Here is a 184,702-nt window from a genome sequence, read left to right as displayed (position 1 = left end):
GTGTGAGGCAGGTTATCCACGCGTTACTCACCCGTCCGCCACTCAGTCATCCCATATTCCATCCGAAAACTTCCTATGGGATGCTTCGTTCGACTTGCATGTGTTAGGCACGCCGCCAGCGTTCATCCTGAGCCAGGATCAAACTCTCAAATTAAAAGCTGATTCCAGGTTTCAGACTACTTAGCTTGGCTAGTTATCTTTAACCTTCATTACTTGGTTTTGTTCTGAATTTTCTCAAATCCAAAGGCCCAAACCAGGCCTTCTGTTTTTAGAATTTTCAGGGTTTTACATACTGTTCAATCTTCAATTATCAAGGTTCTTTGTGTTGTCGGCTTGTTCAGCAGCAACTTTTATATCTTATCACAGTCGCTTGTGTTTGTCAACAACTTTTTTAACTTTTTTTGATTTTTGTTTTTGACTTGATTTTGTCTTTTCAAAAATCATCCGCTGCATTTTCTCCAGCGGGTATTAATCATATCACAGTTGTCATTTTTTGTCAACAACTTTTTTGATTAATTTTGTGCCCCCGGGGCAAAACAGTAAAAAAATAATCATTTGGAAAATGGAGCGGAGAAAGAGGGATTTGAACCCTCGCGCCGGTTTCCCAGCCTACACCCTTAGCAGGGGCGCCTCTTCGGCCTCTTGAGTATTTCTCCGAATTGATATTTTCCATATGATTGCTTCTTATGACATGTTTGTCCTCAGACGCATTGACCATTATACTAGATAGGATTTACATTGTCAAGGGCTTTTCAGCGACATTTTTATTTATTTCTTCCTGAATCCTGTCGTGTACAAGATGTGCTATTTCTGAGGTCTTCATTCCCATATATTGATCCGGCATAATGGGTTCCATATAGTGGACTTCCACATATTCCTGCTTCAGTGAGCTCATATCAAAGGGCCTGAAGGAATTAATCAGGGCAACCGGTACAATAGGGCAGCCGGCTTTTACCGCACTTTTGAATGTGCCGCTTTTGAAATCCAATATCTCATTTCCTTTTCGGCTTCGGTGCCCTTCTGCAAATATCACAAAGTTCCGGCCTTCCTTTACCAGCCTTGTCACTTCTCCTATAATACGCACTTGGTCCTTCATGTCCTTCCTGTCCATGGCCAGGCTTCCCGTGGCCCCCAGTACCTGTTTCACCAATATCCAGCCAGATGCTTCTTTCTTTATGACAACCGAAAGGGCCTTGGGACATGTTGAAAAAAGCGCCAGCACGTCAAACAGTCCCTGATGGTTCGGAAATAGCATGAATCCATCCTTCTCAGGAATATGTTCCACCCCGGTTACTTTTATGGTAACCCTTCCCCTTTTTATGATTCTTCTGGTCATCTCTGCAATATAGTCATACCGCTGCTGCATGGTATGATTATCCCCGGGTCTGGCCATACAGGCGATTTTAAGCAGCCATACCGGCGCATGGAACAGATTCATGAATACCATATATATAATCCGTTTCATATGCTCCCCTCTTCTTCCCCCTGTTTTTAATGATCGTTTCCTGCATTATGGTCTGCAGTACTCTTTTACCGCTGTCTCATATAGGTTGTTTCCCTGGGAATCCACTACCACGATTACAGGGAAATCCTTAATCTTAAGTTTCCGGATTGCCTCCGGACCCAGATCCTCGTATGCAACGATTTCCGAAGATAGGATGCATTTTGATAAAATGGCCCCTGCCCCTCCCACAGCCGCAAAATACACGGACTGGTTGCGTATGATGCCATCCATGACTGCCTGGGACCTTTTACCTTTTCCTATCATGGCCCCCATGCCCAGGTCTAAAAGCCTGGGAGTGTACTTATCCATACGGCTGGCAGTGGTGGGACCTGCCGATCCAATGGGACGCCCTTCCCTTGCAGGTGACGGACCCATATAGTATATTATATTGTTTTTTATATCAAACGGCAGCATTTCCCCTTTATCCAGGGCTTCATCCATACGCTTGTGGGCTGCATCCCTGGCAGTATAGATGGTTCCGGTTAGATATACGTAATCTCCTGCCTTTAATGAAACCGCATCTTCCTTTGTCATCGGTACATTCATATGTCTGTCCATAACCATTACTCCCTCTCACGGTAATCCCTTATTCTGTTTATGAATCCTGTTTATAATATCCTGTTTGCATGGCGGTTTACATGACAGCATATATTGACGGCCACAGGAAGTCCTGCTATATGGGTTGCGAACGTCTCAATATTGACTGCAAGGGCTGTTATCCTTCCCCCCAGCCCTCCCGGCCCAATGCCAAGCTGGTTGACTCTTGTGAGCATTTCCTGCTCCAGTTCCTTTACCCACGGTACCGTTGGCTTTTCCTCTATATTCCTTGTGAGGGCATGTTTTGCCATCTGGGCACATTTTTCAAAGGTTCCGCCGATGCCCACACCGATTACCATGGGAGGACAGGCATTTGGGCCGGCATCCCTGACAGCTGAGATGATGGCGTTCTTCACGCCTTCCAGTCCGTCGGCTGGTTTTAACATGAATACGCGGCTCATGTTCTCACTGCCAAATCCCTTGGGTGCTACCGTGATATGGAGGGTATCACCTTCCACGATTTCATAATGGATTACGGCAGGCGTGTTATCCTTTGTGTTGACCCGCTCAATTGGGTCTCCAACCACGGACTTACGGAGATATCCTTCTTCATACCCCTTTCTCACACCTTCATTGACAGCATGGGCCAGGCTGCCTCCTGTTATATGCACATCCTGCCCCACCTTAAGGAATACTACTGCCATCCCTGTATCCTGACAGATGGGTATCATATCCTCAGCAGCGATTTTCAGGTTTTCTTTCAGCTGTCCAAGGACCTGGCGTCCCAAAGGAGACTCCTCCTCCTTAACTGCCAGGTTGAATACCTGCTTCATATCCGGCGCAAGCATATGGTTTGCCTCAATGCACATTTCCTTAACTGCTTCTGTAATCAGCCCTGTGTGTATCTCCCTCATGGCCTATACTCCTCCTTTAATTGGTAATATGTATTCCAGGAATTCCTCCTCGGGCATCGGCTTCCCATAGTAATAACCCTGTATGCTGCTAACCCCGAATTCCTTAAGCATTTCCACCTGTTCCTTTTCTTCCACCCCTTCAGCTACAATCTTAAGTCCCATGGAGCGGAAGGTCTTAACCATGCTCTTTACTAAAAGTTCTGCCTTTCTATCCCCCGGAATGCCTTTTAACAGGCTTTTATCCAGCTTAATATACTCAAAAGGCAGCGAGAGTACACATGAAATATTAGAATAACCTGTCCCGAAATCATCCAGATAAAAACAGATCCCGCTTTTAGTCAGTTCTTCCATCATCATTTTCATATAGTCCATGTCCTGGAGAAGTACCCTTTCCGTAATCTCAATCTTCAGCCGCTCCGGCGTCAGGTGGTACTTATCCAGGCACTGCTTCATCCGTTCCAGAAGTGTCCTGTCTTCAAACTGCTGCATGGAAAGATTGATGGATATGGATTTGATCTGGCCAGGTGTCCTTTGTAATAACAGGCACACCTCCTCCAGCACAATCCAGAACAGATCGTCAATCATTCCCTTTTCTTCTGCTATGGGAATGAATTCCCCGGGTGAAACAGGATTACCGTCATAATCCTTCAGGCGCAGCAGGGCCTCGGCTGACGAAAAACAGTTATCCTCCAGACTGTATACAGGCTGGTACCATACCTTAAAACGCTTGTGCTCAATGGAATACTGCATGATTTCAATCAGTTGTTTCCGCCTCATCAGATGATGGAGCATGGACGAATCAAATCTTTTAAGGCCTTCCGGTGACTCCCCGGCTGACTCTATACCATATTCCAGGAATTCAATGACCTGGGCCGGGTTCCACTCCTGTCCCGTGTATACAAAATCAGTAAAAAGCGCATTGATGTTGCATGAAACCTTTCCCTGATTCCACGGATGATTGAACCGGTCCCTGATTTTCCCTATATTATCATATGCATTTTCCTCTGAATCATAGGGAAGGAGGATGGCAAATTCAACATTGGCAAACCGGAATGCCCTTGACTGGGGAAGGATATGGTCCAGTCTGTCCGCAATGACATAGAGGAATTCATCCCCCTGCTTATAGCTGAACTTCTGGTTGATGGAGGAAAAATTCTTCAGGGCCACAAGTATTACCTGGAACTGCTGGTGCCCTGCTATGCGCAGCGCGATTTCCTGGAAAAAGCTGTTCCTGTTGCCGATTCCGGTAAGGCTGTCCCTTTCATTCCAGCTGCTCTGGAAGCTTATATATATGATCATGTCGGTTATGGCTGCGAACATGCCGTTTATCAGAAGATACGGATATTCATGCTGAAAGTAAATCAGGGCCGCGGCAAGGATTGGCATGGTGCGTATCAGCCTTACCACGGATTTCCCCACACTGGGACGGTTGCGCAGATAACACGTGGACAGCATCAGTACTTCTATGCCCATCACCACATAGCCCGCGCTGTTAAGAGGACCTCTCTGGTATGACATGTGCCCGTCAAAGTAAAAGAGGACACCGCTTTTTAAATTCCACAGCACAAGGAGAAGGTACAGCACATTAAGGGCTGCTGCCATCATGAGGAAACGCCTGATACATATCCGGCTGTATACATGTTCCAGTATCAGGGTTGCCAGATACACGGACACCACCGTGCATAGGAATACGGCCAGCATGAAGTAGGCGCTGTTGAGGGCCATATTAATCCACAGGGGTATCCTGGACGCAATCGAAATGGTATGTACACATAAAATATTAAGGAGGATGGTCAGTACGGACATCCATAGACAGAGCCTGTACATCTTTCTCCTGTAATTAGCTGCCAATTTCCTTTCATAGTAGTGCAGCATTAAAAATATGATGATAATTAATGCCAACAACTCAGCTGCCAATGACCATCTGATCATCTATTTCTCCTTTGTAAGTGAAATTATACATGAAAAGGCTGTCTTTCAGGACAGCCTTTTCAGTATATTCAACCTTATTTGCCTACACATCAGCTGTGCTGCTCTTTATTCTTTCTCTTCCGCTTCCACGTCTTCTGAATCGGCATTCCCTGCTTCCACATCTTCTGCCTCAGCAGTTTCCTCATCATAGAATTCTTCATCAAAAACATTGCTTTCCTTCGTAACGCTCTCGCGCACCTTGGCAATGCTTGCAACCTTTATGTCAGATTCCTGGTCAATGTTCATCAGCTTGACTCCGGATGTGTTGCGCCCGATGATGGATATATCGTCCACGCTCATACGGATAACGATGCCTTCTGTTGTGATCAGCATGATTTCGCGGCCGTCATTTACCAGCTTTGCCCCTACGATATTGCCGGTCTTTTCCGTGCACTTGTAACAGATGACACCCTTTCCGCCTCTGTTCTGGGCGCTGAATTCTGATATGACGGTACGTTTGCCCATACCATTTTCAGAAACAATGAGAAGGCTTTCTCCCTGGCTTTCCATCTGCATGCCAATGACTTCGTCATCTTCCTCAAACCGCATACCGATGACACCCATGGATACACGTCCGGTCACCCTTACATCTGTCTCATTGAACCGGATACACATTCCCTTGCGCGTTACAAGGAAAATATCCTGATTATTATCCGTTGCCTTTACCTCTATGAGTTCATCATCCTCACGCAGCACAATGGCCTGAAGCCCGTTCTTGCGCACATGTTCATATTCCACCATAGGCGTCTTCTTGACCATACCGTTCCTGGTTGCCATGAACAGATATTTGTCCTCGTTATATTCGCGCATTGGGATGATGGCTGTAATCTTCTCATCTGGCTGCAGCTGAAGGAGGTTGATGATGGCCGTGCCTCTTGCAGTACGTCCTGCCTCGGGAATCTCATATGCCTTAAGCCGGTATACGCGTCCCTTGTTGGTAAAGAACATCATGAAGTGATGGTTGGTGGTCATGAGCAGATCCTCGATATAGTCTTCCTCAATGGTCTGCATTCCCTTGATGCCCTTGCCGCCGCGGTTCTGGCTTCTGAAATTGTCCACATCCATCCTCTTGATGTATCCAAGATGGGTCATGGCAATCACCGTATCCTCATCCGGAATCAGGTCTTCCATGGATACATCGTCATCGTATCCAATGGCAGTACGCCTGTCATCCCCGTATTTGTCCGCGATGATCTGGATTTCCTCCTTGATTACGGTCAGGAGCTTTTTCACATCTGCCAGGATTGCCTGTAATTCCTCAATCTTGGCCAGAAGTTCCTTGTATTCGTTCTCAAGCTTCTCGCGCTCCAAACCGGTCAGCGCGCGCAGTCTCATGTCCACAATGGCCTGGGACTGTGCATCGGATAAACCGAAGCGCTCCATCAACTGGTTCTTGGCATCCGCCACATTGGATGAACCGCGGATGATACGGATGACCTCGTCAATATGATCCAGGGCAATGAGCAGGCCTTTTAAGATGTGGGCGCGCTCCTCAGCCTTATTCAGGTCATACTGTGTCCTTCTTCTTACGACTTCTTCCTGATGCTTCAGATATTCATCCAACATCTGGTGAAGGTTTAAGACCTTTGGCTGGTTGTCAATCAGGGCCAGCATGATGACGCCGAAGGTGTCCTGGAGCTGTGTGTGCTTTAACAGCTGGTTCAGGATGACGTTGGCGTTCACATCCCTGCGCAGCTCTATGTTGATGCGCATGCCCTCACGGTTGGACTCATCCCCGATGTATGTGATTCCGTCAATCTTCTTTTCCTTAACCAGGTCCGCGATTTTCTCAATCAGACGGGCCTTGTTGACCATGTACGGAAGTTCGGTCACTATGATTCTTGATTTTCCGTTGGCCATGGTCTCTATGTTGGTGACCGCGCGCACCTTTATCTTGGCGCGTCCGGTGCGGTATGCCTCTTCTATGCTTCTTCTTCCCAGTATGGTCGCCCCGGTGGGGAAATCAGGACCTTTGACAATCTCCATGATTTCTTCCAGGGAGGTCTCCCTGTCCTCTTCCACCTGGTTGTCAATCATCTTTACCACGGCGCTGATGATTTCCCGCAGGTTGTGGGGAGGTATGTTGGTGGCCATGCCGACGGCGATACCGGATGTGCCGTTGACCAGAAGGTTGGGATACCTGGAGGGGAGCACCACCGGCTCCTTCTCTGTTTCATCAAAGTTGGGTACGAAGTCAACCGTATCCTTGCCGATATCAGCCAGCATTTCCATGGAAATCTTACTTAAACGGGCTTCCGTATAACGCATGGCCGCAGCGCCGTCACCGTCCACGGAACCGAAGTTGCCATGGCCGTCTACCAGCGGATATCTGGTGGACCACTCCTGGGCCATGTTAACCAGGGCGCCGTAAATGGAGCTGTCTCCGTGGGGATGGTATTTACCCATGGTATCACCTACGATACGGGCGCACTTACGATGTGGTTTATCAGGACCATTGTTCAGCTCTATCATAGAGTAAAGCACACGTCTTTGGACCGGCTTTAAACCATCCCTTACATCGGGGAGCGCCCTGGCGCTGATTACACTCATGGCATAGTCAATATAGGACTGTTCCATGGTCTTTTTCAGGTCTACATCATGAACCTTGTCAAATACATTTGGTTCCATATTCAATCTCCTTTATGTTTGAAATCCTCTTAGTTCAGCCATAAGCGCAATCAGATATCAAGGTTCTGTACACGCTTTGCATTGGCCTCAATGAATTCCCTTCTTGGTTCTACCTGGTCGCCCATCAGTGTGGTAAAGGTCAGGTCAATCTCGGAGGTGGTCTCCTCGTCCAGGGTTACACGCAGCAGCACCCTGCGCTCAGGATCCATGGTTGTCTCCCACAGCTGTTCCGCATCCATCTCACCTAGTCCTTTATAACGCTGGATTTTATTGTTGGTGTCACGGCCAATGTCCGTGAGGATGGAATTAAGCTCGTCGTCGCTGTATGCATACCATACCTTTTTGCTCTTTTCCACCTTGTATAAAGGCGGCTGGGCCAGATATACGTAGCCCTGTTTAATCAGCTCCGGCATGAACCTGTAAAGGAAGGTCAGAAGCAGGGTGCTGATATGGGCGCCGTCCACATCGGCATCCGTCATGATGATGATTTTGTGGTAACGCAGCTTGGATATGTCAAAGTCTTCGTGGATTCCTGTTCCAAATGCCGTAATCATGGCCTTGATTTCCGCATTGCCGTAAATCCGGTCCATCCTGGCTTTTTCCACGTTCAGTATCTTGCCTCTGAGAGGCAGGATGGCCTGGGTTGCACGGGAACGGGCTGTCTTGGCCGAACCGCCTGCGGAATCTCCCTCAACAATATAGATTTCACAGTTTTCAGGATTCTTATCTGAACAGTCAGCCAGCTTGCCGGGAAGCGCCATTCCGTCCAGTGCGGACTTACGGCGTGTCAGGTCCCTGGCCTTCCTGGCCGCGGCCCTGGCCCTCTGTGCCATGATGGACTTCTCACACATGGCCTTGGCGATTGCAGGGTTCTGCTCAAGGAAATAGGTCAGCTGTTCGCTGACAATATTATCCACTGCGCTGCGGGCCTCACTGTTGCCCAGCTTCTGCTTGGTCTGGCCCTCGAACTGTGGTTCTTCCACCTTGATGCTGATGATGGCGGTCAGGCCCTCCCGGATATCCTCGCCGGATAAGCTGTCCTCGTTATCCTTAAGCAGTTTATTCTTCCTGGCATAGTCGTTAAATGTCTTGGTGAGCGCGTTCTTAAAGCCGGTCAGGTGGGTTCCGCCTTCCGGGGTATTGATATTGTTGACAAATGTATATATATTCTCGGTATAGGAATCATTGTGCTGCATGGATACTTCCACGTACACGCCTTCCTTGGATCCTTCACAGTAAATGACCTGGTCATATAAAGGCGTCTTGCCCTTGTTCAGATAGGTGACAAATTCCTTGATACCGCCCTCATAGTGGAAGGTCTTTTCCTTCTTCTCATCCCTGTCATCCTTCAGGGTGATCCTAAGGTTCTTTGTAAGGAACGCAGTCTCGCGAAGCCTTATCTTCAAGGTATCATAATCGTAGATTGTTTCTTCAAATATCTCTTTGTCGGGCAGGAAGGTAACCTTGGTCCCATGCTGGTCAGGACTGCATTTGCCTACGATTTTCAAAGGATATGTTACTTTTCCGCGTTCATAGCGCTGCTGGTAAATGTCGCCATCCTTATATACCTGTACCTCCAGCCACTCGGAAAGTGCGTTAACAACCGATGCGCCAACGCCGTGAAGGCCGCCGGATACCTTGTATCCCCCGTTGCCGAATTTACCGCCCGCATGGAGGATGGTGAATACGACTTCCACGGCCGGAAGGCCTGCCTTTTTCTGGATGCCAACCGGAATGCCGCGGCCATCATCCACAACGGTTATGGAATTGTCCTCATTGATCGTAACCTCAATGGAATCACAATATCCTGCCAATGCCTCATCAACCGCATTATCTACAATCTCATAAACCAGATGGTGGAGACCTCTGGCCGATGTGCTGCCAATATACATGCCAGGCCTTTTCCTGACTGCCTCAAGTCCTTCCAAAATCTGAATCTGATCTGCTCCGTATTGCTCTCCCATGTTCTATATCTTCCTTTCTTTTCGGGTAACCAGCGCCTGGCGGTACTAGTTCTCATTTTCAACGGTTCCGTCGATAACTTTGAATATCTTGTCTATATGGAACCTATTATTGACAAAATCATCCAGCCCGGTACAGGTAATCATGGTCTGGATGTCCTGTATGGCTGATAAAAGATGGTTCTGCCTGCTGCTGTCCAGCTCTGATAAGACATCATCCAGCAGAAGGATGGGATTATCCCTGCTGACTGCCTTGACCAGTTCCAGTTCTGACAGCTTCAGGGACAGGGCGGCGGTTCGCTGCTGGCCCTGTGAGCCAAACCTGCGGATATCAATGCCGTTCACAATAAAGCTGATATCATCCCGGTGGGGACCTGACAGCGTGGTCTTCTGTTTCATATCCTGAGGCCGGTTCTTCTTCAGTGTCTGTTCAAACTGGTCCTCAAGGGTATATGGTTCATAGGAAATCCTTATTGCCTCCTTGTTGCCTGAAAGGCTCAGATGAATGTCCTGTATGATTTCATTTAACCGGTCAATGAACTCCCTGCGGAACCGTATTACTTCTTTTCCATAATTTACCAGCTGCATATCCCATACATCCAGGGTTTCCTCATATTCAGGCTTGAAAAACAGCTCCTTTAGCAGTTTGTTACGCTGAAGCAGCACTTTGTTGTACTGTACGAGTGAATGGACATACAGCTTATTTAACTGGCACAGTTCCATATCTATGAATCTTCTTCTCTCGGAAGGCCCATTCTTGATGATGTTCAGGTCCTCGGGGGAAAAGAAAACCACGTTGGCGATTCCAAACAGCTCGCTGGCCTTTCTTATGGGCACACCGTTTATGGCAATTCCCTTGGGTTTGTTTTTTTTCAGGTGCATGTCAATGCGGTAAGGCACATTGTTCTTCCTGATCTGTAATTTAATATGGGATTCATCCTGGTCAAAACGGATGATATCCCTGTCCTTAGCGCTTTTATGTGATTTAGATGTGCAGCAGACGTAGACGGCTTCCAGAATATTCGTCTTTCCCTGGGCATTATCACCGTAGAGTATATTGGTTCCCTGATTAAATTCCATATGTAATTCTTGGTAGTTCCGGTAATTTTTCAGTTCTATGGATTCTATAATCATGGATATTCTCTTTCTGCGGCCCCTTTATTTGGTGATTTTGATGGTCTGTCCGTCATAGGATACCACATCTCCATCCACCAGTTTCTTTCCGCGCTGGAACGCAGTTTCCCCGTTCACAGTCACCAGGCCGTCCTCTATGGCATATTTAGCGTCTACACCGGACTGGACCAGGCCGGCGGCTTTTAACGCCTGGCCCAGTTTGATGTAATCTTCCCTTAATTTGATTATTTCCATTGTTTTCCTTTCTTAGTACAGTAATTTACGAAAGATGTACTAAACAGTGGCTGCATTGAAATTAACCGGAAGGATCAGGTATATATAATTCTCCTCATCGTCCTTGATGAAGCATGGGGACTTGGGATTCATCATATAGATATTGATTTCCTCATCGTCAATCACCCTCAGCGCGTCAATCAGGAACTTGGGATTAAAGCCAATCATGATATCCTTACCTGTCTTGTGGATCATCAGGTCCGCGTTCATGGAGCCAAAACTGGAATTCAGCTTCATTTCCATGGAATTATCGCCAATATTGATGATCAGGGGCTTTTTGTCATTTTCCCTGATAAGGATGGTTGCACGTTCAATACAGTTTAAGAACTCTTTTTTATTCACGGATACCTTTGTCTCGTAATCACTGGAAAGCATCTGGTTGATCCTGAAGTATTCGCCTTCAATCAGCCGTGAGACAACAACCGTACTGTCAAATTCGAACAGGATATGGTTTGCGCTGAAGTATATAAGGACTTCCTTCTCATTGTCACCTCCCAGGATCTTGCTGATCTCACTGAGTGTCTTGCCTGGAACGATTACCTTGGTGTCATCATAATGGTCTTTCAGACGTACCTTGCGGATGGAGATACGGTGTCCGTCAAGGGACACTACCTTTAACTGGTTCTCATTTACCTCGAACAGTTCACCGGCCATCATCTTGTTGCTGTCATTAGGTGAGATGGAAAATATGGTCTGCTGGATTACTTCCTTCAGGGTGAACTGGGAAAGACAGATATATTTATCCTTCTCAATATAGGGAAGGTATGCAAATTCCTCCCCGTCACGTCCCTGGATATTGAATACAGAATTCTCACAGCTGATGGTGGTGTTGAATTTATCATCAGATTCAATGGTAACAGAGGCATTTTCACTGGAAAGACGGCGGGTGATTTCGGAGAATAACTTGGCATCCAGGGCTATCTTTCCATGTTCCAGTATCTCCCCTTCTACTTTTGTCTCAATTCCCAGTTCCATGTCATTGCCGGTCAGTTTAATCTCACCTGTACTGGCGTCAATCAGGATACATTCAAGGATGGACATGGTGGTTTTGGAGGGGACTGCTTTCATTACAATATTAATGCCGTTTACAATGGCGTCTTTTTGAAATATCAGCTTCATAATGTTGATAACTTCCTTTCAGTTTATTTAGGTCGGAAAAACCCATCTGTAGTTGAAGATATAAATACTTTTCGTAGAAACCGTAGTAGGGGCTGTGGGTTTGTGTAAAACCCTTAAAAGTCCTTGAGAATAAAGGCCAGGTCCATGTGGAATGATCTGTGGAAATCATCCACCGATCCATGGTAAAACTTAATGTTTATCCACAGGTACTTAAAAACCGTTCACAAGTCCTTCAGGATGGATCGGTTATCAACAGCCTGTCCACAAGGATCCCACTGCCTATTGTGGATTGATCTTCTTCTTCAGTATCTCAATGGTATTCTTAAGCGTATCGTCCTTCTTAATATCTCCTGCAATCTTCTCGGAACCATGTATGATGGTAGTATGGTCCCTTCCTCCCAGGTAGCGTCCGATGGTCTGGAGAGGGGTATCCGTCATATTCCTGCAAAGGTACATGACAATCTGTCTCGGATATACAATCTCCTTGTTCCTCTTCTGGGAAGAGATATCAAGGGGGGTCAGGCCATAATGGTCTGATACGATCTGGATGATCAGGTCCGGGGTGACCTCCCGCTGGGCATTGGGCGATATGATGTCCTTAAGGGCTTCCTCCGCCAGTTCCAGGGTTATGTCACACTTGTTAAGGCGGGAGAGGGCAACGATTTTGGTCAGCGCGCCTTCCAGTTCACGGATATTGGATTTGATGTTGGTGGCAATGTACTTGATTACCTCGTTATCAATATTATATCCTTCCATCTCTTCTTTTTTGCGCAGGATTGCCATTCTTGTCTCATAATCAGGAGACTGGATGTCCACGGTAAGTCCCCACTCAAAACGGGAGCGCAGGCGTTCCTCCAGTGTTTCAATTTCTTTTGGAGGTTTATCGGAGGAGATTATAATCTGCTTCTTGGATTCATATAATGTGTTGAAGGTGTGGAAAAATTCTTCCTGGGTGCTTTCCTTGCCGATGATGAACTGGATATCATCAATGAGGAGTACGTCGTTGTTGCGGTACTTTTCACGGAATTCCGTTGTTGTTATGTTGTTTTTGTTACGGATGGCGTCAATCAGCTCGTTGGTAAAGGTTTCTGATGTGACGTAAAGTATCTTGGAGCTTGGATTGTTCTTTAATATGAAGTGAGCAATCGCATGCATCAGGTGGGTTTTGCCAAGTCCCACGCCTCCGTAGATGAAAAGAGGGTTGTAAATCTCACCTGGCGATTCCGCCACGGCCAGGGCGGCTGCATGGGCCAGGTTATTGTTGGAGCCTACCACAAAGGTATCAAAGGTGTACTTTGAGTTTAAGTTGGCGCTCTGAATAACGTCCGGGCTTATGGTTACAGTGTTCTTCTGAATCAGCTGCGGCCCCGACGGTTCCTCTTTTTCTATGATTTGTTCCTTGACTTTGAAATCCACCTCGCATTCCTTTTCAAGGAATTCCGAGATGGTCACCTTTAATAAAAATCCGTATTTTTTATTTACATATTGTAAAAAGGTCTGTTCGGGAACAATGATTATTACTGTGTTATCCTTAAAAGAATATGGCTTAAGCGGTTCCAGCCAGGTACTGTAGGAGATATTGGATATTTCATGTTCTTCTTTTAGGGTAAGCAGGATCTGCTCCCAATTTTCTTTGATTTTATCGATCATTTCTTGTCTCCTGAAACTGTATTGCAGAATTGCCCAATCTAAATACATTGTATACTAAAGTAAATTTTTTTTCAATGACAAGTGTGAATAAATGTGGATAACTTTGTTTACAGGCTGTGGAAGCAGTGTGAAAGCAGTGTGGACAGACGGTTTTTCCACAAAACCGCCGGAAAAGCCATCTTGAGTTGTGCACAACCCGAGAATAATTGGAAATTATGGAATTCTCGGATCGCATTGGGGAAAAAATTGACAATTACACATACTTATCCACAACTTATCAACACTTTGTGGATAAGTTTATGTAAATCCACAAAGGAGAGTGATTCATACTCAATTGAATATGTTATAATAACGTTAGAAATGCATGAGTTTGATTGCTCAATATCAGATAATTGTTTATAATAGGTTAAGATACATAACAAATTTTTAATATTTTAATGCAACTAATAAAAGTTATCAACAAAAAGGGGGATTTATATGGAATTTGTAATTGGTATTCTGCTGATCCTGACGTTTTTTGCACTGGCCTATTATTGTGTCAAGGGCTATAACCTGATGATCGGCTTTTTGGTCATCTCCGTTTTATGGACCATCCTTTCCCTTTTTGGGGCGGGGATTTCATCCCCGCAGTTCATTGCGGATAATCCTGTGCTTCAGTTTGGCGGGGATGGAGGCAAGGGACTGGTGGCCATCCTGAATAAGATTTATCAGGCTGCCCCGGAAGGATGGGGAACCACCCTGGTGAATGTCTGCTGGGGCGCATGGTTCGGAAGGGTCCTTATGGAAACAGGCATTGCCTCCACGCTGATCCGCAAGACAGTGGAGCTGGGCGGTGACCGCCCGATCATTACCATTGTCCTTCTTAATGTTGTGACTGCTTTTATTTTTACGGCCATGATGGGAGCGGGCCCTGTCATTGCCATCGGCGTCATCGTGCTGCCGATCCTGATGAGCCTTGGTATTCCTAAAGCAATCGCCATGTTCACGTTCATGGGATCTGTTTCCGCGGGCATGTATCTGAATCCCGTGCTTCAGTTCTCCCAGATCCGCGCATTCATCCTGCCGGCAGACCAGATGCCGGAGTTCTCATTTTCATGGTATGCAGGCCATTGGGGATATTATGCGCTTGCTATTTCAGTGGTTACGGTTTCGCTCCTGACAGCGGTATACCTTAAATTTGGGAAGAAAAGACATGCCTGGGCGTCCCGTACGCCCGGATTCCAGCCCGTAAAGGATGCCCCCATGATAGCGCTTTTACTTCCGGTTGTCCCGGTGGTGCTTAAAATCGCCCTGGACTTTTCGGTCATTGGCGGGTTCATCATTGCGGGATTCGCGGCCCTGTTCCTGTGCGGCAGGATGAAGGGGTCCTTTAAGGAGAACTGCCAGCTGGTTAATAAGCTTTATTATGACGGTGTAGTGGACACGGCTCCCCTGATTGGTTTCCTGCTCACACTTCCCATGTTCAACACGTGTGCTACATATGCTTCCCCGTTTTTCAAGGAAGTAATCGGCGGCATCATGCCGACCAGTGAGTATGTTGTGTGTATCCTGTTCGCGGCGCTGGCAATCCTGGGCTTTTTCAGGGGACCGTTCACGCTGTTTGGCTGCGGCGCGGCTACCCTGGGGGTTTTATCCAATGTGGGACATTTCTCTGTTCCCTTCCTGTACTGTGTGTTCACCATACCGGCAACAACGGTTAACGTGGGTTCCTGTATCACACAGTCCTGGATTGCATGGGGCCTTGCCTATACAAAGGTGGAATCAAGGGAGTATTTAAAACTTTCCATCCCATTTGCATACCTGACGTCCATCTGCCTGTATATCCTTACGGCCCTTACCATTACAGGACTGGGCGCCCAGTGGTTCTTAAATTAATACAATTATTTTCGTTGACTCCTCCTGCCTGTGCGGATTATAATGAGACAGTAGCATTGCATTGTATCTTTTAATAAGAACAGTAGCAGGAGGATGAAAAATTGAATAACAAGAAGAGAGACACCCGTTGGCTTGCAAGTGTTGCACTTATGATGGCGGTGGTCATCCTGTTGGCGAATACGCCGTTTGGGATGATACAGCTTCCGGTCATCAAGGCGACAACTGTGCATATTCCCGTCATATTGGGAGCAATTTTACTGGGGCCCCTGGCAGGGGCGGTTCTGGGAGCCACCTTTGGTATCTGTTCCATGATAAGCAATACCATGGTGCCCACACTGCTGTCCTTTGCATTTTCGCCGTTCATGAGCATGACCGGGATTCCCGGTATGTTTAAGGCTTTATGGGTTTCCGTCGGCTGCAGGATACTGATCGGCGTGGCTGCAGGATGGCTCTGGATCCTGTTTAAGAAGGTGAAGCTTAATGTCCTGGCAGCGCTTCCCATGGTTGGTTTTATCGGATCCATGGTGAATACGGTCTTTGTCATGGGGAGTATTTACCTGCTGTTTGCATCCCAGTACGCAGAGGCTAAGAACGTTGCAATTGATGCGGTTTGGGGACTGATCATGGTGACAGTTACCGCTTCCGGCATACCTGAGGCAATCGTCGCGGCGGTTTTAGTGGCAGTTATTGGAAAAGTAATGCTCCGTTTCACAAGCCACAGCTGATTACGGCACTAAATATAGTAATATAAAATGGCAATGCATACATTTTATTGGGACGGCTTTCAAGCTGTCCTTTTTTGTGGTTTTTTTGCGAAAATCCGCTTGACGAAGGCCGATTTCTTCTATATAATTGAGAAGATGTTTAATTATACTAGTCTAAATGTGTGTTTTCACATTACCAGATAATTTTGATAGGAGGTGCCCGATTATGAAGATGACATTTCAGCCGAAGAAGAAGCATAGAGCGAGAGTTCATGGCTTCAGAGCCAGAATGAAAACTGTAGGCGGTAGAAAAGTTATTGCTGCCAGAAGAGCAAAAGGTAGAGCTAGATTATCTGCTTAATTGTTTGAAGCAAAAGAACTGCGGGCCACAGGAACATGTGGCCTTTTCTTAATTATTCAGACAATGATTGTCAGTATGAAGATTGAAATGGAGAATCGTATGAAACGATTTCCTTCCGTAAGGAAAAACAGGGAGTTCCAGGATATATATAAGCATGGGACTTCGTATGCAAACAGACTGCTTGTGATGTATGTGATGGAAAGCGGGGAAGATGGGAACCGGATTGGTATTTCTGTCAGCAGGAAAGTGGGCAACAGTATTGTCCGCCATCATATCACAAGACTTTTGAGAGAAATATTCCGTTTAAATAATAGTAGGATCAGGACTGGATTAAACATCATTGTTGTGGCCAGGGTGGCTGCAAAAAAATCAGACTACAAAGATTTGGAAGGTGCGTATCTGCACCTATGCGGACTGCATCACATTTTAAAAGAATCGAAGTGAAGTGATTATGACAAGGTTTTTGATTTTGTTGGTAAGAGGATACCAGAGGTTCCTGTCTCCTCTTAAATTAAGAACTCACTGTATTTACACACCTACGTGTTCTCAATACGCCATTGAAGCACTTAAAAAGTATGGTGCGTTAAAGGGTACATGGTTGGCCTGCAAAAGGATACTCAGGTGTCACCCCTTTGCAGAAGGCGGTTATGATCCAGTTCCGTAGAGATTAGGAGGTATAATGTATTGAATGGTTTAGCTGGCGCAGTACTATTGACAAAAACAGGCGGTATTCTGGGGCCGATTGCTGATATCCTTGGTTGGATCATGGATTGGCTGTTTAAGTTTACAAGTTTCTTCGGTATTGAGAATATCGGTCTGTGTATTATCCTGTTTACCCTGGTAACAAAGGTTCTCATGATACCTCTTACCATTAAGCAGCAGCAGTCCTCCAAGCTGATGGCAGTGATGCAGCCGGAGATTTCTGCTATCCAGAAAAAGTATAAGGGCAAGGAAAATGACCAGAAGTATGCAATGATGATGCAGACAGAGATTAAGGCTGTTTATGAGAAGTATGGGACTTCCATGACAGGCGGCTGCCTCCCGTTGTTGATACAGATGCCTATCATCTTTGCTTTGTACCGTGTCATCTATAATATTCCTGCTTATGTACAGTCGGTAAGGGGATATTATGAGACAATCATAAGCAAGCTTCCAAGCGGCTACCAGACAGCACAGGCTTTTACAGACCTGGCGGCGGCGCAGAAGATGCCTATTGATAAGTTTGATTATACCAATGTTAATACTGTAATTGATTTATTATATAAGTTCACCGGACAGCAGTGGGATACCCTGGTGACTTCCTTTGCTTCCGTGGGACAGGCCGTGACGGATACAGGTGTCAGGGTGGTGGATGCCATTGAGAACATGCAGACCTTTTTCGGCCTGAACATTGCATATACACCATTCCAGGTCATCATGAACTATTTTAACAAGGTGGAAGGGACAACCCTGCTGACTGCAATTGCAGCTCTTTGTATCCCTCTGTTCGCTGGTCTGAGCCAGTGGTACAGCACCAAGCTGATGACTGCAAACCAGCCCCAGACCAACAGCGATGAGAATCCGGCAGCCGGAATGATGAAGAGCATGAACGTGACCATGCCCCTCATGTCTGTCTTCTTCTGTTTCTCATTTGCATCCGGTATCGGACTTTACTGGGTTGCGCAGAGTGTGTTTACAATCATCCAGCAGGTTGGTATTAACTCTTATCTGAATAAGGTTAATATTGACGACCTGGTTCAGAAGAATATTGACAAGACCAATAAGAAACGTGCTAAAAAGGGACTTCCTCCAACGAAGGTTGGCAATGTGGACGAGATGCTTAAGAAGATTGAGGAAAAGGAAGTAAAGGCTGAGACTGCGCAGATGGCCAAGATTGCAAAGACCAAGGCAATCGTGGAGGAGTCTAACAAGTATTATAATGACAATGCCAAACCGGGCAGCCTGGCATCCAAAGCAAACATGGTTGCTAAGTACAATGAAAAGCACGATAAGGGAAGTAAAAAATAGGAGGGGTTTTGTATGGATATGATTACAGTTACTGCCAAGACAGTGGACGAAGCAGTTACAAAAGCGTTAATCGAACTTCAGACAACCAGCGATAAGCTGGAATATGAAGTGGTTGACAAGGGAAGCACCGGATTCCTGGGAATCGGTTCAAAACCTGCTATTATTCGTGCAAAGAAAAAGGAATCCATTGAGGATAAGGCCATGGATTTCTTATCCCAGATTTTTGGGGCCATGAATATGGAGGTATCCATCATAGCTGCATACAATGAGGAAGAGCAGGAGCTTTCCCTGAACCTGGAAGGCGATGACATGGGTATCCTGATTGGGAAGAGGGGGCAGACCCTGGATTCCCTCCAGTACCTTGTAAGCCTGATCGTGAATAAGGGTACCGAAGGGTATCTGAGGGTTAAGCTGGATACTGAGAATTACCGTGAGAGAAGGAAGGAAACCCTTGAGACCCTGGCAAAGAACATTGCCTATAAGGTTAAGCGGACCAAGAGGCCTGTCTCATTGGAACCCATGAATCCTTATGAGAGAAGGATTATCCACGCGGCCCTTCAGAATGACAAGTATGTTACCACCAGAAGTGAGGGCGAGGAGCCTTTCCGCCATGTGGTGATTGCACTTAAGAAGGAAGCGTCCGGCGGTGAACGCAAAGGACGTTACGACAGGAGTAAGGGCGGGCGCTATGACAGGTCTTCCGGCGGATATAAGGGTAATAACCGCCGCAGCCATTATTCTTCAACAGCTTCATCAGGCGCGTCCGAAGAGACAGCTGCTGGAGATGAGGAATAACTGACAGATTTTAAGCTTAAGAGGCTGTTGCAGAGTGCGACGGCCTTTTGCGCTATTTGGCTGGCATGGGATGGTCCGTGTCAGGCGGGAATTGAAAGGATATAAGATGAGGACAGATACAATTGCAGCCATTGCCACGGGAATGGGAAATTCAGGAATCGGGATTGTAAGGATCAGTGGTGATGAGGCATTTACTGTGATTGATAAGTTATACAGGAATAAGGACGGCAGGCAGGTTCCTATAAGCCAGGCCAGATCCCACACGGTCCACTATGGGTTTATCTATGATGGGGATGAGAAGGTGGATGAGGCCCTTGTGCTGATCATGAAGGGGCCGCACAGTTATACGGCTGAGGATACGGTGGAGATTGACTGTCATGGCGGGATCCTTATGGTGAAGAAGATACTGGAGGCAGTCATCCACGCAGGGGCTAGGACAGCGGAGCCGGGGGAGTTTACTAAGAGGGCATTCCTCAATGGCAGGATTGACCTGTCACAGGCCGAGGCCGTGGCGGATGTGATTAATGCCACCAATGAGTATGCGCTTAAAAGCTCGGTGAGCCAGTTAAGCGGTTCTGTGTCAAAGCGCATAAAGGAACTGAGAAGCCAGATCCTTTATCAGATTGCATTTATAGAATCCGCACTGGACGACCCGGAACATATTTCCCTGGATGGGTATGATGAAGAACTTTTGGCGCGCCTTGATCCCATGGTGGAGGAGGTGAAGAGGCTGCTGGCTTCAGCGGATGACGGGAGGGTCATGACGGAAGGGGTCAAGACAGTCATACTTGGTAAGCCCAATGCAGGTAAATCTTCCTTAATGAATGTGCTTCTGGGGGAGGAGAGGGCCATTGTAACCGAAATAGCCGGAACCACCAGGGACACGCTGGAGGAACATATCTATCTTCAGGGAATCAGCCTTAACGTGGTGGACACGGCCGGTATCAGGGACACTGAGGATGTGGTGGAGAAGATTGGAGTGGACAGGGCCAGGCGCGCCGCCGGGGACGCGGACCTTATCATATTCGTGGTGGACGGTTCGCGGCCACTGGATGAAAGCGATAGGGAAATCATGGATTTCATCCGGGGCAGGAAGTCCATCATCCTTCTCAATAAGTCGGATCTTGAGCTTGTGGTCGGCAAGGAGGAACTGGAAGGGATGTCAGGACAGAAGGTGATTCCAGTGTCCGCCAAGGAGGAACAGGGGATTGAAGAGCTGGAGCAGGAGATTAAACGGCTCTTTTATCACGGGGAGCTAAAGTTTAACGACCAGGTTTATATAACAAATGTAAGGCATAAAGAGGCATTGGAACAGGCCCTCAGGAGTCTTTTGATGGTAAAGGGCAGTATTGAGGACCGCATGCCGGAGGATTTTTATTCCATTGACCTTATGAACGCATATGAGCAGCTGGGGCTGATTACAGGGGAAGCAGTGGACGATGATTTGGTGAATGAGATATTTGCCAGGTTCTGTATGGGAAAATGATTGAAATGAAAGAGGAATGAAAACGTATGCCGTATTTGGAAGAAACATATGATATGATTGTTGTTGGCGCCGGACATGCAGGATGCGAGGCAGCCCTTGCCGGCGCAAGGCTGGGTCTTGAAACCATCATGTTTACGGTCAGTGTGGACAGCATTGCCCTGATGCCCTGTAATCCCAATGTGGGCGGCAGCTCAAAAGGCCACCTTGTAAGGGAGCTGGATGCCCTTGGCGGGGAAATGGGGAAGAATATTGATAAGACATTTATCCAGTCCAAGATGCTCAATGAATCCAAGGGACCTGCCGTGCACTCCCTGAGGGCCCAGGCAGATAAGCAGGATTACAGCAGGCAGATGAGAAGGACGCTGGAGAACACGGATCATCTTACCATACGACAGGCCGAGGTGTCGGAGCTTGTTGTCCAGGAAGGGGAAATCAGGGGCGTTAAGACATTTTCAGGGGCCGTTTATAGGGGGAAATGTGTCATACTCTGCACAGGTACTTATCTGAAGGCAAGGTGTATCTACGGGGATGTCAGCAATCCCACAGGGCCGAACGGACTGCAGGCAGCCAACCATCTGACGGATTCCCTTAAGGCGAACGGGATTGAGATGTTCCGGTTTAAGACAGGCACCCCGGCCAGGGTGGATAAGAGAAGCATTGATTTTACTAAGATGGAAGAGCAGCTGGGGGATGAGCGCGTGGTTCCCTTTTCTTTTTCAACGGACCCGGAAAGCGTTCAGAAGGACCAGGTGTCCTGCTGGCTGACGTATACCAATGAGGGTACCCATGACATCATACGACGTAACCTGGACCGTTCCCCGCTGTTCTCAGGGGCCATCGAGGGTACGGGTCCAAGGTACTGCCCATCCATTGAGGATAAGGTGGTGAAGTTCCCGGACAAGGAGCGCCACCAGGTATTCGTGGAACCCGAGGGACTTTATACCAATGAAATGTATCTGGGCGGTATGAGCAGTTCCCTTCCTGAAGATGTACAGTATGCAATGTACCGTACCGTGCCGGGACTTGAGAAGGTTAAGATTGTGAGGAATGCATATGCAATTGAATATGATTGCATCAATTCACTGCAGTTAAAGCCGACCCTGGAATTTAAGAAGATATCAGGTCTGTTTGCAGGAGGACAGTTTAACGGCAGTTCCGGATATGAGGAAGCGGCGGTGCAGGGCTTTATGGCTGGTGTGAATGCTGCAATGAAAATCATGGGAAGGGACCAGGTGGTCCTGGACCGGTCCCAGGCGTACATCGGCGTGCTGATTGACGATCTGGTGACCAAAGAGAATCATGAGCCGTACAGGATGATGACTTCCAGGGCAGAGTACAGGCTGCTTTTAAGGCAGGATAATGCGGATATCCGCCTGAGGAAGATTGGGCATGAGATTGGACTTGTCAGCGATGGGGAGTATGAGAAGCTTCTTATTAAAATGGATGAGATTGAACATGAGATTAAACGGCTTCAGGGAACGGTAATTGGGGTAAATTCCATGGTGCAGGAATTTTTGGAAAAATATGGAAGTACTCCGCTGAAATCAGGTGTAACCCTGGCGGAACTGGTTAAACGGCCGGAGCTGGATTATGAGAAGTTATGGGAGTTGGATGAGAGGCGGCCGGAACTGTCACCTGAGGTTAGGGAACAGGTTAATATTGAAATTAAGTATGAAGGGTACATCAAGCGCCAATACCAGCAGGTTGAGCAGTATAAGAAGCTGGAAGGGAAGCTGCTTCCTGAGGATTTTGATTATACCCAGGTAAAAAGCCTGCGCAGGGAGGCTGTACAGAAGCTGAATAAGGTTCAGCCCGCAACCATTGGACAGGCGTCCCGCATATCGGGTGTTTCCCCGGCAGATATATCCGTGCTGCTGGTACACTTTGCGAGAAAACAGCAGTGAGAGGATTATATGATATGACAGAGACATTTCGCATCCAGATGAATCAGGAATCAGCGCAATTGGGTATCACACTCAGCGATGTCCAGATGGAACAGTTTTATTCTTATTATGAAATGCTGGTGGAAAAAAATAAGGTGATGAATCTTACAGCCATCACGGAAGAAAATGAGGTTGTGACAAAACACTTTAGTGACAGCTTGTCACTATTTGGGCTATTGAAGGAAATGCAGGTTGGCGGTGACGCATGGTATAAGACATGTAATGTGATTGATGTCGGCACAGGAGCTGGATTTCCCGGGATTCCTTTGAAAATTGTGTTTCCTGAGCTGAAGGTAACATTGTTGGATTCTTTAAATAAAAAGGTTAAGTGGCTGGAGGAAGTGTGTACGGAACTGCACCTGGAAGGTGTGTGTTGTGTCCATGGACGGGCGGAGGATATAGGACGCCAGGCAGGACACAGGGAAGTGTATGATCTGTGTGTATCCAGGGCAGTGGCTAACCTGGCCAGTCTGTCAGAATATTGTATGCCTTTTGTTAAGGTGGGAGGATATTTTATTCCTTATAAATCAGGGGAGATTGATGAGGAATTGAATCAGGCAAAGAAGGCGATTGGGCTTTTGGGCGGTAAGTTAAAGTCAGTGGAGAAGTTTGTGCTGCCTGGCACGGATGCAGCCAGATCCCTTGTGATGATTGAGAAGGTTAAGCCTGTATCGAAGAAGTTTCCTAGAAAGGCGGGACTGCCTACTAAGGAGCCGTTGAAGTAGTGGGGGAGGGTTGGTAGGGTTTGTTGAGGGATTTTGTTAGAAGATTTTAGTAGAAGATGGGCCGGAATGTTTCACGTGAAACATTCCGGCCCATCTTCTTACTTTTTTAAGGTTATACATATTTTGATAAGTATATGCGTTATCTTTTTTTACTATATTTTTGTAATAGCTATAAATATATTTGTTATAGATAGATATCTGTTATAAATATCTCTTCTCAAATGTATCTATCTTTTCTTAACATATATTTGTATTCTTTAATACATTTAAGTTGAAAAATAATCATTTCTATTATCAGATAATATCAGCCAGCAGCCTCCCTCATCATGTGGATTTCTCTCGCATATCCGTCTAAATCATTAGGGGTTTCCATATAGAAGGGAAGTTTGCCTAATATTGGGTGTGTGACGATTCTTTTAAATGTATCAAGGCCTATATATCCTTCTCCGAGTTTTGCATGTCTATCTTTATGAGCACACAGAGGATTCTGACTGTCATTAAGATGAATTGCTTTTAAACGGTTTAATCCGATAATCTGGTCAAATTCATTCAGCACCTCGTCTAAATGATTGACAATATCATACCCTCCATCCCACACATGACATGTATCAAGGCACACACCCATATGGTCGGATAAATCAACCAAATCCAATATCTGTTTTAACTCCTCGAAACGTCCTCCGATTTCGCTGCCTTTTCCTGCCATGGTTTCCAAAAGGACAGTAGTGGTCTGGTCTGGAGAAAGTATTTCGTTAAGCATTTGGGCGATGTATGTAATACCTGTTTCAACGCCCTGTTTTACATGGCATCCAGGGTGAAAGTTATACATATTACCTGGGGTATATTCCATTCGGACCAAATCATCAGCCATGGTTCTTTTTGCAAAATCCCGGAGTTTTGGGTCTGCGGAACATGCATTTAATGTGTAAGGGGCATGGGCCAGGAGAGGAGTGATATCCTTATCTTTTGCTGTTGCTAAGAAGCGTTCTACATCTTTCTCGTTAATTGCTTTTGCATTGCCGCCTCTTGGATTGCGTGTGAAAAATTGAAATGTATTAGCGTCAATTGAAATGGCGTCCTTTGCCATGGATTCATATCCTTTTGATGAGGATAAATGGCATCCTATTCGTATCATAAGTTATTCCTTTCATATTAAATAATGGTTAGTAAATAGATTGTTATATATAATAAAAAAGGTTCGGACAGTAATTATCCGAACCGGAATGTTTCACGTGAAACATTAACTGCTTTTAAGATAAGAAAGTTTGAATCAGTTCGTAAATCTCAGCAGGCTTTTCCATATGAGGAAGATGCTTTGTATTTGGAACAGTTGCTGTCTCCACTGCTGGATTATATTCTTTATATTCATTCATACGTTCATCAATATCTTCCAGAGCACCTCCGCCAATCAGATAAATGCTGTTATCTATTTTCTTTAATGCGTTAACAATATTACACTTTATATAGTTACACTCAATGCTTGCATAGACAGACTTAGGCGATTCACCCAGATGGGCCGCTTCGTGATATGCATCAATCAATCCTGATTTAACTGAATATGGATTATAGTAGTAGTTAGTCATAAAATCCTTAGTAATGGCCTGTTTACTGCATGATATATGGTAAATCAGGGTTCCTACAATTGGAAGGTCTAACATGAACTTATATAACTTGGCATTCTTGCCCGGAACCTGACAACAGGAAAGAATACTCTCAGGATTAACAAACATAAGTTGATTAAATAGTTCAGGTGAGTTGCAGCAGGCCATAATCCCTAAAGCAGAAGATGAACCGGTTGCAACCATATCTGTCCTATGACCGATTTCTGATTTGATAAAATCACACAATAACTGTACATATAGGTAATTTGTATAGGTGAGGTTTGGTTTCTCCGAACGTCCAAATCCTAATAAATCAATTGTGTATACAGTATATGACTCAGACAGCTTTCCTGCCAGGTTCTTCCATTCATAGCCGCTGGAAGCAGGAGTTAAATCATGTATTAGTAAAATTGGTTTGCCGGAACCTGATTTTGTGTAATGGATATTGCCAAGGCGCCACTTATAGCACAAGGCTTCTGGTTCTCCTAAAACATTCTTTGAGGTTGCGGACAATTTAATTGCTTTATTAATAAGAGCAGTAGTAGTAGCTGCTCCTGCTGATAGTATAAGTAAGGTGAGTAATTTATTCCTTGTTTTCATTCAATTATAATCTCCTGAACTTGGTCATCTCATACCATTTGAATAAAAGTAGTTTTGCTTTATCTATTATAATACAAGCTGGGGGCTATTACAACGTTTAGAGAATTAAATTATTCTTAAGAGTTTTCAGACAGAAAAATGTTTCACGTGAAACATTTTTTGTATAAAATGAGAAAAATACGGGTTTATTCTATTTTGTCATAGGAAAAGAATTGGAGTTGTGATATAATCGTAAAAGTAATCGAAGAAAGATTTGTTTTTTCGAGAAAGGAATCAATACAAATGGGACGAATTATAACAATAACCAACCAGAAAGGCGGGGTTGGTAAAACTACAACAGCCATCAATCTTTCTGCCTGTTTGGCTGAAGCAGGTCAAAAGGTTTTGTTGGTGGACTTTGATCCCCAAGGTAATGCCAGCAGCGGATTGGGACTGGAACGGGAAGATTTTGATAAGACAGTGTATGATATGCTGATTGAGGAAGCGCCTGCTGATGAATGTATTGTAAAGGAAATACAGCCTAACCTGGATGTCCTTCCTTCTGATATGAACCTGGCTGGAGCTGAAATCGAGTTTCAGGAAGTGGAAGAAAAGGAAAAACTGCTCAGCATCTATCTAAATCAAGTTCGTGATACATACGATTTTATTCTGATTGACTGTCCCCCATCTTTGAATATATTGACAATCAATGCATTAACAGTAGCAGATACAGTGTTGGTCCCGATACAGTGTGAATATTATGCCCTGGAAGGATTAAGCCAGGTTTTAAAGACAGTAGATCTTGTAAAGAGAAAGTTAAATCCGGATTTAGAGTTGGAAGGTGTTGTATTTACCATGTATGATGCCAGGACAAACCTTTCCCTGGAAGTGGTGGAAAGTGTTAAAAGCAGCCTGAACCGTACCATATACAAAACCATTATTCCAAGAAATGTCCGTCTGGCAGAGGCACCAAGCCATGGAATGTCCATTAACCTTTATGATTCCAGATCAACAGGTGCTGAAAGCTATCGGTTGCTTGCAGCAGAAGTAATGAGCAGAGGAGAAGAGTTGTAATGGCTAAAAAGGGATTGGGAAAAGGCCTGGGTGCTATATTTGGCGAAGATGTGATTAAGGAAAGCGAAGAGGATATTGCGAAGGCAAAAGCAGCGGCAGCTGATAAAGGGGAAGAAAATACCAGTGAACGAATGGTTAAGCTGGCATTGATTGAGCCTAACAAGGAACAGCCAAGAAAGGACTTTAATGAGGAACAGCTTGGGGAATTGGCTGAGTCCATTAAACGGTATGGTGTTCTTCAGCCGCTTCTGGTTCAGAAAAAGGGGACTTTCTATGAGATTATAGCCGGTGAGCGCAGATGGCGTGCGGCAAAGATGGCTGGTTTAAAGGAAATTCCTGTTGTACTGAGGGAATATACGAAACAGGAAAGCATGGAAATTGCCCTGATTGAGAATGTACAGAGAGAGGATTTAAACCCTATTGAGGAAGCTTTGGCATACCAGCAGCTTGTAAAAGAGTTTCATCTGACCCAGGAAGAGATAGCGGAACGGGTTGCTAAGAACAGGGCAACCATAACAAACTCCATGCGGCTTTTAAAGCTGGATGAACAGATTCAGGAAATGCTGATTCAGAATATGATTTCCAGCGGACATGCAAGGGCATTACTTTCCCTGGATGATAAAGGGATTCAGCTGAAAGCAGCTAAAATGATACTGGACGGAGGTATGAGTGTAAGGGAGACAGAACGTCTGGTAAAGAAGCTGGCCAGGGAAGCCAATGATGATGGCAGTGAGAAGAAAGATAAGAAGAAAGACGAAGCGTTAGCTATCATATACCAAAATTTGGAAGATAGAATGAAGAGCATTATGGGTACCAAGGTCAGTATCCATAACAAGGATAAAAACAAAGGCCGGATAGAAATTGAATATTATTCAGAAGCAGAACTAGAGCGGATTGTGGAGATGATTGAATCTATTCGTTAGACACAAAGGAGTGAAGATATACAATGGAGAACAGCATTTTAAATCTATGTCCATTTGACCCCGCATACATTATTATGGGACTTGTGATATTAGTGGTTTTGCTGCTGATATTGGTAATTGTAACAATGACTAAGCTTAGAAGGCTGGACCGCAAATATGATTATTTCATGCGGGGAAAAGATGCGGAAACCCTGGAAGATATAATCATGGATGAGATTGATGAGCTTCGGGACCTGAGGGCTGAAGACAGGAGCAATAAAGACTCAATCCGTACCCTGAACCGTAATTTCAGGGCGTCCTTTCAGAAATATGGTGTTGTGAAATATAATGCGTTCAAAGGCATGGGAGGAAACCTGAGTTTTGCCTTGGCGGTCCTGGATTATACCAACAGCGGATTTGTCATGAACTGCGTACACAGCAGGGAGGGATGCTATCTGTATATCAAAGAAGTGGATATGGGACAGACGGATATTGTCCTTGGCAATGAGGAACAGGAGGCGTTGGAACAGGCCTTGGGATATGTGAAGAAAAGTTAGTACTGATGAATGAATATAAAGGACACATGGAATGCGATGGATCTGTTCTGCATTCCGTGATGTCCTTTTTTTGTGGGATAGAAGCAGGGATGGACTTGGCGGTGGTACATGTTGTCCAATGGGCGCATAAAATACTATATCAATAAAAAAGCAGGTGAAAACATATGGTACAGGTATCAAGTCAGGCACAGCTGGCAGCAGCATTGCGTAATCAGGAACCTTTCATACAGATAACTGACGATTTCCCGCTTACTTCCCAGATTAATATTCTGTATGATGTTACAATAGAAAGCCTTATGGATGAAACCCATACGATTTACAAGGCCCCGGAATACAACAGCTATTTATTCAGGATTCAGAACGGAGGCATTCTGAGGCTGGCTCATACTATCATTGATGGGCAGTCCCAATACCATGATCAAGCCAGCGCTGCGGCACGTTCCCTTATCTATGTGACGGGCGGCGCCCTTTATCTGGATGAGGGAGTGATTCTTAAAAATAACATTTCATATGGTGCAGGGGGAGGGGTCTCGCTATATAATGGCGGGAGCTACACGAACCAGTTCCATATGACGGGCAATGCACGGATTACAGGCTGTTCTTCCCGGACCAATGGCGGAGGCGCGTCCATTTCCTTAAGCAGCCAGGATGATATCGTTTCCATTTCTGATAAGGCCATGATTGACCATAATTCGGCCAATCATGGGGGCGGTGTCTACTTTTATCCTGCAATCGTGGGACTTGGAGGTACGCTTTCTGTTTCGGGAAATGTACAGGTTACGGATAATACCGCATCATCCACTGGCGGCGGTATCTACTTTTCCGGCTACCAGGACGGCAGCAGCGCCCCTTCCTTGCTCTCATTGGATGGGACACTTATCATTTCAGGCAATACGGCGGTCCATGGGGCGGCAGTTTATTTCTATGGGGTAAATGATGGGGACCGCATGAGTGTGAAGGGGGGAGTCTCCATTACTGAAAATACCGCGGTTAATAATGGTGGCGGAATCTGTTACAGGGCGCCCTCTGGCAGTGCGGATCTTGTGATTGATAATTCATCCATAACACACAATACAGGTGGAACGGGCGGAGGTATCTATCTGCTCAGTGATTCCGGGGGAACCATGGCTTTACTTGAGACCGTCATATCAGATAATACGGCGCAGAATGGGGCCTCCGGGTCTGGCGGCGGTATATGGTTCCAGAACGATAGTATGGACCGTCCTGTCATCATTTCCCTAAATGAGACCAGGATCATACGGAATACTGCCACGGAAGAGGGAGGAGGAATCCGTTTGTTCGGCGGTCCCGGCTCTTTTTCTTTCCGCATGAGTAAATGTTCGGTCTCAGACAACAGCGCAGTGAAAAACGGGGGCGGTCTGCTGATGAGCAGCGCTGGCGGTATTACCGATATACTGGAAACTACGATTACGGGAAATACTGCAGGGGGATCCGGCGGAGGTTTTTATTATGCTAACAGCCTTAAGGGGACTTCTTCGCAGATCTTTATAACAAATGATACAATTACTGGAAATATGGCCGGCAGGGAAGGCGGAGGACTCCGGTTTTCTTCGTCTTTGGGAGCGGTCATTACGGATATTACGGACAGCGTGGTGTCCGGCAATATCGCAGACAGCAACAGCGGAGGAGGCATCTGGCATGGCGGAACCAGTGATAAGCTGACACTTCATGGTACTACGTCTGTTAGTGGAAATTCATCCTATGAAGGCAATGGAGGAGGGATTTATTTTAACAGTGATGTGGGAACGCTTATTCTTATGGACCAGGTAAAGATTACCGGTAATCATGCAGATGGGCGCGCCAGCAGCTTTGGTAACCATGGCGGCGGCATCTGTGTGGTCCCGGGCAATGTGACTATCTCTGGTCAGGCAGAGATTGCTGATAACAGCGCTCTTTTATATGGAGGGGGAATCAGTGCGGCTGAACAGTCGCGGATTGACTTTATAAGCGGTTCCATTCATGATAACCGCTCTTTACGTTATGGTGGTGCGGTCTATAATCATGGCGGCAGCATTTTTACCATGGGCGGCGGCAGTATCCTTGACAATCAGGCTGTTTACGGCGGCGGTTTTTATAACAATGCGGACGGGCAATTGCTGATTAACGGGGGTACGGTCAGCCGGAACAGCGCCGATGTGGGAGGAGGTATCTATAATGCGGTCCAATCTTCGGCAACGCTTTCCGCTTCGGCGTCTTTTGGCGGTGAAGGAGCAAATACCGCTGCTTTGTATGCACCTGGGATCTACAACCAGGGAGATTTTTACACGGAAGGATTGCGGGATGTCGCAAACGGGGTTTATATATCTTCGCGAAGCGCTGTAGTCCGGATTGAGGGACCTCTTATATCCGGATCTAAAATTCAAATTGATAATTCAGGATACGTGAGTCCAAATGAAGCAGGAACTGCTATTGTAATCGGGGAGGCGTCACCGCCTTATGCAGAACTGACTGATGATGACCGGGACGCCTTTTTAAAGCCGCCTTCTGACTTTGAGGGCTGGGAAATACGTCTCAGTGATGATTCTTCCCAGATACTGCTTGCTCCAATACAGTATACAATCCGGTATGGGAATCTTATGGGCGCTTCTAACTCAAACCCGGATACCTACCAGGTGACGGATCCGGATATCATATTGTCGACTCCTGGCCCTGTTAGCGGATACCGTTTCACTGGCTGGTTTGATGCTATGGAAGGTGGGAACCAGGTTACACGCATTGTACAGGGAACCATGGGGGATATAACCCTGTATGCCAGATGGGAAAAGGTTTATCTGATCATCACGTATGATGCCAATGATGATAACGGTCCTGCTGCCTGTGGGATTCCCCTTCCTGAATCATTCCAGGAAGGACAGGAAATCATCATCAATGATTCCCTGCCTGTACGTCCATGCTATGTATTTGCCGGTTGGAATACCCGTCCGGATGGGAGCGGAATTGGCTATAGTCCAGGAGAAATCATTGATTCATTATCTGGCGATATCATACTTTATGCGGTTTGGGGAATTTCATGTTGTCCGGGATTGCCACCCTGTTGTCCGCTATTGCCGCCGTGTTATCCGGGATTACCGCCCTGTTGTCCGCCATTGCCGCCCTGTTGTCCGCCATTGCCTCCGTGTTGTCCGGGATTGACATCGTGCTGTACGCCTGCCATGCCATGCCGTTAGTCTTTATACGGTTATGGAGTGATTGTAATCTGTAAGAAGGTTATGATTTGACAACTGCCATACAGTATGGAAGACAGAAGAGAAGATTTTTACTATTTTTTCCATTTTTGTCAGGCTAGAGCGTGTTTGAAAATTCATTCCCGCCGTCTGCACGCCCCACTTCGCGGTATATTTGGCCCCGATTCAGTCAGCGTAGCCCGCTACGCCTCCATCATCGGGACCAAATCTCCCACAAAGTGGGACGCACAGCCAACGGAAAGCAATTTTCAAACACGCTCTAGTATTCTGGGGAGCCAGATATCATCTTTCTTTCCGGTATTGGCTGAATGATTGAGGTTTTTGTTTTTTTGAAAAAGAAAGGGGCAGTCTGGGAAATTCCTGCATATGATATTGGTAAGAGTAAATTGGAAAAGGGAGATCAGATGCAGGATATTGAATATCTGAAGAGTATGTATCCGTCTGGGATAAAGATACTTCAGGGATATGTATCAGAGGCGTGCGACAGGCTGGACTATAAGAACAGCCCCATGTATGACGAATATCCGGACCAACTGATGGTTAACAGACTGTGTGATACTATCTGTGATACAGTCATGTCATCAGAAGGCGCGGAGCGGGTCAGCGGTATGTGGAACATAACAGAGGCTGACAGAAGTTCTCTGGAGATGGAGGAACTGCATAATGATATGAAACGTCTGGATATAGATTCCTCGGATGATGATCCGGATGTGGTTCAAGATGAAACGCTGCCTGAAGAATGTTATAGGATAGAGACAGAGTCAGTCAGGGAGAATCAGGGATTGCAGAATGTGAATCAAGAGGAACCTGATGCAGATGCTTCGAATCATGTACATGGATGTGGCAAATCCGATATCCGTTCTATGGAAGAGCGGATGGAGACTCAGGAAATGAGAGGAAGAAATCCGATGGGACCGGGACCAGGCAGGCCACCGATGGGACCGGGGCCGGAGAGACCGCCGATGGGGCCAGGACCAGGCAGGTCGCCGATGGGGCCGGGGCCGGAGAGACCGCCGATGGGACCAGGGCCGGAGAGACCGCCGATGGGGCCAGGACCGGAGAGACCACCGATCGGACCAGGACCAGGCAGGCCACCGATGGGACCGGGGGCAGGCAGGCCGCCGATGGGGCCAGGACCAGAGAGACCGCCGATGGGACCAGGACCAGGCAGACCGCCGATGGGGCCGGGACCGGAGAGACCGCCGATGGGACCAGGGCCGGTAAGGCCGCCCAGACCAGTACCACCGCCACCCAGGCCACCCCAGGGACCAGGGCCGGTAAGGCCGCCCAGACCAGTACCGCCGCCACCCAGGCCACCCCAGGGGCCAGGGCCGGTAAGGCCGCCCAGACCAGTGCCGCCGCCACCCAGGCCACCCCAGGGGCCGGGACCGGTAAGACCGCCCAGACCGGTGCCGCCGCCACCCAGGCCAGTGCCACCGCCACCCAGACCGCCCAGGCCAGTGCCGCCACCACCGAGACCACCGAGACCGATGCCGCCGCCACCCAGGCCAGTGCCGCCGCCCAGACCACCGAGACCAGTGCCGCCGCCAAAACCGGTTTACAGGCCTTCATGGCTTAGGGATCTGATTAAAGTCCTGTTGCTGAATGAGATGCATAACAGACGGTGTGCCAGGGGGATTTGTTTTATATAGGAACCGATAAACCATTGTTTTGATGTTCCGTTTTCAATCTGGCAAAGGGTTTACACAAAATTTCGAAAAGATTAAGTTGTAGTTTTACTGGTTATTATATAAAATAAGAGATAACCAAAATAACCTGTCTATGAGGAACAGATACACATATGAAAAGAACATTACAGAAAGCAGGAATCTTATTCCTGATATTTATAGCGGCCCTTGTAATATATTTTGTCAGTGCCAGGAACACAATGGAAAAGGAAAACACGGTCTACACTTCCATGGAGGAACCTTCCCTCCCTGTTGTATATACCAAGTTAAATGGAAAAGAAATCAACTGCCTGCACGGTTATATGCAGGACATGGGCAATCAGGCGGCCAGGGACAGTATCTCTGTGCTGCCTGAAAACCGTGAACTGGGGATTAAGATAACGGAATACGGCAATACCATAACAGGAATCAGCTATGAGGTGAGAAACCTGTCATTGGATAGGCTGATTGAGCGCACGGATATAACGGAGTGGGATAGTTCCGAAGGGATTACTACGGCGGTCCTCCCCATCCAGAACCTTTTGATGAGGAATGAGCCGTATTATCTTACTCTTAATGTAAGCACCAGCGAAAGCCAGATCCGCTATTATACCAGGATTGTGTGGCCGGATAACAACTATGCTTACGACATGGTCAGCCTGGCAGAGGAATTTTCCAGAAAGAGCCTGGATTATGAGCAGGCAAGGGAGCTGGTGTCTTATCTGGAGACAAATGATACAGAAGACAACAGCAGCCTTGGACATGTGACAATCAGGGCCAGCTTCAGCCATCTGACCTGGGACGGACTTGACGTGGAAATGGCGGGGGAGCCGCAGGTGACACTGCAGGAATTTGACGGTATCATGGGCCAGGTAAAGGTCAGGTATACGGTGGCAATCACTGAGAGTGATAATACCAGGACACTGGTTGATACGGAAGATAATTTCACCATGAAGTGGAATGAGAAGCGGATTTACCTGATGAATTATGAGCGTAATGCCAATGAGATGTTTACAGGGGAAAGGGAGGCATTTTCCGGTAAACGGATTCTTCTGGGCATTACCAATGACAATATGATTAAGTCTGTTAAAAGCCCCAAATCCCGCTATCTTGCATTTAAGACGGGAGGGGACCTGTGGTGCTATGACCAGACTGATAATGAGCTGGTGCGCATCTTTACATTTGACAGCAGCAAGGATGACGGGATCCGGAGCAGGTATGACAGACATGATGTGAAAATACTGTCCGTCCAGGAGGATGGCACCGTGGATTTCCTTGTATACGGCTATATGAACCGTGGGAAATACGAGGGCCGCATGGGCGTCATATATTACAGCTACGACGCGGAGAAGGACACGGTTAATGAAAAGTTCTATCTGGCTTCATCGGAATCTTTTGAGAAGGTCAGGGAGGATGTCAACAACCTGTCCTATCTCAGCCAGAACAGCATGATGTACCTGATGCTGGAGGGCAGCGTATACGGTATTGATTTAAAGAGTAATGAATCCCTTGTGGTTGCGCAGGGGCTTACCAAAGGCAGTTTTGCGGTAAGCGGGGACGGAAGCAGGATTGCATGGCAGGACGGAGCCAGCCTCTACGAGTCGGAGAAGGTCCATGTCATGGATTTTAATACGGCCCAGAAACAGGAGATAGCGGGAGCTGAGGGGGATTTTGTCAGGGTATTGGGATTTGTGGGCAATGACCTGATTTATGGTTTCAGCAGTTCCGGTGATAAATGGATTGTTAATGGACGGACGAAGGGCATGCCCATGTACGCCATGTATATTGTGGACAATGAGATGCAGGTGGAAAGTGAGTACAGGAAGGACGGCATCTATATCTCGGACGTGGTGGCGGAGGATGGGCGTATCCATCTGAAACGCCTGGTGCGTCTCAGTGAAAACCAGTATATGTATCAGGACCAGGACACCATTGTCTGTAACCAGAAGGTGGATGACGGGGAATTAAAGGGCATTGGGTACTTTGCCTCCCAGGACCGGGGCCGGGTCTATTATGTACAGGCTGACTCGGATTTAAACGGGGACAAGGTAGATATATCAGCGCCAAAGGCATTTTCCTATGAATTCTCAAGTACCCTTGATATCAGTTATGCATCAACGGCCCAGGCAGATACAGGCATGGTGTTCCATGCTTACGGCGGGGGTCATTATCTGGGGTCCTCCAGAAGCTTCAGTACGGCCGTGGACATGGCTTATGGGCAGATGGGATTCGTGACGGACGGGAACCAGCATATTGTATGGGACAGGATTAACAGAGGCCCCATCCGCAATATCAAGTCGCCGGTGGAAGAGGCGAGGAAGATGACCAAGTACCTGGAATCCTTTGATGGAAGCAGGATGTACGAGGAGGGGCTGATCCTCATTGATGCGGGCGGATGCAGCCTGAACCAGATCCTGTATTATATTGATAAGGGAATCCCGGTCATTGCCTATGTGGATGCAGGGAGATATGTGCTGTTGTCCGGATATGACCAGTATAATGTAACCCTTTATGATCCACAGACCCAGGAAACCACCAAGATGGGACTGAATGATGCCACGGAATATTTTAAGGTACTTCAGAATGATTTTCTGTGTGCGCTTACTGTAAATTAATAATAAGTCAATTCCTTTCGGATTTTGTGTGATGGTCTGGAAGGAGTTGACTTTTTTATTAAATTTTGATATGCTGTCTGCAATGGTTAGAATAACCTAACTTGCAAACAAGGAGAAAGAGGATTGAAATATATTTGGATAAATCCAGTGACGGAAAGCATGTATGGGAAGCCGGTCCTGGATGGGTTCTTACAGAAACATGGGTTTACCCGTGTCTGGTGCAGGACGGACTGGGGACGGGAAGTGAAGGAGAAGTACAGGAAAATGCTGGACGGATGCAGGGATACGGTGGCGGATGCACGGTGCCCCATGGCCTGTGAATTAGTGAAATCCATGGCAGAGGACGGCGTGAGGGCGGCTGGGATTGAACCAATCCTGATTCACTGTGCAAGGGAAATCAGCAGCAGGGAAGATTTAAGGAATGGGGAGAAGATCATAACCACGCCATGTGTTTCCCTGGCAGATATGGGAAATTCCCTAAGGCTTCCCAATACACGGTTCATCACGTGGAACGCCCTGTTAAAGGAGCTGGGGCAGAGACCGGAGGGAAAGCAGCTTCATGCAAGCCCCATCCCGCCCGGGTTCTTTGCAGGGATGGAGGAGCGGGTACAGAGCCTGACCGGGAAAGAGGAGATTGAAGCGTATATGAAAAGCGGCAGATGGAAGGAAGTGCGGCTTATGGAAATGCTGTACTGCCATAAGGGCTGCCATAACGGGGACGGGGTGGTAATGGATGAAACATAGATGGAAGGATGCGGCGGCGCCGGTCATCGGCATAGGCGCTGTCCTTCTCGTGTGGTACATGGTGTGCAGATGGGGGATATTCAGCGCCTATGTGCTTCCTCCTCCGTCCAAGGTACTGCAGGGCTTTTTAAGGATGCTGGTATCCGGCGAGCTCTGGAAGGATATCTATATCAGCTTCATCCGGGTCATGAAGGGATTTGCCATTGCATTCGTGCTGGCGTTCTGTCTGGGGATGCTGCGGGCGCTGCTGCCTGCTTCGGGCAGGTACTATGAATATGTGGTCCAGTTCTTCCGCAACGTGCCGCCATTGAGCATGATTCCTTTATTGATCCTGTGGTGCGGGATTGGGGAGACGACGAAGACAGTCATTATCGTGCTGGCGTCCTTTTTCCCGATGTATCTGAATATTGTGAAGGGATTTACCGGGTGTGACAAAAAGCTTCTGGAGGTGGGGGACATGTTCGGATACTCCAGAGGAAGGAAATTCCTGCGGATTGTGCTGCCGTATGCATCGGCGGACATCCTGGTGGGCATGCGCATCGGCCTGGGATACAGCTGGAGGGCAATCATCGGTGCGGAAATGGTTGCGGCGTCCACCGGACTGGGGCATATGATATTATTTGCCCAGCAGATGTCCAGGACGGATAAGGTTATCGTGGGTATCCTGGTCATCGGGGCAGTGGGATATGCAACGGACCGCATCTTTGGACTGGTAATCAGCAAATTATTGAAAGGATCCTGTGACAATGGCTGGAATTGAGCTTATTAACGTACACAAACAATATGTGGTGGATGAACGGCCTGTCAAGGTCCTGAAGGGAATCAGCCTTCAGATACCGGAGAAGCATATCACGGTAATCCTGGGACGCAGCGGATGCGGCAAGACCACGCTCCTGCGCCTGACAGGCGGTCTGGAACAGGTGGATGAAGGGGAAATACGGTATGGACTGTCCCATAAGACCGCATTCGTGTTCCAGGAGCCGCGGCTTATGCCATGGCTGAATGTGTGGAACAATGTCACCTTCGGTCTGGAAAAAAAGGACCAGGATCAGGAGAAGATTGAATCTATCATCGCTGCCGTGGGGCTTTGCGGTTTTGAGAAGGCATATCCGTCCCAGCTTTCCGGCGGAATGCAGCAAAGGGCCGCCATTGCCAGGGCGCTGGCCTATGAGCCGTCCTTCATCATGATGGACGAGCCATTTGCGGCCCTGGATTATTTTACAAGGGAACAGATGCAGAAGGAGCTTTTGCGGGTTCAGGGGGGACAGGGCAGCAGTATCCTGTTCGTGACCCACAGCATTGACGAGGCCCTGCTTCTGGGACACCGTATCGTGGTGATTGAGAACGGGCTGGTCAAGGCCCAGTATCAGGTCCCTGAGACAGCGGGGGAACGGAACCTGCTGGATGATCTGTTTATTTCCCTGAAAAGGGATATTATAAATAACTTAAATACAACTGAATGAGGAGGATATGTATTATGAAACGATTCATGGCATTTGGACTGGCACTGTGCATGGGGGTTACGGCCCTTACGGGATGCGCGGACGGCACCGCGGCAACCACCGCGGCAGTAACTGAGGCACAGACAGGACAGGCAGGGAATAAGGCAGAGGATAAGGCGCAGGAAGAGGGCACCGGGGCAGATATGCCTGAAACTGCCGGGGAAGACGGGAAAGAGGGACAGAAGGCCGCAAGCGGCATTGACAAGCTGGTGCTGACCTATGTGGTATCGCCGTTAAATGTCCCCAGTATCATTGAGAAGAACCAGAAGATTTTTGAGAAGGACTTTGAGGATATGGGCATTTCCGTGGAATATGCGGAAATCAATTCCGGCGCGGACCAGACCCAGGCCCTGGCATCCGGGGATGTGCAGATCCTCTATGCGGTTGGGGCAACCTCGGTCATCCTGTCGGCCGCCAATGGGGCGGACATCAAGGTTCTGAACATGTACAGCAGGTCGCCTAAGGCATTCTGTATGTATTCAAAGGATGACAGCCTGAACACGCCTGAGAGCCTGAAGGGCAAGACCATTGCCGGGCCTGCGGGAACCAATCTCCATGAGCTTCTGGTGGCCTATCTGGCCACGGGAGGGCTGACCATTGAGGATGTGAATTATGTGAATATGGGGATTCCTGATGCAAAGGCGGGCCTGGACGGCGGCAGCGTGGATGTGGCCCTGATTGCAGGAGCAACTGCTTACCAGGCCAGGCAGCAGGGGTATCATATGGTCGCCGACGGTGAGGGACTTATCAAGGCCATCATTGCGGTAGCTGTAAGGCAGGACTTCTATGAGAAGAACCAGGATGTGATAGGGCGGTTCATGGAAGCCCAGGATGAGATTGCTGCCTTCATGAAGGATAACCAGGAGGAAACCCTGAAAATCGTGGCAGAGGAACTGGACCTGGATGAGGAAGCGGTACAGGAAATGTATGGATATTATGACTTCTCCATGGATATCAGTGAGGAGGATAAGGAAGGGTTCCAGAAGACAGCTGATTTCATGCTGGAGTCAGATATGATTGAGGCGCCATTGGACGTAAATACGTTGTTTATCCAGTAATATACGGCAAAGGAACCAGTGCCCGGGATTCCCATCCGAGGATTTTAAAATCGGATGGGAATCCCGGGTTTTCTTTTGGAACGGCAGATGGAAAAAGGGATTTACAGACCATGGTCTGTACGCCGGATTTGCGTTTTACTTTACAAATCTGATTCTTATGGTATAATCTAAGAAAGATGTAAATAAAATATGAACAAATTTTTACGTAATTGTTTAGGAATGTTGTCCTTGGATATGGGATTTGTTTAAATAAATATCAGAGGTGTGGAATGGAACAATATATAATCAAAGGCGGCAACCCGCTGGTGGGCGATGTGACCATAAGCGGTGCCAAGAATGCCGCACTGGGTATTCTGGCCGCTTCTATCATGACAGATGATGACGTTTTGATTGATAATCTGCCGGATGTACGTGATATTAATGTACTGTTAGAGGCCATAGAGGAAATCGGTGCAAGGGTTGAACGCATTGACCGACACACTGTAAAGATTAACGGAAGCAACATAAAGGAAGTATCTGTGGATGATGAATACATCCGCAAAATCCGTGCATCCTATTATTTCATCGGTGCACTGTTAGGTAAGTATAAGAGCGCCCAGGTGCCCCTTCCGGGCGGCTGTAATATCGGCAGCAGGCCCATTGACCAGCATATCAAGGGATTCAGGGCTTTGGGAGCCGAGGTTATCATCGAGAGGGGCGCTGTGATTGCCCATGCCATTGATTTGGTGGCAAGCCACATTTATCTGGATGTGGTTTCTGTTGGCGCAACCATTAATATCATGATGGCGGCAGCACTTGCAGAGGGACAGACCATATTGGAGAACGCTGCCAAGGAACCGCATATTGTTGACGTTGCCAACTTCCTCAACAGTATGGGCGCCAATATCAAGGGAGCCGGAACCGATACCATCCGCATCAAGGGTGTGGACAGGCTTCACGGGACAGAGTATTCCATCATTCCTGACCAGATTGAGGCAGGTACGTTCATGTGTGCGGCTGCGGCAACCAGAGGGGATATCATGATTAAGAATGTGATACCAAAGCATCTGGAAGCCATTTCCGCAAAGCTTATGGAGATTGGCTGCGAGGTGGCTGAGTTTGACGACGCGGTGCGCGTTGTGGGCAAGCCTTCCCAGAGACATACGGACATCAAGACCCTTCCGTATCCCGGTTTTCCAACAGACATGCAGCCCCAGATGGCAGTTGCCCTTGTGCTTGCCAACGGAACAAGCATGGTGACGGAGAGCATTTTCGAGAACCGCTTTAAGTATGTGGATGAACTGGCCCGTATGGGCAGCAACATCAAGGTTGAGGGCAATGTGGCTGTCATAGACGGCGTGAAACGCCTGACAGGAGCACAGGTCAATGCGCCTGATTTGAGGGCGGGAGCAGCGCTGGTGATTGCAGGACTGGCAGCGGACGGATATACGGTTGTGGATGAGATCGGTTATATCCAGAGGGGCTATGAATGTTTTGAGGAAAAGCTCCAGGGACTGGGCGCCATGATTGAAAAGGTAGATTCGGACAGGGACCTTCAGAAGTTTAAACTGAGGGTTGGCTGAGACGGTTGGATAGAAGGATAGTGAAGGGACGCAGGCTTTGCACATAGGGATTTCTATGTGTGGAGCCTGCGTTTTTGTGTTGGATGGGATGCGTTGGATTGGGATTACCGGAGCGGCTGGCGGGAGTGGATGTTCCAACATTAATCTTCTGGTTCGGCCTCCCATTCGGTCAGGGCGCCGCTGTATGCGTCCAGTTTGAATTTATATTCCATGCCGTCATATTTAATCCTGCCCTTATATTCCAGCCTGCCGTCGTCTTCCTCCAGCTTGATTGAGATATCGCTGTTACTGGCGCCGGGCACCCTGGCAAGGACAGCAGCCATTGCATGGGACTGGTCTATCCTGGCAGCCCCTTCCGGCGGGGCCGGGAGGTTGTGGTCATCCAGGTCGTGGTCAAAGCTGATGATCCGGCCGCTGGAACGGTCGATTTTGTACTCATATTCGTTGTTGCTGTTGGTTTTAAATTTTATCTTGTACAGTGTAACCCCGTCATCGTCATCTTGCTTTACCTCAATTTTTGAGATGTCCTGGCTGGAAATGCCGGAGTGGGTTATGGCAATATCGCGGGCCTGCTGTTCGTCTATTGTGCCGGTGCCGGTATTGGCTGGGGGCTGCGCAAAACCGGGATTGGGGGCGGGGGATTGGGGCTGGCCGGAACCGGAATTGCTGCCGGGAGTTTGCGTCTGGGAGGAGCCGGACGGACTGCCAGGTACTTGTGCGTGATTGGATTCGGACGGATTCCCAGTTGTCTGTGACTGGTTGGAGCCGGACAGACTGCCAGGAACCTGTGACTGGTTGGCCCCAGGCGTATTGCCAGTATCCTGTGACTGGTTGGAGCCGGATGCCTGGGAGGTGCCATATGCCTCATCGGGATTGGAGCCGGGACTGGAACCTGAACCTGATTCAAGATTCAGGTTATCCAAATTGGCCCCTGAAATCATGGATGAATCAGATGGATTCCCTCCCCCATCAGCCAAAACAGGAATCCCGGAATCCAAAGGCCCCTGTATCACAACTCCGGTAAGGGCGTCAATGGCGTATTCGTACTCGTTGCCATCGGAGGAAAAGCAAATCTGGTAATAAAAGATATCATCCTTTTTATCCAATCCGGCAGTGGTGAATTCAGCCTGGTCCGATGACAGGCCCGCGGACCTGAGGGCAATCCCTTTTGCGGATTCAATTCCTATATAATCAGCCGACTCCCGGTCATCTGAGCCGCAGGCGGATATGGCCAAAGTAATGGAGAGAATCAGGCAGGCCAGTAAATGTTCATGCTTCATATGATCTCCTTTCGGTTATACAACAGGTTTTTCGCCTTTTGGAAGGACTACGGTAAAACAGCTTCCCACCCCGGGCCTGCTGTTTACGCTGATATCCCCGTCATGGAGCCGTACAATCTGCCTGACCATGGACAGGCCCAGGCCAAGACCGGAACCAGCCTGTCTGGAGCTGTTTACCTGGTAAAAACGCTGCCAGATTTTCTCCTGGTGTTTCGGGGCAATCCCGATGCCGTCGTCCTCCACTTCCAGTATGAGATTATCCCCGCTGTCATGGAGTTTTACTCGGATGCGGCCATTATCCTTACCGTATTTGCGGGCATTCTCCAGCAGGTTCATGATGGCCCTGGAGAGGAGATGGGCATCTGCCTGGGCGTGAAGATGTTCCTTTATGTCCCGTTCCAGGGAAATGCCTCTGGCGCCGGTATCCAGCTCCTCACACAGGGTTTCCACCATCAGGCTGACGTCCGTATCTTCCTTTGCCAGCTTTCTGGTGCCGAATTCCAGCCGCGTCATGTCCAGGAGCCGGTTTATGAGCAGGGACATTTTCTGCGCCTGCCGTTCAATGACAGCAACACCTTCCAGGTACTCTTCCTCGCTTCCTGCGTATTTCCTGATATAACTGCACTGGGCCAGGATGACGGCGGTTGGGGTCCTCAGCTCATGGGATGCATCGGAGGCAAATTGTTTTTCTGTTTCAAAGGAGTGTTCTAGGCGTTCAAACATATGGTCAAAGCTGTTGGCCAGGCGCAGGGCCTCGTCTGAGCCTCTGGTAAGCCCGATACGGCGCGTCAGGTCCCGCCCCTCGGTAATACTGCCTGCTGCCTTTGTAATCTGTTCTATTGGCTCTAAGGCCCTTCTGACGATAAGATATCCCCCAAGGGAGGCTGAGAGGATGATAAAGGGAAGTATGAGGAAAAACATGGACAGTATGCTTCCGGCTTCCTGGCTGCTGTTATGGCGCTGGATCGTGCCGCGGATCCACACCCCGTCCTCCCAACCGGAGGGAACCCACAGGTCAAACACATAGAAGCCGTCCTCTGAGCCGGAAACCGCCTTAGTGACGCCATTTTCCAGTTCTGCGTCCACGGGGAAATAGGGCGGGGTCTGGCCGGACAGAAGGGCCTTGTTCTTATTGTACAGTAAAATGTAGACGCCATTTTTATAAAAACTGAAATCTTCATCCAGGTCAAGCTGGCGGTTGCCGGTCAGACGCACCTTGCCAACATTTTCCCTGACCGTGTCAGAGAGGAGGCTGTATGCCTGGTTCCTGGCAACCTGGCTGTCAATGGTCAGTATAAGGATCAGGCAGATACCGGAGATGATGGTCATGAAGGCGGTAAACCATAGGGTTATCTTAAGCTTGACCGACATGCCTGGCCTGACCTTCCTCCGCCTTCCGGATATCCTGTTCATGCGTCCTCCTTCAGCATCCAGCCTGTGCCCCATACCGTGCGGATCAGCTTCTTTCCTTCCCCGCTGTCAATCTTTTTGCGCAGGTAGCTGATATAGACATCCACCACGTTGGTGCCGCCGCTGTAGTCAAAGTTCCACACATGGTTCTCAATCTGTTCCCTAGACAGCACCTTGCCCTGGTTCAGGGCCAGATATTCAAGGATTGCATATTCCCTGGAGGACAGTTCGATGGGGCGTGTGCCCCTGACAACGGAGTGGCTGCCCGTGTCGATTCTCAGGTCACCGATTGCAATGACACTGGTCCTGTGTGTGCTGCGCTTTCTTGTCAGCACCCGGATCCGCGCAAGCAGTTCGTCAAAATCAAAGGGTTTGATAAGATAATCATCCGCCCCCAGATCCAGCCCGGCGACCCGGTCCGCAATGCTGTCGCGGGCAGTGAGGAACAGGACCGGGGTTTCTTTGCCCAGGCTGCGCAGGCATTTTAATACCTCGTATCCGTTCCGGCGGGGCATCATGATATCAAGGATTGCGGCGTCGTAATCCGCGCTTTCAAGATAAGTAAGGGCCTCGTCCCCGTCATGGCAGGAATCCACCCCGTAACCTTCTTTTTCCAGGGTCCTGGTTATCAGACGGTTCATATCGCGTTCGTCCTCAGCAACTAATATCCTCATACGTCCCTCCTTTAGTCCATTGCCTTTAGCCGTATCATGTCTGTTGCTGACATTATACATAAAAAAATGTGTGATTCATATCTTCTAATGATATTTTAATATTTAAATTTTAAAATATCATTAACAGAACAAAAACCATATCAAAACATGAACAGGAGGATATGATATGAAGAAGATAGCAGCAGTAATGGGAACCGCGTTTGCAATCGGGGTATTATTCATCCCGGCCACCATGGATGTACTGGCAGCGGATATCACGGAGGCCAGGGCCAGGGAGATTGCCATGGAACATGCAGGGGTATCTGAAAAGAAAATCCCATTTATCAAGGCAGAGCTGGATGATGAGGATGGGAAAACGATTTATGAGGTGAAATTCCACACCAGGGACAGGGAAGAGTATGAATATGAGATTGATGTGTCATCCGGAAGGATCATAAAGGCGGAGTATGATGCAAACGTCAGTTCCAATGGCAGGGATGGACAGAAGGATTCTTACATTAAGCCGGAGCGGGCGAAGAAAATTGCAGCGGAACACGCCGGATTCTCTGTATCAGAGGTAACATTTGTCAAAACCAAACTGGATTATGAGGATGGGCGTCAGGTTTACGAGGTGGAGTTTGTCACGGATGATAACAGGGAATTCGATTATGAAATTAATCCTGTTTCAGGAAAAATATTAAGTTATGAACAAGATGCCAGGCACTATGACAAGGATGCCGGGTCAGGCGGGGATACTAAGAAAATAACGTTGGGGAAGGCAAAGGAAATAGCATTGAAGCGGGCCGGGGTCAAGGCTTCCCAGGCAACCTTCACCAAAGCAAAACAGGACTGGGATGACGGCAGGCTGATATATAAGGGCGAGTTCGTATCAGGCGGCCTGGAGTATGAGTTTAAGATTGATGCCGGGACAGGGGAGATTGTGGACTGGGATGTGGAGGATGATTAACAGGACGGTTAAAAGACAGGCAAGTAAGGTACTGGATGGGGAATCGGTTTTGGGAAGGATTATAAAAGGAAGGATTATAAAAGGATGGATTGTAAACGGACGGATTGTAAAAGGATTGCAGCAGGATTGTAATAGAATTGCGGGTAATGACAGATATGTTGACTGATACACATGAAATATGACGGAATGCACAATGGATTTTGGGCGGCTTGATAATCATGATGGTAAAAATGCTTAATAAAACCACGGATTAATGCTGAAAAAGATAACTAGTTGACAAAACAAAACTAGTAAGATATAATACAAGTCAACAGAGTAAAAATACAGTGTTTCAGGAATGGATGAGGATATGAGTGCAGAATTTGATTTGCATGCATTAGATAAAAAGGAAATAAGGCAGCAGGTATTTGAACAGCTCCTTTCCCAGATAACAACCGGCAAGTGGAAGCCGGGAGAGAAGATTCCGTCAGAGAATGAGCTTACCTCCATCATGGGGGTAAGCCGCATCTCTGTCAGGGAAGCCATACAGAAGCTGGCGGCCATGGACTTAGTGGAGACATACAGGGGAAAGGGCACCTTTGTCAAGGAATTTACCACCAATAATTATTTAAAGTCCCTGACGCCCATGCTGCTGATGACGCCTGACGATATTCTTTTCGTGGTTGAGTACAGAAGGATCCTGGAAGTGGGGATCATTGATTTATATACCAGGAATCCTACCAGCCGTGATATTGCATTTTTAACCAAGACCCTGGATAAGATGAAGCAGTACTATAGGACCAATCTTAAAAAGTATACCAAGTATGACCTGGAGTTCCATATGAAGCTATATGAGATGACAGGCAATCCCTTCATAATCAAGATCAGCAACCTGGTTTATGATATACTCAGCGCGGCCATGAAGGAGGCTGTGACCGAGCGCGGGGCTGAGGAGGGGATTGAGTTCCATTCCGCCATGCTGGAATATATCAGGAATGGTGATATTGATAACCTTAAGAAGCTGACCAATGAACTTTTTGACCAGATAGAGCTTGAGGTCAGGGAGTCAATGGAGGAGGAGAAGGCCGCAAAGGATTGAGGAGAAAATAAAAAATACATTCGGAACGCATCCCAATGTATTTTTTATATAATATAACTTGTATTACATCTTATATGTTACATGCTATAAGTTTGGGAACAAGGGGACGTAAGATAAAGATGTAATACCCGTAAACAATATTAAATTTTAGGAGGGTGTAACATGAGCAACAAGAAGCAGAAATTAACGTTTGTACAAGGATTAAAGGCACAGTTTTCAACAAAATCCCTGGTTCTTATACCGATTGCGGTAGGAATCAACCTGATTGGCGGCACGCTGGCATCCACGCTTAAGCTTCCATTGTTCCTGGATATGATAGGAACCATACTTTCCGCGGCCCTGGCCGGACCATGGGTGGCTGCCCTGGTAGGCTTTCTGACCAACATATTCCTGGCGCTGGTATCCAATCCTATTTACGTGCCATATTCCCTTGTAAGTATTGCGGCCGGCCTTATCACCGGTTATATGATTAAAGCCGGATTGTTCAAGAAGACCTGGGGCGTCATCCTTACATGGCTGGTTGTGACATTTTCATCCGTTGTGATTTCTTCCTGCATTACCATTTTTGTTTTTGGCGGGGCAACCGGGGCAACGGGTACATCGGTACTGACCGCGGGCCTGATTGCAGCAACAAAGGATATTGTTAAGTCCGTTTTCGCATCTTCCATGATTGAGAACCTGGCTGACCGCGCCATTGCATTTGCCATTGCATATGTGCTGCTGAAGAGGATTCCCAAGAGATTCCTGAGCCAGTATGCGGTGGATTCCGTGGATGAGGACGAGGATGACGATTGATGGAGGGATAAGGAAAGATGGCAAAGACATCCAACTATATACCGATGGATTCACCCATTGACAGGATGAATCCCATGGTTAAGATATATGCGATATTCTGCCTGGGACTCAGCGCGCTTATCTATCCCGGATTCATCCTGGGATATGCAATTGTAGCCGTGCTGTTTGTGGCAGCGGCCATAGCCGGACTGTTAAAGAAGTTCTCTAAATTCATTTTCATGTTTTTTGTACCTATTTTTGTCATGCTGATGTTCATCCAGGGTCTGTACAGTCCTAAGAATGTTACGGTCCTTGCTGATTTTGGGTTTGCCCAGCTGGGGCTGGAGGGCACCGTATATGCGCTTAAGATTGTGGGAACCCTCCTTACCTTCCTTGGAAGCTTTTACCTGATGTCCACAACCACATACACGGGTAAGCTGGTTGCCGCCCTTACAGCATCAGGCATGAATCCCAAGGTGGGATATCTGATCCTGGCAAGCCTGAACGTGGTTCCGCAGATGCAGCGCAGGATGAGCGTGATACAGGAAGCCCAGAATGCCAGGGGCGTGGAGACAAAGGGGACCATGATGTCCAGGCTGAAGGCGTATATACCCCTGTTAGGTCCGGTGGTCATGTCCTCCCTGACAGATGCCCAGGAGCGTGGGATGACGTTGGAAACCAGGGGGTTCGGGATTAAAGGGGTGAAGTCCACCACCTACGTGGAGGTGACGGTTTCTACATCTGATAAGGTGTGTAAAGCATGTTTAATCCTGTTTTTTGTGGCAGTCCTCGTGGTCAGTATTCTGATGAGGCTCCATGTGATTTGAGGCGAATATTAGGAGGACGCTATGGAACAAGTTGTTTTAGAGGTAAAGGACCTGAAGTTCAAGTACAGGGATGCTAAGAAGCGGGTCCTGAACGGACTGAATTTTCAAGTGAAGAAGGGGGAGTTCCTGTGCATCATCGGGCAGAATGGTTCGGGCAAATCCACCTTATGCAATGCCCTGGTGGGATTGATACCCTATTATTTTTCAGGAAAGCTTAAGGGACAGGTCCTGGTGGACGGGATTGATACCCAGGAAAGCTCCATTGCAGAACTTTCCTCAAAGATTGGCCTGGTTTTCCAGAATCCATTTAACCAGCTGTCCTATACGGCCGGAAGCGTGGCAGAGGAACTGGCATACGGTCTTGGCAATAAAGGCGTACCCAGGGAGGAAATGGTCAAGAAGGTGGAGTATGTGGCAAAACTCATGCGGATTGACCACATCATACATAAGAATCCTTTGGAACTGTCCGGCGGACAGGTGCAGAGGGTTGCCTTTGGATCCACCTTTATCATGGAACCAAGCATCCTGGTGCTGGATGAATGCACCACCCAGCTGGATCCTCTGGGAAGTGAGGAGATATTTGATATTGTGAAAGAACTGAATAAGAATGGTGTTACAGTCATCATGGTGGATCATGACATGGAGCGGGTGGCAAGGTGCGCGGACCGTATCCTGGTGCTGGATGCAGGGGAACAGGTTGCCCTTGATACGCCTCAGAATATATTCGGAAGCCCGGAAATCATGTCCCATCATATAGGCGCCCCGGATTATGTGGCCATTACCAGGGAACTTAAGGAGCGGGGGCTTTATGACGGCCCGGTCAAGGTGATTGAGGAAGATACCATTGAACTTGTAAGGGAGGTGCTGGCCGGATGAAACTGGAATTAAAGGGTATGAAGCATGTCTATCCCACAGGAGACGAGGCGTTAAAGGGAATTGACCTTGTCATTGAGGGAAATGAGCCAGTGGCCATCATCGGACAGAACGGAGCGGGAAAGACAACGTTAGTCAAACATTTTAACGGCATCCTGCGCCCAACATCCGGCCAGGTACTGGTAAACGGCGAGGATATAAACAGCAAATCCACGGCCCAGTGGTCAAAGACAGTGGGCTATGTGTTCCAGAACCCGGATGACCAGCTGTTCCTGGACAGTGTGAGGAAAGAGCTGGAGTTTGGACCAAGGCAGATTGGGATGGATGAGAAGAAAATCCAGGAGCTGCTGGAATGGACAGCCAGGCTGTGCGGGCTGGAGGATAAGCTGGATGAGCACCCCTTTGACCTGACAAGCACGGAAAAGAAGTTCTGTACAGTGGCATCCATCATCATGATGGACCCCGAAGCGCTGGTATTTGACGAACCCACCTGCGGACAGGATGTGGAGGGCAATAAACGGCTCCGGGACATTGTTACCGCACTTAAGGAACGGGGTAAGCTGTGTATCACCATTTCCCATGATATGAAATTCGTGGTTGAGAACTTTGAACGGGTGGTTGTCATGTGCAAGGGCCGGGTCCTGGTGGACGGGCCTGCGGCAGAGGTATTTGCACAGACAGAGCTGCTAAAGCAGAGTTTTGTCTCGCCGCCCCCCATTGCCCGTGTGGCCCAGGGAGCTGGGCTTGATACCGTGTTTACTGTGGACGCATTCATGAAGTGCTTTGACCGGGCGGTGAAGAGGGCGTAGAGGTATAGAGGTGTAAAGGCATAGAGGTGTAGAAGCATAAAGGCGTAGAAGTATAAAGGCGTAGAAGCATAAAGGCGTAGAAGTATTAAGGTGTAGAAGTATAAAGGCATGGAAGTATTAAGGCATAAGACTGAGATTATGGAGGATAATGAAAATGGCAGATGTAAAGATTCAGATTTATGGAATCCGCACGGTTGAGGATGCAAGGATGGTAATCGATATGGGAGGCCATCATATCGGCGTTTCCTATGGCAGGATTAAACGGACCCCGGGCCAGCTGACACTGGAAAAGGCAAAGGAAATCTTCCAGGGGGTACAGCCGGAGGCGGTTAAGATCGGATTGACCATTGCCGAGGATATAGATGAGATAACAGAGAACCTGAAGGAAGTCCTTCCGGATGTCCTTCATCTGTCGGGCAACATTGAAGGCATCAGCCCGGATGAGGTGATGGAGCTGAAGAGACGTTTCCCTGGCCTTAAGATCATGCAGGCCATACCGGTCCTTCAGAATGTACCCATTGAGGAGCAGAAAGCCCTGGAATACATAAAGCAGTACGAGGCGGTTTCCGATTTCTTCCTGATTGATACCAAGGCAGATACTGCCAACGATATAGGGGCAACCGGGCTGACCCATGACAGAAGCATTGACAGGGCCATCATTGAGAGCACATCCGTGCCCTGTATCATTGCAGGCGGACTGGACGCGTCCAATGTGGCGGAGGCCATCCATGAAACCCATCCTTACGGGGTGGACTCCTTCAGCCTTACTAATTTCGACCAGGTGGAGGAAGGAAAGGGGTGCAAGGACCCTGAAAAAGTAAAAGCATTTATCGAGGCATCCCTGAATGCCTAAGGTTCTGGTGGCAGGGGACGCCAATGTGGACCTGATTGTCCCCTTTCCGCGTTTTTTAAATGACCAGAGGACATTGGTGGAATATCCAAATCCCTGTCTGGTGGGAGGGGGAACCTGTGCCAATACGGCTGTGGCTTTGAGCCGTCTGGGGGTCGAGACAGGCTTTGCAGGAACCATTGGACGCGACCAGTACGGCGCGTATATAAAGAAGGACTTTGAAAAGGAGGGCGTTGACACAACCTGCCTGATTGAAGATGCTGCGAAGAATACAGTGTGTGTGTTCGCATTTATAGATGAACAGGGGGAGCGTTACCTGTGGGGATGGCCCAGGGTGGACCAGGCATTTAAGGAGATAGACCTTAAGCGCATGGGTGCGGACTGGATAAAGGACACGGTCTGGCTCCATTCTTCAGGAATGGCTATTGTGGATGATACTTCGGCAAGGTCGTCCATCATCCGCATGTTCCGCGCTGCTTATGAAAATGGGATTCCCACATCCTTTGACCTGAACCTGCGGGTGGACAACGGGGTACTGGATGCTTCTTACAGGGAAGCTGTCATGGAAATCATACAGTATTCCAACTATGTCCTTGGATCCGGCGCAGAGGAATTTTATTACCTGAATCCCCGGGAGGACTGGGAGGACAGCGTCCGGGGACTGGTGCGGGACGGCCATGTGATGATTGCGCGCATGGGGAAAAACGGCTCAAAGGCATTTTCCATGGACGAAGAAGTGGAGCGCCCGGCCTTCCATGTTACGGTGGAGGACACCGTGGGGGCCGGAGACGTGTATAATGCCGGTTTCATAGCAAAAAGGCTGGAGGGAGGGACCCTGTCCCAATGCCTGGAATATGGCAATGCGGTATCTGGTTATACCGTGGAGCGAAAGGGAGCCAGGTCCTGTCCGTACAGGGATGATGTGGAACTATTTTTGAAAAATACAGGGAGGAATCATGAGCGATAAAAGAAAAGTAATACTGGACTGCGACCCGGGACATGACGATGCGTTTGCCATCATGCTGGCTGCGGCCCACCTGGATTTACTGGGAATCACCACAATCGGCGGCAACTGCAGCCTTATAAATGTCACAAAGAACGCGCTGAAGGTCCTGGAGGTAATCGGACGGCAGGACATAAAAGTATATCCGGGGCACAGCTGCCCCCTGGTAGCGCCCCTGGTGACAGCGCCCCAGTTCCATGGGCCGTCAGGAATGGACGGTCCGGTGCTTCCTGAGCCATCCATAAAAGCCCAGGATAAACATGGGGTGGACTTTATAATCGATACGGTGATGAATACGGACGATGTGACCCTGATTGCAACCGGGCCACTGACCAATATCGCGGCGGCCATTAACAGGGAACCCAGGATAGTGGAACGCGTAAAGGAACTGAGTATCATGGGCGGGTCTGTTACATACGGAAACTGGACCCCGGCAGCGGAGTTCAATATATTCGTGGACCCGGAAGCAGCATACCGTGTGTTCAATTCGGGCATGCATGTGAAGATGTGCGGGGTGAACCTGACCCGCCAATGCTTCCTGGTACAAAAGCATGTGGATGAGTTCTACCGGATTGGGACGCGCAGCGCGGTGTTCGCGGCCCAGCTGGTGGAGTATTTTATGGATGCAACGGAGAAGAACGCAAGCCTTGCAGGCGCCAACATCCATGATGCGTGCGCTGTGGCATGGCTGATTGATGAGAAGCTGATTCAGGCGGTTCCCATGCATATTACCGTGGAGCTGAAGGGAGAGTTTACAAGAGGAATGACTGTATGCGATTACAGGCATCTGCGGGGACCGGAACCGGATATTGACCTGCACAGGAAACCTACCATGGATTTCAGGGGGGAAAAACCCAACGCGGAGGCTGCCCTGGAACTGGATTTTGAAGGTTTTACAGAATTGCTGGACAAAACCCTGGCCTGTTATCCGTAAAAAGGCATGATTGATTTTATAAAAGGATGACGAGGTGTGGGGATGGAGTCTAATAAATATACATTGCTTGGGATCATTACCATTATCATATGGGGAACAAGCGCAGCATTTACAAAAAACCTCAGCACGGGGCTTGGGCCGTATACGGCGGCAGCGGTGGTGAACCTGATAGGGGGCGTGGTCGTGATTGCCCACCAGTTGGCGGCGAACCACGGCGTAAGCCAGTATAGGGGCGCTCCTGCCAGGTACTGGATTATCTGCGGCAGCCTGTTCATCCTCTATACCGCCACGTCTTATATCTCAATGGAAATGGTGAGCACAGAGGCAGAAATCATGACCATGGTCCTGATCCGTTTCCTATGGCCGCTGTTCACACTCATCCTTACCATCCCCATCTTAAAAAAGAAAGCCAGCCCATGGCTGGCAGCCAGTGTGGCTGTCAGCCTGTGCGGCATCATCATTGCCAAAATGGGAGGAAGCATCCATAACGTACAGGCATTTTTCAGGGATATACTGAGCGGGAACTGGATGGCATATATGATGGGGTTCATCGTCTCCCTGTCCTGGGCCTTTTATACCAACCTGACAAAGAAGTATCTTGGGCAGAAATCCGTGGACGGAGTAGGTATCTACATGATAGTATCATCCATTATCCTGGGCGGCATTTCCATGTTCCTTCCTGAACCCAGGAGCTTTACGCCAAGACTGGTAGGGGAAATGCTGTATCAGGCCATTGCCGTGTCATGCATTGCCAATGTGCTTTGGACCATTTCCATAAAAAAAGGAAACATGCTGGTGGTGGTCCTGGCTTCCAACTTCCTGCCAATCATATCCACGGTCATCACGGCCTTTATGCTGGGACTTAACATTACGCTTCCGGTGATTGCGGGCGCATTGCTGGTGGTGATTGGGACCATTTGGAGTAAATGGTGTTTTGCCAGGAAGGAGAGGATAGGATGATGGGAAGGGCGGATGCGGTAATCTTTGATTTTGACGGGGTCATAGCGGATACAAGGGCGGATGTGTGGGATTCCGTGGAATATGCGGCCAATGCAGTGGGAGGCGTCATGGACAGGGGATTCATGGAGGACACATCCCATGTAGCCCTGCCTGAGGAGGAACTGTTCCGGCATATCAGACCCCTGCCGCCAGGGAATCTGTTTGATGTGTTCTGTTCCAATATAAAGACCCATTACAGGACCATGAATCCGTTTCATAAGACAAGGATGTATCCCGGGCTGGAAGAGATATTCAGATATCTGGCGAAGCAGGGGATAGCATGGGCTGTGGTCAGTTCCAAGCCGGAACCTGCATTAAAGCGGCTGATTGAGGTAAAAGGCTGGGAGGAATTGATGCCTGTCTGTTATTCCCTGGACTCTGTTCCGGGTGCGGATACGAAACAGGCTGTCTACGGCTATCTTATGGAGCATGAACTGAAACACAGACACCCTGTCTGTATCGGGGATACCTGGAGCGATATCGCGGCGGCCAGGATATGCGGGTTTCCTGCGGTTGCGGTTTTGTACGGAGATGGGGACAGGACAGCCCTGCTCCGGGAGAAGCCGGATCATACGGCTGGGGATGGATGGGAGCTGTTTGGGGTTATTAAGGAATTGACAATGGGTGAGTGAATAAGGATGGAAGGCAGGATCCGGTAAGTTTAACGTTTAAGGTAAAAGGGGGTAGCTATATGGGGAATCTTATTTGTAATATCCGAGATATTCGTAATTTCCGTAATTTGAGTAGTATCCGTAATATCCGTAAAACCTGTCTTGCACTGTGGGCGGTTATGCTGTTGCTTCCATGCATGACGGTTTATGCAGCGGATAAAACCTTTGAGGACATCGGGGTACAGCCGGACAGTATTACAGTTATCTACACCAACGATATCCATGGGGGTATCAGCAATGAAGAGCCGTATTCGGGGTCGTCAAAAAGCCTTGGCCTTCATGGGGTGGCCGCGCTGAGGCAGGAGGCGGCAGACAGGACAGCGGGGGTAACGCTGGTTGACCTGGGGGATGCAATCCAGGGAAGCATTGTGTGTTCCCAGTCAAAGGGCGAAGATATGATTCGTCTGATGAACCAGGCCGGGTATGATTTTCAAATTCCAGGAAACCATGAATTTGACTTTGGGACCAACCGTTTTCTGGAACTGATGGGAAAGGCAGATGCAAGGTATCTGGCAGTTAACTTTGAGGATCTGAGAACCCATAGCCAGATAATGGCCCCGTATGCCATGGTTTCCTATGATGTGGATGGCCGTCCGTTTAAGGTTGCATATATCGGTATTGTGACACCGGAAAACATATCCAAGGGTGTCATCTCTAATTTCCAGGACGACAGCGGGAATTATATCTACAGTTTTTATGGGGAGGATCTGAACCGGTTCTATCAGGCCATCCAGGGCAGTATTGACAGCGCGCGCCGGGAGGGTGCGGATTATGTGGTTGCCCTGGGTCACCTGGGGGACGAGGGAATCACACCGGGATGGTCCTCCGTGGATGTAATCCAGAATACACGGGGAATCGGCGCCTTCCTGGATGGGCATGCACACAGCGTGTTGGAACAGAGGATATGCAGGGACCTGGATGGGAAGGATGTCCTTTTATCCTCAACAGGCACGAAGCTGGAGAATATAGGCGTTTTAACCATACAGGGCAAGGCGGATGGGACGGTTGCAGCCTCCACCCATCTGGTGAACCGCATGACAGACAGGGAAATGCAGCTGGAGGCATATAAGGAGACAAAGCAGCTGACGGATTCCATCCAGCAGCAATATGGACATTTAATCGTGAAGGAGGGGACCAGTCCGTACAGCCTGTATATCTATGCCCCGGACTCAGGGAAACGGCTGATACGGAACCAGGAAACGAATCTGGGGGATTTCATCACAGATGCATTCCGTTACGGATTAAATGCAGACGTGGCTTTTTCAGCCGGAGGCAACATCCGGGCGGATTTGGAAAGCGGGGATATTACATACCTGGATATCATGAATGTATTGCCATGGGACAGCATCATTGTAAAGCTTGAGGTTACAGGACAGCAGCTGCTGGACTGCCTGGAAATGGGGTCCAGGCTCTGGCCGGAACAATGCGGCGGGTTTATGCAGACATCAGGGCTGACCTATGAAATCCTTACGGACCGGGAATCCTCCGTGGTCACCACAGAGGACGGACTGTTTAAGCGCGTGGACGGGGAGTACCGCGTCAGGAATGTGCAGGTGGGAAATGAAGCGCTGGATCTGAACAGGACCTATACCCTGGCAATTGATAAGTATTATTATCAGTCTGACGGGGATGGCATGACGATGTTCAAAGAATGCAATGCGCTGGTTAAGCCGGAAGACAGGGTACTGGACCATGACCTTATAATAAAATATCTTTCCTATCTGGGAGGGACGGTCCCTGCGGAATACAAAGATGTAAACGGGCAGGGAAGAATCAGGCTGGTTAAGGAGGGGACCGTGTCCACAGAGGGCGGTGCAAAAGAAAGCATGCTGCCCTATATGGTCCGCGCCGCGGCATGTGCACAGTTATATGCGTCTTTGATCAGCAATACCAATTAAAGTATGTTTGGACATTTGTCCCATATTGATAAAGCAGAAAGGAATGCAGGCTAATTATGATGAGGGATTTTGAGTTATGGCTGAATACAAGGTTTTTATTTGGAAGAGGCGTGCATAAGAAGGCTGGGAATGTGTTAAAGCAGATGGGGGTATCCCGTGTACTGATCCATCATGACGGCGGGGCCTATCTGTATGACACCGGGCTTCTGGAATCGGTCAGGGATGATTTGGAAAGCAATGGGATGGCTGTATGGGAACTTCCGGGCGTGAAACCCAATCCGCGGCTGGACCTGGTTTATGAGGGCATCCGCTGTGTAAAGGAGAACCAGATTGATTTCATACTTGCCATTGGAGGCGGAAGTGTGATTGACTCGTCAAAGGCCATAGGGGCTGGCGCCCTTTATGACGGGGATGTGTGGGATTTCTTCACAAAAGGAATCCGCGTCAGCCGTTCCGTTCCGGTGGGCGTGATCCTTACATGCCCGGCAACGGGCAGCGAGTCAGGAGATGTGAGTGTGATTAACAACACCCGGACCGGACAGAAGCTTCTGACCAGTTCCCAGGCATTAAGACCTGTGCTGGCCTTCATGAATCCGGAACTTACCGTGTCCCTTCCTGCCTTTGTGACCGCATGTTCGGTGGCGGATATGTTTTCACATGTGTGCGAGCGGTATTTTACACCGGATGATGAGATTGGGGTAATTGACCGCATGGCGGAGGGAATCCTTAAAACCCTGGTGGAAATAGGTCCGGCCCTTATAAAGGACCCGCATAATTACGGAAACAGGGCGCAGGTCATGTGGATTGCTTCCATTGCCCACAATGAAACCGTGGGAATCGGCAGGATTCAGGACTGGGCCACCCATGAAATCGGCAATGAGTTAAGCGCGCTTTATGATACGCCCCATGGCGTGACTCTGAGCGCGGTCATGGGTTCCTGGATGAGGTATGTATACAAAAACCATATGAATCGGTTTGCCAGATATGCATATGAAGTATTTGGAGTATCAAGGGAAATGGAACCGGAGCAGGCAGCCCTTACGGGGATTGCCGCCACCGAGGATTTCTTCCGCTCCTTGGGGCTTCCTGTCAGCATAAAGGAAGCAGGTATCAATGACTGTGATTTTGAGACAATGCTGGACCACATTAACTTCCGCAATGGGAACCAGACCATTGGAGGAATCACTGCGCTGGACCGTGAAGATGTGAGGAATATATTAATTATGTCAGCAGGCTGAACACATAGCCGGCCCGGGAAGATTTCCCGGGCCGTTTTTTAAATGAAAGATAAAAAAAGAGGGAGTATGCCCGTTAACATCTGTAAGTACATGAAAATATGGCAGGAAAATATTTCCTGTTACCAGTGGCATGTACCAAAGGTTTATGTTATAGTAAAATTAACTGTTAAAGGTTCAAGTATGAGAGGAGGAAACCCATGAAAGAAAGAATGAAACAAAGGCTGCTGTCACTTCTGCTTGCCATGGCAATGGTATGTTCGCTGACCGCAGGTATGCCGGTCACTGCCTTTGGCGCGGACCAGGACATTGTGGTGCTTTATACCAATGATGTCCACTGCGGGGTGGATGACAACATCGGCTATGCCGGACTTGCCCTGTACAAGAAGCAGATGCAGCAGCAGACACCGTATGTCACCCTTGTGGATGCCGGGGATGCCATACAGGGCGCGCCCATCGGTACGCTGTCAGAGGGCGGGTATCTGATTGATATCATGAACTACGTGGGATACGATGTGGCTGTTCCGGGCAATCATGAATTTGACTATGGAATGGCCCGGTTCTTAGACCTGGCAGGCAGGCTTAACTGTGGCTACTATGCATGTAACTTCATGGACAAGGTAACAGGCACAACCGTATTTGCACCCTATAAGATGATGACATACGGCGATACGAAGATTGCCTATGTAGGTGTTTCCACTCCGGAGAGCTTTACCAAGTCCACACCTGCGTATTTCCAGGACAGTGCGGGTAATTATATCTATTCCTTCTGCGAAGATGAGAGCGGACAGGGGCTTTACAACCAGATTCAGGCAAGCGTGGATGCGGCCAGGAATGAGGGGGCCGGGTATGTGATACTGGTGGGTCATCTGGGGGAGACAGGCGTTACGGACAGATGGAGTTCCGTCAATATCATTAAGAACACAACCGGGATTGATGTGTGCATTGACGGCCACTCCCATGAGACAACCCCATCCATGACAGTTAAGAGCAGGGACGGAAGGGATGTAATCATTACCCAGACAGGTACAAAGCTAAATAATATCGGCAAGCTGACCATCAGGACCGATGGGACCATCGTATCAGAGCTGGTATCAGAGGTTCCGGCCATGGGCACCGCAAGGGAATATGTGGTACAGAAAAATGACAGCCTCAGCCGGATTGCCAAGCGGGAGCTGGGCTCTTATGATAGATGGATTGATATCTACAACAATAACCTGGATAAGATAAGGGATGCCAATGTGCTTAAGCCAGGCATGCGTCTTCTGATTCCGGGAAGCAGTCTGATAAATGAGGACGGCAGGGCAATGGACTACAATACGGACCGGTTCATCAAGGGAATCCAGGACCAGTACAACGAGACACTTAAGGTGGTTCTCGGCACTACCCCGTATCTCTTGACAGTGAATGATCCGGCTGACGGAAAGCGCAGGATCAGAAGCGGGGAGACAAACCTGGGGGATTTGACAGCGGATGCTTACCGGGTACAGCTTGGGGCTGACATCGGCCTGAGTAACGGAGGCGGTATCAGGACCGACATAAAGCCTGGCAATATCACCTATAACGATACCCTGGCAGTATTCCCGTTCGGCAACATGGGCTGTGTCATTGAGGCAACAGGCCAGAAGATAAAGGATGCGCTGGAGATGGCCTCCAGGGATTATCCGGAGGAGTGCGGCGGATTCCTTCAGGTGTCCGGGCTTACCTATACCATTGATACTTCGGTTAAATCCAGTGTAAGGCTGGATGACAAGGGGAATTTCATAAGTGTGGACGGACCTTACAGGGTAAAGGATATCATGGTAAACGGCGGACCCATTGATTTGAACCGGACCTATACGGTTGCTTCCCACAACTATATGTTAAAGTCTGGCGGCGACGGCATGACCATGTTCAGCGGATGCAATGTGATTAAGGATGATGTAATGGTGGACGTGGATGTCCTTTCCTCCTACATAAGGAGCCTGGGCGGTGCAGTGACCGCGGATTATGCGGATCCGCTGGGGCAGGGGAGGATTCAGATTCAGTAGTATGGGGACTATTGACGGGTCAGGCGTTTGTCAACGGCAATTCCCATACATACGACAGCAATTCCGGCAAGCTTGCCCGGGGGCAGGCTGCCTATCAGGAACAGGTCGGTAAGGATTCCTGTTCCTATCTGTCCGATGATGATAAGGATGGTTGCCTTAAATATCTTCAGCTTATCATATACAACCGTGTTGAGTACACAGGCAAGCGCGCCCAGGGGTCCGGTCAGGTATCCGGCCGGATTGGACATGGTAAATGCAGCCAAATCCAGACGGAAGCCGGATATGGCAAGGTAAAGGATGAAGGAAGCGGCTCCGCCCACAGCAACATTGGCAAGAGAGCCATTCAGAAGGCCTGCATACTGGCAGGCCAGAAAACTGAGCATGCGTGTGATTACGGTAAAGCATCCCAGGATAACGGCCAGCAGAAGTAATACGGTCAGGGCCAGATAGCTGCCTGTCAGCCGTATATCTGCCAGCCCCGCGCTGTTGATGATGAATATGCCTGCAATGATAAGTGCAAACCCCAAAAGCCGAAGACGGTTAAATGGCACCTTTTTTGCGCCAAGCCATCCGTAATGGTCAGTGACCGCAGACATGATAAGCTGGCCTGCGACTGAAAGGCAGACCGTGACCGCAGTACCCAGTATGTTGACGCATAATCCGGTAAATCCGATGACAAAGACACCGGTGATGCCGCCTAAGGTGGCATAGGGCGGGATTCCCCTAAAGGAGGGGAATCTGCCTTTTGCCATAAGCTGATACAGAAAGATGGTAAGGGCATTAAGTGACTGGCTTATGAAGCCCACGCCGATGATTCCCAAGGCAGGGAATAACAGGCCGTTGCAGCTGCTTTGGGAAGCGATGAAGGCACCTGACAGGATAGCGGTTAAAGTATATAGCACGTTTATTCCTCAATTCGTTAGATTATAATTTTACCATAGGAATGGAGCATAAACTCATCTGAGTCATGCTCCATTTGTCTTATATGTCTTTGGAGGGTTACTGGGCTTCGTAACTTACTTCCATATCTACTTTTCCGCTCTTCTCACGGAAATATCCAAACAGGAGGGCAGCCACGCATACACAGAGATTCACAGCCATCTTGGGCCATGTCATGGTACGAAGGCTCATGTATGCCCCGAAGATACTTGCCAGGGTACCCGCAATGGTCCAGAACCAAAGCACACTGGTGGAAGTGTGCCAGCGTGAACGGTTCCACTCCGTGGGAATGACCTGAGGAAGGCGGAACACGAAAATTGCCAGCAGTACGTCCATGATATTGGATGCAAAGACAGCGGTACCTGAGATGGTGTTCATGTTAAAACCGAAAATCAATGGCAGCAGTCCAACCAGGTAGAAGAACAGGATAAGGTTGTGGGGTGTCTTGAAACGGGAGTTGATTGCGCCGAATTTTTTCGGCAGCCATCCGTCCACACAGCCCTGAAGCAATGGCTTTGTGCACCAGCCCATCTGGGCGTTTAAGGTGGTCATAAGGGCAAACATGGCGCCGCCAATCAGGAAGAACACATAGAGAGGCCCTGGAAGTATCTCGGCAGCTACCAATGAAAGGGGCTGTCCCTGTACTACATCAATGGGAAGCACACCGGTGGCAACCACTGCCATGAATGCATAGAAGATAGCCACAACAACAGTTGAGAGTATGATTACAAATGGCATGTCCTTAGTGGGATCCTTTGCCTCGGCAGAGAAATTGATGATATTCTGTGCGCCGCCGCAGGCAAAGGTCAGGATGGCTGCCGCGCTGCAGAAGCCTAAGGGGCCGTCCGTGAGAAATCCCTGTGGCTGTACATAGGCCGTAAAGTCAACGCGGAATATACCAAATGCAGTAAATACGGCCAGGGCAATCATGAGGCATACAACAAGTACCTGCTGGACAATGGATGCGTTTTTAACACCGATTATGTTGACTATCATCACAAGGGTAAGGATGATGACTGCTACCACGCGGACATTGATTCCCTGCACGGCCTGGCCAAAATATTCACCGATGGACAGTGCATACATGGAGAGGGATATATTACTTAAGATGTGTATGATGAGGTAAGCCCCGGCCAGCATCTTGGTGGAGAGAAGGGCAATGTATGTGTAGCTGCCGCCTCTCATGCGGACGGTTCCCAGGACAAATAATCTGGGGGCCAGTTTCAGCAGTGTGATGATGGCGGCAATTGCAAATGCAATACTTGCAGAACGTCCTGTCAGTCCGATGGCCTGCGGAAGAAGAGAGAAGATACCTGCGCCTATGATCTGTCCGACAGCAATGGCAAAGAAATCCTTCTTTCCCAGAACGCGGTCAAGATCTTTGGTACTTGTTAATGTTTTTGATTCACTCATAATGACCCTCCTATGTATTATTGTTATGACTGGGAAGCTTTTACCAGCCCATCAATTGCTTTTTCCACCCACTCAGGCGAGGTGGCCAGGTTCAGGCGGATGAAACCGTTCCCTCCGGCTCCGAACCACTGGCCATAATCCACTGCCAGACGTGCCTTTTCCTGGACAAAGTCTTTCATACCGCTTTCTTCTGCTTTTCCCAGATACCCGCTTAAATCAAGCCATGCAAGATAGGTGCCTTCCAAAGGGGAGAGGATGGCTTTTGGCAGTTCCGCCTGAATGCGGTTTAATGCGTATTCATAGTTGTCCCGGATGATGGATATTACAGTATCCAGCCATTCACGTCCATATGTATAGGCTGCTTCAATTGCATAGTACCCCAGCATATTGCCGGTATCCTCATGCAGGCTTACAGCCAGTCTGTCGAATTGGTTCCTAAGGTCCTCCCCTGGTATGATGACAAATGAATTCTTCATTCCGGCCAGGTTAAATGTTTTGGATGCAGCGGTCAGTGTAATGATGATATCTGAATACTTACCTCCATCAATGGAAGCAGTGGGGATATGAGGATGTTTTCCAATGATTAAATCGTGGTGTATCTCATCGCTGATAACAGTCACATGATGTTTTTTGCATATCTCAAGAAGTCTTCGCAGTTCATCCTCAGTCCAGACACGGCCCACCGGGTTGTGGGGGCTGCACAGGATAAAGACTTTCACATCGTTGTCAACAACCTTCTTCTCAAAGTCCTCAAAATCTATTGTATAGATTCCACCTGTGTTAACCAGTTCACTGTAAATAAGCCTGCGGTCAATATCCTCAATTGCATGATGGAAGGGATAGTATACGGGCATATTGATGATGGCCGCGTCGCCTGGCTTTGTAAGCATATGCATGCACCAGAAGATACCAGTGACAACACCAGGTGCAAAACGGATCCAGTCGCGCTGAATCTCCCATCCATGCTGCTCTTTTTCCCACTGAATGAAAGACTGGTAGTAACTGTCTGGTGTAAGGGAGTATCCATAGATGCCGAAATCAACTTTTTTGCGTAAGGCTTCAGTTACTTCCCTGGGTGCTTTGAAATCCATGTCGGCGACCCACATGGATATCAGGTCGGGATCCCCATACTTGGTTGGAAGGATATCCCATTTGGAACAGTTCGTGCCGTGCCTGTCCGGGCAGTTTTCCCTAATAATTTCTTCTTTGTTCATGTTTATTCCTCCTATATAGTTTAAACATTAAACTATTTATCTTATGGGTGGATTATATAACTATTTAGATAAAAGTTCAATATATAATGTTAAAAAATAATAAATTTGTGTATTTAGTATAAAGTATTAATGATATTTTGTGTAGAATTATAGTTTAAATAATTAACTATATAGGAAAAATAATGTCATAGACAAAAGACTTATCTTTTAGTTATAATAATACTAATGACAGAAAGGTTTAGGTAATGTAATGAAGAATGACAATCAATCCGGCAATATTAATCCAGCATTGTCGGAAGAACTTTTTCATAAAATGACAGAGCATACCAATCAGGTATACAAGTTTGTCAAGATATATAATGACTATGCCAATGCGCCCAGGGATTACGGTACAGGTGAAAAGGTCAATATGCTGAGCGTACATATCATGTCGGACATAGAGGAGCATCCTGGAATCACGGTTACGGAACTGGCAGAAGAGTGGGTCAGGACCAAGGGATCCATATCCCAGGTGATTAAGAACCTGGATGAGAATGGTTATATCATTAAGAAAAAAGAAGGCAATAATAATAAGAATGTCCATCTGTATCCTACCAGCAAGGGGGTAGAACTCAGCCTGGCCCATAAGATGTATGATGCCAGGAACTTAAAGAATACACTGGACTTCTTCACGCAGTATTGCACGGAGGAGGAACTGACAGCCTTTTATAAAGTCCTGGGCTATTATACCATGCTGTTGAAAGGGTGAATATGAATAGCCTGATTGGGTTATGCTTCCAATCAGGCTTAATATATAGCACAGCCTTTGTTGGGGGTCCAAGTCCCGGACAGTATCGTAAACCCTTCACGTTCCTCCGTATTCCCGGTAAAAATCCATGGTAAAATGCTTCCTTTGTATCCATATAATGGATGCTCATCTGAAGCAGTTGGATAATTCATGCTGAAACACAATCAAATCCCCGGTCTGCATGGCCTGATACATAGCCGTTAAATTTATTTCTTTGATTTTCTTCCGGAACCATGATATTTATATCTTTTTCCAGTTTAAATTACAAGGAAAGTATATGGAAGACGTGAATTTTTCAATCATAGGAAAACGGCCTTGACAAAAACTGGCAGCAGAAATATCATAAGAGTAGCAGAAAAAGGAAATTATGTGCAATGCGCCACATAAGAGGAATCACCGGAGAGCCGCTACTCTCCGGGATTCCCTTTACCTGTTTTGGTGGATTGACCTTGACAAAACCTGATGGTTGATTTATCATGAAAGTGAAAAGAAGATAGTATGTGCATTATGTCACATAAGGAACCCCCGGAGAGCGGCAACTCTCCGGGGGTTCTTTTTGGGGTAGAATACCCAGGCTGACTGTTGATGTTTATTTTCTGTCCAGCCATTTACTGATGTAATAGCATACCACACCAGCCGCGACAGAGATGATGAAAGATAGTCCGCCTATAGTCTACAACTTCCCCGCACAATACTCCCGTATGATTTCCATATAATCCCGTGCATGCTGCGGCAGATACCGCCCCTTCGGATACGCCGCAATGGTGGTTGTGACAATGGGGCTTTTTCCGATGGACAGGCAGAGGGAGGGATGGCTGCCATGGGACGCGGCCATGTGATAATAGCTTTCCGGTGCAAATGCAATCCCAAGCCCTTCCATGGCCAGTTTGATGGACATCTCGCTGTTGCGTGTGTGCAGGAGCACGGGCGGGTTCATATTATAATCCTCAAACAGTTTAAGGGCAATGCCTCCCGTGTTCTGGTCCGGATAAAGGAGGATGAAGTTCTCCCTGGAAAACAGGCTTAAGTCAATCCAGGGATGCCTGAAGCCCGGTTTATCCACTGCCCTGGACGCAAGCGGATGTCCTGCAGATAAGATTAATACAATTTCTTCCCGTTGCATGACCTCATAGTCCAATAATTTGGGGAATACATGGACATTATAAAAGGTGAGGTCAATGGAATGGTCTTTTAAGCTTGTCTCGGCTATGAAGTTAACGGCTTCCATCACATTGATGGTCACATGGGGGTACCGGCTGTGGAATTCCATCAGGGTGGGCTGGATGATGGTGCTTCCCATCATGATGGGTATGGCGATATTGAGGCGGCCGTATTTCCTGTGGCTGATATCCTCGTACTCCCGGTCCCACTGCTCCCCGTAAGCAGCAATCTGCTCCGCGTAGTGGAGATAGCGTTCCCCCATATAGGTTGGGGTGTAGCAGTTGTCCCTTCGGTAAAAGAGCGGCCCTCCCAGCTGGTTTTCCAGGTTCTTAAGATATTTGCTTAAGGATGGCTGGGAAATGAACAGGGATTCGGCGGCCTTGCCGATGCTCCCCTGTCTGGCAATGGCCAGGATGTAGCGTGCTTCTTTTAATTCCATAAAAATCCTCCTGACAGGTCATTTCTGTAAATATACGGAAATGATTTGTAAAAAAACAGGTGAATATAGCTTTACTGCATAAAGAATATAGAATTTATATATTTGACGTATATTATATTACTTTTTATAATAAACGTAAAGCCTAAAATAAGCAACCTTAATAAATCTTTTGATTCAGCATGGAGCGTGAAAATCATGAAAAAGAGCAGTGCATTAATCATGCTGGTACCCGGCCTTGTCATCCTGCTGGTGTGCCTTGCCACCCCATTACTGCGGGTACTGGCGCCAAGTATTTTCTCGGGAGATTATCCGTTCAGTTTCTACGCGGAGTTTTTCCGGGACGGGTATTATCTGAAAATATTCCTGCGCACGGTTAAGATTGCCGTGATTACCACTGCTTTCTGCATGGCGGGCGGAATCCCCACAGCGTACTTCATCAGCCGCTGTCCCAAGAAGTACAGGGGACTGCTGCTGGCGTTGTCCATCTTTCCCATGATGACCAACTCTGTAATCAGGAGTTTTGCGTGGATAAACATACTGGGAAGCAATGGAATTGTGAATAAGTTTCTTCTGGCAGCTGGTTTTGTGGATAAACCTGCCAAGCTTCTGTACACGGATTTCGCAATCATCATCGGCTCCATCTATCTGTTCCTGCCGCTGATGATCGTGACGGTTACAGGCGTCATGGAAAATATTGACGATGATATGATGGAAGCCGCGCAGAGCCTGGGCGCGGCCCGGATGGAAGCGTTCATGAAGGTGGTTTTCCCCATGAGCCTTCCGGGAATCATTGTGGGCGGCATCCTGGTATTCACAGGGACGCTGACAGCCTACACCACGCCCCAGCTTCTGGGAGGCAACAGCAACATGGTAATGGCTACCCTGATATACCAGAGGGCCATGTCCGTGGGAGACTGGACCGGGGCGTCCGTGATTGCATTCATAATGATCATACTGACACTGGGCGTCATCAAGGGCTTTAATGCCCTGGCGTCACGGCTGGACCGGAGGGGAGAGAACTATGCGTAAGAATAAACTGCTCACTGCATATGCAGTCCTGGTATTTGCATTCCTGGTGATTCCGCTTGTAATCATTACCATTACGGCTTTTGGCGGCGGCAGCGCCATTACCTTTCCCATTGAATCATTTTCCTTTAAATGGTTTGCCAATGTGTTCGCGCTGAAATCCTTCCGCCGTTCCTTCCTGACAAGCCTGGAGGTGGCGCTTTTGGCAACCCTCATTGCACTGCTGGTGGGAATCCCGGCAGCCTATGCGCTGGCCCGTTCCAATGTAAGGGGAAAACAGATGCTTAAGTCCATTTTCCTGTCCCCGACCATTGTGCCGGGAATCGTCATTGGTTTCATCCTGTACCAGTTTTTGATCCTTACACTGAGGATTCCGGTGTTTGTAAGCCTTCTGGCCGGACATTTCATGGTGACGCTTCCCTATGTCATCCGCGTGGTGGGGTCTTCCATGGAACAGTTTGACTTCTCCATTGAGGAGGCGGCCTGGAGCCTGGGATGCCCCAAGAAGGCGGCATTTTTCAAGGTAGTGCTTCCCAATGTGACTTCGGGAATCTCATCCGCCTTCATGCTTGCATTCATCAACTCCTTTAATAACATACCTGTATCCATGTTCCTGTCAGGGCCGGGAGTCAGCACCTTCCCTTCCACCCTCATGAACTATATCGAATATAATTATGACCCTACTGTTTCTGCCGTATCCGTGCTTCTCATGGCAGCAACCGTAATCATCATGGTAATTATTGACAGGACACTGGGCATTGCAGCCCTGGCTAAATAGGAGGATGACGAAAATGGCATTTATGACCCTTAATCAGATTGATGTCAGCTATGATAAAAAGAAGCAGATTTTAAAAGGCCTTGACCTTAAAGTGGAAAAGGGGGAGCTGGTATCCCTCCTGGGGCCAAGCGGCTGCGGCAAGTCCACGACCCTCAGGGTGGTGGCCGGATTCATTGACCCTCAGGGCGGGACCTTTACCCTGGACGGGGAAGACATGACCAGGGTGGCTGTGCACAAGAGGAATTTTGGCCTGGTATTCCAGAGCTATGCCCTGTTTCCCCATCTGAGCGTGTACGATAATGTGGCCTTCGGGCTGCGCACCAGGAAAATGGACAGGGAGACCATTGATAAAAAGGTAAAGGACATTCTGGAGGTCTGCGGGCTGACTGAGTTTGCACAGAGATTTCCAAAGCAGATGTCAGGCGGACAGAGGCAGAGGGTGGCCCTGGCCAGGGCGCTTGTGATTGAGCCGAAGCTCCTGCTGCTGGATGAGCCTTTAAGCAACCTGGATGCTAAGCTGAGGCTCAGCATGAGGGTGGAGATTAAACGCCTTCAGAAAAAGCTTGGTATCACAACCCTGTTCGTCACCCATGACCAGGAGGAATGTTTCTCCATATCCGATAAGGTGGCGGTCATGAACAACGGCGTCATAGAGCAGTTTGATACACCTGAGAATATTTACAGAAGGCCTGCAACCGAGTTCGTGGCAAGGTTCATCGGGTTTGAGAATTTCCTTGAGATGGAACGGGACGGCGTACACATCTACCGGGTGCCGGACGGCAGCCAGTTCGAGGTGGACATGGACTGCGGGGAGGAAGCATTTGCAGGCACCATCCGGCCCGACGATATACGTCTGGCAGGGCAGGGACAGCAGGAAAATGTCCTCACAGGGACAGTGGGCGTGCGCACCTTCCTGGGGAAGAGTTACCAGTATGAGGTGAACACGGCAGCCGGGGTGCTGAAGGTCAATATGGATACTTCCAACCTGTTTAAGGAAGGTCAGGAAATCAGGCTGTATCTGCCAAAGGATAAGCTGGTGCTGGTACGCAGATAGGGAATGCCGTGGCGAACGGAATAAGGAAGAAAAGGAGATTATTATGAAAAAGACAATTGCAATGGTACTTTGTGCAGCAATGACACTGACTGCCTGCGGAGGCGGCGCAGCCACAGGGGATACGAAGGCGGCTTCGGACGGAAAGCAGAAGCTGGTACTTTCCACCTATGGACTGAGCGAGGATATTTCCGCGGAAGAGGTATATGCTCCCTTTGAGCAGGAATTTAACTGTGAAATCGTGACAGAGACAGGCGGCACCAATGACCGTTATACCAAGCTGGCTGCTGACAGTGAATCCAGCATTGATGTGATTGAACTGTCACAGGCCATGACCGCAAAGGGAATTGAGGAAGGGCTGTTCGAGGATATTGATTTAAGTAAGATTGAGAACGCATCTGACATGATTGCAGCTGCGAAAACCATGGCGGATGCAGGCCAGGGCGTGGCATACACCATTAACAGCATCGGCATCATGTACAATCCTGAGGCGGTTGATTTTGAGATAAAGGGTTTTGATGACCTGTGGGATTCCAGACTGGAAGGCATGGTATCCATCCCGGAAATCACCACCACCTTTGGGCCGGCCATGGTATATATGGCAAGCGACCATGCAGGTGTGGATATTAAGAGCGACAACGCAGAGGCTGCGTTTAAGGCGTTGGAAGAGTTAAAGCCGAATCTGGTTAAGACATACGCCAAGTCCGCAGACCTGATTAACATGTTTACTTCCGGTGAAGTGGCGGTTGCCATTGTGGGCGATTTTGGTGTTCCTACCATCCAGGCAGCCAACCCTGACCTTGTTTATGTGACACCGGACATTACGTATGCCAACTTTAATACCATCAGCATTACCAAGAACTGTAAGAATAAGGATCTGGCTTACGAATATCTCAACTACCGTTTAAGTCCTGAGCTTCAGACCAAGACAGGCAAGGCCCTGAACGAGGCGCCCACCAACAGCAAGGTTGAATTCACGGATGAAGAGTCTAAGAACATGACATACGGCGACAAGGCTGCCAATGCAAAGGTGCTGGATTACTCTTTTGTGAACCCGCAGTTAAACAGCTGGATTGACCAGTGGAACCGTATCATTAATAATTAATTTTGCTAAAAGAATAAAAATCCCTGGAGAGTGGCTATGAAGGTTGATTTCGTGGTAAAGGGCGCCTGGGTCTTCATGACATACAGGCAGTGCTTTGAGAAAAGGGATGTTGCGGTTGCAGGGGAAAAGATTTACGCGGTTTCCCCTGCAATCTGCTATCCGGACGTGACAACGATTGACGGCAGCGGAATGTATATGATTCCGGGGCTGGTCGATATCCATATGCATATTGAGAGTTCCATGACTTACCCGGCAGAATTTTCCCGTATCACCCTGCTTTACGGCGTTACAACCGTGGTGGCGGATGCCCATGAGATTGCCAATGTGTTCGGGATGGACGGCATCCGGTGGTTCATGGGGCAGGAGACAAAGCTGGATATATTCTATGCCATCCCTTCCAGCGTGCCGGCCACCAATGACAGCCTGGAGACATCGGGCGCAGGGATTGGGGAGGCGCAGGTCAGGGAACTGGCGCGTGACAGCAGGGTGCTGTGCCTTGGGGAAGTCATGAATTTTAAGGACCTGACATCGGATGGGGATGCGTTAATCAAAAGGCTGGTGGGCATCTGCAAGGGGAAAGACATCCGGGGCAGCATGCGGATTGAGGGCCATTGTCCCAAAATAAGCGGGGAGGATCTTTGCCGTTTCATCTATGAAGGGGTGGACGCGGATCATACCCAGCAGACGCCGGGGTCCGTGCTGGAAAAAACAGATATGGGCATGTTCCTGGAACTGCAGCACAAGTCCCTGACGCCGGAGGTGGTGGATACGGTATGCCGCTATGGCCTTTATGAAAATGTGGCCCTCATCACGGATGATACCATGCCGGACCAGCTTTTAAAGGGACAGTTAAACCGGATAGTGGCTCATGCGGTCAAGAATGGAATGCCTGTGGAAAAGGCAATCTACTGCGCAACATTTACACCGGCAAGGCGGATGCACCTGGATGACCGGGGGATGATCGGGCCTGGAAAGCTGGCGGACTTTGTGCTGCTTCGGGATTTGGAACACTTTCAGCCGGCGGCGGTGTTTAAGCGGGGGGAATTGGTGTATGGGGAGCGTTTGGGAACGGACTATGCATCCATACCTGAAGCATTTTACCATTCCGTAAACTGTAACAGGGCCATGGAAGAAGACTTCCGCTTGAAAACGGATAAACCATGTTCCAGGGTCAAAGTAAATGTGATGAAAATCCAGACCCAAGGCACCTTCACCTCCAGGGTTATCAGGGAGCTGGATGTGAAGGACGGCGTCATATGCTGGAAGGAGGCAGGCCTTTCCCTGGCAGTGATGTTTGAGCGGTATGGGAAGAACGGGAATATTTCCTTTGGACTGGTGGAGGGCGCGTTAAGGAAGCCGGGAGCCATTGCAACCACCTGGTCCCATGACAGCCACAACCTGCTGGTATTGGGAACCTGTGAGCTGGATATGGCGGCGGCCCAGAACCGGGTCATAGAGCTGCAGGGCGGTTATGTGGCGGCTGAACATGGGTGCGTGACGGCTGAGGCCCGGCTTCCGGTGGGCGGCATCCTGTATGACGGACCGGTGGAAGAGCTGGCGTCCGATCTGGGCAGGGTCAGGCAGGTCATGAGGGAACTGGGATATGAAAACAACAATGAAATCATGTCCATGTCCACCCTTGGGCTTCCGGTATCACCGGAACTGAAGCTGACTGATTACGGGCTGTTGGACGTAAGGAGCCAGGAACCGCGTCCTCTTATTGAGGCGTATATTGAATAAGGGAGTTGTTATCAGATGAAGACAGTCATCACGAACGGCATCATAATTACCATGAACCGGGATATGGATATGTATCCGGAGGGATATGTAATCGTGGAGGATAACAGGATATCGGAGGTCGGCCCCATGGCGGCGCTGGCGCACCGGGTCACAGAGTGGGAAAGCAGCAGGCAGGAGGGCATTTCCATCATGGACGCAGGACATGGCATTGTCATGCCTGGCATGGTGAATACACACTGCCACATGGGCATGGTTCCCTTCCGGGGATTGGGGGATGACTGTAAGGACAGGCTTCGGGTTTTCCTTCTGCCCATGGAGTCCAGGGCAATGGACAGGGAACTGGCCGGCCTTTCCAGCAGATATGCCATATGCGAACTGCTTTTAAGCGGTGTCACCACGGTCATGGATATGTATTACTTTGAGGATGCGGTGGCAGAGGTCATGGATCAGATGGGAATCAGGGGGATTGCCGGAGAGACCGTGATGGAGGAAGCCTCCTGTGACGCGGGGACGCCCCGGGAGGCCATTGCGCTGGGGGAGGAACTGATTAAGCGTTACAGGAACCACCCGCGGATTCAGGGCTGTATTGCGCCTCACGGAACAACAACATGCAGCAGCAGTACGCTTCAGGCAATCCATCAGGTGAATGACAGATATGGCATGCCGTTTACCCTTCATGTGGCTGAGATGGATTATGAAATGTCGTACCTGAAGGAACAGTATGGATGTACGCCCATAGAATATCTGGACAGGCTTGGGATCCTTGACAGCCATACCTTGTCCGCTCACAGCATACGCCTTACGGAACAGGATATAAGCCTGATGGCAAAGTCCGGCGGCAGCGTGGCCCACTGCATCGGCTCCAATACCAAGGCGGCCAAGGGAGTGGCGCCTGTAAGCTCCATGCTGGAACAGGGGCTGGCAGTGGGGCTTGGCACGGATGGGCCGGCCAGCGGCAACACGCTGGACATATTTACACAGATGAGGTTCTGCGCTAATTTCCACAAAAATGAGACTGGGAACAGGAGTGCATTTCCTGCAAAGGACATAGTCTCAATGGCAACCATATGGGGAGCCGGGGCTTTGGGCCTGGATCATGTGACCGGATCCCTGGAACCGGGAAAAGAGGCCGACCTGGTGGTGGTGGAAACGGATTCACCCAACATGTTTCCCGTGTACGACCCCTATTCGGCCCTTGTGTACAGTGCGCGCGCAGATAATGTAAGGGATGTGTTCGTGGCAGGCCGGTGTCTGGTAAAGGACAGGCAGTTGGTGTCCCAGGATTTCCGGCAGATCAGGGAAGACCTGCGGCAGAAAATGAATCAGACTGCTTTTGGCAAAATGGGTAATCTGGTATGACCCACAGCAAATAGCCATATGGTTTAGGTATCCTTAATTTCATACCGGGACAGCACCCAGTCCAGGCCGTTGATATGATTGAATATCTGGTCCAGTGCTTCCTGGCTGGTCAGTCCGGGATGGAATCCTTCATTGGTTCCATCCTTTTCCATGTGCATCCGCACCACCCAGCGCGCGGAACTGTCATAAAGGGAAAGGTCATGGGAAATGCCGCCGTCCCCTGTCATGGGAACCGGACCCGCCCCGCACCGGGTAAGCTGTTCTTCTTCTGTGATTGTTACAGAGGTAAGCCCTTCCTCTAAAGGCGCTGTGACTGCCTGCAGCTGTCTTACGGCTGTGTCCGCGTCTGGTCCGATGATAATGGTAAGGTCCATGTCCGGGGAATGTCCGCCTACGTATCCATAGAAACTGTCACATGTCTTCAGAAGGCGTTCCGCAAGTTCGGGAAGGGTATCGATAGAGTCCCATTTGAGGACCAGGTGGGACGCGTAGTCCTGGTCGTACCAGGTGCGCCCTGAAATCCCCTGGCCTGATGCGGCGTATAAAAGGGCTTCTGCCCAATATCCGCACCCTCCGACGGTATAGCGGGTGGCATCATCAGAGGATGACTGGACGGGAACTACCCAGACCGGAAATGGTATCTCAGCCTCTCCTAAGGACTTCATATTGTAGAAATATACCCCGTCAGTCTCATCCTCCTGATCGAAGTAAGAGCTGTCCACATGAATGTCCACCATCCCGGTCATGGCTGCAGTCAGTGGGGATGCGGGTGGGAAGATATGGATACTGGCCGAGGTTCCCTTATAAAGCGTCGTGAGGGTATTCTTACCGTAAAATTCGTATTCCTCAGGACTTACAGGGAGATTTTCCGGGCGCGTAATGGGACCGAAGCCATCGTATATCCATTTTTGGGGAGATGAGGACTGGGACATGCTTTGGGAGGTTTCACCGCTGTCCGAAAGGATATTAATGGAAGGGCGCATGTCGGAGGCTTTTGTTTCCATCAGCATCTTGTCAATCTCCCTGACCAGTTCTGATGAATCATGGGCTGGCAGGGTCTGGGGTGGATTTTTCTTCATTTCATTTATGATTTTCTGCACATCAGAAGGATTGCTGGTGCGGCTGGGGGCCATGGAAATACCCCTTATCATGACGGCCACGAACAGAAGTATCAGGCTGGACAGTATCCGCTGGGAACGGGTCCAGGGCTTCCTGCGGGACCTGGTTCCCTTCTCCCCGGATTTGGGAAGAGGAGGCATGTCTGCCATGGCAACCATATCCTTCTCATAGCGGTATGCATGCTGCATGATTTCCCAATGGATATTATCCATATAGGGGATGACTGGATAGGAGGGGGATTTGTATTGCCTGAACCGGTAAGCCCTGTACAGGGCAACCGCCTCCGCCCGGTTAATCCCTCCCCTGTTGGCACTCAGCCACTGGTCCAGCTGTTTTAGGAAATCAGGTTCCCATCCAGCCAGTTTGAACCGTGGGGATTCATACCATTCTTCCAGACGCCGGAGCGCCCTTGTGAACTCCTCCCCATTGGTGTCAACGGATTTGGGAAAGGAGTCATGGAGTTTCTTAAGGCTCTCTAAAAGCTTGCTGCACGAGGCGTTTAACTCCTGCTCCATGCCCTGTTCCACCAGATGGGAGATATCTGGGATGGCAGGAGCCGCAGGGTGATTGCTGGGGAGGATTGTTGCCTGCTTGCTGGCGGGAGCCGCCCCCTGTTCATCCGCAGGAACCGCCGCTTCCGCGCCCGCCGGAATCCGCGCCGCTATCTTAACCGCCGCCGTATAAGCCTTGTGAAGCCGGTCAAATTCTTCCGGATGTTCCTCTGGGTGGCAGGCGGAGCATTTGGCAGCGTACGCTTTTTTAATTGCCCGTTTATCGGATGTGGGGGGAATACCGAGTATGTCCCATATGGTTTCTGCCATCATACGCCTCCGTATAGTTTGCTTTCCAGGTAGTTGAATGTGTCGTCTGTCTTTTTGCGGGCGGCGGCTATGGCTGCGGGACTTCCTGCCTCCAGGACGCCTGAGAACCAGTTCAACAGGTTCAGGATTACCTGGCGGTCATCACCCAGCAGCTCCATGTAGAGCCGTTCTCCCCTGGAGAATACAAGCTGGTTGGCGGCCTGTTCCCTGGCGGGGCGTTTCAGCTGTTCCAGCTCCTGCATTTTCTGTTCCAGTTCCTGGCTGTCCATCCGGATATGTTCATTCATGATCAGTTTTTTCACCACATCCCCGTGCCTGTTTTCAGCCTCCACATCCAGGATACCGTTGATGTCATACGTGAAACGGACAACCACGCCTTCCTGCCCATTGGGGGCAGGCGGGACCGTCAGGTTCAATTCGCCTAAAAACAGGTTTTCACTGCAATGCATGGATTCGCCCTGGAACACAAGGATGCCGATGTCTGTCTGCAGGTCCCTTGTGGTGACATAAAAACCGCTTTTACTGGTGGGCAGGGGTGAGTTCCGCTCAATGATGGGTGACATGATATGGTCCCTGGCGTTATTCCTGTCAATGATCCCGATTCCCAGGGTAAAGGGGCAGATATCCGTGAGGATGATATCTTTTATATCGGACTGGCGCTCCTTAATGCCACCATAGATTCCGGCGCCCAGGGCAATGATTTCATCCGGCTGTCCGGCAAGGAACGGTTCCCTGTGAAGGAAATGTCCGATATACTGCTGGACCGCGGGCATTTTACAGGTCCCGCCCACAAGGACGATCTGGTCAATATCCTCCATGGTCTTCCCCGCATCGGAAAGGGCGTGGAAGACCACCTGTTCCAGACGTTTAAAGAGGGGCGCGCAGATCCGCACCAGGTCCGCTGTTGTCAGGAACAGCCCAAGCTCATCCTCCCTGTAGAGATAATTCATCATGGCGGCCTGGCTGACCGTAAGTTCCCGTTTGCATTGCTCCGCCTTTTTAAGCAGCAGGTTCTGCTCAGACATGGTCATGGATTCAAAATCCAGCGCGTGCTGTCCGCAGAAATATTCTGCAATCAACATATCAAAATCATTGCCGCCCAGATGGTTGTCGCCAGCCACGGCCTGTATCTCGATAATCTGCTCAAAGCACTCCACCACGGATACATCCAGGGTGCCGCCGCCAAAATCAATTACCAGAAACTGGGAGTCATCTTCCCCGGTCTGGTTCCGGCAGGCCAGGGCTGCTGCGGATGGTTCATTGACCAGCCGTTCCACCTTAAGTCCGGCCAGCTGCCCGGCCTGTTTGGTTGCAAAGCGCTGCTCGTCATTAAAATAAGCAGGCACACTGATGACAGCTTCCTCCACCGGTTCACCCAGATACGCTTCTGCATCCAGTTTAAGCTGTTTCAATATGAGGGAAGAGAGTTCTGCCGCTTTAAATATATGGTTCCCAAGCCGGAAATCATGGGCAGTGCCCATCTGCCTCTTGAAGGAGGCAGCGCTGCGTTCCGGCTGGGTATGCATTTTTTCCCTGGCAACCGTGCCTGTCCACAGGGTGCCGTCCTTGTCCATGCTGACCACGCTGGGGGTCAGGAATGTTCCCAGGGAATTGGGAATCAGCTCCGCCCGTCCGTGTCTCCAGATTGATACCAGGCTGTTGGTGGTTCCAAGGTCAATACCGATAATTGCCATATGATTTCTCCTGCTTGGATTATTTTTGATATATGTATATTTTAGTGCAGTTTCCTATATTTTTCCACCTTATTTAATTTGATTTATTTTATCACAAATAGGTGTTGACATGCATGTATAAATGGATTAATATATGGAAGGTAACATTATTTACAATTATATAGTTCGTATATATCCCTTATTCAGAGTGATGGAGGTACAAAGGACCTGTGAAGTCACGGCAACCCCGGTTGAGTATGTCAGAATTGACGTGCAAAAGGGCCGGAAGGTGCCAGCCTGAGCGAGGAGTGTGCACTGTTTCATGCATGCTTGATCGAGCAATAAGAGGATTTGAAGATCTTTCGTTATTTTCAAGTCCGCAATTGCTGCGGACTTTATTTTTTGTAAAGGATATATGTTGCAGGAACCAGGTAACAGAATGATTTATTTCAGAGAAAAGGAGAACGTGAACTAAATGGAGAGAAGAATTTTTACATCTGAATCCGTAACCGAGGGACATCCGGATAAAATGTGCGATGCCATTTCCGATGCCATCCTGGACGCGCTTATGGCCCAGGACCCCATGAGCCGCGTGGCTTGTGAGACAGCTGCCACAACAGGCTTGGTACTTGTAATGGGTGAGATTACAACCAATGCATATGTGGATATCCAGAAGATTGTGCGGGAGACAATACGCGAGATTGGATATGACCGTGCAAAATACGGATTTGACTGCGACACCTGCGGCGTGATAACCGCCATTGACGAGCAGTCCCAGGATATTGCCCTGGGCGTGAACAAGGCCCTGGAAGCAAAAGAAAACAGGATGTCCGACCAGGAACTGGACGCCATCGGCGCCGGCGACCAGGGAATGATGTTCGGTTTTGCCACCAATGAGACAGAAGAGTACATGCCATACGCCATTTCCCTGGCCCACAAGCTGGTCAGGCGCCTGACAGAGGTGCGCAAGGACGGCACATTAAAATATCTCCGCCCGGACGGCAAGTCCCAGGTTACGGTGGAGTACGATGAGAATGACAGGCCGGTGCGCCTGGATGCAGTGGTGCTTTCCACCCAGCATGATGAGAGCGTGTCCCAGGAGCAGATCCATGCGGACGTTAAGAAATACATCTTTGACGAAATCCTTCCTCAGGATATGGTGGATGGGAACACCAAGTTCTTCATTAATCCCACCGGACGTTTTGTAATCGGCGGACCTCAGGGAGACAGCGGCCTGACCGGACGTAAGATCATCGTAGATACCTACGGCGGCTATGCACGTCACGGCGGCGGCGCATTTTCCGGCAAGGACTGCACCAAGGTGGACCGTTCCGCTGCCTATGCAGCCCGTTATGTGGCTAAGAATATCGTGGCAGCCGGACTGGCCGACAAGTGTGAAATCCAGCTGTCCTATGCAATCGGCGTGGCCCACCCGACCTCTATCATGGTAGATACCTATGGTACAGGAAAGCTGAGCAATGAAAAGCTGGTGGAAATCATCCGCTCCAATTTTGACCTCCGCCCGGCCGGCATCATCAAGATGCTGGGACTCCGCCGTCCGATTTATAAGCAGACAGCTGCTTATGGACATTTTGGCCGCAATGATCTGGACCTTCCATGGGAGAAGCTGGATAAGGTGGAGCTGCTGAAGTCATTGGCAGGGATATAGGAAGACGCTGGGGAGGCATTTTTATTACACAGCAGATACAATTTCAGATATGATTCCAAATGAAAGCCCAGTGCCCACGCACTGGGCTTTTAACATTATCCATGGTCTGCCAATGACCCCAATTTTCATAAATCCTCCCCGCCCTCTTTTATCTTATGCGTATAAATGTTATTCTGGGGATATATCAGGACGTGAATCATTCAGCAAGGCACACGTCATATACAGTTGGGAAAAGGTGGGGGACATATGAAAGGGATACGGAAATACTGGAGCAGACAATCCTTTACAAAACAGATATCCGTTGTGTTTATATTGCTGTTTACGGCCCAGATCGTGCTTCTGGCAGGTATAAGCAATACATATTTAACGGATATTATTGAAAAGAAGATCATCGGATTTTTCCGGATAGCGGTGGAACAGGCAGCATCCAATATTGCAGCAACCCTGAATGGGTATGAGGAAGCCGTTAACCAGATGACCATAGATGAAAAATTCCTTGATTACATGCAGCAATTTGAAGAAGCCCGGGGACAGGAGGAACTGGGTGTGAAGCAGGAGCTGAGGAAGCAGATGCGGACCTTCATGTCCTACCGTCCTCAGGTGTGGTGTATGGCCGTGGAGACTGAAAACGGGAAGGTATTCAGCTCGGACAGGCTTCAGATTGATTCTTTATACCAGAAAAGCCCGGAGTTATATGACCTGTATTTTTCACAGGTGGAAAAACAGGAAATCCTTAAGGGGGAATGGATACCGGCTGAGTATTACGACAGGCAGGGAACCTCGGATTATTATCTTTTCACGTACCGGAAGCGGCTGATGGATTTCTATACAGCTAGGTATGTGGGGACCTTCCTCATGGGCGTGAATGAGCTGGTACTTTCCGATATCTGTCAGGAGGCCCAGATCACACCGGACAGGAACACGAATTATAACTTCATTGTGGACCAGGACAACCGGATTGTTTCGCATTATGACAAATCCAGGATAGGCATGGACATTTCTGACATGGACGGATGGGAACAGCTGACTATGGGCGGCAGCCAGGATGTGCATCTGGTGAAGGAGAACCATGAGGACAAGACAGTTGTGCTGGTGGATATCCCAAAGACATCCTGGCGTCTGGCCGGTGTTCTGGATAATGATTATATACTGAAGGAGATACGGAATTTCCAAAGGATAATATGGATGATAACCATCTGCCTGATGGTGCTGGGCGGTTTCTTCATATGGATCCTGTCCCGCAGGCTGTCCGCGTCCGTTAAGCAGGTGGTAAACACCATGAAGGAAGTAAGGGCCGGGGAAATGTCCGCCCACATGGAGATGGAAGGCAAGAATGAGATATCCATCATAGCCAGCCAGTTTAATAAGATGATGAAACAGATCAACAACCAGATGGATGAGATCAAGCAGGTCAGCGAAATGAAGAAGGATGCGGAAATCAGGGCGCTTGAAGCCCAGATTAACCCTCATTTCATCTACAACACCCTGGATTCCATCCATTGGCTTGCCATCGAAAACGGGGAAGATGAAATCAGTGAAATGCTCAGTGAATTTGCCCAGATCCTCAGGTATCAGATCAGCGGAAGCAATGACGTCGTTAAAATAAAGGAGGAGATGGAGTACCTGAAAAAGTATCTGTTTCTTCAGAAAATCCGTTTCATGGATAACTTTGAATATGCCATTGACTGTGAGGAGGGAATCCTGGACTGCCATATCCATAAGATGATATTCCAGCCGTTGATTGAAAATGCAATCATCCATGGATATGCGAATATCCGCCACGGAGGATTCCTGCGAATCAAGATTTATCATATAAATGAAAGCGGAATCTGTTTTTCCATAACGGATAACGGACGGGGGATGTCACCGGAGAAAGTGGGGGAAGTTTTTGGTGAAGGCGGGAGTACGCCGTCTATCGGCGTGTCGAATGTATTAGCCAGGCTGAAGCTTTATTATGGGGACAGCTACAGGATGGAGGTACATTCGGAGGAAAACAGGGGAACCTCCATTAAGATTACCATACCGAAGATGTGATGTAAAAGAGGGCGAGAAGATGAAAATCATAATTGTGGAGGATGAAAGAAAGTCATTAATGGGACTGACTGCCCTGATTGGCCAGCTGGAAGAGAGATGGGACATCGTGGGGACGGCTGGGAATGGAGAAGAGGGTGTGCGGCTCATTGCCAGGGAACAGCCGGATGTGGTCATAACAGATGTGATGATGGAGCAGATGGACGGCCTGGAAATGATGGAGGCAGTACTAAACCAAGGGAACGAGTGCAAATTCATTGTTTTAAGCGGGTTTGCCGACTTTAAATTTGCCCAGAAAGCAATTCAGCTGGGGAGCGTGGATTATCTTTTGAAACCCGTGACAAAAAAGACATTAAGGGAAGTCCTGGAACGGGTGGAACAGAAAATCAGGGAAGAAAAGCATCAGATAAGGCCATCCACCTTTTCGGAACAGGAATTATGGGAACGGCTGTATTCGGTGCCTGAGGATGCGGCTGAAAGCTACCTGAAGGAGCTGGAATCCAGGATGGCGGGCAGAGGGGTATATCTGCTGATGCTTAAAGGGGATGCGGGTTTCACGGTTTCAGAAGAAACGAAGTGGAAGGAAATCATGAAATACTATCTGTCAGGTATGACATTCCACTTTTTTTCCGGCGGCAGGCATAAACTGTTTTTTGCAGTTGAATCAGAGGAGCTGACACGCCTGGAAGGACAGATAAGGGAAGGGCTGAAACGTGGGAAAAGCCTGTTCCACAAACCTGTTGTGGCGGTATCCTATTTCCTTCCAGTGTTAAAAGAATTTTACAGGGCGCTTAAGGTGATGGAGGATAACAGCAATTGGGGGCTGTCTGTCATACAGATGGATATAATAAACGAGGAAAAACTTAAGGCAGTAGAATGTAATAAATTCATCTATCCCATGGAGACTGAAAGAAATATGATCCGCCATATCGGGGAACTGGATATGGCGGCGGTCCGGGAGGATCTGCGGGAATTTGAGGCATATCTGAAAAAACAGGTTTACCATTATGCGGATATCCGTGAGGCAATGCTGTGTATGACGGTTGCCATCCTGTATGAAATCCGTAAGACAAGTTATGGGATATATGAGGAAATCAGCCATCTGAACGTCCTGGAGTGGGTAAAGACAAGAATTTCCACGGATGCCTATGCAACCATGATGCTGAATATCCTGGGTGAATTCAAACGTTATAAAGATAATGTACACCACTGTAATAATCCGGTCATTAATGAGATATTGAATATCATTGAGAAGGAATATAAAGAAAATATCCTTGTGGAGGAAATGGCGCGCCGTTTTAACATTACCCCTGAGTATTTAAGTACGCTGTTTGTGCGGGAGTTAGGGATTAAGTACACTGCATACTGTACCCAGGTCAAAATCGAGCATGCAAAAAAGCTTCTCAGAAACAGTAACATGAAGATTTATGAAGTAGCTGAACAGAGCGGGTACATGGATGTAAAATATTTTTGTAAGGTGTTTAAGAAGTATACGGGAAAAAGCCCTAAGGAATATATCCAGATGTAACGTTTGTTTTGGACACCTTTCTTAGAAATGTGGAATGGGAAAAGAGATAAGGAGGTGGTATCCTTTAATCAGAAAACAAACAGGGAGGGATTTCAATGAGAAAGGAACACAAGTGGTTATGGTCAGCAGCAGCAATCGCAATGGCGGCGGGAATCTGCATGGGGTGCGGCGCAGGGTCTGGCGGGGGGACAGCACAGACCACTGCAGAGCAGGCGGATGCCAAGGAGGAAAGCACAGGACAGACAGCTGCATCCCAGGCCGAAGGAGACCAGAAGATTACGTTACTTTTAACTTATCCTAAGGAAAAAGCAGTGCTCTATCAATGCATTGAGGATTTTACGGCTGAAACCGGAATACAGGTGGAGATTCAGTACATGCCCCTGGCGGATTCCAGAAAACAGATTAATATCATGGTGGCCAGCGACAGCCTTCCGGATGTGATGGATGTGGACAATACGGACACAGCCACTTATGCAAAGATGGGGATCCTGGCGGATATCACGGACCGCGTTAATTCAGAGCTGGAACTGGACCGGTATTATGGCAGTATCCTTGGACAGAACCAGTATGAGGGAAAATATTATGGACTCCCGTTCACATCGAATAACCTGTGCCTTTACTACAATAAGGAGTTACTTGATAAAGCAGGTGTGACAGAGGTTCCGGCAACCTGGGACGGGCTTCTTGAGGCATGTGGCAAACTGAAGTCAATCGGGGTCAATGGCTTCGGGGTGGCGGGAAGCCAGACAACCGATACCACGTTTCAGATGTGGCCATTTATATGGGGAGCAGGTTCTGATGTAGACCGTATTGATTCGCCTGAGACAGTGGAGATGCTTAAATTCTATCAGGAAATGGTGGAAAACCAGTATATGAGTACGGAGGTGGTAAACTATAATTCCGGAGACAATGCCAACCAGTTTATTGCCGGCAAGACAGCAATGATCATAGACGGTCCATGGCGTCTTAGTTCCATCCAGGCTGATGCAGGCTTTGAATTCGGCGTGGCCAAGGTTCCTGAGGGAAGCGCTGGATTTAAGACAGTGCTGGGCGGCCATAATTTTGCGATTTCCAATACGGGCAATGTGGATTTAAGCTGGGAATTTGTAAAATATATGAACAGGCCTGAAGTCATGGTCAGGTACAGCGAGGCAGAAAACTATATTCCATCCAGAAAAGACGTGGCTGCAGGATCTGAGTATTTCGGCCAGGAGCCCATAAGCACATTTGTGGAAATGCAGGAGTATGCAGTGGCGATGCCGGTGGAGAATTATAATAAAATCAGTGATATCCTGATTGAAATGTGGCAGTCGGTTATTCTTGGAGCCAAGGATCCGGAACAGGCGGCCAAGGATGCAGGAGCATCCATAGCAGGATTATAACCAGACAGGATATAGGACAAAGCGCTGCAAACACATGGCAATTGTGCTTTGCAGCACTTTTTATGCCCAAAATCAGGTGAAATGAGTTGGAAAGCGGTGATTGTTGATGAAAATTAAGAAGAAAAGTCCCATGCACAACCGGTATACAAAGCGGGAAATCATAGCCGGATATTGTTTTATCCTTCCTGCGGCAGTGTTTCTGGCGCTGATTGTAATATATCCGTTGATATACAACCTGAGTATGAGTTTCCATGAAGTGACGCTGGAAACCTTCCGGGGGGAGCAGCCCTTTATCGGGCTGGGTAATTACAGGGAGGTCCTGGCCATGCCCATGGTCAGGAAAGCCATATGGAATACGGTTTATTTTACGGTAATGTCCATCCTGTTCCAGTTCATCATAGGGTTTGCCCTGGCCCTCCTGTTTTCCAAGGTATTCAGGCTCAGCAAGATATCCAGGGGACTGCTGATGGTGTGCTGGCTGGTCCCTGTTATTGTATTTGCCTCTGTATGGAAATGGATTTTTGCAGGGGATGGTTCCGGCATACTGAATTATTTCCTGACCCAGCTGCATCTTGTCAAGGCTCCGGTTTCCTGGCTGACCACGGAGCGGGGGGCCATGACCGCCCTTATCATTACGAATATCTGGAGAGGCGTTCCCTTTAACATGCTGTTACTGGCCACGGGGCTGACCACGCTGCCTGAGGAGCTGTTTGAGGCGGCCGCCATTGACGGGGCCAGCCGTATTCAGCGGTTCCGCCACATTACGCTCCCGCTGCTTAAACCAACCATCCTCAGTGTGGTGACACTTGGATTCATCTATACGTTTAAGGCATTTGACCTGATATATATAATGACAAACGGAGGTCCCTTGGATTCCACGCAGATACTGGCAACCGCCTCATATAAACTGACGTTCTCCAATTTTGAATTTGGACAGGGGGCTGCGGTGGCTAATATCATGCTGGTGCTTTTGCTGGTAGTTGCCATATTTAATCTTAAATTAATGGAGAAAGAGGAGGTGATGTGAGATGGATAAACGGAAAAAAAGGGAACAGATACTGTTTAACCTGATTGCTGTTGCTGTTCTCATACTGTTCTTATTTCCCATCTACTGGATGGTGATTACCTCCCTTAAATCCTCAAAAGAAATATTTGCTGAGGTCCCCACCTTTTTTCCTGAGAAGATTGAACTGGAGGGGTATATATCACAGCTGTTTGTCAGGGGAAGCGTGCCCATCTGGGTCAGCTTCAGGAACAGTTTCATCATAGCGGCAGCCACCACGGTCATATCCACCCTGCTGGCCACCCTGTCCGCATATGGACTGGCCCGGTTTAAATTGAGCATCAACCGGGCAGTACTATTGGCAATCCTGATAACACAGATGTTGCCCACCGTACTGTTCCTCTCCCCGCTGTTCATGACATTTAAGAAAATTGCGATTTTAGATACCCTGGCAGCTCCTGTTATTTTCACCTGCCTGCACAGCATTCCTTTTTGTATCATTACACTCCGGCCATATTTCCTGGATATCCCCAAAGAGCTGGAGGATGCTGCCATTATTGACGGGTGCGGGCGGTTCCAGGTGTTCTGGCGGGTAATGGTACCCATCACCTACCCCGGCATCGTGGTTTCTGCTGCATTTACCTTTCTCTGGGGATGGGGGGATCTGATGGGAGCCCTGACCTTCATTAAGACGGACCGTCTGTATCCCCTGACGGTTAATATGTATAAGGCAATCGGGGAATATGGGATTGAATGGAACAGCCTGATGGCATTTGCCGTTATCCTGACCATACCCGTGCTTTTGATATTCATATGTCTTCAGAAGTATCTGATTACCGGTATCACGGCCGGCGCAGTAAAAGGCTGATGTCAGGAATGGCGTTTGAAAGGATGGAACTATGGATGAGAGATGGCAGAAATCCCTTCCTGTAAGCTGGAAAAATGTAAGGTTTACAGGCGGGTTCTGGAAGAAGAGACAGGAAATCAACGAACAGGTAACCCTTCCCGCCGAGTATGAGCAGTGCAGAAGCTCCGGCAGGGTGGATTCAGTAAAATGTATTTATAAGCCGCGGGAAAACAGCGGACCCGAAAAGGGTGTGTTTACCATAGACGGTGTGCTGGAGGAGAATATGGCGGATGGGGAGACCATCCCCAGACCCCATCATTACTGGGATTCCGACCTGGCAAAGTGGATTGAAGGGGCATCCTACGCCCTCTGGTATGAAAGGAATCCGGAAACAGAAGCAGTGATTGACGGGATCATAGATGATTTCGGGAAACTGCAGATGCCGGATGGGTATGTGAATACCTACTATACGGTGGTTGAACCCGGAAAACGATGGACCAATGTCCACCGTATGCATGAACTGTACTGCGCAGGACACCTGATTGAGGCCGCGGCAGCATATTATGAAGCCACGGGAAAGGCAAAATTACTGGATATCGTGGAGCGCTATGCCGACCATATTGACCGTGTATTCGGTCCGGCGGATCATCAGATCCATGGATATCCGGGCCATCAGGAGATAGAGCTGGCCCTGGTGAAGCTGTACCGTCTCACAGGTAAAAAGAAGTATCTGGAGCTGGCAGCTTATTTCCTCAATGAGAGGGGGAAACAGCCGTATTTCTTTGAAGAAGAAGCGAGACAGCAGGGAAGGGACCCGGAAGACGGCGGCCCGAAGGGGATTTTAGGAAAAAGCTTTTTAGCCCAGGGCCCATATGCCCTGTTCCAGGCCCATCTGCCTGTTAGGGAACAGATGACGGCAGAAGGCCATGCGGTCCGGCTGGCCTACATGGGGGCAGGCATGGCTGATGTGGCCTCAGAGACCGGGGATAAGAGCCTTTGGCAGGCATGTGTCCGGCTTTGGGACAATGTTACATCAAAGAGGATGTATATCACTGGAGGTATCGGCTCCCAGGATGGGTGTGAGAGGTTCAACTTTGATTACCAGCTTCCCAACGAGGAGTCCTATCATGAGACCTGCGCATCGGTTGCCATGGTAATGTGGGGATTCAGGATGCTTCAGGTAGCGCCGGACCGGAGATACGGGGATGTGATGGAGCGGGCGCTGTACAACGGGGTGCTCAGCGGGGTATCCCTTAGCGGGGACCGTTTCTTTTATGCGAATCATCTGGCTGCCCATCCGGAAATGTTCCGGGACAGGATCATACGCAATCCACGCATGTTCCCGGAGCGCCAGCGCTGGTTTGCAGTGTCCTGCTGTCCCATGAATCTGGCCAGGCTGCTGGAATCCCTTGGCGGGTATCAATATACCCAGGGAAAACTGGAGGATGGTGGCCAGGCAGTATACGTGCATCTCTATCAGGAGGGTACGGCGGATATCAGGGTCAGGGATAAAAAGGTTGTCATCCGGCAGGAGACAGACTATCCATGGCAGGGGGATATCCTGGTTACGGTAGGCACGGACCTGGACGGGGCGTGGACCCTGGCCCTGCGGATACCGGAATGGAGCGGACAGCCCGTACTGGAGACAGAGGATGCAGAAGTCTGGGAAGACAGGGGATACCTCTATGTGAGGAAGGACTGGAGTAAGAATGGGCATCTGCATTTAAGCCTGCCCATGCAGCCAGTGTTAATGGAGGCACACCCCGGGGTCAGGATGGATTGCGGAAAAGCAGCCATTCAATATGGCCCATTGGTTTACTGTGTGGAGGAAGCAGACAATGATGCGGATTTATTTGACTGTATCCTGACTGGAGACAGCCGGTTGGAGGCCGGGTTTGAAGAAAGTCTCCTGGGAGGAATCTGTACCATCCAGGCACAGGGCATAAGAAGGAACCGCGAACAGTGGAAGGGCAGATTATACCAGCCCGCGTCCGGGAGTTATTTTGAACCGGTAAAGCTGAAGGCTGTCCCATACTATACCTGGGCCAACCGGGGAACCGGGGCGATGACCGTATGGATGAACCATATTCCCGATATGGACCACGGGAAAGTGGATGGTAAGTATGAGGATAAGGCGGACAGGGGGAATGTAAATTGAAGGGAATTGTTTACGAGGGACCGGGTACCCTTATTTACCGGGATGTCCCGGATGTGCGGCCCCAGCGGGGAGAAGTGAAAATCAGGGTAAGGGCCTGCGGGATATGCGGCAGCGATGTCCACGGATACCTGGGGATAACTGGAAGAAGGACAGCGCCCATGGTAATGGGCCATGAATTTGCAGGGGAAATCGCAGAGCTGGGGGAGGATGTAGAAGGATGGAAGCCTGGGGACAGGGTTTCTGTTTACCCGGTGGACTTCTGTGGGGACTGTGAGATGTGTAAAAAGGGACAGGTCCACCTGTGCCTGAATAAGCGTGCATTCGGTGTGCTGGATGTGGATGGGGCATTTGCAGAATATATCTGTGTTCCGGCAAAGTGCTGTTTTTCCATATCAGATACGGTTTCCTTTTCCGTGGGTTCCCTGTTTGAACCGTTGGCGGTTGCGTACAGGAGCGTGCAGCATGCAGGGGAACTGGAAGGAAAAACCGTATTGATCGTGGGTGCTGGGACCATCGGGCTGCTGGCGCTGGCATGTGTGAAAAGGAAGAAGGCCGGCAGGATCATTCTCTCTGATTTAAGCAGCCACCGCCTAACGGTTGCCGGGGAAATGGGCGCGGATGCAGTCATAAATCCGGGCTGCGAAGATTTTAAAGCCAGAATCCTGGAAGAGACAGGCGGAAAGGGTGTGGATGCTGCCATTGAGGCAGTGGGGGCAGGTCCAACGGTACAGCAGGCCATGACCGCACTGCGATTTGGAGGCAGGGCTGTGTGGATAGGCAATAACAGACCGATGATAGAGGTTAACATGCAGGAAATCGTCACAAGGGAGCTGTCCGTGCAGGGGTCATTCCTATATGGTTATGATGAGTTTAAGGTTGTGTCAGGAATGGTCAACAGGGGAGAAATCCACCCAGAGCCATTAATCAGTAAAACAATCAGCCTTAAAGAGGCGCCCGCCTATTTTGAAAAACTGGCAAAGGCGCCCGGCGATATGATAAAGGTCGTTGTTGTCAATTGAGCAGAAGGAGGGGATAGGAAGATGGAATATGATGATAAATTAATAGAAGGGTTAAAATGCCAGGCCCAAAGGCTGAGAAGGGATGTGGTCATCAGCATGGGCGTTGGGGTGGCCGGGCATATAGGGGGATCCAATTCATCGGCAGATATTGTGGCGGCCCTCTATTTTTACAAAATGAAGCATAAGCCGGAAAATCCCGGATGGAGGGAAAGGGACAGGTTCCTATTGAGCAAGGGGCATGTGGGAATCCTCCAGTATGCGGCGTTGGCGGAATGCGGATATTTCCCGGTAGGGGATTTGAAGCACACAAAGGAAATCGGCTCATATCTCCAGGGACATCCGGATGTGCTGAAGACACCGGGGATTGAGGCCGGGACCGGTTCGCTGGGGCAGGGGCTTTCCATCGGATTGGGTATGGCCCTGGGGCAGAGGCTGGATAAAATCAACAGTAAGACATATGTGCTGGTAGGTGACGGGGAGATTGCGGAAGGGCAGATATGGGAGGCAGCAATGGCGGCCCGGGCGTTCCGGGCAGATAATCTGGTGGCTATCGTGGACAGGAACGGACTCCAGGCCAATGGAAGGACAAAGGACCGTTTTGATACAGGGGATATCATTGCAAAGTTTTTAAGCTTTGGCTGGCATGTGATAGAAATAGACGGACATGATATGAAACAGATCCTTGACGCCCTTAACCAGGCCGGCCATGTCAAAGGCGTGCCCACGGTGATTGTTGCCAATACGGTTAAGGGAAAAGGGGTCAGCTTTGCAGAGAATGTGGTGGGCTACCACAATGGTATGCTGACAGAAGAAACCTACAGACAGGCCCTGGAGGAGTTGACGGTGCAGGATGAGGCCGCGGCACAGGACGGGGCAGGGGAAGAGAGGCAGGAGGCGCACAGATGAGCGATACGAATCAGAGGATGGTTTACGGCAAAACATTGGTGGAACTGGGAAGACAGGATGAGCGGATTGTGGTTCTGGACGCAGACCTGGGCGGATCTACCATGGGCAAACTGTTTGAGGCAGAGTTTCCGGAGCGTCACTTTGAAATGGGAATTGCAGAAGCCAATATGACAAGCGTTGCCGCGGGACTGGCCCAGACCGGTAAGATTCCGTTTACGAATTCATTTGCCGTATTTGCAGGCGGCCGTGCCTATGACCAGATACGCCAGACCATTGCAATTGGAAAACTGAATGTGAAGATATGCGGCTCATCGTCAGGACTGTCTGATTTTGGGGACGGAGCCACTCACCAGTGCGTGGAGGACATGGCTATTTTCCGGGCCGTGCCCAACATGACGGTCATCTGCCCGGCTGATGCGAATGAAACAAGGGAAGCAGTGAAAGCAATCGCGGGAATGGATGGCCCCTGCTATCTGCGCCTGAACCGGAATGATTATCCCAATGTGACTGAAGAAGGAGCGCCGTTTGAGATTGGGGTGCCAAAGCTGCTGAAGGATGGAACCGACATTGCACTGTTTGCAGTGGGATATATGACGGGGGTGGCCCTTGAGGCAGCCAGGGAGCTGGAAGGCAGTATCTCTGTAAGGGTGATTAATGTATCCACAATCAAGCCCATGGATAAAGAGATGATAAGGAAAATGGCAGAGGGGTGCAGGGCCGTTGTCACGGCAGAGGAACACAATGTGGCAGGAGGGCTGGGAAGCGCTGTGGCAGAGGCCTTATGTGAAAACCCAATACCCATGAAGATGGTGGGGATTAAAGATACATTTGGCTGCAGCGGCCATAATTACCAGGAAGTCCTGGCTTACCACGGACTGACAAGGGAAGCTGTTGCAGAAGCCGTCAGGGAGATGGCTGGTTAGGATGTGCTTAAAACTTCAGACTATCCTTATGGAATACGGATCAGTGACTGGTATAGGATAACAGCAATATACGCGTATAACCGCAGAAGGCCGCTTGCATTGGCAGGCGGTCTTTTGTATAATTGTGTCAATATACAATTTGAAAATATGTTTGCCAGTGGTAATGACGGAATGTTTCATCCACTGATTAAATTCTATTTACAGGAGGCGCCATGAACTCATACATCGACATATTCAACCTGGAGGGAAAGGTTGCTGTCATCACAGGCGGGGCAACCGGCCTTGGTTTTTCCATGGCCCAGTGCCTGGCCGGGGCCAATGCCACGGTGGTCCTGATTGGGAGGCGGGAGGAGGAGCTGGAACATGCGTGCCGGGAAATCGGGGAGCGCGCCCATTATATCCGCTGTGACATAACTGATTTTGAGGGGATTCCCGCACTGGTGGAGTCCATTATGCACAGGTTTGGACGGATGGATGTCCTTATTAACAATGCAGGAATACAGATAAAAAAGCCTGCGCTTTCCTTTGAGGCTCAAGACCTTGACAGGCTGTTCGACGTGCACTTAAAGGCAGGCTACCTTCTGACAAAGGAATCCGTACCCCACATGAAGGGGGGCAGCGTCATATTCCTTTCCTCAGAGACAGGATTCATCGGCGTAACCGGCGTACTGGGATACTCCATGGCCAAGTCCGGTACGCTGGGCATGATGCGTTCCTTTGCCTCAGAACTGTCAGGCACAGGCATCAGGTTCAATGCGATTGTCCCGGGATGGACCGATACGCCCATGCTCAGGTATTCCAATGCAGACGACCCCGGACGGGCGGAACGGATCATCAGCAGGACCCCCATGGGAACGTTCGGGCAGCCCGAGGATATTGGATGGGCCGCCTTATACCTTGCTTCAGATGCATCCAGGTTTGTTACGGGGACAAGCCTGGTGGTGGATGGCGGGGCCATGATTGGGTTTTAGGGAGGATATAAAGGTGATAGTATGAGGATACGTGTATATGATAAACACCTGGGAAGCTACTTCCAGTCAGAAGTGTATGCCATAATCAACACAGGATACTATGAAAAATATCTGGTATCGGTCCCCTCGGAAAATGGCGGGTATATGAAGCTATACGACTATCTGGACAAATCGGATAAGAAGCTTCCGGTCCTTGTGAACATGGTTACTCCCCAAGGGCCAGAAGGATGGATTTATAAGAAGACAGGAGATGCAGGACGGCAGTTTGAGGAATACAGGCATGTGCTGGAACATGGTATCCTGTTCTTTGAATACAGAGGATTCCCCTGGCTGTGGGAGGATACAGATACCCTGGGCGCGCTTCTGCGCGGGGAATCTGTCTTGATAAAGGACAGCATGTTCGAAGATCGATTGTATTCGGATACAGCCCTTAAAGGGTGGAACTATGTTAAGACCCAGGAGGACGCAGATGCATTTCAAAGAAGTGTGTGCGGTTTCCATGATGCGGTCATCCGTGGACTGGGTTATGTCAGCGGGGCTTATGTAACTGCGGATAAATGCATGAAACCCCTTGCTGACGTAAGGCGTGTATCCATCCAGATCCAGAGCCAGCAGTGTCAGGATTTTGAGATGATATTTGAGGGGGTGACTGCCCTTAACCTGCGTCCGCCTGGCGACAATTACATGGCGGATATATACGATGCATCGCTTTTTGTACGTGACGCATCCGTGTTCTTCAGTGACAGTTATCTGGAAAAACCGGATATGTCCTATGTAGGAACATGGATTACAGCATATGGATTACGATGGAGATTTACATAAAAGGAAAAAAGCACGGATTCAGGCAGATATCACAGGCCGGAACGATTGTTAATAGATTCACGTACAACTGGTTTTTATGAATTTTATGATATTTTTATTGACGGTATCACAAAAAAACAAAATGGTTTTTTTGAAATCAAGCGGTAGGATTTTATATTATTGTTAAATAATATACAAAATCCTGCCGCTCTTTCAATGCTTTATGAGTGAATAATGAATATGTTATCACAAAAATTGTTAAAAATATATCATTTATTAAATTGAATTTTATTGTCAGTTATGCAATTTTTCTAATGTCTGTTTGTATATTTATTTAGGTATTTATTTAGGTATTTGTTTAGATATCCAACGTGTTATTTTCAAAACCAATCTAGTGTTAGCCATATTTTGCTATATTCTTATAATTTCTCCAGCTCCTTAACTATCACCCTCTATTTCCCCATATTATACCCAATAATACACAAGTATTTTTCATCCATCTAATGTAGCTGCTATTTTTCAGGCTCCATAATCACAGAAAAATAGCCCAAAAAACTTAACAAGCAGAACTATAAAGATAATGTTAATAAAAAATCGATACTAATCAAAATATTATCAAATAAATGTTAAAATATTATTTTAATTGACAGATTAAAATGCCCGGATATAATCAGGTTTAGGCACCGGTCCTGGCCTGGACGGTTGGGGCGGGATGCAAGAATATAAGGGGGTAGCAGTATGTCTACATATTATTTTTTACCTACACGCAATGTTTTTGGTGAAGGCGCGGTTCAGGAGGCCGGGGACCTGGTTAAGAGTTTAGGCGCAAAGAGATGCCTGATTGTAACGGACCGGTATCTGGGAGAAATCGGCATGGCGGACAGGGTACGGGAAATCCTGGAAAAGGCAGGGATTGAGGCATGTATTTTTGCGGGGGCAGAGCCGAACCCAACGGATAGGAACGTGGAAGCCGGAGCCAGGTTTTATCAGGAAAATGAATGCAATTCCATCATTTCCCTGGGCGGCGGTTCCTCCCACGACTGTGCAAAGGGGATTGGGCTGGTTGCTGCCAACGGCGGAAGGATTGCTGATTTTGAGGGGGTCGATAAGTCTTCAAAACCAATGGTTCCGCTTATGGCCATCAACACCACTGCCGGAACCGCGTCAGAGATAACCAGGTTCTGTATCATCACGGATACTTCCCGCAAGGTAAAGATGGCCATCGTGGACTGGCGGGTCACGCCCCAGATTGCCATCAATGATCCGGAGCTTATGAAGGGGATGCCGCCGTCACTGACCGCATCCACGGGGATGGATGCGCTGACCCATGCCATCGAGGCTTACGTATCCACGGATGCCAATCCGCTGACAGACGCAGCGGCCATCATGGCAATCAAGATGATTGCCCATTACCTACCAAAGGCAGTTGCCAACGGCAATTACATGAAGGCCAGGGATAAGATGGCCTATGCCCAGTACCTGGCGGGAATTGCATTTAACAACGCGTCCCTGGGGTATGTCCATGCCATGGCGCACCAGCTGGGCGGTTTTTATAATCTGCCCCACGGTGTGTGCAATGCAATCCTTCTGCCCTATGTTGAGAGTTATAACCTGATCGGCAATATGAACCGGTTCAGGGATGTGGCCCAGGCAATGGGTGTCCAGGTGGAAGGCATTTCCGTAACCTGTGCGGCTGAAAAGGCAATCGAGGCCATTAAGAAGCTGAGCAGGCAGCTGGAAATCCCATCGGATTTAAAGCAGCTGGGAGTAAAGGAGGAGGACTTCGCAGTCATGGCTGATAATGCCAAGAAGGACGTCTGCCAGCTGACAAACCCAAGGACCGCAACCAGGGAACAGGTCATTGAGATTTACCGCCAGGCGTATGTTGGGGAGTAGAGGGGACAAATGTTAATGCAATATTAACAAAAAGAGTTTGTTAAATAAAAGATTTTTGTTGACTATTGCCTGTCTTATGATATATCATAGTGGCCAGAGGGGTAACACAACCGTATTAATCTTCCGCCAAGGAGGGTTTTTCTGGAAACATGGTGTTTTAGGACAGTGATGGGCTGGCTTTAAAATACATGTTTTTTTTGTGTCCTAAAGTGTGTTTTATAAGCCTGTCCCGATGCTGTACCAAGTGTTGAGAGGAGAGTTTACAATGCATAATGTAGAGCTTAAGGCCAGATACCAGTTGTTCATCGGAGGACAGTGGAAGGATGCATCTGACGGCAGGACCTTTAAGACATACTGCCCGGCAGACGGGAGCGTGCTGGCAGAGTGTGCGGAGGCGGCAAAGGAGGATGTGGATGAGGCTGTGAAGGCGGCCTGGAAGGCATTTGAGTCCTGGAAGCACGTAACGGTCAATGAAAGAGCTGTTATTTTAAACAGGATTGCAGATATCATTGACGCCAATCGGGAACACCTGGCAATGGTGGAATCCCTGGATAACGGCAAACCGATTAGGGAGACCATGGCCGTGGATATACCTATGTCCGCACAGCATTTCCGTTATTTCGCAGGCTGCATCATGGCGGATGAGGGAAGCGCCAATATGCTTGGGGAAAGCACTTTAAGCCTGATTCTCAGGGAACCAATCGGAGTGGTTGGGCAGATCGTGCCCTGGAACTTCCCGTTCCTCATGGCTGCCTGGAAGCTGGCCCCGGTGCTGGCAAGCGGCTGCTGTACTGTATTTAAGTCCTCCAGCGCCACCCCGTTAAGCGTGCTGGAACTTGCAAGGCTGATCCAGGATGTGCTTCCGGCGGGCGTGTTTAACGTACTGACCGGTTCCGGCTCCAGGTCCGGACAATATATGCTGGAGCATAAGGGCTTCAGGAAACTGGCATTTACCGGATCCACGGAAGTGGGCAGGAATGTTGCCCTGGCGGCTGCGCAGAAGCTGATACCGTCCACCCTGGAACTGGGGGGAAAATCAGCCAATATCTTCTTTGAGGACTGTGACTGGGAGATGGCCATGGACGGCCTGCAGATGGGCATCCTCTTTAACCAGGGCCAGGTGTGCTGCGCAGGCTCCAGGGTATTTGTCCAGGAAAGCATCTATGACAGATTCGTCAAAGAGGCAGTGGAGCGGTTTAACCAGGTCAAGGTGGGCCTTCCGTGGGAAGCAGACACCCAGATGGGAAGCCAGATCAACAAGGCCCAGATGGAAAAAATCCTTCAGTACATAGAAGTCGGAAAGGCGGAAGGCGCAACGGTTCTCTGCGGAGGTGAACAGCTCAAATCCGAGGGACTGGAAAATGGCTGCTTCCTTAAGCCCACCCTCCTGGGAAATGTCACAAACCACATGAGGGTTGCCCAGGAGGAAATCTTCGGGCCGGTTGCCTGCATCCTCAAGTTCAGGACCGAGGATGAGGTGGTTGACATGACCAATGACAGCGAATACGGCCTGGGAGGAGCCGTATGGACCAGGGACATCAACAGGGCCCTGCGGGTGTCGCGGGCCATTGAGACAGGACGCATGTGGGTGAATACCTATAATGCCATCCCGGAGGGAGCGCCCTTCGGCGGATACAAGGCATCCGGTATTGGACGTGAAACCCATAAGGTCATGCTGGACCATTATACACAGATGAAGAATATCATGATTAATCTTAGTGAAGCCCCAACAGGATTTTATCCTGTGAAATAAAGCAGGGTATTATTATATAGAAGGAAGCGGTTTTGGAACGGGAAGTTCCGGGGCCGTTTCTTTTTGCTTGCAGACCTGTCTCTGTCTTATCTTTAACAATCAAATATTAAAAAAGAAAAAAATTTAAAATATATATTGACATATTTTTAACGAAAGGTTATAATGCAAACAGTGAGATTGTTAATTAATTATCAATAAGAAAAAATACCCCAACCCAAACAGGCTGATGCAGCCCCAATGCATCACAAACACAAGGAAAAATGAAGGAAAAATGGAGGAAAAGGAAATGGCAAAGAAAATCGAGCAGGTTGTTCCGGAAATCATCGACAGCGTGGACGGACTGAATGCAAAAATGAATGCAATGCGCGAAGCACAGAAAATTTTTGCTACTTACACACAGGAGCAGGTAGACAAAATATTCTTCGCAGCTGCCAGCGCGGCTGATAAGATGCGTCTTCCTCTTGCAAAGATGGCAGTGGAAGAGACCGGCATGGGTATTGTGGAAGACAAGGTCATCAAGAACAACTACGCGGCTGAGTACATTTACAATGCATATAAAGATACAAAGACTGTAGGCGTGATTGAGGAAGATAAGGAATACGGAATCAAGAAGATTGCAGAGCCAATCGGCCTGATTGCAGCTGTCATCCCTACCACCAACCCGACTTCAACCGCTATCTTCAAGACACTGATTGCCCTGAAGACACGTAACGCAATCATCATTTCCCCACATCCGCGTGCAAAGGGATGCACCATTGCGGCTGCTAAGATTGTCCTGGACGCAGCAGTAAAGGCCGGGGCACCGGAAGGAATCATCGGCTGGATTGACGTACCTTCACTGGAACTGACCAACGAGGTCATGAGGGATGCCGACTTAATCCTGGCAACAGGCGGACCTGGAATGGTTAAGGCTGCTTACTCTTCAGGAAAACCGGCACTGGGCGTTGGCGCCGGCAACACACCGGTCATCATTGACGAGACAGCCGAAATCAAGATGGCAGTTAACTCCATCATCCATTCCAAGACATTTGACAATGGTATGATTTGTGCTTCCGAGCAGTCCGTGACTGTCCTGGAATCCATTTACAATGAAGTCAGGAAAGAATTTGAATACAGAGGCTGCTATTTCTTAAAGCCAGGCGAGATTGAGAAGGTCCGCAAGACCATCCTGGTGAACGGCGCGCTGAATGCCAAGATTGTTGGACAGAAGGCTGTTACCATTGCCAAGCTTGCCGGTGTGGAAGTTCCGGAAGACACCAAGATCCTGATTGGCGAGGTTGAGTCCGTGGATATCAGCGAAGAGTTCGCACATGAGAAGCTGTCTCCCGTACTGGCCATGTACAAGGCCAAGACATTCGACGAGGCCCTGGATAAGGCAGAGCGTCTGGTGGCAGACGGCGGCTACGGCCACACTGCTTCCCTGTATGTGAATGTCAACGAAGAAGAGAAAATCATGAAGCATGCTTTAAGGATGAAGACCTGCCGTATTGTCATCAATACACCTTCCTCCCACGGCGGCATCGGCGACCTGTACAACTTCAAGCTGGCTCCATCCTTAACACTGGGCTGCGGTTCCTGGGGCGGAAACTCCGTATCTGAGAACGTTGGAGTGAAGCATTTACTGAATATCAAGACCGTTGCTGAAAGGAGAGAGAACATGCTGTGGTTCCGTGCACCTGAGAAAGTATACTTTAAGAAGGGCTGTCTGCCTGTAGCATTAAATGAGTTAAAGGATGTAATGGGCAAGAAGAGGGCATTCATCGTAACCGACTCCTTCCTGTATAAGAATGGATACACCCATGTTATCACAGACCGTCTCAATGATATGGGACTTACCTATACCGTATTCTCCGATGTACAGCCAGACCCAACCCTGGCCAATGCACAGGCTGGTGCAAAGCTTATGAGGGACTTTGAGCCGGACGTAATCATTGCAATGGGCGGCGGTTCCGCAATGGATGCTGCTAAGATCATGTGGGTTCTGTATGAGCATCCGGAAGTGGACTTCATGGACATGGCAATGCGTTTCATCGATATCAGGAAACGTGTATACACATTCCCGAAGATGGGCGAGAAGGCATACTTCATCGCTGTTCCGACTTCCTCCGGTACTGGCTCCGAGGTTACACCTTTCGCAGTTATCACAGACCAGGAGACTGGCATCAAATATCCGCTGGCTGACTATGCCCTCCTGCCCAACATGGCAATTGTGGACACAGACAATATGATGAGCCAGCCAAGAGGACTGACAAGCGCATCCGGCGTTGACGTCCTGACCCATGCACTTGAGGCATACGCTTCCGTCATGGCTACCGATTACACGGACGGCCTTGCACTTAAGGCCATGAAGAATGTATTTGACTACCTGCCGACTGCTTACAATGAGCCGACTAACGTAGAGGCACGTCAGAAGATGGCTGATGCTTCCTGCATGGCTGGTATGGCATTTGCCAACGCATTCCTGGGAGTGTGCCACTCCATGGCACATAAGCTGGGCGCTTTCCACCACCTGCCACACGGTGTTGCAAACGCACTGTTAATCTCCCTGGTCATCGACTTCAACGCTGCTGAGAACCCACGCAAGATGGGCACCTTCTCACAGTACCAGTATCCACATACACAGGCAAGGTATGCAGAGTGCGCAAGATTCTGCGGAATCCAGGCCAAGGATGATGCTGAGGCAGTTAAGAAGCTGATTGAGAAGACTGAGGAACTTAAGAAAGCCGTTGGAATCAAGTCCTGCATTAAGGATTACGGCATTGATGAGAAAGACTTCTTAGACAGGCTGGATGACATGGTTGAGCAGGCATTCGATGACCAGTGTACTGGTGCCAACCCAAGATATCCTCTTATGAGCGAGATTAAAGAAATGTACTTAAAAGCTTACTACGGTAAATAATTCGTACCCATCATGGGTAAATACCTTTATCCTTTGTGTTTGGAACAGGCCGTCTGTCATATGACAGGCGGCCTGTTCATGCTTTTATTCAAGTCTCTATAATTCCTTTGTATTCACGGAAATTCCTTCGAAAAAAGATTCATAATTGATGTTAAATATTTCCTTCATGGCGGCCAGCTCGGAAACTCGGATATTATAAGTACCGCCCTCAATCTGCGAGTATATGCTGCGTGAAATATTGATGCCCATGAGCTGCATCTTGGCTGTTACCTGCTCCTGGGTCATGTGGGACTGCAGGCGGTATTTGCGGATGTTTGGTCCGATCCTGAAATCCTGCTTTATTTTTTGTTCCATGGCACCCTCCATAATATGCAAGAAATAGGTTGCACTTCCTTGATTTTACGATAAATGTCGTATATAATTGCAATGTATAGGTTGCACAGGAGAAATTGAAAATATAGATGCTGAAATGCGGAATAGGAGTTATGAATGAAGCCGGAGAAAAACCAGGGGGGTTTGTTAATCAGACTGCAGGAATTAGCGGGCTGCCAGTATTTATCGGACCTCCATAATAGTTTTTACATAGAAGATGTGCTGTATGCACTCCGTAGGATTAATATAGCTTCTTATTCCCTGGATGAGTGGAGGGAAGCCATCCGGTATATCCTGGGGGAGGATTTGGAATGCAGGTCTGGGGGGGAGGCAGTGGAGGTGTTGATTAAGAAGTTGAGGGATGTTTAGATTGTTTTTTGGTGAGGGGGACGTCCGGGGAGCGGGGCAGGACGGGCGGCGGCGGATAGGACGCTGAGTTCCGGAGGATGCAGCTTCTAAGGGGCTGACAGGCAAAAAGACGGGGGATCGGTGCTATTCGCTGAGAAACTCTGAAGAGCTTTCTCAGCTCAGACCACCTTGAGTTCTGGCTTTGATGCTAGTGTTGCCTGGCTCAAAAGGTCCTACAGCCAGTACCTGCTATCTACACCAGGAGCACGTCTGTAAAGCTAGCCGTAGAACCACTACGCCGTCACTTTACAGACGCACTCCTGATGCAGATATCAGACACTGGCTGCAGGACCTTTTAAGCCAGACAACACTAACTCACCCCCGCCTTTTTGCCTGCCACCCCCTAAGAAGCTACATCCTCCGGAACTCAGCGTCCTATCCGCCGCCACCCGCCCTGCCCCGCTCCCCGGACTGTGTATTCCGACCGCTAGATGAGCGGAATAACCCTGTGGATAAATAAAATGTCTGTTTCAATGGCTCCGATTACAGGAAAAAGTCCGGCGGATTTCTGAGTGAGAATTCCGCTGGCTTCTGGAAGGGCTATCCATCGACCAGCCAAAAGCAGTAAAGAAACTAAGACCATAAAGTGTCCTGTAAGTGTCAGAATCTCCCATATTCACTGGAGGCTCTGGCACTTGTGTATTATACTGGGAACAGGAAAAAGCAAAGGTTATGACAGGTCATGCATACAGAAAAGCAGACATCCCCAATGCCTTATCCTGTCATCCAGCATTCCTATGCATCCCCATCTATAATAGCCTGGGACTGGCTGTTTTCATAACCACTATCTTATTTGACGGTTACAAAATATCTCATAACATGGTATTTATTCTTTAGAGGAAGCAGTTGCTATTGTTAGCTTCTTTAAGCTATACGGTGGCTATATCTAGGAGATAGAGTAAATATATGTAAGAATATATAGGAACTGGAGGGGAATTGAAGAAGATATACATTGTTTTATTGCTGGCTTTTTTCCATGACCTGCTGTAACTGCGCCCGGCAGAGTAATAAGATTAAACCGGAAATAGGAAATTTTGATTTACCTGAACCGGATTTACTTGGAGGATGGCTTGGTTCTTATGAGCAAAATGGGATTCTGCGGGATAAGATAAGTGGCAGTTTGATATTGATAGCTGGCAACCGGGGGTATGGGAAGATAATAATCAGGGGCAGATAACTAGCTTCTATTCAGAAGGAATAATAACCGGATGGGGCAATCCGCAGAAGGAGAAGTTGGTACAGATAGAATTTTCCTATCGGGATGATGGGACATCCGTGCTATGGCAAGCTGGTAAGATATGACAATACTTGTACGGATAATACACGGCCGTCTTTGAAAACTCAAATATGGCAGGCCGCATATGCAGAGCAGCTAAGAGGTTCGTCAGGCAATGATTTTTTCTTTGTGATATTGACAGTAATGGGATTCCTGAACTGCTAATCAGAGGATTTTCTATTGATTCAGGTAAATATGCCAATTATGATAGTGATGGAATTGTACAGAAGGGTTCAGGGGAGCTGATGGAAGCAAGGTGATTGTTAACGAGGCGGCCAAGTCCGAATATGAAGAAATATGGAACAGTAAGACTGAACCTGAACGATACACAATCACCGAGGATGAGGTTTCGACGGTGATTTATGGTAAATCATGAAGGAACCAAAAAAACAACTATTTTATCATGATTATTATTTTCTAAGCTATTTCCAGTCCATAGCTGCACACGCGTATACCGCAGTATCGATTGGTAAAACTTGTTCATTGAAACATACTTTAGGATTATGATGTGCATAGATATTGTCCGAATCGACTTTAGCTCCTATCATAAAATAAGAAGATGGTACTTTATTTGCAAACACTGCAAAATCATCAGAACCAGTTGTGTGTAACCCAGATACCATGTTAAATTCGGTATTCATAGAACTTAACGCCGTAGCAATTTTCATATTTCTTTTTTCATCACAGCAGAGTACGGGTATATCTGTTAAGACATCTACCTTACTTTCTGCATGAAAAGCATTGGAAATATTATTTACAATTTCCTCAATTCTCGTAATTAAATGTTGTTTTATTTCACTGTCAAATGTGCGGAGTGTTCCTTGTAAAACCGCTGTTTCCGGAATAATATTATTTACTGTTCCAGAGCTAAATTGTCCTATTGTCAAAGTTACTTCTTTACTAGGGGGACATTCGCGTGCAATGAGCTCCTGCAAGGCCTGATAAATATGAACCCCAACATTGATAGGGTCTATTCCATTCTGGGGCATAGCACCATGTGTACCTTTTCCTGTTATTGTTATCTTGAAGCCAAAGACAGATGTTCCTGTCATAGTTCCATAAGCGATTGTTCCTACGGGAATAACGGACGCTACATGAGTTGCAAAAGCTGCGTCTACTTTAGGATTTTCCAATGCCCCTTCAGCAATAACCGCATTGGCTCCCTCGAACGTTTCTTCTCCAGGCTGAAATAATAGTTTTATTCTTCCTTTTAAATCTTTTTCGTGCTTTTTTAATATTTTGGCAGCTCCTAACAATGCGGTCGTATGTATATCATGTCCGCAAGCGTGCATATTACCATTTTGCGAAGCAAAAGACAGTTGGCTTTCTTCACGCATAGGAAGTCCGTCCATATCTGCTCTAAGAAGTAAACATTTATCCCCAGTACCTAGATGACCAATAACACAATTTCCGTTGACTTTTGTTTCAAATGGAATATCCCATTCTGTCAATTTTTTTTTCACAAGAGAAACTGTTTTAGGAAGTTCAAGTCCCAATTCAGGTACTTTGTGAAGTTCTCTGCGCCATTCTATAAGTTCATCACACATTTCTTTGCTTTCAGCATAAATTGAAGAATACATATTTTCACTCTCTTTCTTGAAATTCTTACGATAATTATTTTATCCCATTTTCATATGTTTGTCTTGTAGTATAGTTTTATATCTGTTATAACATATACATTATAACTGAAAGGGAATCAAAATATGGAAATACATCATTTTAAACAACTTATTACTATTTCTCAATGCGGTTCAATTAACAGTGCTTCACAAAGACTGTACATTTCTCAACCCTCACTAAACAGTATCGTAAAACGATGTGAGCAAGAATTAGGATTTATCGTTTTCATTAGGACACCAAAAGGAGTTAAATTAACAGAAAAGGGGGAGAAGTTTATTGAAATAGCTCAAAATATTATTGAAGAATATAAAAAAATAGAAGCATTGTCCTCCACTAATAAAGCGGTTTCTATTTCATTTATTTTTTTATCATATATTCTTGAAGCACTTCTTAAATTTCAAGACCAGGGATTTTTACTTTCTGATATGCTTCGCAGGACAGTGCCATTTGAAACAATAAATGATGTCATATGTCAAAAAGTCCGTATAGGGATGATGCCAGTATATCAAGCAGATTTAAACGGATTTGCAGAGGAAATAAAGCAGTATAATTTGCAGTATCTTATGCTTTTTGAAGCCATACAAATATACGCTATTGTTAGTAAGACTCATCCCCTTGCTGACAAAAAAAGTATTTCTATCAGTGAAACCCTTGAATATCCTTTAACTTATTATACAGCAGTACCTGAAAAATCCGTACTTAGAACTATATATGACTCTAAGCGTTCTCTAAAAGTACAGAATAGAGATGAATTATTTTTAGTACTGAAAAATAACAAACATTTTTCTCTTTTAACCCTTACACCTAATTCAAAAAATCCAGAATTTTATTATATTCCGATAATAGATAATGAGTTCAAAATGAATATATGTGCGATTTTTCTTTCTGATACTACACTTACTAAACAAGAAATTGAGCTGATTGAATTTTTAAAAAATACAGTACATTTCATATAATTTCGGTTTTATTATAAGTCCTTGGTTTATGTGCAAAAAGGAAGATTCTTTATTAAAAGCGCATGCAGATAAGTATAAAAATAAAGTCTAAAAAACAATTCCAAAAAATCAAGTACACCAGTAAAAGATCCAGACACACCCAAGCCCGCGACCCATCCTACCCGCCCGGATGCAAGAGATGCGGAGCAAATGCGATACATAGTGGGTGAGTGGAATGGGGATGGGGGATTCGGATGCTTCTGTAGGGCTGTGCTGGTCTTAGCCTGCGGGAAGCGGTGCTAAGAGGCTGGCGCCATTGTCTGAGCCCAATCTCAAAACAGTTGGAAGAGACTGAGCGCGAGTTTTGGCAGCCAGCCTCTTGTCCAGCGCCGGTTGCCGAAGGCTTAGAGCAGCTAAGCCCAAAGCCGTATCCGAATCCCCCATCCCCATTCCACTCACGGACGGATGCACCTCACTCTCCGCAACCTTCGTTCCCAATCACCCCATAAAACAACTCATGCTGTCTCCCCACCCTCTCCCGCACCTGCCTCACAAAGGATTCCGGTCCCATCACCTGTACCACCGGGCCGAAGGAGAGGATATCGATAAGAAGCTCTGTTTCATCCGCCAGGTCATAGTAAATGGAGCAGAGCCAGCATTTGCAGTCCTCATCGTATTCTGTGTGCTTTTCATAGTTGGCAAAGTGGAGCATGCACCGCTCCAGGGAGTTGCGCTCGCCGCTGATTTTAAGAAGGACTGGTTCCGGGGCTTTCTGCACGGGCTTAAAACGGAATGATTCAAGCGCATGTACGCCGTCAGGGACAGTGACAGGCGGTTCGGGGGACAGGCGGCACTGTTTGATGCGGCTCAGATTCAACAGGGTGTTGCGGCAGAAACGGCCGTGGCTGTGCTGGAGACAGCATAGGCGGAACTTGTCATCCTTGGAAGAATACTGAAGCTGGTAAGGGAGTACCTCGAAGGTGTGGGTGCGCCCTTTTTTGCCCTCATAGGCAGTTAACAGGATCCGGTGTTCCCTCAGTGCGGTCAGGATTATGCGGAAATGTTCCCTGTATTCCGGTGAACCGTAAGGGTCCCCGTCCTTATACCTGTCAAAGTAATAGAAATCCCCTTCATTATATAGGGGCTGGGTGTCTGCGAGGAGCTGTTCCAGGACGGCTGATTCCGCGTCGCTTAAAAACAGATGGATCCTGGGGTCTGACAGAAGGGAACGCAGCCAGGCTTTTTGGAGACTGGTCAGGGGCAGGGGGCAGGGCGGGGTGTGGAGCCGGGACGTGTAGGTGCGGAGGTCATTTTCCTGGAATAAGGGCCATGTGCCGTCCTTTATCTTGGGGAGGATGGAAAGGGCGCTTTCCTGAAATCCCAGGGTCCTGCATATGTCCTCCATATCCTGCCTGGTAAGGGGATGGTCCGCGGCCTGGTTCAGCATTCGGCGGATGATATGGTAATAACAGCCGTATATTTTATCAAATAGTTCCAAGTCTTTCACCTTCCTTCTGATGGATTGGGGCCTGCTAGGATATCGTTACTGCTGGACATCCTCACTCCCGGACATCTTCCACACAGTACATCTGGTACATCTTTTCCCAGTCATGGGTTATCTTAGCGATGGAGAACTCATCCGTTCCCTGTATGTCCAGGATCCTTCCTGTAAATGTCTTGATCCAGGACAGCATTTCGTTGGTATCAAAGAACATACCGCTGTACATGTATTCATTCTCCCGTATTTTCATGACCTGGCCGCCCCGGCCCTCGCGGTAGAGGCGGTTCAGGATATAAGGTTCCTTTTCCTCGTCAATGGAGAGTTTGATGCAGACTTCCTGCAGGCGGCTGCGGCCGCTGCCAAAGGATACGCCCCAGCATTTTTCCTGATTCTGCTCCAGGTCCCTCAGTACCTTGCTGTAAGCTTCATATGGTTCCCCTGGGACCACCTTCTGTATGGAATCCAGGCGGGCGTTGCTGAACCTGCGCAGTTCAGGGTGGTAGAGGCACAGGTACCTGCGGCCGGTCTGGGTGCTGACAAGGATTTTAAGGGGGACGCAGGTGTGGATGCTTACTGCGTTGCTGCGGCTGCTTTTATTTTCATATGTAATCATGCGCTGGCTGTGGATGGCGGCAAGGATATCGGCCAGGACGCCGTCTTCCAGGGTGTGGACGATAAAGTGGTGCTTAAACTGGAACAGGCTGTTGCGGCGGTCTTCCCGGTCCAGGATGGTGCTTCCGATAAAACCAAAGGGCGCGGCTTCCTGGAAGAATTCCATGGCGTCCATGAGATGGGACCATGCCGTATCATCCATGGGAAGCTGGGGGAACAGGGTGTAAACCAGGTTCCTGCCTGATTTCCCGGAGCGCAGGATTCCCAGGTTTTCATATTCCTTTAATTTAAGACGGACGGTCTGGCTGTCAAACACCACGCCGTAGGATCTGGATATCTCATCACAGAGCGCGGCTGCCGTCATGCCCTCAGGGACATCGTGCAGCAGGTCCAGGATGAAGAAATGCAGCATCAGGTCATTGTCCGTAAAGCTTTTGGACTTCCACGCAGCGTAAAGGGGATTCTGGGAAATGGTCTTGCTGTCCACATTGATATACACATGCTTGCCCTTTGAGGTGTAGTCCGACCGGGTGTAATCCGCCAGCCAGCTTTCAATCCTGCGCCGTTCATTGTCATATGTCCTGGGGCTTTTGTCCTGGAAATCATTCCTGACCTTAAAGCCATATACATAGAACTGGCGCATATAATCACGTATCCTGTCAAAATTCTTGATTAATTCCTGAAATTCAGCCATAGCGCCCCTTCTGCCCGGTATGCGCGGGGAAATGCCCCCTGCGCCGAGGGCCTGAAACATTTTACTAATATGATTATAAATGGTAAAACTGGAAGTTCGCAACTTTTTTTAAATGATTTCCGGGCCTGGATTGGATATCATATGGGTGTAAGCAGAATACATACGCAAATATATGAGGATTACAAATATAAATTGGAAGGGAGTGAGATATATGTTTGTGATGTATGAGAAAGAAAATATGAGGTTTCCGGTAAGGGTGTGGTTAAAGGAACGCGATTCGCTGGAAAAGAGCTGCATGGAACAGGCATATCATCTGTCAAGGCTTCCGTTCCTTCATAAGTGGGTCAGCCTGATGCCGGACACCCACGCGGGCATGGGAATGCCCATAGGAGGCGTCATTGCCACTGAGGGCGTGGTGATACCCAATGCGGTGGGCGTGGATATCGGCTGCGGCATGGCCTATACGCAGACCAACATAAAGGTGGCTGATATAAAGGAGATCATGACCGGAAACGGTTCCTTAATCCAGGCCATGATAGGGGATATCATGAGAAATGTTCCGGTGGGATTTGCCCACCATAAGACGGAGATGCCCTGTTATACCATGGAAAATGCATACAATGAGCTGGAACGCTATGAGGAGGACGAGGAGTTACTTGGACAGCTGGAAGCAGGATTTTACCAGATTGGGACGTTAGGAGGCGGAAACCACTTCATTGAGCTTCAGGAGGACAACGAGGGATACCTCTGTGTGATGATCCATTCGGGAAGCCGCCATATAGGAAAGTCCGTATGCGATTATTTCCATAATAAGGCAAGGGAGCTGAACCAGAGATGGCACAGCGATGTGCCGGATGAATACCGCCTGGCCTTCCTGCCAACGGACAGCCATGAGGGAAAGCAGTACCTGAACTGGATGCAGCTTTCCATGGATTTTGCAAGGGAGAACCGGGAAAAGATGATGCTGGCCGTAAAGGCGGTGCTGGAGAAATACATTGGCAAGTATACGGATTTCAATCTGGAGTTTTCCGGGGATATCAACTGCCATCACAACTATGCCGCCCTTGAACACCATTACGATAAGGACGTATGGGTGCACAGGAAAGGGGCTGTACGGGCAGGGAACGGGGAAATGGCCGTGATTCCGGGCGCCATGGGTTCCTACAGCTATGTGGTCATGGGAAAAGGGAATCCTGAGAGCTTCTGCTCTTCCTCCCATGGAGCCGGACGCCGCTACTCCAGAAAGGGTGCCATGGCGGCATTTTCCTGTGAGGAGGTCATACTGGATCTGCAGAAACAGGGCGTCATCCTGGGGAAGAAAGGTAAGGCGGACGTGGCGGAAGAGAGCCGCTTTGCCTACAAGGATATAGAAGAGGTCATGGACTGCCAGCAGGATCTGGTGGTTCCGGTCAAACGGCTTAAGACCATTGGAGTTGTTAAAGGGTAGGCAGGCTGATATCAGGCCGGGCATTCCGTTGGGCAGCGAACCTGCCCCGGCGCCCGCCGGTGCCCGCGCCCCTGGCGCAGGGTATGCCGTCAATCTGCTTTTGTTCATTATAAAATGATGTGACGCGGGTTCAAATCCCGCTGCACCGGGGCAGGACTGTTCCGCTGCATAGCTAAGTGGTATAGCAATCATTAGGAAAACACAAAAAACGTGTTTCTCACCCAAAGGGAAAAGGAATGCCTGGGCCTTGCCGCACCCGGGGGCTGCATGTGGATGCACATGTAAGCGCCGGGCAAGGCAGTCCATGTCCGGCCAGTGTCTGTCCGGATACCGGAGGCAGCCCCTTAAGGACCAGGACAGGGAGGTAAGTCCCATCCCTGCCTGCCCTTATCCGGCTGCCTGCTCAAGGACGGACCCGCTGCACATGGATATGGGACCAGGCACGGCCTTTTCTTTCACTAATTCAATAACTGTCATGTTAAATCACATGTCATCCGTGATAATCAGCGTCTGAAGGGAGGATAAAGTAAGATGGGTATTATCAGACAATATATAATTAAGGACCAGGAATGCGGTTACCTTACAAAAAACGGTAAGTTCATAAAGCTTCTGACCGCAGGTAAATATTCCTTTGTAAAAGCCCTGGGGTATGAGGTGGATATCGTCCCCATGACCGGAGAGGTCAGGACCTGTGGTATTCCCGAGGAAATACTGATGGGCGATAAGGAGTTTGCGGACCGGGTGGTGAAGAATGTGCTGCCGGATGAGTGTATTGCCCTGCGGTTCGTGAATAAGGCGTACAAGGAGGTCCTGACAAAGCCGGAATCCTTGTTCTGGAATGTATTTGAGGAAAATGAATTCCGGAACATAGACATCACCAGGCCGTGCATGGAGGAAAGCCTGCCCAGGTTCTATATGGACCTGATGCCTGCCAGATACTATAAGAAAATCATCATCAAGGATGGTGAGACAGGACTGCTCTATTATGATAACAGGTATGAGAAACGTCTGGAGACGGGAACCTATTATTTCTGGAATTATGGGAAAGAGGTGACCTGTAAGATATTCAATATGAAGATCCAGCAGCTGGATATATCCGGCCAGGAAATCCTTACGGCGGATAAGGTGGCGGTGCGCCTGAATGTCATCTGCAATTACAGGATTGTGAACCCGGAAAAGCTGGTGCGCCAGGTGGAGGGAGCGGCGTCCCAGATTTATACCTGCGTACAGCTGAAGCTGCGGGAGTATGTGGGAAGATACCGTCTGGATGAGCTTCTGGCCCAGAAAGAGGAAATCGGCGCCTACGTGCTGGAGCGTCTGAAGGAGTATCAGGAGGAGTACTGTGTGGAGATTACAGGCGCCGGTATCAAGGATATCATCCTTCCCGGGGAAATACGGGAAATCATGAACACGGTGCTGATTGCTGAGAAAAAGGCCCAGGCCAATGTCATCATGAGAAGGGAGGAGGTGGCTTCCACCAGAAGCCTTTTGAACACGGCAAAACTCATGGATGAGAACAGGACATTGTTCAAACTCAAGGAGATGGAATATCTGGAGCGCATCTGCGATAAGGTTGGGAATATTTCCCTGAATGGAGGGAAAGGGGTGCTGGAACAGCTTGCAGAGCTGGCCGGAACAGAAAAACATTGACTTTAACAAGTTAACTTGTTATACTTTTTGTTAAAGTGTTTGTCTGGAAAATGAAGGCATCCCCAACACTTCATACATAAACCTAGGAGGGCGAATTAATGTCATATGTTGATGAGATTTACGAGAGAGTAGTATCGCAGAACCCGGGCGAGCCCGAGTTCCATCAGGCAGTCAAAGAAGTTCTGGATTCCCTGAGGCTGGTTATTGACGCCAACGAGGAAAAGTACCGCAAGGCCGGTATCCTGGAGCGCTTCGTTGAACCGGAGAGGATCATTTCCTTCAGGGTACCGTGGGTGGACGATAACGGCAAGGTACAGGTGAACAAGGGCTACAGGGTACAGTTCAACAGCGCCATCGGTTCCTACAAGGGCGGATTACGTTTCCATCCATCTGTAAACCAGAGCATCCTTAAGTTCCTGGGATTTGAGCAGACCCTTAAGAACTCCCTGACCGGTCTTCCCATGGGCGGCGGCAAGGGCGGTTCCAATTTTGACCCCAAGGGTAAATCTGACCGTGAGGTAATGGCATTCTGCCAGAGCTTCATGACAGAGCTGTACCGCCATATCGGCAAGGATACCGACATCCCTGCAGGCGATATCGGCGTAGGCGGAAGAGAAGTGGGATACCTGTTCGGACAGTATAAGAGGATTACCGGATTATACGAAGGCGTGCTGACCGGAAAGGGCCTGACCTTTGGCGGTTCCCTGGCCAGGACACAGGCAACGGGTTACGGCCTGGTATATATCCTGGATGAGATGTTAAAGCACAACGGCAAGGAACTGGCAGGCAAGACCGTGCTTGTATCCGGTTCCGGCAACGTGGCAATCTACGCAACGGAGAAGGCACAGCAGTTAGGCGCCAAGGTAGTTGCATTAAGTGATTCCAACGGTTATATCTATGATAAGGACGGCATTCAGCTGGATGTTGTTAAGGAGATTAAGGAAGTGCGCAGAGGACGTATCAAGGATTATGTGGATGCTGTCCCAACTGCTGTCTATACAGAGGGCAAGGGTATCTGGACCATTCCATGTGACATCGCCCTTCCATGTGCAACCCAGAACGAGCTGAACCTGGAGGATGCCAAGACACTTCTGGCTAACGGATGTTTTGCAGTGGCAGAGGGCGCTAACATGCCTTCCACCCTGGAAGCAACCGAACTGTTCGTGGAGAAGAAAATCCTGTTCATGCCAGGCAAGGCGGCCAACGCAGGCGGCGTAGCCACCTCAGGACTTGAGCAGAGCCAGAACGCCCTCAGGATGTCCTGGTCCTTTGAGGAAGTGGATGAGAAGCTTCACACCATCATGGTCAACATCTTTGCAAAGGCAGCGGATGCCGCTGAAAGATACGGGGTTGCAGGCAATTATGTTGCAGGCGCCAACATCGCCGGATTTGAGAAGGTGGTTGAGGCCATGCTTGGACAGGGGATTGTGTAAGGGGTATGCTTTGCCTGTAAGTGTGTAGGACATATGTATTTCCTGTAAAGGTGTAAGGCCTATGTCTGCCGGTATCTATGAATCTCAAGAGCTAAACCTGGAAACGTCCATTCCCAAAGGGGGGGTGGCTGGGAGCCTGAGGTTTGGGAAGACGGTTATTAAGAGGGTATTCCTTAAGTCATTTTATGACTTTTGGGATATCCTTTTTGTATTATGTATCCTAAAAAACCAATCCAAGAACTTTATTGACAAAATACAATATTCCCACTAGACTAAATACAGGGTATTTATTTAACAATTCATATAATGTGGAGGGATATGCATGATTAAATTAACAAAAGATGACTGTATTCAGGCTCTTTACGGCGGGTTGCTGTTGGGCGGAGGCGGAGGCGGCAGCATGAAGATGGGGCTTGATGCTGTGGAGGAAGCGTTCCGGCATACGGATGCCATTACCATGCTGGATATAACGGAGCTGAATCCGGAGCAGACCATTGTCAATGTATCCATGGTAGGCGCGCCGTCAGCCAAGGACACCTGCTGTACGGTGGACCACTGGAAGACCGTCCTGAAGAATTTTGAGAACAGCAGCGGCGCTAAGATTGCCGGATTTACTACCTGTGAGAACGGCGGTGTGTCAACATCCAACGGGTGGGTGATTTCCTCGCTTACCGGAATCCCCATGGTGGATGCCCCCAGCAATGGACGCGCCCATCCCACAGGTCCCATGGGAAGCATCGGGCTGAACCTGTGTCCTGACTATATGACTGTCCAGGCGGCCTGCGGCGGCAAAGGCGATAAATATGTGGAAACCGTTGCAAAGGGTTCCATGAATGCCACTTCCCATCTGATCCGTCAGACCGCGGTTGCGGCAGGCGGACTGTGCTGTGTGCTGCGTAATCCGGTAACAGCCGAGTATGCGGAGAAAAAGGCTGCTGTGGGAGCCATTGCCCAGGCCATGGATATCGGTAAAGGCTATCTGGAGAATAAGGATAATGTGGAAGGCTTCCTTGACTTTCTCAAAAAGAATTATGATGCCCAGGTTATCTGCCGCGGCACAACCTGTGATTATACCCTGTGCATGGATGGCGGATATGATGTTGGTTCTGTCCATGTCAAGGCGGATGGGGATGATTATGAACTGACTTATTGGAATGAATATATGACCATGGAAAAGAACGGCCAGAGAATGGGTACGTTCCCGGATCTTCTGTGTACCCTGGACGCGGCAACAGGACTTGCCCTTTCAAGCGCAGAGATTGATGACGATATGGACGTAATCATGTTGAAAATCCCCAAAGCCCGCCTGATTCTTGGAGCAGGAATGTATCAGAAAGGCCTTCTGGAGGAAGTGGAAGGAATCCTTAAGAAGGAACTTGTGCCATATAATGAGGATCTGTTCCGTTAATGGGATTGCGGTATGGGACTATGGCGGTGAAAAAGATGATGGAAAGAATAAAACCATAGTTGGATGATTAGAATCATGGTGAAATGAATAGAACGATGGTAGAATGAATAAAACGATAGTTTAATAAATAAAACCGGAAATGTTTACGTTATGGTATGCTAAAGCATATCATACACATGAAACATTTCCGGTTTTTTAATCATCTATCCTGTTTACTGGACTATAGGCAGACATCTACACAGTACCTATGCAGACACCCACACAGTACCTATGCAGATACCCACACAGTACCTATGTAGAATCTACACAGAACCCACGAAGCACCTATGAAACCCCGATCCGGCCTTAACCACCCGTTCCCTGCTATAAAAGGTCAACCAGCTTGGCCGCCGCATCCTGGAGCATCTGGTAAAACCCGTCTTCATCCGAGGTTGTCTTATGTTTACCGGCTTCGATGATTTCAGCCAGTTCCTTTAAGTCCTGATTATCAGGATCTTCTTCCAGCATGAGCATGCACAGGCGTTCGGATGCTTCTATCATCCTCAGGGGGCCATAGATACGTGGTTCGCCTCCAAGTCCGGCTGCACTGGTAATCATGTAAACCAGAAGTTCGAAGTATTTATCCTGTTTCATTTGGAAGCCTCCGTTTGGTCTGCGTTGTAATGAAGCAGTTCCTCCATGGGCCGCAGGCGGCGCTGTCTGGGCGCCCCTTCCGGGTATCCGATGGATATGAGCAGTTCCATGCGGTAATGGGGAGGAAGCTTCAGAAGCTTTCTCACTGCGGCTTCATTGTATGATTTGATTGCACAGGTACCCAGTCCAAGCTCCACTGCCCTCAGCATGATGTTTTCAGCTGCCATGGAGGCGTCCATGATGCAGCCATAGACTTCAGAGTTGGGAGAGCCGTGTTTGGCGGCGTATTCCATGTCGGAGCAGATTGCCATGATGACCGGAGGATTGCCGCTGAGTCCGGGGCTGAACAGGTCTACCCTGCGCACAAGGGCAGGGTCTGTCAGCAGATAGAACTGCCATGCCTGGAGGTTGCTGGCGCTGGGGGCCAGCGCACCGGCCTTTACCAGCTCCTTTAACAATTCGTCAGGTACCATCCGGCTGCTGAAACACCGGGTGCTGCGCCTTTGCATGATGGCCTCAAGAACATCCATATGTAATGACTCCTTTTACGCTACTTTTTCTTTGCCAGACCAAGGGTTGCAGTAAAGAAGCTGTATACCGCGGCTCCTGCCAGTGCGCCAGCGCCCAGGATATTGAGGATCTGCTCGTTGGCCTTGTTGCGTTTTACTGCGATGAAACGGATGATGAGTCCGACGATGATGGTAACACCGTTCATGGTGGTTCCAACCAGAAGTCCGGTTGCAAAAAGGATACCAATCTGGCGGTTGCCGCCGATTAACTGGATGATGGCGCCTGGGATGGCCCAGATGAACAGCCATTTGGCAACTTCTGAGTTGGTGCCTGCGTCAATGGTGGTTGCAAAGGTCTTGCTTACAGGTGCGAATAAATCCTGGCTGAAGTACTTGTTGGCCAGAAGGGCAACCATGATGAAAGCAATGATGAAGGAAAGCATTTCTGAATAATACTGCTGTTTCCTTCCTTCTTTTTCCAGCTCAGGATACTGTCCTGAACCTCTTAAGATATAACCGCATTTTAAGTCGTAAGCCATATCAGAGAAGGCCGGGCCTGTGGCGGAGGTGAATCCTACCATGACGGCAAGGGCCATTGGAGGGAAGCCGAGAAGCATGCCTACCAGCAGGAAGATAAGGGCGGTTGCAAAGCCCGGGAACCATCCTGAGTACATGGCGGAGATACCTACAATCAATTCAGAGGAAATAGCTGCAAATGCAGAGAAAATCAGCCATATGATTAGGGTGATGGCGCTCATGTCGCTCATGATGCCGCAGATCAGGGCAAGGAGGAAGGCTGTCACGAAGTATGCTACATAGCCCCAGCCCAGGGTCCTCTTTAAGGTCTTCATGCTGCTTGAGAACTTGCCTGCGGCGGTATCCTCGTCACTGCCCTTTTTAAAGAGCATGCGGGCGCACTGGATCAGTGAGACGGCTCCGGCTCCAATCATGACACCGTGAGGCATGTAGTTAATCATGGCATAATCACTGAACACAAAGTCAGCGCCAAACATGTTGGTTACAAAGGCTGCGCTGTGTCCGAACAGGGACAGGATGATGCCGTTGTTCTTGATGACGCCGATGACGATAGAGCCAACGCCCAGGGCCAGCATGGCAAAGAAATCGCCAAACCAGGAAACGCCCAGAAGGTCTGTGGGGATACCTGCAACCTTACCGACCCAGCCAATGGCAATACCAATGATTAAAAGGAATGCCTTGCGGCCTTTCTCCACAACAGCCAGGATGGATTCTGCGGCAGCAACGCCCGGAGGCCAGGCACCTTCCGCTGGATACATTTCCGAGTCAAAGGTTTTGTAGAGGATGGTTGCATCGATACAGGTGGCCAGGAAAACACCGATTAACATTGGGAACATTAATTCGGGACGCCCCATGACAACCGGGATACCGATGGGCAGGATCAGACAGTTGGCAGCGGAGAAGGTTGCGCCAGAGATAGAGGTCTGTATCAGGTTCTGGCGGTGTACGCTGCGGTACTTCTGGAGGAACGCAATGGGTATGCGGGATATGAGGATGGCAAACAGCGCCCCCACAATGGAGGTGTTAGGAGTAACACCTGTACGCACAATCAGTTCCAGGCCGATGATGGCTCCCAGGCAGCACATGACGATATTGAGGATCAATACAGCTGGTTCAAATGCTTTTGGGTGCTCAGATGCGGGAATGATTAATTCCTGTGGGATTTTTTCTTTTTCCATAAATCCACTCTCCTTTGTGTGATTATTAAGATAATAAATAAGATGGCCCCGAAAACTGTACGGCCATCCGCAACTCTTATTAAGATTTTATACATAAAGATAAAAAATGTCAAATAAAAATAAAAATTCTATTAAATATTTCAGTTTAAAAACGGGTTGCGCCTAAAAGGTAAACACATTATAATCAAATTAAATAAAAATTTGGAGGTAAACCTTATGCTAATTAAACAGATTATCGAGACGTTTGATGTGCTGGACAGCAGCACGGTAACAGGGAAAGACGTGGAAAATTACCTGAAGGGAATTAAGGCAGATGCTGATATTGAAGTATATGAGCTGAAAGGACCTAAAGGAAGCACGGACATGGTTAAGGTGCGGATTCCCGGCACAAAGGGAAAGGCAAACGGCGGCACTGCACCCACCATCGGTCTTCTGGGCCGTCTGGGCGGAATCGGGGCAAGGCCTGAGATGATTGGCTTTGTATCTGACGGGGACGGCGCGCTGGCAGCCATTGCGGTTGCGGCCAAGCTTCTGGATATGCAGAATAAGGGCGATTATCTGGAGGGCGACGTGTTCATTTCCACACAGATCTGTCCTCATGCGCCTACGGCGCCCCATAAGCCGGTTCCGTTCATGGGTTCACCTGTGGAAATGTCCCAGGTTAACAGGGAAGAGGTGTCACCGGAGCTGGATGCAATCCTGTCCGTGGATACCACCAAGGGAAACAGGGTCATCAATACAAGAGGATTTGCCATTTCCCCAACCGTGAAAGAGGGATACATACTGCGCACCTCCGAGGATCTTCTGGAGCAGATGCAGATTACCACTGGCCGCCTTCCCTATGTGTTCCCCCTGGCTACACAGGATATCACGCCCTACGGCAATAACGTGCACCATCTGAACAGCGTGCTCCAGCCATGTACGGCTACGGATGCCCCGGTTGTGGGGGTTGCCATCACCACCGAGGTCATGGTTCCGGGATGCGCCACTGGCGCCAGCCATTTTGCCGACGTGGAGGAAGCGGCCAGGTTCATGCTGGAAGTTGCCAAGTACTTTGGCAAGGGCGACCTTAAGTTCTATGATGAAGAGGAGTATGAGCTTCTGAAGAAATTATACGGGCCAATGAAGCATCTGCAGACACTGGGAAAGGCGGATTAAGGTCAGCTGGTCCGCGAAACGCGTATACGGCAGATGCGGTCAGGAAAGCAGACGCCGGAAAGGGGACTTATAATGAAGATAGGAGCAGTAACCATTGGACAGGCGCCCAGGACCGATGTGACATCGGATATCATGCATATTTTTGACGGCAGGGTGGAGCTGTCCCAAAGAGGCGGTCTGGATGGGCTGACCGTGGAACAGATAGCTGAATTTAAACCGGACAAGGAGGATTATGTGCTGGTGTCACGGCTTACAGACGGGACATCGGTGACATTTGCGGAGCGGTATATCCTCCCAAGGCTGCAGGAGTGCATCAATGAGCTGGAGGCAGAAGGCGCAAGGCTGATCATGTTTTTCTGTACAGGGGATTTCCCGGAAAGCCTTACATCCAATGTCCCTTTGGTTTATCCATGCCACATACTCAACAAGGTAGTGCCGCTGCTGACCAAGAAGTCAAGCATTGTCACGGTGACTCCTTCACCGCTGCAGGTGGGGCAGTGTGAGAAGAAATGGTCCAATTTTGTGGACCATGTAAAGGCTGTCCCGGCCTCCCCCTATGGACCGTGGGAAGACCTGGCCGCGGCAGCGGGGGCAATTAAGGATATGGATGCGGACCTGGTCGTACTGGACTGCATCGGATTTACCCAGGAAATGAAGGACATGTTCGCAAAGGAAACCGGCAAGCTGGTGGTCCTTCCAAGGACATTGCTGGCCAGGGTCATTTCCGAACTGACCGATGTGAAATAGGAGATGGAAGATGGATTTAATAGAGATTGCCCAGAATATCCTGAGGGACTGCCTGGATGCAAAGCAGGGCGAGGAAGTATTGATTGTAACAGATGACAGCAGGGTGGACATTGCCCAGGCCCTGTATGAAGGGGCCGGGAACCTTGGCTGTGAGGCCATGATGATGGTCATGAAGGAGCGGGAGCTGAATGGGCAGGAGCCGCCAAAGGCAGTGGCAGAAGCCATGAAGGCAGCGGACATTGTCATCTGTCCCACGGCCAAGTCCCTGACCCATACCAATGCCAGGATACGCGCGGCTGAGGCAGGCACAAGGGTGGCTACCATGCCGGGAATCACAGAGAAGATGTTCAGCCAGGGAGCCATGACAGCGGATTACGGCGCGGTGGAACGGCTGACTGCCAGGATAACAGGGATGCTGACGGCCTGCAGGACAGCCAGGATTGAGAAGGACGGCTGTGTCCTTACCCTGAACCTGGAGGGAAGGAAAGGGGTTCCAAGCCCGGGCGTTTACAGGAAGCCCGGACAGTGCGGCAACCTTCCTTCCGGTGAGGCATACATTGCCCCGTTAGAGGACGGGGCTGACGGGGAAATGATCATCGACGGTTCTATGGTGGGAATCGGGAAGCTGGCTTCCCCCCTCCATGTGGTGGTGAAGAACGGAAAGCTTCAGGAAGTCACCGGGGATAAGAGTGAAAACCTGGACATACTGCTGGCCAATGAGCGCAATGCCACCATCGGCGAACTGGGAATCGGCACCAATGAGGCCGCTGTGCTGAACGGTGTGATCCTGGAGGACGAGAAGGTTTACGGCACCGTACACATTGCTTTTGGCACCAATACTTCATTTGGCGGCGTCAACAAGGCGGACTGCCATATGGACGGCATCATTCTGGAGCCGACCCTGTATTTGGATGATGAGATGATTATTGATAAAGGAAGGTTTGTTGTCTGATCATACCGGTTGGATACGGATATGGATCCGGCTGCTGATATGGGTTTCATGCCGCGTACGCTGGCGGCAGAATGGAGATGGATATGGAGAAGGGAAAGGAATTCCGGGTTGGTGTCATCCGGGTGCTGACCTCGGAGGACCAGGAATTTGTGGACATGCACGGCAATATCATAGAACAGCATTATCCGGGAATCAAGTGCATATCAAAATGCATCCCGGACCAGCCTGAGGGAATCCACAGCCATGAGCTGGAGCGGATTGCAGTGCCTAAGATTGTGGAGACAGCCAGGTCCTTTGAGGATGTGGACATGATCATTGTCAGCTGCGCCGACGATCCGGGGGTGGAGGAAATCCGCAGGGCGCTTCCGGGAATGAAGGTGACAGGAGGCGGGGAGACAACGGTTTCCCTGGCCATGAGGTACGGGCAGAAGATTGCTGTCCTTGGGATTGTGGACTATGCCCCCAAGGCGTATCTGCGGATGATCCCGGAAAAGATTGTTGCCCTGGGCAAGCCGGAAGGCGTGGACAGCACCCTGGATCTGATGACGCCTGAGGGACGGGAATCCTGCCTTAAGACGGCCCGTGAGCTGAAGGAAAAGGGCGCAGAGGTCATTGCGCTGGGATGCACCGGACTTACCACCATTGGAATTGCCAGGGAGATTGAGGACGAGGTGGGGATTCCTGTCATTGACCCGGTGCTGGCGGAAGGGTTATTTGCTTATTTTGAATCCGTCCGCAGATAGGATATTGGCTGGGAACCTGATAAAGACAGTGTGAAAAAAGAAAGGACGTATGCAGTCCCATGGCCGGGAATGGCCTGGTGGGGGCTGTATCGTCCTTTCTTTTTTATGCTGCTGGTTATCCTGGTGATGACCGGCACATTTAATTACAGGTAAATGTCATCCTTCCTTCTGCTGCAGCAGCTTCATCTGGGACAGCTCCCTGACCACGAACAGGAGAGCCAGGGCAGCGGCCATCAGGTCAGCTACTGGTGCAGAGTACATGACGCCCTCAATGCCGAAAATCAGGGGCAGGATTATGATTAGGGGCAGAAGGAAGATAATCTGCCGGGTAAGGGAGATGAAGATACCCTTGGCCGCCTTGCCGATGGAGGTAAAGAAATTGGCTGTAATGGGCTGAAGCCCGTTTAAAAATGTGAAGAACAGGAAAATCCGGAAGTACTGCTCCGCAAAGTGGAAGTATTCCTCGCTTCCTGAACCGAAAATACCGATGATCTGGCGCGGTATCAGCTGGAAACATAAAAAGGAAAAAGTTGATATGACCGTGGCAATGCACACCGCCTTCAGGTAAGCCTCGCGCACACGCCCATAGTTCCTGGCCCCGTAGTTATAGCTGACAATGGGCTGAAGTCCCTGGGAAAGGCCGATGACCAGGGAAAAGAATATCATGTTTACCTTGGTAATGATACCTGCACAGGCCAGGGGGATCTCGCTGCCATAATGGGACTGTGCCCCGTAATAGCGAAGGGTATTGTTCATTACGATCTGTATCACCATCATGGCCATCTGGTTAAAGAAGGGAGCCATGCCCAGTGCGGCAATGGCCTTTATATGGGACGGCAGGGGCCTGAGGGAGCCAAGGGACAGGTGCACGGTCTTAAAACGGGTCAGATACCCGATGACCATAAGGCCGGATACAATCTGCCCGATGATGGTTGCCAGCGCGGCCCCGGCCATTCCCATATGGAAGCCGAATATGAACAGGGGGTCCAGAACCGTATTGATCACAGCGCCTGCAAGGGTGCATATCATGGAGTACCTGGGGCTTCCGTCCGCGCGCACCAGGTTGGAGCCTCCGGTGGCAAGGATCAGGAAGGGGAATCCAAGGCTTGTGATACCCGTATAGGTAAGGGAGTAGTCAAGCACCTCCGGGGTGGCACCGAAGAGGACCATCATGGGTTTTAAGAAAAGCCGTACCACCAGGCAGAGGATCAGGCCGATGGCAAACAGCATGAAGATGGAATTGCCCGCGTACCGCCGGGCCTCCTCCTTTTCACCGCGTCCCATGGCGAGGTTGAAGTTGGCGGAACCGCCGATTCCGCACATAAGGGAAACCGCGGTGCAGGTGATGGTCAGGGGAAATGCCACATTGGTGGCCGCATTGCCCAGCATGCCCACGCTTCTTCCGATAAAGAACTGGTCCACGATGTTGTACAGCGCGCTGACCAGCATGGCGATGATGCTGGGAATGGCGAAGCGGGCCAGAAGGGTGTTGATGGGCACGGAACCCAGGGGATTATTGTTTGTTTTTTCTGTTGGTGCAGATGTCATTCTTGTTACCTCATCTTTCGTCGGGGATATTGGCAGGAAAATGGAGCAGCATCATGCCGGTATCCCCATAGGAATAAAAGACCCCCTGTCAGAAAGCAGGTGACAGGGAGTCACATGTATAATAAGGAGTATACTACTTTTTTTGAGATAGAGTCAAGATGTTATGGAAGGAAAAGATACGGATTGGAGGAGGCTCCAAAACTCCTCATCCAATCCCGCCAAATACAATACCAAGAATGAATACAAGTACGGTTAATCCGCAGAACACATATCTGGCCATGAAGGAAAACCATTTCCCCGGCTCCTTTTTCCGCCCTTTTTTCACCTCATCCCGGACATGATCCCATCCGCATACCCAGAAAAACATGATGCCGGCCAGACCCGCGCCAAGGGGACAGATATAGATGGACACAAAATCCATCCATCCAGCCACCATGCCCTGGATGCAGATCCCTATGACGAACGCAGTTGCTGTCATGACTGTTACGGCGGTCCTCCGGCTCATGCCAAACTGCTGTTCCATGGTAGCGATGGGCGCTTCAAACAGGTTAATCAGGGATGAAATCCCTGCAAAAAGCACAGCCACGAAAAATACGGTAATCAGGATATTGCTTCCTGGCATGGACTGGAACAGGTTGGGCAGGAAGATGAATATCAGACCGGGACCGCCCTGGTCCAGCTGGGAGCCTGCGGTTGCCATGGCCGGGATGATGACAAAGGCCGCCAGGAGCGCCGCCAGGGTATCAAATAATGCCACTTTCCAGGCAGCGCCCATAACATCCTCGGTATCCTCCAGATAAGAGCCGTATATCAGCGTGCCGTTGCCTGCAAGGGAAAGGGAAAAGAAAGCCTGTCCAAGGGCAAACACCCAGGTCATGGGGTCCAAAAGCCCGTTCATGTCGATCCGGAAGATATACCGGTACCCCTCCGCTGCATGGGGCTGGAAGGCCATGTACACGGCCAGCCCGAAAAACATGAAGAAGAACAGCGGCATGATGATTTTATTAATCCGTTCAATTCCATTAGAGATGCCCAGGACCATGATGATGAACGTTATGGCAAGCCCTGCTGTCTGCCACATATTATTGCTGAAGGCAGAGGCCATTGTCCCGAATGCAAGACTGAAGCCATCTACGCTGCCGGGCGCCAGGGTGGCCCCGGTAAATGCGCCGGCGCAGTATCTGAGTATCCAGCCCACAATCACAGAATAGCCGATGGCCAGCGCCAGGGAGCCGATCACAGGGATGTAACCAATGGCTTCCCCTAACCGCCTGTTATTCCAGCGTCTGGCCGTTGCATCCCCAAACGCGCCTATGGGCCCGGAACGGGCCGCCCTTCCAAAGGACATTTCCCCGATTACCCCTGATAGTCCGATGATGATGACAAAAAAGAAATAGGGGAGAAGGAACGTCCCGCCTCCATATCTGGAAACCCTGGTGGGAAACATCCATATATTGCCCATGCCCACGGCCGAGCCGATACAGGCCAGGATGAAGCCCCATCTGGATTTCCAGGAATCCCGTCCCGGGTCTGAGTTTCTTTGTGTGCTGTTCACCTGTTACCTCCCTTAAATATAGTCGGATACTTATTGTAGAACAAAATAGATGCCTTGTCCATGTTATAATAACCCATTTTCATGTAAATGTACGTTGGATGCATGGAAGAGAAAAAAGACATGGGCTTTAGACTATGAATTTTGGTAATTATAACGATAAAATAATTGAATTGTTATATTCATTTATCTATATTGACAATACTATTCTATATAGCTATAATTTTAATTAAATAATAACTAAACCATAGAAAAAAGTTATTAATTGTAAAAAAGGAGGGGGATATGAAACTAACAATCATACAACTTCTGGCAGATGATATCAACCGTTTTCGTAACACATCTGACAGGATTCAGCAGAAAATCAGGGAGGCATGCCAGAGCGGCACGGATTTGATCCTCTTGCCGGAATGTGCATATCCGGCTTACATGATAGGCATGGAGGAAGAGCCGGAGTCCCTGAGGAATATACCCGGGTTTTTAACAAGGATGTCGGAACTTGCAGCAAAAAACCGGGTGTACCTTGCGGTTGGGACGGCCATGTCTGAAGGCGGTTCCCTTTATAACGGGGTTGCCGTATTTAACAGAAGCGGGGAAATGATTGCAAAAGCTTATAAATCCAACCTCTGGCATTTTGATGGAAAGTGGTTTTCCCAAGGGGAACCAGGCTGTGTATTTGAGACGGAGTTTGGGAAAATCGGAGTCATGGTCTGCGCGGACGGACGCATCCCGGAGATTGCCCGGATATTGAGGTTAAAAGGCGCCGGGCTGATTCTTGACGCGGTGAACCTGGTTGCATCTGCCAGTACCCCGGACCAGCTCACAAACCAGCAGTACCAGTTCATGCTGCAGGCCAGGGCAAAGGAAAACGGTGTATACATAGCGGTCTGTGATAAAGCAGGAATCGAAAGCAGCACCGTCACCTGCCTGGGCCGCAGCATGATTGTCACCCCAGACGGTGATATCGCGGCTGAGTGTTCACCGGATAAGGAAGAAATGCTGACGTATGAACTGGAGCTGGAGGAAGTGCCGCCCCTTAGAGGACGCAGGCCGGAGCTTTACCCTATATTGGCGGAACCGGTCCGCACACTGCCGGTCACGGCTGTGATTGAGCGTCCTTACAGGCTTTCGGACCTGGAGTGTTTTACGGCCGTCATCCGGTTTGACTGTACGGATGAAGCCGATTACGCGGAGAGGGCCGTGGATGGGATCAGGCGCGCCGCCATCCTGGATTCCAGACTGGCGGTATTGCCGGAACTGAAGGAAGGTATGAGGTTTAACGCCGGGTTGCTGAAGTATCTTTGCAGCCACATGCCGGATGATATCTGTGCCGTAACAGCGTATGGCACGGATGAAGGGGGACGGAAGGCAGTGGTGTTCGGCGCGGATGGCATCAAGGGGGAGCTTCCTGCTTCCCATGTAAATGGAAGTGAGGATGTGGATGAAATCCGTGTGCTGGAATTATTCCCGGGCTGCTGTGTGGCCGCCGTATTCGGGGAGGAAATGGAAATCCCGGAGATTGCCCGCGTTGCCATGTTAAAAGGAGCAGATATACTGATTTGGTTTGACAGGAAGAACACTGCGGATACCATGAAGATGATGCAGACAAGGGCAGCTGAGAATAAGGTCTTTGTCCTGCGGACCACCCCGGCTGGAAGCATGGACGTAAGCCTTGGTGTGAACCCGGACGGAGGTAAGCTGTTTACCACCTTCTGCACCGTGGAACAGACTGCTTCCGGCATGCTCCATACGTCCCTCAGTAAATCCAAGGAAGTGGTACCCGGCACCAATATTGTTTATGGAAGAAATCCAAACTATTATAAGGAGTTAACAATATGAACAGAGAATTATTAATTGCAAATGCACTGGTGGTTTCATCAAAAAGCTGCACTCCGGCAGACATCCTGGTTTCAGATGGGAAAATAGCGGCCCTGCTGGCGCCTGGCAGCGGCTGTGAGGCGGAAAAGGTAATTGATGTAAAAGGGCACCATGTGATGCCTGGCTGTGTGGACGGACATACGCACATGATGGATCCCGGCTATACGGACCGTGAAGAATTTGAGACAGGCACCATGGCTGCCGCGGTAGGGGGCATCACGACCATCGTGGACCATCACCGGACGCTTCCAGCCGTGTATTCCGTGGGTCCCCTGCTTGAGAAGATTGATTATCTGAACGAAAGGGCATGTGTGGATTTTGGCCTGAAGGGCGGCATTTCCCCGGACAATGTGGAAGAGCTGCAGGCAATGTGGGATGCGGGAATCACAGGATTTAAGACATTTACCTGCAATCTCCATGGGGTAAAGGCCATGCACACGGCGTTCCTCATGCGCAGCTTTACCGAGGTTGCACGCATGGGCGGCACGGTATTGATCCACTGTGAGGATGACGGCATTTGCCAGTATAATGAGGAGGTCTTAAAGGCGGCAGGCCGGACAGACTATCATTCCCAATGGGAATGGCGTTCCAAGCTGGCGGAATATGTAGCGGTCCAGACCGTTATTTCCATTGCAAAGGAGACCCGCTGCAGGGTCATCATCGCCCATGTAAGCCAGCCGGACCTTCTGACCCAGCTTCGGGAGGCCCGTGAGCAGGGGTATGAGATTTATGCGGAAAGCTGCCCCCATTATTTCAACCTCACGGTTGAGGACCTGGAGAAAAAGGGGCCGTGGGCAAAGTTTACCCCGCCTATGAATACGGCAGAGAATCAGGCGCTTCTATGGAAGAAGTTTGACCAGGGCTTTGTGACCACCATTGGTTCTGACCACTGTCCTTATCCCAAGGAACAGAAGGTGCCGGGAGAAACGGATATATGGGATGCGCCCAATGGGATTCCCGGGATTGAGACATCCCTGCGCCTGATGCTTAACGGTGTCAGTGAGGGCAGGACGAGCATTAACCGGGTCGTGGAATGCATGTGTGAGAACCCTGCAAAAGTCTATGGGCTCTTTCCGCAGAAAGGACAGATTGCAGTGGGGGCTGATGCCGATATGGTGGTCCTCGACATGGACAGGGCGGAAATGGTCAGCAATGATAAGATTGTCTCAAAGTGCGGATGGTCACCATTTGACGGGAAGGTACTTAAGGGGTTCCCGGAGCTGGTATTTGTGCGCGGCAGACTGGTTGGGGATAACGGGACCTTTGTAGGCCAGAAGGGTTATGGAAGGTTTGTAAGGCGCATTCAATCCTGTATGAAATAGTCACATATAAATTAATATAACATGAGGAGGGTTACAATGAAAAAAAGGGTTTTGGCAGTTTTATCAGTTTCTTTAGCAATGACATTCTTCCTGGGCGCATGCGGCGGCAGCGCCAAACCGCAGACAGAAGCACCGGCATCCCAGGGAACGGCTGCTGAGGGCGGCGCTGAGACAAAGGCTCCGTCCGGAGATAAGATTGTCATGAAAATCAGCCACGTATCCTCACCAGGCAGCGCCCGCGACCTGGGATGCCAGAAGCTGGCAGAGGTGGTGGAAGAGAAGACAGGCGGCAGGGTGGAGGCGCAGATTTACCCATCCTCCCAGCTGGGCGGACAGAGGGACCAGGTAGAGGGCGCGCAGTTCGGCACAATTGAGTGTGTGGTTGTTCCCACCGCTTATCTGGGCGGTACCTGCCCCATGATGACCTTGTTGGATACGCCGTATCTTCTGCCGGATGACCCGGAACAGCTCTATGAGCTTTACCAGTCCGATGCAATCAAATCCCTTAGGGACACCACCACGGAAAAGGGCATCCTGACCATGGCAATCTGGCAGACCGGTTATAAGGTGTGGTCCGCCAACAAGCCATTGCTCGACCCGGCTGAGATGAAGGGGCTTAAGGTCCGCGTGATGAACTCGCCGATTCTTTTTAAACAGGCGGAAGTGCTGGGCGCTACCGGCATCACAATGGATTTCGGGGAGACTTACGGTGCCCTTCAGAATAAGGCGCTGGATGGACAGGAGAATCCTATCGATACCATTTATGATATGAAGTTCCATGAAGTGCAGACGGATATTACAAAGACCAATCATTCAGGTCTGGACCAGGTTGTGCTGATTAATAAGGCATGGTTTGACGGACTGGATGCGGATATACAGGAAGCAATCACGGAAGGCGTCAGGGAGGGCGGACGCGTCTGTCTTGAGGAAACCCTTGCATTGGCTGAAAAGGATGAAAAGCTGATTGCGGATACCGGGAAAACAGCAATCCATGAGCTGAACGATGAGCAGAAAGCAGCATGGCGTACAGCCATGGTTCCGGTACAGGAATATGCCCGCACCAGCCAGGGCGCGGAAGGCGAGAAGATTTATGACGCCATAGTGGCTGCCAGAAAAGAAATTACCGGGGAACAGTAAACATGATATGACCGGGCATCTGAAAATGCTGCCCGGTTTTTTAAAATAAGGGAGAATTGGGAATGGACACTCTGGAGAAAAAAAGTGTTCTGGAGCGTATTGACTGTGCCACAGAACAAATAGAAAATGTAGTTATGAGTCTGGGTCTGCTTACTATTTCCGGGATTGTGTTTGCTAATGTGATTGCGCGTTATTTTTTTCAGACCGCATTCGCATGGTCTGAGGAGCTGGCCCGGTATGTGGTGGTCTGGGTAACCTTCTTTGGAATCAGTTCCTGCGCCAGGTATCATACACATGTGGGCGTGGACCTGTTGTCTAATTTTTTGAAGGGCAGGGCAAAGCTGGCTTATCAGGCCCTTATCTGCCTGATCAGTGTGGGCCTGTCTGTTTATATGACGTATATCAGCATTGGGTTTACCATCATGCAGTATAAAGGCGGCAATACCAGTATTGCCATTGCGATTCCAATCTGGCTGATCTATCTGTCCACGAATATTGGATTTGGCCTGATGTCGTATGTATATCTGCGTAATTTCATGAAATTATGCAGCGGCTTCAGGGCAGGAAAGGAGGAAACGGAATGTTAGCGGTCTGCGGTGTGCTTTTTTTGGGACTTCTGATTCTTGGGGTACCTATATTCATGTCCATGATAATCCCGTGTCTGGCGGCCCTGCATATGAATTTCCCGGGTATGGACATGGGCCTTACCATACAGCGTATGGTGGGCGGGATTGATACATTTTCCCTGCTGTCCATCCCGTTCTTCATGTATGCGGCTGATATCATGTCCAAGGGGGATATCGGACATAAGCTGGTCAACTTTGCAAATAAGCTGGTTGGACATCTGCCAGGTGGGCTTGCAATTACCACGGTTGTCACATGTACGATTTTCGGCGCTATTTCAGGCGCAGGACCGGCAGCTATCGTAGCAATCGGCTTAATCCTTTATCCGGCGCTCTGCAAGGACGGATATGACCCTGATTCCGCCATTGGATGCATTACTGCAAGCAGTACGCTGGCAATGCTGGTCCCTCCCGGGATTGCAATGATCCTTTATGGTGTCTCGGCAGGCGCTTCGGTAGGAAAGCTGTTCATGTCAGGGCTTTCGGTGGGCGTCTTGATTGCCATTGTTTTCAGCGTCTATGTCTGTATCGATGCAATCCGTAACAAAATACCACGGCAAAAGCCGGCTACCTTCAAGGAAGTCTTACAGGCAACCGGGAAAGCGTTCTGGGCATTGGGGCTTCCGGTCATCATCCTGGTAGGAATCTATGCAGGGGTCATGACGCCTACGGAAGCGGCCGCGGTGGCGGTTGCATATGTGCTGGTAGTGGAACTATTCATTTACCGCTCCATCACACTTAAGGATGTATTTGAAATCGGCATCACATCCGGGCGGATGGTTGCCATGATATTCATCCTGATTGGAGCGGGTTCCCTCTTATCCTGGATATTGACCGCGGCCCAGGTGCCTCAGAAGATTGTGGCATTGACCTCAGGGACATCCAGTTACGTTATCCTCCTTATCATCAACCTGCTGTTCCTGGTAGCCGGCATGTTCATGGATCCCAATTCCATTGTCATCGTGCTGACGCCCCTGGTGCTTCCCATGGCACAGGTCATTGGGCTTGATACGCTTCACCTGGGCATGATCATTGTATTAAACTGCGCAATCGGCATGCTGACGCCGCCGTTCGGACTGAATATTTTCGTGTCGGTGGGAACCTTTAACCGTCCATTTGAACGTGTGGTAAGACCTCTGTGGCCGTATATATTCATGATGCTTTTCATATTGGTACTGGTTAATCTGGTTCCGGCAATCAGCTTATGGCTGCCCAGCCGGATGGCCTGACTGGCGGGAGGGGGATTTTCTGAAGCCATTCATTGACAAATGAAAGGTCAGATGTTAGGATGGATGCAAGATAAGGATGGTGGGCCATTTGGATATCAAACAACTCCGGTATTTTGTTGGTATTGTAGAGGCGAACGGGTTTTCCGAAGCAGCGAAAAAACTGTATGTTTCCCAGCCTACTCTCAGTAAGGCCATGAAGCACTTAGAAGAAAACCTGGGAGTGCAGTTGATTTACATGTCAGGAAAAAAAGTGCAGATTACTGACTGCGGCAGACAGCTTTATGCCATGGCGAAGGGCGTGATAGAACAGCATGATTCTATTTTCCGTGCCATGCATGACCTGACAAGCCTGCAGAAGGGCGTGATCCGTGTGGGTATCCCGCCTATTATAGGAACCTGCGTATTCCCAAGCCTGATTGCAGGATTCATAGGACTGTATCCGGGCATTGATTTCCAGATTGACCAGCACGGTGCAAAGCATATCCAGTTACTGGTGGATAAGGGCGAACTGGATGTGGGTTTTACCATCTGTCCGGTCATCACCGGCGCATTTGACGTGGTGCCGGTTGTGGAGGATAAGAATGTCCTGGTGGTGAGCACACAGCACCAGCTGGCCGGATGTGACAGTGTCAGATACGAGCAGCTGCGCAACGAAAAATTTGTGCTGCTGGGTGAGGAGTATATGCTGAACAGTAACATCATCAACGGATGCAGGGAGGCGGGATTCGAGCCACGCGTCCTGGTAGAGGCATCCCAGTGGGACTTTATCGTCCAGCTGGTTAAGATTAACATGGGCATCTCCATCATCCCGCGGCGTATTTTAGATATGTACCCGGAGCCAAGTATAGCGCAGGTGGATATCGAACACTCCTCCTCCCTGTGGAGGGTCGTGATGATTACCAAGAAGAACCAGTACCTGTCCTTTGCGGTGCAGACCTTCGTCACTTATATGAAGGAGCAGGCCACCTCCATATTCCATCCGGACTTTGACTGTGAAATCATCCTGAACCCCTGATAAACCGGGAAGGCCGGCAGGTAATTATATTATCTGCCGGCCGGCCTGGTTTTCTTTTATCTGAAACGGTATCTTTTATTCTTTTACAAACTGCTTGTCAAACTCAGCGTTAAAATAATAGAAGTTCTTTTCGTCCAGTTTGGACTTGATTTTTTCCAGCGCCTCCCCGAAACGCTGGAAATGAACCACTTCCCTGGCGCGCAGGAATTTAAGGGGTTCGCGTACTTCCGGGTTTTCGATGACACGGATCAGGTTATCATAGGTGGTCCTTGCCTTCTGTTCCGCGGCCAGGTCCTCGTGGAGGTCCGTGATGGCATCGCCCTTGGACTGGAATTCGCAGGCATTGAACGGCACGCCGGCTGCGGCGGTTGGCCACAGGGCCGTGGTATGGTCAATATAGTAGGCGTCAAAACCAGCGGTTTTTGCCTGTTCAGCGGTCAGGTTCTTGGTCAGCTGATAGATAATGGCGCAGATCATTTCCAGATGGGCAAGCTCCTCTGTACCAATATCTGTCAGCAGTCCGCCTACCTCCTTGCATGGCATGGTGTAGCGCTGGGAAAGATAACGCATGGATGCGGCAAGCTCTCCGTCAGGGCCGCCGAACTGGCTGATGATTAAAGACGCTGTCTTAGGGCAGGTCTGGGTGATTTTTACGGGAAACTGTAACCGTTTTTCATAAGTCCACATGGCATGGCACCTCCTTAATTGTTTTGGATGTCCCAGGGCAGAGGTCCGTCAGACCAGGTGAAATGTTTCTGTCCGGGGTATTTTGTGTGGGATTCGGATTTGTTATTGGTATCAGGGCAGACACAGTTTAAGGTCAGGGGTTCATATTCCTTTGCAAATGTGTCCAAAAGCTGCCTTCTCTTTGCCATTGCCTGGCTGAATTCCTCCAGGGCGCTGGCGTCTGTCGGATGGGTATCCAGATAAAGGTTTAAGTCATTGACAACAAAACTGATTTCATTAATCTGCTGAAGCAGGGTACAGCGGTCAGACATGTTTTTCACCTCCTACTAAGAAGAATGGCAGGTCCAGACATGGGAAGATGGTTCCCTGTTTCAAGGCTTTTGCCGGCTCATACGGTGTTTCCCAGGGCTGCATGGGAACGGTGGCGATTGCTAACTGGACACCGGGGCCTGGAGCAGGAAGTTCCTTGCCGCATCCGCATTCGGATGCAGGTACGTTTGATCCACAGCTGCATAAATTCATGAATAACACTCCTTTCTGTTAAAAAAAATGAAGACATGGTTCAGCCACTTTCTGGCTTCATGATTAGTATGGGCATGAAACGGATTTTTAGAGCCATTAAAATATGACAGTATAACCAGAAATAAGCGGTATGGAAATTTGAATACCTTATTAAATTAAGGAAACGAGACAAATATATTATTAAAATTAATTTTTAACTTAATATAGTTAACAAAACAAATAGTTTCCCAAAGTATTTTCTTTTGAACCGGAACGTGCTATGATCCAGGTATACAGATGGGCGTCAAGGGGAGGCATGGGCCGGGCGCCTGTCAATACAAGATTGCGGGAGGAAGGTATCAAATGGTTACCAGGAAGGAATCTGATTCCATCGGCACGATGGAGGTGCCGGTAAAGGCGTATTACGGGGTGCAGACGCTGCGGGCAAAGAATAATTTCCATATTACGGGAAGACCGCTCCACGGGGAGTTTATCAGGAACCTGGCCAGGATCAAGAAGGCGGCTGCATTTACCAATATGACAGCCCATGTGCTGGATGAGCGTGTGGGGAATGCCATCGTGGCGGCATGTGATGAAATCATAGGCGGGAAGCTTCACGGGCAGTTCATCGTGGACGCCATCCAGGGCGGGGCCGGGACCTCCGCCAATATGAATGCCAACGAGGTGATTGCCAACCGGGCAATTGAGATCCTGGGCGGGACAAAGGGGGACTATTCCATTGTCCATCCCAATGACCATGTGAACATGGCCCAGTCCACCAATGACGTGATACCCTGCGCCGGCAAGCTGACCATCCTGGGCCTGCTGCCCGGCCTGCTGGATGAACTGGAACGGCTGCAGAAAGCCCTTCACCAGAAGTCCATTGAATTTGATGATGTGGTGAAGATGGGGAGGACACAGCTTCAGGATGCGGTCCCCATCCGCCTGGGGCAGTCCTTTGAGGCATATGCGGCAGTGATCGGAAGGGACATCAGAAGGATCAGGGAACAGATGGATGAGCTTAAATACCTGAACATCGGCGCCACCGCAGTGGGCACGGCCATTAATGTGAACCCTGTGTACCTGTTCCATATCATCCGTAACATCAATCTGGTGTGCCAGACCGAGTGTGTCCAGGCAGACGACCTGTTTGACGCCACCCAGAACCTGGACTGCTTCGTACATACTTCGTCCACCCTGCGCATCTGCGCCGTGAACCTTAGTAAGATATGCAACGACCTGCGCCTTCTGTCCAGCGGGCCAAAGGCAGGACTGGGGGAGATTAACCTTCCGCCCAGGCAGAATGGCTCGTCCATCATGCCGGGAAAGATTAATCCTGTGATTCCCGAAGTTGTATCCCAGGTGGCATTTAACATCATCGGCAATGATGTTACCGTGACCATGGCGGCCGAGGCAGGACAGATGGAATTAAATGCATTTGAGCCTGTGATATTCTATAAGATATTTGAGTCCATCGACACCCTCAAGGGGGCGGTGGAGACACTGATTGACAACTGTATCCTGGGGATTACCGCCAACAGGGAGCACTGCCGCAGGCTGGTGGAGTCCAGCGCCGCCCTTGCAACCGCCCTGTGCCCGGCCCTGGGATACAGAAAGTCGGCGGATATCGCCAAGCGCTCCATGGAAACGGGAGTCCCTGTAAGGCGGATTGTGCTGGACGAGAAGCTGATGACCGAAGCCCAGCTGGACCAGTGCCTTAATCTTAAGGATATGACACAGCCGGGACATCTGGTGGAGTATCATAAGATGGGGGGAAATGCCGGCGGCGGGAAGGACCGTGCGGAGGAGTTGGATTAGATGGGCAAAAGAGCTAAAGATTGCTGGAACTGATAAAGAAAAGGCCCATACAGCACAAAAATGCCAGACACTGGGGATGTCTGGCATTTTTGTAATTGTATTGTATTGTGTATAAAGGGGGATAAAATGTGTGAAAGGGGGAGGGCCCTTTCGGTTTTCGCAACAATTCATTTGCTGTATGTCCTCTTGCTTACAGGACATATTATAGGATATTTATATTGCAAAAACCATTGTCATACGCCAAAAAAATATTGCAATCCGCACATTATCTGGTACAATGGACCTAACAGTGAAGGAGCCATGTGTAAACGGCGGAAAGGACGCGCATTGTACCAGGAGGAAAGCTTTAGGACCAGCGGGGTGATGTATGCCCATACACGCAGTGATGAGGCGGATATGGAGTATAAGATGCACTGCCATGACAGCTATGAGATCTACTATATGATAACGGGTAATGTGGAGTATCTTCTGGAAGGGAGGTCCTATATTCCAAGGCCCGGAAGCCTTATCGTCATCCCTCCCGGATGTTTCCACGGCTTAAAGGTGCTGGACGGGGAAGAGTACCACCGCATACGCGTGCATTTTGTAAGGGAGCTTCTGGGGGAACGGGAGCAGGAGATGCTGCTGAAGCCGTTTGCCCCGGGCTGGTGCTGCTATGAGGAACAGTTCCAGATGGAGTGGTATTTCCATGCCCTTGAGGAGTGCGGTTCCTATGGGAAAGATTTACAGGATATTGCAATTAGCGCACGGTTGCTGTCCATTTTGACTAAGATTTTTGCAATCTGCCAGGACGCATCCGGGACATTAAGGGGAAAGGAAGGCCAGGCCAGGGAGATAATCCGCTATATCAATGAACACCTGAAGGAGCCGCTGACCCTGGAAGGGCTTGCCGGGACATTTTACATGAGTAAGAACCATCTGACCTCCATCTTCAAGCGGGCAACCGGAACAACGGTGGCGCGTTATATACTATACAAGCGCATGGCGGTGGTGCGGGGGGAACTTTCGGCAGGGATACCGGCGGCGGAAGCGGCCTCCAATGCGGGTTTCGGGGATTACTCCAGCTTTTTCCGCGCATATAAGAAGATGTTCGGATGCGCGCCCACGGACAAAGGAGGAGCCGGACTGCCTGAGATGGATAAAAGCAGGGATTTCTGATTACAGACGGAAAAAACATAAAAAACGGATGGTAAGCTTTTAAAGTGATGGTATAATAAAAGACAGTAAACAGTTGCCGGAATATTGCAGACAGACGAGGAAAAAAGAATGGAACATAGGGATTTCACCAAATGCTTTGTATTTCACGATATGGATTGGGTACAGGATATCCTGCATATGTCGGATCTGGGGCTGTGGAACATGGTGACAGACAGGGATATGCGGAATATAAAATTTTATATTGATGGAACCATGGCCAGGCTTCTGGGACTGAAGGAGGACCTGTCCCCTGAGGCGTGCTTTGAGTTTTGGTACAAGCGGATTAACAGGGGGAATCATGCCTATGTAAATGATGTCATGAACCGGATTGTCCATACGGGCAAGCTGTGTGAGGTCCAGTATACATGGAACCACCCTGAGTGGGGGGATATTCCCGTGCGGTGCGCAGGCAGGTCCCGCCAGCTTCAGGACGGGAGAATCCTGATAACCGGATATCACCAGAATATGGCTAACCTGGAGCAGATGAAACGATGGTCCATGAATGTAAGCTGGGAAGAAGTTTTTGAGTATAATATGACCAGCGGGACGGCCCTTATCTATACGGACCGCAAGGTCACATACGGTACGGAGAAGCAGATACAAGGATTTCCCGAGGTATGGGCGGACTCCGATATGGTCCATCCCGGGTTCAAGGAGACATTCCTGCAGGCATTCCGCGTCCTGCGCACAGGAGGGGACCACGCGCGTTGTGAGGTAAAGCTTAAGAACCGGAATGGGGAATACAGCTGGTTTGCCATGGAGCTGGAGGTCCTGTCATATGAGGAGGGCTGCCCGGAGATTGTACTGGGGCGGTTTGAGGACATCACCAGGCTCAAGGAACTGGAGAACGCCTATATCAGACAGGCCCGGGTCAACCAGCTGCTTTTAGAAGATTCCCTGGCCCATGCCGAGGTGGACCTGACTGGGGACCGGGTGATGCGGCTTTACGGGACCTGGAAACGCTACCTGGGGCATCTGGAGGAGCACAGTTACAGCAAGCTGATGAACCTGCTGGAGAATAAAAGCGTCAAGCCTGAGGACAGGAAGGACTTTAAACTGTACTTTGACAGGGAAAGCCTTCTGGCAAGGTTTGAGGCAGGCAGACACAGGGTCTCCATGAATTACAGGCGGCTCTTTGAAGGAGACAGGCTGCGCCGTGTCCAGCTGGCTGTATATATGTATCAGGAACCTGCAAGCAATCACATATTCGGCGTATTCTGCCTGTTGGATAAAGAGGGAAGGAAAGACAGTGATAAAGCGCGGGACAGGGAGGGACAGGAACCCCAGGAGGATGAATTTGCCCAGCTTTTATCAGCAGTAGGCGATGCAGCCTGTCTTATTGACCCTGATACATATGAACTGATAGAAGCCAACCAGGCATATTACAGGATGATCGGCAGGGCAGAGGAAGACTGCCGCGGCCATAAATGTTATGAACTGTTTTATGGAAACAACAGGCCATGTATGTTCTGCAATGGCTTTAACTGGGAATGGGACCGTTTCTCGCTGTGGGAAAACACAGATGCCAGGCAGGGCATAAAGCGTCTGATGAAGACACGCATGGTGGAGTGGAAAGGAATGCCTGCTGTCCTCACCATTGGGGTTGAGGCTGCCTATGATGGCGGGGAGGCAGAACCCTTAAAGAGCGGGCCGGATGCCAGGGCAGAGGTGGCTAATAAGGTGATAAGCTGTATCTATGCCATGATAGAGGCCAGGACCCTGGAGGAGTCCATGAGGCGCCTGATGGATGTGCTGGCGGACCATTATAAGGCCGGACATATCCTTATATACCTTCAGAAGGAAAATGAATTCGGTTATGAGTGCGCCTGCTGCAGGGACGAAAGTAACTGTCCCCCTGTCAGCGGGGACATGGAAAGCCATATACAGGCGTGGCTGGACCAGAACCATCAGGGCGGTGTCAGGGATATTGAGGAACCACAGGATATCCTGCCCGAGTCCTTTGAGCTTTATCAGGATATGGAGCGGGAACAGGTTTCCAATATGGCTGTATTCCCCATAGTCTGTAAAAAGGGGGAACTGGGCTATATAGTGATGCTGGAGCGCAAGGTTCAGGACTCCCTGGATCTGGTTGATATGCTTCTGTATTTTATAGCACAGGAAATCAGTAAACGGCAGGATGCAAAGAAGCTGGAATACAGCATTTATAATGATTCCCTGACCGGGCTTCTCAACAGGAGCAGCTATGACCGGTTCCGCAGGTCCTTTAAGGCGGACAATGTTGTTTCCATCGGCGTCATCATAATTGATATCAATGACCTGAAGTCGGTTAACGATACAAGGGGGACCGAGGCAGGGGATGCGCTGATCCGCCAGGCAGCCGGCATCATAGAGAAGCAGTTTGGCGATTGTGCGGTGTTCCGCCTGAACAGCAATGAGTTTGATATCATAATGGAAAATATATCCTACTCTGAGTTCGAGCACAGGTTTGGCGCCCTTATCCGGGAAATGAACAGCAGGCAGAATCTGTCTGTTTCCGTGGGAAGGGTGTGGGATGACAGGCAGAAGAATCTGGACTGGGCCATGAAGCAGGCAGGGGAACTGATGCGGATTGACAAGCAGCGGTATTATGAGACAAAACCCAGCCTTACCGGTTCCGGGCGCCTGGATTTAATCAAACGCCTGCTTCACAGCATTGAAAGCAGGGAGTTCAGGGTGGTGCTGCAGCCAAAGCTGTATCTGAAGACCGGCACCTGTGCGGGGGCGGAGGCGTTGATACGGTATTACCATCCAGAGAAGGGAATCATCATGCCCTCCAGGTTCATCGGCTTACTGGAGAGGGAGAACCTGATAAGCTATGTGGACCTGTTCGTGTTTGAGGAGTGCTGCCGTCTGTTGGAGCAGTGGGACCAGATAGGGTACAGGGAGCAGGTCCTGTCATTTAATTTCTCCAGGATGACCCTGCTCAATGCAGATATTGTATCCAGCGTGGCATCCATTGCGAAAAAATATGACGTGCATCCCAATAAATTGGAGATAGAGGTGACAGAGAGCATAGGGGAGCTGGGACGGGACATGGTATATAAGGCCCTGGCGGAGTTTAAGAAGCTTGGCTACCGGATATCCCTGGATGATTTCGGCACCAAATACAGCAACATGGATATCCTCTCCGATGTGGAATTTGACGTGCTGAAGCTGGATAAGAGCCTGGTGGATAAGATTGACCGGGATAAGGTCAGCGGCCAGATTGTCAAGCATATCATATCCATGTGCCATGATATGAAGATACAGACCATTGCCGAGGGCATAGAAGAGGAACTGCAGGAAGCGTATCTGAAGAAATGCAGATGCATGATTGGACAGGGATACCTGTATGGGAAACCCATGGAGGTAGAGGAGTATGAGAGGAATTTCCTGATGGGAAAGAATGAGGATTCCCTGCAGTGACCGATACCTGTCCCGCTGATGCGGTCATATCCCATTATCCAAGAGCAGGCATGTCCCGTCATTCAGGCAGCTTGACAGCGCTTCGGGGAGTGGCTATAATATGATGTAATATGTAAGGAAAGGGTGAGTGCAATGTTATTCGGAAAGTTCTGCATTGATTATAGCTCCGCACAATTTAACAGTATGAAACATTGTACGGAGCCTGAAAATACGAAAATGATGTTTGGCAGGGATATTGTTCCAAAACAATAGTTTTGGGATTTCATTTTCGTGTTTTCCAATAGAGATTCATCACTATCTATTTGGTTATTTGGGCGGCAGACAATGTTTGGTCTGCCGCCTTCTGTTATGGATAAGATTATTTAGCCGGAAAGCAGAGGGCGCACTGGATTGGTGCAGTCCCTCTGTTTTTTTGTTTTGAGAGGAAGGATTAATAATGAAAGATAAACAGGATTTAACAACAGGAAGCGTGCCCCGCAAGCTGATTGCCTTTGCGCTTCCCTTACTGCTGGCTAACTTACTGCAATCATTTTACAGCATTGTTGATATGCTGGTGGTGGGCAGGGTAGTGGGCAAAAACGGACTTGCCGCGGTGAGCAATGCGTCCATGATTGGCTTTATCATCAACTCTGTGTGTATCGGCATTACCATGGGAGGCACGGTGGTGGCTGCCCAATATAAAGGTGCGGGTGATGAAAAGGGACAGAGGGAGACCGTGGGGACATTGTTCTCAATTGCTTTTATTGCCTCGATTCTTGTTACTGTCATGGGGCTTCATGTATATGAACCGCTATTCCGGGTACTGAATGTTCCTTTGGAGGCAATGGAGGACGCCTGCGGATATATGAGGATCATCTGCTGGGGAACTGTATTTGTGTTTGGTTATAATGCTGTGTGTTCCATCATGAAAGGGTTAGGGGATTCTAAAAGCCCTCTTTATTTTGTTGCGGCTGCCGCCGTGGTTAATATTGTGCTGGACATCATCCTGGTGGGGCCGCTGGGGTTAGGGACAAAAGGCGCTGCCTATGCCACTGTTTTTTCGCAAGGCATTTCCCTTGTGATATCTGTCGTACATTTAAAGGGAAAAGACTTTGTTTTTGATTTCAGGCCCAATCATTTTACCATTAAGGGAGATAAGGCGGCTGCTATCTTGAAGGTTGGACTGCCCGCCGCCATTCAGATGGCTGTTGTCAATATTTCCTATCTGTTGATTACGGGCATGCTTAACAATTTTGGTGTCTCAGTTGCCGCGGCCTCCGGCGTTGGGTTAAAGGTCAATACACTGGCCGGCATGCCCTGCTGGGCAGTCGGGCAGGCTGTGACAGCCATGGCGGGCCAGAATATGGGAGCCAAAAAGATAGGAAGGGTAAAGGAAACAACGAGGGCAGGACTGGGGCTGAACCTGTCAATTACCCTCATTGCAGCCATCCTGGTACAGATTTTTGCAAAGCCAATCATCATGTTATTTGACCCGGTCAGTACGGATGTGATTGAAGACGGAATCCTTTATTTGAGGATATGCTGTGGGGTAAACAGCTTGATATACGCAGTCATGTATACATTTGATTCCTTTGCCATCGGCATCGGTTCCGCCAATATTGCCATGATCAATGCCCTGTTGGACGCGGTCATTGTCAGGCTTCCTGTAAGCTGGCTGCTGGCATTTACTGCCGGGATTGGATTTCCCGGTGTGTATATCGGACAGGCGCTTTCGCCTTTGATACCTGCTGTGGTTGGATGGGTTTATTTTAAGAGCAGGGGATGGGAGGGCAGAGGACTGATTTATGGACAGGTGGAGCTGGAGATGGAGCAGGAAAATGGGCAGGAAATAGGGCAGGAAAATGGGCAGGGAATAGGGCAGGAAATAGGGCAGGAAATAGAACGGGAAATAGGGCAAAAAATGGGGCAGAAAATGGAACAGGTAATGGGGCAGGAAGTGGAACAGGCAATAGGGCGGAAAATGAGGAAGAAAATGGAACAGGCAATAGGGCGGGTAATGGAAGAGGAAATAGGGCAGAAGAAGGATGCGGCGTATGGCGCAGAGGACGGGCCGGATATAGATTGAGGAGGTTAAAGGATAGAATGATGAAAGGCAGTAAAATGATGAAAGGCAGTAAAATGAACCTGGCCTTTGGAAATAAAATAATATACGATGATGCGGATTTTAGCATTAATCAATACGATAAAGCAGGCATCGTTGGCATCAACGGAGCAGGAAAGACAACCCTGTTCCGTATCCTGCTGGGTGAGCAGGAATTAGACAGCGGCAGTATCATGGCAGGAAATTTACGGATGGGCTACCTGCCCCAGGAAATCGTAATTGAGGAGGAAACACGTACGGTCCTGGATTATCTGCAGGAAGGGCGTCCGGTAGGCAGGCTGGAAGATGAATTGAACCTGGTTTACCAGAAACTGGAGACCGCGGAGGCTTTAGAGCAGACCAGCCTGTTAAAACGGATGGAACGGCTGCAGTCGCGCTTAGAGTATTATGATTGTTATGAGGCGGAAAGTATCCTGCTTACGATTATTGAACGTATGGAGATTGATATTGATTTGCTGGATATGCCGCTTGACCGGCTGTCCGGGGGCCAGAAATCCAAGATAGCCTTTGCCCGCCTCCTGTACTCGAAGCCGGAAATCCTGCTTCTGGACGAACCCACCAATCATTTGGACGCTGGGACAAGGGGATTTGTGACCGATTTTTTAAGGAATTACAAAGGCATGGTCCTGGTTATCAGCCATGACATAGCTTTTCTGAACCAAATTATAAATAAAGTCCTGTTCATTAATAAATCCACGCACAAGATATCCGTATATGATGGAAATTATGATACTTACAAGAAGAAATACGAACAGGAAAAGCGTCTGCGGGAACTTGTGATTGCCAGGGAGGAAAAGGAGATAAAGGAACTGGCAGGGTTTGTACAGCGGGCAAGACAGGCAAGCCGCACCAATCATGCCATAAAGCGCATGGGCCAGGAGCGGGCGCTGCGCCTGGAGAAGAAACAGGATGCGCTGCACAGACGCGAAGGGGTCTGCAGGCGTGTGAAAATGGATATCCATCCCCTGCGGGAGGGCGCCGGTATCCCTCTGGAGGTGGACGGCCTGTGGTTTCATTATCCAAACCAGCCCTATCTGTACAAAGACCTGAGTTTTCATATCAATGGAAAGGAACGTTTCCTGGTGGTTGGCGAAAACGGGGTTGGAAAGTCCACGCTGCTTAAGCTGATGATGGGTATCCATACCCCGGACCGAGGAAAAATCCGGTTCCATCCCAAAACAGATGTGGCCTATTATGCCCAGGAACTTGAACAGCTGGATCTGCAAAAAACGGTCCTGGAAAATGTCAGCACCCAGGGATGTCCGGTGAAACAGCTGCGTTCCGTATTGAGCAATTTTCTGTTTTTTGAGGACGATATCTATAAAAAAGCTGAGGTCCTGTCACCAGGCGAAAAGGCCCGTATTGCACTATGTAAGATTTTGCTGCAAAAGGCGAATTTCCTTATTCTCGATGAACCCACCAATCATCTTGACCCTGAAACACAGGAGGTTATCGGAAGGAACTTCAGGCTGTTTGAAGGGACTATCCTGGTGGTCAGCCACAATGTGAGGTTTGTTGAGCAGATTGGGATTAACCGGGTGCTGATGCTGCCGTCGGGGCGGGTTGAGGATTATGAGGGTGGGGAGGAGGGGATGCGTTAAGGGATTGATAGCTGGTTGGCGGTTTTCCTTTCTTTTGCTGTCAGGCATACTTCTTTATAGAAAACATCTTGTAATTTGTTGCGGAATAGGTTATTCTATATATGACAAATGCAAACAGAGTTTGCAATTTTTTGTAATAATTTGCAAGTATTAAACTGTGAGGGGTGCATAATATGATTGCAACAGAACGCGCCAGCTATATTTTAAATAAGCTGCGGGATAAAAATACTGTTTCACTTAAGGAAATAGCATCCGAACTGGATGTTTCAGAAGCAACGGTCCGCCGTGATTTCGAACGGCTTGATAAAGAGGGATTTGTTGTACGTGTCCGCTCTGGTGCCAAGCGCGTGGAACCGATTGTGCCAGATCATGTTACGCCGCTTGTGACCAGTGAAAAGCTTGCTGAATACACAGAGGAAAAGAACGCCATTGCAAAATTTGCAGCCAGTTTTGTCCATGATGGGGACTGCGTGTTTCTTGACGGAGGTACTACAATTGCTCCCATGATTGATTTTATCCAGGATAAGAAGATTAAGATTGTCACGCATAATCTTCTTATACCGCGAAGGCTAAAGAAGATGAATGTAGATATTTTCCTCCTTGGCGGTCATTATACACAATTTCATGAGAGTACAATGGGGGTATACACTGAGAAGATGGTGTCGCAATTTCATTTCGACCATGCCTTTTTTGGGTGTTCGGGAATTGAACTTGTACACCAGATGGTTTACAATGATGATATTGACACTGTCCCTGTTAAGGAAGTTGCAATGAAGTATTCGAATAAGAACTACCTTCTGGCTGATTCGAGCAAACTTGGGAAAACAAGCTTCTGCCGTTTTTCGAACCTGAGTGCATTTGACAGCATAATAGTCAGTCCTCCTCAGGAGCAGGATATACTGCTTCCACCCAATTTTATCGTGGTTCAGAATGATTAGTATGGAATTTTTATGAGGCTTAAAACAGGAAACCGTCAGGACCAAGAATCTCAATACCTTGTCCTGACGGTTTTTACTGTAGTACAATCATGTATCTTTAGTTGGATAGCGCGGTTAAGATGGCGTTTACCGCATCATTGCTTGTGAGTTTGAATTCTATTTTCAGTAAATCCACTATGCCGACCTGTCCGAATACATCATTTATGCCAAGCTTTAACAGTGGTACGCCTGCACCATGCTTTGCCAGCACGTCAGCCACAGCGCTGCCGATTCCGTTTATTATACTGTGGTTTTCATAAGTTACTACCAGCTTTTTGCCCTGGGCTTCCCTAAGGATAAGATCTTCATCAAAGGGCTTTACGGTAACCGGGTCCACGACTTCCACGCTGATGCCTTTTTCCTTCAGGGATTCGGCTGCATCCAGGGCATCGCTCATCAGATATCCGCTGCCTATTAACAATACATCAGAACCAGGTACCAGTATCTGGCCTTTTCCTACCTCGAATCTTGTATCAGGCCCGTATACCTCGCGCACGTTTTTGCGGTATGCGCGGATGTAGTGTATGGCGCCGTCCCGGCGGGATGCGCATTCACGGACCATCCAGTCCAGCTGTACCTGGTCGCAGGGGTCGCATACAATGGCATTGGGGATGGTACGCATGACGGCAAGATCTTCGAAGCAGGAGTGGCTTCCCCCGTCAAATCCGGAACAGAAACCGGGATCAGACCCGAAGATATTTATGGTGTTCTTCTGATAGGCGCATGAGATATAAAGCTGGTCAAGGGCGCGCCGCGTTACAAATGCGGCCATTGTATGTACAAACGGTGTGAATCCCCGCAATGAAAGTCCGGCAGCCACACCAAACATATTCGCCTCACAGATGCCTGTATCTACAAAGCGGTCGGGATGGCTTTCCTTAAATCTGAGGAAAAATGATGCGCCGCCAAGGTCTGCATCCAGTATCATGATCCGGTCATCCTTTTCGACCAGTTCTTTCAGGGTGGCCCCAAACTGGTTGCGCAGTTCGCCGCCCAGTTCTTTTGTTCTATTTTGTTTCAGCATAGCCCTTACTCCTCCTCTGTGATTTTTTTAGTTCTGCAATGGCTGCGTCAATCATGGCGCGTCCTTCTTCAAATACCTTAGGGGAATGGTTGTCCGGCATGTCTTCATAGTATTTTACGCCCTGGCCTTTGATTGTATCCAGAACGATGCAGATAGCTTTGCCGTTTATCTGTTTAGCTTCTTCGATTGCATTGTCTATGGCTTCCTCACTGGCTCCGTCTACTGTTTTGCACCAAAATCCGAATGCCTTCATTTTTTCTTCATAGCTGAAAGGCTTAAGTACATCGTTACAGTATCCGTCATGCTGGCGTTTGTTATTGTCAATAAATACGATACAGTTATTTAAACCATTGTGGGCCATGAACTGGAAGGCCTCCCAGTTCTGCCCTTCATTAAGCTCGCCGTCACCAATGCATACATACACATACTGGTCATTAATACCATCATGTTTCAGTCCGTAGGCAATTCCTGCGGCAATACTGGCGCCCTGCCCCAGGGAACCTCCGGTAACATCAATGCCGGGGGTTAACAGACGGTCGACATGGCTTGGGATATGGGTGCCGATATTATCCATTGTGAGTAAAAGCTGTTTATCAAAAAATCCTTTTTCAGCCAATGCAGCCTCCACCGCGGGAGCTGCGTGGGCTTTGCTCATGACCAGGTAATCGCGGCCCTCCCAATCAGGATTGTCTGGATCATATTTCATTTGCTTCCCATATAGTACACTGATAAGTTCCGTAACGGACAGGCATCCGCCGATATGTCCCATACCCCGCTGTTTAAACATTTCCAATTGATTAATCCTGAGCTGTGCCGAGAATTTTTTTAGTATCTTACGCTCTGTTGCTTCCATGAATCATACCTCCTTAAAGTGGATTTTTTGAATGCAGTGCGGCCAAGGCCGTGGGATAAGGATTATTAAGTGCAGTCATAGGCCTTATATGTGTCGGACTTGCCTGACAGCATCGTTTTAAAATCCTGCATTAACGGATGCTGATGCCAGGTGTAGTTTGTCTCGGCAACATAATAGGCGGTCAGCTGTACGAATGCAAGGCTGTACAGCGGGCTGAACAACTCGTCTTCCACTGCAGGTACACGCATTACTCCTGCCCCTTTGAGGGCGGGATTGTTGGAAAGGGCAAATACGCGGTCTGTTATTTTTTGCGCGGCCTGCCATTCCTGCCGGATACGTGCGCTTGTTTCGTCGCCCGGGTCTAAAAAGAAAAGATTATAATTGGGCGTTAACTGGATCTGGGGGCCGTGGATGGATTCGTCTATCTCGTATCCCACAGCCAGGATATGTACGGTTTCACCAATTTTTACTGCACCTTCCAAAGCGGTGCCATAATTTGCTCCGGCGCCGATGAGATATACACGTTCCATGGAAAGGAGCTTTTGTTTGTTTGCCTCAAAATAGGCGGGATATGCTGCAATCAGAGCATCGTAGCTGTCCATGCAGGCCATCATTTGATTTTTGTCCGCCATTACGTCCTCATCGCTGAGTATGTTTTGTGCGTGGGCCGCATGAAGGGCAAACAGCATTAAAAAGGCTGTCAGGGTTACGACTCCTTTTGTGACAAAATCCAGTTTTTCACCGCCCAGGCCGAAATCAATGACTTCATCCGCCTCATTCTTGAAATCAGAGTGGATATTGCCTGTAAGCCCTATGGCCGGAACGCCCAGTTTCCGGCACAGGCGCAGTGATTCGATTGTGTTTGTGCTGCATCCGCTTTGGGAAATGCATACCACGAAATCCTCTGGTGTCATGTCATGTTCATAGTGGTTGAATGTGAAGGGAGTGACAATTTTTACTTCTGCGCCAAGCCGGCTCTTCATATAGTAGCGTGCACAATGACAGGCATTACAGCTTGAACCGCAGGCGACTAACCATATGGTCCGGTACGGGCGGCTTAGGTAGAGGTCCACCATGCGTCCGGTCAGATGCCTGCTGTCCTCAATATTGGCACGTACCTGGGCGGGGGTTTCCTGGATATAGCGCAGCATGGAAATCTCTGTTGTGCTCATGATTTTCAATCCTTTCTGTTTTCTGCGGAGGGAAACTAAATGGTAACGGTCTTCTTGCTTACTCCCTTGGGAGCGTCCGGGTCAAAGCCGCGGCTTAGGCTGCACAGGCAGGAGAACATCTGTGCGAATACGGCGGCCGTAAATACAGCCTTTATGCCATCGTATTCCGGAGGAAGCAGCACGCTTGTATCGCCAAGGACGGTAAGTTCTGGCTTATTTGTTATCACCGTACACCAGATACCTGTTTCTTCCTTCAGGCGTTTAAGTAATGCCTCGCCGCAGTAATTTGTTTTTTCGTCTGCCAGGAAAAACATATATGGGGTGAACCGCTGGGCAGTGGCAATGGGGCCGTGCCGGTAATCGGCCGAACCATAACAGCGTGCATCCAGGTAACTTGTTTCCTGTATCTTTAATTCGGCTTCATTGGCCACGGCATCCATTAACCCGCGTCCCACCAGCAGGAGATGTTCGGTTTCCCTGTAAAAACGTACAACATCGCGTACCTGTGCTTCCAATCCCGTAAGGGCGGCGGTTACGATTTCCGGGGCTTTGTCCAAGGTGTCCAGCAATTCTTCATCGCCGGATATGTATGCGGCAATCATGGTGAGTATGGTCACCTGCGTCATATATGACTTTCCCGCAGTGATGCTTTGTTCCGGGCCGCAATGGTTATTGAGTCTGTAGCTGCCGGCCTGTGTCATCAGGGAATCCTCCACATTTGTAATGCTCACACAGACACCGCCCTGGCTGTCGCATGCTTTCATTACTTCAAAGATATCCTGAGCCGCGCCGGATTGGGATACGGCTATCATCAAGACGTTGGAGTAATCCGGGGATGCCTTATAAGCTGTGACAACGCTGGGGGCACTGATGCTTGCTATCATGCCGCATTTTGTTTCCAGCAGATAGCGCCCGACCAGGTTTGCATGGTCGCTGGAACCGCGTCCTACCAATACCGCTGTTTTAATACCGCGGGTTTTCACCTCCTCGCCAATCTGCCGGCAAAGATCACGGTTTGCCGCAATACAGTCAGCGACAGCCTCTGGCTGCTGGAAGATTTCCCTCCAGAAAATGGAACCGCTTGTGTCAATCATAAATAATCCTCCTTTTAAATTAATTTTTGCGTTATTATACGAACGGCATCTGGCTAAGGGCTTTATCTAATTCCAGCAGGTCGTCTTCGCTTTTTACATGTGATAGCTGTTCCAGTATCTGATCGTTTGAAAGGATGGTAAACAACTGACGCATATTTTCCAGATGTTTTTCATCATCCACAGCTGCGAGCGTGAAGAAAAGCGTGGCATCTTTTTCCCTGTCTGCCGGGTCGAAGGATACCGGCTGTTCAAATTTTGTAAAAGCAATGGCAGTCCGGGTGACACCCGGAGAGCCTTTTGTTGAGTGCGGAATAGCCAATCCGGGTACGATTACAATATAGGGACCAAATTCCTCTACGCATTGGATGATGCGCTCTTCATAATCCGTTGTTGCACAGCCTGTCTTTACAAGAGGGCGGCAGCTTTTGTGAATGGCATCACGCCAGTCATCGGCACTGTTAAAAAAAGCGTAGCGTTTAGCATCTACAATATCTTTAAAAAGCATGGTACTTTTCTCCTTTCACTCAAGTTTTAACATTTGATGAGGCCATTATAAACTTTTTTGTGAATAATTGCAAGATATTGCAAGAAATATTTTTTGTAATTTGCTTTTTTGCTGGCAGCCAGGGGGATTTTTGTGAAGTTTTGTTCATGGTGTTGAAAAAAATGCTCTTTTGTTCTAAAAATATATTGACATTTTCGAATAAAGGTTTATGATAAAAGAAAGGAAATGATTGGTTTTGAAATAAAAAATCGTATATTTGTTAAAAGAAACAAATATTTTGCAATTTCAAGCAAGATATGCAATTTGATTTTATATGGAAAGGGGGTGTGAAGATACAATGATTAATATACTGATGGTTTGTGGCAATGGCTGCGGCAGCAGCTTAGTGTGCCAGATGGCGGTAGAGGCAGTTTTAAAAGAGTTGGGGGTGCAGGCACATGTGGATCATAGTGACATGCTGTCCGCTGCTTCTAAGCAGGCGGATATCCTGATAGCTGGAATCAACTTTAAAACCCAATTCGATACATTTAAATTGTTCCCCAATAAAATCTATCTAAAAAGTCTGGTTAACAGACAGGAGATTCGGGAAAAGCTGCAGATGGTTTTGCAAGAGAATGACTGGTTATAAATATGCAGTAGTTTAGAAGGTATCCTGTATGGACAAAAGGAGGTAAGTATGGGTATATTAACATTTATCATTGATAACATCCTGATAAATGCAGCAATGGTATTGGGGCTTGTTGCCCTGCTGGGGCTGATTTTACAAAAAAAATCCGCTGGCGCCTGCTTTAGCGGCACATTTAAGACAATGATGGGATTTATGATCCTGTCTGCTGGTTCAGGCGTTATCGTGGGGGCGCTGGAACCTTTTGGCACATGGTTTGCGGCGGGACTTGGAATCCAGGGTTCGGTGGCATCCATTGAAGCGGTGCTGGCCGTTGCAATGCAGAATGATATGATAGGCCGTGATATTGCCTTGGCATATGCAGGCATATTTGTTGTTAATCTGGTTATTGCGCGCGTGACCAGATGGAAGTATGTATTCCTTAATGGAGAGGCCCCAATCTATATGGCTATGGCCAGTATATTGTTTGGTGTTGGTCTGTGTGGATTTAGCCATATGAGTGCCGTTCTTATTGGCGCTGTACTTGGCGGGATATGCTGTATTCTATTTCCGGCGCTTGCACAGCCCATTGTCCGTAAGATTACAGGCAGCGATGATATTGCCCTTGGGCATTTTTGTACATTAGGCTATCTGCTAAGTGCAGGTGTTTCAAAGCTGACAGGTGATGTTTCAAAATCGACTGAGGATATAAAATTCCCAGCCAGACTTTCTTTTTTACAGGATACATATCTTGCAGTGGGATCCGTGATGATTCCATTATATGTCATCATGGCGGCTTTGGCCGGACCAGAAGTGGTTGCTGAAGCAGCTGGAGATAAAAATTACATTGTATTTGCCATCATACAAGGTATTACGTTCTGTGCAGGTCTCTTTGTCCTCCTTACTGGAGTCCGCCTGCTTATTGCGGAGCTGGTTCCCGCATTCGCAGGAATTGCTGAGAAGGTGGTACCTGGTGCACGTCCCGCATTGGATTGCCCGGTACTTTTTACCTTTGCACCTAATGCCATTGTGTACGGCTTTGTATTCACGACAATAGGCACCGTAGTGGGGATGTTCCTATGGCCTGTATTTGGATTACCCATGGTTATTCCGGGAATTATGTCCAATTTCTTTGCCGGAGGCACGGCCGGTATTTTTGCCAATGCAACAGGCGGCCGGCGCGGTACGATTATTGCGTGTATTGTACACGGTTTATTTATATCTTTATTGCCTGCACTGGTTGCACCGTATCTGGGCCAGATTTTTATTGAGGGATTGCCGTCCCTGGCGGCCTATACAATGACGGATGTGGACTGCGTTTCCATGAGCCTGTTCTATTCCTGGGTGCTGAAATTCATAGCTGGCCTGTTTGGGATTGGCTGAATCCGTTCTGCAGTGATTTGGATGACTGATTGGCAAGAAGGGCTCTGGATAACACAGTAAAGCCGGGGACACTGATATTTCAAGGTTCCCGGCTTTTTATGTGCTGTTTTATTTTGCATACACCTGTGATAAGACCGTCATAATATCCTAGGATGTGTTTGAAAATTCATTCCCGCCAGCTGCCCTAAGGAATCCGCCCAAAGTCCCCCCTTAGGGCAAAGCACACCCTAGAATCTGATGCCGGGGATTTTCAAGGTTTTATGCATGCAGACAACATAAGAATTGCAGAAAGTCCATGATACCGATTTGTAAACCGCTTTCTCTTTGTTCATGAATTGGGAAACTATCTTTGTATAAAGCAATCGCCTTATGATACATATCATGCTTACTGGTGGTTAATCTTCTAAACTCCATATTATTTTTACCTCACATCAATCCATAGGATAAATGAATGACTGTATCATTCCCCGCCATAAGTTTTAATTGGGACAATGTTGTCCGAAGATTGCGGAAAATTCGTAGATTGCGAAAAAACTACAAAACAAAAATACCGGAAACCTGATAAAAACAAGGTTTCCGGCTTTTTCCTGTTCCTGAGCGGATTCGAACCGCTGGCCTTCCGCTTAGGAGGCGGACGCTCTATCCTGCTGAGCTACAGAAACATATGCATCACATGCATTTTACTGCGGGCCGTAATTCATACGGTCCGCAATATATAATAACCTATATTTGAAAAAAAATCAAGCCTCAAATTTCACAGTTCCCTGCATCCACACCTGTCCTTTGAAACGGCGGCCTGTTTTAGGCTCTCCTAAAAGGTCCTGTTTGTTGATTATCACGTGGAAAACCATGTCGTTGCAGTCCAGGGTCAGGTTGTAAATCTCCTCGCCTGTAATCCTGTTTTTGTTCAGGGCAACCGCTGTAATCTCCCCAATGACCGAATACTGGTCGCACTCAACGCCGCAGGGCATGAAGCAGGTTTCTATGATGGAATACACATCCTCGTGCGCAATGCGCCTGGACACCATGGAATAAAGGTCAATGTCTTCAATGGTCAGCGTCTCGATGGCGTCCTCGTCCCCGCGCTTGGCTGCTTCCAGGAGATTGCTGCGCTTGCGGGCAGCCTGTCTGGAATCCTCGGCCTGCTGTTCGGTTTTCTGGATGGGAAGCAGGACCCTGCCCTGGACACACAGACCTGTGAGGGCTGCGCCGTGGGGAAGGACTGCCTGGCGCCCAGCATGCCGCATACGGTACTCCATGGAATTTTCTATATAGAAAATCAGGGAAATCCCCACCCTGTATTCATCCAGTAGCCCGGCGTATGTCTCCCGTTCCGTATGGCGCTGGATGGAACACTCCGCATCAGAGCTTATATCTGTTCCGGTAACGTAAGGATAGTAGTATTCCCGGCTGAAGGTTCCCTTGGGGCTCATCTCACCAGCCATGGCAACACCCATGCCAGGGGCTGTCTCTGCCCGCAGTTCGCAGAACGTACTGCCTTCCCGTTCGGATAACTGTCCTATGCGCTCAGCCTCTTTTGCCAGGCGCCGCAGCAGCTTTTCCATATCCTGTTTCTTCTGGTACATACTGAATCCAATGGTCCGCATAAACTTATGCATGTTGTCACCTTCTTTCCTGAATCTATTATCATAAGCAAAATTGTTTATCAGACAACAAAGAGGCAAAAGGAACACCTTCGCCTCATCATCTTTGCCCATTATATACTACTTTATAGCAGATTACCAGTATTTTTTCTTTGGACAGGCCAAATTATCCGCGGAATTAAAAGAATTGAGGATTTTTTGATGGATTGCACCGTTGCATAAAAAGCAGAATCTTTTATGCTGGAAATAAACCGGGGGATTACGGGCCAAAACAGAGGTCCCCATGTGCCCTGGCAGTAAAATAATCAATGATGGAGGAAGGGGAAGCAGAAAATGTCAAATTCATATGAGCCATTGAAACTCAGGGGCGAGCGGGTGTGGAGGACCTATACCGGGGGCAGGGAAATCGGACGCCTTCACGGCGGGGAAGGCGCGGAGGATGACCATTTCCCGGAGGAATGGATGTTTTCCACAACAAGGGCGCTGAATGTGGGGAGGGAGGACATTGAGGAAGGAATCTGCTGTCTGGATGAAGACAGGGAAATTTCCCTGAAACAGCTCATCCTGTCCAATCCGGAGGAAATGCTGGGAAAGGACCACGTGGACAGATGGGGTGCGTCAACGGGAGTCCTGATTAAGATGATAGACAGTGAGGAGCGGCTGACCATACAGGTCCATCCGGACAACGTGACGGCCGGACGTCTTTTCAACAGCCGGTTTGGCAAGACGGAATGCTGGTACATACTGGGGGCCAGAAGTGACGGGCGGGAACCGGCCTGTATCTATCTGGGTTTTAAGGAAGGAATCACCAGGGAGGAATGGGTCAGGTGCTTTGAGCGGCAGGACTATGATAAAATGTTAAGCCTGCTGAACAGAATCCAGGTAAAGCCCGGGGAAACGTATCTTGTAAAGGGAGGGGTTCCCCATGCAATCGGAAGCGGCTGTATGATAATTGAAGTCCAGGAACCCACGGATTACACCATAAGGGTTGAGAAGGTAACGCCGTCCGGGTTCCGGATAGATGACAGGATGTGCCATCAGGGTCTGGGCTTTGAGACGATGTTTGACTGCTTTTCCTATTGCGGCATGAGTGAGGAGGAGGTAAGGGAACAGTTCTGCATCCGTGCGGAGGACGTGGAATGGAGCCAGGGGATTAAACGCAGCATCATCGGATATAAGGATACGCCATGTTTCCGGATAGAGAGGATGGAGGCGGATGGCACATGCAGCTTTAAAGGGGACGGGGTATATGGGTGCCTTTATGTACTTTCGGGTAAAGGCATATTAAAGAGCAGCACCCATGAATATACAGTTGGGAGGAACGACCAGTTCTTCATACCGGCTGCCTCCGGGGAATACACCATAACCAGTATTGGCAATGAGCCGGTTTCCCTGTTGATGATGCGAGGCCCAGAATAGGTAGATATCCACGATGCGAGGCCCGGAATAGGAGGATATCCACGATGATGACCTGCAATTGTATAAATTGCACAATAATTAAACAAAATAAAAACAAATATATAAACTTTGTAGAAATAGAAGAGAAAGTGAGGTTTTGTACCGTTGTGATACTGCCATAAAAAACCTAAAATAACAGCAAGAGAATTGACAAGGGGGTAAAGCGACTGATGAGTCAGAAAAAAATTCAGACCAGGGCCAACCTGATAGGTTATATCCTGATTTTACCATGGATCATAGGGATTATCTGTTTCCAGCTCTGGCCCATTGTACATAGTTTCCTAATGTCATTTACGAATTATAACCTGCTGAACGAGCCGTCCTTCATAGCCCTGGACAATTATGGGAAAATGTTTAAGGATGACGTGTTTTACCAGTCGGTCAAGGTTACCTTCAAGTATGTGTTCATAGCGGTGCCGGCCAAGATAATCTTTGCCCTCTGTATTGCCCTGATACTGAACATGAAGATTAAGGGGATTGGAATCTTCCGGACGGTTTACTATATCCCGTCCATCCTTGGATCCAGTATTGCGGTTGCAATCCTGTGGAAGGCCCTGTTTGTAAAGGACGGCGTAATCAATGCATTGCTGGCACAGATTGGGATTGAGGGGGTATCGTGGCTGGGGAATCCCAAATACACGCTGTTTACCATTTCCCTGTTAACGGTATGGCAGTTCGGTTCGTCCATGGTGGTTTTCCTGGCCGGACTGAAACAGATTCCATCTTCGCTGTATGAGGCGGCAAGTGTGGACGGCGCGGGCAGGATGGCCAAATTCATCCATATAACGCTGCCGGGCATCATGCCGATGATGTCATTTAACATCCTGATGCAGACCATCAACGCGTTCCAGATGTTCGCGGCACCGTATACCATCTTCAACGGAAGAGGCGGTCCTTTAAATTCCACCATGCTTTACGTGATTTACCTGTATCAGCATGCATTCAAATATTTCAATGTGGGCTATGCATCTGCCTTATCCTGGGCATTGCTGGTCATGATTGCAGGCACCGCGCTTATCCTGCACCTGCTGGAGAAGAAGTTCCTGAATTATGATGATTAGGGGAGGAGGGGGAATCGCAATGAAACGGAGTACGTTTACAAAAATTATTATATATGTCCTGATCAGCCTTCTGGGCCTGATCATGCTGTATCCACTGATATGGATGATATTTGCGGCGCTCAAGCCCTCCCCGGAGGTGCTGTCAAGCCCGGACCTGCTTCCAAGCCAGTTCCGGTTTGACAACTTTGCAGCAGGATGGAAATTAGTCAGGCCATATACCTTTGGGAAATTTTTTATGAATACGTTCTTTGTGGTCATCAGCTGTGTGGTGTGCAGCCTTGTGATCAGCCTGTTTGTGGGCTATGCCTTTGCAAGGGTGAACTTTAGGTTTAAGTCATTCTGGTTCAGCGTCTTATTCCTGACAATCATGCTTCCGGCCACCACCACCCTTGTGTCCCGGTACGTGGTGTTCAGTAAGATAGGCTGGCTTAATACATATCTTCCCTTTATCATACCGACGGCCCTGGGGGTTGGGAACGGAGGCGGTTTCTTCATCTATCTGGTGGCCCAGTTCATCAAAGGGATACCAAAGGAACTGGATGAGGCTGCCAAGATAGACGGATGCTCCACCTTCAGTATCATTGTAAGGATCATATTCCCGCTGTGCAAACCATCGCTGTTCTCAGTTGCCATCTTTGCATTCATGTGGAATTGGGATGATTTCCAGAACCAGCTGATTTACCTGACAAAGGTTGACCTGTATACGGTTGCCCTGGCAATGCGCACCACCATTGACGCAACCGGGGCCGATAACTGGGGGGCGGTCATGGCCATGGCACTGTGTTCCGTGCTTCCGGCAATCGTGATGTTCTTCTGCCTTCAGAAGTACTTTGTGGACGGGGTCAGCACATCAGGACTAAAAGGATAAAAGAGGAGGCATATATGTTAAAGGTTGAAAAGAAGATCCAGTCAGAGCTTAACCGTCTGGAACAGATGCTGTACAGGCACAAAACGCCTGTGAAAGGATGGATGGCAAAGGAAGGTTATTACCGCCATCCCGAAGAATATGAGATGATGGATGGGGAATGGGAGGAACTGCCGGAGGGAATCCATGTTGGTAAGCCGGACCTGACCGTATTCCTCAGGAACCGGATCGTACTGGATGACGGCTATAAAGGCGAAACAGCTGTCCTGCTGCTTAAGGTCGGGGGCGAGGGCTGTGTTTCCGTCAACGGGAACCATTATAACGGACTGGATTTTAACCGGAATATGATCCTGCTGTCCGATTGCGCCCAGGGCGGGGAGGAATATGAGGTTGAGATTGAGACATACTGTAAGGACCTGATTTTAGACAGCGATAATGCGTTTAAGACAGATGTTGTGATAACCCAGTCAGAGGTTGCCGCCATTAACAGGCCGGCATGGGATTTTTACTTTGAGGTTAAGACTGGATTTGACTTTATCGTGGGCTGCGGCGAGGAGTATACAAAACAGCGTGTCCTGCATGTGATTTACCAATCCCTGCTGAAACTGGATTATTCAGAACAGGATACCTTTGATGAGAGCGTGAAACAGGCCCTTAGTGAATATGTGGAGTCCATTGCCAGGTATGGGCAGATTAAGATACCGGTAAGGATGTATTTTGCAGGGCATTCCCACATTGACGTGGCATGGCACTGGCCCTTAAAGGAGACAGTCCGAAAGGTGAGCAGGACATTTTCCAGCATGCTGCGCCTGATGGAGCAATATGAAAGCTTCAAGTTCTGCCAGAGCATGCCGGTCCTCTATGAGATGGCCCAGAAATACTACCCGGAGCTGTTTGAACAGATAAAGGAGCGGGTAAAGGAGGGGCGCTGGGAAACGCTGGGAAGCATGTATCTGGAGCCGGACTGCAATCTTATAAGCGGCGAATCATTTGTCCGGCAGATCATGTATGGAAAGCGGTTCTACCAGAAGGAACTGGGGAGCGATTCCAATATCTGCTTCCTGCCCGATGTATTCGGATATTCATCTGCAATGCCCCAGATCCTCAAGAAGGCTGGCACGGATTATTTCTTTACCACGAAGCTGACCTGGAACGAGACCAATGAATTCCCATACAGCGTCTTCAAATGGAGGGGGCTGGACGGCACGGAGGTCTTATCCGGGATGATGTCCATGTGCACGCAGAGGGGACTGGGACTGTACAACGGTGACTTATCCGCGGACGGCGTAAGGCAGTCCATGGATTATTTTAAGAACAAGGAAAATGGAGACCCCCTTCTCTACCTTTATGGACATGGGGACGGAGGCGGAGGCGTCACAAAGGAAATGCTGGAGTCCGTGACAAGGCTTAACAGGGTTCCCATGATGCCTGAAGTTACGGTTGGGACCGTAAAACAGTATTTTGACGGGCTGGACAAGGAAAAGGATTATCCTGTATGGGCAGGGGAACTATACTTTGAAAAACACAGGGGTACCTATACCACTGCCGCCAACAATAAAAAGAACAACCGTAAGAGCGAGCTTTTATTCCGCGATGCGGAAATCGTGTCTGTATTCCAGTATCTGGAAAATGGTGCCTATCAGGGCGCGGACCTGGAGGCAGGATGGAAAAAGATACTGTTGAATCAGTTCCATGATATCCTGCCGGGAACCTGTATACGCGAAGTCTATGAGGAGTGCGACCGGGAGTATGGGGAGATTGCAGGAATCGGGCAGGAGAGCATCCGGCAGAACCTCAGATGTATGGCCCAGCCGGATGAAGCGGCGGTAACCGTATATAATACCCTGTCCTGGAACCGCAGGCAGGTGGTATCCATTGACGGCAGGGGATATGAGGCTGTGGTGGATGGAAAGGGCGCATACCCGGTACAGACCCTGAAAGAGGACGGTACCATTGACTTCCTGGCAGAGGATGTGCCGGCCCTGGGGTACAAGGTATATTACCTCACCCACAGGACAGACGGCCTGGCCGCACAGTCAAAGGCCGCGTTAACACAGGAAAATGGAATCACGCAGATAAGCAATGACTGGCTTCAGGTAGGGATTGACGGGGACGGTGAACTTGTCTCTGTATTTGATAAGACAACGGGACGCCAGATACTAAAGGATGGAAGGAAGGGCAACCGTCTTAAACTTCAGGAAGACATCCCGGTGGAGTGGGGATCTGCATGGGAGGTAACCACAAAGAGGGAGGACAAGGCCCCGTTCCCATTTACCGGAACCAGCCAGTGCATAAAAGAACACAATGACTTATATACGGTCCTTTCCGTCAGGAAGTCGGTCCATCATTCTTCGGTGGAGCAGGATATCATCATGTACCATCATGCCCCGCTTATGGAATTCAGGACCAGGGTGGACTGGGATGAAAGGCAGAAGATGCTCAGGGTGGAATTCCCTGCGGATATACATACGCTGACAGCCAGATATGATATTGCCTTCGGCAATGTGGAACATCCAAACCATTCCACCACCAGCTATGATGAGGCGCGGTTCGAGGTGTGCGGACATAAATGGGGCGATATCTCGGATGGAAGCCACGGCGCGGCCCTGATGAATGACTGTAAATACGGTTATACCATCCAGGATTCCGATATGGTGCTGAGTCTTTTAAGGAGTGCGGATTTCCCATCGGATTCATGTGATAAGGGAGTCCATACATTCTCCTACTGGTTCTATCCACATGACGGCGGGATAAAAGAAGGCAGGGTGGCCCAGGCCGGATATGAGGTCAATGTCCCTCTTCTGGTCCAGGCCGGAAAAGCCGCCAGGGATGAATATTCCTATATCCGCACCAACTGTGATAATATTGTCATTGATACCGTTAAGAAATCAGAGGACGGGGAGGAAATCGTGCTCAGGATATTCGAGACATACAATACGGTCAATGACGTGGTTCTCACGATGGGATTCCCTGTGGCGTCATGTGAGGAGACGGACCTGCTGGAGCGGCATCTGGAGGATGTTCCCGTAACGGACGGGCAGATACGGTTTACCATTCATCCGTATGAAATAAAAACCTATAAAGTAACATGCAAACATAAATAAAATGGAGGTTGGGGTTATGAAGAAATGGTCGAAACTGCAGGCAGCAGCAATGGCAGCCGGAGCGGCAATGGTATTATCAGCGTGTGGTCCATCCACACAGGCCACCACCGCGGACACGGCGGCAACAGAAGGAAAAGCAGCCGCGGACACGAAGGAAGCTTCAGGGGAACAGGTGGAACTGAGGATATCCTGGTGGGGCAGCGATGCAAGACATGAGGCCACGTTAAAGGCGCTGGACCTGTTCATGGAAAAATATCCGAACATCAAGGTGACTGCGGAATATCAGGGATTTGACGGTTATCACGACAAACTGATGACCCAGATTTCTTCCAGCACGGAGCCGGATGTGTACCAGCTGGACAACAACGTATATTTTGCGAGCCTGGCAGCCAATGATAAGCTGGGTGACCTGACGCCCTATATCGGGAACCAGCTGAAGCTGGACGACTACCCGGAAAGCGCATTGACATGGGCCCAGTACAACGGCGTGCAGTACGGTGTGCCAAGCGGGTTGAACGGACCGCTCTTTATCTGGAATAAGCAGATATTTGATGAGGCAGGGGTAGAATATCCCACCAATGACTGGTCATGGGAAGACTTTGAGAAGGCATGCCAGGAGATTTACGATAAGACAGGCAAGTATGGCATGAAAGAGCCGTCCTACTTCCTTACGATGACAATGGTGCGCCAGGCCGGGCAGTGGTTTGCAACCGAGGAAGGTGACCTGGAGGATTTCTCAGCCGCACTTGGGGGCGTGTATGAGCAGTACAACAAGTGGAGGGAAACAGGTGTATTCCCGCCCCTGGACATGACGGTGGGGCAGGAGTCCCAGCAGGATAACCTGTTCTTAAGCTGTGACGCTGCATGCGAGGTAAACCATATTGCAACAATGCCACAGGACCATGCGGCAATGGCTGAACAGTCGGAACTGGGAATATCACTGGTTCCCGGAACCAAACAGAATGGAGGGGCCTATATGCTGGCATCCATGCCATGGACCCTTGGCAAAAGCTCCAAGCATCCCGAAGAAGCAGCCACATTAATTAATTTCCTTATCAACGACAAGGATGCGGCCAAGATACTTATGACGGTACGCGGCGTTCCGGCACCGGATTCTGTCCGTGAGACAATCGCGCCATTACTGGAAGGGGATGCGCTCCTTGTGGTGGATGGTGTGAACCTCCTGATTGAAAATACGCAGAGGATTGATTATGAATGGCTTGTCCCGGGAAGCGCGGTGATTGAGAATACCATAATGGACGAACAGTATGCAACCGGATATGGGCAGAAAACGCCTCAGGAAGCAGGGGCTGCCGCCTATAAGACAATACTGGAATCCGTCAATAACGCGAAATAAAATCCGGCAGGTAGTTGGGAATTCTATAATATGATATACTTTTGGAAGGTGTTGCAGGTCCGTGCTGCAGCACCTTCTAATACAAAGAGACAGCGCGCCGCGGGCAGATACGCCGCGCTGCCTAAAGGGGAGTATGCCATGAAGGGACACGCCGTGAAGGGACAGCCATTTAAAATTTCTATCAACAGGTTATGGGTGATAAGCAACTGTCTGATCATGGCTGCTTTTTTTTCTTTGAATTCCTTTTTCAGCCAGAGCAGTTATAAAAAGGTGCTGGAACAGCAGTTTGAGGTAAAACAGTACCAGATGCTGGTCTATATCAGCGATACGCTGGAGCAGTCCATGCAGTCCATTGAACTTTTGTCCAGGTCAACGGTGAACAATTACAGCATCATCAATAATATCCTTAACTACAAAAAGAATAGGAATTCCTACGAGCAGATGGTGTTCCAGAATAATATGAACCAGAACCTGTCTTCCGTTGCGTATTCCCTGGGTGACATCATATCCGTTAACATCCTGCTGGAGGATGAGGGGCTTAAGACAACCAAGATAAACGGGGTCTACGATTATGGGCACTATGTGACCGGAAGCGGGCTGGAAGGCATACGCAATCTGTCCGAGGGATGGATCCCCACCAGGAAGAACAATCTGCCAATCCAGCCGTATATCCCATACATCACGTCCTATGTACAGCGCATTTATTCCGGCATGTATTATGGGGACGCAATCGGACATCTGGTCATTAACCTGAACGAGGATATGTTTTACAAACAGATGGAGAAGTATCGCCAGGAGGAAGGTTCCGATATCCTTCTTGTGGATGGGAACGGCACGGTACTCAGCGGGACCGTGAGGGATATCCTTGGGATGGACCTAAGTGGGACAGAATACGGTGCTTATGGGGAACTGTCATCCGGCCATACAGAGCTTACGGTTAAAGACGGACACAAGATTGTAAGTAAACGTAAACTGCAGGGAAGGGACCTTTACGTGCTTGCAATTACGGATTATGACAGGGTTGTGGCCCCCATCAGGCAGACCCAGAACGTGGTCCTTATCTGCTCCCTTCTGTTCATGGCGTTGTTTAGCGTCATCAGCGGACTGCTGGCTTATAAGATATCAAAGCCCATACTGAGCCTGTCCCGTGAGGTGATGAATTGTAAAGGAGGGCAATTCCGCAGGATTCATATTTCCAGCCGGATATATGAGATTGATGTGCTCTGTACCCAGTTCAACCATATGACTGAGGAGATAGACAAGCTCATCGGAAGCGTCCTGAAGCAGGAGAAGCTGAAACAGAAAAAGGAACTGGAAATCCTTCAGGCTCAAATCAACCCGCATTTCCTGTATAACACGCTGGAAGCAATCAACTGGATGGCACTAAGCATGAAACAGAAGGAAATCAGCAACATGGTGGTCCTTCTTGGAAGCTTCCTCAGGCTCAGCCTGAACAAAGGAAAGAACGTATACATGGTCAGGGATGAACTGAACCACCTGAAATGCTATCTGGATATCCAGAACATACGCTGCAAAGGAAAAATCCTGTTCTCGTCCGATATCGACGAGGCGGCGTTGGATTACCGCATGATAAAACTCCTGCTCCAGCCATTGGTGGAAAATTCCATTCTGCACGGCTTTGATTTCAGGGGCGGGGCGGGACAGATATGGCTCAAGGTCTATATGGAGGAGGAATACATTTATTTTACGGTCACGGACGACGGGTGCGGTATGCCGGAGGAATTAGTGGGCCGCATATGCGACATGCAGTCCGATGTGGGGCATGGCATAAAAAATGTGATGAAACGGATTTCCCTGTATTACGGCGACGGGTGCGGGCTTACCATACAGTCGAAGGAGAAGGTGGGCACCACCATAGAGGTGAAGATACTGAACAATGTACCTGGACAGCAGATATAGAAACAAAGAAGGAGGATGGACATGCTTTATAAGCTTGCATTGGTGGATGATGAAGACTGGATTCTGGATGGCCTGCAGAATGCCATTGAATGGGATAAAATCGGTTTTCAGGTAACCGGAGCGTTTATGAATGGACGAGATGCGCAAAAAGCACTGCTTGAAAATCCTCCGGATGCCATCCTTACCGATATTAAGATGCCGATACAGGATGGGATATCCCTTGTTAGGGAGCTGAGGGAAGCGGGACTTAAGGAACTGGAGGTTGTATTTTTAAGCGGATACGATGATTTTGAACTGGCCCAGTCGTCCCTGAGGCTGGGGGCAGTGGATTATGTGTTAAAGCCTTCTGCGCCGGAACAGATCATAGAGGTATTTACCAGGATAAAGAACCGGCTGGACGAGCGCCGGGAGAGGGAAAAGGAAAAACAGGCGGCTACCGGGCTGGTACAGGCCGGGGTGCAGGTGTTTAAGGACGCGGTATATAACCATATAATGAGCGGGAATGAAGCCGGGTATGAAAGGCTGATGACCCTGTATTCTGAATTTGTGGAGCGGGAAAATGGGAATCCGTTCATGGTTGTCTCGGTTGCCCTGGAATCCACCATATCCGAGCAGATGCCCACAGAGGAGGACGTACGGACCATTGAATATCTGAGGCAGATGGCGGTGGAATTCCGGGAACACCATAATAAGGGGATATATCTGATTAAGAACCTTTTCTCCTACTCCTTTGTATTTTCCGGGTACGACGAGGAGGTGGCGGACAACCTGACGGAAAGTATGAAGCGCAAACTGAGGCGGGACACAGGGGAGCATCTGATCAGCGCGAAAAGTAATGTTTACAGGGATTTCCAGATGATTAAAAAGGCGTATGATTCCTCCCTTGACCGGCTGTTCCGGCTGGATATGCCGGATTCCGTGCAGATGCTTTACTTTAAGCTGGGCAATGACGCCGTGCTGAAGGCGGCCATAGAGGACAGGGACCAGCAGATTGTGCTGTGGAGCCTGAAAAACTGGATGGTAAAGGTGGATGACACGGAGCCGGAACACAGGTGGCGTATGATGAAGCGTCTTCTCTATAACCTCAGCCTTGTTTTCCTGCAAAACAGCATCCCTTCCCAGGAAATCCGCAACCTGTACCAGTCTGTCAGGGAAGGGGACTGTGAATCCGTAAAGGAAGCAGTCATCTCCTTTGTCAAGTCTGAACTTCTGGCATCGAACAACGCAAACAGCAGGAATGCCCATCTATGTAAGGCGGCGGCCAAATATATCAGCCGGAATTATACGGAAGAAATCACGCTCAATGAACTAGCGGAGCAGTTCTATATATCGCCGAACTACCTGGGCACGTTATTCAAGAAAAATATGGGCATGGGGATTAAGGAATACCAGACAGCCATACGCCTGGAACAGGCGGAGGCGCTGATTGCCAGCGGCAAATTCAAATTATACCAGGTGGCGCAGATGGTGGGATATTCAAACTATGAGTATTTCCGTAAAATATACTTTAAGCATAAAAGCAGGAATCCATCAGAATAAGGAGAAGCGTATGATTTTTATTAAGGAGAGGATTGGCAGGCTCATAAAGGATGTGGAAGCACTGGTCTATCCGGACGAAATCAAAATAGATTCCTATAAAATAAAAAAGACCCGGGAGCGGTTTCGTGATATCAGCAGGATAGATACATCGGACTGGGAGGAACTGCACAGGGAAGAAATATGGGGCGGGAACCAGGAGTATTTCTGGTTTGAGACCTTTATCACGGTGCCGGATGGGTGGGACGGCAGATGTGTTGTCTATGAGGTGATGACAGGCAGGGAAGGCCAATGGGACGCGGTGAATCCCCAGTTTTCCGTCTTTGTGGATGGACGCTTAAAACAGGGGTTTGATGTGAACCACAGGGAGACCGTCCTTTCAGAGCATGCAAGGGGCGGGGCGCGGTACCACATTGTGCTGTCTGCATTTACCGGGGACCGGAACTTTTACCTGAAGCTGGATTCAAGGCTGAAGGTCCTGGACCGGGAAGTGGAAGCATATTATTATGACCTGAAGGTGCCCTATGACACGGCCCTGATGCTGGATGGGTCAGACCCTGAATACATGGCGGTGATAAAGAGCCTGAATGACTCCCTTAACCTGCTGGATCTGAGGAAGGAAGGCTCGGATGCATTTTATGCCAGCCTTGCCAAAGCCCACGACTTCCTGAGGAAGGATTTATATGAAAAACAGTGTGGTGAAACAGAGGTGCATACGTACTGCGTGGGGCATACGCATATTGACTGCGCCTGGCAGTGGACCCTTAAGGTGACCAGGGATAAGGCGGTGCGCAGTTTTTCCACGGCACTGGAACTGATGCGCAGGTACCCGGAATTCATATTCATGTCCAGCCAGCCCCAGTTATATCAGTATGTAAAAGAGGAAGCCCCGGTCATCTATGAGGAGATAAAAGAACGGGTGCGGGAAGGACGGTGGGAGACAGAAGGCGGGATGTTTGTGGAAGCGGACTGCAACCTGGCGTCCGGCGAGTCCCTGATCCGCCAGTTCCTGTACGGAACCCGTTTCTTTAAGAGGGAATTCGGAACAGATAATGTGATTTTGTGGCTGCCCGATGTGTTCGGATACTCCGCCGCCCTTCCCCAGATCATGAAGAAATGCGGGATCCGCTACTTCATGACAACGAAGCTTAGCTGGAATGAATTTAACAAGATGCCCTATGACACGTTCATGTGGGAGGGAATTGACGGTACGGCCATACTCACCCATTTTTCCCCAACCAGGGATTATCATACAGGGGGGAAGGAGGACGGGAATGAGAACAGCCACTATACCACCTATAACGGGTTCCTGTCCCCTTCCCAGGTAAAAGGGGGATGGGAGCGGTATAATCCCAAATACCTGAACAAGGAAGTACTGATGTGTTTTGGGTACGGGGATGGCGGCGGCGGGGCAACCAGCCAGATGCTGGAGAACCAGAGGCGGCTTTCAGAGGGAATACCGGGCTGTCATGCCACGGTCATGAGCACGGCCAGGAACTTCTTTGAGACATTGGAGGAACGTGTGTCAGGCAGTCCCTATCTTCCCAAATGGACAGGGGAACTGTATTTGGAATACCATAGGGGTACCTATACTTCCATGGCAAGGAATAAGCGGTATAACAGGAAAGCTGAATTTGCCACCCAGAACACGGAATTCCTGGCTGTGTGTGATGGACTTACGTCCGGAGCCGCCTATCCCGGGGCAGAACTTGATTCTGTCTGGGAAGCTGTGTTAAGGAACCAGTTCCATGACATCCTTCCAGGCTCCTCCATCAAGGAAGTATATGATGACTCAAAGGAGGAATACGATAAACTCCTTGCAGTGGACAGACAGCTTACGGACGCCTCCCTAAAGCGTCTGGCATCGGTCATAGACGCGCCGGAGGGCGCGCTGGCCGTATTTAACTTTGGGCCGGAAATCAAGGCTGAGACAGTGGAATTTTACTATGACGGGGGCTGTCCCCAGGTCCGTGACGGGGAAAGGCAGGTCCGTGTCCAGAAGACAGGGGAACATACCTATATATTCACGGCATCCGGCCTCCCGGAGTGCGGGTATAAGACGTATGGCGTCAGGGAAGCAGAGGAGGGGTCCGGGAACGGAGGGGAGCCTGTGTCCTCCGTATCGGAACACCATATGGAAAACAGATATTTTTCCATCAGGCTTAACGCCAAGGGGCAGTTTGCAGGCATCTATGATAAGACGGCCGGGCGGGAACTTCTTATGCCGGGAAAAGCAGGCAATGTAATCATGAGCTATGAAGACCGGCCCCATAAGTATGATGCGTGGGATATTAACAATTACTATGAAGAGAAATCCTGGGAAGTGGATCAGGTCGAATGCATTGAGGTAACTGAAAATGGGCCTGTGCGGGCCTGTGTCACCGTAGAACGCAGGTATCTCGATTCCATAATCAGGCAGTCCATATACCTGTATCATGATATACCCAGGATAGACATCAGGAACCAGATAGAGTGGAGGGAACACCAGATTTTCCTTAAGACCTTATTCCCCCTGGATATCCATACCAGTGAAGCCGTATTCGACATCCAGTACGGAAATGTCAAAAGGCCCACCCATGCCAACACTTCCTGGGATTTTGCCAGGTTTGAGGTATGTGTCCACAAGTGGCTGGACCTGGGAGAAGATGATTACGGAGTCAGTTTCATCAATGACTGCAAGTACGGGTGCGGCGTCAGGGATTCGGTGGTGGGGCTGTCCATGTTGAAGTCAGGAACCTTCCCCAATCCTCAGGCTGACCAGGAATACCATGAATTTACGTATTCCATCTACCCGCATAAGGGGAGCTGGAAGGAAGCGGGCAGCGTTGATATGGCGTACCAGGTTAACAACCCTCCGGCTGTTGTGGTAAAGGAGCAGGGCGGCGGGGTCCTGGACCCGGTCTTTTCCTTCTTTTCAACCGACTGCCCCAATGTCGTGATTGAGGCGGTTAAGAAACAGGAGGAGGGGGAGGGAATCATCCTCAGGCTGTATGAATGCTTTAACCGGAGGTCTGAGGTAACCCTGAGGTCCGGCATGGAGATTGCAAACGCGTATGAGTGCAGCATGCTGGAGCAGACAGAACATCCGCTGGCGGTAGGAAAGGGACAGGTGAGGTTCACGATTAAACCTTATGAGATAAAGACCATTCTCCTGACACGTGTCCGATGATTGCTCTTTCGCCGGATGTGCGTCCTATGGAAGGGGCGTGCACATGGCGTAGATGGCAGGTGCTCTATTCACAGGAATTTATGCAATGCAGTAATAGGTGCCGCAGCGGTGGTTATTGTGTGTAAATGCCGGGCGGGACCGGAAAAGCATGGGTATGGCCAGGAATTATCGTTAAATTTTAAACATCTTTTATCTATTGACTGACAATGTCACCTGTGTTAGTATGAACTTAGCAAGGGCGCCGCGGCAGCGCAGCATCAGCTTTTGCAGACAACTGCATACCATCGGTTGATGGATTCGGGAGAGACTGTCCGGGGCTGGGAATGAATTTCCTATAGTTTTTGGACAGCGCCGAAGGGGAAGCGGAGAACTCTCAGGCAAAAGGACCGGATACCGGACGATACTCTGGAAAGCGATGAAGCACCGACGAAGCCCAATCTTTCAGGTCCAAAGACAGAGCGCATGAACAAGGTTTTTGTTTGTGCGCTTTTTTTGTTAAGCCAAGGGCCTGTTTTCATTTAATGGGGGAAGGGCAATGAGGGAGTGGATTAAAATCCATTTTCGTCAAAGGCTGGGGGAGTCCGGGGAATCATGCCGGGAAATATTGCAGGAGAAATTATTTCGGAAAAATGTGCCGGGGAATGTTGTTGGGAAGTTATTCCGAAAAATTGTGCCGGGGAATGTTGTTAGGAAGTTATTCCGAAAAATTGTGCCGGGAAATGATGCTGGGAAGTTATTTCAGAAAATTGTGCCGGGGAATGTTGCTGGGAAGTTATACCAGAAAAATGTACCGGGTAATGATACCGGGAAGTCATTCTGGAAAATGTGCCAGGAAATTACGCCAGGGAATCAGAAAAAGGAGGGGAATCATTTATGGACACAGAAGTGACGGGGATTGTTGAACGCAAGACGCCGCTCTATGACACACATGTGAAATACAAGGGAAAGATAGTTCCGTTTGCAGGTTATCTGCTGCCAGTGCAGTATGACACAGGGGTAATCGGGGAACACATGGCAGTACGTACCAGGTGCGGCCTGTTCGATGTCTCACACATGGGGGAAATCATCTGTAAGGGCAAGGATGCGCTCAAGAACCTGAATATGCTGCTGACCAATGATTATACGGTCATGGCAGAGGGGCAGGCGCGCTACAGTCCCATGTGCAACGAAGAAGGGGGCGTGGTGGACGACCTGATTGTCTATAAGGTAAGGGATGACTGCTACTTCATTGTTGTGAACGCTTCCAATAAGGATAAGGACTATGCCTGGATGAAGGCCCACCAGTCCGGGGATGTGGTATTCGAGGACATCTCCGACAGCGTGGCCCAGCTGGCGCTCCAGGGGCCGAAGGCCATGGATGTCCTTAAAAAGGTGGCAAAAGAGGAAGAAATCCCGGATAAGTATTATACCTGCCGGTTCGACTGCATGATTGGGGATGTGCGGTGTATTATCTCCAAGACGGGATATACAGGAGAAGACGGGGTGGAGATTTACATGGCGCCTGAGGATGCCCCGGGGATGTGGGAGCTGCTCATGGACAACGGACGTGAGGAAGGTCTGATTCCATGCGGACTGGGTGCCAGGGATACCCTGAGGCTAGAGGCATCCATGCCGCTGTACGGACACGAGATGGACGACAGCATTTCGCCAAAGGAAGCAGGACTGGGAATATTTGTAAAGATGGATAAAGAAGATTTCATCGGGAAAAAGGCCCTGGAGGAAAAGGGGCCCCTGACCAGGAAGCGTGTGGGCCTGAAGGTGACTGGCAGAGGCATTATCAGGGAGCACCAGCCGGTTTATATCGGGGACCGGCAGATTGGGATGACCACCTCCGGCACACACTGTCCTTATCTTGGGTATCCGGCGGCCATGGCCCTTGTGGATATCGGGTATAAGGAGCCGGGGACTGCCGTGGAGGTGGAAGTGCGCGGACGGCGGGTGGCCGCGGAGGTAGTGAAGCTGCCATTTTATAAGCGCTGACAGGAACTATAATTTGAATCATGCAAATCAGGTAATTGAGGATGTCATACCAGGCATTTGAGAATGTCAAACCAGAAAATAAAAAGTAGGACCATATAAGATGAGGAGGTATTAAAGATGAATATTCCGGAAGATTTAAAGTATGCAAAGTCACATGAGTGGGTAAAGATGCTGGATGAGGAGACTGCCCTGATCGGCCTGACCGATTATGCCCAGGACGCCCTGGGGGACCTGGTGTTTGTGAACCTGCCGGAGGCAGGGGACGAGGTGGCTGCCGGGGAAACATTTGCGGATGTGGAATCCGTCAAGGCTGTGTCGGATGTATTTTCACCTGTAACAGGCACCGTGGCAGAGGTCAATGAAGGACTGCTGGATGCGCCTGAGTCCATCAATGAGGCGCCTTATGAGGCATGGTTCGTCAAGGTGGAGCATATTACGGACACGGAAGAGCTGATGGATGCCCAGGGCTATGAGGCATATGTTAAGACGCTTGAATAAAACAATCCATTCCGCCAGAAATGAGGTGTAGCTTATGGGGACTTATGTGCCTGATACGAAGCAGGAGCAGCAGGAAATGCTTCGTGAGATAGGATTCAACAGTTTCGATGAAATGTTTTCCCATATCCCGGAAGAGGTAAAGCTGAAGGACGGCCTGAACCTTATGCCGGGGCTCAGTGAGCAGGCTGTAATCGGGAAGATGGAGGACATAGCCGGGAAGAATGTGGTGTTCCGCCACATTTTCCGGGGAGCAGGGGCTTATAACCATTACATACCCGCTATTGTGTCCAGTGTGATATCCAAGGAGGAATTTGTCACGGCCTATACGCCTTACCAGGCGGAAATCAGCCAGGGCATCCTCCAGTCCATATTTGAGTACCAGACCATGATATGCGAGCTGACAGGCATGGACGCATCCAATGCATCCATCTATGACGGCGCAACGGCAGCGGCCGAGGCAGCCGCCATGTGCAGGGACAGGAAGCGGAGCACGGTCTATGTTTCCGGGGCAGCCAATCCCGGAGTCATTGAGGTGATTAAGACATACTGCTTCGGCAGCAATGCCAAGATGGTCATTGTGCCGGAGAAATGCGGGGTCACGGATACAGAGGCCCTGGCCGGCATGATGAAGGCGGATGCCCATGCAGCCTGCTTCTATGTGCAGCAGCCCAACTACTTTGGCAATATGGAGGATGGGGATGGACTGGGCCGTATCGTACATGATGCAGGGGCCAAATATATCATGGGATGCAATCCCATGGCATTGGCGGTCATGAAAACACCTGCTGAGTACGGCGCCGACATCGCGGTGGGCGACGGACAGCCGCTGGGGATGCCCCTGGCATTTGGCGGTCCCTACCTGGGATTCATGGCAGCTACCGCGGCCATGGCAAGAAAGCTGCCGGGACGTATTGTGGGAGAGACAAAGGATGACAAGGGAGAGAGGGCATTTGTACTGACCCTTCAGGCCCGTGAACAGCATATACGCAGGGAGAAGGCCAGTTCCAATGTCTGCTCCAACCAGGCATGGTGCGCCCTGACTGCTTCGGTGTATATGACAGCCATGGGCGCGGACGGCATGGCGGAGGCAGCCGCACAGTGTATGTCCAAGGCACATTATCTCAGGGACGTGTTAAAGGAAGCCGGGCTTGAACCGAAGTATGATGGGGAATTTTTCCATGAGTTCGTGACAGTCAGCCCCGAGGGTAAATGCACGGACAGCGGGCATATCCTCCGTGCGCTTGAAAAACACGGAATCCTTGGGGGCCTTAAGCTGTCTGACAGGGAGATACTCTGGTGCGCAACGGAAGTCAATACCAGGGAAGAAATGGATGAAACCGCATCCATTGTCCGAAATGTGCTCCACGGTGAATGCAGGCATAAGGAGGTGTGCGGCGCATGAAACTTGTATTTGAAAAAGGCTCGGCCGGAAGAGGCTTAAACCTCATCCGCGAATGTGACGTCCCCAGGGTATCCCTGGATGGGTCACATAAAAGGGCGGCGGCTCCCCGTCTGCCCCAAATGTCGGAAAATGAAATCAGCCGCCATTACACACAGCTGGCAAAGCGTTCCCACGGCGTCAACGATGGGTTTTACCCCCTGGGTTCCTGTACCATGAAGTACAACCCCAAGGTCAATGAGGAAGCGGCTGCCCTGAAAGGATTCAGAAGCGTCCATCCCCTGCAGCCGGAGCATACACTTCAGGGTTCCATGGAAGTCCTTTACCTGGCGGAGAAGTATCTCTGCGAAATCACGGGCATGGACGCCATGACCTTCCAGCCCGCGGCAGGCGCCCATGGGGAGTTTACCGGGCTGCTGTTAATCAAGGCATACCATGTACATAGGAAAGATGATAAACGGACCAAGATCATTGTCCCGGATTCAGCCCACGGCACCAATCCGGCCAGCGCTTCCATGTGCGGCTATGAAGTAATCAGCATACCATCCAGGGAGGACGGATGTGTGGACCTGGAACAGCTGAGGGCAGCGGTGGGGGAGGACACGGCGGGACTTATGCTGACCAACCCCAATACAGTGGGATTGTTTGATAAGAATATCCTGGAGATAACAAGGATTGTCCATGAGGCAGGCGGATTGTGCTACTATGACGGCGCAAACCTGAATGCGGTCATGGGAATCGTGCGCCCGGGAGATATGGGCTTTGACGTGGTGCACCTGAACCTGCACAAGACATTTTCCACGCCTCATGGCGGCGGCGGACCGGGCAGCGGGCCGGTTGGATGTAAGGAATTCCTGATGCCGTATCTGCCGGGGGTCAGGGTAGTAATGAATCCGGCAGGAGATACGGATATAGATGTGGCAGGAGAAGGTTCAGGAGATATGACAGGGGATATGGCCCCGGCCCGGTATGTTTTTGAGCGGGCGCCTGAATCCATCGGGGATGTGAAGCAGTTCTACGGCAATTTCCTGGTGGTGGTAAAGGCCCTGACCTATATCATGAGCCTTGGCAGGGAGGGGATACCGGAGGCGTCCTCCAATGCGGTATTAAATGCAAATTACATGAAGGTAAAGCTTTCTGATGTATATGACATGGCCTACAATGAGACCTGTATGCATGAGTTTGTCATGAGCCTGGAGGATATGAAGCATAAAAATGGTGTCACGGCCATGGATATAGCCAAGGCTTTGCTGGATTACGGCATCCATCCGCCTACCATGTACTTCCCGCTGATTGTCCACGAGGCCCTGATGGTGGAACCCACGGAGACAGAGTCTAAGGAAACACTGGACGAGGCAATCGAAGTGTTCCACAAGATATATGAGACAGCCATGGCATCGCCGGAAGAGCTTCACAGCGCCCCCCACACCACGCCCATCGGAAGACCAGATGAGGTAACGGCTGCACGTAAGCCGGTATTGCGGTATACATGGGAAAGCTAAAGGCATGATATAGAGAACCTGCCTGGATAGCCGGGAAAGCTAAAGGCACGATATAGAGGATCTGCCTGGATAGCCGGGAAAGCTAAAGGCACGATATAGAGGATCTGCCTGGATAGCCGGAAGAGCTAAAGGCACGATATAGAGGACCTGCCTGGGCAGCCGGGAAAGCTGTCCGGGCAGGTTTTCTGGAATCTGGGGTAACGCTTGTCACCGGAAGAAGCATCACCAGAAGAAGCATCACCAGAAGAAGCATCACCGGAAGAAGCATCATCGGAAGAAGCGTCACCGGAAGAAGCATCACCGGCAGAAGAAGGTCATGGGGGAATACGGCGTACGAAGTATTTCCGCAGAAGGAGGCAGAATGATTAACAGGCTGATCTGGCTGGAAACAGATAATATATACCCTTACAGGAACCTGGCCATGGAGGAATACATGACAGCCCATGTGCCCGATGGGACCTGTATCCTTTTCCTGTGGCAGAACCGTCATACGGTGGTGATTGGCAAGAACCAGAACTGCTGGAAGGAATGCAGGGTGAATTTCCTGGAGGAAGAAGGAGGATACCTGGTGCGCAGGCTTTCTGGCGGCGGGGCAGTGTTCCACGATCTGGGCAACCTGAATTTTACATTTATTGTAAGAAAGCCGGACTATGACGTGGACCGGCAGCTGCAGGTCATACTGGAGGCGGTCAGGATGCTGGGAATCCAGGCTGAGAAAACAGGGCGCAATGATATTACGGTTGAAGGAAGAAAATTTTCCGGCAATGCATTTTACCAGTCAGGAGACTGCTGTTACCATCACGGGACCCTGCTGATACATGCGGACAAGGATAATATGTCAAGATATCTGAATGTGCCGCGGGAAAAGCTGGCGTCCAAAGGCGTTTCCTCTGTGAAATCACGGGTGGCAAACCTGGATGAGTTCTGTCCGGGACTGACGGTGGACAGGATGAAGGCCGCCCTGGTGGAGGCATTTTCCCAAGTATATGGTCAGAGGGCTGGGAAGATGGAGGAGAAGGAGCTTCCAGAGGAAGCCATAGGCCCGCTGACGGAAAAGTTTGAATCCTGGCAGTGGAAATACGGCAGGAAGATCCCCTTTGAACATGAGATGGAGCATCGGTATGCCTGGGGCGGGATCCAGATGCAGTTTCATGTGGATGAGGGCAGGATAAAGGATGTTAATGTGTTTTCCGATGCCATGGATCAGGAGCTGATTGGGAATCTGGCGGAGAAATTAAGGGACTGCCCGTATGAAGAAAATGCCATGTGTGCGGCGGTTGAAAAGGTGGGAACCAAAGAGAGCATGAGGCAGGACATCCTGTCCCTTATAAAGGAATCCATGTAACAGAAAGTAAATAGTTGGAAGCGGGGGTAATTATATGGCAGACAGATGGAATCTGGTGGTTATAGGCGCAGGGCCGGGCGGATATGAGGCCGCGGTTGAAGGGGCCAAAAAGGGCATGAAGGTGGCGCTGGTGGAGAACCGTGAACTTGGCGGGACCTGCCTGAACCGGGGATGCATCCCCACGAAGACCATCCTTCATACAGCGGAACTGTATCATGAACTTCAGGCAGGCCCGTCCATCGGCCTCAGGACAGAACAGGCGGCCGTTGATATGGACCTGGTGCAGCAGCGCAAGGAGGAGGTCCTTAAGCAGCTGCGTGCCGGAATCGCCGCCCTGATGAAGACGAATAAAATTACGGTGTATGATGGAACAGGAACCATAGTGGACCGCTGTCACGTATCAGTCCGGCCGGAAAGCGGCGGACCGGTCCTTCTGGAGACAGACCACATACTGATTGCCACCGGCTCGGTGCCGGCCTGCCCTCCGATTCCCGGGGCAGACCTGCCGGGGGTGGTGACCAGCGACGGACTGCTGGATAAGAAAGACATGTTCGGGCATTTAATCATCATAGGGGGCGGTGTGATTGGAATGGAATTTGCCTCGCTTTACAGTTCCCTTGGGCATCCGGTTACCGTAATCGAGGCCCTGGACCGCATCCTGCCCGGCATGGATAAGGAAATAGCCCAGAACCTTAAGATGATTCTGAAAAAGCGGGACACGGACATCCACACAGGCGCCAGGGTGGAGGAAATCTTAAGGGATGAGGACGGCAAAGGCCTGATCTGCCGGTTCGTGGAAAAGGACAAGGTATGTGAAGCCAGGGCCGACGGCATCCTGATTGCCACGGGCCGCAGGGCCTATACGGGCGGGCTTATATCAGAGGAGAGCAGCCAGGAGATAAGGGATATGGCAATGGAACGCGGCCGTATCGTGACGGATGGAAATCAGGAAACCAGCGTTCCAGGCATATATGCCATAGGGGATGTTACCGGAGGCGTCCAGCTGGCCCACGCGGCCACGGCCCAGGGGCGCAGCGCTGTGGCCCATATGGCGGGGGAGGAGGCGTCCATCCGCCTGGATATCGTCCCTTCCTGCGTGTACACCAGCCCGGAAATCGGCTGTGTGGGGATTACCGCGGATGAGGCAAAGGAAAAGGGCATATCCGTCATCACCAGGAAATACCTGATGTCAGCCAATGGGAAGTCCCTTCTCTCCCAACAGGAGCGCGGCTTCATTAAGGTGGTTGCGGACAGTGAAACCCACTGCATCCTGGGCGCCCAGATGATGTGCGCCAGGGCCACGGATATGATCAGCCAGTTTGCGGCCGCCATTGTCAATGGACTGACGCTGGAGGATATGGCAAAGGTCATATTCCCGCATCCCACATTTAGTGAAGGGATACTGGAAGCTGTGAGATTGTAAGAAGCAGGATGGAGGACGGTTTATGCAGCCATTCTTTTGAATGTTAACATAAATGTCCCGGTATAAGATGAGGTGTTTCATCCTGTACCGGGACATTTTCATATGCAATTCAATTGGCCTGGAAAGTTCCATGTTCCGGACAGAACACTGTGTGCACGATTGGGTCAATGGTAAGGCAAGAACATCATTCTCCTTTGTTCTCATCAATCAGATGCACACCATACCGGTAATGCTCTTCCGTCAGCTTCTCCGCCAGCTTATAATCCCCATCCTCATATGCTTCCGTAATCAGCCTGTGCTGCTGGATAGCGGAAGTCCTGTGCTCCAGGGTGCGGACTGCGTGCCGCATCAGCAGGAACCGTATCAGGTTGTACCTTTTGTAGGTTTCTTTTAAGAAACGGTTGCCGCAGTAATCGAAGAACGCCTTGTGGAAGCGGTAGTCCGCGTCAAAATATGCCTCGTCATCCTGGGCCTCGGTCATGGCCTCTAAGTTGCGGTAAAGCTCTTCCGTTACCTGGCGGGTGTGGTTGCTGCGCGATGAAAGGGCCACGGCCTCGCAGGACAGGGCGAGGATGAATTCATTCAGTTCACCGGAGTATTCAAAATCAAAACTGATCAGCTGGGCGCCGGTTTTGGTCACTTCGCCAATGAGGCCATCCTGGTTCAGCTTATTGATGGCATCCCTTATGGGGGTGGAGGAAACCTGAAAACGTTCCTGCAGCTCCCGGTTCGTGAGTTTGGCGCCAAGCGGTATGGTCCCTGCAAGGATATCCTCTTTTAAGATGTTGTAAATCTGTTCACTTAATGTGAGTTTTATAATGTTCTCAGCCATAGATTTTCAGTATCCACCAACTTCCCTTCATAATTATGCTTATTCTACTACACATTTGGGTCAAATGCAATAAAACTATGGGAATGTGCATAATTTCAAAATTATTTTAAAATCCCCCTTGACTATTGTTTAAAATGCTGTATAATAAGAATCACAAGTGATGCATAACACATCACGCATCATACATCAAAGAAGGACCGGGGACCAGATGCAGGATGCAGCAGCAAAAACTAATATAAAAGAGGGTAGGGGGGATGGTTATAGTTGACCGGATTACACAGGTGTTTGTAAAGGTAGTGACATCGTTAAATGAACTGTTGTGGGGTGACTTATTCATATTACAGTTTTCAAACGGTGAAACCCAGTTTGGCATTTCGCTTCTGGTACTTCTGCTGATACCGGCAGGCCTTTACTTCACATTTAAAACAAGATTTTTACCATTCCGGCTGTTTCCCGAGATGATACGGGCCACGCTGGAGAAGGACAGCAGTAAGGATAAGGACACTATTTCCGGAGTACAGGCGCTGATTATAGCCACTGCCACACGGGTAGGTATGGGGAACCTGGCAGGCGTGGTGGCAGCGATTTCCTTCGGGGGCTCGGGAGCCGTGTTCTGGATGTGGATTACAGCTTTGATTGGTTCATCCAGCGCTTTCATTGAATCGACGCTGGCGCAGATTTACAAGGAAAAGGATCCCCTCTATGGTGGATACCGGGGCGGCCCCGCATACTTCATGGACCGTATCCGGATCATCACAAAAATAAAACGGGAAGACGCCTTTGTACAGGATGTGCACAGGGAAGCGGAATACATTGCCAGTGATGAACAGACCTATTATACAAAAGGATGCAGACTGTCTTTTCTGGGCATTGCATTTGCCCTGTCAGGCCTTTTGTGCTGGGCCGGGATCAGCCAGGTGGTTGCTAATTCCGTAACCTCTGCGTTTAAGAACGCATTTAACATCCCACAGGTTACCACCACTGTGGTACTGGTGGCCATATCAGCCCTGATTGTCCTTAGGAGAAATGCAACGGTGAAGGTTTTAGACAGGATTGTCCCCGTTGTGGCATGCAGTTATTTTATCATTGCAATGTTCATCATCTTTAAGAACATTACATATATGCCGACCGTGTTTGGCGGCATTTTCTCACAGGCTTTTGGTCTTAAGCCCATTATGGGCGGCGGACTTGGGGCAGTGGTCATGAACGGGGTGAAGCGGGGATTGTTTTCCAATGAAGCTGGAAGCGGATCAGCGCCATGTGCGGCCGCGGCGGCAGAGGTAAACCATCCGGCGAAACAGGGATTGATTCAGTCATTGGGCGTATTTATTGACACGCTGGTCATCTGCAGCTGCTCTGCATTCATCATGCTGCTGGCGCCAAGTGAGGTGACACAGGGACTGGTGGGCATGGATCTGCTTCAGGCGGCCATGAACTACCACCTGGGGAAAGTCGGGGTTATCTTCATAGCGGTCATCCTGTTTATGTTCAGCCTTTCCAACTTCGTGGGTATCCTGTTCTATGCCAGGTCCAATGTGGCATATCTGTTTGGGGATACCTGGGCGGTCCAGACCTGCTATAAGATATTTGCACTGCTTATGCTTTTTGCAGGCGGGGTTGCAGCCTATTCCTTTGTATGGGACCTGGGAGACCTGGGGGTTGGCCTGATGACCATATTCAACATGATTGCCATTATCCCGCTGTCAGGGCAGGCAATCGCGGCTTTAAAGGATTATGAAGAAAATTACATTAAAAAACGTGCTGGGGAAGCCTCTGGCTGTCCGGCAGTTAAATAAACCAATATTATAATATTATTAGGAGGATTTAAATATGGATATGATGAATTTTGCACCGGAGCCTTTTAAAATCAAAATGGTAGAGCACATGGGTAACCTGAACAAGGAGGAGAGGAAGGCTGCCATAAAGGAAGCAGGATATAACACCTTCTTACTTAAATCAGAGGAATGCTTCATCGACCTTCTGACTGATTCCGGAACCAATGCAATGAGCGACAGACAGTGGGCAGGGCTGATGTTAGGTGATGAAGCCTACGGCGGATCCAAGAACTTCTATCACCTTGAGGCAACGGTACAGGAGCTGTTCGGATTTAAGTATGTGGTGCCTACCCACCAGGGACGCGGCGCAGAGAATATCCTTTCCACGCTTACCATCAAGCCGGGGGATTATGTACCAGGCAACATGTATTTCACTACCACACGTTTCCATCAGGAGCGTAACGGCGCAACCTTCCGCGATGTGATTATCGACGAGGCCCATGACCCCAGCGCAATCCTTGATTTCAAGGGCAATATTGACCTGAATAAGTTCCAGGCCCTGATTGACGAAGTGGGCGCTGATAAGATTCCATATATCTGTCTCGCAGTGACCGTTAACCTGGCGGGCGGACAGCCGGTTGCCATGGCTAATATCAAAGCTGTTTCCGAGCTGGCCCACAAGTATGGCATCAAGGTGATGTTCGATGCCACAAGGTGTGTTGAGAACGCGTATTTCATCAAGATAAGGGAAAAGGGCTACGAGAACAAGACCATTAAGGAAATCGTCCATGAGATGTTCTCCTACGGCGACGGCTGCACCATGTCCGGTAAGAAGGACTGCTTAACCAACATCGGCGGCTTCCTGTGCATGAATGACAAGGATTTATATGTCAAAGCCTGCGGTACCGTTGTACAGTTTGAAGGTATGCCTACCTACGGCGGAATGGCCGGAAGGGATATGGAGGCCATGGCAATCGGCCTCAGGGAATCCATGGAATTCAATTATATCAGCCACCGTGTCAATCAGATCCGCTATCTGGGAGAGAAACTGGATGCAGCGGGCGTGCCAATGGTTAAGCCTTACGGCGGTCATGCAATCTTCGTGGATGCACGCGCATTCCTTGACCATCTGAACCAGGAAGAGGACTTCCCGGCCCAGGCCCTGGCAGCAGCTGTTTATGAGTATTCCGGCGTAAGGACCATGGAACGCGGAATCATTTCCGCAGGCCGTGACCCAAAGACCGGGGAGAACCATGTCCCGAAGCTGGAAACCATCCGCCTGACCATTCCGAGAAGGGTTTATACATATGCACATTTGGACTATGTGGCTGACGCAATCATCCAGCTGTATCAGAATAGACATGATATCAGCGGACTTAAATGGGTGTATGAGCCGGAAGTACTCCGCTTCTTTACCGGAAGATTTGAGCCGAAGAATGGCGAATTGATTAAAGGGTTCTGATTTAAGGATTTTGGTTAAGGGAATTGTATTAAGAAAGCCGCACTAAAGGAATTGTATTAAGGGAATTGTATTAAGGAAATCGTATCAGGAAATTTGTAGTAGAAAGGAGAAGGCTGCCACGGATATGCGTGACGGCCTTCCTTTTTTGTGTCACAGTAAAAATAAACCACCTGCTCTGCAGGTGGAGGGAAGATCTTTAGATATAAGAAACTCCTGTGCTAGAATAAATGTAGGTCTGCAAACCACAAATATAAAAACACAGGAGGTCCAAGATGGACAATAATAGTTTAGCCCATACAAAATGGGATTGCAAGTATCATCTGGTTTTTGCGCCAAAATATCGTAGACAGGTAATCTATAAAGATATCAAGGCAGATGTAGGGCAAATACTTGGGACATTATGCCGAAGAAAAGGGATAGAGATCATCGAGGCACAATGCATGCCAGATCATATCCATATGCTGGTAAGCATTCCGCCGAAATATTCCGTGTCAGAAGTGGTGGGTTATCTGAAAGGAAAAAGTTCACTCATGATATTCGAGAAGCATGCGAACCTAAAGTATAAGTACGGAAACCGTCATTTCTGGTGCCGAGGATATTACGTGGACACAGTAGGAAAGAATACGGCAGCAATAAAGGCATATATTCAAAATCAGATAAAAGAGGACTTGGAATATGACCAGATGTCGTTAGTAGAGTACATAGACCCGTTTACGGGTGAGCCGGTGAAGAAAAACAGGAAGTAAGACTCTTAAGAGTCAGTAGGAAGTCAAAGCAAACCAGCAAGCCCCTTTTGGGGCTAAGCCGGAGTAAGGAAGCACTGAACATGCCCTTTTAAGGGCAGCTGAGAATGTGGTGCAGCTGGCAGACTTTTCAGTGCGCCTTCCGGGCGCAAGCAGGTAACAGCCCCTTATAGGGGCAGAACAAGCCACCGGCTAAGCCGGTGGTCTTGACTTGTACTGCTTATGTTTCATTGTATTGGATATGGTATGTTCCGGTGTGTAACCGCAGGGGACCGTAACAGTTGGGGCAGGGTTGGGGCAGGGGTTTTATGGAAGTGCATTGATTTTGACGGATTTGGATATATAATACTACAGAGAAGCATCATATATCGGTATCCGATTCAGGACAGGAGGCGGCAGGATGTGCGGAAGATATTATTTCAGCGTTGATTTACTCGATGAAATCAGGGAATTGGTGGAACCTGGGGATTGGAAGCTGGAACTGGGGCTTTTGGAGAAGGACATGCATCCGGGGGATGTGGCGCCTGTCATCACAATACGGGATCATACGGCGCAGGGATATGCGGAACGGGGAAGTGTGGAATGGGGAAGTGCGGAACGGGGAAATGTTGAACGGGGAAATGTCTCCCCGGCCCCGGTATTTCTTGGAATCCAAAAAATGCGCTGGGGTTTTAAGGCGCCGGGCGGCAAGGGGCTGGTGTTCAATGCCAGGTCGGAGTCCGTGCTTGAAAAGCGTATGTTCCGGGACAGCGTGAGCCACAGACGTGTGGCTGTGCCTGTTTCCTGGTTCTATGAGTGGAATCAGAGTAAGGAAAAGTACACCTTTACCAGGGAAGACGGACAGGTGCTGTTTTTAGCCGGGTTTTACAGTAAATATGAGGATGGGGACCATTTTGTGATTCTGACCACACAGGCTAACCAGTCCATGGCCCCGGTCCACAGCCGTATGCCTCTGGTGTTGGAGCGGGACCAGGTGCGGGACTGGATAATGGATGAGGACGGTTTCCGGGGAATGCTGGAGCAGGTGCCAGCCAGACTTTCAAAGTCCTGTGAGTATGAGCAGCAGACGTTGTTTTGAAGGGCGGCGTGAGGGGAGGTTTAGGGATGATTCTTTATGCGGATACCAAAGCCGTCCTCCAGGGTCCGGAGCCACCATTCACCGCCCCTCAGTTATACCGCCCCAGTATACGGATTAACTTAGGTATCCCGGCCCGTATTTCATCCTCATTGGCCTTGCTGACGCTGACCCGGTAATAGTGGTTGTTGCGGAATTCCTTCAGGAAGAATTTGCTGGTGTCCATGAGGCGTATATTGTTTTTGAACAGCATGGGCTGTATTTTGTCAAAGGGCGTGTCCTTTTTTAGTTTGACACATGCAAAGAAGCCGGAATCCGGTATGTTCCATTCCAGGCCAGGGGCCGGGTTCTCACGGACGGTTTCCTTCAGTATGCCCATGCGATTCATGTAAAGGCGGCGGATGCTGTCCTGATACTTATCAAACATGCCGCTTCCCAGATATACGGCCAGGGAGCCTTGGGACAGGATGGAGGTATAGGTGTCGGTCCACTCCTTATATTCCAGGAACGTGTTCTTAATCAGGTCAGGAAGGATGAGGGCGCATACGCGCAGGCCCGGCATCAGGACCTTGGAAAAGCTTTTGATGTAGATTACCTTGTCTGAGGAATCATAGTAAAACAGGGGGTCATTCCTGGAATTGGTGTCAAAATCAGCAGCGATGTCATCCTCCACGATGTAGACATTATATTTGCCGGCCAGGCGCAGCAGTTCCTGCTTTTCCCCTTTGGTGTAGGAATGGCCCGTGGGATTATGGTATCTTGGTATGGTGTAGAAAAACTTGATGTCGCCATAATAGAACAGGCGCTCCAGTTCCTCAAAATCCACCCCGTTAAAACCACGGCTGATTCCAATGGCAGGCGTATTGCACAGGTAAATGCTCTTAATCATGCCATAGTAAATAGGCTGTTCAATCAGGACCGTCTTTTTGCCGTTAGGGAAAGGCATACGGCACAGGATATCAAGCGCCTGCTGTGAACCTGAGGTGACCACGATATTGGAAGCCCTGGTGTAAATCTGGTATTGCTTGAACTGTTTTTCCAGGGTGTCAAGGAGCAGGGGGAGGCCCTGCACATCGGCATAGGTAAAGATGACTTCCCTGCACAGGTCCAGGGACTTATCAATACAGTGCTGGAAGTCATGGAATGGGATATACCGGCTGTCCGGCGCGCCGGAATAAAAGTCAATCATGGAGTTTTTCTTGTAACCGCGGCTGTCCATGATTCCCACGATATAGTAGCCGCTTTTGGGTATGGAATAGATTTTGTGCCGCTGCTCCAGGTACTTGTAGGCTGATAGGACGGTGCCCACGCTGGTGGAGAAATGCTCCGCCATTTCCCTGAGGGAAGGAAGCTTCATATTAGGTTTGAATGTCTGGTCTTCAATATGTTCTTCAATGTAGGAGACAATCTCTTCGTATTTCAGCATGGACACGGTCCTCTTATTCATTTCTTCTGTCTGTACTATAACAGATTGGCAAATTATCAATTGTATTGGTGTCTGTTATAGTATAACATTGAACCATAAGAAACTCAATCAGGTGGTTATTGCAAAGGTGCATAATTCAGTTTTGGCGGCTGGAATATGCCCTTTTTTGGAATAAGGACCTGGATGGGAAAATAGAAAAGGAGCCAAGAGTATGAAGAAGAGAGAACAAAGGAAACCTACATTTGCAGAAGCCCTGCTTCCGTTGATTGCCATGCTGCTCATCCTTACCGTGGGATACGGGATCTTCGGCTTTCCCAAGGAGGCCATGCTTGTCATGTCGGCGGCTTTCACGGCAATGGTCGCATTCCATCTGGGTGTGACCTGGGACGATATGATTGAAGGTGTCTCTGAAAAGATTGCCAAGGCCATGCCCACCATACTGATTCTGCTGGCAGTGGGTATCATCGTATCATCATGGATGCTTTCGGGAACCATTCCCATGATGATTTATTATGGGATCCAGATTGTGAATCCCAAGTTTTTCTATGTCACATCCTTTATTATCTGCGCAGTCATATCAACCTGTACAGGAACATCCTGGGGGTCCATGGGAACCATTGGCGTGGTCCTTGTCATCATTGCCCAGGGGCTTGGGCTTTCCCTTCCCATCACAGCAGGCGCAGTGGTTGGCGGTTCGTACTTTGGCGACAAGATGTCCCCTCTGTCAGACACCACCAACCTGGCGCCCCTGGCAGCTGGTTCCACCCTGTATGAGCATATCCAGCACATGTTCTACACAACGGTCCCGGCCGCCATCGGAGCCATCATACTGTATACGGTGCTGGGGCTTAACACCAGCGCGGCCGGACTTGCCAACTCTGAAAAGGTGGATATGATGATGGCTAATTTAAGCTCCATCTATCACTGGAACATCCTCCTGCTGGTTCCCATCATCATCATCCTTTACGGGTCCATTACCAAGAAACCGACCATCCCGGTCATGCTCATATCCAGCGCGGTTGCCTGTCTTATAGGCGTGTTCTATCAGGGATTTACATTTACGGATGTATTTGCCTCGTCCGTAAGCGGGTTCAGCATGGAAATGGTGAAAAGCACGGATACATCCCTTATCCTGCCGGAGATTGAGAAGCTTCTGTGCCGAGGAGGCATGAACTCCATGCAGGAGACCATCCTTTTAATCCTGTGCGCATTTTCCTTTGCAGGGATCATTGCCAGGGCAGGCTGTCTGGATGTGATACTGGAACACCTGATGCATGTTGTAAAGACACGGTTCACGCTGATTGCGGCCACGGTCGTGTCCACCATCACCATGGCCCTTGCAACGGGAAGTGATTTCCTTACCATACTGATCCCGGGCGAGCTGTACGCGCCGGTTTATAAGAAAATGGGCCTGGCCGCCAGGAACCTGTCCCGCACCCTGGAGGATTCAGGCACATGTGTGGTGGCACTGATTCCATGGTCAGCGGCAGGCGCATATGCGTCCGGCGCGCTGGGGATTGCCACCATTGATTACCTGCCATATGCATTTTTCTGCTTCTTCAGCGTAATCATGTCTCTGGTATGCGCGGGCACTGGGTTTGGAATCATGACGCTGGAGCAGGAAGAAAAGAAAAAGAAAGGGGCAGACTAGGTAATGCTGAGTAAGGATATTAAATCATATCTGGATAAAAACTATGATGAAATGCTTAAACTGCTGGAACGCCTGGTGAACATAGACAGCGGTTCCGCCTGTAAGGAAGGGATTGACAGGGTTGCATCCATCATGGCCCAGGAATACATAAAAGAAGGATTCCAGGTGGAAATCCTGGAACACGAAAACTGCGGAAACGCCGTAATCGCCAGGAAATCCGGCACAGGCCTGAAAAATGGCAACAGTCAAAGCCCCCAGACCGGAGACAGCAGGAATCACGGAAAAGTACTTATGATCTGCCATCTGGATACCGCATTTCCGGAAGGGTCTGCCAAGGCCAATCCATTTACAATAAAAGGAAACATAGTCACAGGCCCGGGAGTCGTGGACATGAAGGCCTGCCTGGTTGGCTGTCTGTATGCGTTTAAGGCGCTTTACGCCCTGGGCGTGGACCATGTGCCGGAGGTGACAGTGCTCATGAGCGGGGACGAGGAAGCAGGAAGCCATGCGGTCCAGGAGCGGATCATCGAAGAGGGCAGGAAAGCGGACTGGTGCATTGTAACAGAGGGCGCCCGGGAAAATGGAGCCATTGTGATTGAGCGCAAAGGCAACTGTTATTTCCACGTCCATGCATCGGGCCGCGCGGCCCATGCAGGCATCGAACCGGAGAAGGGCCGCAATGCCATAGAGGAACTGGCCCTGAAAATTGTAAAGCTGAGGGCGCTCAATGATTTTGACAAAGGAAGCACCGTGACCATCGGTACCATAAAAGGCGGGGAGAACCGCATCGTGGTGGCTGAATCAGCAGAGATGGATATCGACCTGCGCTACAGGACCAAGGAGGACGGGGAAATGCTTATCCGCCGTGTCAGGGATATCCTGGAACAGGTGGAAATCGATGGGGTACATACAGAGTACACATTTACCAGGAACCGTCCGCCCCTTGTGCAGGTGGAGGGAAGCGCGATGCTTCAGGGACTGGTGAAGGAAGCCAGCCAGGAGCTTGGAATCCCATATCTCACCGCTGTCACCGGAGGGGTCAGCGACGGAAACTTCGTGGCCGACATCGGCACGCCCACCATCGACGGCCTTGGCCCGGTGGGCGGCATGATGTGTTCCCCGGAGGAATATCTGTGCCTGGACAGCATGACAGAGCGGATTGCACGGATGGGGACGGTTGTGGGATGGTTGGGGTGTTTGGCGGATGTGGGTAGGTCGTGAGGGCTACGTCCGCGAAGGGGGACAGACCGGGCTTTGCCTTTAGGAGGACCAGACGGTGACGGGGGGATTCCTTAGGGCGGCAGGGGCGCGGACGCTGAGTTCCGGAGGGGCAGCTTCTAAGGCCCTGGCAATATAGAAGACGGGGGACCGGTGCTATTCGCTGAGAAATCCTGAAGGACTTTCTCAGCTCAGAGCACCTTGGACTTATGCTTTGATGCATTCGTCCACCCCCGTCTTCTATATTGCCAGGACCTAAGAAGCTGCACCCTCCTCCACTAAGCGTCCGCACCCCTGCCGCCCTAAGGAATCCCCCCGCCACCGTCCGCTCCCCCTAAAGCCCAACCCCGCCCTGTCCCCCTCCCCGGACTGCATACTCCAACCATTACATGCGCCAAATACCCGGCACTTGAGGATTGGGCGCGGACGTAAGGGGAGATGCAGACGGGGAGGGAGGCATGGCTATTTGATTTAACCAGTCAAGAGCTAGGTGCGGCTATTATACGGAACCTATAAGTACGGAAACCATAAGTACGGAAGCCATAAGTACGGAAACCATAAGTACGGAAGCCATAAGTACGGAAGCCAATAAGTACGGAAACCATAAATACGGAAGCCATAAGCATGGATTCTATAAGTACGGACTCATAAGTATGGAATAGACTGGGCAGGAGATTATTATTTTTTACTTTTGGTTTAGGTGGCGTGGAGGCGATAAAAACGTAGCGGGTGAGTAGAATGGGGCTGGGGGGAGGGAGGCATCTACAGGGGCGTGCAGGTCTTGAGCTGTGGGAACCGGCGTTAAGAGGCTGGCGCCCTTTGTCTGAACCCAGTAACTGATGGAAGGTAGTATCTAAGCGTGAGTTTGGGCAGAAGCCTCTTGTATTTAGCCGGTTCCCAGAGCTCTAGAGCTGCTAGCCCCGCAGCCGCCTCCCTCCCCCCAGCCCCATTCTACTCACGAACGGATGCACCCCTCCCATCCCCGCCCCTAAATCCCGCCCTTAAATCCCACCCATTTGCACCATCCCTAGTGAAAAAATATCAATTCAAACACTGTACAAACTGCTGTATAATTTCTTGTGTAAACAGGATTTGTTATGCAATTTATCGAAAGGAAGGTAGGTTTATGGACAATGTAAAGCTGTTCCGCATTGACTATCGTCTGCTCCACTGGCAGACAGGGGTGTTGTGGGTACAGAAGCTGAAGGCGAACATGATTCTGGTGGCCGGGGATAAGGTGGCGGCGGATGATATGCGCAAGAACCTGATTAAGCTGGCGGCGCCTAAGTCTGTGAAGACACGGATTGTGCCGATTGCTGAGGCGGCTGCATTTTTAAACAGTGAGAATGTTAAAAAGTACAGCATTGAACTTCTGGTGGAGACAACGGACGATGCCCTTGCGCTGGCGGAACAGGTCCCGTATCTGCGCAGCCTCAACGCAGCGCTTATGAAGACTGAGCCGGGTAAGAAGCTTCTGACCAAATATCTGGCTGTCAGCGACCAGGATATTGAGAACTTTAAGAAAATGCTGGACATGGGGGTTGAGATTGGCTGTTATACGGTGCCGACTGAGAAATCTGTTAATATTACAAAGTATCTGTAGGGGATGGTTCAGATAGATGAAGGAGGGGGAAATATATGGTATTTCAAGCTTTTTTGGTAGCATTGGTAGCATTTTTTGCATACTCCAGCAATAAGTTCCTGGGTGATGCAATGGTAAACAGGCCTTTGGTTACTGCCACACTTACGGGCCTTGTGCTTGGGGATCTGCAGACAGGCCTTATTATGGCGGGTACGCTGGAACTGACATGGATGGGGATCATGTATCTGGGGCTTAGCATGCCGTCGGATGTTGCGGCAGGCGCAATCATAGGCACCGCCTATGCCGTGCTCAGCAGCGCGGATGTGTCGGTGGCCCTGACCGTGTCCATTCCTACCGGTATCCTCTGTGCATATGTGGCTACGGCCTGTGAGGTTGCCATCAGTTTTGCAATGCATAAGGTGGACGAGTTTGCGGCAGAGGGTAATATTGAGGGCATTAATGCAATCCATATAGGGGCAGGTATTATTAAGGCGGTCATCACCAGCGGGATCGTGTTCCTGGCAGTGGCCCTTGGGACAGATACAATCGGGGCAGTGGTCGATGCATTGCCTCAGGCTGTGCTCAGCGGCCTGGATGTAGTGGCGGCAGCGCTTCCCGCACTTGGTTTTGCAATGCTGCTTAATATCATGTGGGACAGGAGGTTCCTTCCGTTTTATTTCATAGGTTTTGCACTGGCAGTGTATTTTGGCGTCGATATCATGGCAGTTACCGTGCTGGCAGTGGCATTTGCGGCATTCCGTTTCATGACAACCAAAGATGAAGTAAGTGAGGAGGATGATTTTTGATGGCAGAGCAGAAGATGAACCAGGCAGTAGAAGAGATATCTGTAACGAAAAGTGACCTTAGAACCATATTCTGGCGTTCCTTCTGCCATGAGGCATCCTATAACGCGGAGCGCCAGCAGGCCCTTGGATTTGCATTTACCTTGACCAAATTGTTAAAGAAACTGTATAAGGATGATAAAGAGGCGTATGTGGAAGCCTGTAAACGGCACACCGAGTTTTTTAACCTGACCGTGCAGATTACCAACTTTGTGGTAGGCATCGTGACCGCCCTTGAGGAGAAGAATGCCAAAAGCCAGGATAAGAACATGGGACCGACCATCAGCGCGGTTAAGTCGGCCCTGATGGGACCGCTGGCGCCAATTGGGGATACCTTTTTCTGGGGCTGTTTCCGTATCGTGGCAGCGTCCGTGGGCGCAACCCTGGCCCTGAAAGGGAATCTGCTGGGTCCTGTGCTGTTTGTGCTGATGTTTAATATCCCGCATCTTCTGGTGCGCTGGTATGGCCTGACACTGGGGTATAAGCTGGGCGAGAATTTCATCAGCTTCATGCAGGAAGGAGGGCTGCTGCAGAAACTGACAGAGGCGGCCTATATTGTGGGACTGACGGTAATCGGAGCCATGACCGCTTCCTATGTGGGGGTTACCTGCGGTGTGGAATTCAGTATCGGTGAATCAGTCATCAATATACAGGAAATCCTGGATGGCATCTTCCCAAGGCTGCTTCCCCTGGGCGTCACCCTGTTCATGGCCTGGCTCATGAGAAGCAGGAACGTAAAACCCGCCATTGTCATCCTGGTGACGGTTGTTGTGGGGCTGGTCCTTGGCGCGGCAGGATTCCTGATTGTGTGATAAGAAAGGTAATATGGATATGAATGAAAACGCGATGATGGATTGTATTAAGGCAGAGCCGGATGTGATAAAGGAAATCCTGGACAACAGGGAGTATTACTGCGGGGATTTTGTGAAGCATTTCATGACCCACCCGGTGAAGCGGGTGTATCTAAGCGGCCACGGTTCCCCATATAATGCAGGTGTTGTTGTGGGCTTCATGATGGAAAAGCTTCTTAAGGTGGAGGCAGCCACAAGCTACCCCACCCTGTTCATGAACCACAGCGGATTTAATGTCAACGGCATGTATAGTCCGGAAGAAATGCTGGTCATATGCCCGGCCCAGTCAGGCCGCACCAGAGGTCCGGTGTATGTTGCCAGGAAGGCCAGGGAAATGGGAATACCGGTTATATGTACAACGCTTTTAAGGGATGGCGTACTGGCCAGGGAGTGTGATATAGTAATAGAGAAACGGAGCGGGGATGAGGAGAGCTTTCCGGAGACAAAGGGACATGTGGCTTCCATGGCCATCCTGATGCTCTGCGTGGTGGAAGCGGCATATGCCCTTGGACGGATCGTGAAGAGTGAGTACGACGGGTATTTGGAAGCATTTGCAGCCCTGCCCCAAAGTGTGGCGCTGGCAGCAGAACGCACGCTTTCATGGTATGAAGCCCATAAACAGGTCCTAC

Annotated in this window: 148 protein-coding genes, 2 tRNA genes, 1 rRNA gene, 3 pseudogenes and 2 riboswitches (1 of these 156 running past the window's edge); of the genes and pseudogenes, 108 read left to right on the top strand and 46 right to left on the bottom strand. The window is 49.3% G+C overall.

Annotated elements, in window-relative coordinates; translation table 11 throughout:
- The 12 genes from LK536_RS36150 to dnaA all read right to left on the bottom strand — a co-directional run.
- Positions 1-154 (bottom strand): 16S ribosomal RNA (locus LK536_RS36150); the annotation flags it as partial.
- Positions 155-568: 414 nt separating this feature from the next.
- Positions 569-656 (bottom strand) — tRNA-Ser (locus LK536_RS36145).
- Positions 657-733: 77 nt separating this feature from the next.
- Positions 734-1,465, bottom strand: coding sequence for a lysophospholipid acyltransferase family protein (locus LK536_RS36140; protein ID WP_008723091.1), 732 nt, complete (start codon positions 1,463-1,465; stop codon positions 734-736).
- A 45-nt stretch (positions 1,466-1,510) separates the two neighbouring features.
- Complete coding sequence (locus LK536_RS36135) at positions 1,511-2,062, bottom strand: Fe-S-containing hydro-lyase (protein WP_227794756.1); 552 nt, start codon at positions 2,060-2,062, stop codon at positions 1,511-1,513.
- Between the two features lie 50 nt (positions 2,063-2,112).
- Positions 2,113-2,955 (bottom strand): fumarate hydratase, encoded by an 843-nt coding sequence (locus LK536_RS36130; protein ID WP_227794755.1) that lies wholly within the window; start codon positions 2,953-2,955, stop codon positions 2,113-2,115.
- 3 nt (positions 2,956-2,958) lie between these two features.
- The gene (locus tag LK536_RS36125; protein ID WP_227794754.1) at positions 2,959-4,887 is read right to left on the bottom strand and encodes a putative bifunctional diguanylate cyclase/phosphodiesterase; all 1,929 of its coding nucleotides are present in this window, start codon (positions 4,885-4,887) and stop codon (positions 2,959-2,961) included.
- Between the two features lie 105 nt (positions 4,888-4,992).
- Positions 4,993-7,554 (bottom strand): DNA gyrase subunit A, encoded by a 2,562-nt coding sequence (gene gyrA, locus LK536_RS36120; RefSeq protein ID WP_025484641.1) that lies wholly within the window; start codon positions 7,552-7,554, stop codon positions 4,993-4,995.
- Between the two features lie 50 nt (positions 7,555-7,604).
- Positions 7,605-9,518, bottom strand: a complete 1,914-nt coding sequence (gene gyrB, locus LK536_RS36115; protein ID WP_008723096.1) for a DNA topoisomerase (ATP-hydrolyzing) subunit B — start codon at positions 9,516-9,518, stop codon at positions 7,605-7,607.
- A 45-nt stretch (positions 9,519-9,563) separates the two neighbouring features.
- Positions 9,564-10,649, bottom strand: coding sequence for a DNA replication/repair protein RecF (gene recF / locus LK536_RS36110; RefSeq protein ID WP_008723097.1), 1,086 nt, complete (start codon positions 10,647-10,649; stop codon positions 9,564-9,566).
- A gap of 24 nt (positions 10,650-10,673) precedes the next feature.
- Positions 10,674-10,883, bottom strand: coding sequence for an RNA-binding S4 domain-containing protein (locus LK536_RS36105; protein WP_008723098.1), 210 nt, complete (start codon positions 10,881-10,883; stop codon positions 10,674-10,676).
- Positions 10,884-10,922: 39 nt separating this feature from the next.
- On the bottom strand, positions 10,923-12,041 hold the full coding sequence (gene dnaN / locus LK536_RS36100) for a DNA polymerase III subunit beta (RefSeq protein WP_025484640.1): 1,119 nt from the start codon (positions 12,039-12,041) through the stop codon (positions 10,923-10,925).
- A gap of 279 nt (positions 12,042-12,320) precedes the next feature.
- On the bottom strand, positions 12,321-13,691 hold the full coding sequence (gene dnaA, locus LK536_RS36095; protein WP_008723100.1) for a chromosomal replication initiator protein DnaA: 1,371 nt from the start codon (positions 13,689-13,691) through the stop codon (positions 12,321-12,323).
- A 477-nt stretch (positions 13,692-14,168) separates the two neighbouring features.
- Here dnaA and LK536_RS36090 point away from each other — a divergent pair, with 477 nt between their 5' ends.
- The 10 genes and pseudogenes from LK536_RS36090 to rsmG all read left to right on the top strand — a co-directional run bounded on the left by LK536_RS36090 (position 14,169) and on the right by rsmG (position 23,587).
- Positions 14,169-15,566 carry a citrate transporter gene (locus LK536_RS36090; protein ID WP_227794753.1) on the top strand — a complete coding sequence of 466 codons (1,398 nt, stop codon included), beginning with the start codon at positions 14,169-14,171 and terminating at the stop codon, positions 15,564-15,566.
- A gap of 101 nt (positions 15,567-15,667) precedes the next feature.
- Entirely contained in the window at positions 15,668-16,291 is a 624-nt protein-coding gene (locus tag LK536_RS36085) for an ECF transporter S component (protein WP_025484639.1), read from the top strand.
- A 205-nt stretch (positions 16,292-16,496) separates the two neighbouring features.
- Positions 16,497-16,631 (top strand): 50S ribosomal protein L34, encoded by a 135-nt coding sequence (gene rpmH, locus LK536_RS36080; protein ID WP_008723104.1) that lies wholly within the window; start codon positions 16,497-16,499, stop codon positions 16,629-16,631.
- A gap of 75 nt (positions 16,632-16,706) precedes the next feature.
- Positions 16,707-17,075, top strand: a complete 369-nt coding sequence (rnpA, locus tag LK536_RS36075) for a ribonuclease P protein component (RefSeq protein ID WP_506092091.1) — start codon at positions 16,707-16,709, stop codon at positions 17,073-17,075.
- 4 nt (positions 17,076-17,079) lie between these two features.
- A complete protein-coding gene (gene yidD, locus LK536_RS36070) occupies positions 17,080-17,295 on the top strand; it encodes a membrane protein insertion efficiency factor YidD (protein WP_474911837.1) in 216 nt (71 codons plus the stop codon).
- Positions 17,296-17,315: 20 nt separating this feature from the next.
- The gene (locus tag LK536_RS36065) at positions 17,316-18,638 is read left to right on the top strand and encodes a YidC/Oxa1 family membrane protein insertase (RefSeq protein WP_008723107.1); all 1,323 of its coding nucleotides are present in this window, start codon (positions 17,316-17,318) and stop codon (positions 18,636-18,638) included.
- A 12-nt stretch (positions 18,639-18,650) separates the two neighbouring features.
- Positions 18,651-19,271: pseudogene (gene jag / locus LK536_RS36060) on the top strand (RNA-binding cell elongation regulator Jag/EloR); the annotation flags it as partial.
- 268 nt (positions 19,272-19,539) lie between these two features.
- Positions 19,540-20,919 carry a tRNA uridine-5-carboxymethylaminomethyl(34) synthesis GTPase MnmE gene (gene mnmE / locus LK536_RS36055; RefSeq protein WP_227794752.1) on the top strand — a complete coding sequence of 460 codons (1,380 nt, stop codon included), beginning with the start codon at positions 19,540-19,542 and terminating at the stop codon, positions 20,917-20,919.
- 26 nt (positions 20,920-20,945) lie between these two features.
- On the top strand, positions 20,946-22,823 hold the full coding sequence (gene mnmG, locus LK536_RS36050; protein WP_120057476.1) for a tRNA uridine-5-carboxymethylaminomethyl(34) synthesis enzyme MnmG: 1,878 nt from the start codon (positions 20,946-20,948) through the stop codon (positions 22,821-22,823).
- A 14-nt stretch (positions 22,824-22,837) separates the two neighbouring features.
- Positions 22,838-23,587, top strand: a complete 750-nt coding sequence (gene rsmG, locus LK536_RS36045) for a 16S rRNA (guanine(527)-N(7))-methyltransferase RsmG (RefSeq protein ID WP_227794751.1) — start codon at positions 22,838-22,840, stop codon at positions 23,585-23,587.
- Between the two features lie 304 nt (positions 23,588-23,891).
- On the opposite strand, the gene LK536_RS36040 is transcribed toward rsmG, so the two are convergent.
- The gene (locus LK536_RS36040) at positions 23,892-24,722 is read right to left on the bottom strand and encodes a deoxyribonuclease IV (protein ID WP_227794750.1); all 831 of its coding nucleotides are present in this window, start codon (positions 24,720-24,722) and stop codon (positions 23,892-23,894) included.
- A gap of 115 nt (positions 24,723-24,837) precedes the next feature.
- Positions 24,838-25,788: an alpha/beta fold hydrolase gene (locus tag LK536_RS36035; RefSeq protein ID WP_120057473.1), complete on the bottom strand. Its 951-nt coding sequence runs from the start codon at positions 25,786-25,788 to the stop codon at positions 24,838-24,840.
- Positions 25,789-26,070: 282 nt separating this feature from the next.
- Here LK536_RS36035 and LK536_RS36030 point away from each other — a divergent pair, with 282 nt between their 5' ends.
- From LK536_RS36030 to LK536_RS36015, 4 genes are all read left to right on the top strand, one after another.
- Positions 26,071-26,841, top strand: coding sequence for a ParA family protein (locus LK536_RS36030; protein WP_227794749.1), 771 nt, complete (start codon positions 26,071-26,073; stop codon positions 26,839-26,841).
- Positions 26,841-27,764 (top strand): ParB/RepB/Spo0J family partition protein, encoded by a 924-nt coding sequence (locus tag LK536_RS36025; RefSeq protein WP_227794748.1) that lies wholly within the window; start codon positions 26,841-26,843, stop codon positions 27,762-27,764. The genes LK536_RS36030 and LK536_RS36025 overlap by 1 nt, the downstream gene beginning before the upstream one ends.
- Positions 27,765-27,787: 23 nt before the next feature.
- Positions 27,788-28,300 (top strand): DUF4446 family protein, encoded by a 513-nt coding sequence (locus LK536_RS36020; protein ID WP_008723116.1) that lies wholly within the window; start codon positions 27,788-27,790, stop codon positions 28,298-28,300.
- A gap of 164 nt (positions 28,301-28,464) precedes the next feature.
- Positions 28,465-31,488, top strand: a complete 3,024-nt coding sequence (locus LK536_RS36015) for an InlB B-repeat-containing protein (protein ID WP_227794747.1) — start codon at positions 28,465-28,467, stop codon at positions 31,486-31,488.
- 3 nt (positions 31,489-31,491) lie between these two features.
- Here the strand turns inward: LK536_RS36015 and LK536_RS36010 are convergent, their stop codons facing one another.
- Positions 31,492-31,641 (bottom strand): hypothetical protein, encoded by a 150-nt coding sequence (locus tag LK536_RS36010; RefSeq protein WP_474911805.1) that lies wholly within the window; start codon positions 31,639-31,641, stop codon positions 31,492-31,494.
- On the opposite strand from LK536_RS36010, the pseudogene LK536_RS36005 reads away from it, so the two are divergent.
- Positions 31,615-31,716 (top strand): annotated as a pseudogene (locus LK536_RS36005) (DUF6783 domain-containing protein); the annotation flags it as partial. The gene LK536_RS36010 and the pseudogene LK536_RS36005 overlap by 27 nt on opposite strands.
- Here LK536_RS36005 and LK536_RS36000 read toward each other — a convergent pair.
- Positions 31,714-31,758: pseudogene (locus LK536_RS36000) on the bottom strand (DUF6783 domain-containing protein); the annotation flags it as partial. The pseudogenes LK536_RS36005 and LK536_RS36000 overlap by 3 nt on opposite strands.
- A gap of 586 nt (positions 31,759-32,344) precedes the next feature.
- Here LK536_RS36000 and LK536_RS35995 point away from each other — a divergent pair.
- The 7 genes from LK536_RS35995 to murA all read left to right on the top strand — a co-directional run bounded on the left by LK536_RS35995 (position 32,345) and on the right by murA (position 40,654).
- A complete protein-coding gene (locus LK536_RS35995) occupies positions 32,345-33,085 on the top strand; it encodes a hypothetical protein (RefSeq protein WP_506092090.1) in 741 nt (246 codons plus the stop codon).
- A gap of 222 nt (positions 33,086-33,307) precedes the next feature.
- Entirely contained in the window at positions 33,308-35,788 is a 2,481-nt protein-coding gene (locus tag LK536_RS35990) for a cysteine peptidase family C39 domain-containing protein (RefSeq protein WP_120057471.1), read from the top strand.
- Positions 35,789-35,911: 123 nt separating this feature from the next.
- Positions 35,912-36,532: a hypothetical protein gene (locus LK536_RS35985; RefSeq protein WP_008723121.1), complete on the top strand. Its 621-nt coding sequence runs from the start codon at positions 35,912-35,914 to the stop codon at positions 36,530-36,532.
- Positions 36,522-37,292 carry an ABC transporter permease gene (locus tag LK536_RS35980; RefSeq protein WP_008723122.1) on the top strand — a complete coding sequence of 257 codons (771 nt, stop codon included), beginning with the start codon at positions 36,522-36,524 and terminating at the stop codon, positions 37,290-37,292. The genes LK536_RS35985 and LK536_RS35980 overlap by 11 nt, the downstream gene beginning before the upstream one ends.
- Positions 37,279-37,995, top strand: coding sequence for an ABC transporter ATP-binding protein (locus tag LK536_RS35975; RefSeq protein ID WP_040381908.1), 717 nt, complete (start codon positions 37,279-37,281; stop codon positions 37,993-37,995). Before LK536_RS35980 ends, LK536_RS35975 begins: the two co-directional genes overlap by 14 nt.
- A gap of 14 nt (positions 37,996-38,009) precedes the next feature.
- Positions 38,010-39,092: an ABC transporter substrate-binding protein gene (locus tag LK536_RS35970; RefSeq protein WP_120057470.1), complete on the top strand. Its 1,083-nt coding sequence runs from the start codon at positions 38,010-38,012 to the stop codon at positions 39,090-39,092.
- 269 nt (positions 39,093-39,361) lie between these two features.
- Positions 39,362-40,654, top strand: a complete 1,293-nt coding sequence (gene murA / locus LK536_RS35965) for a UDP-N-acetylglucosamine 1-carboxyvinyltransferase (protein ID WP_008723125.1) — start codon at positions 39,362-39,364, stop codon at positions 40,652-40,654.
- A 140-nt stretch (positions 40,655-40,794) separates the two neighbouring features.
- Here the strand turns inward: murA and LK536_RS35960 are convergent, their stop codons facing one another.
- Genes LK536_RS35960 through LK536_RS35950 form a run of 3 tightly spaced genes read right to left on the bottom strand, consistent with a single transcriptional unit; the run spans position 40,795 to position 44,018 of the window.
- Positions 40,795-41,934 (bottom strand): PepSY domain-containing protein, encoded by a 1,140-nt coding sequence (locus LK536_RS35960; protein ID WP_227794745.1) that lies wholly within the window; start codon positions 41,932-41,934, stop codon positions 40,795-40,797.
- Positions 41,935-41,949: 15 nt separating this feature from the next.
- Positions 41,950-43,347, bottom strand: coding sequence for a sensor histidine kinase (locus LK536_RS35955; RefSeq protein ID WP_227794744.1), 1,398 nt, complete (start codon positions 43,345-43,347; stop codon positions 41,950-41,952).
- The gene (locus tag LK536_RS35950; protein WP_130790406.1) at positions 43,344-44,018 is read right to left on the bottom strand and encodes a response regulator transcription factor; all 675 of its coding nucleotides are present in this window, start codon (positions 44,016-44,018) and stop codon (positions 43,344-43,346) included. Before LK536_RS35950 ends, LK536_RS35955 begins: the two co-directional genes overlap by 4 nt.
- A 166-nt stretch (positions 44,019-44,184) precedes the next feature.
- On the opposite strand from LK536_RS35950, the gene LK536_RS35945 reads away from it, so the two are divergent.
- The 15 genes from LK536_RS35945 (at position 44,185) to LK536_RS35875 (ending at position 58,945) form a co-directional block, all read left to right on the top strand.
- Positions 44,185-44,964: a PepSY domain-containing protein gene (locus LK536_RS35945; protein ID WP_227794743.1), complete on the top strand. Its 780-nt coding sequence runs from the start codon at positions 44,185-44,187 to the stop codon at positions 44,962-44,964.
- Between the two features lie 349 nt (positions 44,965-45,313).
- Positions 45,314-46,042, top strand: a complete 729-nt coding sequence (locus LK536_RS35940; protein WP_165443123.1) for a FadR/GntR family transcriptional regulator — start codon at positions 45,314-45,316, stop codon at positions 46,040-46,042.
- 162 nt (positions 46,043-46,204) lie between these two features.
- Positions 46,205-46,837, top strand: a complete 633-nt coding sequence (locus LK536_RS35935; RefSeq protein WP_118708805.1) for an ECF transporter S component — start codon at positions 46,205-46,207, stop codon at positions 46,835-46,837.
- A gap of 17 nt (positions 46,838-46,854) precedes the next feature.
- Positions 46,855-47,643 (top strand): energy-coupling factor transporter transmembrane component T family protein, encoded by a 789-nt coding sequence (locus tag LK536_RS35930; protein ID WP_227794742.1) that lies wholly within the window; start codon positions 46,855-46,857, stop codon positions 47,641-47,643.
- Positions 47,644-47,664: 21 nt separating this feature from the next.
- Positions 47,665-48,519: an energy-coupling factor ABC transporter ATP-binding protein gene (locus tag LK536_RS35925; RefSeq protein WP_227794741.1), complete on the top strand. Its 855-nt coding sequence runs from the start codon at positions 47,665-47,667 to the stop codon at positions 48,517-48,519.
- Positions 48,516-49,325, top strand: coding sequence for an energy-coupling factor ABC transporter ATP-binding protein (locus LK536_RS35920; protein ID WP_227794740.1), 810 nt, complete (start codon positions 48,516-48,518; stop codon positions 49,323-49,325). Before LK536_RS35925 ends, LK536_RS35920 begins: the two co-directional genes overlap by 4 nt.
- 154 nt (positions 49,326-49,479) lie before the next feature.
- Entirely contained in the window at positions 49,480-50,178 is a 699-nt protein-coding gene (locus LK536_RS35915; RefSeq protein ID WP_130790412.1) for a phosphoribosylanthranilate isomerase, read from the top strand.
- On the top strand, positions 50,171-51,142 hold the full coding sequence (locus LK536_RS35910; protein ID WP_227794739.1) for a carbohydrate kinase family protein: 972 nt from the start codon (positions 50,171-50,173) through the stop codon (positions 51,140-51,142). The genes LK536_RS35915 and LK536_RS35910 overlap by 8 nt, the downstream gene beginning before the upstream one ends.
- Positions 51,132-52,112 carry a nucleoside hydrolase gene (locus tag LK536_RS35905; protein WP_130790414.1) on the top strand — a complete coding sequence of 327 codons (981 nt, stop codon included), beginning with the start codon at positions 51,132-51,134 and terminating at the stop codon, positions 52,110-52,112. Before LK536_RS35910 ends, LK536_RS35905 begins: the two co-directional genes overlap by 11 nt.
- Before the next feature lie 42 nt (positions 52,113-52,154).
- Positions 52,155-53,072 (top strand): EamA family transporter, encoded by a 918-nt coding sequence (locus tag LK536_RS35900; protein WP_227794738.1) that lies wholly within the window; start codon positions 52,155-52,157, stop codon positions 53,070-53,072.
- Positions 53,069-53,743: an HAD family hydrolase gene (locus LK536_RS35895; protein WP_227794737.1), complete on the top strand. Its 675-nt coding sequence runs from the start codon at positions 53,069-53,071 to the stop codon at positions 53,741-53,743. Before LK536_RS35900 ends, LK536_RS35895 begins: the two co-directional genes overlap by 4 nt.
- 176 nt (positions 53,744-53,919) lie before the next feature.
- Complete coding sequence (locus LK536_RS35890; protein WP_506092089.1) at positions 53,920-55,680, top strand: 5'-nucleotidase C-terminal domain-containing protein; 1,761 nt, start codon at positions 53,920-53,922, stop codon at positions 55,678-55,680.
- Between the two features lie 56 nt (positions 55,681-55,736).
- Positions 55,737-56,918 (top strand): iron-containing alcohol dehydrogenase, encoded by a 1,182-nt coding sequence (locus LK536_RS35885; RefSeq protein WP_227794735.1) that lies wholly within the window; start codon positions 55,737-55,739, stop codon positions 56,916-56,918.
- 42 nt (positions 56,919-56,960) lie between these two features.
- Entirely contained in the window at positions 56,961-57,119 is a 159-nt protein-coding gene (locus tag LK536_RS35880) for a hypothetical protein (RefSeq protein ID WP_506092088.1), read from the top strand.
- Entirely contained in the window at positions 57,116-58,945 is a 1,830-nt protein-coding gene (locus LK536_RS35875; protein ID WP_008723132.1) for a bifunctional metallophosphatase/5'-nucleotidase, read from the top strand. Before LK536_RS35880 ends, LK536_RS35875 begins: the two co-directional genes overlap by 4 nt.
- Positions 58,946-58,953: 8 nt before the next feature.
- On the opposite strand, the gene LK536_RS35870 is transcribed toward LK536_RS35875, so the two are convergent.
- The 3 genes from LK536_RS35870 to LK536_RS35860 all read right to left on the bottom strand — a co-directional run bounded on the left by LK536_RS35870 (position 58,954) and on the right by LK536_RS35860 (position 62,511).
- A complete protein-coding gene (locus tag LK536_RS35870; RefSeq protein WP_227794734.1) occupies positions 58,954-59,847 on the bottom strand; it encodes a DMT family transporter in 894 nt (297 codons plus the stop codon).
- Positions 59,848-59,944: 97 nt separating this feature from the next.
- A complete protein-coding gene (locus LK536_RS35865; RefSeq protein ID WP_227794733.1) occupies positions 59,945-61,297 on the bottom strand; it encodes an APC family permease in 1,353 nt (450 codons plus the stop codon).
- A 23-nt stretch (positions 61,298-61,320) separates the two neighbouring features.
- The gene (locus LK536_RS35860) at positions 61,321-62,511 is read right to left on the bottom strand and encodes a MalY/PatB family protein (RefSeq protein WP_227794732.1); all 1,191 of its coding nucleotides are present in this window, start codon (positions 62,509-62,511) and stop codon (positions 61,321-61,323) included.
- Between the two features lie 313 nt (positions 62,512-62,824).
- On the opposite strand from LK536_RS35860, the gene LK536_RS35855 reads away from it, so the two are divergent.
- Positions 62,825-63,259 (top strand): MarR family transcriptional regulator, encoded by a 435-nt coding sequence (locus LK536_RS35855; protein WP_065548652.1) that lies wholly within the window; start codon positions 62,825-62,827, stop codon positions 63,257-63,259.
- A gap of 712 nt (positions 63,260-63,971) precedes the next feature.
- On the opposite strand, the gene LK536_RS35850 is transcribed toward LK536_RS35855, so the two are convergent.
- A complete protein-coding gene (locus LK536_RS35850) occupies positions 63,972-64,898 on the bottom strand; it encodes a LysR family transcriptional regulator (protein ID WP_227794731.1) in 927 nt (308 codons plus the stop codon).
- 195 nt (positions 64,899-65,093) lie between these two features.
- On the opposite strand from LK536_RS35850, the gene LK536_RS35845 reads away from it, so the two are divergent.
- Genes LK536_RS35845 through LK536_RS35820 form a run of 6 tightly spaced genes read left to right on the top strand, consistent with a single transcriptional unit; the run spans position 65,094 to position 71,957 of the window.
- A complete protein-coding gene (locus LK536_RS35845) occupies positions 65,094-65,927 on the top strand; it encodes an ABC transporter permease (RefSeq protein WP_227794730.1) in 834 nt (277 codons plus the stop codon).
- On the top strand, positions 65,920-66,702 hold the full coding sequence (locus LK536_RS35840; protein WP_025484611.1) for an ABC transporter permease: 783 nt from the start codon (positions 65,920-65,922) through the stop codon (positions 66,700-66,702). Before LK536_RS35845 ends, LK536_RS35840 begins: the two co-directional genes overlap by 8 nt.
- Positions 66,703-66,715: 13 nt before the next feature.
- A complete protein-coding gene (locus LK536_RS35835) occupies positions 66,716-67,756 on the top strand; it encodes an ABC transporter ATP-binding protein (RefSeq protein WP_008723142.1) in 1,041 nt (346 codons plus the stop codon).
- A 43-nt stretch (positions 67,757-67,799) separates the two neighbouring features.
- The gene (locus LK536_RS35830; RefSeq protein ID WP_025484610.1) at positions 67,800-68,858 is read left to right on the top strand and encodes an ABC transporter substrate-binding protein; all 1,059 of its coding nucleotides are present in this window, start codon (positions 67,800-67,802) and stop codon (positions 68,856-68,858) included.
- Positions 68,859-68,894: 36 nt separating this feature from the next.
- The gene (locus LK536_RS35825; protein ID WP_227794729.1) at positions 68,895-70,598 is read left to right on the top strand and encodes an adenine deaminase C-terminal domain-containing protein; all 1,704 of its coding nucleotides are present in this window, start codon (positions 68,895-68,897) and stop codon (positions 70,596-70,598) included.
- Between the two features lie 15 nt (positions 70,599-70,613).
- Positions 70,614-71,957, top strand: a complete 1,344-nt coding sequence (locus LK536_RS35820) for an amidohydrolase (RefSeq protein WP_227794728.1) — start codon at positions 70,614-70,616, stop codon at positions 71,955-71,957.
- A gap of 23 nt (positions 71,958-71,980) precedes the next feature.
- On the opposite strand, the gene LK536_RS35815 is transcribed toward LK536_RS35820, so the two are convergent.
- Both LK536_RS35815 and LK536_RS35810 read right to left on the bottom strand, forming a co-directional pair.
- Positions 71,981-73,897 carry a J domain-containing protein gene (locus tag LK536_RS35815; protein ID WP_506092087.1) on the bottom strand — a complete coding sequence of 639 codons (1,917 nt, stop codon included), beginning with the start codon at positions 73,895-73,897 and terminating at the stop codon, positions 71,981-71,983.
- Positions 73,897-75,591, bottom strand: a complete 1,695-nt coding sequence (locus LK536_RS35810; protein ID WP_227794726.1) for a molecular chaperone HscC — start codon at positions 75,589-75,591, stop codon at positions 73,897-73,899. Before LK536_RS35810 ends, LK536_RS35815 begins: the two co-directional genes overlap by 1 nt.
- 175 nt (positions 75,592-75,766) lie before the next feature.
- A riboswitch (SAM riboswitch) is annotated at positions 75,767-75,918 on the top strand.
- Between the two features lie 127 nt (positions 75,919-76,045).
- Here LK536_RS35810 and metK point away from each other — a divergent pair.
- The 15 genes from metK (at position 76,046) to adhE (ending at position 97,356) form a co-directional block, all read left to right on the top strand.
- Complete coding sequence (metK, locus tag LK536_RS35805; RefSeq protein ID WP_227794725.1) at positions 76,046-77,239, top strand: methionine adenosyltransferase; 1,194 nt, start codon at positions 76,046-76,048, stop codon at positions 77,237-77,239.
- A 246-nt stretch (positions 77,240-77,485) separates the two neighbouring features.
- Positions 77,486-79,273, top strand: a complete 1,788-nt coding sequence (locus LK536_RS35800; RefSeq protein WP_025484605.1) for a cache domain-containing sensor histidine kinase — start codon at positions 77,486-77,488, stop codon at positions 79,271-79,273.
- Between the two features lie 19 nt (positions 79,274-79,292).
- On the top strand, positions 79,293-80,798 hold the full coding sequence (locus tag LK536_RS35795; protein ID WP_150846403.1) for a response regulator transcription factor: 1,506 nt from the start codon (positions 79,293-79,295) through the stop codon (positions 80,796-80,798).
- A 95-nt stretch (positions 80,799-80,893) separates the two neighbouring features.
- Positions 80,894-82,180, top strand: coding sequence for a sugar ABC transporter substrate-binding protein (locus LK536_RS35790; RefSeq protein WP_227794724.1), 1,287 nt, complete (start codon positions 80,894-80,896; stop codon positions 82,178-82,180).
- 106 nt (positions 82,181-82,286) lie between these two features.
- Entirely contained in the window at positions 82,287-83,207 is a 921-nt protein-coding gene (locus LK536_RS35785; protein WP_227794723.1) for a carbohydrate ABC transporter permease, read from the top strand.
- A gap of 1 nt (position 83,208) precedes the next feature.
- Entirely contained in the window at positions 83,209-84,051 is an 843-nt protein-coding gene (locus tag LK536_RS35780; RefSeq protein WP_008723165.1) for a carbohydrate ABC transporter permease, read from the top strand.
- Between the two features lie 31 nt (positions 84,052-84,082).
- A complete protein-coding gene (locus LK536_RS35775; protein ID WP_227794722.1) occupies positions 84,083-86,188 on the top strand; it encodes a glycoside hydrolase family 127 protein in 2,106 nt (701 codons plus the stop codon).
- The gene (locus tag LK536_RS35770; protein WP_227794721.1) at positions 86,185-87,207 is read left to right on the top strand and encodes a zinc-dependent alcohol dehydrogenase; all 1,023 of its coding nucleotides are present in this window, start codon (positions 86,185-86,187) and stop codon (positions 87,205-87,207) included. The genes LK536_RS35775 and LK536_RS35770 overlap by 4 nt, the downstream gene beginning before the upstream one ends.
- Before the next feature lie 21 nt (positions 87,208-87,228).
- Positions 87,229-88,113 (top strand): transketolase, encoded by an 885-nt coding sequence (locus tag LK536_RS35765; RefSeq protein ID WP_227794720.1) that lies wholly within the window; start codon positions 87,229-87,231, stop codon positions 88,111-88,113.
- On the top strand, positions 88,110-89,036 hold the full coding sequence (locus tag LK536_RS35760) for a transketolase family protein (RefSeq protein WP_025484595.1): 927 nt from the start codon (positions 88,110-88,112) through the stop codon (positions 89,034-89,036). The genes LK536_RS35765 and LK536_RS35760 overlap by 4 nt, the downstream gene beginning before the upstream one ends.
- A 212-nt stretch (positions 89,037-89,248) precedes the next feature.
- Positions 89,249-90,007, top strand: coding sequence for an SDR family NAD(P)-dependent oxidoreductase (locus LK536_RS35755; RefSeq protein WP_008723173.1), 759 nt, complete (start codon positions 89,249-89,251; stop codon positions 90,005-90,007).
- A gap of 21 nt (positions 90,008-90,028) precedes the next feature.
- Positions 90,029-90,829, top strand: a complete 801-nt coding sequence (locus LK536_RS35750; protein WP_227794719.1) for a hypothetical protein — start codon at positions 90,029-90,031, stop codon at positions 90,827-90,829.
- Positions 90,830-91,546: 717 nt separating this feature from the next.
- The gene (locus LK536_RS35745; protein ID WP_008723178.1) at positions 91,547-92,704 is read left to right on the top strand and encodes an iron-containing alcohol dehydrogenase; all 1,158 of its coding nucleotides are present in this window, start codon (positions 91,547-91,549) and stop codon (positions 92,702-92,704) included.
- A gap of 265 nt (positions 92,705-92,969) precedes the next feature.
- Positions 92,970-94,457: an aldehyde dehydrogenase family protein gene (locus LK536_RS35740; protein ID WP_227794718.1), complete on the top strand. Its 1,488-nt coding sequence runs from the start codon at positions 92,970-92,972 to the stop codon at positions 94,455-94,457.
- Positions 94,458-94,743: 286 nt separating this feature from the next.
- Positions 94,744-97,356 carry a bifunctional acetaldehyde-CoA/alcohol dehydrogenase gene (gene adhE / locus LK536_RS35735; protein WP_025484590.1) on the top strand — a complete coding sequence of 871 codons (2,613 nt, stop codon included), beginning with the start codon at positions 94,744-94,746 and terminating at the stop codon, positions 97,354-97,356.
- Positions 97,357-97,452: 96 nt separating this feature from the next.
- Here the strand turns inward: adhE and LK536_RS35730 are convergent, their stop codons facing one another.
- Entirely contained in the window at positions 97,453-97,710 is a 258-nt protein-coding gene (locus tag LK536_RS35730) for a helix-turn-helix domain-containing protein (RefSeq protein WP_008723183.1), read from the bottom strand.
- Positions 97,711-97,845: 135 nt separating this feature from the next.
- Between LK536_RS35730 and LK536_RS35725 the strand changes: the two genes are divergently transcribed.
- The gene (locus LK536_RS35725; protein WP_025484588.1) at positions 97,846-98,097 is read left to right on the top strand and encodes a hypothetical protein; all 252 of its coding nucleotides are present in this window, start codon (positions 97,846-97,848) and stop codon (positions 98,095-98,097) included.
- Positions 98,098-99,834: 1,737 nt separating this feature from the next.
- On the opposite strand, the gene LK536_RS35720 is transcribed toward LK536_RS35725, so the two are convergent.
- Positions 99,835-100,992 (bottom strand): M20 metallopeptidase family protein, encoded by a 1,158-nt coding sequence (locus LK536_RS35720; RefSeq protein WP_034577158.1) that lies wholly within the window; start codon positions 100,990-100,992, stop codon positions 99,835-99,837.
- A 123-nt stretch (positions 100,993-101,115) separates the two neighbouring features.
- On the opposite strand from LK536_RS35720, the gene LK536_RS35715 reads away from it, so the two are divergent.
- Entirely contained in the window at positions 101,116-101,988 is an 873-nt protein-coding gene (locus LK536_RS35715; RefSeq protein ID WP_130790485.1) for a LysR family transcriptional regulator, read from the top strand.
- Positions 101,989-102,439: 451 nt separating this feature from the next.
- Here LK536_RS35715 and LK536_RS35710 read toward each other — a convergent pair whose 3' ends face one another.
- Positions 102,440-103,474, bottom strand: coding sequence for a WYL domain-containing protein (locus LK536_RS35710; protein ID WP_474911778.1), 1,035 nt, complete (start codon positions 103,472-103,474; stop codon positions 102,440-102,442).
- Positions 103,475-103,526: 52 nt separating this feature from the next.
- Positions 103,527-104,774: a WYL domain-containing protein gene (locus LK536_RS35705; RefSeq protein WP_227794716.1), complete on the bottom strand. Its 1,248-nt coding sequence runs from the start codon at positions 104,772-104,774 to the stop codon at positions 103,527-103,529.
- A gap of 211 nt (positions 104,775-104,985) precedes the next feature.
- Between LK536_RS35705 and LK536_RS35700 the strand changes: the two genes are divergently transcribed.
- The 4 genes from LK536_RS35700 to LK536_RS35685 all read left to right on the top strand — a co-directional run bounded on the left by LK536_RS35700 (position 104,986) and on the right by LK536_RS35685 (position 110,712).
- Positions 104,986-106,221 (top strand): RtcB family protein, encoded by a 1,236-nt coding sequence (locus LK536_RS35700; RefSeq protein ID WP_227794715.1) that lies wholly within the window; start codon positions 104,986-104,988, stop codon positions 106,219-106,221.
- Between the two features lie 531 nt (positions 106,222-106,752).
- Positions 106,753-107,871, top strand: a complete 1,119-nt coding sequence (locus LK536_RS35695; protein WP_227794714.1) for a slipin family protein — start codon at positions 106,753-106,755, stop codon at positions 107,869-107,871.
- A 98-nt stretch (positions 107,872-107,969) separates the two neighbouring features.
- Positions 107,970-109,304 (top strand): NADP-specific glutamate dehydrogenase, encoded by a 1,335-nt coding sequence (gdhA, locus tag LK536_RS35690; protein ID WP_120057447.1) that lies wholly within the window; start codon positions 107,970-107,972, stop codon positions 109,302-109,304.
- Positions 109,305-109,626: 322 nt separating this feature from the next.
- A complete protein-coding gene (locus LK536_RS35685; RefSeq protein ID WP_008723212.1) occupies positions 109,627-110,712 on the top strand; it encodes an S-methyl thiohydantoin desulfurase domain-containing protein in 1,086 nt (361 codons plus the stop codon).
- A 363-nt stretch (positions 110,713-111,075) separates the two neighbouring features.
- Here LK536_RS35685 and LK536_RS35680 read toward each other — a convergent pair whose 3' ends face one another.
- From LK536_RS35680 to LK536_RS35670, 3 genes are read right to left on the bottom strand one after another with little or no spacing between them, the layout of a single operon-like run.
- Positions 111,076-111,345 (bottom strand): DUF6092 family protein, encoded by a 270-nt coding sequence (locus LK536_RS35680; protein ID WP_008723214.1) that lies wholly within the window; start codon positions 111,343-111,345, stop codon positions 111,076-111,078.
- Entirely contained in the window at positions 111,342-111,875 is a 534-nt protein-coding gene (locus LK536_RS35675) for a nitroreductase family protein (protein ID WP_227794713.1), read from the bottom strand. Before LK536_RS35675 ends, LK536_RS35680 begins: the two co-directional genes overlap by 4 nt.
- A gap of 20 nt (positions 111,876-111,895) precedes the next feature.
- A complete protein-coding gene (locus tag LK536_RS35670; protein ID WP_008723217.1) occupies positions 111,896-113,569 on the bottom strand; it encodes an OPT/YSL family transporter in 1,674 nt (557 codons plus the stop codon).
- A gap of 216 nt (positions 113,570-113,785) precedes the next feature.
- Here LK536_RS35670 and LK536_RS35665 point away from each other — a divergent pair, with 216 nt between their 5' ends.
- The 4 genes from LK536_RS35665 (at position 113,786) to LK536_RS35650 (ending at position 117,169) form a co-directional block, all read left to right on the top strand.
- Positions 113,786-114,727 (top strand): DUF1177 domain-containing protein, encoded by a 942-nt coding sequence (locus tag LK536_RS35665; protein WP_130790440.1) that lies wholly within the window; start codon positions 113,786-113,788, stop codon positions 114,725-114,727.
- A 72-nt stretch (positions 114,728-114,799) separates the two neighbouring features.
- Positions 114,800-115,474: an AroM family protein gene (locus tag LK536_RS35660; RefSeq protein ID WP_130790439.1), complete on the top strand. Its 675-nt coding sequence runs from the start codon at positions 114,800-114,802 to the stop codon at positions 115,472-115,474.
- Positions 115,475-115,484: 10 nt separating this feature from the next.
- Positions 115,485-116,426, top strand: coding sequence for an aminopeptidase (locus LK536_RS35655; RefSeq protein WP_008723222.1), 942 nt, complete (start codon positions 115,485-115,487; stop codon positions 116,424-116,426).
- An 83-nt stretch (positions 116,427-116,509) separates the two neighbouring features.
- Positions 116,510-117,169, top strand: coding sequence for an aspartate/glutamate racemase family protein (locus LK536_RS35650; RefSeq protein ID WP_120057484.1), 660 nt, complete (start codon positions 116,510-116,512; stop codon positions 117,167-117,169).
- 156 nt (positions 117,170-117,325) lie between these two features.
- Here LK536_RS35650 and LK536_RS35645 read toward each other — a convergent pair whose 3' ends face one another.
- Entirely contained in the window at positions 117,326-118,717 is a 1,392-nt protein-coding gene (locus LK536_RS35645; RefSeq protein WP_008723228.1) for an MATE family efflux transporter, read from the bottom strand.
- A 205-nt stretch (positions 118,718-118,922) separates the two neighbouring features.
- Positions 118,923-120,272: a sodium-dependent transporter gene (locus LK536_RS35640; protein ID WP_227794712.1), complete on the bottom strand. Its 1,350-nt coding sequence runs from the start codon at positions 120,270-120,272 to the stop codon at positions 118,923-118,925.
- Between the two features lie 282 nt (positions 120,273-120,554).
- Between LK536_RS35640 and LK536_RS35635 the strand changes: the two genes are divergently transcribed.
- From LK536_RS35635 to LK536_RS35610, 6 genes are all read left to right on the top strand, one after another.
- Positions 120,555-122,108 carry a nitrilase-related carbon-nitrogen hydrolase gene (locus tag LK536_RS35635; protein ID WP_227794711.1) on the top strand — a complete coding sequence of 518 codons (1,554 nt, stop codon included), beginning with the start codon at positions 120,555-120,557 and terminating at the stop codon, positions 122,106-122,108.
- Entirely contained in the window at positions 122,105-123,469 is a 1,365-nt protein-coding gene (locus LK536_RS35630; protein WP_025484570.1) for a dihydroorotase, read from the top strand. The genes LK536_RS35635 and LK536_RS35630 overlap by 4 nt, the downstream gene beginning before the upstream one ends.
- Positions 123,470-123,505: 36 nt before the next feature.
- Complete coding sequence (locus tag LK536_RS35625; protein WP_025484568.1) at positions 123,506-124,606, top strand: TRAP transporter substrate-binding protein; 1,101 nt, start codon at positions 123,506-123,508, stop codon at positions 124,604-124,606.
- Between the two features lie 62 nt (positions 124,607-124,668).
- Complete coding sequence (locus LK536_RS35620; protein WP_025484567.1) at positions 124,669-125,193, top strand: TRAP transporter small permease; 525 nt, start codon at positions 124,669-124,671, stop codon at positions 125,191-125,193.
- Complete coding sequence (locus LK536_RS35615) at positions 125,187-126,458, top strand: TRAP transporter large permease (protein WP_008723239.1); 1,272 nt, start codon at positions 125,187-125,189, stop codon at positions 126,456-126,458. Before LK536_RS35620 ends, LK536_RS35615 begins: the two co-directional genes overlap by 7 nt.
- A gap of 88 nt (positions 126,459-126,546) precedes the next feature.
- Positions 126,547-127,473, top strand: a complete 927-nt coding sequence (locus LK536_RS35610; RefSeq protein WP_165443126.1) for a LysR family transcriptional regulator — start codon at positions 126,547-126,549, stop codon at positions 127,471-127,473.
- Positions 127,474-127,548: 75 nt separating this feature from the next.
- On the opposite strand, the gene LK536_RS35605 is transcribed toward LK536_RS35610, so the two are convergent.
- The 3 genes from LK536_RS35605 to LK536_RS35595 are packed head-to-tail and all read right to left on the bottom strand — an operon-like array spanning position 127,549 to position 128,682.
- Complete coding sequence (locus LK536_RS35605; RefSeq protein ID WP_008723243.1) at positions 127,549-128,160, bottom strand: manganese catalase family protein; 612 nt, start codon at positions 128,158-128,160, stop codon at positions 127,549-127,551.
- Between the two features lie 14 nt (positions 128,161-128,174).
- Complete coding sequence (locus LK536_RS35600) at positions 128,175-128,471, bottom strand: spore coat protein CotJB (RefSeq protein WP_008723246.1); 297 nt, start codon at positions 128,469-128,471, stop codon at positions 128,175-128,177.
- The gene (locus tag LK536_RS35595) at positions 128,464-128,682 is read right to left on the bottom strand and encodes a spore coat associated protein CotJA (RefSeq protein ID WP_008723247.1); all 219 of its coding nucleotides are present in this window, start codon (positions 128,680-128,682) and stop codon (positions 128,464-128,466) included. Before LK536_RS35595 ends, LK536_RS35600 begins: the two co-directional genes overlap by 8 nt.
- Before the next feature lie 342 nt (positions 128,683-129,024).
- Here LK536_RS35595 and LK536_RS35590 point away from each other — a divergent pair, with 342 nt between their 5' ends.
- From LK536_RS35590 to LK536_RS35565, 6 genes are all read left to right on the top strand, one after another.
- Entirely contained in the window at positions 129,025-130,479 is a 1,455-nt protein-coding gene (locus LK536_RS35590; RefSeq protein WP_008723249.1) for an aspartate ammonia-lyase, read from the top strand.
- Between the two features lie 300 nt (positions 130,480-130,779).
- Positions 130,780-131,637, top strand: a complete 858-nt coding sequence (locus tag LK536_RS35585) for a helix-turn-helix domain-containing protein (protein ID WP_227794710.1) — start codon at positions 130,780-130,782, stop codon at positions 131,635-131,637.
- 150 nt (positions 131,638-131,787) lie between these two features.
- Positions 131,788-135,081, top strand: a complete 3,294-nt coding sequence (locus LK536_RS35580; RefSeq protein ID WP_506092086.1) for an EAL domain-containing protein — start codon at positions 131,788-131,790, stop codon at positions 135,079-135,081.
- Between the two features lie 436 nt (positions 135,082-135,517).
- Positions 135,518-137,146: an MATE family efflux transporter gene (locus LK536_RS35575; RefSeq protein ID WP_331472066.1), complete on the top strand. Its 1,629-nt coding sequence runs from the start codon at positions 135,518-135,520 to the stop codon at positions 137,144-137,146.
- A 17-nt stretch (positions 137,147-137,163) separates the two neighbouring features.
- A complete protein-coding gene (abc-f, locus tag LK536_RS35570; protein ID WP_331472065.1) occupies positions 137,164-138,783 on the top strand; it encodes a ribosomal protection-like ABC-F family protein in 1,620 nt (539 codons plus the stop codon).
- Positions 138,784-138,956: 173 nt separating this feature from the next.
- Positions 138,957-139,721: a DeoR/GlpR family DNA-binding transcription regulator gene (locus LK536_RS35565; RefSeq protein ID WP_025484558.1), complete on the top strand. Its 765-nt coding sequence runs from the start codon at positions 138,957-138,959 to the stop codon at positions 139,719-139,721.
- Between the two features lie 97 nt (positions 139,722-139,818).
- Here LK536_RS35565 and LK536_RS35560 read toward each other — a convergent pair whose 3' ends face one another.
- The 5 genes from LK536_RS35560 to LK536_RS35540 form a co-directional block, all read right to left on the bottom strand.
- A complete protein-coding gene (locus LK536_RS35560) occupies positions 139,819-140,784 on the bottom strand; it encodes a transketolase family protein (RefSeq protein ID WP_025484557.1) in 966 nt (321 codons plus the stop codon).
- On the bottom strand, positions 140,768-141,637 hold the full coding sequence (locus tag LK536_RS35555) for a transketolase (RefSeq protein WP_227794708.1): 870 nt from the start codon (positions 141,635-141,637) through the stop codon (positions 140,768-140,770). Before LK536_RS35555 ends, LK536_RS35560 begins: the two co-directional genes overlap by 17 nt.
- 65 nt (positions 141,638-141,702) lie before the next feature.
- Positions 141,703-142,809 (bottom strand): SIS domain-containing protein, encoded by a 1,107-nt coding sequence (locus LK536_RS35550; protein WP_025484555.1) that lies wholly within the window; start codon positions 142,807-142,809, stop codon positions 141,703-141,705.
- Positions 142,810-142,844: 35 nt separating this feature from the next.
- Entirely contained in the window at positions 142,845-143,903 is a 1,059-nt protein-coding gene (locus LK536_RS35545; protein WP_227794707.1) for an SIS domain-containing protein, read from the bottom strand.
- A gap of 34 nt (positions 143,904-143,937) precedes the next feature.
- Complete coding sequence (locus LK536_RS35540) at positions 143,938-144,408, bottom strand: PTS sugar transporter subunit IIA (RefSeq protein ID WP_025484553.1); 471 nt, start codon at positions 144,406-144,408, stop codon at positions 143,938-143,940.
- 337 nt (positions 144,409-144,745) lie between these two features.
- Between LK536_RS35540 and LK536_RS35535 the strand changes: the two genes are divergently transcribed.
- Both LK536_RS35535 and ulaA read left to right on the top strand, forming a co-directional pair.
- Entirely contained in the window at positions 144,746-145,036 is a 291-nt protein-coding gene (locus tag LK536_RS35535; protein WP_025484552.1) for a PTS sugar transporter subunit IIB, read from the top strand.
- Positions 145,037-145,084: 48 nt separating this feature from the next.
- Entirely contained in the window at positions 145,085-146,395 is a 1,311-nt protein-coding gene (gene ulaA / locus LK536_RS35530) for a PTS ascorbate transporter subunit IIC (protein WP_025484551.1), read from the top strand.
- Between the two features lie 588 nt (positions 146,396-146,983).
- Here the strand turns inward: ulaA and LK536_RS35525 are convergent.
- Positions 146,984-147,057: transfer RNA gene (locus LK536_RS35525), tRNA-Arg, on the bottom strand.
- Positions 147,058-147,135: 78 nt separating this feature from the next.
- The gene (locus tag LK536_RS35520) at positions 147,136-148,014 is read right to left on the bottom strand and encodes a DUF3881 family protein (protein ID WP_025484549.1); all 879 of its coding nucleotides are present in this window, start codon (positions 148,012-148,014) and stop codon (positions 147,136-147,138) included.
- A gap of 318 nt (positions 148,015-148,332) precedes the next feature.
- Here LK536_RS35520 and LK536_RS35515 point away from each other — a divergent pair, with 318 nt between their 5' ends.
- The 15 genes from LK536_RS35515 to lpdA all read left to right on the top strand — a co-directional run bounded on the left by LK536_RS35515 (position 148,333) and on the right by lpdA (position 170,616).
- The gene (locus tag LK536_RS35515) at positions 148,333-149,418 is read left to right on the top strand and encodes a class I mannose-6-phosphate isomerase (protein ID WP_227794706.1); all 1,086 of its coding nucleotides are present in this window, start codon (positions 148,333-148,335) and stop codon (positions 149,416-149,418) included.
- 209 nt (positions 149,419-149,627) lie between these two features.
- Positions 149,628-150,518 carry a carbohydrate ABC transporter permease gene (locus tag LK536_RS35510; protein ID WP_034577133.1) on the top strand — a complete coding sequence of 297 codons (891 nt, stop codon included), beginning with the start codon at positions 149,628-149,630 and terminating at the stop codon, positions 150,516-150,518.
- Between the two features lie 19 nt (positions 150,519-150,537).
- On the top strand, positions 150,538-151,386 hold the full coding sequence (locus LK536_RS35505; RefSeq protein ID WP_227794705.1) for a carbohydrate ABC transporter permease: 849 nt from the start codon (positions 150,538-150,540) through the stop codon (positions 151,384-151,386).
- 14 nt (positions 151,387-151,400) lie between these two features.
- Positions 151,401-154,487: an alpha-mannosidase gene (locus LK536_RS35500; RefSeq protein ID WP_227794704.1), complete on the top strand. Its 3,087-nt coding sequence runs from the start codon at positions 151,401-151,403 to the stop codon at positions 154,485-154,487.
- A 16-nt stretch (positions 154,488-154,503) separates the two neighbouring features.
- Positions 154,504-155,844 carry an ABC transporter substrate-binding protein gene (locus LK536_RS35495; protein WP_025484543.1) on the top strand — a complete coding sequence of 447 codons (1,341 nt, stop codon included), beginning with the start codon at positions 154,504-154,506 and terminating at the stop codon, positions 155,842-155,844.
- 234 nt (positions 155,845-156,078) lie between these two features.
- Positions 156,079-157,764 (top strand): histidine kinase, encoded by a 1,686-nt coding sequence (locus tag LK536_RS35490; protein ID WP_506092085.1) that lies wholly within the window; start codon positions 156,079-156,081, stop codon positions 157,762-157,764.
- A 21-nt stretch (positions 157,765-157,785) separates the two neighbouring features.
- Positions 157,786-159,303 carry a response regulator transcription factor gene (locus LK536_RS35485; protein ID WP_025484540.1) on the top strand — a complete coding sequence of 506 codons (1,518 nt, stop codon included), beginning with the start codon at positions 157,786-157,788 and terminating at the stop codon, positions 159,301-159,303.
- 10 nt (positions 159,304-159,313) lie between these two features.
- Entirely contained in the window at positions 159,314-162,469 is a 3,156-nt protein-coding gene (locus LK536_RS35480; protein ID WP_227794702.1) for an alpha-mannosidase, read from the top strand.
- A gap of 288 nt (positions 162,470-162,757) precedes the next feature.
- Positions 162,758-162,868: riboswitch (glycine riboswitch) on the top strand.
- A 136-nt stretch (positions 162,869-163,004) separates the two neighbouring features.
- On the top strand, positions 163,005-163,358 hold the full coding sequence (locus LK536_RS35475) for a hypothetical protein (protein WP_227794701.1): 354 nt from the start codon (positions 163,005-163,007) through the stop codon (positions 163,356-163,358).
- Complete coding sequence (gcvT, locus tag LK536_RS35470; RefSeq protein ID WP_227794700.1) at positions 163,343-164,449, top strand: glycine cleavage system aminomethyltransferase GcvT; 1,107 nt, start codon at positions 163,343-163,345, stop codon at positions 164,447-164,449. The genes LK536_RS35475 and gcvT overlap by 16 nt, the downstream gene beginning before the upstream one ends.
- Positions 164,450-164,566: 117 nt before the next feature.
- Positions 164,567-164,947, top strand: coding sequence for a glycine cleavage system protein GcvH (gene gcvH / locus LK536_RS35465; RefSeq protein ID WP_008723430.1), 381 nt, complete (start codon positions 164,567-164,569; stop codon positions 164,945-164,947).
- Between the two features lie 34 nt (positions 164,948-164,981).
- Positions 164,982-166,349, top strand: a complete 1,368-nt coding sequence (gcvPA, locus tag LK536_RS35460) for an aminomethyl-transferring glycine dehydrogenase subunit GcvPA (protein ID WP_227794699.1) — start codon at positions 164,982-164,984, stop codon at positions 166,347-166,349.
- Positions 166,346-167,848: an aminomethyl-transferring glycine dehydrogenase subunit GcvPB gene (gene gcvPB / locus LK536_RS35455; RefSeq protein ID WP_227794698.1), complete on the top strand. Its 1,503-nt coding sequence runs from the start codon at positions 166,346-166,348 to the stop codon at positions 167,846-167,848. The genes gcvPA and gcvPB overlap by 4 nt, the downstream gene beginning before the upstream one ends.
- Positions 167,849-168,209: 361 nt before the next feature.
- Positions 168,210-169,193: a lipoate--protein ligase gene (gene lplA / locus LK536_RS35450; RefSeq protein ID WP_227794697.1), complete on the top strand. Its 984-nt coding sequence runs from the start codon at positions 168,210-168,212 to the stop codon at positions 169,191-169,193.
- A 34-nt stretch (positions 169,194-169,227) separates the two neighbouring features.
- Positions 169,228-170,616, top strand: a complete 1,389-nt coding sequence (gene lpdA / locus LK536_RS35445; RefSeq protein WP_227794696.1) for a dihydrolipoyl dehydrogenase — start codon at positions 169,228-169,230, stop codon at positions 170,614-170,616.
- 184 nt (positions 170,617-170,800) lie between these two features.
- On the opposite strand, the gene LK536_RS35440 is transcribed toward lpdA, so the two are convergent.
- Entirely contained in the window at positions 170,801-171,448 is a 648-nt protein-coding gene (locus LK536_RS35440; RefSeq protein ID WP_008723441.1) for a GntR family transcriptional regulator, read from the bottom strand.
- Between the two features lie 254 nt (positions 171,449-171,702).
- Between LK536_RS35440 and LK536_RS35435 the strand changes: the two genes are divergently transcribed.
- The 4 genes from LK536_RS35435 (at position 171,703) to LK536_RS35420 (ending at position 176,506) form a co-directional block, all read left to right on the top strand.
- Positions 171,703-173,244, top strand: coding sequence for an alanine/glycine:cation symporter family protein (locus tag LK536_RS35435; protein ID WP_227794695.1), 1,542 nt, complete (start codon positions 171,703-171,705; stop codon positions 173,242-173,244).
- A 40-nt stretch (positions 173,245-173,284) separates the two neighbouring features.
- Entirely contained in the window at positions 173,285-174,685 is a 1,401-nt protein-coding gene (locus LK536_RS35430; RefSeq protein ID WP_474911835.1) for a tyrosine phenol-lyase, read from the top strand.
- 272 nt (positions 174,686-174,957) lie between these two features.
- Positions 174,958-175,431 carry an IS200/IS605 family transposase gene (gene tnpA / locus LK536_RS35425; protein ID WP_008719014.1) on the top strand — a complete coding sequence of 158 codons (474 nt, stop codon included), beginning with the start codon at positions 174,958-174,960 and terminating at the stop codon, positions 175,429-175,431.
- 397 nt (positions 175,432-175,828) lie between these two features.
- Positions 175,829-176,506, top strand: a complete 678-nt coding sequence (locus LK536_RS35420; RefSeq protein WP_227794693.1) for an SOS response-associated peptidase — start codon at positions 175,829-175,831, stop codon at positions 176,504-176,506.
- 88 nt (positions 176,507-176,594) lie between these two features.
- Here LK536_RS35420 and LK536_RS35415 read toward each other — a convergent pair whose 3' ends face one another.
- Positions 176,595-177,950, bottom strand: a complete 1,356-nt coding sequence (locus tag LK536_RS35415; RefSeq protein ID WP_506092084.1) for an aminotransferase class I/II-fold pyridoxal phosphate-dependent enzyme — start codon at positions 177,948-177,950, stop codon at positions 176,595-176,597.
- Positions 177,951-178,140: 190 nt separating this feature from the next.
- On the opposite strand from LK536_RS35415, the gene nhaC reads away from it, so the two are divergent.
- The 6 genes from nhaC to LK536_RS35385 all read left to right on the top strand — a co-directional run.
- A complete protein-coding gene (gene nhaC / locus LK536_RS35410; RefSeq protein ID WP_227794691.1) occupies positions 178,141-179,580 on the top strand; it encodes a Na+/H+ antiporter NhaC in 1,440 nt (479 codons plus the stop codon).
- A 3-nt stretch (positions 179,581-179,583) separates the two neighbouring features.
- The gene (locus LK536_RS35405) at positions 179,584-180,801 is read left to right on the top strand and encodes a M20 family metallopeptidase (protein WP_227794690.1); all 1,218 of its coding nucleotides are present in this window, start codon (positions 179,584-179,586) and stop codon (positions 180,799-180,801) included.
- 1,123 nt (positions 180,802-181,924) lie between these two features.
- Entirely contained in the window at positions 181,925-182,401 is a 477-nt protein-coding gene (locus LK536_RS35400) for a PTS sugar transporter subunit IIB (protein ID WP_025484524.1), read from the top strand.
- 35 nt (positions 182,402-182,436) lie between these two features.
- The gene (locus LK536_RS35395) at positions 182,437-183,186 is read left to right on the top strand and encodes a PTS mannose/fructose/sorbose/N-acetylgalactosamine transporter subunit IIC (protein WP_008723458.1); all 750 of its coding nucleotides are present in this window, start codon (positions 182,437-182,439) and stop codon (positions 183,184-183,186) included.
- Complete coding sequence (locus tag LK536_RS35390; RefSeq protein ID WP_120057424.1) at positions 183,186-184,034, top strand: PTS system mannose/fructose/sorbose family transporter subunit IID; 849 nt, start codon at positions 183,186-183,188, stop codon at positions 184,032-184,034. Before LK536_RS35395 ends, LK536_RS35390 begins: the two co-directional genes overlap by 1 nt.
- A 13-nt stretch (positions 184,035-184,047) precedes the next feature.
- A protein-coding gene (locus LK536_RS35385) for an SIS domain-containing protein (RefSeq protein WP_227794689.1) crosses the window boundary here: on the top strand, positions 184,048-184,702 show its 5' portion. It continues 452 nt past the right edge of the window; 655 of the gene's 1,107 nt are visible here — the first part of the coding sequence; it begins with the start codon at positions 184,048-184,050; its stop codon lies beyond the right edge, outside the window.

The sequence above is a fragment of the Clostridium pacaense genome (assembly GCF_020709765.2).
Lineage (GTDB): Bacteria > Bacillota > Clostridia > Lachnospirales > Lachnospiraceae > Enterocloster > Enterocloster hominis.
Note: the sequence above shows the minus strand (reverse complement) of the source record. Positions and strands in the feature narration are given on the sequence as shown.

Excerpts from the sequence above, each read along its gene's own strand:
- LK536_RS36140 (WP_008723091.1), bottom strand. The coding sequence starts at position 1,465 with ATGAAACGGATTATATATATGGTATTCATGAATCTGTTCCATGCGCCG.
- LK536_RS36135 (WP_227794756.1), bottom strand. The coding sequence starts at position 2,062 with ATGGACAGACATATGAATGTACCGATGACAAAGGAAGATGCGGTTTCA.
- LK536_RS36130 (WP_227794755.1), bottom strand. The coding sequence starts at position 2,955 with ATGAGGGAGATACACACAGGGCTGATTACAGAAGCAGTTAAGGAAATG.
- LK536_RS36125 (WP_227794754.1), bottom strand. The coding sequence starts at position 4,887 with ATGATCAGATGGTCATTGGCAGCTGAGTTGTTGGCATTAATTATCATC.
- gyrA (WP_025484641.1), bottom strand. The coding sequence starts at position 7,554 with ATGGAACCAAATGTATTTGACAAGGTTCATGATGTAGACCTGAAAAAG.
- gyrB (WP_008723096.1), bottom strand. The coding sequence starts at position 9,518 with ATGGGAGAGCAATACGGAGCAGATCAGATTCAGATTTTGGAAGGACTT.
- recF (WP_008723097.1), bottom strand. The coding sequence starts at position 10,649 with ATGATTATAGAATCCATAGAACTGAAAAATTACCGGAACTACCAAGAA.
- LK536_RS36105 (WP_008723098.1), bottom strand. The coding sequence starts at position 10,883 with ATGGAAATAATCAAATTAAGGGAAGATTACATCAAACTGGGCCAGGCG.
- dnaN (WP_025484640.1), bottom strand. The coding sequence starts at position 12,041 with ATGAAGCTGATATTTCAAAAAGACGCCATTGTAAACGGCATTAATATT.
- dnaA (WP_008723100.1), bottom strand. The coding sequence starts at position 13,691 with ATGATCGATAAAATCAAAGAAAATTGGGAGCAGATCCTGCTTACCCTA.
- LK536_RS36090 (WP_227794753.1), top strand. The coding sequence starts at position 14,169 with ATGGAATTTGTAATTGGTATTCTGCTGATCCTGACGTTTTTTGCACTG.
- rpmH (WP_008723104.1), top strand. The coding sequence starts at position 16,497 with ATGAAGATGACATTTCAGCCGAAGAAGAAGCATAGAGCGAGAGTTCAT.
- rnpA (WP_506092091.1), top strand. The coding sequence starts at position 16,707 with ATGAAGATTGAAATGGAGAATCGTATGAAACGATTTCCTTCCGTAAGG.
- mnmE (WP_227794752.1), top strand. The coding sequence starts at position 19,540 with ATGAGGACAGATACAATTGCAGCCATTGCCACGGGAATGGGAAATTCA.
- mnmG (WP_120057476.1), top strand. The coding sequence starts at position 20,946 with ATGCCGTATTTGGAAGAAACATATGATATGATTGTTGTTGGCGCCGGA.
- rsmG (WP_227794751.1), top strand. The coding sequence starts at position 22,838 with ATGACAGAGACATTTCGCATCCAGATGAATCAGGAATCAGCGCAATTG.
- LK536_RS36040 (WP_227794750.1), bottom strand. The coding sequence starts at position 24,722 with ATGATACGAATAGGATGCCATTTATCCTCATCAAAAGGATATGAATCC.
- LK536_RS36035 (WP_120057473.1), bottom strand. The coding sequence starts at position 25,788 with ATGAAAACAAGGAATAAATTACTCACCTTACTTATACTATCAGCAGGA.
- LK536_RS36030 (WP_227794749.1), top strand. The coding sequence starts at position 26,071 with ATGGGACGAATTATAACAATAACCAACCAGAAAGGCGGGGTTGGTAAA.
- LK536_RS36025 (WP_227794748.1), top strand. The coding sequence starts at position 26,841 with ATGGCTAAAAAGGGATTGGGAAAAGGCCTGGGTGCTATATTTGGCGAA.
- LK536_RS36020 (WP_008723116.1), top strand. The coding sequence starts at position 27,788 with ATGGAGAACAGCATTTTAAATCTATGTCCATTTGACCCCGCATACATT.
- LK536_RS36015 (WP_227794747.1), top strand. The coding sequence starts at position 28,465 with ATGGTACAGGTATCAAGTCAGGCACAGCTGGCAGCAGCATTGCGTAAT.
- LK536_RS35995 (WP_506092090.1), top strand. The coding sequence starts at position 32,345 with ATGTGGCAAATCCGATATCCGTTCTATGGAAGAGCGGATGGAGACTCA.
- LK536_RS35990 (WP_120057471.1), top strand. The coding sequence starts at position 33,308 with ATGAAAAGAACATTACAGAAAGCAGGAATCTTATTCCTGATATTTATA.
- LK536_RS35980 (WP_008723122.1), top strand. The coding sequence starts at position 36,522 with ATGAAACATAGATGGAAGGATGCGGCGGCGCCGGTCATCGGCATAGGC.
- LK536_RS35975 (WP_040381908.1), top strand. The coding sequence starts at position 37,279 with ATGGCTGGAATTGAGCTTATTAACGTACACAAACAATATGTGGTGGAT.
- LK536_RS35970 (WP_120057470.1), top strand. The coding sequence starts at position 38,010 with ATGAAACGATTCATGGCATTTGGACTGGCACTGTGCATGGGGGTTACG.
- murA (WP_008723125.1), top strand. The coding sequence starts at position 39,362 with ATGGAACAATATATAATCAAAGGCGGCAACCCGCTGGTGGGCGATGTG.
- LK536_RS35960 (WP_227794745.1), bottom strand. The coding sequence starts at position 41,934 with ATGAAGCATGAACATTTACTGGCCTGCCTGATTCTCTCCATTACTTTG.
- LK536_RS35955 (WP_227794744.1), bottom strand. The coding sequence starts at position 43,347 with ATGAACAGGATATCCGGAAGGCGGAGGAAGGTCAGGCCAGGCATGTCG.
- LK536_RS35950 (WP_130790406.1), bottom strand. The coding sequence starts at position 44,018 with ATGAGGATATTAGTTGCTGAGGACGAACGCGATATGAACCGTCTGATA.
- LK536_RS35945 (WP_227794743.1), top strand. The coding sequence starts at position 44,185 with ATGAAGAAGATAGCAGCAGTAATGGGAACCGCGTTTGCAATCGGGGTA.
- LK536_RS35940 (WP_165443123.1), top strand. The coding sequence starts at position 45,314 with ATGAGTGCAGAATTTGATTTGCATGCATTAGATAAAAAGGAAATAAGG.
- LK536_RS35935 (WP_118708805.1), top strand. The coding sequence starts at position 46,205 with ATGAGCAACAAGAAGCAGAAATTAACGTTTGTACAAGGATTAAAGGCA.
- LK536_RS35930 (WP_227794742.1), top strand. The coding sequence starts at position 46,855 with ATGGCAAAGACATCCAACTATATACCGATGGATTCACCCATTGACAGG.
- LK536_RS35925 (WP_227794741.1), top strand. The coding sequence starts at position 47,665 with ATGGAACAAGTTGTTTTAGAGGTAAAGGACCTGAAGTTCAAGTACAGG.
- LK536_RS35920 (WP_227794740.1), top strand. The coding sequence starts at position 48,516 with ATGAAACTGGAATTAAAGGGTATGAAGCATGTCTATCCCACAGGAGAC.
- LK536_RS35915 (WP_130790412.1), top strand. The coding sequence starts at position 49,480 with ATGGCAGATGTAAAGATTCAGATTTATGGAATCCGCACGGTTGAGGAT.
- LK536_RS35910 (WP_227794739.1), top strand. The coding sequence starts at position 50,171 with ATGCCTAAGGTTCTGGTGGCAGGGGACGCCAATGTGGACCTGATTGTC.
- LK536_RS35905 (WP_130790414.1), top strand. The coding sequence starts at position 51,132 with ATGAGCGATAAAAGAAAAGTAATACTGGACTGCGACCCGGGACATGAC.
- LK536_RS35900 (WP_227794738.1), top strand. The coding sequence starts at position 52,155 with ATGGAGTCTAATAAATATACATTGCTTGGGATCATTACCATTATCATA.
- LK536_RS35895 (WP_227794737.1), top strand. The coding sequence starts at position 53,069 with ATGATGGGAAGGGCGGATGCGGTAATCTTTGATTTTGACGGGGTCATA.
- LK536_RS35890 (WP_506092089.1), top strand. The coding sequence starts at position 53,920 with ATGACGGTTTATGCAGCGGATAAAACCTTTGAGGACATCGGGGTACAG.
- LK536_RS35885 (WP_227794735.1), top strand. The coding sequence starts at position 55,737 with ATGATGAGGGATTTTGAGTTATGGCTGAATACAAGGTTTTTATTTGGA.
- LK536_RS35880 (WP_506092088.1), top strand. The coding sequence starts at position 56,961 with ATGAAAGATAAAAAAAGAGGGAGTATGCCCGTTAACATCTGTAAGTAC.
- LK536_RS35875 (WP_008723132.1), top strand. The coding sequence starts at position 57,116 with ATGAAAGAAAGAATGAAACAAAGGCTGCTGTCACTTCTGCTTGCCATG.
- LK536_RS35865 (WP_227794733.1), bottom strand. The coding sequence starts at position 61,297 with ATGAGTGAATCAAAAACATTAACAAGTACCAAAGATCTTGACCGCGTT.
- LK536_RS35860 (WP_227794732.1), bottom strand. The coding sequence starts at position 62,511 with ATGAACAAAGAAGAAATTATTAGGGAAAACTGCCCGGACAGGCACGGC.
- LK536_RS35855 (WP_065548652.1), top strand. The coding sequence starts at position 62,825 with ATGACAGAGCATACCAATCAGGTATACAAGTTTGTCAAGATATATAAT.
- LK536_RS35850 (WP_227794731.1), bottom strand. The coding sequence starts at position 64,898 with ATGGAATTAAAAGAAGCACGCTACATCCTGGCCATTGCCAGACAGGGG.
- LK536_RS35845 (WP_227794730.1), top strand. The coding sequence starts at position 65,094 with ATGAAAAAGAGCAGTGCATTAATCATGCTGGTACCCGGCCTTGTCATC.
- LK536_RS35840 (WP_025484611.1), top strand. The coding sequence starts at position 65,920 with ATGCGTAAGAATAAACTGCTCACTGCATATGCAGTCCTGGTATTTGCA.
- LK536_RS35835 (WP_008723142.1), top strand. The coding sequence starts at position 66,716 with ATGGCATTTATGACCCTTAATCAGATTGATGTCAGCTATGATAAAAAG.
- LK536_RS35830 (WP_025484610.1), top strand. The coding sequence starts at position 67,800 with ATGAAAAAGACAATTGCAATGGTACTTTGTGCAGCAATGACACTGACT.
- LK536_RS35825 (WP_227794729.1), top strand. The coding sequence starts at position 68,895 with ATGAAGGTTGATTTCGTGGTAAAGGGCGCCTGGGTCTTCATGACATAC.
- LK536_RS35820 (WP_227794728.1), top strand. The coding sequence starts at position 70,614 with ATGAAGACAGTCATCACGAACGGCATCATAATTACCATGAACCGGGAT.
- LK536_RS35815 (WP_506092087.1), bottom strand. The coding sequence starts at position 73,897 with ATGGCAGAAACCATATGGGACATACTCGGTATTCCCCCCACATCCGAT.
- LK536_RS35810 (WP_227794726.1), bottom strand. The coding sequence starts at position 75,591 with ATGGCAATTATCGGTATTGACCTTGGAACCACCAACAGCCTGGTATCA.
- metK (WP_227794725.1), top strand. The coding sequence starts at position 76,046 with ATGGAGAGAAGAATTTTTACATCTGAATCCGTAACCGAGGGACATCCG.
- LK536_RS35800 (WP_025484605.1), top strand. The coding sequence starts at position 77,486 with ATGAAAGGGATACGGAAATACTGGAGCAGACAATCCTTTACAAAACAG.
- LK536_RS35795 (WP_150846403.1), top strand. The coding sequence starts at position 79,293 with ATGAAAATCATAATTGTGGAGGATGAAAGAAAGTCATTAATGGGACTG.
- LK536_RS35790 (WP_227794724.1), top strand. The coding sequence starts at position 80,894 with ATGAGAAAGGAACACAAGTGGTTATGGTCAGCAGCAGCAATCGCAATG.
- LK536_RS35785 (WP_227794723.1), top strand. The coding sequence starts at position 82,287 with ATGAAAATTAAGAAGAAAAGTCCCATGCACAACCGGTATACAAAGCGG.
- LK536_RS35780 (WP_008723165.1), top strand. The coding sequence starts at position 83,209 with ATGGATAAACGGAAAAAAAGGGAACAGATACTGTTTAACCTGATTGCT.
- LK536_RS35775 (WP_227794722.1), top strand. The coding sequence starts at position 84,083 with ATGGATGAGAGATGGCAGAAATCCCTTCCTGTAAGCTGGAAAAATGTA.
- LK536_RS35765 (WP_227794720.1), top strand. The coding sequence starts at position 87,229 with ATGGAATATGATGATAAATTAATAGAAGGGTTAAAATGCCAGGCCCAA.
- LK536_RS35760 (WP_025484595.1), top strand. The coding sequence starts at position 88,110 with ATGAGCGATACGAATCAGAGGATGGTTTACGGCAAAACATTGGTGGAA.
- LK536_RS35755 (WP_008723173.1), top strand. The coding sequence starts at position 89,249 with ATGAACTCATACATCGACATATTCAACCTGGAGGGAAAGGTTGCTGTC.
- LK536_RS35750 (WP_227794719.1), top strand. The coding sequence starts at position 90,029 with ATGAGGATACGTGTATATGATAAACACCTGGGAAGCTACTTCCAGTCA.
- LK536_RS35745 (WP_008723178.1), top strand. The coding sequence starts at position 91,547 with ATGTCTACATATTATTTTTTACCTACACGCAATGTTTTTGGTGAAGGC.
- LK536_RS35740 (WP_227794718.1), top strand. The coding sequence starts at position 92,970 with ATGCATAATGTAGAGCTTAAGGCCAGATACCAGTTGTTCATCGGAGGA.
- adhE (WP_025484590.1), top strand. The coding sequence starts at position 94,744 with ATGGCAAAGAAAATCGAGCAGGTTGTTCCGGAAATCATCGACAGCGTG.
- LK536_RS35730 (WP_008723183.1), bottom strand. The coding sequence starts at position 97,710 with ATGGAACAAAAAATAAAGCAGGATTTCAGGATCGGACCAAACATCCGC.
- LK536_RS35725 (WP_025484588.1), top strand. The coding sequence starts at position 97,846 with ATGAAGCCGGAGAAAAACCAGGGGGGTTTGTTAATCAGACTGCAGGAA.
- LK536_RS35720 (WP_034577158.1), bottom strand. The coding sequence starts at position 100,992 with ATGTATTCTTCAATTTATGCTGAAAGCAAAGAAATGTGTGATGAACTT.
- LK536_RS35715 (WP_130790485.1), top strand. The coding sequence starts at position 101,116 with ATGGAAATACATCATTTTAAACAACTTATTACTATTTCTCAATGCGGT.
- LK536_RS35705 (WP_227794716.1), bottom strand. The coding sequence starts at position 104,774 with ATGGCTGAATTTCAGGAATTAATCAAGAATTTTGACAGGATACGTGAT.
- LK536_RS35700 (WP_227794715.1), top strand. The coding sequence starts at position 104,986 with ATGTTTGTGATGTATGAGAAAGAAAATATGAGGTTTCCGGTAAGGGTG.
- LK536_RS35695 (WP_227794714.1), top strand. The coding sequence starts at position 106,753 with ATGGGTATTATCAGACAATATATAATTAAGGACCAGGAATGCGGTTAC.
- gdhA (WP_120057447.1), top strand. The coding sequence starts at position 107,970 with ATGTCATATGTTGATGAGATTTACGAGAGAGTAGTATCGCAGAACCCG.
- LK536_RS35685 (WP_008723212.1), top strand. The coding sequence starts at position 109,627 with ATGATTAAATTAACAAAAGATGACTGTATTCAGGCTCTTTACGGCGGG.
- LK536_RS35680 (WP_008723214.1), bottom strand. The coding sequence starts at position 111,345 with ATGAAACAGGATAAATACTTCGAACTTCTGGTTTACATGATTACCAGT.
- LK536_RS35675 (WP_227794713.1), bottom strand. The coding sequence starts at position 111,875 with ATGGATGTTCTTGAGGCCATCATGCAAAGGCGCAGCACCCGGTGTTTC.
- LK536_RS35670 (WP_008723217.1), bottom strand. The coding sequence starts at position 113,569 with ATGGAAAAAGAAAAAATCCCACAGGAATTAATCATTCCCGCATCTGAG.
- LK536_RS35665 (WP_130790440.1), top strand. The coding sequence starts at position 113,786 with ATGCTAATTAAACAGATTATCGAGACGTTTGATGTGCTGGACAGCAGC.
- LK536_RS35660 (WP_130790439.1), top strand. The coding sequence starts at position 114,800 with ATGAAGATAGGAGCAGTAACCATTGGACAGGCGCCCAGGACCGATGTG.
- LK536_RS35655 (WP_008723222.1), top strand. The coding sequence starts at position 115,485 with ATGGATTTAATAGAGATTGCCCAGAATATCCTGAGGGACTGCCTGGAT.
- LK536_RS35650 (WP_120057484.1), top strand. The coding sequence starts at position 116,510 with ATGGAGAAGGGAAAGGAATTCCGGGTTGGTGTCATCCGGGTGCTGACC.
- LK536_RS35645 (WP_008723228.1), bottom strand. The coding sequence starts at position 118,717 with ATGACATCTGCACCAACAGAAAAAACAAACAATAATCCCCTGGGTTCC.
- LK536_RS35635 (WP_227794711.1), top strand. The coding sequence starts at position 120,555 with ATGAAACTAACAATCATACAACTTCTGGCAGATGATATCAACCGTTTT.
- LK536_RS35630 (WP_025484570.1), top strand. The coding sequence starts at position 122,105 with ATGAACAGAGAATTATTAATTGCAAATGCACTGGTGGTTTCATCAAAA.
- LK536_RS35625 (WP_025484568.1), top strand. The coding sequence starts at position 123,506 with ATGAAAAAAAGGGTTTTGGCAGTTTTATCAGTTTCTTTAGCAATGACA.
- LK536_RS35620 (WP_025484567.1), top strand. The coding sequence starts at position 124,669 with ATGGACACTCTGGAGAAAAAAAGTGTTCTGGAGCGTATTGACTGTGCC.
- LK536_RS35615 (WP_008723239.1), top strand. The coding sequence starts at position 125,187 with ATGTTAGCGGTCTGCGGTGTGCTTTTTTTGGGACTTCTGATTCTTGGG.
- LK536_RS35605 (WP_008723243.1), bottom strand. The coding sequence starts at position 128,160 with ATGTGGACTTATGAAAAACGGTTACAGTTTCCCGTAAAAATCACCCAG.
- LK536_RS35600 (WP_008723246.1), bottom strand. The coding sequence starts at position 128,471 with ATGTCTGACCGCTGTACCCTGCTTCAGCAGATTAATGAAATCAGTTTT.
- LK536_RS35595 (WP_008723247.1), bottom strand. The coding sequence starts at position 128,682 with ATGAATTTATGCAGCTGTGGATCAAACGTACCTGCATCCGAATGCGGA.
- LK536_RS35590 (WP_008723249.1), top strand. The coding sequence starts at position 129,025 with ATGGTTACCAGGAAGGAATCTGATTCCATCGGCACGATGGAGGTGCCG.
- LK536_RS35585 (WP_227794710.1), top strand. The coding sequence starts at position 130,780 with ATGTGTAAACGGCGGAAAGGACGCGCATTGTACCAGGAGGAAAGCTTT.
- LK536_RS35580 (WP_506092086.1), top strand. The coding sequence starts at position 131,788 with ATGGATTGGGTACAGGATATCCTGCATATGTCGGATCTGGGGCTGTGG.
- LK536_RS35575 (WP_331472066.1), top strand. The coding sequence starts at position 135,518 with ATGAAAGATAAACAGGATTTAACAACAGGAAGCGTGCCCCGCAAGCTG.
- abc-f (WP_331472065.1), top strand. The coding sequence starts at position 137,164 with ATGATGAAAGGCAGTAAAATGATGAAAGGCAGTAAAATGAACCTGGCC.
- LK536_RS35565 (WP_025484558.1), top strand. The coding sequence starts at position 138,957 with ATGATTGCAACAGAACGCGCCAGCTATATTTTAAATAAGCTGCGGGAT.
- LK536_RS35560 (WP_025484557.1), bottom strand. The coding sequence starts at position 140,784 with ATGCTGAAACAAAATAGAACAAAAGAACTGGGCGGCGAACTGCGCAAC.
- LK536_RS35555 (WP_227794708.1), bottom strand. The coding sequence starts at position 141,637 with ATGGAAGCAACAGAGCGTAAGATACTAAAAAAATTCTCGGCACAGCTC.
- LK536_RS35550 (WP_025484555.1), bottom strand. The coding sequence starts at position 142,809 with ATGAGCACAACAGAGATTTCCATGCTGCGCTATATCCAGGAAACCCCC.
- LK536_RS35545 (WP_227794707.1), bottom strand. The coding sequence starts at position 143,903 with ATGATTGACACAAGCGGTTCCATTTTCTGGAGGGAAATCTTCCAGCAG.
- LK536_RS35540 (WP_025484553.1), bottom strand. The coding sequence starts at position 144,408 with ATGCTTTTTAAAGATATTGTAGATGCTAAACGCTACGCTTTTTTTAAC.
- LK536_RS35535 (WP_025484552.1), top strand. The coding sequence starts at position 144,746 with ATGATTAATATACTGATGGTTTGTGGCAATGGCTGCGGCAGCAGCTTA.
- ulaA (WP_025484551.1), top strand. The coding sequence starts at position 145,085 with ATGGGTATATTAACATTTATCATTGATAACATCCTGATAAATGCAGCA.
- LK536_RS35520 (WP_025484549.1), bottom strand. The coding sequence starts at position 148,014 with ATGCATAAGTTTATGCGGACCATTGGATTCAGTATGTACCAGAAGAAA.
- LK536_RS35515 (WP_227794706.1), top strand. The coding sequence starts at position 148,333 with ATGTCAAATTCATATGAGCCATTGAAACTCAGGGGCGAGCGGGTGTGG.
- LK536_RS35510 (WP_034577133.1), top strand. The coding sequence starts at position 149,628 with ATGAGTCAGAAAAAAATTCAGACCAGGGCCAACCTGATAGGTTATATC.
- LK536_RS35505 (WP_227794705.1), top strand. The coding sequence starts at position 150,538 with ATGAAACGGAGTACGTTTACAAAAATTATTATATATGTCCTGATCAGC.
- LK536_RS35500 (WP_227794704.1), top strand. The coding sequence starts at position 151,401 with ATGTTAAAGGTTGAAAAGAAGATCCAGTCAGAGCTTAACCGTCTGGAA.
- LK536_RS35495 (WP_025484543.1), top strand. The coding sequence starts at position 154,504 with ATGAAGAAATGGTCGAAACTGCAGGCAGCAGCAATGGCAGCCGGAGCG.
- LK536_RS35485 (WP_025484540.1), top strand. The coding sequence starts at position 157,786 with ATGCTTTATAAGCTTGCATTGGTGGATGATGAAGACTGGATTCTGGAT.
- LK536_RS35480 (WP_227794702.1), top strand. The coding sequence starts at position 159,314 with ATGATTTTTATTAAGGAGAGGATTGGCAGGCTCATAAAGGATGTGGAA.
- LK536_RS35475 (WP_227794701.1), top strand. The coding sequence starts at position 163,005 with ATGAGGGAGTGGATTAAAATCCATTTTCGTCAAAGGCTGGGGGAGTCC.
- gcvT (WP_227794700.1), top strand. The coding sequence starts at position 163,343 with ATGGACACAGAAGTGACGGGGATTGTTGAACGCAAGACGCCGCTCTAT.
- gcvH (WP_008723430.1), top strand. The coding sequence starts at position 164,567 with ATGAATATTCCGGAAGATTTAAAGTATGCAAAGTCACATGAGTGGGTA.
- gcvPA (WP_227794699.1), top strand. The coding sequence starts at position 164,982 with ATGGGGACTTATGTGCCTGATACGAAGCAGGAGCAGCAGGAAATGCTT.
- gcvPB (WP_227794698.1), top strand. The coding sequence starts at position 166,346 with ATGAAACTTGTATTTGAAAAAGGCTCGGCCGGAAGAGGCTTAAACCTC.
- lplA (WP_227794697.1), top strand. The coding sequence starts at position 168,210 with ATGATTAACAGGCTGATCTGGCTGGAAACAGATAATATATACCCTTAC.
- lpdA (WP_227794696.1), top strand. The coding sequence starts at position 169,228 with ATGGCAGACAGATGGAATCTGGTGGTTATAGGCGCAGGGCCGGGCGGA.
- LK536_RS35440 (WP_008723441.1), bottom strand. The coding sequence starts at position 171,448 with ATGGCTGAGAACATTATAAAACTCACATTAAGTGAACAGATTTACAAC.
- LK536_RS35435 (WP_227794695.1), top strand. The coding sequence starts at position 171,703 with ATGGTTATAGTTGACCGGATTACACAGGTGTTTGTAAAGGTAGTGACA.
- LK536_RS35430 (WP_474911835.1), top strand. The coding sequence starts at position 173,285 with ATGATGAATTTTGCACCGGAGCCTTTTAAAATCAAAATGGTAGAGCAC.
- tnpA (WP_008719014.1), top strand. The coding sequence starts at position 174,958 with ATGGACAATAATAGTTTAGCCCATACAAAATGGGATTGCAAGTATCAT.
- LK536_RS35420 (WP_227794693.1), top strand. The coding sequence starts at position 175,829 with ATGTGCGGAAGATATTATTTCAGCGTTGATTTACTCGATGAAATCAGG.
- LK536_RS35415 (WP_506092084.1), bottom strand. The coding sequence starts at position 177,950 with ATGAATAAGAGGACCGTGTCCATGCTGAAATACGAAGAGATTGTCTCC.
- nhaC (WP_227794691.1), top strand. The coding sequence starts at position 178,141 with ATGAAGAAGAGAGAACAAAGGAAACCTACATTTGCAGAAGCCCTGCTT.
- LK536_RS35405 (WP_227794690.1), top strand. The coding sequence starts at position 179,584 with ATGCTGAGTAAGGATATTAAATCATATCTGGATAAAAACTATGATGAA.
- LK536_RS35400 (WP_025484524.1), top strand. The coding sequence starts at position 181,925 with ATGGACAATGTAAAGCTGTTCCGCATTGACTATCGTCTGCTCCACTGG.
- LK536_RS35395 (WP_008723458.1), top strand. The coding sequence starts at position 182,437 with ATGGTATTTCAAGCTTTTTTGGTAGCATTGGTAGCATTTTTTGCATAC.
- LK536_RS35390 (WP_120057424.1), top strand. The coding sequence starts at position 183,186 with ATGGCAGAGCAGAAGATGAACCAGGCAGTAGAAGAGATATCTGTAACG.